This window comes from Roseateles asaccharophilus, assembly GCF_004362405.1.
Lineage (GTDB): Bacteria > Pseudomonadota > Gammaproteobacteria > Burkholderiales > Burkholderiaceae_C > Kinneretia > Kinneretia asaccharophila.
Window position 1 is genome coordinate 54,334 of record NZ_SNXE01000002.1, and the last position, 226,625, is coordinate 280,958.

Annotated in this window: 199 protein-coding genes, 11 tRNA genes and 1 other RNA gene (2 of these 211 only partly in view); 145 read left to right on the top strand and 66 right to left on the bottom strand. The window is 67.0% G+C overall.

Annotated features, from left to right (window positions below; translation table 11 throughout):
• Positions 1-495, bottom strand: partial view of a squalene synthase HpnC gene (gene hpnC / locus DFR39_RS05050; RefSeq protein ID WP_133602473.1) — the 5' portion only. Its footprint begins 357 nt before the window's first position; only the first 495 of its 852 coding nucleotides appear in the window; it begins with the start codon at positions 493-495; the stop codon falls past the left edge of the window.
• Positions 496-631: 136 nt separating this feature from the next.
• On the opposite strand from hpnC, the gene DFR39_RS05055 reads away from it, so the two are divergent.
• The 13 genes from DFR39_RS05055 to DFR39_RS05115 all read left to right on the top strand — a co-directional run bounded on the left by DFR39_RS05055 (position 632) and on the right by DFR39_RS05115 (position 13,249).
• On the top strand, positions 632-1,759 hold the full coding sequence (locus DFR39_RS05055) for an efflux RND transporter periplasmic adaptor subunit (protein WP_246030700.1): 1,128 nt from the start codon (positions 632-634) through the stop codon (positions 1,757-1,759).
• Between the two features lie 15 nt (positions 1,760-1,774).
• Entirely contained in the window at positions 1,775-4,912 is a 3,138-nt protein-coding gene (locus tag DFR39_RS05060; RefSeq protein ID WP_133602474.1) for an efflux RND transporter permease subunit, read from the top strand.
• Positions 4,913-5,076: 164 nt separating this feature from the next.
• Positions 5,077-5,163: transfer RNA gene (locus DFR39_RS05065), tRNA-Leu, on the top strand.
• Between the two features lie 24 nt (positions 5,164-5,187).
• Positions 5,188-6,501: a trigger factor gene (gene tig, locus DFR39_RS05070; protein WP_133602475.1), complete on the top strand. Its 1,314-nt coding sequence runs from the start codon at positions 5,188-5,190 to the stop codon at positions 6,499-6,501.
• 121 nt (positions 6,502-6,622) lie between these two features.
• Positions 6,623-7,231 carry an ATP-dependent Clp endopeptidase proteolytic subunit ClpP gene (clpP, locus tag DFR39_RS05075; RefSeq protein WP_133602476.1) on the top strand — a complete coding sequence of 203 codons (609 nt, stop codon included), beginning with the start codon at positions 6,623-6,625 and terminating at the stop codon, positions 7,229-7,231.
• Between the two features lie 115 nt (positions 7,232-7,346).
• Entirely contained in the window at positions 7,347-8,621 is a 1,275-nt protein-coding gene (gene clpX / locus DFR39_RS05080) for an ATP-dependent Clp protease ATP-binding subunit ClpX (protein WP_133602477.1), read from the top strand.
• Between the two features lie 87 nt (positions 8,622-8,708).
• The gene (lon, locus tag DFR39_RS05085) at positions 8,709-11,135 is read left to right on the top strand and encodes an endopeptidase La (RefSeq protein WP_133602478.1); all 2,427 of its coding nucleotides are present in this window, start codon (positions 8,709-8,711) and stop codon (positions 11,133-11,135) included.
• 166 nt (positions 11,136-11,301) lie between these two features.
• Positions 11,302-11,377: transfer RNA gene (locus DFR39_RS05090), tRNA-Gly, on the top strand.
• Positions 11,378-11,458: 81 nt separating this feature from the next.
• Positions 11,459-11,532 (top strand) — tRNA-Cys (locus DFR39_RS05095).
• Positions 11,533-11,542: 10 nt separating this feature from the next.
• Positions 11,543-11,618: transfer RNA gene (locus DFR39_RS05100), tRNA-Gly, on the top strand.
• A 46-nt stretch (positions 11,619-11,664) separates the two neighbouring features.
• A tRNA-Gly gene (locus tag DFR39_RS05105) sits at positions 11,665-11,740 on the top strand.
• 79 nt (positions 11,741-11,819) lie between these two features.
• Positions 11,820-11,908, top strand: a tRNA-Leu gene (locus DFR39_RS05110).
• Positions 11,909-12,010: 102 nt separating this feature from the next.
• Positions 12,011-13,249 carry an MFS transporter gene (locus DFR39_RS05115; RefSeq protein ID WP_133602963.1) on the top strand — a complete coding sequence of 413 codons (1,239 nt, stop codon included), beginning with the start codon at positions 12,011-12,013 and terminating at the stop codon, positions 13,247-13,249.
• A gap of 21 nt (positions 13,250-13,270) precedes the next feature.
• Here the strand turns inward: DFR39_RS05115 and murI are convergent, their stop codons facing one another.
• Positions 13,271-14,110 carry a glutamate racemase gene (murI, locus tag DFR39_RS05120; protein ID WP_133602479.1) on the bottom strand — a complete coding sequence of 280 codons (840 nt, stop codon included), beginning with the start codon at positions 14,108-14,110 and terminating at the stop codon, positions 13,271-13,273.
• A 172-nt stretch (positions 14,111-14,282) separates the two neighbouring features.
• Here murI and DFR39_RS05125 point away from each other — a divergent pair, with 172 nt between their 5' ends.
• The 4 genes from DFR39_RS05125 to DFR39_RS05140 all read left to right on the top strand — a co-directional run bounded on the left by DFR39_RS05125 (position 14,283) and on the right by DFR39_RS05140 (position 18,955).
• Entirely contained in the window at positions 14,283-15,032 is a 750-nt protein-coding gene (locus DFR39_RS05125; protein ID WP_133602480.1) for an electron transfer flavoprotein subunit beta/FixA family protein, read from the top strand.
• Positions 15,033-15,164: 132 nt separating this feature from the next.
• Positions 15,165-16,097, top strand: coding sequence for an electron transfer flavoprotein subunit alpha/FixB family protein (locus DFR39_RS05130; RefSeq protein WP_133602481.1), 933 nt, complete (start codon positions 15,165-15,167; stop codon positions 16,095-16,097).
• 74 nt (positions 16,098-16,171) lie between these two features.
• Positions 16,172-17,965: an acyl-CoA dehydrogenase gene (locus DFR39_RS05135; protein WP_133602482.1), complete on the top strand. Its 1,794-nt coding sequence runs from the start codon at positions 16,172-16,174 to the stop codon at positions 17,963-17,965.
• Positions 17,966-18,001: 36 nt separating this feature from the next.
• Positions 18,002-18,955 (top strand): NAD(P)H-dependent flavin oxidoreductase, encoded by a 954-nt coding sequence (locus tag DFR39_RS05140; RefSeq protein WP_133602483.1) that lies wholly within the window; start codon positions 18,002-18,004, stop codon positions 18,953-18,955.
• A gap of 93 nt (positions 18,956-19,048) precedes the next feature.
• Here DFR39_RS05140 and DFR39_RS05145 read toward each other — a convergent pair whose 3' ends face one another.
• From DFR39_RS05145 to DFR39_RS05160, 4 genes are all read right to left on the bottom strand, one after another.
• On the bottom strand, positions 19,049-20,629 hold the full coding sequence (locus DFR39_RS05145; protein ID WP_133602484.1) for an ABC transporter substrate-binding protein: 1,581 nt from the start codon (positions 20,627-20,629) through the stop codon (positions 19,049-19,051).
• Positions 20,630-20,766: 137 nt separating this feature from the next.
• Positions 20,767-22,347: an ABC transporter substrate-binding protein gene (locus tag DFR39_RS05150; RefSeq protein WP_133602485.1), complete on the bottom strand. Its 1,581-nt coding sequence runs from the start codon at positions 22,345-22,347 to the stop codon at positions 20,767-20,769.
• 109 nt (positions 22,348-22,456) lie between these two features.
• On the bottom strand, positions 22,457-22,795 hold the full coding sequence (locus DFR39_RS05155; protein WP_133602486.1) for a hypothetical protein: 339 nt from the start codon (positions 22,793-22,795) through the stop codon (positions 22,457-22,459).
• An 83-nt stretch (positions 22,796-22,878) separates the two neighbouring features.
• Positions 22,879-23,721 carry an isopenicillin N synthase family dioxygenase gene (locus DFR39_RS05160; RefSeq protein WP_133602487.1) on the bottom strand — a complete coding sequence of 281 codons (843 nt, stop codon included), beginning with the start codon at positions 23,719-23,721 and terminating at the stop codon, positions 22,879-22,881.
• A gap of 464 nt (positions 23,722-24,185) precedes the next feature.
• Here DFR39_RS05160 and DFR39_RS05165 point away from each other — a divergent pair, with 464 nt between their 5' ends.
• The 5 genes from DFR39_RS05165 (at position 24,186) to DFR39_RS05185 (ending at position 31,836) form a co-directional block, all read left to right on the top strand.
• The gene (locus DFR39_RS05165; protein ID WP_133602488.1) at positions 24,186-27,041 is read left to right on the top strand and encodes a 2-oxoglutarate dehydrogenase E1 component; all 2,856 of its coding nucleotides are present in this window, start codon (positions 24,186-24,188) and stop codon (positions 27,039-27,041) included.
• A gap of 72 nt (positions 27,042-27,113) precedes the next feature.
• A complete protein-coding gene (gene odhB / locus DFR39_RS05170; protein ID WP_133602489.1) occupies positions 27,114-28,373 on the top strand; it encodes a 2-oxoglutarate dehydrogenase complex dihydrolipoyllysine-residue succinyltransferase in 1,260 nt (419 codons plus the stop codon).
• Positions 28,374-28,532: 159 nt separating this feature from the next.
• Positions 28,533-29,954, top strand: coding sequence for a dihydrolipoyl dehydrogenase (gene lpdA / locus DFR39_RS05175; RefSeq protein ID WP_133602490.1), 1,422 nt, complete (start codon positions 28,533-28,535; stop codon positions 29,952-29,954).
• A 68-nt stretch (positions 29,955-30,022) separates the two neighbouring features.
• A complete protein-coding gene (gene zapE, locus DFR39_RS05180; RefSeq protein WP_133602491.1) occupies positions 30,023-31,123 on the top strand; it encodes a cell division protein ZapE in 1,101 nt (366 codons plus the stop codon).
• A 56-nt stretch (positions 31,124-31,179) separates the two neighbouring features.
• Positions 31,180-31,836, top strand: a complete 657-nt coding sequence (locus tag DFR39_RS05185) for a hypothetical protein (RefSeq protein ID WP_133602492.1) — start codon at positions 31,180-31,182, stop codon at positions 31,834-31,836.
• Here the strand turns inward: DFR39_RS05185 and DFR39_RS05190 are convergent, their stop codons facing one another.
• Positions 31,837-32,607 carry a PP2C family protein-serine/threonine phosphatase gene (locus DFR39_RS05190; RefSeq protein ID WP_133602493.1) on the bottom strand — a complete coding sequence of 257 codons (771 nt, stop codon included), beginning with the start codon at positions 32,605-32,607 and terminating at the stop codon, positions 31,837-31,839.
• Positions 32,608-32,685: 78 nt separating this feature from the next.
• On the opposite strand from DFR39_RS05190, the gene DFR39_RS05195 reads away from it, so the two are divergent.
• Together DFR39_RS05195 and yoaA are read left to right on the top strand one after the other, a co-directional pair.
• Positions 32,686-32,889: a YdcH family protein gene (locus DFR39_RS05195; RefSeq protein ID WP_133602494.1), complete on the top strand. Its 204-nt coding sequence runs from the start codon at positions 32,686-32,688 to the stop codon at positions 32,887-32,889.
• The gene (gene yoaA, locus DFR39_RS05200) at positions 32,889-34,928 is read left to right on the top strand and encodes a DNA repair helicase YoaA (RefSeq protein WP_133602495.1); all 2,040 of its coding nucleotides are present in this window, start codon (positions 32,889-32,891) and stop codon (positions 34,926-34,928) included. Before DFR39_RS05195 ends, yoaA begins: the two co-directional genes overlap by 1 nt.
• 79 nt (positions 34,929-35,007) lie before the next feature.
• Here yoaA and DFR39_RS05205 read toward each other — a convergent pair whose 3' ends face one another.
• Positions 35,008-35,820, bottom strand: a complete 813-nt coding sequence (locus DFR39_RS05205) for an outer membrane protein assembly factor BamD (RefSeq protein WP_133602496.1) — start codon at positions 35,818-35,820, stop codon at positions 35,008-35,010.
• Positions 35,821-35,872: 52 nt separating this feature from the next.
• Between DFR39_RS05205 and DFR39_RS05210 the strand changes: the two genes are divergently transcribed.
• The 20 genes from DFR39_RS05210 to DFR39_RS05305 all read left to right on the top strand — a co-directional run bounded on the left by DFR39_RS05210 (position 35,873) and on the right by DFR39_RS05305 (position 56,444).
• On the top strand, positions 35,873-36,886 hold the full coding sequence (locus DFR39_RS05210) for an RluA family pseudouridine synthase (RefSeq protein ID WP_133602497.1): 1,014 nt from the start codon (positions 35,873-35,875) through the stop codon (positions 36,884-36,886).
• 215 nt (positions 36,887-37,101) lie between these two features.
• On the top strand, positions 37,102-37,890 hold the full coding sequence (gene scpB / locus DFR39_RS05215) for an SMC-Scp complex subunit ScpB (protein ID WP_133602498.1): 789 nt from the start codon (positions 37,102-37,104) through the stop codon (positions 37,888-37,890).
• Positions 37,887-39,890 carry a pseudouridine synthase gene (locus tag DFR39_RS05220; RefSeq protein WP_133602499.1) on the top strand — a complete coding sequence of 668 codons (2,004 nt, stop codon included), beginning with the start codon at positions 37,887-37,889 and terminating at the stop codon, positions 39,888-39,890. The genes scpB and DFR39_RS05220 overlap by 4 nt, the downstream gene beginning before the upstream one ends.
• 102 nt (positions 39,891-39,992) lie before the next feature.
• Positions 39,993-40,418, top strand: a complete 426-nt coding sequence (gene ndk, locus DFR39_RS05225) for a nucleoside-diphosphate kinase (RefSeq protein WP_133602500.1) — start codon at positions 39,993-39,995, stop codon at positions 40,416-40,418.
• Between the two features lie 67 nt (positions 40,419-40,485).
• Complete coding sequence (rlmN, locus tag DFR39_RS05230) at positions 40,486-41,610, top strand: dual-specificity RNA methyltransferase RlmN (protein ID WP_133602501.1); 1,125 nt, start codon at positions 40,486-40,488, stop codon at positions 41,608-41,610.
• A 21-nt stretch (positions 41,611-41,631) separates the two neighbouring features.
• Entirely contained in the window at positions 41,632-42,423 is a 792-nt protein-coding gene (pilW, locus tag DFR39_RS05235; RefSeq protein WP_133602502.1) for a type IV pilus biogenesis/stability protein PilW, read from the top strand.
• Positions 42,424-42,433: 10 nt separating this feature from the next.
• Complete coding sequence (locus DFR39_RS05240; protein WP_246030701.1) at positions 42,434-43,360, top strand: helix-turn-helix domain-containing protein; 927 nt, start codon at positions 42,434-42,436, stop codon at positions 43,358-43,360.
• Between the two features lie 23 nt (positions 43,361-43,383).
• Entirely contained in the window at positions 43,384-44,658 is a 1,275-nt protein-coding gene (gene ispG, locus DFR39_RS05245; RefSeq protein ID WP_133602503.1) for a flavodoxin-dependent (E)-4-hydroxy-3-methylbut-2-enyl-diphosphate synthase, read from the top strand.
• Between the two features lie 5 nt (positions 44,659-44,663).
• Positions 44,664-45,980 (top strand): histidine--tRNA ligase, encoded by a 1,317-nt coding sequence (gene hisS / locus DFR39_RS05250; RefSeq protein WP_133602504.1) that lies wholly within the window; start codon positions 44,664-44,666, stop codon positions 45,978-45,980.
• A 42-nt stretch (positions 45,981-46,022) separates the two neighbouring features.
• Entirely contained in the window at positions 46,023-46,694 is a 672-nt protein-coding gene (locus DFR39_RS05255; protein WP_133602505.1) for a YfgM family protein, read from the top strand.
• Positions 46,691-47,833 carry an outer membrane protein assembly factor BamB gene (gene bamB, locus DFR39_RS05260; RefSeq protein WP_133602506.1) on the top strand — a complete coding sequence of 381 codons (1,143 nt, stop codon included), beginning with the start codon at positions 46,691-46,693 and terminating at the stop codon, positions 47,831-47,833. Before DFR39_RS05255 ends, bamB begins: the two co-directional genes overlap by 4 nt.
• 43 nt (positions 47,834-47,876) lie before the next feature.
• Entirely contained in the window at positions 47,877-49,214 is a 1,338-nt protein-coding gene (gene der, locus DFR39_RS05265) for a ribosome biogenesis GTPase Der (RefSeq protein ID WP_133602507.1), read from the top strand.
• Positions 49,215-49,301: 87 nt separating this feature from the next.
• A complete protein-coding gene (gene hfq / locus DFR39_RS05270; RefSeq protein WP_133602508.1) occupies positions 49,302-49,553 on the top strand; it encodes an RNA chaperone Hfq in 252 nt (83 codons plus the stop codon).
• Positions 49,554-49,668: 115 nt separating this feature from the next.
• Complete coding sequence (gene hflX, locus DFR39_RS05275; protein WP_133602965.1) at positions 49,669-50,829, top strand: GTPase HflX; 1,161 nt, start codon at positions 49,669-49,671, stop codon at positions 50,827-50,829.
• A complete protein-coding gene (gene hflK, locus DFR39_RS05280; protein ID WP_409846153.1) occupies positions 50,816-52,069 on the top strand; it encodes an FtsH protease activity modulator HflK in 1,254 nt (417 codons plus the stop codon). Before hflX ends, hflK begins: the two co-directional genes overlap by 14 nt.
• A gap of 24 nt (positions 52,070-52,093) precedes the next feature.
• On the top strand, positions 52,094-52,987 hold the full coding sequence (gene hflC, locus DFR39_RS05285; protein WP_133602510.1) for a protease modulator HflC: 894 nt from the start codon (positions 52,094-52,096) through the stop codon (positions 52,985-52,987).
• 21 nt (positions 52,988-53,008) lie between these two features.
• Positions 53,009-53,197: a DUF2065 domain-containing protein gene (locus tag DFR39_RS05290; protein WP_133602511.1), complete on the top strand. Its 189-nt coding sequence runs from the start codon at positions 53,009-53,011 to the stop codon at positions 53,195-53,197.
• A 120-nt stretch (positions 53,198-53,317) separates the two neighbouring features.
• Positions 53,318-54,481 carry an ATP phosphoribosyltransferase regulatory subunit gene (locus DFR39_RS05295; protein ID WP_133602512.1) on the top strand — a complete coding sequence of 388 codons (1,164 nt, stop codon included), beginning with the start codon at positions 53,318-53,320 and terminating at the stop codon, positions 54,479-54,481.
• Positions 54,482-54,529: 48 nt separating this feature from the next.
• The gene (locus DFR39_RS05300; protein WP_133602513.1) at positions 54,530-55,864 is read left to right on the top strand and encodes an adenylosuccinate synthase; all 1,335 of its coding nucleotides are present in this window, start codon (positions 54,530-54,532) and stop codon (positions 55,862-55,864) included.
• Positions 55,865-55,922: 58 nt separating this feature from the next.
• The gene (locus DFR39_RS05305; RefSeq protein ID WP_133602514.1) at positions 55,923-56,444 is read left to right on the top strand and encodes a phosphoribosyltransferase; all 522 of its coding nucleotides are present in this window, start codon (positions 55,923-55,925) and stop codon (positions 56,442-56,444) included.
• Positions 56,445-56,592: 148 nt separating this feature from the next.
• Here the strand turns inward: DFR39_RS05305 and DFR39_RS05310 are convergent.
• Positions 56,593-56,677, bottom strand: a tRNA-Leu gene (locus tag DFR39_RS05310).
• Between the two features lie 106 nt (positions 56,678-56,783).
• On the opposite strand from DFR39_RS05310, the gene rnr reads away from it, so the two are divergent.
• Positions 56,784-59,069, top strand: coding sequence for a ribonuclease R (gene rnr, locus DFR39_RS05315; protein ID WP_133602515.1), 2,286 nt, complete (start codon positions 56,784-56,786; stop codon positions 59,067-59,069).
• A gap of 28 nt (positions 59,070-59,097) precedes the next feature.
• Here rnr and DFR39_RS05320 read toward each other — a convergent pair whose 3' ends face one another.
• From DFR39_RS05320 to DFR39_RS05330, 3 genes are read right to left on the bottom strand one after another with little or no spacing between them, the layout of a single operon-like run.
• Positions 59,098-60,639, bottom strand: a complete 1,542-nt coding sequence (locus DFR39_RS05320; RefSeq protein WP_133602516.1) for an NAD(P)H-hydrate dehydratase — start codon at positions 60,637-60,639, stop codon at positions 59,098-59,100.
• 9 nt (positions 60,640-60,648) lie between these two features.
• Entirely contained in the window at positions 60,649-61,962 is a 1,314-nt protein-coding gene (locus DFR39_RS05325) for an FAD-dependent oxidoreductase (RefSeq protein ID WP_133602517.1), read from the bottom strand.
• A gap of 3 nt (positions 61,963-61,965) precedes the next feature.
• The gene (locus tag DFR39_RS05330; RefSeq protein WP_133602518.1) at positions 61,966-63,285 is read right to left on the bottom strand and encodes an amidase; all 1,320 of its coding nucleotides are present in this window, start codon (positions 63,283-63,285) and stop codon (positions 61,966-61,968) included.
• A gap of 217 nt (positions 63,286-63,502) precedes the next feature.
• Here DFR39_RS05330 and rpsB point away from each other — a divergent pair, with 217 nt between their 5' ends.
• The 16 genes from rpsB (at position 63,503) to DFR39_RS05410 (ending at position 78,575) form a co-directional block, all read left to right on the top strand.
• Positions 63,503-64,249, top strand: coding sequence for a 30S ribosomal protein S2 (gene rpsB, locus DFR39_RS05335; protein ID WP_133602519.1), 747 nt, complete (start codon positions 63,503-63,505; stop codon positions 64,247-64,249).
• 114 nt (positions 64,250-64,363) lie between these two features.
• Positions 64,364-65,275 carry a translation elongation factor Ts gene (gene tsf, locus DFR39_RS05340; RefSeq protein WP_133602520.1) on the top strand — a complete coding sequence of 304 codons (912 nt, stop codon included), beginning with the start codon at positions 64,364-64,366 and terminating at the stop codon, positions 65,273-65,275.
• 116 nt (positions 65,276-65,391) lie between these two features.
• Positions 65,392-66,102, top strand: coding sequence for a UMP kinase (pyrH, locus tag DFR39_RS05345; RefSeq protein ID WP_133602521.1), 711 nt, complete (start codon positions 65,392-65,394; stop codon positions 66,100-66,102).
• 51 nt (positions 66,103-66,153) lie between these two features.
• Positions 66,154-66,714 carry a ribosome recycling factor gene (gene frr / locus DFR39_RS05350; protein ID WP_133602522.1) on the top strand — a complete coding sequence of 187 codons (561 nt, stop codon included), beginning with the start codon at positions 66,154-66,156 and terminating at the stop codon, positions 66,712-66,714.
• Positions 66,715-66,723: 9 nt separating this feature from the next.
• Entirely contained in the window at positions 66,724-67,458 is a 735-nt protein-coding gene (uppS, locus tag DFR39_RS05355; RefSeq protein WP_281277225.1) for a polyprenyl diphosphate synthase, read from the top strand.
• Positions 67,459-67,465: 7 nt separating this feature from the next.
• Positions 67,466-68,329, top strand: coding sequence for a phosphatidate cytidylyltransferase (locus tag DFR39_RS05360; protein WP_133602523.1), 864 nt, complete (start codon positions 67,466-67,468; stop codon positions 68,327-68,329).
• Positions 68,326-69,537 (top strand): 1-deoxy-D-xylulose-5-phosphate reductoisomerase, encoded by a 1,212-nt coding sequence (gene ispC / locus DFR39_RS05365; RefSeq protein ID WP_246030702.1) that lies wholly within the window; start codon positions 68,326-68,328, stop codon positions 69,535-69,537. Before DFR39_RS05360 ends, ispC begins: the two co-directional genes overlap by 4 nt.
• Positions 69,537-70,913: an RIP metalloprotease RseP gene (rseP, locus tag DFR39_RS05370; RefSeq protein WP_133602525.1), complete on the top strand. Its 1,377-nt coding sequence runs from the start codon at positions 69,537-69,539 to the stop codon at positions 70,911-70,913. The genes ispC and rseP overlap by 1 nt, the downstream gene beginning before the upstream one ends.
• Before the next feature lie 10 nt (positions 70,914-70,923).
• The gene (gene bamA / locus DFR39_RS05375; protein ID WP_133602526.1) at positions 70,924-73,233 is read left to right on the top strand and encodes an outer membrane protein assembly factor BamA; all 2,310 of its coding nucleotides are present in this window, start codon (positions 70,924-70,926) and stop codon (positions 73,231-73,233) included.
• Positions 73,234-73,235: 2 nt separating this feature from the next.
• Complete coding sequence (locus DFR39_RS05380; RefSeq protein WP_133602967.1) at positions 73,236-73,742, top strand: OmpH/Skp family outer membrane protein; 507 nt, start codon at positions 73,236-73,238, stop codon at positions 73,740-73,742.
• 17 nt (positions 73,743-73,759) lie between these two features.
• Positions 73,760-74,788, top strand: a complete 1,029-nt coding sequence (gene lpxD, locus DFR39_RS05385; protein WP_133602527.1) for a UDP-3-O-(3-hydroxymyristoyl)glucosamine N-acyltransferase — start codon at positions 73,760-73,762, stop codon at positions 74,786-74,788.
• Entirely contained in the window at positions 74,785-75,243 is a 459-nt protein-coding gene (fabZ, locus tag DFR39_RS05390; protein ID WP_133602528.1) for a 3-hydroxyacyl-ACP dehydratase FabZ, read from the top strand. The genes lpxD and fabZ overlap by 4 nt, the downstream gene beginning before the upstream one ends.
• A gap of 19 nt (positions 75,244-75,262) precedes the next feature.
• The gene (gene lpxA / locus DFR39_RS05395; protein ID WP_133602529.1) at positions 75,263-76,045 is read left to right on the top strand and encodes an acyl-ACP--UDP-N-acetylglucosamine O-acyltransferase; all 783 of its coding nucleotides are present in this window, start codon (positions 75,263-75,265) and stop codon (positions 76,043-76,045) included.
• A 4-nt stretch (positions 76,046-76,049) separates the two neighbouring features.
• Positions 76,050-77,186, top strand: coding sequence for a lipid-A-disaccharide synthase (gene lpxB / locus DFR39_RS05400; protein WP_133602530.1), 1,137 nt, complete (start codon positions 76,050-76,052; stop codon positions 77,184-77,186).
• Positions 77,158-77,796: a ribonuclease HII gene (rnhB, locus tag DFR39_RS05405; protein ID WP_133602531.1), complete on the top strand. Its 639-nt coding sequence runs from the start codon at positions 77,158-77,160 to the stop codon at positions 77,794-77,796. The genes lpxB and rnhB overlap by 29 nt, the downstream gene beginning before the upstream one ends.
• The gene (locus tag DFR39_RS05410; protein WP_133602532.1) at positions 77,793-78,575 is read left to right on the top strand and encodes a TrmH family RNA methyltransferase; all 783 of its coding nucleotides are present in this window, start codon (positions 77,793-77,795) and stop codon (positions 78,573-78,575) included. Before rnhB ends, DFR39_RS05410 begins: the two co-directional genes overlap by 4 nt.
• Here DFR39_RS05410 and ppsR read toward each other — a convergent pair whose 3' ends face one another.
• A complete protein-coding gene (gene ppsR, locus DFR39_RS05415) occupies positions 78,576-79,400 on the bottom strand; it encodes a posphoenolpyruvate synthetase regulatory kinase/phosphorylase PpsR (RefSeq protein WP_133602533.1) in 825 nt (274 codons plus the stop codon). It abuts the gene before it with no gap.
• A gap of 209 nt (positions 79,401-79,609) precedes the next feature.
• Here ppsR and ppsA point away from each other — a divergent pair, with 209 nt between their 5' ends.
• The gene (gene ppsA / locus DFR39_RS05420; RefSeq protein ID WP_133602534.1) at positions 79,610-82,006 is read left to right on the top strand and encodes a phosphoenolpyruvate synthase; all 2,397 of its coding nucleotides are present in this window, start codon (positions 79,610-79,612) and stop codon (positions 82,004-82,006) included.
• 57 nt (positions 82,007-82,063) lie between these two features.
• Here ppsA and fabR read toward each other — a convergent pair whose 3' ends face one another.
• Positions 82,064-82,741 carry an HTH-type transcriptional repressor FabR gene (gene fabR, locus DFR39_RS05425; RefSeq protein WP_133602535.1) on the bottom strand — a complete coding sequence of 226 codons (678 nt, stop codon included), beginning with the start codon at positions 82,739-82,741 and terminating at the stop codon, positions 82,064-82,066.
• A gap of 132 nt (positions 82,742-82,873) precedes the next feature.
• Between fabR and DFR39_RS05430 the strand changes: the two genes are divergently transcribed.
• The 10 genes from DFR39_RS05430 to DFR39_RS05475 all read left to right on the top strand — a co-directional run bounded on the left by DFR39_RS05430 (position 82,874) and on the right by DFR39_RS05475 (position 93,878).
• Positions 82,874-83,968: a ferredoxin reductase gene (locus tag DFR39_RS05430; protein ID WP_133602536.1), complete on the top strand. Its 1,095-nt coding sequence runs from the start codon at positions 82,874-82,876 to the stop codon at positions 83,966-83,968.
• Between the two features lie 8 nt (positions 83,969-83,976).
• Entirely contained in the window at positions 83,977-85,098 is a 1,122-nt protein-coding gene (locus DFR39_RS05435) for a fatty acid desaturase family protein (protein ID WP_133602537.1), read from the top strand.
• A 144-nt stretch (positions 85,099-85,242) separates the two neighbouring features.
• Positions 85,243-87,339: a sodium:solute symporter family protein gene (locus DFR39_RS05440; RefSeq protein ID WP_133602538.1), complete on the top strand. Its 2,097-nt coding sequence runs from the start codon at positions 85,243-85,245 to the stop codon at positions 87,337-87,339.
• Positions 87,340-87,516: 177 nt separating this feature from the next.
• Positions 87,517-87,873, top strand: coding sequence for a 30S ribosomal protein S6 (gene rpsF, locus DFR39_RS05445; protein WP_133602539.1), 357 nt, complete (start codon positions 87,517-87,519; stop codon positions 87,871-87,873).
• A 33-nt stretch (positions 87,874-87,906) separates the two neighbouring features.
• On the top strand, positions 87,907-88,230 hold the full coding sequence (gene priB / locus DFR39_RS05450) for a primosomal replication protein N (RefSeq protein WP_133602540.1): 324 nt from the start codon (positions 87,907-87,909) through the stop codon (positions 88,228-88,230).
• Positions 88,231-88,246: 16 nt separating this feature from the next.
• Complete coding sequence (gene rpsR, locus DFR39_RS05455; RefSeq protein ID WP_133602541.1) at positions 88,247-88,537, top strand: 30S ribosomal protein S18; 291 nt, start codon at positions 88,247-88,249, stop codon at positions 88,535-88,537.
• Between the two features lie 13 nt (positions 88,538-88,550).
• Positions 88,551-89,003 carry a 50S ribosomal protein L9 gene (gene rplI / locus DFR39_RS05460; RefSeq protein ID WP_133602542.1) on the top strand — a complete coding sequence of 151 codons (453 nt, stop codon included), beginning with the start codon at positions 88,551-88,553 and terminating at the stop codon, positions 89,001-89,003.
• A 171-nt stretch (positions 89,004-89,174) separates the two neighbouring features.
• Positions 89,175-90,605 (top strand): replicative DNA helicase, encoded by a 1,431-nt coding sequence (dnaB, locus tag DFR39_RS05465; protein ID WP_133602543.1) that lies wholly within the window; start codon positions 89,175-89,177, stop codon positions 90,603-90,605.
• A 7-nt stretch (positions 90,606-90,612) separates the two neighbouring features.
• Positions 90,613-92,586, top strand: coding sequence for a 3'-5' exonuclease (locus DFR39_RS05470; RefSeq protein ID WP_133602544.1), 1,974 nt, complete (start codon positions 90,613-90,615; stop codon positions 92,584-92,586).
• Between the two features lie 71 nt (positions 92,587-92,657).
• Positions 92,658-93,878: a PA0069 family radical SAM protein gene (locus tag DFR39_RS05475; RefSeq protein ID WP_133602545.1), complete on the top strand. Its 1,221-nt coding sequence runs from the start codon at positions 92,658-92,660 to the stop codon at positions 93,876-93,878.
• A gap of 16 nt (positions 93,879-93,894) precedes the next feature.
• Here the strand turns inward: DFR39_RS05475 and DFR39_RS05480 are convergent, their stop codons facing one another.
• From DFR39_RS05480 to DFR39_RS05510, 7 genes are all read right to left on the bottom strand, one after another.
• Positions 93,895-95,562 carry a phosphoethanolamine transferase gene (locus DFR39_RS05480; protein WP_133602546.1) on the bottom strand — a complete coding sequence of 556 codons (1,668 nt, stop codon included), beginning with the start codon at positions 95,560-95,562 and terminating at the stop codon, positions 93,895-93,897.
• A 99-nt stretch (positions 95,563-95,661) separates the two neighbouring features.
• Positions 95,662-96,813 carry a molecular chaperone DnaJ gene (gene dnaJ, locus DFR39_RS05485; RefSeq protein ID WP_133602547.1) on the bottom strand — a complete coding sequence of 384 codons (1,152 nt, stop codon included), beginning with the start codon at positions 96,811-96,813 and terminating at the stop codon, positions 95,662-95,664.
• A gap of 84 nt (positions 96,814-96,897) precedes the next feature.
• Positions 96,898-98,856, bottom strand: coding sequence for a molecular chaperone DnaK (dnaK, locus tag DFR39_RS05490; RefSeq protein WP_133602548.1), 1,959 nt, complete (start codon positions 98,854-98,856; stop codon positions 96,898-96,900).
• An 85-nt stretch (positions 98,857-98,941) separates the two neighbouring features.
• Positions 98,942-99,466, bottom strand: coding sequence for a nucleotide exchange factor GrpE (gene grpE / locus DFR39_RS05495; RefSeq protein ID WP_133602549.1), 525 nt, complete (start codon positions 99,464-99,466; stop codon positions 98,942-98,944).
• Positions 99,467-99,584: 118 nt separating this feature from the next.
• Complete coding sequence (locus DFR39_RS05500) at positions 99,585-100,046, bottom strand: RNA-binding S4 domain-containing protein (protein WP_246030703.1); 462 nt, start codon at positions 100,044-100,046, stop codon at positions 99,585-99,587.
• Positions 100,047-100,058: 12 nt separating this feature from the next.
• On the bottom strand, positions 100,059-101,474 hold the full coding sequence (locus DFR39_RS05505; RefSeq protein WP_133602550.1) for a sensor histidine kinase: 1,416 nt from the start codon (positions 101,472-101,474) through the stop codon (positions 100,059-100,061).
• The gene (locus DFR39_RS05510) at positions 101,471-102,157 is read right to left on the bottom strand and encodes a response regulator transcription factor (protein ID WP_133602551.1); all 687 of its coding nucleotides are present in this window, start codon (positions 102,155-102,157) and stop codon (positions 101,471-101,473) included. The genes DFR39_RS05505 and DFR39_RS05510 overlap by 4 nt, the downstream gene beginning before the upstream one ends.
• 104 nt (positions 102,158-102,261) lie before the next feature.
• Between DFR39_RS05510 and DFR39_RS05515 the strand changes: the two genes are divergently transcribed.
• From DFR39_RS05515 to DFR39_RS05530, 4 genes are all read left to right on the top strand, one after another.
• Complete coding sequence (locus tag DFR39_RS05515; protein WP_133602552.1) at positions 102,262-103,221, top strand: Bug family tripartite tricarboxylate transporter substrate binding protein; 960 nt, start codon at positions 102,262-102,264, stop codon at positions 103,219-103,221.
• 127 nt (positions 103,222-103,348) lie between these two features.
• Positions 103,349-103,867, top strand: a complete 519-nt coding sequence (locus DFR39_RS05520; RefSeq protein ID WP_133602553.1) for a tripartite tricarboxylate transporter TctB family protein — start codon at positions 103,349-103,351, stop codon at positions 103,865-103,867.
• Between the two features lie 63 nt (positions 103,868-103,930).
• A complete protein-coding gene (locus DFR39_RS05525) occupies positions 103,931-105,418 on the top strand; it encodes a tripartite tricarboxylate transporter permease (RefSeq protein ID WP_133602554.1) in 1,488 nt (495 codons plus the stop codon).
• Between the two features lie 164 nt (positions 105,419-105,582).
• Positions 105,583-110,412, top strand: coding sequence for an NAD-glutamate dehydrogenase (locus DFR39_RS05530; protein ID WP_133602555.1), 4,830 nt, complete (start codon positions 105,583-105,585; stop codon positions 110,410-110,412).
• Positions 110,413-110,433: 21 nt separating this feature from the next.
• Here DFR39_RS05530 and hemH read toward each other — a convergent pair whose 3' ends face one another.
• From hemH to argA, 9 genes are all read right to left on the bottom strand, one after another.
• Entirely contained in the window at positions 110,434-111,525 is a 1,092-nt protein-coding gene (hemH, locus tag DFR39_RS05535; protein ID WP_133602556.1) for a ferrochelatase, read from the bottom strand.
• A 25-nt stretch (positions 111,526-111,550) separates the two neighbouring features.
• Positions 111,551-112,525 carry an adenylate/guanylate cyclase domain-containing protein gene (locus DFR39_RS05540; protein WP_133602557.1) on the bottom strand — a complete coding sequence of 325 codons (975 nt, stop codon included), beginning with the start codon at positions 112,523-112,525 and terminating at the stop codon, positions 111,551-111,553.
• Between the two features lie 166 nt (positions 112,526-112,691).
• Positions 112,692-114,908: an RNA polymerase sigma factor RpoD gene (rpoD, locus tag DFR39_RS05545; RefSeq protein WP_133602558.1), complete on the bottom strand. Its 2,217-nt coding sequence runs from the start codon at positions 114,906-114,908 to the stop codon at positions 112,692-112,694.
• A gap of 330 nt (positions 114,909-115,238) precedes the next feature.
• Positions 115,239-117,260: a DNA primase gene (dnaG, locus tag DFR39_RS05550; RefSeq protein WP_246030704.1), complete on the bottom strand. Its 2,022-nt coding sequence runs from the start codon at positions 117,258-117,260 to the stop codon at positions 115,239-115,241.
• 10 nt (positions 117,261-117,270) lie between these two features.
• Positions 117,271-119,493: a putative bifunctional diguanylate cyclase/phosphodiesterase gene (locus DFR39_RS05555; protein WP_133602560.1), complete on the bottom strand. Its 2,223-nt coding sequence runs from the start codon at positions 119,491-119,493 to the stop codon at positions 117,271-117,273.
• 216 nt (positions 119,494-119,709) lie between these two features.
• A complete protein-coding gene (locus tag DFR39_RS05560) occupies positions 119,710-120,009 on the bottom strand; it encodes an H-NS histone family protein (RefSeq protein WP_133602561.1) in 300 nt (99 codons plus the stop codon).
• A 198-nt stretch (positions 120,010-120,207) separates the two neighbouring features.
• A complete protein-coding gene (locus DFR39_RS05565) occupies positions 120,208-121,254 on the bottom strand; it encodes a Fe(3+) ABC transporter substrate-binding protein (protein WP_211343810.1) in 1,047 nt (348 codons plus the stop codon).
• A gap of 192 nt (positions 121,255-121,446) precedes the next feature.
• Entirely contained in the window at positions 121,447-121,719 is a 273-nt protein-coding gene (locus tag DFR39_RS05570; protein ID WP_133602562.1) for an oxidative damage protection protein, read from the bottom strand.
• A 78-nt stretch (positions 121,720-121,797) separates the two neighbouring features.
• Positions 121,798-123,138 carry an amino-acid N-acetyltransferase gene (gene argA / locus DFR39_RS05575; RefSeq protein ID WP_133602563.1) on the bottom strand — a complete coding sequence of 447 codons (1,341 nt, stop codon included), beginning with the start codon at positions 123,136-123,138 and terminating at the stop codon, positions 121,798-121,800.
• A 57-nt stretch (positions 123,139-123,195) separates the two neighbouring features.
• Here argA and hrpA point away from each other — a divergent pair, with 57 nt between their 5' ends.
• The 3 genes from hrpA to DFR39_RS05590 all read left to right on the top strand — a co-directional run bounded on the left by hrpA (position 123,196) and on the right by DFR39_RS05590 (position 131,658).
• Entirely contained in the window at positions 123,196-127,179 is a 3,984-nt protein-coding gene (gene hrpA, locus DFR39_RS05580; protein ID WP_162849431.1) for an ATP-dependent RNA helicase HrpA, read from the top strand.
• Positions 127,180-127,288: 109 nt separating this feature from the next.
• On the top strand, positions 127,289-129,238 hold the full coding sequence (locus tag DFR39_RS05585; RefSeq protein WP_133602565.1) for a serine/threonine protein kinase: 1,950 nt from the start codon (positions 127,289-127,291) through the stop codon (positions 129,236-129,238).
• Positions 129,239-129,270: 32 nt separating this feature from the next.
• On the top strand, positions 129,271-131,658 hold the full coding sequence (locus DFR39_RS05590) for a serine/threonine protein kinase (protein ID WP_133602566.1): 2,388 nt from the start codon (positions 129,271-129,273) through the stop codon (positions 131,656-131,658).
• A gap of 57 nt (positions 131,659-131,715) precedes the next feature.
• On the opposite strand, the gene infA is transcribed toward DFR39_RS05590, so the two are convergent.
• The 5 genes from infA to DFR39_RS05615 form a co-directional block, all read right to left on the bottom strand.
• Positions 131,716-131,952, bottom strand: a complete 237-nt coding sequence (gene infA, locus DFR39_RS05595; protein ID WP_133602567.1) for a translation initiation factor IF-1 — start codon at positions 131,950-131,952, stop codon at positions 131,716-131,718.
• Between the two features lie 120 nt (positions 131,953-132,072).
• Positions 132,073-132,279, bottom strand: coding sequence for a cold-shock protein (locus DFR39_RS05600; protein WP_211343824.1), 207 nt, complete (start codon positions 132,277-132,279; stop codon positions 132,073-132,075).
• A gap of 265 nt (positions 132,280-132,544) precedes the next feature.
• Positions 132,545-132,642: signal recognition particle sRNA small type (gene ffs / locus DFR39_RS05605), an RNA gene on the bottom strand.
• A gap of 66 nt (positions 132,643-132,708) precedes the next feature.
• Entirely contained in the window at positions 132,709-133,092 is a 384-nt protein-coding gene (locus DFR39_RS05610) for a SirB2 family protein (RefSeq protein WP_133602569.1), read from the bottom strand.
• A gap of 64 nt (positions 133,093-133,156) precedes the next feature.
• On the bottom strand, positions 133,157-134,281 hold the full coding sequence (locus DFR39_RS05615; protein WP_133602570.1) for an AIR synthase-related protein: 1,125 nt from the start codon (positions 134,279-134,281) through the stop codon (positions 133,157-133,159).
• Between the two features lie 143 nt (positions 134,282-134,424).
• Here DFR39_RS05615 and DFR39_RS05620 point away from each other — a divergent pair, with 143 nt between their 5' ends.
• From DFR39_RS05620 to DFR39_RS05640, 5 genes are all read left to right on the top strand, one after another.
• On the top strand, positions 134,425-135,408 hold the full coding sequence (locus DFR39_RS05620; protein WP_133602571.1) for an isoaspartyl peptidase/L-asparaginase family protein: 984 nt from the start codon (positions 134,425-134,427) through the stop codon (positions 135,406-135,408).
• 72 nt (positions 135,409-135,480) lie between these two features.
• Positions 135,481-137,532, top strand: a complete 2,052-nt coding sequence (gene dnaX, locus DFR39_RS05625; protein ID WP_133602572.1) for a DNA polymerase III subunit gamma/tau — start codon at positions 135,481-135,483, stop codon at positions 137,530-137,532.
• Positions 137,533-137,602: 70 nt separating this feature from the next.
• Positions 137,603-137,929, top strand: a complete 327-nt coding sequence (locus DFR39_RS05630; protein ID WP_133602573.1) for a YbaB/EbfC family nucleoid-associated protein — start codon at positions 137,603-137,605, stop codon at positions 137,927-137,929.
• Between the two features lie 7 nt (positions 137,930-137,936).
• Positions 137,937-138,521, top strand: a complete 585-nt coding sequence (recR, locus tag DFR39_RS05635) for a recombination mediator RecR (RefSeq protein WP_133602574.1) — start codon at positions 137,937-137,939, stop codon at positions 138,519-138,521.
• 27 nt (positions 138,522-138,548) lie between these two features.
• Positions 138,549-138,938: an MAPEG family protein gene (locus tag DFR39_RS05640; RefSeq protein ID WP_133602575.1), complete on the top strand. Its 390-nt coding sequence runs from the start codon at positions 138,549-138,551 to the stop codon at positions 138,936-138,938.
• A 57-nt stretch (positions 138,939-138,995) separates the two neighbouring features.
• On the opposite strand, the gene DFR39_RS05645 is transcribed toward DFR39_RS05640, so the two are convergent.
• Both DFR39_RS05645 and gloB read right to left on the bottom strand, forming a co-directional pair.
• Positions 138,996-140,567 (bottom strand): transglycosylase SLT domain-containing protein, encoded by a 1,572-nt coding sequence (locus DFR39_RS05645; protein WP_133602576.1) that lies wholly within the window; start codon positions 140,565-140,567, stop codon positions 138,996-138,998.
• Positions 140,568-140,617: 50 nt separating this feature from the next.
• Positions 140,618-141,412 (bottom strand): hydroxyacylglutathione hydrolase, encoded by a 795-nt coding sequence (gloB, locus tag DFR39_RS05650; RefSeq protein WP_211343825.1) that lies wholly within the window; start codon positions 141,410-141,412, stop codon positions 140,618-140,620.
• Positions 141,413-141,430: 18 nt separating this feature from the next.
• Here gloB and DFR39_RS05655 point away from each other — a divergent pair, with 18 nt between their 5' ends.
• From DFR39_RS05655 to DFR39_RS05670, 4 genes are all read left to right on the top strand, one after another.
• Positions 141,431-142,219 (top strand): class I SAM-dependent methyltransferase, encoded by a 789-nt coding sequence (locus DFR39_RS05655; protein WP_133602577.1) that lies wholly within the window; start codon positions 141,431-141,433, stop codon positions 142,217-142,219.
• Between the two features lie 21 nt (positions 142,220-142,240).
• Positions 142,241-142,711 (top strand): ribonuclease HI, encoded by a 471-nt coding sequence (gene rnhA / locus DFR39_RS05660; RefSeq protein ID WP_133602578.1) that lies wholly within the window; start codon positions 142,241-142,243, stop codon positions 142,709-142,711.
• Between the two features lie 159 nt (positions 142,712-142,870).
• Positions 142,871-144,034, top strand: coding sequence for an efflux RND transporter periplasmic adaptor subunit (locus tag DFR39_RS05665; protein ID WP_162849432.1), 1,164 nt, complete (start codon positions 142,871-142,873; stop codon positions 144,032-144,034).
• 13 nt (positions 144,035-144,047) lie between these two features.
• Positions 144,048-147,107 (top strand): efflux RND transporter permease subunit, encoded by a 3,060-nt coding sequence (locus DFR39_RS05670; protein WP_133602579.1) that lies wholly within the window; start codon positions 144,048-144,050, stop codon positions 147,105-147,107.
• A gap of 19 nt (positions 147,108-147,126) precedes the next feature.
• On the opposite strand, the gene DFR39_RS05675 is transcribed toward DFR39_RS05670, so the two are convergent.
• Positions 147,127-147,813 carry a Crp/Fnr family transcriptional regulator gene (locus DFR39_RS05675; RefSeq protein ID WP_162849433.1) on the bottom strand — a complete coding sequence of 229 codons (687 nt, stop codon included), beginning with the start codon at positions 147,811-147,813 and terminating at the stop codon, positions 147,127-147,129.
• A gap of 64 nt (positions 147,814-147,877) precedes the next feature.
• Between DFR39_RS05675 and DFR39_RS05680 the strand changes: the two genes are divergently transcribed.
• Positions 147,878-148,444, top strand: coding sequence for a deoxycytidylate deaminase (locus DFR39_RS05680; RefSeq protein WP_133602581.1), 567 nt, complete (start codon positions 147,878-147,880; stop codon positions 148,442-148,444).
• Between the two features lie 93 nt (positions 148,445-148,537).
• Positions 148,538-148,867, top strand: coding sequence for a hypothetical protein (locus DFR39_RS05685; RefSeq protein WP_133602582.1), 330 nt, complete (start codon positions 148,538-148,540; stop codon positions 148,865-148,867).
• A gap of 104 nt (positions 148,868-148,971) precedes the next feature.
• Here the strand turns inward: DFR39_RS05685 and DFR39_RS05690 are convergent, their stop codons facing one another.
• Positions 148,972-149,235: a hypothetical protein gene (locus DFR39_RS05690; RefSeq protein WP_133602583.1), complete on the bottom strand. Its 264-nt coding sequence runs from the start codon at positions 149,233-149,235 to the stop codon at positions 148,972-148,974.
• A 547-nt stretch (positions 149,236-149,782) separates the two neighbouring features.
• On the opposite strand from DFR39_RS05690, the gene DFR39_RS05695 reads away from it, so the two are divergent.
• Entirely contained in the window at positions 149,783-153,196 is a 3,414-nt protein-coding gene (locus DFR39_RS05695; protein ID WP_246030707.1) for a TonB-dependent receptor, read from the top strand.
• Positions 153,197-153,319: 123 nt separating this feature from the next.
• On the opposite strand, the gene DFR39_RS05700 is transcribed toward DFR39_RS05695, so the two are convergent.
• From DFR39_RS05700 to DFR39_RS05710, 3 genes are all read right to left on the bottom strand, one after another.
• Positions 153,320-154,156 carry a LytR/AlgR family response regulator transcription factor gene (locus DFR39_RS05700; RefSeq protein ID WP_133602584.1) on the bottom strand — a complete coding sequence of 279 codons (837 nt, stop codon included), beginning with the start codon at positions 154,154-154,156 and terminating at the stop codon, positions 153,320-153,322.
• Positions 154,153-155,301 carry a sensor histidine kinase gene (locus DFR39_RS05705; RefSeq protein ID WP_133602585.1) on the bottom strand — a complete coding sequence of 383 codons (1,149 nt, stop codon included), beginning with the start codon at positions 155,299-155,301 and terminating at the stop codon, positions 154,153-154,155. Before DFR39_RS05705 ends, DFR39_RS05700 begins: the two co-directional genes overlap by 4 nt.
• A 132-nt stretch (positions 155,302-155,433) precedes the next feature.
• Positions 155,434-156,966: a helicase HerA-like domain-containing protein gene (locus tag DFR39_RS05710; RefSeq protein ID WP_133602586.1), complete on the bottom strand. Its 1,533-nt coding sequence runs from the start codon at positions 156,964-156,966 to the stop codon at positions 155,434-155,436.
• Positions 156,967-157,123: 157 nt separating this feature from the next.
• On the opposite strand from DFR39_RS05710, the gene DFR39_RS05715 reads away from it, so the two are divergent.
• The 10 genes from DFR39_RS05715 (at position 157,124) to rng (ending at position 165,575) form a co-directional block, all read left to right on the top strand.
• The gene (locus tag DFR39_RS05715; RefSeq protein WP_133602587.1) at positions 157,124-157,849 is read left to right on the top strand and encodes a YebC/PmpR family DNA-binding transcriptional regulator; all 726 of its coding nucleotides are present in this window, start codon (positions 157,124-157,126) and stop codon (positions 157,847-157,849) included.
• Entirely contained in the window at positions 157,846-159,129 is a 1,284-nt protein-coding gene (gene purD, locus DFR39_RS05720) for a phosphoribosylamine--glycine ligase (RefSeq protein WP_133602588.1), read from the top strand. Before DFR39_RS05715 ends, purD begins: the two co-directional genes overlap by 4 nt.
• Positions 159,126-159,767: a 1-acyl-sn-glycerol-3-phosphate acyltransferase gene (locus tag DFR39_RS05725; RefSeq protein ID WP_211343811.1), complete on the top strand. Its 642-nt coding sequence runs from the start codon at positions 159,126-159,128 to the stop codon at positions 159,765-159,767. The genes purD and DFR39_RS05725 overlap by 4 nt, the downstream gene beginning before the upstream one ends.
• The gene (gene hemF / locus DFR39_RS05730) at positions 159,764-160,705 is read left to right on the top strand and encodes an oxygen-dependent coproporphyrinogen oxidase (protein WP_133602589.1); all 942 of its coding nucleotides are present in this window, start codon (positions 159,764-159,766) and stop codon (positions 160,703-160,705) included. Before DFR39_RS05725 ends, hemF begins: the two co-directional genes overlap by 4 nt.
• An 8-nt stretch (positions 160,706-160,713) precedes the next feature.
• Positions 160,714-161,337 (top strand): nicotinate-nucleotide adenylyltransferase, encoded by a 624-nt coding sequence (gene nadD, locus DFR39_RS05735; RefSeq protein WP_133602590.1) that lies wholly within the window; start codon positions 160,714-160,716, stop codon positions 161,335-161,337.
• A gap of 20 nt (positions 161,338-161,357) precedes the next feature.
• Positions 161,358-162,086: a ribosome silencing factor gene (rsfS, locus tag DFR39_RS05740; RefSeq protein ID WP_133602591.1), complete on the top strand. Its 729-nt coding sequence runs from the start codon at positions 161,358-161,360 to the stop codon at positions 162,084-162,086.
• Positions 162,086-162,556, top strand: a complete 471-nt coding sequence (gene rlmH / locus DFR39_RS05745) for a 23S rRNA (pseudouridine(1915)-N(3))-methyltransferase RlmH (protein WP_133602592.1) — start codon at positions 162,086-162,088, stop codon at positions 162,554-162,556. The genes rsfS and rlmH overlap by 1 nt, the downstream gene beginning before the upstream one ends.
• 49 nt (positions 162,557-162,605) lie before the next feature.
• The gene (locus tag DFR39_RS05750; RefSeq protein ID WP_211343812.1) at positions 162,606-163,337 is read left to right on the top strand and encodes a substrate-binding periplasmic protein; all 732 of its coding nucleotides are present in this window, start codon (positions 162,606-162,608) and stop codon (positions 163,335-163,337) included.
• A gap of 44 nt (positions 163,338-163,381) precedes the next feature.
• Positions 163,382-163,984 carry a Maf family protein gene (locus tag DFR39_RS05755; RefSeq protein WP_133602594.1) on the top strand — a complete coding sequence of 201 codons (603 nt, stop codon included), beginning with the start codon at positions 163,382-163,384 and terminating at the stop codon, positions 163,982-163,984.
• Between the two features lie 109 nt (positions 163,985-164,093).
• On the top strand, positions 164,094-165,575 hold the full coding sequence (rng, locus tag DFR39_RS05760) for a ribonuclease G (protein WP_133602595.1): 1,482 nt from the start codon (positions 164,094-164,096) through the stop codon (positions 165,573-165,575).
• Here rng and DFR39_RS05765 read toward each other — a convergent pair.
• Entirely contained in the window at positions 165,568-166,188 is a 621-nt protein-coding gene (locus DFR39_RS05765) for a peroxidase-related enzyme (protein ID WP_133602596.1), read from the bottom strand. The genes rng and DFR39_RS05765 overlap by 8 nt on opposite strands.
• A 182-nt stretch (positions 166,189-166,370) precedes the next feature.
• On the opposite strand from DFR39_RS05765, the gene tolB reads away from it, so the two are divergent.
• The 8 genes from tolB to DFR39_RS05805 all read left to right on the top strand — a co-directional run bounded on the left by tolB (position 166,371) and on the right by DFR39_RS05805 (position 171,448).
• Complete coding sequence (tolB, locus tag DFR39_RS05770; protein WP_419789837.1) at positions 166,371-167,633, top strand: Tol-Pal system beta propeller repeat protein TolB; 1,263 nt, start codon at positions 166,371-166,373, stop codon at positions 167,631-167,633.
• 73 nt (positions 167,634-167,706) lie between these two features.
• Positions 167,707-168,237 (top strand): peptidoglycan-associated lipoprotein Pal, encoded by a 531-nt coding sequence (pal, locus tag DFR39_RS05775; RefSeq protein ID WP_246030708.1) that lies wholly within the window; start codon positions 167,707-167,709, stop codon positions 168,235-168,237.
• 7 nt (positions 168,238-168,244) lie between these two features.
• Positions 168,245-169,012: a tol-pal system protein YbgF gene (gene ybgF / locus DFR39_RS05780; RefSeq protein WP_246030709.1), complete on the top strand. Its 768-nt coding sequence runs from the start codon at positions 168,245-168,247 to the stop codon at positions 169,010-169,012.
• Positions 169,013-169,119: 107 nt separating this feature from the next.
• Positions 169,120-170,238: a YeeE/YedE family protein gene (locus DFR39_RS05785; protein WP_133602598.1), complete on the top strand. Its 1,119-nt coding sequence runs from the start codon at positions 169,120-169,122 to the stop codon at positions 170,236-170,238.
• The gene (locus DFR39_RS05790) at positions 170,238-171,056 is read left to right on the top strand and encodes a tRNA threonylcarbamoyladenosine dehydratase (RefSeq protein ID WP_133602599.1); all 819 of its coding nucleotides are present in this window, start codon (positions 170,238-170,240) and stop codon (positions 171,054-171,056) included. Before DFR39_RS05785 ends, DFR39_RS05790 begins: the two co-directional genes overlap by 1 nt.
• A 55-nt stretch (positions 171,057-171,111) precedes the next feature.
• Positions 171,112-171,187, top strand: a tRNA-Lys gene (locus tag DFR39_RS05795).
• Positions 171,188-171,252: 65 nt separating this feature from the next.
• Positions 171,253-171,328 (top strand) — tRNA-Lys (locus DFR39_RS05800).
• A gap of 44 nt (positions 171,329-171,372) precedes the next feature.
• Positions 171,373-171,448, top strand: a tRNA-Lys gene (locus DFR39_RS05805).
• Between the two features lie 114 nt (positions 171,449-171,562).
• Here DFR39_RS05805 and DFR39_RS05810 read toward each other — a convergent pair.
• On the bottom strand, positions 171,563-172,009 hold the full coding sequence (locus tag DFR39_RS05810; protein WP_133602600.1) for a DUF192 domain-containing protein: 447 nt from the start codon (positions 172,007-172,009) through the stop codon (positions 171,563-171,565).
• A gap of 51 nt (positions 172,010-172,060) precedes the next feature.
• On the opposite strand from DFR39_RS05810, the gene DFR39_RS05815 reads away from it, so the two are divergent.
• The 9 genes from DFR39_RS05815 (at position 172,061) to DFR39_RS05855 (ending at position 179,770) form a co-directional block, all read left to right on the top strand.
• Entirely contained in the window at positions 172,061-174,289 is a 2,229-nt protein-coding gene (locus tag DFR39_RS05815) for a heavy metal translocating P-type ATPase (RefSeq protein ID WP_133602601.1), read from the top strand.
• Between the two features lie 15 nt (positions 174,290-174,304).
• Complete coding sequence (gene ccoS / locus DFR39_RS05820; protein WP_133602602.1) at positions 174,305-174,487, top strand: cbb3-type cytochrome oxidase assembly protein CcoS; 183 nt, start codon at positions 174,305-174,307, stop codon at positions 174,485-174,487.
• 35 nt (positions 174,488-174,522) lie between these two features.
• On the top strand, positions 174,523-175,968 hold the full coding sequence (ccoN, locus tag DFR39_RS05825) for a cytochrome-c oxidase, cbb3-type subunit I (RefSeq protein ID WP_133602603.1): 1,446 nt from the start codon (positions 174,523-174,525) through the stop codon (positions 175,966-175,968).
• A 14-nt stretch (positions 175,969-175,982) separates the two neighbouring features.
• The gene (gene ccoO / locus DFR39_RS05830) at positions 175,983-176,606 is read left to right on the top strand and encodes a cytochrome-c oxidase, cbb3-type subunit II (RefSeq protein ID WP_133602604.1); all 624 of its coding nucleotides are present in this window, start codon (positions 175,983-175,985) and stop codon (positions 176,604-176,606) included.
• 14 nt (positions 176,607-176,620) lie between these two features.
• Positions 176,621-176,779 (top strand): cbb3-type cytochrome oxidase subunit 3, encoded by a 159-nt coding sequence (locus tag DFR39_RS05835; protein WP_133602605.1) that lies wholly within the window; start codon positions 176,621-176,623, stop codon positions 176,777-176,779.
• Complete coding sequence (gene ccoP, locus DFR39_RS05840) at positions 176,776-177,696, top strand: cytochrome-c oxidase, cbb3-type subunit III (RefSeq protein ID WP_133602606.1); 921 nt, start codon at positions 176,776-176,778, stop codon at positions 177,694-177,696. The genes DFR39_RS05835 and ccoP overlap by 4 nt, the downstream gene beginning before the upstream one ends.
• Before the next feature lie 72 nt (positions 177,697-177,768).
• Positions 177,769-179,226 (top strand): cytochrome c oxidase accessory protein CcoG, encoded by a 1,458-nt coding sequence (gene ccoG, locus DFR39_RS05845; RefSeq protein WP_133602607.1) that lies wholly within the window; start codon positions 177,769-177,771, stop codon positions 179,224-179,226.
• Positions 179,227-179,266: 40 nt separating this feature from the next.
• Positions 179,267-179,518 carry a hypothetical protein gene (locus tag DFR39_RS05850; protein WP_133602608.1) on the top strand — a complete coding sequence of 84 codons (252 nt, stop codon included), beginning with the start codon at positions 179,267-179,269 and terminating at the stop codon, positions 179,516-179,518.
• 3 nt (positions 179,519-179,521) lie between these two features.
• Complete coding sequence (locus DFR39_RS05855) at positions 179,522-179,770, top strand: hypothetical protein (RefSeq protein WP_133602609.1); 249 nt, start codon at positions 179,522-179,524, stop codon at positions 179,768-179,770.
• Positions 179,771-179,893: 123 nt separating this feature from the next.
• On the opposite strand, the gene fnr is transcribed toward DFR39_RS05855, so the two are convergent.
• Positions 179,894-180,712: a fumarate/nitrate reduction transcriptional regulator Fnr gene (gene fnr / locus DFR39_RS05860; protein ID WP_133602610.1), complete on the bottom strand. Its 819-nt coding sequence runs from the start codon at positions 180,710-180,712 to the stop codon at positions 179,894-179,896.
• A 97-nt stretch (positions 180,713-180,809) separates the two neighbouring features.
• Between fnr and hemN the strand changes: the two genes are divergently transcribed.
• From hemN to icd, 3 genes are all read left to right on the top strand, one after another.
• On the top strand, positions 180,810-182,213 hold the full coding sequence (gene hemN / locus DFR39_RS05865; RefSeq protein WP_133602611.1) for an oxygen-independent coproporphyrinogen III oxidase: 1,404 nt from the start codon (positions 180,810-180,812) through the stop codon (positions 182,211-182,213).
• 22 nt (positions 182,214-182,235) lie between these two features.
• On the top strand, positions 182,236-182,937 hold the full coding sequence (locus DFR39_RS05870; protein WP_133602612.1) for a sulfite exporter TauE/SafE family protein: 702 nt from the start codon (positions 182,236-182,238) through the stop codon (positions 182,935-182,937).
• A gap of 129 nt (positions 182,938-183,066) precedes the next feature.
• Positions 183,067-184,326: an NADP-dependent isocitrate dehydrogenase gene (gene icd, locus DFR39_RS05875; RefSeq protein ID WP_133602613.1), complete on the top strand. Its 1,260-nt coding sequence runs from the start codon at positions 183,067-183,069 to the stop codon at positions 184,324-184,326.
• 107 nt (positions 184,327-184,433) lie between these two features.
• On the opposite strand, the gene DFR39_RS05880 is transcribed toward icd, so the two are convergent.
• The 9 genes from DFR39_RS05880 to DFR39_RS05920 form a co-directional block, all read right to left on the bottom strand.
• The gene (locus tag DFR39_RS05880) at positions 184,434-184,670 is read right to left on the bottom strand and encodes a hypothetical protein (RefSeq protein WP_133602614.1); all 237 of its coding nucleotides are present in this window, start codon (positions 184,668-184,670) and stop codon (positions 184,434-184,436) included.
• Positions 184,671-184,776: 106 nt separating this feature from the next.
• Complete coding sequence (locus DFR39_RS05885; protein WP_133602615.1) at positions 184,777-185,235, bottom strand: nuclear transport factor 2 family protein; 459 nt, start codon at positions 185,233-185,235, stop codon at positions 184,777-184,779.
• A gap of 35 nt (positions 185,236-185,270) precedes the next feature.
• Entirely contained in the window at positions 185,271-186,044 is a 774-nt protein-coding gene (locus DFR39_RS05890) for an SDR family NAD(P)-dependent oxidoreductase (protein WP_133602616.1), read from the bottom strand.
• Positions 186,045-186,058: 14 nt separating this feature from the next.
• Positions 186,059-186,610, bottom strand: a complete 552-nt coding sequence (locus DFR39_RS05895) for a DUF3833 domain-containing protein (RefSeq protein WP_133602617.1) — start codon at positions 186,608-186,610, stop codon at positions 186,059-186,061.
• 26 nt (positions 186,611-186,636) lie between these two features.
• Positions 186,637-187,917 carry an MFS transporter gene (locus DFR39_RS05900; RefSeq protein ID WP_133602618.1) on the bottom strand — a complete coding sequence of 427 codons (1,281 nt, stop codon included), beginning with the start codon at positions 187,915-187,917 and terminating at the stop codon, positions 186,637-186,639.
• The gene (locus DFR39_RS05905; RefSeq protein ID WP_133602619.1) at positions 187,914-188,477 is read right to left on the bottom strand and encodes a chalcone isomerase family protein; all 564 of its coding nucleotides are present in this window, start codon (positions 188,475-188,477) and stop codon (positions 187,914-187,916) included. The genes DFR39_RS05900 and DFR39_RS05905 overlap by 4 nt, the downstream gene beginning before the upstream one ends.
• A 26-nt stretch (positions 188,478-188,503) precedes the next feature.
• Complete coding sequence (locus DFR39_RS05910) at positions 188,504-189,742, bottom strand: SAM-dependent methyltransferase (protein ID WP_133602620.1); 1,239 nt, start codon at positions 189,740-189,742, stop codon at positions 188,504-188,506.
• On the bottom strand, positions 189,739-190,569 hold the full coding sequence (locus tag DFR39_RS05915) for a DUF1365 domain-containing protein (RefSeq protein ID WP_133602621.1): 831 nt from the start codon (positions 190,567-190,569) through the stop codon (positions 189,739-189,741). The genes DFR39_RS05910 and DFR39_RS05915 overlap by 4 nt, the downstream gene beginning before the upstream one ends.
• Positions 190,566-191,870 (bottom strand): NAD(P)/FAD-dependent oxidoreductase, encoded by a 1,305-nt coding sequence (locus DFR39_RS05920; RefSeq protein ID WP_133602622.1) that lies wholly within the window; start codon positions 191,868-191,870, stop codon positions 190,566-190,568. The genes DFR39_RS05915 and DFR39_RS05920 overlap by 4 nt, the downstream gene beginning before the upstream one ends.
• Positions 191,871-191,980: 110 nt before the next feature.
• On the opposite strand from DFR39_RS05920, the gene DFR39_RS05925 reads away from it, so the two are divergent.
• A complete protein-coding gene (locus DFR39_RS05925; protein WP_133602623.1) occupies positions 191,981-192,619 on the top strand; it encodes a TetR/AcrR family transcriptional regulator in 639 nt (212 codons plus the stop codon).
• A 51-nt stretch (positions 192,620-192,670) separates the two neighbouring features.
• Here DFR39_RS05925 and DFR39_RS05930 read toward each other — a convergent pair whose 3' ends face one another.
• A complete protein-coding gene (locus DFR39_RS05930; protein ID WP_133602624.1) occupies positions 192,671-192,907 on the bottom strand; it encodes a cold shock domain-containing protein in 237 nt (78 codons plus the stop codon).
• Positions 192,908-193,075: 168 nt separating this feature from the next.
• On the opposite strand from DFR39_RS05930, the gene clpS reads away from it, so the two are divergent.
• Both clpS and clpA read left to right on the top strand, forming a co-directional pair.
• On the top strand, positions 193,076-193,444 hold the full coding sequence (gene clpS / locus DFR39_RS05935) for an ATP-dependent Clp protease adapter ClpS (RefSeq protein ID WP_133602625.1): 369 nt from the start codon (positions 193,076-193,078) through the stop codon (positions 193,442-193,444).
• Positions 193,441-195,774, top strand: coding sequence for an ATP-dependent Clp protease ATP-binding subunit ClpA (gene clpA, locus DFR39_RS05940; RefSeq protein ID WP_133602626.1), 2,334 nt, complete (start codon positions 193,441-193,443; stop codon positions 195,772-195,774). Before clpS ends, clpA begins: the two co-directional genes overlap by 4 nt.
• Before the next feature lie 64 nt (positions 195,775-195,838).
• Here clpA and DFR39_RS05945 read toward each other — a convergent pair whose 3' ends face one another.
• The 5 genes from DFR39_RS05945 to DFR39_RS05965 all read right to left on the bottom strand — a co-directional run bounded on the left by DFR39_RS05945 (position 195,839) and on the right by DFR39_RS05965 (position 199,047).
• A complete protein-coding gene (locus DFR39_RS05945) occupies positions 195,839-196,627 on the bottom strand; it encodes a M90 family metallopeptidase (RefSeq protein ID WP_133602627.1) in 789 nt (262 codons plus the stop codon).
• Positions 196,627-197,397: a UDP-2,3-diacylglucosamine diphosphatase gene (locus DFR39_RS05950; RefSeq protein WP_133602628.1), complete on the bottom strand. Its 771-nt coding sequence runs from the start codon at positions 197,395-197,397 to the stop codon at positions 196,627-196,629. Before DFR39_RS05950 ends, DFR39_RS05945 begins: the two co-directional genes overlap by 1 nt.
• Complete coding sequence (locus DFR39_RS05955) at positions 197,387-197,890, bottom strand: peptidylprolyl isomerase (RefSeq protein WP_133602629.1); 504 nt, start codon at positions 197,888-197,890, stop codon at positions 197,387-197,389. Before DFR39_RS05955 ends, DFR39_RS05950 begins: the two co-directional genes overlap by 11 nt.
• On the bottom strand, positions 197,887-198,453 hold the full coding sequence (locus DFR39_RS05960; protein ID WP_133602630.1) for a peptidylprolyl isomerase: 567 nt from the start codon (positions 198,451-198,453) through the stop codon (positions 197,887-197,889). Before DFR39_RS05960 ends, DFR39_RS05955 begins: the two co-directional genes overlap by 4 nt.
• A 75-nt stretch (positions 198,454-198,528) precedes the next feature.
• Positions 198,529-199,047 (bottom strand): tetratricopeptide repeat protein, encoded by a 519-nt coding sequence (locus DFR39_RS05965; RefSeq protein WP_162849435.1) that lies wholly within the window; start codon positions 199,045-199,047, stop codon positions 198,529-198,531.
• A gap of 196 nt (positions 199,048-199,243) precedes the next feature.
• Here DFR39_RS05965 and cysS point away from each other — a divergent pair, with 196 nt between their 5' ends.
• The 6 genes from cysS to DFR39_RS05995 all read left to right on the top strand — a co-directional run bounded on the left by cysS (position 199,244) and on the right by DFR39_RS05995 (position 205,231).
• Entirely contained in the window at positions 199,244-200,626 is a 1,383-nt protein-coding gene (gene cysS, locus DFR39_RS05970) for a cysteine--tRNA ligase (RefSeq protein WP_133602632.1), read from the top strand.
• A 1-nt stretch (position 200,627) separates the two neighbouring features.
• Positions 200,628-201,278, top strand: coding sequence for a DNA-3-methyladenine glycosylase family protein (locus tag DFR39_RS05975; protein WP_246030710.1), 651 nt, complete (start codon positions 200,628-200,630; stop codon positions 201,276-201,278).
• Between the two features lie 108 nt (positions 201,279-201,386).
• Positions 201,387-202,358 carry an acetyl-CoA carboxylase carboxyltransferase subunit alpha gene (locus DFR39_RS05980; protein ID WP_133602633.1) on the top strand — a complete coding sequence of 324 codons (972 nt, stop codon included), beginning with the start codon at positions 201,387-201,389 and terminating at the stop codon, positions 202,356-202,358.
• Between the two features lie 7 nt (positions 202,359-202,365).
• Positions 202,366-203,697 (top strand): tRNA lysidine(34) synthetase TilS, encoded by a 1,332-nt coding sequence (gene tilS / locus DFR39_RS05985; RefSeq protein WP_246030711.1) that lies wholly within the window; start codon positions 202,366-202,368, stop codon positions 203,695-203,697.
• A gap of 105 nt (positions 203,698-203,802) precedes the next feature.
• Entirely contained in the window at positions 203,803-205,077 is a 1,275-nt protein-coding gene (locus DFR39_RS05990; protein WP_133602635.1) for an aspartate kinase, read from the top strand.
• Positions 205,078-205,138: 61 nt separating this feature from the next.
• Positions 205,139-205,231, top strand: a tRNA-Ser gene (locus tag DFR39_RS05995).
• Between the two features lie 44 nt (positions 205,232-205,275).
• On the opposite strand, the gene pdxR is transcribed toward DFR39_RS05995, so the two are convergent.
• Entirely contained in the window at positions 205,276-206,778 is a 1,503-nt protein-coding gene (gene pdxR, locus DFR39_RS06000) for a MocR-like pyridoxine biosynthesis transcription factor PdxR (RefSeq protein WP_211343813.1), read from the bottom strand.
• A gap of 103 nt (positions 206,779-206,881) precedes the next feature.
• Here pdxR and DFR39_RS06005 point away from each other — a divergent pair, with 103 nt between their 5' ends.
• Together DFR39_RS06005 and DFR39_RS06010 are read left to right on the top strand one after the other, a co-directional pair.
• Positions 206,882-207,496 carry an FMN-binding negative transcriptional regulator gene (locus DFR39_RS06005; protein WP_133602636.1) on the top strand — a complete coding sequence of 205 codons (615 nt, stop codon included), beginning with the start codon at positions 206,882-206,884 and terminating at the stop codon, positions 207,494-207,496.
• Between the two features lie 2 nt (positions 207,497-207,498).
• Positions 207,499-207,948, top strand: coding sequence for a GNAT family N-acetyltransferase (locus DFR39_RS06010; RefSeq protein WP_133602637.1), 450 nt, complete (start codon positions 207,499-207,501; stop codon positions 207,946-207,948).
• A gap of 69 nt (positions 207,949-208,017) precedes the next feature.
• Here the strand turns inward: DFR39_RS06010 and DFR39_RS06015 are convergent, their stop codons facing one another.
• On the bottom strand, positions 208,018-209,703 hold the full coding sequence (locus DFR39_RS06015) for an electron transfer flavoprotein-ubiquinone oxidoreductase (protein ID WP_133602638.1): 1,686 nt from the start codon (positions 209,701-209,703) through the stop codon (positions 208,018-208,020).
• A 225-nt stretch (positions 209,704-209,928) separates the two neighbouring features.
• On the opposite strand from DFR39_RS06015, the gene DFR39_RS06020 reads away from it, so the two are divergent.
• Genes DFR39_RS06020 through DFR39_RS06030 form a run of 3 tightly spaced genes read left to right on the top strand, consistent with a single transcriptional unit; the run spans position 209,929 to position 211,783 of the window.
• The gene (locus DFR39_RS06020; RefSeq protein ID WP_133602639.1) at positions 209,929-210,711 is read left to right on the top strand and encodes an SDR family oxidoreductase; all 783 of its coding nucleotides are present in this window, start codon (positions 209,929-209,931) and stop codon (positions 210,709-210,711) included.
• 5 nt (positions 210,712-210,716) lie between these two features.
• A complete protein-coding gene (locus DFR39_RS06025; RefSeq protein WP_133602640.1) occupies positions 210,717-211,364 on the top strand; it encodes a YceH family protein in 648 nt (215 codons plus the stop codon).
• On the top strand, positions 211,361-211,783 hold the full coding sequence (locus tag DFR39_RS06030; RefSeq protein WP_133602641.1) for an acyl-CoA thioesterase: 423 nt from the start codon (positions 211,361-211,363) through the stop codon (positions 211,781-211,783). Before DFR39_RS06025 ends, DFR39_RS06030 begins: the two co-directional genes overlap by 4 nt.
• An 84-nt stretch (positions 211,784-211,867) precedes the next feature.
• Here DFR39_RS06030 and DFR39_RS06035 read toward each other — a convergent pair whose 3' ends face one another.
• Complete coding sequence (locus DFR39_RS06035) at positions 211,868-214,651, bottom strand: TonB-dependent receptor (RefSeq protein ID WP_246030712.1); 2,784 nt, start codon at positions 214,649-214,651, stop codon at positions 211,868-211,870.
• A gap of 330 nt (positions 214,652-214,981) precedes the next feature.
• Between DFR39_RS06035 and DFR39_RS06040 the strand changes: the two genes are divergently transcribed.
• The 9 genes from DFR39_RS06040 to DFR39_RS06080 all read left to right on the top strand — a co-directional run bounded on the left by DFR39_RS06040 (position 214,982) and on the right by DFR39_RS06080 (position 222,861).
• Positions 214,982-216,226 (top strand): cyanophycinase, encoded by a 1,245-nt coding sequence (locus tag DFR39_RS06040; RefSeq protein WP_133602642.1) that lies wholly within the window; start codon positions 214,982-214,984, stop codon positions 216,224-216,226.
• A gap of 9 nt (positions 216,227-216,235) precedes the next feature.
• A complete protein-coding gene (locus DFR39_RS06045; protein WP_133602643.1) occupies positions 216,236-217,357 on the top strand; it encodes a M14 family metallopeptidase in 1,122 nt (373 codons plus the stop codon).
• A 10-nt stretch (positions 217,358-217,367) separates the two neighbouring features.
• Positions 217,368-218,756 carry a YfcC family protein gene (locus DFR39_RS06050; protein ID WP_133602644.1) on the top strand — a complete coding sequence of 463 codons (1,389 nt, stop codon included), beginning with the start codon at positions 217,368-217,370 and terminating at the stop codon, positions 218,754-218,756.
• 9 nt (positions 218,757-218,765) lie between these two features.
• Positions 218,766-219,761 carry a GlxA family transcriptional regulator gene (locus DFR39_RS06055; RefSeq protein ID WP_133602645.1) on the top strand — a complete coding sequence of 332 codons (996 nt, stop codon included), beginning with the start codon at positions 218,766-218,768 and terminating at the stop codon, positions 219,759-219,761.
• A complete protein-coding gene (locus tag DFR39_RS06060) occupies positions 219,758-220,807 on the top strand; it encodes an arginine N-succinyltransferase (RefSeq protein ID WP_133602646.1) in 1,050 nt (349 codons plus the stop codon). Before DFR39_RS06055 ends, DFR39_RS06060 begins: the two co-directional genes overlap by 4 nt.
• Positions 220,804-221,550: an arginine N-succinyltransferase gene (locus tag DFR39_RS06065; RefSeq protein WP_133602647.1), complete on the top strand. Its 747-nt coding sequence runs from the start codon at positions 220,804-220,806 to the stop codon at positions 221,548-221,550. Before DFR39_RS06060 ends, DFR39_RS06065 begins: the two co-directional genes overlap by 4 nt.
• A 113-nt stretch (positions 221,551-221,663) precedes the next feature.
• The gene (locus tag DFR39_RS06070; RefSeq protein ID WP_246030713.1) at positions 221,664-221,987 is read left to right on the top strand and encodes an ArsR/SmtB family transcription factor; all 324 of its coding nucleotides are present in this window, start codon (positions 221,664-221,666) and stop codon (positions 221,985-221,987) included.
• A gap of 1 nt (position 221,988) precedes the next feature.
• Positions 221,989-222,417, top strand: a complete 429-nt coding sequence (locus DFR39_RS06075; RefSeq protein ID WP_133602649.1) for a YeeE/YedE family protein — start codon at positions 221,989-221,991, stop codon at positions 222,415-222,417.
• 15 nt (positions 222,418-222,432) lie between these two features.
• The gene (locus DFR39_RS06080) at positions 222,433-222,861 is read left to right on the top strand and encodes a YeeE/YedE family protein (RefSeq protein ID WP_133602650.1); all 429 of its coding nucleotides are present in this window, start codon (positions 222,433-222,435) and stop codon (positions 222,859-222,861) included.
• A 9-nt stretch (positions 222,862-222,870) separates the two neighbouring features.
• On the opposite strand, the gene DFR39_RS06085 is transcribed toward DFR39_RS06080, so the two are convergent.
• A complete protein-coding gene (locus DFR39_RS06085) occupies positions 222,871-223,413 on the bottom strand; it encodes a LuxR C-terminal-related transcriptional regulator (RefSeq protein WP_133602651.1) in 543 nt (180 codons plus the stop codon).
• A 2-nt stretch (positions 223,414-223,415) separates the two neighbouring features.
• Positions 223,416-223,826, bottom strand: a complete 411-nt coding sequence (locus DFR39_RS06090; RefSeq protein ID WP_133602652.1) for a PaaI family thioesterase — start codon at positions 223,824-223,826, stop codon at positions 223,416-223,418.
• A 245-nt stretch (positions 223,827-224,071) separates the two neighbouring features.
• On the opposite strand from DFR39_RS06090, the gene DFR39_RS06095 reads away from it, so the two are divergent.
• Positions 224,072-225,841, top strand: a complete 1,770-nt coding sequence (locus tag DFR39_RS06095) for a TonB C-terminal domain-containing protein (RefSeq protein ID WP_133602653.1) — start codon at positions 224,072-224,074, stop codon at positions 225,839-225,841.
• A gap of 12 nt (positions 225,842-225,853) precedes the next feature.
• On the opposite strand, the gene DFR39_RS06100 is transcribed toward DFR39_RS06095, so the two are convergent.
• Positions 225,854-226,625: the 3' portion of a substrate-binding periplasmic protein gene (locus tag DFR39_RS06100; protein ID WP_162849436.1), read on the bottom strand. It continues 299 nt past the right edge of the window; only the last 772 of its 1,071 coding nucleotides appear in the window; the start codon falls outside the window, past its right edge; its stop codon occupies positions 225,854-225,856.

Here is a 226,625-nt window from a genome sequence, read left to right on the forward strand (position 1 = left end):
GAAGTCCTGCCAGAAATTGATCAGCTGCAGGCTGCTGCAGATGGCATCGGAGCGGCGCAGCGAGTCGGCGTCCTGGATGCCGTAGAGGTGCAGCAGCAGGCGGCCTACCGGATCGGCCGAGCGGCGGCAGTAGTCCAGCAGTTCGGCGCGGTCGGCATAGCGGCTCTTGACCAGATCCTGCTCGAAGGCGTCCAGCAGGGCCTCCAGCAGCGGCAGGGGCAGGCGGTGGCGTGCGATCACCGGCCCCAGGGCGGCGAAGACCGGTCGCAGCCAGCGCGGGGAGGGCGCCTTTGCGGCGGCTACGGCATGAAGGTCGGCGCGATAGGCGCGCAGCGCGGCCAGGCGCTGCTCGGGGCTGTCATCGCCCTCGTCGGCCAGGTCGTCGGCACAGCGGGCGAAGTGGTAGATCGCCACCACAGCGGGGCGTAGCGCTGGCGGACACAGCCAGGACGCTACCGGGAAGTTCTCGTAGTGCTCTATGCTCACGCGGAGCATTGTCCCCGGCTTTGCCGGGCCCAAGGCAGTGAGTTCAGCTGTTTGACAGCAGCATGCTCGGCCCATACATTACTGACCGGTTAGTCAGTTGCAGAGTCCAGGCTCGGCTGGGCTCAGCCCTTTATTGAGGTTGTCCATGCCCCATGTTCTGAGGTCGGCCCGTGCCGGCGCTTGCCAGGCTTTGAGCGTCGCGCTGCTCCTGATGTTGCTTGGCTGCGGCAGGCAGTCCGCCCCCCCCGAGCCCGTGCGGGCGGTGCGCACCCAGGTGGTGACGCAAGAGAGCTCCGGACCGGTGCTCGAATACGCGGCTGAACTGAGGGCTCGTACCGAGTCGCGGCTGGCCTTTCGCGTGGGCGGCAAGCTGCAGGAGCGCCGTGTCAGTCTGGGTGATGTGGTGAAGCCCGGGCAGGTGCTGGCGCGTCTTGATGCGCAGGACCTGATGTTGGCCCAGGAGGCCGCCCGTGCCGCCATGAATGCCGCGCGGGTCAATCGCGATCAGGCCGGGGCCGATTACAAGCGCTTCATCGATCTGCATCAGCAGGGCTTCATCAGTGCCGCCGAACTTGAGCGCCGTGATGCGGTCTTCAAGGCTGCGCAGGCGCAGTTGGACCAGGCCAAAGCTCAGGCCACCGTGCAGAGCAATCAGTCGGACTACGCTCAGCTGCGCGCGGATGCTGCGGGTGTGATCACCGGTGTTCTGGCTGAACCCGGCATGGTGATCGGGGCGGGGGCGCCCGTCTTGCAGCTGGCGCATGATGGCCCGCGGGATGTCGTGTTCTCGGTGCCCGAACAGATGGTCAGTCGGCTGCGCGAGGCGGCCGGCCGGCCCGGCGCGCTGAGTGTGCGCCTGTGGGGTGGTGAGCAGGGGGCGCAAGCCATTCAGCTGCGCGAGGTTTCGGCCGCGGCCGATCCTGCGACGCGCACCTTTCTCGTGAAAGCCGATGCCGGCAAGCTCGACGCCCGCCTGGGGCAGACGGCCACGGTGCGACTGGAACTGCCCAAGCAGCACAACTTCATCAAGCTGCCCCTCAGTGCGGTGCTGGAGCAGCAGGGCAAGACCTCGGTCTGGGTGCTCGATGCCAAGAGCATGACGGTCAGGCTGCAAGCCATACGGCTGCAAGGGGCTGAGGGGAACGAGGTGCTGGTGGCCGAGGGCTTGAGTCCGGGCCAGGAGGTCGTGACGGCCGGTGTGCACGTGCTGACACCGGGGCAGAAGGTCTCGCGCTATGCCGCACCCGCGGCGGCACCGGCGGCTTCGCGCTAACTGGGGACGTCTCGCATGAACGCTTCCCCCAACACACCCTTGGCCTCGCGCTTCAATATCTCGCGCTGGGCGCTGGAGCATCCGGCCCTGACGCGCTACCTGATGGTGGTGCTGATGGTGATGGGCTTTGCCGCCTACTTTCAGCTGGGCCAGGACGAGGATCCGCCGTTTACCTTCCGGGTGATGGTCATTCAGGCTTTTTGGCCCGGGGCGACTTCGCAGCAGGTGGCGGAGCAGGTCACCGACAAAATTGAGCGCGTTCTGCAGGAGGTGCCGCATGCCGACAAGGTGCGCAGCTTCGCCAAGCCGGGCGAGTCCCTGACGGTGTTCATTCTCAAGGAGACGACTCCGCCGAGTGAGGTGGCCGGTACTTGGTACCTGGTTCGCAAGAAGATTGGCGATATGCGCCATCGCCTCCCTCAGGGGGTCATCGGCCCCATCTTCAATGACGAATTCGGTGACGTTTACGGCTCCATCCTGGCCTTGTCCGCCGATGGATTCAGCCCCGAGGAGTTGAGGGAGCATGCGGAGCGGGTGCGCTCGCGCCTGCTCAAGGTCCAGGATGTGGCCAAGGTGGAGCTGTTCGGCGTTCAGGCCGAAAAGCTCTATGTGGAGGTTTCACAGAAGCGGCTGGCCGAACTGGGCTTGGACTTCGGCCAGATCATTGCCCAGCTCTCGGCGCAGAACGCTGTGGAAGGCGCCGGCGTGCTGAATGCGGGTAGCGGCAATATCCAGCTGCGCGTCGCTGGTCAGTTCGACTCCGTGGCGGCCCTCAAGGAATTGCCCATACGTGCGGTCAACCCGGCGACGGGGCAGGCCAGCAGTCTGCGGCTGGCGGATATCGCCGAGGTGCAGCGGGGTTATGCCGATCCGCCCGGCGTGATGGTGCGTCACCAGGGTAAGGATGTGGTGGCTCTGGGCATCTCCATGGCCAAGGGCGGCGACATCATCGCCTTGGGCAAGTCGCTGCAACAGGCGGCCGAGGAGGTGAGGCGCGGTCTGCCCGCCGGCATAGAGCTGGCGCAGATTCAGGATCAACCCCAGGCGGTCACGCGCTCGGTCAACGAGTTCGTGAAGGTGCTGATCGAGGCCGTGGTGATCGTGCTGGCGGTCAGCTTCATCTCGCTGGGCCTGCACACCCGCCCTCTGCGCATTGATATCTGGCCGGGCCTGGTGGTCGCCATCACGATTCCCCTGGTGCTGGCCATCACCTTCGTGACCATGTTCTATTGGGGCGTGGGCCTGCACAAGATCTCCCTGGGCTCACTCATCATCGCCCTCGGTCTGCTGGTGGACGACGCCATCATTGCGGTGGAGATGATGGTGCGCAAGCTGGAGGAGGGCTACGACAAGATGCATGCGGCCACCTTTGCCTATGACGCAACGGCCATGCCCATGCTGACCGGCACCCTGATCACGGCCGTCGGTTTCCTGCCCATCGGCCTGGCCCAGTCGGCCACCGGTGAATACACCTTTGCCATCTTTGCGGTCACGGCGGCGGCCTTGCTGATCTCATGGATCGTGTCGGTGTATTTCGTGCCCTATCTGGGAGCGCTGCTGCTGCGCACGCATCCTGCCAAGGAGGGCGAGGCTCATGAGCTCTTCGATACGCCTTTCTACAACCGCTTCCGTGCCATGGTGCGCTGGTGCGTGGAGCATCGCTGGAAGACCATCACCGCAACCCTGCTGATCTTCGGCCTGGGTCTGTTTGGGATGAGCCGGGTCCAGCAGCAGTTCTTCCCGGACTCCAGTCGGCCCGAGATTCTGGTGGACCTGGCGCTGCCGGAAGGCAGCACCATCGAACAGACGCGCAGCGTGGCCAAGCGCTTCGAAGCACGCATGATGGCCGAGCCCGGTGTGGCCACGGTCAGCAGCTGGATTGGCAGCGGCGTGCCGCGCTTCTATCTGCCCCTGGATCAAGTCTTCCCCGCGTCGAACGTGAGCCAGGCCATCATCCTGCCCAAGGGGATGGCGGAACGCGAGGAGCTGCGCAAGCGCCTGCCGGCCCTGGTGGCGGCCGAATTTCCTGAGGCGCGCGCGCGCGTCAAGCTGCTTCCCAACGGACCGCCGGTGTCCTATCCGGTGCAGTTCCGTGTCATGGGTGACAACGTCAAGGAAGTGCGACGCTGGGCCGATCAGGCCAAGGATGTGTTGCGGGCCAATCCCAATATGCGCGGCGTGAACGACAACTGGAACGAGTCGGTCAAGGCTTTGCGCCTGGAGATTGATCAGGACAAGGCGCGGGCGCTGGGGGTGAGCAGCCAGAGCATTGCCCAATCCACCCGGACCCTGCTGTCGGGCACGCCGGTGGGCCAGTACCGCGAGGGCGACAAGCTGATCGACATCGTGCTGCGCCAGCCGCTGGCGGAGCGTGAGGCCATCACCGATCTCAGCAGCGCCTATGTGCCCACGGCCAGCGGCAAGAGCATTCCGCTCACGCAAATTGCCAAGATCGACTTTGTGTGGGAGCCCGGTGTGCTGCAGCGCGAGGGGCGCAGCTACGCTGTCACCGTGCAGGGGGATGTGGTCGATGGCATGCAGGGCGCGACCGTGAGCGCCCAGATCTGGCCCGCACTGGATGAGCTGCGGCAGAAGATGCCGCCGGGCTACACCATCGAGGTGGCGGGGGCCGTGGAAGAAAGCAGCAAGGGCCAGGGCTCGATTGCAGCCGGCGTGCCCATCATGCTGTTCATCACCTTCACCTTGCTGATGCTGCAAATGCAGAGCTTCTCGCGGGCGATGCTGGTCTTCCTGACCGGGCCTTTGGGTATTGCGGGTGTGGCGGCGGCCCTGCTGCTGCTGGACCGCCCCTTCGGCTTCGTGGCCCTGCTGGGCGTGATCGCCCTGATGGGCATGATCCAGCGCAACTCGGTGATCTTGATCGACCAGATCGAGCAGGACCGTTCCCGCGGTGTGCCGGCCTGGAGTGCCATTGTGGAGGCCGCGGTGCGGCGTTTCCGCCCTATCGTGCTGACGGCGGCGGCGGCGGTGCTGGCCATGATCCCGCTGTCGCGCTCCGTGTTCTGGGGGCCTATGGCCGTGGCCATCATGGGCGGCCTGATCGTGGCCACCGCCTTGACCTTGCTGGCCCTGCCGGCCATGTACGCCGCCTGGTTCCGGGTTGAGCGGCCAGCCGAAGCCTCGCGCTTCTGAAATTCTGAAGGATGGGGGCGGGGCAACCCTCCCCCCGGATCGGGCATTCCGGTTTGCCGCTGGGCGAAATTTCCAGCCTCCGAGCGGCTACAATCTCCGGTTTGCCGAAATGCCACAGGGCTGAGCTGGGGTTGAAAAGTCCCAGGGCAGTTCTGACACCACTCGCGCGGGTGGCGAAATTGGTAGACGCACCAGGTTTAGGTCCTGACGCCTTCACGGGCGTGCCGGTTCGAGTCCGGCCCCGCGCACCATCACTTTGATTGTCTGAGTCAACTATGGCCGTTACCGTCGAAACCCTCGAAAAGCTCGAACGCCGCATCACGCTCACGCTGGCGGCCGCTGACATCAACAGCGAAGTCGAGACCCGTCTGAAGAAGCTGGCCCGCACCGTCAAGGCCGACGGCTTCCGTCCCGGCAAGGTGCCCATGAGCGTCGTGGCCCAGCGCTACGGCTACTCGGTCCAGTACGAAGTCATGAACGACAAGCTGGGCCAGGCCTTCCAGAACGCCGCCAACGAAGCCCAGCTGCGCGTGGCCGGCATGCCCCGCATCGCCCAGAAGGACAATGCCGCCGAAGGCGAAATGGCCTTCGACGCCACCTTCGAGGTCTATCCGGAAGTCAAGATCGGCGATCTGGCCGCGGCCGAGGTCGAGCGCGTCTCCAGCGATGTGACCGAAGAGGCCATCGACAAGACCGTCGAGATCCTGCGCAAGCAGCGTCGCACCTTCGCCCAGCGCGCCGCTGCCGATGCGGCTGTTGATGGCGACCGCGTCAGCATCGACTTCGAAGGCAAGATCGATGGCGAGCCCTTCGCCGGCGGCAAGGCCGACGGTTTCCAGTTCATCCTGGGCGAAGGCCAGATGCTGGAAGCCTTTGAGAAGGCCGTGCGCGGCATGAAGGCCGGCGAGAGCAAGACCTTCCCCCTGGCCTTCCCCGAGGATTACCACGGCAAGGACGTGGCCGGCAAGGAAGCCGACTTCCTGGTGACCCTCAAGAAGATCGAGGCCCAGCACCTGCCCGAAGTCAATGAAGCCTTCGCCAAGAGCCTGGGCATCAAGGACGGCACCGTCGAGGCCCTGCGCGCCGACATCAAGAAGAACCTGGAGCGCGAGGTCAAGTTCCGCGTGCTGGCCCGCAACAAGGCTGCCGTGATGGACGCCCTGGTGGCCGCTGCCGAGCTGGACATCCCCAACGCCCTGGTCGCCGGTGAAACCGAGCGCATGGTCGCCGCTGCCCGCGAAGACCTGAAGAAGCGTGGCATCAAGGACGCCGACAAGGCCCCGATCCCTGAGGAACTGTTCAAGCCCCAGGCCGAGAAGCGCGTGCGCCTGGGTCTGGTCGTCGCCGAGCTGGTGCGTGCCAACAATCTGCAAGCCAAGCCCGAGCAGCTGCAGGCCCATATCGAAGAGCTGTCGCAGAGCTACGAGAAGCCGGCCGAGGTGGTGCGCTGGTACCTGAGCGACCGTGAGCGTCTGGCCGAGGTCGAGGCCGTGGTGATCGAGAACAACGTCACCGAGTTCGTGCTGGGCAAGGCCAAGATCAGCGACAAGGCGCTGCCCTTCGACGAGCTGATGGCCACGGCCGGCTGATCCTGCGGATCCTGCTGCCGGACAGAAGGCGCCGCGCCGCGAGGCCGGCGCCTTTTTCCTTGGCGTCGAGGGGCACCGCCAAGACGACATAATCGAGCTTCACAAGTGCATTGAGGAACTCATGAGCGCGCTGGAAACAAGCAATCTGGGCATGGTGCCCATCGTCATTGAACAGTCGGGCCGCGGCGAGCGCGCCTACGACATCTACAGCCGCCTGCTGCGCGAGCGCATCATCTTCCTCGTCGGCCCGGTCAACGATGCCGTGGCCAATCTGGTGGTCGCGCAGATGCTGTTCCTGGAGAGCGAGAACCCCGACAAGGACATCTCGCTCTACATCAACTCGCCGGGTGGCAGCGTCTCGGCCGGCATGTCGATCTTCGACACCATGAACTTCATCAAGCCGGATGTGTCCACCCTGTGCATGGGCATGGCGGCCAGCATGGGCGCCTTCCTGCTGTCGGCCGGCACCAAGGGCAAGCGTTTTGCCCTGCCCAATAGCAAGATCATGATCCACCAGCCCCTGGGCGGTGCCCAGGGTCAGGCCACGGACATCGAGATCCATGCCCGCGAGATCCTCAAGACCCGCGATCAGCTCAACCGCATCCTGGCCGAGCGCACCGGCCAGAGTCTGGAGAAGATCCAGGCGGACACCGAGCGCGACTACTTTATGTCGGCCGACGAGGCACAGAGCTACGGGCTGGTGGACCAGGTGGTCACCCAGCGCGGCTGAAGCCATTTCTCGCCGTTAAAGAACGCCGAACCCGGGCCTTTTTGCGCCAAGGCCCCGGGCGGCGTTTGAACTATCATCATCCTCAGGCATACGCCCGAACCCTTTAAGCAGATCCATGGCCGAGAAAAAAGGCAACTCCAGCGAAAAAGTCCTGTACTGCTCCTTCTGCGGCAAGAGCCAGCATGAGGTGAAGAAGCTCATTGCCGGCCCGTCCGTGTTCATCTGCGATGAGTGCATCGAGCTGTGCAACGACATCATTCGCGATGAGGTGCCGGCCGACGCGCCGGCCGCGCGCGCCAGCAAGTCCGATCTGCCCGTGCCCAGCGAGATCAAGAGCAGTCTGGACAACTATGTGATCGGCCAGGACGTGGCCAAGCGCACGCTCTCGGTGGCGGTCTACAACCACTACAAGCGTCTGCGCCACATGTCCGCGGGTGGCAACAAGGAGGGCGTTGAGCTCTCCAAGAGCAATATCCTGCTGATCGGCCCCACGGGCTCCGGCAAGACCTTGCTGGCCCAGACCCTGGCCCGCCTGCTGAACGTGCCCTTCGTGATCGCCGACGCGACCACGCTGACCGAGGCAGGCTATGTGGGCGAGGATGTCGAGAACATCATCCAGAAGTTGCTGCAGAACTGCAATTACGACGTGGAGCGTGCCCAGCGCGGCATCGTCTACATCGACGAAATCGACAAGATCAGCCGAAAGGCCGACAACCCCTCCATCACCCGCGATGTGTCGGGCGAGGGCGTGCAGCAGGCCCTGCTGAAGCTGGTGGAAGGCACCATGGCCAGCGTGCCCCCGCAAGGCGGCCGCAAGCATCCCAACCAGGACTTCCTGCAGATCGACACGACCAATATCCTGTTCATCTGCGGCGGCGCCTTCGACGGCCTGGAGAAGGTGATCCAGAACCGCTCCGAGAAGTCCGGCATCGGCTTCGGCGCCACGGTCAAGAGCAAGAGCGAGCGTCGCGTCTCCGAGGTCTTCCGCGAGGTGGAGCCCGAGGATCTGATCAAGTTCGGCCTGATCCCCGAGCTGGTGGGCCGTCTGCCCGTGGTCGCCACCCTGGGTGAGCTGACCGAGGACGCCCTGGTGCAGATCCTGACCGAGCCCAAGAACGCCCTGGTCAAGCAGTATCAGCAGCTCTTCGATATGGACGGCGTGGAGCTGGAAGTGCGCCCCTCTGCCCTGGGCGCCATCGCCCGCAAGGCCCTGGCGCGCAAGACCGGTGCCCGCGGTCTGCGCTCCATCATGGAGCATGCGCTGATCGACACCATGTTCGAACTGCCCGCCCTCGACGGCGTGGCCAAGGTGGTGCTGGACGAGCACAACATCGAAGAAGACGCCAAGCCCCTGCTGGTTTACCGCGAACAGGCCAAGGCCAGCGCCTAAGCTGTATCCATCCGACCGATCCCATCCATTCGGCGTCTTGTAATCGCCCGCTCAGGCTCCATGTGGGCCTGAGAAAGAGAGGTTTTCATGTCCGGTCATCCCGTTCTGCCTGCCGAACCCATCACCCTGCCGCTGCTGCCGCTGCGCGATGTGGTGGTGTTCCCGCATATGGTGATTCCGCTCTTCGTGGGGCGCCCCAAGTCCATCAAGGCGCTGGAGGCGGCCATGGAGGCCGGTCGCCAGATCATGCTGGTGGCCCAGAAGGCCGCCGGCAAGGATGAGCCCAAGGCCGACGATATGTTCGAGGTCGGCTGCGTCTCCAGCATCCTGCAGATGCTCAAGCTGCCCGACGGCACCGTGAAGGTGCTGGTCGAGGGCCTGCAGCGCGCCACCACCCAGACCATCACCGACGGCGAAGAACACTTCACCGCCGAGGTGCTGCCCATCCCGCCGGAGAGCGAGACCCGTTCCGAGGTCGAGGCCCTGCGTCGTGCGGTGACCCAGCAGTTCGACCAGTACGTCAAGCTCAACAAGAAGATCCCGCCCGAGATCCTCACCAGCATCGCCGGCATCGACGATGCGGGTCGCCTGGCCGACACCATTGCCGCCCACCTGCCGCTCAAGCTCGACGCCAAGCAGTCGGTGCTGGACCTCTCCGATGTGGCCAAGCGCCTGGAGAAGCTGCTGGACCTGCTGGAGCATGAGGTCGACATCCTGCAGGTGGAAAAGCGCATCCGCGGTCGCGTCAAGCGCCAGATGGAGAAGAGCCAGCGCGAGTACTACCTGAACGAGCAGGTCAAGGCCATCCAGAAGGAGCTCGGCGACGGCGAAGAAGGCGCCGATATGGAGGAGCTGGACAAGAAGATCCAGGCCGCCCGCATGCCCAAGGAAGCGCGCAAGAAGGCCGACAGCGAGCTCAAGAAGCTCAAGCTGATGTCGCCCATGTCCGCCGAAGCCACGGTGGTGCGCAACTACATCGAGACCCTGGTCAACCTGCCCTGGAGCAAGAAGACCAAGATCAAGCACGACCTGGCCAATGCCGAGGCCGTGCTCAACGAGGACCACTACGGCCTGGACAAGGTCAAGGAACGCATCCTCGAGTACCTCGCGGTGCAGCAGCGCGTGGACAAGGTCAAGGCCCCCATCCTCTGCCTGGTGGGCCCCCCGGGCGTGGGCAAGACCTCGCTGGGTCAGAGCGTGGCGCGCGCCACCGGCCGCAAGTTCGTGCGCATGGCCCTGGGCGGCGTGCGTGACGAGGCCGAGATCCGTGGTCACCGCCGCACCTATATCGGCTCCATGCCGGGCAAGGTGCTGCAGAGCCTGACCAAGGTGGGCACCCGCAATCCGCTGTTCCTGCTCGACGAGATCGACAAGCTGGGCATGGACTTCCGCGGCGATCCGTCCTCGGCCCTGCTGGAGGTGCTGGACCCTGAGCAGAACCACACCTTTGCCGATCATTACATCGAGGTGGACTTCGACCTCAGCGATGTGATGTTCGTGGCCACCTCGAACTCGCTGAACATTCCGCCGGCCCTGCTGGACCGCATGGAAGTGATTCGCCTCTCGGGCTATACCGAGGACGAGAAGGTCAATATCGCCCAGCGCTATCTGTTGCCCAAGCAGCGCAAGAACAACGGCGTGCTGGACGAGGAGATGGAAGTCACCGAGTCCGCCATCCGCGGCATGATCCGCTACTACACGCGGGAAGCCGGCGTTCGCTCGCTGGAGCGCGAGGTCTCCAAGATCTGCCGCAAGGTGGTCAAGGGCCTGCAGCTCAAGACCTACGAGGGCAAGGTCCAGGTCACCGAGGACAACCTCAACGAGTTCCTGGGCGTGCGCAAGTACGACTTCGGCCGCGCCGAGAAGAAGAACCAGGTGGGCCAGGTGGTTGGTCTGGCCTGGACCGAGGTGGGCGGCGATCTGCTGACCATCGAGGCCACGGCCATGCCGGGCAAGGGCAACATCATCCGCACCGGCTCGCTGGGCGATGTGATGAAGGAGTCCGTCGAGGCGGCGCGCACCGTGGTGCGCTCGCGGGCCCGCCTGCTGGGCATCAAGGACGAGCTCTTCGAGAAGCGCGACATCCATATCCACGTGCCCGATGGCGCCACGCCCAAGGATGGCCCCAGCGCCGGCGCGGCCATGACCACCGCCTTCGTCTCCACCTTGACGGGCATCCCGGTGCGCGCCGATGTGGCCATGACCGGCGAGATCACCCTGCGCGGCGAGGTGACGGCCATCGGTGGCCTCAAGGAGAAGCTGCTGGCGGCCCACCGTGGCGGCATCAAGACCGTGCTGATCCCGGAAGAGAACGTCAAGGACCTCCAGGACATTCCCGAGAACGTCAAGAACCAGCTCGAAATCGTGCCGGTGCGCTGGATCGATCGGGTGCTGGAAGTGGCCCTGGAGGCGGCACCCCAGCCCCTGCCGGAAGAGGAGGCCACAGCCGCCGCTGCGGTGGCCGAGGCCAAGCCGGCCGAAGCCGCCAAGACCGGCGATTCGCTCAAGCACTGAGCCCACAGAGCGCGAGACTCTTGCTGAAAATGAGCGAAAGTCTTGCGCGGCTCCAAAAAATTGGTATAGAATCTCGGCTTCAGCGCAAACGGCGCAGTAAACAAAGCGGCGACGCAAGTCAAAGCAGAGTTTTCAGCGAGCAGTGCGTTGATTGCTGAAAAGCAATGCGGGTGTAGCTCAGTTGGTAGAGCGCAACCTTGCCAAGGTTGAGGTCACGAGTTCGAGCCTCGTTACCCGCTCCAGGCATATCAATGGGAAGCCCCGGCTTCCCATTTTCATCAGACCCACCAAAGCTGATGAAGAAAACACAATTTGAGTTCTAAGGCGCGGTAGCAAAGCGGTTATGCCCCGGATTGCAAATCCGGTTAGTCCGGTTCGACTCCGGACCGCGCCTCCAAGAAATCAATGCGGGTGTAGCTCAGTTGGTAGAGCGCAACCTTGCCAAGGTTGAGGTCACGAGTTCGAGCCTCGTTACCCGCTCCATAAACACCGGTTCGCGCCGGGTTGACGCACCAAACGTCGACGAAATGCGGGTGTAGCTCAGTTGGTAGAGCGCAACCTTGCCAAGGTTGAGGTCACGAGTTCGAGCCTCGTTACCCGCTCCAAAATCAAAGGGAAGTCTTAGGACTTCCCTTTTTCTTTGGGCGCCTCCCTGCGCAGAGATAATGCGCACGCTTCAGCGCCGCCCGGGTGGTGAAACTGGTAGACGCAGCGGACTTAAAATCCGCGGCCCTGAAAGGGGCGTAGGGGTTCGATTCCCCTCCCGGGCACCATATCTCGCGCTGGCTTGGTCGTCCTAGAGGGGTCGCGTGAGAACCAGCAGCCAGAACTTGCTCAACGATGGCGTCAAAAGGCGCGAGGTCTTTGGCTGGTCCATGTACGACTTCGCCAACTCGGGCTACACCACGGTGGTGCTCACCGCGGTCTACAACGCCTATTTCGTGGGCGTGGTGGCCGAAGGCCAGCCCCATGCCACCTTGCTGTGGACCGTGCTGATCGCGCTGTCCAGCCTGATCGTGATGCTCAGCATGCCGGCCCTGGGCGCCTATGCCGATGCCCACGCGGCCAAGAAGCGCCTGCTGGCGGTGAGTACCGCGGGCTGTGTGATCTCCACCATCGGCCTGGCCCTGGCCGGCCGCGGTGAGATCTGGCCGGCCGCCATCGCGGTGGTGCTGTCCAACACCTTCTACTCCTACGGCGAATCGCTGATTGCCGCCTTCCTGCCCGAGCTGGCGCGGCGCGAGGCCCTGGGGCGCGTGTCCGGCTGGGGCTGGGCCTTTGGTTACTGCGGTGGCATGCTGGCTCTCGGCTTGTCCCTGGCCTATGTGCTGCATGCCCAGGCCCAGGGCATCCCGGCTACCGAGTTCGTGCCCGTCACCATGCTGATCACGGCCGTCCTCTACGCCCTGGCGGCGCTGCCCACCTTTTTGCTGCTGCGCGAGCGCGCACGGGCCCAGGCGCCGCGGCCGGCCGGCTCGGAGGAAACCGGCGGTCTGCGCCAGCTCTGGCGCAGCTGGCAGCGTGCCCAGGCCTATCCGGACTTTCTGCGCCTGCTGGCCTGCGGCACCAGCTACCAGGCGGGCATTGCGGTGGTGATCGCGCTGGCCGCGGTCTATGCGGAGCAGACCCTGGGCTTCCAGCAGGCTCAGACCATGGCCCTGGTGTTTCTGGTGAATATTGCCTCGGCCCTGGGGGCCTTTGCCTTCGGCTATTTCGAGGACCGGGTGGGCCACCAGCGCGCTCTGGCCTGCACCCTGCTGGGTTGGATGCTGATGGTGCTGCTGGCCTATCTGGCCAGCACGGCCACGCTGTTCTGGGTGGCGGCGGTGATTGCCGGCCTGTGCATGGGCTCCAGCCAGAGTTGCGGCCGGGCCCTGGCGGGCAGTTTTGCGCCGCCGGCCCGCCTGGCGGAGTTCTTCGGCCTGTGGACTTTTGCCACCCGCCTGGCCGCCATCATTGGCCCGCTGACCTATGGACTGGTGACCTGGCTGACTACGGGCAACCACCGCCTGGCCATTCTGAGTACCGGCGTCTTCTTCCTGCTGGGCTGGATCATCCTGCGCGGAATCGATATGCAGCGCGGCGTGGCGGCGGCGGCCCGCGTGGCCGACTGAGCCGACAGGAAGAAGCGCAGCTCAGAGCCCGGGCAGGGACTCCACCTTCAGCTCCGACCAGCCCAGGGCTTCGCGCACCAGGGTCTGCAGCGCGGCGGTCTCGCCGGTGCTGGCCAGCCGCAGGATGCCCTCCTTGCCTTGTGCAGGTGCCGGCAGGCCCAGGCCGGCCCAGAGTCGTGCGGCCTGCTGGGCCACCGCGGTCTCGATATTGAGCAGGCGCACCGCCGGGCCCAGCGCGGCCTGCAGTCGGTCCTGGATCAGGGGGTAGTGGGTGCAGCCCATCAGCACCGTGTCCACCTCCGCCGCGCGCAGCGGGGCGCAGAGCTCGTCCACCAGGGCCCGCAGTTGGGGGCTGTCCAGTTCGCCGCGCTCGATCAGGTCTGCCAGACCCGGGCAGGGCTGGCTGATCACGCGGGCTTCGCCAGCGTGCCGCTGCAGCAGGTCCTGGTAGCGCGCGCTGGCAATGGTGGCGGGCGTGGCCAGTACACCGATACGCCGCGTGGTGCTGGCCGCCACCGCCGGCTTGATGCCGGGCTCGGTGCCCACGATGGGCAGCGCGGGCCAGCGCTGGCGCATCGCCGCGATCGCATGGGCCGTGGCGGTGTTGCAGGCCACCACCAGCAGGTGAGCCCCCTGGACCTGCAGATGCTCGGCCAGGCGCAGGCTGCGCGCGGCGATGTAGTCGGGGCTGCGCTCGCCATAGGGCGCATGCGCCGCATCGGCCAGGTAGTACAGGGGCACGCCGGGCAGTTGGCGCCGCAGCTCGCGCAGCACGGTGAGACCGCCCACGCCGGAGTCGAATACACCGATACAGGCCGGGCCGGCGACGGGGGAGGGGGGGATGAGGTCTGTGCTGTTCATCGCTTCTGAGCGCGGCAGTCTAGCTTTCGCACCGCCGGATGCCCGGGGTCGTGGCTAGAATAGAACGATCGTGCTATTTTTCAGCCCCTGTGCCACCCAGGTGACTCAAGGGCCGTCGTCGGCACCCGTAGAATCTGATTAACGTTAACGTCAATTGCTCCTGGAGACTTCGATGAAGGTTTTGGTCCCTGTCAAACGCGTGGTCGACTACAACGTCAAGGTGCGCGTCAAGAGCGACGGCACCGGCGTGGACATCGCCAATGTGAAGATGTCGATGAACCCCTTTGACGAGATCGCCGTCGAAGAGGCTGTGCGCCTGAAGGAGAAGGGCGTGGTCACCGAGGTGATCGCCGTGTCCTGCGGTGTGACCCAGTGCCAGGAAACCCTGCGCACCGCCATGGCCATCGGCGCCGACCGTGCCATCCTGGTGGAAACCGATGCCGAGCTGCAGCCCCTGGCCGTGGCCAAGATCCTCAAGGCCCTGGTGGACAAGGAACAGCCCCAGCTGGTGATCCTGGGCAAGCAGGCCATCGACGACGATTGCAACCAGACCGGCCAGATGCTGGCCGCCCTGGCCGGCCTGCCGCAAGGCACCTTCGCCTCCAAGGTCGAGATCGTGGACGGCAAGGCGAACGTCACCCGTGAGGTGGACGGTGGCCTGGAAACCGTGGCCCTGAGCCTGCCGGCCGTGGTCACCACCGACCTGCGCCTGAACGAGCCGCGCTACGTGACCCTGCCCAACATCATGAAGGCCAAGAAAAAGCCGCTGGACACCGTCAAGCCGGCCGATCTGGGTGTGGACGTGACGCCGCGCATCAAGACCCTCAAGGTCGAGGAGCCGCCCAAGCGCAGCGCCGGCATCAAGGTGCCCGATGTGGCGACCCTGGTGAGCAAGCTGAAGAACGACGCCAAGGTGATTTGACCCACCCCCTACGCGCTGCGCGCGCCCCCTCAAGGGGGCGAGCCCGGCGGCCCGGCAAAGCCGGATCCGCGGGCTCCACTCGATGAATACGCTGCACGCGGCGACCGGCCGCGGCATCAAGGAGATTGATAAATGACCGCTCTCGTCATTGCTGAACACGACAACGCGTCCATCAAGGGCGCCACGCTGAACACCGTCACCGCCGCCGTCGCGGCCGGTGGCGAGGTGCATGTGCTGGTGGCCGGCCACAACGCCGCCGCCGCCGCCGCGGCCGCCGCCCAGATCGCCGGCGTGAGCAAGGTGCTGCACGCCGACGCCGCCGGCCTGGCCGATGGCCTGGCCGAGAACCTGGCCGCCCAGGTGCTGGCCCTGGCCTCGGGCTACAGCCATCTGTTCTTCCCGGCCACCGCCTCCGGCAAGAACGTCGCGCCGCGCGTGGCCGCCCTGCTGGATGTGGCCCAGGTGAGCGACATCACCAAGGTCATCAGCGCCGACACCTTCGAGCGCCCGATCTACGCCGGCAACGCCATCGCCACCGTGCAGAGCGCCGACGCCGTCAAGGTCGTCACCGTGCGCAGCACCGGCTTCGACGCCGCCGCCGCCACCGGTGGCAGCGCCGCCGTGGAAAGCGTGGCCGCCGCCGCCGACAGCGGCAAGAGCGCCTTCGTGGGCCGCGAGGTCACCAAGAGCGACCGCCCCGAGCTGACCGCCGCCAAGATCATCGTCTCCGGTGGCCGCGCTCTGGGCAGCAGCGACAAGTTCAATGAAGTGCTGACCCCGCTGGCCGACAAGCTGGGCGCCGCCCTGGGTGCTTCGCGCGCCGCGGTGGACGCCGGCTACGCGCCCAACGACTGGCAGGTGGGCCAGACCGGCAAGATCGTCGCGCCCCAGCTCTACATCGCCGCCGGCATCTCCGGTGCCATCCAGCATCTGGCCGGCATGAAGGACTCCAAGGTGATCGTGGCCATCAACAAGGACCCGGAAGCCCCGATCTTCTCGGTGGCCGACTACGGCCTGGAAGCCGATCTGTTCACTGCCGTGCCGGAACTGGTCAACGCCCTCTGAGCACCGCCTGACCGAGCTCAACAGGGCGCCCGACTAGCTGGTCGCGGCGCCCTTTTTGTATCTGGAGACAAGCCATGACATACCGCGCCCCCGTCAAAGACATGCTGTTCAATATGCAGGAGCTCGCCGGCCTGCAGACCCTGGCCGAGCAGATTCCGGCCTTTGCCGACTACGGTCCCGAGACCGCCCAGGCCGTGCTGGAGGAGTGCGCCAAGCTCAACGAGGACGTGATCGCCCCGCTGAATGTGGAAGGCGACCGCAACCCCTCCTACTGGAAGGACGGTCAGGTCTTCGCTACGCCCGGCTTCAAGGAGGCCTTCCGCCAGTTCGCCGAAGGCGGCTGGCAGGGCCTGCAGCACCCGGCCGACTTCGGCGGCCAGGGCCTGCCCAAGACCATCGGCGCGGCCTGCGGCGAGATGATCAACAGCGCCAACCTCAGCTTCGCCCTGTGCCCGCTGCTGACCGATGGCGCCATCGAGGCCCTGCTGACCGCGGGCAGCGAGGAGCAGAAGGCCACCTTCATCCCCAAGCTGATCGACGGCAGCTGGACCGGCACCATGAACCTGACCGAGCCCCAGGCCGGTTCGGACCTGGCCCTGGTGCGCACCCGCGCCGAGCCGCAGGGTGATGGGACCTACAAGATCTTCGGCACCAAGATCTTCATCACCTGGGGTGAGCACGATATGGCCGAGAACATCGTCCACCTCGTGCTGGCCCGCGTGGCCGGCGCGCCGGAAGGCGTCAAGGGCATCAGCCTCTTCATCGTGCCCAAGTTCCTGCTCAACGCCGACGGCACGCCGGGCGCGCGCAACGATGTGCACTGCGTCTCCATCGAGCACAAGATGGGCATCAAGGCCAGCCCCACGGCCGTGCTGCAGTTCGGCGACCATGGCGGCGCCATCGGCACCCTGATCGGCGAGGAGAACCGCGGCCTGGAGTACATGTTCATCATGATGAACGCCGCCCGCTTCGGCGTGGGCGTGCAGGGCATCGCGGTGGCCGACCGGGCCTACCAGAAGGCCACGCAATACGCCCGCGACCGCGTGCAGTCGCGTCCGGTGGACGGCTCCATCAAGGCCAGCGCGCCCATCATCCACCACCCGGATGTGCGCCGCATGCTGATGACCATGCGCGCCCTCACCGAGGGCAGCCGCGCCATGGCCATCACCGCCGCCGCGGCCTATGACGCGGCCCACCACCACCCGGACCCCGAGACCCGCCAGCAGAACCAGGCTTTCTACGAGTTCATGGTGCCCCTGGTGAAGGGCTACAGCACCGAGATGAGCCTGGAGGTCACGGACCTGGGCGTGCAGATCCACGGCGGCATGGGCTTCATCGAGGAAACCGGCGCGGCCCAGTACTACCGCGATGCCAAGATCCTGACCATCTATGAGGGCACGACCGCCATCCAGGCCAATGACCTGGTCGGTCGCAAGACCGTGCGCGATGGCGGCCAGCTGGCGCGCGCCATCGCCGGCCAGATCGAGGCCACCGAGGGCCTGCTGGCCGCGCGCGACAGCGCCGCCGCCAAGTCGGTGCTCAAGCGCCTGCGCGCCGCGCGCGAGGCCTACCTCGAGGTGGTGGACTTCATCGTGCGCGAGGCCAAGAGCAACCCCAACGCTGCCTTTGCCGGCTCGGTGCCCTATCTGATGCTGGCCGGCAATCTGGTGGCCGGCTGGCAGCTGGCGCGCGCCCTGATCGTGGCCGAGGACAAGCTGGCCGCGGGCGAGGACGCGGACTTCATGGCCGCCAAGATCGCCACCGCACGCTTTTACGCCGAGCACATCCTTAGCCGTGCCGGCGCCGCGCGCGAGGCCATCGTGGAGGGCGCCGAGAGCGTCACCGCCCTGGCCCTGGACGCCTTCTGACCCCCGCACATTTCAATACCGAGAACGGAGACCCGCGTGGCCCTGCCTCCCATCCTGCAGAACCTGCCCCTGCCCATCATCGGCTCGCCCCTGTTCATCATCAGCAATCCCAAGCTGGTGATCGAGCAGTGCAAGGCCGGCGTGGTGGGCTCCATGCCCGCGCTCAACGCCCGTCCGGCCGAACAGCTGGACGAGTGGCTGGCCGAGATCACCGAGACCCTGGCGGCCTATAACAAGGCCAATCCCGACAAGCCGGCCGCGCCCTTCGCGATCAACCAGATCGTGCACAAGAGCAATGACCGGCTCGAGCACGACATGGCCCTGTGTGCCAAGTACAAGGTGCCCATCATCATCACCTCGCTGGGCGCGCGCGAGGATGTGAACGCGGCCGTGCACGGCTGGGGCGGCGTGGTGCTGCACGACATCATCAACAACAAGTTCGCCAAGAAGGCCATCGAGAAGGGCGCCGACGGCCTGATCGCCGTGGCCGCGGGTGCGGGCGGCCACGCGGGTGTGAAGAGCCCGTTTGCGCTGATCCAGGAGATCCGCGAATGGTTCGACGGCCCCCTGGCGCTCTCGGGCTCCATCGCCAGCGGCGACGCGGTGCTGGCCGCCCAGGCCATGGGCGCGGACTTTGCCTATATCGGCTCCGCCTTCATCGCCACCGAGGAGGCGCGCGCCGCCGAGGCCTACAAGCAGATGATCGTGGCCAGCGATAGCGACGACATCGTCTACAGCAATCTCTTCACTGGCGTGCACGGCAACTATCTGCGCGGCTCCATCGAGGCCGCCGGCATGGACCCGGACAATCTGCCCGAGGGTGATGTGAAGACCATGAACTTCGGCGGCGGCTCGGCCAAGGCCTGGAAGGACATCTGGGGCAGCGGCCAGGGCATTGGCGCCATCCGCGAGGTGGTGCCGGCCCGGGTGCTGGTGGAACGTCTGGCGCGCGAGTACCAGGCCGCACGCCGCAGGCTGGCCCTGGGCTGAGGCAAAGCGCGCAGCGCATCAAAATGAACAAGCCGCCCCTCGGGGCGGCTTGTTGCTTTGGGCTGCGGCTCGCGGATGCGAGCCGACGCGGCCTTACTTCACATTGGTGAAGCGGGCCTCGGGACGGTCATCGGAGCGATGGACCGTGGACACATTCTTCTTCATGGCCCAGGGACGAACCTGGTGGTGGACGGGGATGAAGAAGTGCTCGTCGCGGATGCGCAGCAGGGCCTCGCGCAGCAGGGCGTTGCGCTTGTTGACGTCGCCCTCCACCTTGATCGCATCGGTCAGCTGGTCCAGCTTGGCATCGCTGATGCGGAAGTAGTTCCAGTTGCCATCAGGTCCCGTGGTCTTGGTGCGAGCCAGGGACTGGATGGTGTAGAGCGCGTCATAGGTGGGCACACCCCAGCCGAACAGGAAGAGCTGGTGCTCGAAGCCCTGGACCTTGGGGCTGAAGGTGGTCATGGGCTCGGTCTGGAGCTTGGCCTTCACGCCGATACGGGCCCACATGGCCACCACGGCCTGGCAGATTTCCTCGTCGTTGACGTAGCGGTTGTTGGGGCAGTTCAGCGGCACCTCGAAGCCGTCCGCGTAGCCCGCTTCGGCCAGCAGCTTCTTGGCCTTTTCGGGATCGGCCTTGGCGGGGGTGTCGATATCGGCCGTGTGGCCGTTGACGCCGGGAGCCACCATGAGGGCGGCCGGTGCCGAGAGGCCGCGCATGATGGCGCGCTTGATGGCTTCGCGATCAATGGCCACCGACAGGGCTTCACGCACGCGCTTGTCCTTGAAGGGGTTCTTGCCCTTGATATTGGAGCCGCGGATCTCATCGCTGCCCTGATCCATGGCGAAGAAGATGGTGCGAACCTCATTGCCTTCCATGATGGCAATCTTGGGGTCGGCCCTGAGCTTGGCCACGTCCTGCGTAGGCAGGTCGGTCAGCAGATCCACCTCACCCGACAGCAGGGCGGCCACGCGGGTCGCGTCCGACTTGATGGGCGAGTAGGTCACGCTGTCCACATTGCTGGCATTGGCGGCATCCCACCAGTCCTTGTTGGCCACCATGCTGATCTTCTGATCGGGCTGCCAGCCAGTGATCTTGTAGGGGCCCGTGCCATTGGTGTTGCGGGTGGCAAAGGTCTCTTCCTTGACCTTCACGTCCGGCAGGTTCACCGACTTGTTCTTTTCCGCCCAGCTCTTGCTGACCATGCGGAAGTCGATGATGTTGCGCAGCAGGATGGGGTTGGGGGCCGACAGGATGAAGTCCACCGTGTGGCTGTCGATCTTCTTGATCTCGCTGATGCCGTTCACATAGGCCTGCATGGTGCCCTGGGGCTGCTTGATGCGGGCGAAGGAGAACAGCACATCGTCGGCCGTGAACGGCGAGCCATCATGGAACTTGACGCCACGGCGCAGCTCGAAGCGCACCTGCGTGGGGCTGATCTGGGTCCACTTGGTGGCCAGGGCCGGCTCAATCTGGTATGTCTTGCCGTAGCGGGTCAGGCCTTCATAGGCGTGGGCCAGGATGGCGCTGGTGGTGCCGTGGTTCTGCGAGTGGGGGTCCAGGGTCAGGACGTCGTTCTGGGCGGCCCAGTGCAGGGGGGCGGCCTGGACGGCGGCTGCGGTCAGCAGACCCAGGACGAGAGACAGCGCGCTGCGCTTGAACTTGTGGTTCATGAGTTACCTCCGTGAAATGCCTAGCCGGACATGGTAGCCCGAGCCCGTGGGAGGTTTTCTCATGGCTTGCCCGGGGCGATAGCCCCGGGCTTCAGAAGGCCATTCGCACAGCGTCGCGCATGGCCTTCCGACGTGCCTTAACGGATATTGGTGAAACGAGCCTCCGGGCGATCATCCGAGCGATGTTCGGTGCTCACGTTGACGCGCATGGCCCAGGGGCGCATCTGGTGGTGCAGGGGCACGAACAGATGCTCGTCCCGGGTGCGGACCAGGGCTTCACGGATCATGGCATTGCGCTTGGCCATATCGGTCTCGGTCTTCATGGCATCGACCAGCTGGTCGATGCGCGCATCGCTGACCTTGGAGAAGTTGAAGTTGCCGTCCGCGCCGGTGGTCTTGGTGCGCACCAGGGACTGCAGGGCATATTGCGCGTCGTAGGTGGCGACGCCCCAGCCCAGCATGTACAACGAGGTGTCGAACTTCTGGAACACCAGGCTGTGCTGGGCCATGGGCTGTGCGACCAGGCGCGCCTTGATGCCAATCCTGGCCCACATGGCCACCACCGCCTGGCAAACCTCTTCGTCGTTGACGTAGCGGTTGTTGGGGCAGTTCATCTGGATTTCAAAGCCATCGGGGTAGCCCGCCTCGGCCATCAGCTTCTTGGCCTTGTCCACATCGACCTTGAGGGGCTGGTCGATGTCGGGCGAATGGCCGTTGACGCCCGGCGCCACCATGATGGCCGCGGGCACGGACAGGCCGCGCATGATGGTGCGCTTGATCGCCTCTCGATCCACCGAGATGTTCAGTGCCTCGCGCACGCGCTTGTCCTTGAAGGGGTTCTTGCCCTTGACGCTGGAGCCCTTGAGCTCGTCGCTCCCCTGGTCCAGCGCCAGGAAGATGGTGCGAACCTCGGGGCCTTCGACCACCTTGAGCTTGGGGTCGTTCTTGAGCTTGGCCACGTCCTGGGTCGGCAGGTCGGTCAGCAGGTCCACATCGCCCGAGAGCAGGGCGGCCACGCGGGTCGGGTCGGACTTGATGGGGAGATAGCTCACCTCGCTGATATTGCTGGCGCGGGCCTTGTCCCACCATTCGGGGTTCTGGACCATGGAGATCTTCTGGTCAGGCTGCCAGCCCGTGATCCTGTAGGGACCCGTGCCCATCACATTGCGCGAGGCGAAGTTGTCTTCCTTGGCCTTGTAGTCCTGCGTGCTGGTGGTCTTGTTCTTTTCCGCCCAGGCCTTGCTCATGATGCGGAAGTCGATGATGTTGCGCAGCAGGATGGGGTTGGGCGCTTCCAGGATCAGGTCGACGGTGTGGTCGTCGATCTTCTTGATCTCCTTGATGCCGGTCACATAGATCTGCATCGTGCCCTGGGGCTGCTTGATGCGCCCGAAGGAGAAGACCACGTCGTCGGCGGTGAAGGGGGTGCCGTCGTGAAACTTCACGCCTTTGCGCAGTTCGAACCGGACCTGGGTCGGGCTGATGTAGGTCCACTTGGTGGCCAGGGCCGGCTCGACCTCGTACTTGTTGTTGTAGCGGGTCAGGCCCTCGTAGGCATGCATCAGGATCGCATTCGTGGTCGCGTGATTCTGCGAATGCGGGTCCATGGTCAGGATGTCGTTCTGGGCGGCCCAGCGCAGCGGCACGGCCTGGGCACCGGTGGCGGCCAGCAGGCCCAGGGACAGCGACAGTGCGGCCAGTTTGAACTTGTGAATCATCTTCAGCTCACTCCATGCAGAGGCAAAGGGGTAGGGAAAATTGATCCTAGTCCCGCCTCTGCCCCATGCCTCTAGTGGCTTGCCCGGGGCTCGCTGGTGCGCCTGTCGCTCAGTCTGGCATTGACACGGCTTCAAGGCTGGCGTCGCAGCCCGATCCGGCCGAGATCCAGCGCCGTGCCAGGCCTTGCAGCAGGGGGGCGAGTGCGCGGCCCGTGGCACCTTGCCAGCCCAGCACCTGCTGCGGCTCGCTGAGCATGCCGCAGACATAGCGCCCCGCACGCCAGCGCAGGGCCGTGCACGCGCCGCGGCGGCGCCGGCTGATCAGCATGCCCAGCGGGCAGGGCTCCGCCAGGCAGCAGATGCCGCAACCATTGCAGGGCGCGCCCCAGTCAGGCTTGGGCGGCGCCTCGGGATGGATTTCGATGCGGATCTGGCGCGGCGAGGGCATGGCCCTACTCTAGGGCGAGACGCCGGCGTGCGGGCGCAAAAAAGCCGGCCCTTGGGCCGGCTTCTGATGCTGGGGAGGGGCGCTTACTTCTTGACGCCCAGCTCGCGCAGCCGCTCTTCCAGATAGCTGTGTGCGGTGTAGCGCTCCGACAGCACCACGTCCTCGCGCGGGTGCAGGAACAGGGGCAGGGACACGCGGCTGCGCTTGGCGCCCTCGCCCGTGGGGTTGACCACGCGGTGCTGGGTCGAGGGGTAGTAGCCGCGCGAAGCTTCCTGCAGCATGTCGCCGATATTGATGATCAGCATGCCGAAGTCGCTGGGCACATCCAGCCACTGACCGTCCTTGGACAGCACCTGCAGGCCCGGCTCGTTGGCGGCCGGCAGGATGGTCAGCAGATTGATGTCGCCGTGCGCTGCCGCGCGCAGCGAGCCCGCGGGCTCCTGGCCGGTGAGCGGGGGGTAGCGCAGCACACGCAGCAGGGTCAGGCGGCTGCCATCAATCATCTGCGACAGCGGCTCGCTGTAGCCGGCGGCAATGTCGGCCGGCGTGTGTTGCTGGACCCAGGACAAGAGCTGCTGCGCCAGGCGATTGGCCTGGGTGTAGTAGTCCATGGCATCCGCCTTGAGCTGCGCCGGGATGCGGCCCCAGGGGTAGACATGGAAATACTCCTTGATGTCCTTCTGGGTGTGACCCTTGGCGGTCTCGGAGATCTCGGTGGAGAAGTAACCGTCCTGGGTCTCGGTGGAGAAGGCGTACTGCTGCTTGTCCGTCCCATTGAAGAAGTCCAGCCAGTCGGCATAGATCTTCTCAACCAAGGCCTGCTGCAGGGGGTGGTTGATCAGCACCCCGAAGCCGGTTTCGTGCAGGGAACGGGTGAACTGCTCGGCCGCATCGGCGGCGCGGTAGTCAACGACTTTGACTTGCATGGGAACTCTCCTGAACGTCCCGACGCCGGGCCATTCAATCGCGGGGCCCTGGCGCGTGCAGGCGGCAGTCTAGGGGAGGGGACGGGAATTCGCAAACGTTTGCAGATCAAGGCGGTGCCTTGGGGTTTCCTGCGGTTTCATGACAGGGTGCGATGTTCGTGCGAAATTCGCACCAAAATGAAGGCGGCAAGACGGGCTTGCTGGGCCGCCATGTGCATGGGGGCGCTGCGGTGTGGGAGGCCTATGTGGCATATGCACGCCGCGCCCTGATACAGCTCAAAGCGCGGCGTCGTTTCGGCCGGCAGTGCTAAAGTCCGGGCCCGAGAGATATTTTTGGTCCTTCCCGTCCCCTTTTCTGGCAACAGTCAAGGCGGGTCGCAATCCGCCAACCGGTCGAGCCGTGTCGCGGAAGGTTTTGTAACCAGCCAACAGCCTTGGAAACCGGGGCAGAAGGTGAGCGAGAGATGATGCAGCAATACAGGGGTAATTCGTACCTGTTCGGGGGCAACGCGCCCTATGTCGAAGAGATGTACGAGGCCTACCTCGACAACCCGGGGTCCGTGCCTGACAACTGGCGCGCCTATTTCGACGCACTCCAGCATGTGCCGGCCACCGACGGCAGCGAGGCCCGCGATGTGGCCCATGCGCCGGTGATCGAGTCCTTCGCGCAGCGCGCCAAGGCCAATGCCTTTGCCAACAAGGCTTCCAGTGCCGATCTTGCCGTGGCCCGCAAGCAGGTCCATGTGCAGTCGCTGATCGCGGCCTACCGCTTCCTGGGCAATCGCTGGGCGGAGCTGGACCCCCTCAAGCGCGCCGAGCGCCCCAAGATTCCCGAACTCGATCCCGCCTTCTACGACCTGACCGAGTCCGATATGGACATCTCGTTCAGCGCCGTGAACAGCTACTTCGGCGGCGAGACCATGACGCTGCGCCAGATCGTTCAGGCGCTGCGCGAGACCTACTGCGGCTCCATCGGCGCCGAGTACATGCACGGTTCCGACCCGGCCGAGAAGCGCTGGTGGCAGGAACGCCTGGAGAAGAGCCGCAGCAAGCCGGCCTTCAGCGCCGAGAAGAAGACGGCCATCCTGGAGCGCCTGACGGCCGCCGAGGGCCTGGAGCGCTATCTGCACACCAAGTACGTCGGCCAGAAGCGTTTCTCGCTGGAAGGTGGCGAAAGCTTCATCGCCGCGATGGACGAGATGATCAAGCGTGCCGGTGAGCGCGGCGTGCAAGAGATCGTCATCGGCATGGCCCACCGCGGCCGTCTGAACGTGCTGGTCAACACCCTGGGCAAGATGCCCAAGGACCTGTTCGCCGAGTTCGAGCACAAGGCCGCCGAGGATCTGCCCGCCGGTGATGTGAAGTACCACCAGGGCTTCAGCTCCGACGTCTCCACGCCTGGCGGCCCGGTGCATCTGTCGCTGGCCTTCAACCCCTCGCACCTGGAAATCGTCAACCCGGTGGTGGAGGGCAGCGTGCGCGCCCGTCAGGACCGCCGCGGTGACACCGCCGGCGCCCAGGTGCTGCCCGTGCTGGTGCACGGTGACGCGGCCTTTGGCGGCCAGGGCGTCGTGCAAGAGACGCTGGCCATGGCCCAGACCCGTGGCTATCGCACGGGCGGCACCATCCACATCGTCATCAACAACCAGATCGGCTTCACCACCAGCGACCCGCGCGACCTGCGCTCGACCTGGTACTGCTCCGACGTCGTCAAGATGGTCGAGGCGCCCGTGCTGCACGTGAACGGGGACGATCCCGAGGCCGTGGTCTACGCCATGCAGCTGTGCATGGACTATCGCGCTGAGTTCAAGAAGGACGTCGTCCTGGACATCGTCTGCTTCCGCAAGCTGGGCCACAACGAGCAGGACACGCCGTCCCTGACCCAGCCCCTGATGTACAAGAAGATCGGCCAGCACCCCGGCACCCGCAAGGTGTACGCCGACAAGCTGGTGGCCCAGGGCGTGCTGCCGGCCGACGGCCCGGACGCCATGGTCAAGGCCTATCGCGCCGCGATGGACGAGGGCCGCCACACCGTGGACCCGGTGCTGACCAACTTCAAGAGCAAGTTCGCCACCGACTGGTCGCCCTTCCTGGGCAAGAAGTGGACGGACAGCTGCGACACCGCCATTCCCGCCACCGAATGGAAGCGTCTGGCCGAGAAGCTGACGACGCTGCCCCAGGATTTCACGGCCCACAACCTGGTGCAGAAGCTTTATGCCGACCGCGCCGCCATGGGCCGTGGTGAGATCAATGTGGACTGGGGCATGGGCGAGTCCATGGCCTTTGCCTCGCTGGTCGCCTCGGGCTATCCGGTGCGCCTGTCCGGCGAAGACAGCGGCCGCGGTACCTTCACCCACCGCCATGCGGTCGTGCATGACCAGAACCGCACCAACTGGGATGAGGGCACCTACATCCCGCTGCAGAACGTCGCTGCGGGGCAGGCTCCGTTCACCGTCATCGACTCCATCCTGTCCGAAGAGGCGGTGTTGGGCTTCGAGTACGGCTACGCGGCTGCCGAACCGAACACGCTGACCATCTGGGAAGCCCAGTTCGGCGACTTCGTCAACGGCGCTCAGGTCGTGATCGACCAGTTCATCGCTTCCGGTGAAGTGAAGTGGGGTCGCGCCAACGGTCTGGTCATGATGCTGCCGCACGGCTATGAGGGACAGGGCCCCGAGCACAGCTCGGCCCGCCTGGAGCGTTTCATGCAGCTGGCCGCGGACAACAATATGCAGATCGTGCAGCCCACCACGGCTTCGCAGATCTTCCATGTGCTGCGCCGCCAGATGCTGCGCATGTTCCGCAAGCCCTTGGTCATCATGACGCCCAAGAGCCTGCTGCGCGCCAAGGAAGCCACCTCGCCCCTGAATGAGTTCATCAAGGGTGAGTTCCAGACCGTGATTCGCGAGCAGGATGAAACCATCGACGCCGCCAAGGTCAAGCGCGTCATCGCCTGCTCGGGCAAGGTGTATTACGACCTGGTCAAGAAGCGCGCCGAGAAGAAGGCCTCCGATGTGGCCATCATTCGCGTCGAGCAGCTCTACCCCTTCCCGCACAAGGCCTTCGCGACGGAGCTGAAGAAGTACCCGAACGCGACCGACATCGTCTGGTGCCAGGATGAGCCGCAAAACCAGGGCGCCTGGTTCTTCGTGCAGCACTATGTGCACGAGAACATGCTCGACGGTCAGAAGCTGGGCTATGCCGGCCGTGCCGCCAGCGCCAGCCCCGCCTGCGGCTATGCCCACCTGCACCAGGAGCAGCAGAAGGCCCTGCTGGAGCAGGCCTTCGCCAAGCTCAAGGGTTTCATCCTGACCAAGTAAGCGAACTCAGCGCCCCGAGCCGCCTGGAGCAGGCCCGGGGCTTGCGCGCAAAGAACAGAAAGAATTCACATCATGGCAATCGTAGAAGTCAAGGTTCCCCAGTTTTCCGAGTCGGTGTCCGAAGGCACCCTGATCACCTGGAAGAAGAAGCCCGGTGAGGCCGTCGCCATCGACGAGACCCTGATCGAGATCGAGACCGACAAGGTGGTGCTCGAAGTGCCGGCTCCGGCCGCTGGCGTGATGGCCCAGATCCTCAAGGGTGACGGCGAGACCGTGGTCAGCGAGGAACTCATCGCCAAGATCGACACCGACGCCTCGGCCCAGGTCAGCCCCCTGCAAGTGACCGCCGTGCCCGCTGCCCCGGCCCCGGCCGCTGTGGCAGCGGCCCCCGCCGCCGGTGGCAACAAGGGTGATGTGGCCATGCCGGCCGCCGCCAAGATCCTGGCCGAGAAGGGCCTGTCCGCCACCGACGTCGCCGGCTCCGGCAAGGACGGCCGCGTGACCAAGGGCGACGCCCTGGCCGCCGCCGCCAAGCCCGCCGTGGCTGCTGCCCCCATTGCCGTGCCGGCTGCCCCGGCCGTGGCCAAGCCCCTGCCGGCCGTGGCCGCGCCCGTCACGCAGAGCCTGGGCGAGCGCCCCGAGCAGCGCGTGCCCATGACCCGTCTGCGCGCCCGCGTGGCCGAGCGTCTGCTGCAGTCCCAGTCCACCAACGCCATCCTGACCACCTTCAACGAGGTGAACATGGCCCCGGTGATGGAGATGCGCAAGAAGTTTCAGGAGAAGTTCGAGAAGGAACACGGCGTCAAGCTGGGCTTCATGAGCTTCTTCGTCAAGGCCGCCGTGGCCGCCCTGAAGAAGTACCCGGTGCTGAACGCCTCGGTGGACGGCAATGACATCGTCTACCACGGCTACTTCGACATCGGCATCGCCGTCGGCTCGCCGCGCGGTCTGGTGGTGCCCATCATCCGCAATGCCGACCAGCTGAGCTTCGCCGACATCGAGAAGACCATCGCCCAGTTCGGCGCCAAGGCCAAGGAAGGCAAGCTCTCTATCGAAGAGCTGACCGGCGGCACCTTCTCCATCTCCAATGGCGGCACCTTCGGCTCCATGCTGTCGACCCCCATCATCAACCCGCCGCAGTCGGCCATCCTGGGCGTTCACGCCACCAAGGACCGCGCCGTGGTCGAGAACGGCCAGGTCGTTGTGCGCCCGATCAACTATCTGGCCATGTCCTATGACCACCGCATCATCGACGGTCGCGAAGCCGTGCTGGGCTTGGTGACCATGAAGGAAGCGCTGGAAGATCCGGCCCGCCTGCTGTTCGACATCTGAGACTAGGGCTACTGCGCGGGCGCATGGCGTCGTTGCGGGGCCCGATCGGGGAACCCTCACGTAGCGCTGCCACGTTTCGGCTCCCCGACACCCGCGCCTAGCCCTGCATCCCGCTCGCTACGCCCCGCATCGTTGGGGCACGCGCAAGAAGGAATATTCATGAGTACCAAGAACTTTGACGTCGTCGTGATCGGCGGCGGCCCCGGCGGCTATATCGCGGCCATCCGCGCGGCCCAGCTGGGCTATAACGTTGCCTGCGTCGACGAGTGGAAGAACGAGAAGGGCGGCCCCGCTCCCGGCGGCACCTGCACCAATGTCGGCTGCATTCCCTCCAAGGCCCTGCTGCAGTCCAGCGAGCACTTCGAGCACGCCGGCCACCACTTTGCCGACCACGGCATCAGCCTGGACAACCTGAAGATCGACATCGCCAAGATGGTCGGCCGCAAGGACCAGGTGGTGAAGCAGAACAACGACGGCATCCTCTACCTGTTCAAGAAGAACAAGGTCACTTTCTTCCACGGCCGTGGCAGCTTTGTCGGCGCCAAGGACGGCGTCTATGAGCTCAAGGCCGGCGACGAGACCGTCACCGCCAAGCACGTGATCCTGGCCACCGGCTCCAATGCCCGCCAACTGCCCGGCGCGGAGTTCGACGAGGAGCTGATCCTCTCCAACGACGGCGCGCTGCGCATCCCGGCCGTGCCCAAGAAGCTGGGCGTGATCGGTTCCGGCGTGATCGGTCTGGAAATGGGCTCGGTCTGGCGTCGCCTGGGCTCGGAAGTCACCATCCTCGAAGCCATGCCCGCCTTCCTGGGCGCGGCCGATGAGGGCGTGGCCAAGGAAGCCGCCAAGATCTTCAAGAAGCAGGGCCTGGACATCCAGCTCAGCGTCAAGATCTCCAAAGTCACCAAGGGCAAGAGCGATGTGACCATCACCTACACCGACGCCAAGGGCGCCGAGCAGACCCTGGTGGTGGACAAGCTGATCGTTTCCATCGGTCGCGTGCCCAACACCATCGGCCTGAACCCCGAGGCCGTGGGCCTGACGCTGGACGAGCGCGGCGCCATCGTGGTGGACGAGGAGTGCAAGACCAATCTGCCCAATGTCTGGGCGGTGGGCGATGTGGTGCGCGGCCCCATGCTGGCCCACAAGGCCGAGGAAGAAGGCGTGGCCGTGGCCGAGCGCATTGCCGGCCAGCACGGTCATGTGAACTTCAACACCATCCCCTGGGTCATCTACACCAGCCCCGAGATCGCCTGGGTCGGCAAGACCGAACAGCAGCTCAAGGCAGAGGGCGTGGCCTACAAAGCCGGCCAGTTCCCCTTCCTGGCCAACGGCCGTGCCCGTGCCCTGGGTGACACCACCGGCTTCGTCAAGTTCCTGGCCGACGCCAAGACCGACGAGATCCTGGGCGTGCACATCATCGGCCCCTTCGCCTCCGAGCTGATCTCGGAAGCCGTGGTGGCCATGGAGTTCAAGGCCTCGGCCGAGGACATCGCGCGCATCTGCCACGCCCACCCCTCGCTGTCGGAAGCCACCAAGGAAGCGGCCCTGGCCGTGGACAAGCGCACGCTGAACTTCTGATCAGCCGTAGCGCACAGCAGCATGTAGAAGGGGCGGCCAAGGTCGCCCCTTTGTCTTGAGAAGCATCTATGGTCTCCGTTACCGAGCTCTATCGACAAACCCTGGCCGAACGCGGCTACACGGCCGACCCGGCGCAGCTGCGGGCCGTGGCGGCCCTGCAGCGCTGCCAGGATGAATGGGCCGACTACAAGGCCCGCCGCTCCAATGCGGTGACCAAGCTCTTGCGCCACCCGCCGCTGCCGCGCGGCGTCTATATGTTTGGCGGGGTGGGGCGGGGCAAGAGCTTTCTGATGGACTGCTTTTTCCAGGCCGTGCCGCTGACGCGCAAGACCCGCCTGCACTTCCACGAGTTCATGCGTGAAGTGCACCGCGAGCTGCAGGAGCTCAAGGGCATCGCCGATCCACTGGAGGAGCTGGGCCGCCGCATCGCCAAGCGTTTTCGCCTGATCTGCTTTGACGAATTCCATGTGGCGGACGTGACCGACGCGATGATCCTGCACCGCCTGCTTGAGTCCATGTTCAAGCACCGCGTGTCCATCGTCACCACCTCCAACTTCCATCCCGACGGGCTCTATCCCAACGGCCTGCATCGTGACCGCATCCTGCCGGCCATCGCGCTGCTCAAGGACAAGATGGAAGTCATGAATGTGGACAACGGCACCGACTACCGGCGCCGCACCCTGTCCCATGTGGCGCTCTACCACTGCCCGCTGGACGAGCGCGCCGACGCGGCGCTGAGCGAGGCCTTTGAATCCCTGGCCGAGGCCCGTGACGAGAGTCCCCTGCTGCATATCGAGCACCGGGAGCTGCGTGCGCGCCGTCGCGCCGGCGGGGTGGTCTGGTTCGACTTCCAGACCCTGTGCGGCGGACCTCGCTCGCAGAACGACTATCTGGAGCTGGCTAGCCAGTTCCACACCCTGATCCTGTCCAATGTGCCCGAGATGCCCGTGCGCCTGGCCAGCGAGGCCCGGCGCTTCACCTGGCTGGTGGATGTGCTCTACGATCGCCGGGTCAAGCTCATCATCTCGGCCGCCGTTGAGCCGGAGCAGCTCTACACCGAAGGCCCGCTGGCGCATGAGTTCCCGCGCACCGTGTCGCGTCTGCGCGAGATGCAGAGCGAGGAATACCTCGCGCTGGAGCGTCGCGACGTGGATACCGCACTGACCTGAGTCCGGCGGCTGCAACAACGCGCTTGTCCTCACTTCACTGCTAGGGAAACCGTTTCATGCCCGCGAAGCCGACGCTGTCCATGCTGAGCCTGCTGCTTGCCGCGCTGCCGTTGTGGGCTCAGGAGGCCGAGGGCCTGGACCGCGCAGGTCTGGCCGCCGAGCGTGCGCGGGTGGAGGCCCGCTATCAAGCGGCTATGCAGGCCTGCCTGTCACGATTCGCGGTCACCGCCTGTCAGCAGGCCGCACGGCGTGATCGCAGCGACGCCCTGGCGCCGCTGACGGCCAGGGAGCAGGCTCTCGACGCGCGGGACCGGATGGAGCGGGCCGAGGCGCAGCGCCGGCGCGCACAGGAGAAGGATGCCGCGGCGGCGGCCGATGAGGTGCGCCAGCGCCAGCGCCAGTTGCTTCAGCCCTCGCCACTTGCCACCGCGGCCTCGGCGGCTGCGCCCGCGGCCGCGGCCTCCCGCCCGTCGGCAAACCGCCCCGACCCTGCGGCCCATGCGCGTCAGGTGCAGCGTGATATCGCACAGGGTGAGCAGCAGGCGCAGCGGCAGCGCGAGCGAGCCCTTCAGCGCCAGCGCGATGCCCAGGCGCACCGGGAGGCCTTGGCCCGCCGTGACAAGGAGCGTGAGGCGCAGGGCAAGGCTGCTGCCGCCCCCCTGCCTCTGCCTACGGCCTCCGACATCGAGGCGTTGCCGACGCCGCGCCGTTGATCAGGCCAGTGCGTCCAGACGCACCACAGCGAGCGAGAGATTGTCGCCACCGCCATGGGCGCGTTGGCGTGCCTTGTCGATCAGGAGTTCCGCGGCCTCGCGCGGTGCCAAGCTGTGAAGCACCGTGCCCAGCTCGCGCGGGCTGAAGTAGTGCCACAGGCCATCGCTGCAGGCGATCAGGCTGTCGCCTACCTCCAGACGCTCGATCTGTGTGACCGTGGGCGTCGGCTCCTGCACCGTGCCCAGGCAGCCGGTCAGCAGATTCGACTGCGGATGCACCGCCGCCTCGGCCTCGGTGATCTGGCCTTCATCCACCAAGCGCTGCACAAAGGAATGATCCATGGTGCGCTTGACCAGGCTGGGGCCGCGGAAGTGGTAGATGCGCGAGTCGCCCGTGTGGACCCAGTAGCACTGCCGGTCCGGCATCACCAGAAAGGCCGCCAGGGTGCTGTGCGGTTCTTCCTCGGTCGTGATGGCGGTGAGCTTGATCATCAGATGGGCTTCGGTCGCCACTTGATGGAGGAAGGTCGCGGGCTCCTCCTCGCCGGGCGTGAAGCGCTCGAAGAGCTGCCGAGCCGTCAGCACCACCTGATCGGCGGCCTTGCGTCCCCCGCTCTTGCCGCCCATGCCATCGGCCACCACGGCCAGCAGGCAGCCAGCCTGGCGCGGGTGACCGATGATCTCGACCTGGTCCTGTTGGTATAGGCGATCGCCGCGGTGGGTACCGGTGGCGGCGTTGACTCGAAAACCGGGCGTGCTGTTGCGGCTCATGCTGGGCTCTTGGTTGCCCGCAAAACTATAATCGGCAAATGCCGGCGCCCGCGTGTTGCGAGCCCGTAAATGAGCTGCATGGACGAACAACTTCACTCCCTGTCGCGTCGCTTGATCGAGTTGCGCATCGAGCATGCCGATCTGGACGTGATGATCGACCGCCTGGTGCTTCAGCAGCCCATCGATGAGCTGGCCTTGCTGCGGCTCAAGAAGCGGCGTCTGGTGCTGCGCGACCTGATCGTGCGCCTGGAGCAGGCCACCGACCCGGCTGAACCCGCCTGATGGCGAGCGAGGGGGATCCGGGCCAGCCCTTGCCCGCTGAGCTGGAGCAATGGGTGCTGGCGGCCTTCGAGGTGGGCGGGCCGCTGTCGCGTGCCGACGCGCACTATGCGCCGCGCGAGCCTCAGCTGAATATGAGTCGGGCCGTGGCGCGTGCCATTGCCGAACGCGAGACCTTGGTGGTGGAGGCCGGCACCGGCGTGGGCAAGACCTTTGCCTATCTGGTGCCCGCCTTGCTCTCGGGGGGGCGGGCCCTGATCAGTACCGCGACCAAGAGCCTGCAAGACCAGCTGTTTCTGCGCGACCTGCCGCGCCTGATCAATGCCTTGCAGATGCCGCTGCGCAGCGCCCTGCTCAAGGGGCGAGGCAGCTATCTGTGCCTGCATCGCATGAAGTACGCGCGCCACAGCGCGGAGCTGCCCGATCGCCGTTCGGTCTTTCTGCTGGCCCGGGTGGAGCAGTGGGCGCAGGCCACGGTGAGCGGCGACCTGTCCGAGATGGATGGGCTGGACGAGCGTTCGCCCCTGATTCCCCTGATCAGTTCCACCCGTGACAACTGCCTGGGTACGGAGTGTCCCGACTATCGGGCCTGTCATGTGGTCAAGGCCAGGCGCGAAGCCCTGGAGGCGGATGTGGTGGTGGTCAATCACCACCTCTTCTTTGCCGATCTGAGCTTGCGAGACAGTGGTGTGGCGGAATTGCTGCCCACGGTTGATCTGGCCGTGTTCGATGAGGCCCATCAGCTGCCCGAGGCCGGCCTGCAGTTTCTGGGCACCATGCTGGGCACGGGCCAGCTGATCGACTTCTCCCGCGACCTGCTGGCCCAGGGCCTGGCCCAGGCGCGCGGCTTGCAGGATTGGCAGGCTGTGGCGGCGGCGGTGGAGCGAGCCGCCCGCGAGCTGCGTCTGGCCTGCGCCGGTGGCATGAAGGAGTTGCGCGGCCTGATCAAGCTGCGCTGGCAGGAGCGGGCGGAGCAGCCGGGATTCTCGGCGGCCTTGGATCAGGTGGCGGGCGCTGTGCGGCTGGCGGAGGCGGCGCTGGCCACGGTCGCGCCCACGGCGCCGGACTTTGTGCGCCTGCATGAGCGTGCGGGCCAGTTGCGCGATCTGGCGGCGCACTTCGCCTCATCGGCCGAGCCCGGAGCGGTGCGTTGGATCGATCTGGGCACGCACCAGGCGCGCTTGGTGGAGTCGCCGCTGGACATCCGCAAGGCCATGCAGGAGCAGCTCAACGGCCCACCCAAGGCCTGGATCTTCACCTCCGCCACCCTGGGCGATGACGAGCGTCTGCGCTGGTTCACCGAGCCGGCGGGCCTGGACGATGCCAAGGTGCTGCGTGTGGGCAGTCCTTTTGACTACGCCAACCATGCGCGGCTTTACGTGCCGCGAGGCTTTCCCAAGCCCAGCGACCCCAGCCATGGCCCCTCGGTCGCCATCATGGCGGCGCGCTGTGCGCGTGCCCTGGGTGGGCGGACCTTTGTGCTGACCACCACCTTGCGTGCCTTGCAGACGATTGGGGAGGCGCTGCGCAGCGAGTTCGAGCTCGACGCCGAGCCCATCCAGGTGCTGATCCAGGGGGCTGCGCCCAAGCGCCTGCTGCTGCAGCAGTTTCTGGAAGAGCCGCGCTCGGTGCTGGTCGGTTCGGCCAGCTTCTGGGAAGGCATTGATGTGCCCGGCGACGCCTTGCAGTGCGTGCTCATCGACAAGCTGCCCTTTCCGCCGCCCAACGACCCCCTGGTCGAGGCCCGCGTGCAAAAGCTGGAGTCCGAGGGGCGCAATGCCTTTGCCGAGTTCTTCATTGCCGAGGCGGCCATCGCGCTCAAGCAGGGCGGCGGCCGCCTGATCCGCAGCGAGGCCGACAGGGGCTTGCTGGTGGTTTGCGATCCCCGCATGGCGGGCATGAACTACGGCCGCCGTCTGCGCGCGGCCCTGCCGCCCATGACCCAGGTTGCCAACGAGGGCGAGGCCCTGGACTGGCTGCGCCGCTTGGCGGCTGAGCGCGAGGGCGGGGACGATTGGGCTGAGGGTGATCCGCCGTTTTGAGCCCTGCTGATCGCTGGACCCAATGAAAAACGCGTGCCTCAGGCACGCGTTTCATCGAGGAGCCAGGCTCAGGGAAGGCTCACCAAAGGCGCCACCACGCGCGCTTCTTGCTCGCATTCCCGGCCAGATGGGCGCTGTCGGGGAAGTTCTTGCGGAGCACGCGCTCGGCGTCATCACGCAGGGGCTTGAGCCCCATCTTCTCGTAGCTCAGCATCATCAGATAGAGCGCCTCTTCCACGGCCGGGGCGCGCTGAAACTCCTGAATCGCCTGCTGGGCCCGGTTGGCCGCGGCCACGTAGGCGCCGCGGTTGTAGTAATAGCGGGCCACATGCACTTCGTAGGCCGCCAGCGTGTTGGTGATGTAGTCGATGCGCAGGCGGGCGTCACCGCTGTACTTCGACTCGGGGTACTGCTCCACCAGCTGCTGGAAGGAGAGCAGGGCGTCGCGGGAGGCCTGCTGGTCACGCTCCGAGATGTCCTGATCGGCCAGGCGGCCGAACAGGCCCAGGTCCTCGTTGAAATTGGACAGGCCCTTCAGATAGAGGGCGTAGTCCATGGCGGCGCTGGTGGGGTTGAGCTTGATGAAGCGGTCCAGGGTGGTGACGGCCGCGGTGCGTTCACCGCTGCGGTACTGGGCCCAGGCCATGTCCAGTGCCGCCTGCTGGCCCATCAGCGTGCCGGCGGCGCGGCCCTCGATGCGCTCCAGGGTCTTGATGGCCCGGTCGTAGCTGCCGGCCTCGATGTCAGCCTTGGCGTCTGCATACAATTTGTCCAGGGCGGCCTGGGAATTCTGGTCCTCGGGTGTCGAGGAGCAGGCCGCCAGTAGGGCCAGAATGCCGGCCGAGAAGCCGGTTACTACAAGGCCGCGCAACCGCGAGCGGTGTTCAGTCATGGTCCAGGCCGGCTGCGGATGCCGACAATCAACAAAGGTGGAGTCTGATTATATGGTTGAGGCCTTGCCTGCCCCTCTGGGCGAGGGCGCGGACGAACCCGAGTTCGAGTCGGCGGAGGAGACGATCGAGGAGCGCAGTGCCGCCGTGCCTGCCGAGGGCCATGGTCAGCGCCTTGATCGCTGGCTTGTCGGCTTGGCGCCGGAGTTCTCGCGCAATCATCTGCAGGGCTTGATTGAGCGCGGCTGCGTCTGGGTCAATGGCCAGCCGGCGCGCAGCGCCTCGCAGCGCTTGCAGGCGGGTCAACTGCTGCGGGTGCAGCTGCAGCCCACGGCCGAGAGCCAGGCCTTTCGTGCCGAGGCGCTGCCCTTGCAGATCGTGTTTGAGGACGCCCACCTGCTGGTGCTCGACAAGGCGGCCGGCATGGTGGTGCACCCCGCGGCCGGCAACTGGTCCGGCACCCTGATGAACGGCCTGCTGGCTCACCACGCCGGCGCGGCGGCCCTGCCGCGCGCCGGCATCGTGCACCGGCTGGACAAGGACACCTCGGGCCTGATGGTGGTGGGCAAGACGCTGGAGGCCGTGACCGCGCTGAGCCGCATGATTGCGGCGCGCGAGGTGCATCGCGAGTATCTGGCCCTGGCCCAGGGGCATGTGGCCGACGAGCTCTTCATCGACGCGCCGCTGCGCCGCGATCCGGTCTCGCGAGTCAAGATGGCGGTGCTGGCCGGCGGCAAGCCGGCGCGCACCGATGTCTACTGCCTGGGCCGGGTTGATGTGCAAGGCCGGCGCTACAGCGCCTTGCACTGCGTCTTGCACAGCGGCCGCACCCACCAGATTCGTGTGCATCTGGCCAGTCGCGGCCATCCGCTCGTGGCTGACGGGCTTTATGGAGGAGCGTCTGCCCTGGGTTTGCAGCGCCAGGCCTTGCACGCCGCGCGCCTGAGCCTGCGCCATCCCATCACGGGGGCGGACTTGCGCTTTGATGCGCGCCCGCCACAGGATTTGTCCGATGCCTGGGTCGCTGCGGGCCTGCCGCCGCCGGTGCTTGAGGAGCGCTGTGGCTGAGGGCGCTACAATCGGCGCAGCTGGCCTGATCAGAGACCGGGGCGAATGGCTTCCTCCCCTCGGATCCGAACCGCCAGCCCCCGGGGCCACGCCGGCCCGCCGCAGTCCGTGAGGGCGCGCGGCGGCCCGCCCAGTATTTGAGCCCCGAGATGCTCCCGAGCCCGAAGCCCGATCAATGACCCGCTGCCCGTATGGCGGCCCGCTGACAGAAGTCCATGAACACCCAGGATGCAAAGCGCGTCCTCGAGACCGCGCTGATCTGCGCCCAGCAGCCGCTCACGCTGCGGGAGCTGCGGACCCTGTTCGCCGATGAGGTCGGTGCGGACACCCTGCGTGCGCTGCTCGACGAGCTCAGCCGCGACTGGGAGCATCGCGGTGTGGAGCTGGTGGCGGTGTCCTCGGGTTGGCGCTTCCAGAGCCGCCCCGAGCTGCGTGAATTCCTGGATCGGCTGCATCCCGAGAAACCGCAGCGTTACTCGCGGGCCGTGATGGAAACCCTGGCCATCATTGCCTACCGTCAGCCGGTGACCCGGGGCGATATCGAGGACATCCGCGGCGTGGTCGTGACCAGCCAGATCGTCAAGCAGCTGGAGGAGCGCGGCTGGATCGAGGTGATCGGTCACCGCGAAGCCCCCGGCCGCCCGGCGCTCTATGCCACCACGCGCCAGTTCCTGGATGATCTGGGCCTGGCGAGTCTTGAACAGCTGCCGGCCCTAGAGGCCGGCGGCGAGACGCCGACCGCTCTGGGCGAGCTGCTGGGCCGCGAGGCCCAGGAGTCGCAAGACCCACCGGCCGACCCCACGGATACCGCCCTGGATCTGGCGGCCGAACCCACTCCCATCGAGGCAGGCGTCGACGCGCCGACCTCTCCCCAAGAACCCCCAACCCCCAACCCGGCGCCCGAGAGTTCTCCTGCGGGCGCATCCGCTGCGGTGTTTCCGACCGGTGAACCCGGTGCCGACCCCGCATCCGACGCTAGCGAGAAGGTGCAAGCCGACGCATGAATTCCAACGACAACGAGATGAACCCGCCGGCCCCCGAGGCTGATGCCGCTGCGGCGGCGCCCAAGCGCCGCCGCAGCCCCCGTGCGGCCGCGCCGGCCGAGGCTGCTGCACCCGAGGCCTCGGCCCCGGCGGCAGCGGATGAGGCCGCCAAGCCGGTGAAGCCGCGCGCGCCGCGCAAGACTGCGGCCAAGAAGGTTGCAGAGGCGAGCGGCGAGGCTCAGGCCGAGTTGGCGCTGGCGCCAGCAGAGTCTGCCGAGCCGGCAACGGCGGACGCCGCCCCCGCGCCCAAGCGACGCAGCCCGCGCAAGAGCGCGGCCGTTGCCGAGGCAGCAGCCGAAGCGGCTGCTGTGGTGGCCGTGGAGGCGCCGGCCGCGCCGGCCTCCGAGGCCGCACAGGCCGCACCGTCGGCGGCAGCCGGCGGCGAGGGTGGCGAGGCTTCGGATGGGGAGGGCGGTGATCGCGAAGGTCGCCGTGGCCGCAACCGCCGTCGCGGCCGTCGCCGTGGTGAGGGCGGGGAGGGCGCCGAGGCTGGCGAAGGCGAGGTGATGGACGCTCGCGAGGGTGGCGAAGGCCAGGAGGCCGGCGCCCCGCGTCGCGCCGAGTCCGCGCCCGAGGAGCTGCTGGCCGCCGTGGGCGAGCGTTTCGCCCAGGTGCTGGCCGGCGAGTTCGACGGCAGCGAAGCCGAAGAGGCCGCCGCCAGCGAGCCCGCCGCCGAGGCCGAGAGCAAGCGCGTGCTGGCCCCCGAGCCCGATGCGCCCAAGCTGCAGAAGGTGCTGGCCCAGGCCGGCGTCGGCTCGCGCCGCGATATCGAGGACATGATTGCCGAGGGCAAGATCGAGGTGAATGGCGAGGTGGCCCATATCGGCCAGCGCATCTCCTTCGGTGACCGCGTGGCCGTCAACGGCAAGCAGATCCGCGTGCGCATCTCGCCGCCGGCGCCCCGCATCCTGGCCTATCACAAGCCCACCGGCGAGGTCGTGACCTTCAACGACCCGGAGGGGCGCCCCACCGTGTTCCGCAGCCTGCCCAGACTGCACCAGGGCAAGTGGCAGTCGGTCGGCCGTCTGGACCTGAACACCGAAGGCCTGCTGCTTTTCACCAACTCGGGTGAGCTGGCCAATCAGCTGATGCACCCGCGCTTCGGCGTGGAGCGCGAGTACGCGGTGCGCGTGCTGGGTTCGCTCAATGAAGACCAGCGCGCCCGCCTGCTGGAAGGTGTGCAGATCGAGGGCCAGTCCGCGGGCTTCAAGAGCATCGTGGACGGTGGTGGCGAAGGCGCCAACCGCTGGTATCGCGTGGTCATCACCGAAGGCCGCAATCGCGAAGTGCGCAAGCTCTTCGAGGCCGTGGGTCTGGTGGTGAGCCGCCTGATCCGTATCCGCTACGGCACCGTGGTGCTGCCGCGCGGTCTCAAGCGCGGCGTCTGGGTGGAGCTGGGCGAGGACGATGTGCGCATCATCCGCCGCCTGGCCGGTGGTCCGCAGCAGGCTCGCGGCGAGCGCCAGCAGCAGGCGCGCGACGAGCAGGCCCAGCAGCGTGGCAAGCGCAACCGTGGCGGCAAGGGGCCGCGTCCCAGCCGTCCGGAGGCGCCGCCCCAGCCGCGTCAGCAGGTCGAACGTGGCCAGGATCGCAGCCATGAGCGCCAGGAGCGCTCGCGCGACAGTGACTACGAGGATGACGATTTCATCCCCCACAACGTCAATCCGCTGGAGCAGACCTTTGACCGCCGCTTTGCTTCCAGTGGCAAGCGCGGCTTCCCGGCCGGCTTTGGCGCGGGTGGCAGTGGTGCCCAGGGCACCGGTGCGCCGGGTCGGGGTGGTCGCGGCGGCAAGGGTGGTGGTGGCAACGGTCCGCGTGAGCCCGATCCCATGCAGACCTCGGTGGGCTATATCGGCGCCGACGCCTTCACCCGCCGCGGCGGTCGTGGCGGCGGCGGTGGTGGTGGCAATCGCGGCGGCGGTGGCAACCGCGGCGGCGGCGGCGGTCGCGGTCGCCGCTAAGCGCGTGCTCGCGCCGGGCCCTTGAGCGGGCCCGGATCGAATTTACACAGTCACACAGTACAATCCCGGGTTTTGCCAAGCCCCAGATTTCAGGAGAAAAACATGGCGATCGAACGCACCCTTTCCATCATCAAGCCCGATGCCGTCGCCAAGAACGTGATCGGCCAGATCTACAGCCGCTTCGAAGGCGCCGGCCTGAAGGTCATCGCAGCCAAGATGGCTCACCTGTCGCGCGGCGAGGCCGAGGCTTTCTACGCCGTGCACAAGGCGCGTCCCTTCTTCAACGACCTGGTGAACTTCATGATCTCCGGCCCGGTGATGATCCAGGTGCTGGAAGGCGAAGGCGCCATCCTGAAGAACCGCGACCTGATGGGCGCCACCGACCCCAAGAAGGCCGAGAAGGGCACCATCCGCGCCGACTTCGCCGACAGCATCGACGCCAACGCCGTGCACGGCTCGGACGCTCCCGAGACCGCCGCCCAGGAAGTGGCGTTCTTCTTCCCCGGCATGAATGTCTACAGCCGTTAATTCGGCACCAAGCCTCTTGCGCTGCTCAGGCCTGGAGGCCTGAGCAACACAGCGAGAAGCAACACCCATGAACGCGGTCAACCTGCTTGGATTCGATCTGGAAGGACTGGCTGCGTTCTGCGAGCAGCTGGGGGAAAAGCGCTTCCGCGCCACCCAGCTGTTCCGCTGGATTCATCAAAAGGGCGCCTCTGACTTCGAGCAGATGAGCGACCTGGCCAAGTCGCTGCGCGAAAAGCTGCGCGGCAAGGCGCATATCACGGCCCTGCCCGTGATCTCCGAACATGTCTCCGCCGACGGCACGATCAAGTGGCTGTTCGACGTGGGCGGCGGCAATGCCGTCGAATCGGTCTTCATCCCCGAAGACGACCGCGGCACCCTGTGCGTGTCCAGCCAGGCCGGCTGCGCGGTGGGCTGCCGTTTCTGCTCCACCGGCCACCAGGGCTTCAGCCGCAATCTGGACACGGCCGAGATCATCGCCCAGCTCTGGTATGCCGAGCACAGCCTGCGCCAGCGCTTCAAGAGCAGTGAGCGCGTGATCACCAATGTGGTGATGATGGGCATGGGCGAGCCCCTGCAAAACTACAGCGCCCTGGTCCCGGCCCTGCGCATGATGCTGGACGACCATGGCTATGGCCTCTCGCGCCGCCGCGTGACGGTCTCGACCTCGGGCGTGGTGCCCATGATCGACCGCCTGCGCGAGGACGTGCCGGTGGCCCTGGCCGTGTCCCTGCACGCGCCCACCGACCCGCTGCGCGACCAGCTGGTGCCGCTGAATAAGAAGTACCCGATTGCCGAGCTGCTGGAGGCCTGCAATCGCTATCTCGAGAAGGCGCCGCGCGACTTCATCACCTTCGAGTACTGCATGCTGGACGGCGTCAACGACACGCCGGAGCAAGCCGAACAGCTGGTCAAGCTGCTGCGCGGCAAGGTATCGTGCAAGCTCAACCTGATTCCCTTCAACCCCTTCCCGGCCTCGGGTCTGAAGCGCAGCTCGAACGCGCGCGTGCAGGCCTTTGCCGAGGTGTTGATCAAGTCCGGTATCGTCACCACGGTGCGCAAGACCCGTGGCGATGACATCGATGCCGCCTGCGGCCAACTGGCCGGCGAAGTGCAGGACCGTACCCGTGTTGAACAGCGCATGGTGCGGGCGCCGGTGGTGGTTCATGGTCTCGGGGGGCGCAATCCGCAGTGATGCACTGATGAATGGGCGCTCATGAAGACAAGACTCCTGCAGATTCCGCTTGCACTGGCCCTGGCGCTGGGCTTGCTAGGCTGCGCTGGCACCAATACCGGCTCGACCGAGCCGCGCACGGCTTCTGATCAAACCGATTTGGATCGTCGCGCCGCCGTTCGCGTCGAGCTGGCCTACGGCTATTTCGCCCGTGGGCAGTTGCCGACCGCCCTGGACGAGCTCAAACAGGCCCTGATGGTGAAGCCTGACATGGTCGAGGCGCTGGGTCTGCGTGGGCTGGTCTACGCGGCCATGGGGGAAATGACGCTGGCGGAGGAGAGCTTCCGTCGCGCGCTGGCGCTGAAGCCGAGCGATCCCGATACGCTTCACAACTACGGCTGGTTCCTCTGCCAGCAAGGGCGCTTCCCGGACGCAGGCCTGCAGTTTGAGCGCGCACTGGCCCAGCCGCAGTACCGTGGCGTGGCGCGAACCTTGTTGGCCCAGGGCGTCTGCGAAGCCACGGCGGGACGGCTGGGGGCGGCCGAGCGCACCCTGGCGCGCGCCTTCGAGCAGGATCCGTCCAATCCGGCCATCGCGATGAATCTGGCCGATGTGCTGTATCGCAATGGTCAGCATGAGCGCGCGCGCTTCTATGTCAAGCGAGTGAATGAGCAGCCCGAGCAGGTGAATGCGCAGAGCCTGTGGCTGGCCCTGCGCATCGAGCGGCGCTTGGGAAACACCATTTCGGTGGGCGAATACGGCCAACAACTGCGCAGGCGCTTTCCGCAAGCGCCCGAGACGCAGGCATTGAACAGCGGTCGATTCGATGAGTGAGGGGGAACGCATGTCCACGATCGTCAGCGAGGCGCCCGGCCAAGTGGCGCCGGATGCGATGCAGCCGTCGCAGACGGCGGGGGGGCGGCTGCGTGCCGCCCGTCAGGCACAGGGTTTGAGCATCGCCACGCTGGCCGCTCGACTCAAGGTACCGCAAGCCAAGCTTGAGGCCATGGAGGCCGACCGCCATCAGGATCTGCCGGACGCCACCTTTACCCGGGCTCTGGCCAAGGCCATGTGCCGTGCCCTGCAGCTGGATGCGGCACCGGTGCTTGAATTGCTGCCGCGTGGCAGCGAACCCGGGCTGGATCGCGTCAGCAAGGGGCTGAACACGCCTTTTCGTGAGCGCATGGCGGGGGACGGCAGTCCTTCCCTCGAATGGCTCAAGCGACCCATGATCTGGGGCCCAGGTCTTTTGCTGGCTGGGGCCCTGGCGGTTTACCTCTTGCCCAATGAGTGGCTGCAGCCCCCGGCGGCCAGCGAGATCGAGTCGCCCAAGTCGATGGTCGAGCCGCAGGCTTTCCCGACTGCATCGCCGACTTCATCCCCGGCCCCCGCGGCCAGCGCTGATGCGTCCTTGCAGTCGCAGGCACCCGTGCCGGCGGCCAATGTGTCGCCCGCTCCCACGACGGCCGCGTCTGCGGCGGCAGCGGTGTCCGCCGCCGTGCCCGCTCCGACGGCCAGTGCGCCCCTGCCGGGGCAGGTGCCGATGCAGATCAAGGCCCGCGAGGACTCCTGGGTCGAGGTCAGCGATGCGCAGGGGCAGGTCTTGTTCTCCCGGCTGCTGCGTGGCGGTGAGCAGGCCGCGTTGAATGTGCAGCCGCCGCTGCGCCTGCGCGTGGGCAATGTGGCGGGCACCGATATCGTGCTGCGTGGCAGTCCGGTTGACCTCTCGGCTCAAGCCCGCGACAACGTCCTGCGCATGGAACTCAAGTAGGCATCATTTCCGAAGTACCCATCATGATCGATACCGAAAGCAGCATTGCCGAGGCCATCGCGGCCGCCCGTCCCGCGCCTCGACGTAGCCGTCAGGCCACCGTTCGCTGGGGCTCGCGCGTCGTCACCATCGGGGGTGATGCGCCTGTTCGCGTGCAGTCCATGACCAACACGGACACGGTGGATGTCATCGAGACGGCCATCCAGGTCAAGGAGTTGGCCGTCGCGGGTTCCGAGATGGTGCGCATCACGGTCAACACGCCCGAGGCCGCCGAGGCGGTGCCGCATCTGCGTGAGCAGCTCGATCGCATGGGCATCGATGTGCCTCTGGTGGGCGACTTCCACTACAACGGCCATCGCCTGCTCACCGAGTACCCGGCCATGGCCCAGGCCCTGTCCAAGTACCGCATCAACCCCGGCAATGTGGGCAAGGGCGACAAGAAGGACCGCCAGTTCGCCATGATGGTTGAAGCGGCGATGCAGTACGACAAGGTCGTGCGCATCGGTGTGAACTGGGGCAGCCTGGATCAGGAGCTGCTCGCGTCCATGATGGACGAGAACGCCAAGCGGGCCCAGCCCTGGGACGCGCAGCAGGTCATGTATCAGGCCCTGGTCCAGTCGGCGCTGAGCTCGGCCGAGTACGCCCGCGAGCTGGGCATGAACCCGGACAACATCATCATCAGCTGCAAGGTCAGCGGCGTGCAGGACCTGATCTCGGTCTACCGCGCCCTGGCCCAGCGCTGCGACTACGCCCTGCACCTGGGTCTGACCGAGGCCGGCATGGGCACCAAGGGCACGGTGGCCTCGGCCACGGCCCTGTCCATCCTGCTGCAGGAAGGCATTGGCGACACCATCCGTGTCTCGCTCACGCCCCAGCCCGGCGAGGCGCGCACCCAGGAGGTGGCCGTTGCGCTGGAGATTCTGCAGTCCCTGGGCCTGCGTGCCTTCAATCCCAGCGTGACCGCCTGTCCCGGCTGCGGCCGCACCACCAGCACCACCTTCCAGGAGCTGGCCAAGCAGATCGACGACTTCCTGCGCGCGCAGATGCCGGTCTGGCGCAGCAAGTATCCCGGCGTGGAGACCATGAAGGTGGCCGTGATGGGTTGCATCGTGAACGGCCCGGGCGAGAGCAAGCATGCCGATATCGGCATCAGCCTGCCCGGCACCGGCGAGGCGCCGGCCGCCCCCGTCTTCATTGACGGCCAGAAGGCCCTGACCCTGCGTGGCGACAACATTGCCGCCGAATTCCACGCCCTGGTCGAGAACTACATCGAGAAGCGCTTCGGCGCCGCCGCCTGAACCCCATGACTGAGCAGAAGAAGGTGCAGCCCCTGCAGGCTGTGAAGGGCATGAACGACATCCTGCCGCCGGACTCGGCGCGCTGGGAGTGGTTGGAGGGCAAGATGCGCAGCGTGTTGCAGCGCTACGGCTACCAGAATGTGCGCACGCCCATCGTCGAGCCCACGGCCCTGTTCGTGCGCGGCATCGGCGAGGTCACCGACATCGTCGAGAAGGAGATGTACGCCTTCGAGGACCGCGCCGACAAGCACGGCCAGGCCGAGCATCTGGCCCTGCGTCCCGAGATGACCGCGGGCGTGGTGCGCGCCATGATCGAGCACAGCTTTCTGCGCGACTCGGGCCGCCGCCTCTATTACTTCGGCCCCATGTTCCGCCGCGAGAAGCCGCAGAAGGGCCGCTACCGCCAGTTCCACCAGATGGGCGTGGAGGCCCTGGGCTTCAACGGCCCGGACGTGGACGCCGAGGTCATCCTGCTGGGCAGCCGTCTGCTGCGCGAGCTGGGCCTGAAGGACGGCGAGCATGTGCGCCTGGAGCTGAACTGCCTGGGCGCGCCCGAGGAGCGCCGCGCCCACCGCGAGGCTCTGATCGCCCATCTGGAGGCGCACAAGGACCTGCTGGACGAGGACAGCCAGCGCCGCATGTACAGCAACCCCCTGCGTGTGCTGGACACCAAGAACCCGGCCCTGCAGGACATGGCCAATGCGGCGCCGAAGCTGCTGGACTTTCTGGGCGAGGCGTCTCTCGCGCACTTCAACGGCGTGCGTGCCATCCTGGATGCGGCCGGCATCGCCTACACCATCAATCCGCGCCTGGTGCGTGGCCTGGACTACTACAACCTCACCGTGTTCGAGTGGGTGACCGACAAGCTCGGCTCGCAGGGCACGGTCTGTGGCGGCGGTCGCTACGACGGTCTGATCGAGCAGCTGGGCGGCAAGCCCACGCCGGCCGTGGGCTTTGGCATGGGCATGGAGCGCATGCTGCTGCTGCTGGAAGAGGTGGGTGTGGCCCCGGCCGCACCGGTGCCTGACGCCTATGCGGTCGTGCCCTCGGCCCAGGGTCTGCCCCAGGTCATGGTGGCGCTCGAAGCCCTGCGCGCCGCCGGCGTGAGCGTGGTGCTGCACCCAGGCCAGTCCAGCATGAAGTCGCAGTTCAAGAAGGCCGACGCCAGCGGCGCCGCCTATGCCCTGGTCTTTGGTGAGGACGAGCTGGCGCGCGGCGAGGTGGCCATCAAGCCGCTGCGCGACGCCAGCGCCTCCCAGATCAGCCGCAGCCTGGCCCTGGTGTCCGAATGGGCGGCCGAGCTGCTGCCGCGCAACGCATAATCGCGCATCTTCTCTTCAGCCCCTCAATCGAACAGTTCCGCAATGGCGTCTCATCTCGATCTCGAAGAACAGGAACAGCTGGACCAGCTGAAGGCCTTCTGGAAAAGCTACGGCAATCTCATCACCACCGTCATCACCCTGGGCCTGCTGGCATTCGCGGGCTGGAATGGCTGGAACTGGTGGCAGCGCGAGCAGGCCGTCAAGGCTGGCGCGATGTTCGAGGAGCTTGATCGCGCCGCCCAGGCCGGTGATGTCGACAAGGTCGGCCGTGCCTTCAGCGACCTGAAGGAACGTCATCCCGGGACCAGCTACGCGGCCCAGGGCGCCCTGCTGACGGCCAAGCTGCAGCAGGACAAGGGGCAGTCGGAGCCGGCACGTGCTGCCTTGAGCTGGGCGGTGGAAAAGGCCAGCGAAGCCGAATACCGGGACATCGCTCGTTTGCGTCTGGCGGCCCTGCAGATGGATGCCAAGCAGTACGACGAGGCCGCCAAGACCCTGGACGGGGTCAAGGGTGCCGACTTTGCGGCCCTGGTCGCTGATCGCCGTGGTGATCTGGCCCTGCTGCAGGGCAAGCCGGATGCAGCCAAGGCTGAATTCCTCAAGGCTTACAAGGGCCTGGACAAGGGCTTGGACTATCGGCGCCTGGTCGAGGCCAAGCTTGCCACCCTGGGCGTTGCGGCCCCTGAGGATGCCGCATCGGGAGTCGCACGATGAAGGCGCGTCTGAACACCCTGTTGCGGCCTGCTGCCGCCGCGCTCGTGCTGGCGGTGCTGAGCGGCTGCTCCCTGTTCAATTCCAGCAGTGGGCCCAAGCCGGCTGCTCTGGAGGCCCAGGTCAGTAGTGCGGGCCTGCGCCAGGTCTGGCAGGCGCGCGTGGACGGCGTGCAATTCCCCTTGTCGGTGGCGGCAACGGCTTCGCGCAGCTTTGTGGTGGCAGGCAGCGATGGCGCCGTGCAGGCCCTGGCGGCCGATACCGGCGCCCTGCTGTGGCGCGGTGAGGTGGGCGCCAAGCTGGCCGCCGGCGTGGGCAGTGATGGCCGTTTCGCGGCGGTGGTGACGCGCAACAACGAACTGGTCGTGCTGGACGCGGGCAAGCCCCTGTGGCGCAAGGCCCTGAACTCCACCGTGAGCACGGCTCCGCTGGTGGCCGGTGAGCGCGTCTTCGTGCTGACCGTGGACCGTCAGGTGCAGGCCTTCGACGCCGCCGATGGTCGCCGTTTGTGGGATCTGCGCCGCCCGGGTGATCCCTTGACGCTGTCGCAGCCCGGCGTGATCGCGGCCTACAAGGACACGCTGGTGGTGGGGCAGGGTGCGCGTCTGGCCGGCGTGGACCCTTTGCGCGGCACCCTGCGCTGGGAAGCCAATGTGGCCACGCCCCGCGGCACCAACGAGGTGGAGCGCCTGGCCGATCTGGTCGGCCCGCTGGCCCGCGTGGGTGACACCCTGTGCGCCCGCGCCTTCCAGTCTGCCGTGGGCTGCGTCAACGCCGAGCGTGGCGCCGCCCAGTGGAGTCGCAATACCGGCGGCACCCGCGGCGTTGCCGCCGATGTGCGGCAGGTCTACGGTGTTGACGCGTCGGACCGGATCACGGCTTGGAAGATCGCCAATGGCGATATCGTCTGGAGTGCCGAGCAGCTGACCAACCGTCGCCTCAGTGCGCCCCTGGCCACGGCCCGTGGCCTGCTGGTCGGCGACCTGGAGGGTTATGTGCATCTGCTCGCTGCCGACAGCGGCAAGACCCTGGCCCGTCTGCCCACCGACGGCTCGCCTGTGGCGGCCGCACCGGTGCAGCTGGACGGCGTGGTGCTGGTGGCCACCCGCAACGGCGGCCTCTTCGCGCTGCGCACCGACTGACCCCTTTTCTGTCCTTCAACGACAAGAACAATAAGATCTCGCCATGAAACCCGTCATCGCCCTGGTCGGCCGCCCCAACGTCGGCAAATCCACGCTTTTCAATCGGATGACCAAGAGCCGCGATGCGATCGTGGCGGATTTTGCTGGCCTGACCCGCGACCGCCACTACGGTGATGGCCGCCTGGGCAACCGCGAGTTCATCGTCATCGATACCGGTGGCTTCGAGCCCGACAGCAGCACCGGCATCGTCAAGGAGATGGCCAAGCAGACCCGCCAGGCCGTGGCCGAGGCGGATGCGGTCGTCTTCGTCGTCGATGTGCGCACCGGGCTTTCGGGCCAGGATCAGGACATCGCGCGCTATCTGCGCCAGGCCAACAAGCGCACCTTCCTGGCGGTCAACAAGGCCGAGGGCATGAGCGACTCGCCCCTGCTGGCCGAGTTCCATGAGCTGGGCATGGGCGAGCCCCACCCCATCTCGGCCGCACATGGCCAGGGTATCCGCAGCCTGCTGGAGGCGGTGCTGGAGCCCTTCGGCCCGGAAAGCGACGAGGAGCCGCCGCCGGAAGAGGAGGGCGTGATCCGCATCGCGGTGGCGGGCCGCCCCAATGTGGGCAAGAGCACCCTGATCAATACCTGGCTGGGTGAGGAGCGCCTGGTGGCCTTCGACATGCCGGGCACCACGCGCGATGCCATCAGCGTGGACTTCGAACGCCATGGCCAGAAGTTCAAGCTCATCGACACCGCTGGCCTGCGCCGCAAGGGCAAGGTCTTCGAGGCGATCGAGAAGTTCTCGGTGGTCAAGACTCTGCAAGCGATTGCCGACGCCCATGTGGTGCTGCTGCTGATCGACGCGACCCAGGGCGTGTCCGACCAGGATGCCCACATTGCCGGCTATGTGCTGGACAGCGGCCGCGCCGTGGTGGTGGCCATCAACAAATGGGACGCGATCGACAGCTATCAGCGCGAGCAGCTGGAACGCTCCATCGAGCACCGTCTGGCCTTCCTGAAGTTCGCGCCCCTGCACCGCATCTCGGCGCTCAAGCGCCAGGGCCTGGGTCCTCTGTGGAATGCCATGGCCGATGCCTATGCATCCGCCTTCAAGAAGATGACCACACCGGTGCTCACTCGACTGATCCAGGAAGCGGTGGACCACCAGCAGCCTAAGAAGCACGGGCTGTCGCGACCCAAGCTGCGCTATGCCCACCAGGGCGGCATGAATCCGCCCATCGTGGTCATCCACGGCACGGCGCTGGACGGCGTCACCGATGTCTACAAGCGCTATCTGGAGGGACGCATCCGCGCCCACTACAAGCTGGTGGGGACACCGTTGCGTATCGAATTGCGCTCCGCCAAGAATCCCTTCGCGGACAAGGACGCCTGAGCGCTGCCGTCATCGGGGCTTTCCCTGTGTTAAGGTGCAAGCCTTCCAACCTTTTACCCAAGCCCTCTCTCTAACACGGAGCATATCGTGAGCAACAAAGGACAACTCCTGCAAGACCCTTTCCTGAACCTGCTGCGCAAGGAGCATGTGCCGGTGTCGATCTACCTGGTCAATGGCATCAAGCTGCAAGGGCATATCGAGTCCTTCGATCAGTACGTCGTCTTGTTGCGCAATACCGTGACCCAGATGGTCTACAAGCACGCCATCTCGACGGTGGTGCCTGGTCGCGCCGTGAACTTCCATCCGGCTGACGGTAATAGCGGCGGCGACAGCGCCTGAACCCGCGTCAGCGTCAGCGCCATGGGGGCTATGGGCCCCCTCTGAACCCTTGAGTTCTACCTCCTCCCACCTCTCTAAGACGTCCGCGACGTCGCCAGACTCGGCGGCGCGCGCCATTCTTGTCGGTGTCGAGATCGGCCGCAGCGGCCATTTCGACCGCACGCTCGATGAATTGGCCTTGTTGGCCGAGTCTGCCGGCGACACGCCGGTGGCCCGCGTGATCGCGCGCCGCCAGGCCCCCGATGCCGCTCTGTTCGTCGGCTCGGGCAAGGCCGACGAGATCAAGCTGCTGGTGCAGGCGCACCAGGCCCACACTGTGCTTTTCGACCAGGCCATCTCCCCGGCTCAGCAGCGCAATCTTGAGCGCGTGCTGGGGGTGCCCGTGGCCGACCGCACCGCGCTCATCCTCGAGATCTTTGCCGCACGCGCCAAGAGCCATGAGGGCAAGCTGCAGGTGGAGCTGGCGCGGCTGCAGTATCTCGCCACGCGCCTAGTGCGGCGCTGGAGCCATCTGGAGCGTCAGAGCGGCGGTATCGGCATGCGTGGCGGCCCCGGCGAAGCCCAGATCGAGCTGGACCGCCGCATGATCGACGAGCGCATCAAGGCTACCAAGGAGCGGCTGAAGAAGGTGCAGCGTCAGCGCGGCACCCAGCGCCGCGCGCGCGAGCGCAACGAGGTCTTCAAGGTCTCCCTGGTGGGCTACACCAATGCCGGCAAGTCCACGCTCTTCAATGCCTTGGTGAAGGCCCGCAGTTACGCGGCCAACCAGCTCTTCGCCACCCTGGATACCACCACCCGTTCCATGTATCTGGAGGCGGCGGGCACCAGCATCTCCCTGTCCGACACCGTGGGTTTCATCCGCGATCTGCCGCACAAGCTGGTGGAGGCCTTTCGCGCCACCTTGCAGGAGGCGGCCGAGGCCGATCTGCTGCTGCATGTGGTGGATGCGGCCAGCCCGGTGCTGGACGAACAGATGATCGAGGTGGAGCGGGTGCTGGAGGAGATCGGCGCCGCCGGCATTCCCCAGATCCTGGTCTACAACAAGCTGGACGCACTGGAAGACAGTCAGCGTCCGCGCGGCTTGGTGGACAGCTTGGAGCGCCCCGGAGCAGGTCCGCGGGTTCCGCGCGTCTTTGTCAGTGCCCTCACGGGGGAGGGCCTGGATCTTTTGCGTGAACAGATTGTCCAGGCGATGCAGGCCCATGGCTTGAACGATCTGGAGTCGGCCCCATTTGCCCACAACTTGAATGACAGGCATGAGCATGAACAACACTGAGTCCGCTGCACGGCCCTGGCGACGTCTGGCCGGCCGCCTGCTAATGAGCAATGGCCGCAACGACGGTCCGCCCGATCTGGACGAGCTCTGGCGCGATTTCAACCGCAAGCTCTCCGGCCTGTTTGGTGGCAAGGATGGTGGCGGTCAGCCTCCGCAGGGTGGCAATGGCCACAACGGCGGGGGGAACAATAATTTTCAGCCCGATATGAAGAGCGCCGGCATCGGCGCCGGCCTGATCGCCGGCGTCGTGGTGCTGGGCTGGCTGGGAAGCGGCTTCTACATCGTGCAGGAAGGCCACCAAGCCGTGGTGACCTCCTTCGGCAAGTACAGCAAGACCGTGGATGCCGGCTTCCAGTGGCGCCTGCCGTATCCCTTCCAGGCCAATGAAATCGTTCCCTTCACTCAGCTGCGCTCGGTGGAAGTGGGGCGCAACTCGGTCGTCGCTGCCACGGGCCTGCGAGACTCTTCCATGCTCACGCTGGATGAGAACATCGTGGACATCCGTTTCACGGTGCAGTACCGGCTCAAGGATGCGCGGGAGTACCTCTTCGAGAACCGCAGTCCCGACGAGGCCGTGATCCAGGCTGCCGAGTCGGCCGTGCGCGAGATCGTGGGCAAGAGCAAGATGGACTCGGTGCTGTATGAGCAGCGCGATGCCATCGCTGCCGATCTGGTGAAGTCGGTGCAGGTGCAGTTGGACCGCCTGAAGGCTGGCATCGTCATTGCCAATGTCAATGTGCAGAACGTGCAGGCACCGGAACAGGTGCAGGCGGCGTTTGACGACGCGTTCAAGGCGGGCGCCGACCGGGAGCGACTCAAGAACGAGGGTCAGGCCTATGCCAACGAGGTGATCCCCAAGGCGCAGGGCACGTCCGCGCGCCTGCGTGAGGAGGCCGAGGGCTACAAGTCCCGCGTAGTGGCGCAGGCCGAGGGTGATGCGCAGCGCTTCAAGAGCGTGCTGGCCGAGTACCAGAAGGCGCCGGGCGTCACGCGCGACCGCCTCTATATCGAGACCATGCAGCAGGTCTACAGCAATGTCAGCAAGGTCATGGTCGAGAGCCGCAGCGGTTCCAATCTGCTTTATCTGCCGCTGGACAAGCTGCTGCAGCAGTCGGGCAGCAGCGTGACCGCCAGTCCGCCGGTGCCTGCGGCCCTGCCTGAGGCGGCCGCCGCACCCGGCAGCAATCTGGATGTGCGTTCGCGCGATGGTTTGCGCGGACGTGATCGCGACGGTCGTTGATGGCGAGCTGAGGAGAACTACAAGATGAATCGCATTGCATCCATCGCTGTCGGCGCTCTGATCGCCTTCATGGCGGCCAGTTCCACGCTCTTTATCGTGGACCAGCGGCAGTTCGCCGTGATCTACGCCCTGGGCGAGATCAAGGAAGTGGTGACCGAGCCCGGCCTGAAATTCAAGCTGCCGCCGCCGTTCCAGAACGTCGTGTTCCTGGATCGCCGCATGCAGACCCTGGACAGCCCGGAGTCCCGTGCCATCTTCACCGCCGAGAAGAAGAGCCTCGTGATCGACTGGCTCGTTAAATGGCGTGTTACCGATCCGCGCCAGTTCATCCGCAACAGCGGTACCGATATGCGCAATGTCGAGAACCGGCTGAGCCCCATCGTGCAAGCGGCCTTCAATGAGGAGGTGACCAAGCGCACCGTGACCTCGGTGCTGGCCACCGAGCGCGACAAGGTGATGAACGATGTGCGCAAGCGCCTTGAGGACGAGGCCAAGCAGTTCGGTATCGAGGTGGTGGACGTGCGTATCAAGCGCGTCGACTTCTCGGCCAACATCACCGACTCGGTCTACCGCCGCATGGAATCCGAGCGCAAGCGCGTGGCGGCCGAGGCTCGCTCCACCGGTTCGGCCGAGAGCGAGAAGATCCGTGCCGATGCCGATCGCCAGCGGGAGGTGATCGTGGCCGAGGCCTATCGTGATGCGCAGAAGATCAAGGGTGAGGGCGACGCCAAGGCTTCGGCCCTGTATGCCGAGGCTTTCGGCCGCGATCCTCAGTTCGCACAGTTCTACCGTTCGCTGGAGGCCTATCGCGCCACGTGGCGGAACAAGTCGGATGTGATGGTCGTCGACCCCAGCAGTGACTTCTTCAAGGCCATGCGCGGCGGCGGACCGGCCGCTCCGGCCAAGAGCGGCAAGTAAGCGGGCGCCCAGCCTCCGGCCATGGGTGACACCCTGCTGGCGGCGCTGGCCCTGATGCTGGTGGTGGAAGGGCTGATGCCCTTTCTCAATCCGCAGGGCTGGCGCCAGGTCTTCAGCCGCCTGCTGGCCATGAGTGATGGCCAGATTCGCTTTATCGGTCTGGCCAGCCTGCTGGCGGGTCTGGCCTTGCTGGCTGCCCTCTGGGGTTGAGCATCCCGCAGCCCGCTCAGAGGGCGGGGCACCGGCTTTAAGCGGCCGATGCGCTCGGGCATTGGCGCGCCGTTGCGCGAGCCCGGTACAATGCCGTTTTTAACTGCGCCCCTCAAGCCCATGTCCTCTGCTTGGCTCCTGCCAGAGCACATTGCTGACGTCCTGCCGTCCCAGGCGCGCCGCATCGAAGAGTTGCGCCGCGACATGCTAGACATGGCGCGCAGCTACGGTTGCGAGCTGGTGATGCCGCCGCTGCTGGAGCATCTGGACTCCCTGCTGTCGGGCACTGGCCGCGAACTCGATCTCAAGACTTTCAAGCTGGTGGATCAGCTCTCAGGCCGCTCTCTGGGCCTGCGCGCCGACACCACGCCACAGGTCGCGCGCATCGATGCACACCTGCTGAACCGTGCCGGCGTGACCCGTCTGTGCTATTGCGGCCCGGTGCTGCATACCCGACCGGATGGCCTGCACGCGACCCGCGAGCCTCTGCAGTTCGGCGTGGAGATCTACGGTCATGCAGGGCTGGAAGCCGATCTGGAGGTGCAGGAGCTGGCGCTGGACGCGCTGCGTCGTGCGGGTCTGAGCGATGTCGCGATCGACCTGGGCGATGCCCGTCTGGTGCAGGGTGTGCTGGGCGAGCTCCGTCCTCCCGCCGAAACGCTGGCCGCGATCGTCAGTGCCTTGGCGGCCAAGGACCCGGTGGCTCTCACCGCGGCCAGCAATGGCCTGCCTGCCGAAGCGATGGCGGGCCTGCATGCCCTGCTGGGGCTTTATGGTGGCACCGAGGTGCTGGCCCAGGCGCGCGAGCGCCTGCCGCGCAATGCGGTGGTGACCGCGGCCCTGGACGATCTGCAGTGGCTGGCCAGCCATCTGCAGCAGGTCCACCCCGAGGTGGCTCTGGGTTTTGATTTGGCCGATCTGCGCGGCTATGCCTATTACAGCGGCGTGCGCTTCGCGATCTATGCCGCCGGCTCCAGTGATGCCGTGCTGCGTGGCGGCCGCTATGACGAGGTGGGGGCGGTGTTCGGCCGTCGTCGCCCCGCCGTGGGCTTCAGTCTGGACCTCAAGGCCTTGGTGCAGCTGAGTCCGGCCACGCCCCTGCGTGCCGCGGTGCGCGCCCCCTGGGGCGAGGATGCGGGACTGCGGGCGGCGATCCGCCGCCTGCGCGAGCAGGGTGAGACCGTGGTGTGCGTGCTGCCCGGGCACGAGCACGAGGGCGATGAGTTCGACTGCGACCGCGAGCTGGTTCGCATCGAGTCCCAATGGGTGCTGCGCGCGCTCTGAGTGCGCCGCGTCGCCAAACATACTTTTAACGAATCGAGCAAATTCATCATGCATAGCGAAATTGCGCGCGGCCGGAATGTGGTGGTTGTCGGCACCCAGTGGGGTGACGAGGGCAAGGGCAAGGTGGTGGACTGGATGACGCCCCACGCGCAGGGCGTGGTGCGTTTCCAGGGCGGTCACAATGCCGGCCACACCCTGGTGATCAAGGGCGTGAAAACCGCGCTGCAGCTGATTCCCTCGGGCATCATGCGCGACGGCGTGGCCTGCTATATCGGCAACGGCGTGGTGCTGGACCCCACCCATCTGCTGGGCGAGATTGAGCGCCTGGAGAAGGCCGGCGTGGAAGTGCGCTCGCGCCTCTTCATCTCCGAGTCCTGCCCGCTGATCCTGCCCTTCCATGTGGCCGTGGACAAGGCGCGTGAGGCCCTGCGCGAGACCAGCGGCAACGGCAAGATCGGCACCACCGGCAAGGGCATCGGCCCGGCCTATGAAGACAAGGTGGCCCGCCGTGCCCTGCGCGTTCAGGATCTGAAGCATCCCGAGCGCTTCGCCAAGAAGCTCAAGGAACTGCTGGAGCTGCACAACTTTGCGCTGTGCGGCTATCTGAAGTGCGGCGCCCTGGAGTTCCAGCCCATCTTCGACCAGGCCATGAAGCTGGCTGAGGCCATCAAGCCCATGATGGCGGACGTGGGCTATATGCTGCACAAGGCCCATCTGGCCGGCCAGAACATCCTGTTCGAGGGTGCTCAGGGCACCCTGCTGGACATCGATCACGGCACCTACCCCTACGTTACATCCAGCAACTGCGTGGCAGGCAATGCTGCCGCCGGCGCTGGTGTTGGCCCGCAGATGCTGCACTACATGCTGGGCATCACCAAGGCCTACACTACCCGCGTGGGCTCCGGTCCCTTCCCGACCGAGCTGGAGTGGGAGAAGGAAGGCACGGTGGGTTACCACCTGTCCACCGTGGGCCAGGAGAAGGGCACCGTGACCGGCCGCGCCCGCCGCTGCGGCTGGCTGGATGCCGCCGCGCTCAAGCGCTCCATCATCATCAACGGCATCACCGGCCTGTGCATGACCAAGCTGGACGTGCTGGACGGCCTGGCTGAGGTGCAGATGTGCGTGGGCTACGAGCTCAATGGCAAGACCATCGACATCCTGCCGCTGGATGCCGACGAGATCAGTGCCTGCAAGCCCATCTACGAAACGTTCCCGGGCTGGACCGAGACCACGGCCGGCATCACCGAGTGGGACAAGCTGCCCCTGAATGCCCGCCGCTATCTGGAACGCGTGCAGGAGGTGGCGGGGACGCCCATCGCCATGGTCTCCACCGGCCCCGACCGCGACCACACCATTCTGCTCAAGCATCCCTTCCAGGCCTGAGGGCCTGAAGGTATAGACGCTCGAGCCCCATCACCTATTCCAACGAGGAGCCCCACCCATGTTGACCGACGACGGCAAGCATCTGTACGTGTCCTGGGACGAGTACCACCTGCTGACCGAGCGCCTGGCGCTCAAGGTCTACAACTCCGGCTGGGAGTTTGACCAGATCCTGTGCCTGGCCCGCGGCGGCATGCGCCCGGGCGATGTGCTCTCGCGTGTGTTCGACAAGCCGCTGGGCATCATGTCCACCAGCTCTTACCGCGCCGAGGCCGGCACCATCCAGGGCCGTCTGGACATCGCCAAGTACATCACCATGCCCAAGGGCGAGCTGGCCGGCCGCGTGCTGCTGGTCGATGACCTGGCCGATTCGGGCGTGACGCTCAAGGCCGTGGTGGAGCGCCTGCGCGGCATGCCTGCCATCAGCGAGCTGCGCTCGGCCGTGATCTGGACCAAGGGCGTGTCGACGTACACGCCGGACTACTACGTCGAGATGCTGGAGACCAGTCCCTGGATCCACCAGCCTTTCGAGGAGTACGACAGCCTGCGGCCCGACGCCCTAGCCAAGAAGTTCGCGGTCTGATCGCGACGCAGGCCGCTAGCGCGATGCCTTTTTGCAAAGCCGGTTCAGCCTCGCGCCGAGCCGGCTTTGTTGTATCTGGCGCAGCAGGTGCCCGCAATGCGTTTGGAGAAATGAAAAAGGCCAGCACAATGTGCTGGCCTTCGGCATTTGGTGCCCAGGAGAGGACTCGAACCTCCACGGAGTTACCCGCTAGTACCTGAAACTAGTGCGTCTACCAATTCCGCCACCTGGGCAAGTGACCAAAGACTTGAAAAGTCGTTGGCGTTTCAGGAAAGCTAGGATTCTATCATCAAAAAATTCAAATCCGCAAGTGAGGCGGCCCAGGGGGCTGCGACGGTCTTGAGTGAAGTCGAGGGCCGGGTGCAAGGGCACCGTGACGGCCACGGTTTCCTCACGCCCGATGACGGGCAGTTGGACATCTACCTCTCCGCGCAGGAGATGCAGGCGGTCATGCACGGGGACCGTCTGCGTGTGCGCGTGCTGCGCTTCGACAAGCGCGGCCGCCCCGAGGGCAAGGTGCTGGAGATTCTCGAGCGCAAGAAGCGGCCCATCATCGGCCGCCTGCTGCTGGAGTCCGGTGTCTGGCTGGTGGCACCCGAGGACAAGCGCATGGGTCAGGACATCCTGATCCCCAAGAACGGCATCGCCAATGCCACGGCCGGCCAGGTGGTGGCTGTGGAGCTGACCGAGCCGCCCTCGCTGTACTCTCAGCCTGTGGGGCGTGTGGTTGAGGTGTTGGGCGAGATCGACGACCCCGGCATGGAGATCGAGATCGCGGTGCGCAAGTACGAGGTGCCGCACCGCTTCAGCGCCGAGACCCTGGCCCAGGCCGCCAAGCTGCCCGACAAGCTGCGCGCCGCCGACCTCAAGCAGCGCATCGATCTGCGCGATGTGGCCCTGGTCACCATCGACGGCGAGGATGCGCGCGACTTCGACGATGCGGTCTACTGCGAGCCCCACAAGCAGGGCCGTGGCAAGAACGCCTTCAGCGGCTGGCGTCTGCTGGTGGCCATTGCCGATGTGAGCCACTACGTGAAGCCCGGCGAGCCTCTCGATGCCGATGCCTATGAGCGGGCCACCTCGGTCTACTTCCCGCGCCGCGTGATCCCCATGCTGCCGGAGAAGCTCTCCAACGGCCTGTGCTCGCTGAACCCGGAGCAGGACCGCCTGGCCATGGTCTGCGACATGCTGATCGACGCCGAGGGCGAGACCCGTGCCTACCAGTTCTACCCGGCCGTGATCTGCTCGCATGCGCGCCTGACCTATACCGAGGTGGCCGCCGTGCTGGGCAATACCCATGGTCCCGAGGCCGCCAAGCGCCGCGAGTTGGTGCCGCATCTGCTGCATCTGCACGAGGTCTACCGTGCCCTACTGGCACAGCGCGCCAAGCGCGGCGCGGTGGACTTTGAAACCACCGAGACCCAGATCATCTGCGACGACAACGGCAAGATCGAGAAGATCGTGCCGCGCACCCGCAACGAGGCCCACCGCCTGATTGAGGAGGCCATGCTGGCCGCCAATGTCTGCGCGGCCGACTTCATTGCCGGGGCCAAGCAGTCCTCGCTGTTCCGCGTGCACGAAGGCCCCACGCCCGAGAAGCGCGCGGCCCTGCAGGCCTATCTGCGCGCCCTGGGCCTGGGGCTGGGCATCAGCGACGATCCCTCTCCTGGCGAGTTCCAGGCCATTGCCGCGGCCACCAAGGACCGGCCGGATGCGCAGCAGATCCACCAGATGCTGCTGCGCTCCATGCAGCAGGCCATCTACACCGGCGCTAACTCCGGCCACTTCGGTCTGGCCTACCCGGCCTACACCCACTTCACCAGCCCCATACGCCGCTATCCGGACCTGCTGGTGCATCGGGTCATCAAGGCCATGCTGGGCGGCAAGCGCTATCTGCTGGATGCCGCCAAGATGGAGGTGCCCGAGCCGCCACGCCGACCCGGCCGCGCCAAGCCCATCAACCCCGCCCAGGCCAGCACCGAGCCCGAGCGCTGGGAGGTGGTGGGTGCGCATTGCAGCGCCAACGAGCGCCGGGCCGACGAGGCCTCGCGCGATGTGGAAGCCTGGCTCAAGTGCCGCTATATGCGCGAGCACCTGGGCGAGGAGTTCAGTGGCGTTGTCAGCGCGGTGACGAGTTTCGGCCTCTTCGTGCAGCTGGATGCGCTCTACGTCGAGGGCCTGGTTCACATCACCGAGCTGGGTGGCGAGTACTTCCGTTTCGACGAGGTGCGCCAGGAATTGCGCGGCGAGCGCACCGGCATCCGTTATGCCACGGGCGCGCGAGTGCATGTGCAGGTCAGCCGGGTGGACCTGGATGGCCGCCGCATCGACTTCCGTCTGGTGCCTGAGAGTGGCGAGGCTCGCCTGTTGTCACGCGCTCTGCGGGACAAGCAGGGCGGGGGTGAATCGCCGCGCAGCCGGCCTGCACCGCCGGCGAGCGCTGTAGAGGCGCTGGCTCAGGTGCAGCGCCAGGATCGTGAGCTCAAGGCCGGGCGTCGCAAGGCTGCCAGTCCCAAGAGCCGGCCGTCGAAGACCGGCCCATCGGCGGGGCAAGGCAAGGCGCTCGGGGCGGCGGGCAAGCGAGGCGGGCCCAAGACCGAGGCGCCGCGCGGCAAGCGGCGCTGAGTCCGGCAGTCTCCTCGGGAGAGGGGGCTCAGTCCGGCACCTGCGGGTGCAGGCGGAGCATGCGTTCAATGAGCTCCGCCGCCCGCAGCGGCCCGCCTTCGGCACCCGAAGCTGCAGCCCCATGCCAGTAGACCGCCGCGCAGGCCAGGGTGTGGAGGGCCTCGTGCTGGGGGTGTTTGTGCGGCAACTGGGGCGGTAGCTGGGCCCAGAGTCCTCCGAGCCAGCCGGCCAGGACATCCCCGGTGCCTGCGCTGGCCAGGCGGCCGTTGCCACTGCTGTTGATGGCGCAGACGCTGCCGGGGCTGGCGATCACGCTCCCCGAGCCCTTGAGCACCACGCAGCAAGCCAAGTCCATAGCCAGCGCCTGGGCGGCGCCCAGACGATCTGCCTGCACTTCCTGGCTGCAGGATCCCAGCAGGCGTGCTGCTTCCAGGGGATGTGGTGTCAGCACAGTCGCCAGTCCCTGGGCGGCGCGGGCGCGCAACAGGCTGCGCAAGTCGGCCTCGGCTGCCAATGCGTTGAGGGCGTCGGCATCCAGAACCAGACGGCTTGCGTGTGCCAGCAGCTGGGGCAGGACCCGGGCCATCAGCAATGCGCCGCCGCAGCCCGCCACCACGGTGTGCTGGGCCCAGCTCGCGGGCTCGGCGAGTTGGGCCTCGTGCCAGTGCATCAGTTCCGGGCGCCCGAGGGGTGAGTCCGTCTTGGCCTCCAGCAGGCCGACGTAGACCCGGCCCGCACCGGCCGCCAGGGCGGCTTGCGAGGCGAGCTGCGCCGCACCGCGCATCCCTGGCGCGCCGCCGATCACGAGCACATCACCCCAGGAACCCTTGTGGCTGGCGTGCCCGCGCGGCCCCAGCAGGGCTTGCCACTCGCGCAAGGCCTGGGCGCCCAGCAGCCAGGCGCTGGGCGCGTGCGGGCTGGGGTGTGCCAGATCATCCCACCAGATGTCGCCTGACAGCGCACGCCCCTGGGCCGTGAACAGGCCGGGCTTCAGGGTCAGGAGGGACAGGCAATGCTGGGCCTTCACCGCGGCACCGGCACAGCTGCCGTGCTGGCCATCAAGGCCGCTGGGCAGGTCGATGGCAAGCACCGGTGCACGCTGCCGGTTGATCAGGGCGATGGCCTCGGCCAGCCAGCCGGTGGGCGCACGCGCGGCGCCCAGTCCGAGCAGGCCGTCGATGACCAGGTCGGCATCCAGGGTCTGTGGCAGGCTGTGCTGCGGGCTCAGGCCGGCCTGCCGGGCTTCTTCCAGCGCCCAGGCGGCATCGGCCGGGCGTGAGTGCCCGGCGTCTGCGGCCTGCGGCGCCATCCAGAGCTGCACCAAGCGCCCCTGCCTGGCGAGATGCTGGGCGGCAAGCAGGGCATCTCCCCCGTTATTGCCCGGGCCGCAGAACAGTGCGATGCGCCTGGCGGCGGGATACAGGGCCAGTGCCAGCTTGGCCACGGCCAAGCCCGCGCGCGCCATCAGGGCGTGTGGCGGCGTGAGCGCCAGGGCCTCGGACTCCCAGGCCCGGCTGGCAGCCAGGCCGTGCAGGGGCAGATGGATCGACGAGGGCAGGATGCGGCGCATGGCCGCAGATTAGCGCAAGCGCGCGACGCTCAGGGCCCCGAGATCGAGCTCGGGTGCGCGTCCGGACAGCTCTTGGGCCAGCAGTCGGGCACAGGCGCTGGCCAGGCTCCAGCCCTGGCCGCCGTGTCCCAGATTCAGCCACAGACCGGGCAAGCCGCTGCGCCCCAAGACCGGCAGGCCGTCGGGCAGGCTGGGGCGTGCGCCCTTCCAGCGCTGCAGCTGGCTGGCCTGGATGGCACCGGGGAAGCAGTCATTGAGCAGGCGGTGCAGGGGGGCGAGCGAGGTGTCTGCAAAGCTGTCGGCCGAACCTCGCAGTTCGTGGCCGCCCGCAACCCGCAGGCGCTGGCCGATGCGGGCAATGCTGAGTCCGCTGCGCAGATCGCTCAGGACGCCGCGCGGGCCGAGGTCGGGATAGGCCTCCAGCTGGCGCAGCGGAGCGGTCAAGGAGTAGCCCCAGACCGCGCGCAGCGGCAAATTCAGCCCCGCTGGCTTGAGCAGGCCGCCGGCGCCCAAGGCGGCGCACAGCACAACGGCATCAAAAGACTCGCGCTGGAGCTCGGGGCTTTGCGGCCGGGTGTTTGGGGCCTCGCTGCTGCCGGCATCGGCGAATCGGGTGCTTGGGCCTGCTGACTCGTCGGGCGGGGTGTGCTCGTGCACCAGGGTCGGGCCTTGCCCCGGTTCGATGTGACGGACCGTGGTGTGAAAGCGCAGCTTGACGCCCAGCCGCTGGGCCTCGACGCGCAGCGCCTGGGCAAACTGGCGGCCGTTGCCGGCCTCGTCTCCGGGCAGGTAGAGCCCGCCTTCCAGCGGCAAGTCGGGGTTGAGGCCGGGCTCCAGTCGCAGGCAGGCTGCCGTATCCAGCAGACGATGGGCGAGGCCGGCTTCGGCCAACTGATCGGTCATGGCCTCGGCCAGTGCCCGCTCCCGCGCACCGCGCAGCAGCAGCAGATGGCCTTCGGCGCGCTCGTAGTCCAGATGCAGTTCTTGCCGCAGCGTGCTCAGGCGCCGCTGGCTGAAGATGGCCAGCTGCCGCAAGGTCTGCTGACGTGCTGCGCGCAGCCGGGGCTGGCTCTGCCGCCAGGCGCGCCAGATCCAGCCCAGCTGGGTCGGCTGTCGCAGTCCCCCCAGCAGCAGGCTGCGCGCAAGCGCCGGTGCAGGCCAGGGGCTCAAGGTGGCCGGCGATATCAGCCCGCCTTGGGCGAAGCTGTTCTCGGCGGCCACACCGCCGCTGCGTTCGAAGACGGTGACCTCGTGGCCCTCCAGGGCCAGCTCGTAGGCGCTGCTGACGCCGACGATGCCGGCACCGACGATGGCGATGCGCATGACTCAGGCCTCCCGCTCGGATTGGAGCAGGGCTTCCGTCTGCAAGGCCAGACTGAGCAGCGCGTCATCGCGCAGGGCAGTGGCCCAGAGCATCAGGCCCGTGGGCAGGCTGCCCGGCGCATGGCAGGGCAGGGTAAGGGCGCAGCCGTCCAGCAGATTGACGACCGAGGTGTTGCGCAGCATCAGCAAATTGGTGGCAAAAAAGAGTTCATCGTCGGCCCGCAGGGGCGCCAGTTCGGGCGCGACGCGGGCGACGGTCGGGCTGAGCAGGGCATCAAAGCCCTGCAGGGCCTGCTCCATGGCGGCGATCCAGTCGCGGCGCGCGCTAAGCAGGTCCAGGTAGTCGGCGGCGGTGAAGCCGGCGCCGCGCTTGATGCGCAACGCGACCCGCGCATCGTAGTCGCTCTCGCGCTCGGCCAAGCGGGCGCGGTGCCAGGCCCAGCTCTCGCAGGCGGCTAGGCCGCCCTGGATTTGCAGGGCGCTGAAGTCGCGCAGCGGCGCGGGATCAATGTGCTCGATCTGCGCTCCCGCGGCCGACAGCTGGGCCAGGCTGCGCTCGAAGTCCTGCGCCACCTGGGTGTCCAAGCCCTCCAGCATGGCGCGGGGCACCCCCAGACGCAGACCTGACCAGGGCCGGGTCTGCAGCCTCACCTGGCGGGCTGCCAGGATTTCGTGCAGCAGCACCGCGTCGCGCACCGAGTGGGTGATGGCGCAGCTGGTGTCCAGGCTGGGAGCCAGCGGAATGCAGCCCGCGGCGGGTGTGAGGCGCGCCGTGTTCTTGAAGCCGACCAGACCCGTGAGTGCGGCGGGAATGCGGATGGAGCCGCCGGTGTCCGTGCCCAGGGCAGCCCAGGCTGCGCCGCTGGCCACGCTGACCGCTGCGCCCGAACTGGAGCCGCCGGGAATGCGGGCCAGGCCGTCCAGGGCCTGGGTCACCGGATTGAGGGGCGTGCCATGGTGGGGATTGAGGCCCAGGCCGGAGAAGGCGAATTCGCTGAGATTGGTGTGGCCGATCAGGGCCGCGCCCGCTGTGCGCAAGCGCGCCACGGCCGGGCTGTCGACCGAGGCCGGCGGCGCATCGGACAGGGCGCGCGAGCCGCCGGTGCTGGGCTGGCCGGCCACGTCGAATAGGTCCTTGATGCTGATGGCCAGGCCGCCCAGGGGGCTGTGCGGTGCCTCGATGGGGCGGGGTTCAAATAGGCGCACGAAGGCATGCTTGCAGGCCTCGCTGCGGGCAGCGGCCTGGCTCATTCGTAGCAGTTCCGCGGCCTGCAGGCGGCCTTCTCGCAGTCCGCTCAGGGCGCTGCTCAGATCGTGGGGCATGAATCGTGTATACTCTTTGGGTTTTGCTGCTGACGGCCCTGTGTCGAGCGCCTTGCGCGAGATGCTGTGCGAGATGCATTGGGCGCCCCGCATGCGGGGAGGGCGGTGAAATTAATCGCAAACCCGGCCACTTCAAGGTGTCGCGGCTGTGTTGATCAAATGAGGTCAGCCAGCGCGATTCGGGCCGGATTTTAGACACAACCTTCGGAGTTATTACATGTCCGTCACGATGCGCGAGATGCTGGAAGCCGGCGTCCACTTTGGTCACCAAACCCGCTTCTGGAATCCCAAGATGGCCCCGTTCATTTACGGCCATCGCAACAAGATCCACATCATCAACCTCGAAAAGACGCTGCCGAAGTTCGAGGAAGCGATGAAGTTCGTGCGTCAGCTGGCTGCCAAGCGCGGCACCATCCTGATGATCGGCACCAAGCGTCAGGCCCGTGAAGTGATCGCCCTGGAAGCTCAGCGCGCCGGCATGCCTTATGTCGACAACCGCTGGCTCGGCGGCATGCTGACCAACTTCAAGACGGTCAAGGGTTCGCTGAAGAACCTGAAGGACATGCAGGCTCAGGTCGAGGCTGGCACCCAGCCCGCCATCAAGAAGGAAGCCCTGATGTTCCAGCGCGACATCGCCAAGCTGGAAAAGAACATCGGCGGCATCCAGGACATGACCGCTCTGCCGGACGCCATGTTCGTGATCGATGTGGGTTACCACAAGATTGCCGTGGCCGAAGCCAAGAAGCTGGGCATTCCCGTGATCGGTATCGTCGATACCAACCACTCGCCCGAAGGCATTGACTACGTGATCCCCGGCAACGACGACTCCGCCAAGGCTGTGGCCCTGTACGCCAAGGCTGTGGCTGACGCCGTGCTGGAAGGCCGTGCCAACGCCACCAACGAGCTGGTGCAGGCCGTGGCCGCCGACGGCGACGAGTTCGTGGAAGTCAACGAAGGCGCCTGAGCCCTCGCTGCAACCGGAACATCCGGAACGAAAGGGGGCTGATTCAGCCCCTTTTTTTCAAACAGTATTCCCGAGGTCGGCCGCTGCCGGCCTTGCTGCAAAACGGAGATTGAAATGGCTGCAATTACCGCAAGCATGGTGGCTGAGCTGCGTGCCCGCACCGACGCCCCGATGATGGAGTGCAAGAAGGCTCTGACCGAGGCCGATGGCGACCTGGCGCGTGCCGAAGAAATCCTGCGTGTCAAGCTGGGCAACAAGGCCGGCAAGGCCGCTTCGCGCATCACCGCCGAAGGCGTGGTGGCCGCGGCTGTGGTCGGCTCGGCCGGTGCCCTGGTCGAAGTCAACTGCGAGACCGACTTTGTCTCCAAGAATGATGCCTTCCTGGCTTTCGTGAATGCCGTGGCTGGCCTGGTGGCCGAAAAGAACCCCGCCGACATCGAGGCCCTGTCGGCCCTGCCGCTGTCGCAGGAGGGCTTTGGCCCGACCGTGGAGGATGTGCGCAAGGGTCTGATCGGCAAGATCGGCGAGAACATGACCATCCGCCGCTTCAAGCGCTACGAAGGTGGCAAGCTGGCTTCCTATCTGCACGGCACCCGCATCGGCGTGATGGTCGAGTTCGACGGTGAAGACGTTGCCGCCAAGGACGTGGCCATGCACGTGGCCGCCATGAAGCCGGCCGCCCTGTCTTCCGCTGAAGTGCCGGCCGAGCTGGTCGCCAAGGAGCGCAAGATCGCCGAAGAGAAGGCTGCCGAGTCCGGCAAGCCCGCCGACATCGTCGCCAAGATGGTGGACGGCTCGGTGCAGAAGTACCTCAAGGAAGTCTCGCTGCTGGACCAGGTCTTCGTGAAGGCCGCCGACGGCAAGCAGACCGTGGCCGCCTACCTGAAGAGCGCCAACACCACGGTGAAGAGCTTCACCCTGTATGTGGTGGGCGAGGGCATCGAGAAGAAGGTTGACGACTTCGCGGCCGAAGTGGCTGCCCAGAAGGCCGCTGCCGAGGCGGCTGCCGCCGCCAAGAGCGCCTAAAGCGTTCAACGCAAACAAAGGGCGCCTCTGGCGCCCTTTACACTTGTGCCTGCGGCTTCGGTTCATAAGGGCTGGAGCGACCGCGGCACGCCAAGCACAGCATTGAAGAGGTACGAATGCCCGCTCACAAACGCATCCTGCTCAAACTCTCTGGCGAAGCCCTGATGGGCGATGACGCCTATGGCATCAATCGCGCGACCATCGTGCGCATGGTGCGCGAAATCCAGGAGGTCACGCAGCTGGGATGTGAGGTGGCGGTCGTGATCGGTGGCGGCAACATCTTCCGCGGCGTGGCCGGCGGCTCGGTGGGCATGGACCGCGCCACCGCCGACTACATGGGCATGCTGGCCACGGTGATGAACTCCCTGGCCCTGGCGGACACCATGCGCCAGGAAGGCATGACGGCCCGCGTGATGTCCGCCATCGCCATCGAGCAGGTGGTGGAGCCCTATGTGCGCCCCAAGGCCCTGCAGTACCTGGAAGAGGGTAAGGTGGTGGTCTTTGCCGCGGGCACCGGCAACCCCTTCTTCACCACCGATACCGCCGCCGCCCTGCGCGGCGCCGAGATCGGTGCCGAGATCATGCTCAAGGCCACCAAGGTGGACGGCGTCTACACCGCCGATCCCAAGAAGGACCCCACGGCCACCCGCTACGCCCGCATTAGCTTCGACGAGGCGATCACCAAGAACCTGCAGGTGCTGGATGCCACGGCCTTTGCGCTGTGCCGCGACCAGAAGCTGCCGATCAAGGTGTTCTCCATCTTCAAGCCGGGCGCGCTCAAGCGCGTGGTGATGGGCGAGGACGAAGGCACTCTGGTGCACGTCTGAGCGCCTTGCTGCGTTAGAAGCCTTTCTCAAGAGACATCAGGTTCAAGAATCATGAGCACTGCCGACATCAAGAAGACGGCCGAGGCCAAGATGGCCAAGTCGGTCGAAGCCTTCAAGAACGAACTCCAGAAGATCCGCACCGGTCGCGCCCACCCCGGCATCCTGGACCAGGTCAGCGTTGACTACTACGGCTCGCTGGTGCCCATCTCGCAGGTGGCCAATGTCAGCCTGCTCGATGCCCGCACCATCTCGGTCCAGCCCTGGGAGAAGGGCATGGGCGCCAAGATCGAGAAGGCCATCCGCGAGTCGGATCTGGGCCTGAACCCCTCTACCCAGGGCGACCTGATCCGCGTGCCGATGCCGCCGCTGTCGGAAGAGCGCCGTCGCGACCTGACCAAGGTCGCCCGCAATGCCGGCGAGGACGCCAAGGTGGCCGTGCGCAATGTGCGCCGCGAGGCCAATGAGCAGGCCAAGAAGCTGCTCAAGGACAAGGCCATCACCGAGGACGACGAGCGCCGCAGCGGCGATGAGGTGCAGAAACTCACCGACCGCATCATTGCCGAGATCGACAAGCTGGTCTCGAGCAAGGAACAAGAGATCCTGGCGATCTGAGTTCAGGTGGTGAGCGAGAACGGCAAGGCGGTTGTGCCCCGCCATGTGGCCATCGTGATGGATGGCAACGGTCGCTGGGCCAAGAAGCGCTTTCTGCCGCGCTTCTTTGGCCACAAGCAGGGGGTGGATGCCCTGGTGCGAGTGGTCCAGGCCTGTATTGACCGTGAGATCGAGTACCTGACGGTCTTCGCCTTCTCCAGCGAAAACTGGAAGCGCCCCAGCGACGAGGTGTCGGGCCTGATGGGCCTGGTGCTGGCGGCGGTCTCGCGCTATCTGGCTCGCATGGGCGATATGGGTGTGCGCATCCGCATCGTGGGCGACCGTGATGCGGTCTCGGACAAGCTGCGCAATGCCTGGAACGAGGCCGAGGCGGCCACGGCCCACAACAGCAAGCTCACGCTCAATGTGGCCTTCAACTACGGCGGCCGCTGGGACATCGTTCAGGCCGCCAAGGCCGCGATCAAGGCCGGTGTGCCGGCCGAGGAACTGAGCGAGGCCCGCCTGGGCGAGTTCATGGCCATGAGCTATGCGCCCGATCCGGATCTCTTCATCCGCACCGGCGGTGAGGTCCGCATCAGTAACTTCATGCTCTGGCAGGTGGCCTACACCGAGTTCGTGTTCTCCGACTGCCTCTGGCCGGAGTTCGGCGAGGCGCAGCTGGACGCCGCCATCGAGGCCTTCCGCGAGCGTGACCGGCGCTTCGGTGGCGTCAAGGAAGCGGCGCCTGCCTTGGCCGGTGCCTGAGCGCGCCATGCTCAAGCAACGCATCCTCACGGCCCTGGTGTTGCTGGCGGTTCTGCTGCCGGCTCTGTTTGCGGCCTCAGCCTGGCCTTTTGCGGTGCTGACCATCGTCATGATCGGCGCAGCCGCCTGGGAATGGGCCCGTCTGAATGCAGTGCCGGGGCGCTCGGCCTGGTTGTTCGGCGGCGCTTTGTCCCTGCTGTGCCTGGGCACCCTGCTCTTGCTCGGGCGCGATGGGCAGCTGTGGCCGGCTTCGCCCCTGGCTTGGTGGCTGGCTGGGGGGCTGTGGGTGCTGGGTGGGGGCTACGCCCTGAGCCAGGGACCGCAGGGCTGGCCGCGTCTGCCGCGCCTGCCCCGCCTTCTGCTGGGAGGCCTCGCCCTGTGGGCGGCCTGGCTGGCCATGGTGCAGGCCCGGGCTCTGGGTCTCAACTTCCTGCTTTCCATCTTCTGCCTGGTCTGGGCGGCGGACGTCTTCGCCTATTTCGGCGGCAAGGCCATGGGGCGGCGCAAGCTGGCACCTGCCATCAGTCCTGGCAAGAGCTGGGAGGGCGTCTGGACCGGCATGGCCGGGGTTCTGATCATGGCCCTGGTCTGGGCCTATGTGGTGGATGCGCGCTTCAGCGTCGACTCTCTGAGCGTCTACAGCCTGCTGCTGCGCAAGCTGGGCTGGTGGGTGGGCGGATTGGGCCTGCTGCTGCTGGTGGCCATGAGTGTGGTGGGCGATCTGTTCGAATCCCTGATCAAGCGGGCCACCGGCGCCAAGGACAGCAGCCAACTGCTGCCCGGCCATGGTGGCGTGCTTGATCGCATTGATGCGCTGTTGCCGGTGTTTCCGCTGGCCCTGGCCCTGAGTTCCCTGGTGGCAAAACAATGAGTCTTGAAGCTATGTCCAGCCGCGATCTGCAAAAGGTCTGCGTGCTGGGGTCCACCGGTTCCATAGGCACCAGCACCCTGGATGTGCTGGCCCGGCATCCCGATCGCTACGAGGTTTTCGCGCTCAGCGCCATGAGCCGCGTCGAGGAACTGGCGGCCCAGTGCCTGCAATACCGTCCGCGCTATGCCGTGCTGCCGGAAGCCTCCCTGGCTGCGCGACTGCGCGAGCTGCTGCGTGCACAGGGCTGCGCCACCGAGGTGTTGGCGGGGGAGCGCGCCTTGAGCGAGATTGCCGCGCACCCCGAGGTGGATGCCGTGATGGCGGCCATCGTCGGTGCTGCGGGCCTGGCGCCCTGCCTGGCGGCTGCGCGCGCCGGCAAGAAGCTGATGCTGGCCAACAAGGAGGCCATCGTCGTGGGGGGCGCGCTCTTCATGCAGGCGGTGGAGCAGGGTGGGGCCACCTTGCTGCCGGTGGATTCCGAGCACTCGGCCATCTTCCAATGCCTGCCCGAGGATCGCGGCACCTGGCACGATCGCATCGACCACATCGTGCTCACCGCCTCCGGTGGTCCCTTCCGCCAGCGCGACCCAGCCAGCCTGGCCGATGTCACGCCCGAGCAGGCGGTGGCACACCCGAACTGGGTGATGGGGCGCAAGATCTCGGTGGACTCCGCCACCATGATGAACAAGGCGCTGGAGGTGATCGAGGCGCGCTGGCTCTTCAATCTGACGCCCGAGCAGATCAAGGTGGTCATCCACCCGCAGAGCATCATCCACTCCATGGTGGTGTGCCGTGACCGTTCGGTGCTGGCCCAGCTGGGCACGCCCGATATGCGGGTGCCCATCGCCTATGCCCTGTCCTTCCCCGAGCGCATCGCCTCGGGGGCCGAGCCCCTGGACTTCCTGGCCAAGCCCAATCTGACTTTCGAAGAGGCCGATGAGCGTCGCTTCCCGGGCCTCTACCTGTCCTGGCAGGCCTTGCGGGCCGGGGAGGGCGCCACCGCGGTGCTCAATGCCGCCAACGAGGAGGCGGTGGCCGCCTTCCTGGCGCGCGGCCTGCGCTTTGATCAGATCTGCCGCGTCAATCGCCAGACGCTGGAGGAGTTGCACCCCGAGGCTGGCGAATGCGCCAGCGTCGAGGGTCTGCTGAACCTTGATGCCCGGGCACGCCGCCATGCCCAGGCCCTGATTGCCGCGCTGTCCGCCTGATGCTCACCACCCTGCTTGCCTTTGTTGTCACTCTCGGTGTGCTGATCGTGGTGCACGAGTGGGGGCATTACCGCGTGGCCAAGGCCTGCGGTGTGAAGGTGCTGCGGTTCTCGGTGGGTTTTGGGCGCGTGCTGCTGCGTCGCCAGCGTGGCGAGACCGAGTTCACCCTCTCGGCCTTGCCGCTGGGGGGCTATGTGCGCATGCTTGATGAGCGCGAGGGGCCGGTGTCCCCGGCCGAGCGTGAGCGCGCCTTCAACAACCGCCCGCTGTGGCAGCGCGCCGCCATCGTGGCCGCCGGCCCGGCGGCCAACTTCGTGCTGGCCATCCTGCTCTTTGCGGCGGTGGGTCTGCTGGGCGTGGAAGAACCCAAGCCCGTACTCGGCTCGCCCCTGGCCGGCAGCCTGGCCGACAAGGCCGGCCTGCGCGCCGGAGACTGGGTGCGCGCCGTCTCGGCCGATGGCGAGGACTGGCAAGAGCTGCAGTCGCTGCCGCAGCTGCGCTGGCAGCTGACTCAGGCGGTGTCCGAAGGGCGCAAGCTGCATCTCTCGGTGAGCGATGCGCAGGGCCATGGCCAGCGCCAGCTGGTGCTGGCCACCGACAGTCTGGAGAAGCGCGAGCTCGACGCCCAGCTGCTGCGTCGTATCGGTCTGGGCGGTGCCTTCATGGCGCCGGTGCTGGGCGAGCTGAGTCCCGGCGGTGCCGGAGCCGAGGCGGGCCTGCAGCGCGGTGACCGGGTGCTGAGCGTGGACGGTCAGCCGGTGGTGGACGCCGCGGCCCTGCGCGAGCGCATCCGTGCCAGCGGTCAGGGCGGTGTGGAGGGCGAGCGTGTCGCACCCATGCTGTGGCGGGTGGAGCGGGCGGGTCAGGTCTTGAGCCTGGAGCTGCGGCCCAAGGTCGTGCGCGATGGCGGCCAGTTGCTGGGCCGCATCGAGGCCCAGATCGGTGCGCCCCCCGAGCTGCTCACCGTGAGTCATGGACCGTTGGAGTCGCTGTGGCTGGGCGCGCGCCGGACCTGGGAGGTCTCGGTCCTGACCCTGAACACCTTTGGCCGCATGCTGACCGGCGAGGCCTCGCTGAAAAACCTCAGCGGCCCGATCACGATTGCCGATTACGCCGGCCAGTCCGCGCGGATGGGGCCCGCCCAGTACCTGAGCTTTCTGGCCCTGGTCAGCGTGAGCCTGGCGGTGCTGAACCTGCTCCCGCTGCCCATGCTCGATGGTGGGCACCTGATGTATTATCTTTTCGAGGGTCTGAGCGGCCGCCCCGTCTCGGAATGGTGGCAACAGCAGTTGCAGCGCGCTGGTGTGCTGATCATGCTGCTGATGATGACCTTGGCCCTTTCCAACGACATGGCCCGCTTGCTGGGCCTGCACTGACCTCACCCGCATGTCCGTATCCCGCCTTACGTCCGCGCGCCTGCGCCCGTCCGTCCTGAGTCTGGCGCTGGCCGCCGCCCTACAGGCCGGCTCTGCCTGGGCCGTCGATCCCTTCGTACTCAAGGACATCCGTGTCGAGGGCCTGCAGCGCACCGACCCCGGTACCGTCTTCGCCTCGCTGCCTTTCCGCATCGGGGAGACCTACAACGAGGAGAAGGGGGCGGCCGCGATCCGCGCCCTGTTCGCCACCGGCCTGTTCAAGGATGTGCGCATCCAGATCGATGGCGACTCGGCCGTCATCGTTATCGAGGAGCGCCCCATCATTGCGGCGGTGAGCTTTGTCGGTCTCAAGGAGTTCGACACCGAGGCACTGACCAAGTCGCTCAAGGATGTGGGTATCGGCGAGGGCAAGCCCTTCGACAAGGCGCTGGCTGACCGTGCCGAGCAGGAGCTCAAGCGCCAGTATCTGACCCGCAGCCTTTACGGCGCCGAGGTCACCACCACCATCACCCCGCTGGAACGCAATCGCGTCAACGTCAGCTTCCAGGTGACCGAGGGTGAGCCGGCCAAGATCGGTGAGATCCGCATTTTGGGTAACAAGGTCTTTTCCGAGAGCACGCTGGCCGGCTTGTTCGAGCAAACCACCAGCGGCTGGCTGACCTGGTACACCAAGACCGATCGCTACTCGCGCGCCAAGCTCAATGCCGACTTGGAGACCCTGCGCTCCTACTACCTGAACCGCGGCTATCTGGAGTTTGCCGTCACCTCCACGCAGGTGACCATCTCGCCGGACAAGCAGAGCATCAGCATCGCCATCACGGTCAACGAGGGGCAGCCCTACACCGTCACCGCCGTCAAGCTCGAGGGGGACTTCCTGGGGCGTGAGGAGGACTTCAAGAGCCTGATCGCCCTCAAGCCCGGCGAAGCGTATCGGGGTGAGGCTGTGGCTGCCACCACGCGTGCCTTCTCCGATCTCTACGGCACCTTCGGCTACGCGTTTGCGCGCGTCGACAGCCGTCCCGAGATCGACAGGGCAACCGGGCAGGTGGTGGTGACTTTCTCGGCCGAGCCTCAGCGCCGCGTCTATGTGCGCCGCGTCATCGTCTCGGGCAACACCCGCACCCGCGACGAAGTGATCCGTCGCGAGTTCCGCCAGTTCGAATCCGCCTGGTACGACGGCGCCAAGATCAAGGCCTCGCGCGATCGCGTGGAGCGCCTGGGCTATTTCAAGGACGTCAATATCGATACCGCCGAGGTGCCTGGTGCGCCCGATCAGGTCGATGTGACCCTGACCGTGACCGAGCGCCCGACCGGCAACATCATGGTCGGTGCCGGCTACTCCAGCCAGCAGCGGCTTTCGCTGTCGGGCTCGATCAAGCAGGACAACGTCTTCGGCTCGGGCAACTACCTGGGCATCGAGCTCAATACCGCCAAGACCGGTCGTGCCCTGGTGCTGTCCACGGTGGATCCGTACTTCACGGTGGACGGTGTCTCGCGCGCCGTGGACCTGTTCTACCGCACGACCAAGCCGCTCAACACCCTGGGTGAGGAGTACGAACTGGTCAGCCACGGTGCGGCGATCCGCTTCGGTGTGCCCTTCTCCGAAGTGGACACGGTGTTCTTCGGCATCGGTTACGAGAAGACGCGCATCTCCACCTCGGTGGGACTGCCCAACAGCTACTTCCTGTTCCGTCAGCAGTTCGGCCCCTCGAGCACGGCCTTCCCGCTGACCATTGGCTGGCAGCGTGATGAGCGGGACAGCATCATCTCGCCCACGCGCGGCAAGTACCAGCGCGTGAACCTTGAGCTGAGCCCGACCGGCGATTCGCGCTATATGCGCGCCAATGTGCAGTACCAGCAGTACTTCCCGCTGTGGAGCAGCAAGTTCACGCTGGGCGTCAATGGTGAGCTGGGTTGGGGCAAGGGCATCTCGGGCCGTCCCTATCCGATCTTCAAGAACTTCTACGCCGGTGGCCTGGGTTCGGTGCGCGTGTTCGAGGGCAACTCGCTGGGCCCCGTGGACGTGACCGGCTCCTACTCGGGCGGCAACCGTCGCATGAATGGCAATGTGGAGCTGTATGTGCCAGTGCCGGGCGCCGGCAATGACAAGACCTTCCGACTCTTCGGCTTCTTCGATGCCGGCAATGTCTGGGGCTCGCATGAGAAAATCGAGGCCGGCGATATCCGCGCCTCGGCCGGTATCGGCCTGTCCTGGCTTTCCCCGATGGGTCCCCTCAAGATGAGCTACGGCACGCCGGTGCGCAAGAAGCCTACGGATAGAATAGAACGTTTCCAATTCCAGATCGGGACTGCATTCTGATGATGAGCAAGCTGTTGAAATCGGCGGCCATGGCCGCCATGCTGTGCGCTTCGGCCACGGGCCTGCAGGCGCAGGACCTGAAGATTGGCTATGTCAACAGTGAGCGCGTGATGCGAGAGGCCAATTTGGCCAAGGTTGCGCAGGCCAAGCTTGAAACCGAATTCAGCAAGCGCGAGAAGGAATTGAAGGATCTGGAAACCAGGCTTCGCGGTGCCGCCGAGAAGCTTGAAAAGGACAGCCCGACCCTCAGCGAGAACGAGCGCGGACGCCGTCAGCGCGATCTGGTCGAGGCCGATCGTGACCTGCAGCGCAAGCGCCGTGAGTTCCAGGAAGATCTGGCTCAGCGCAAGAACGAGGAGCTGGGCATGCTGGTTGATCGCGCCAATCGCGTGATCAAGCAGATCTTCGATGCCGAGAAGTACGACCTGATCCTGCAAGACGCTGTGCACGCCAGCGCCCGTGTCGACATCACCAAGAAGGTGATCGACGCGCTGAACGCGCAGAAGTAAACCGCGTCGGTCCGATCTTGCCCAAGATCACTGTTGCCGAACTGATCGCCGCCTTGGGCGGCGATCTTCTTGGTGCCCCCGATCCGGTGATCGAGCGTATCGGCCCGCTGGACGGCGCCGATGCCACCACCATCGCCTTCCTGGCCAATCCGCGCTACCAGCAGCAGCTGGCGGGCAGCGCGGCGGGCTGCGTGATCCTGGCGCCCGCCCTGCGCGAGCTCGCCGAGGCCCGCGGCGGCAGCTACATCCTCACGCCCGATCCCTACCTCTACTTCGCCCGGCTCACCCAGTGGTGGGCCGCGCAGGTGCGCCCGCTGGGCGCGCCGCGCGTGCACCCCAGCGCGGTGATCGATCCCACGGCCGAGCTGGGGCTTGATGTGGATGTGGGGCCGCAGGCGGTGATCGAGGCCGGTGCCCGCATCGGCGCCGGCGCGCGCATCGGCGCGCACTGCGTGATCGGCGAGCGCGCCGTGGTGGGCGAGGGCAGCCGGCTGGCCCCGCGCGTCACCCTGGGCTTTGACTGCCGCATCGGCGCGCGCTGCCTTCTGCACAGCGGCGTGGTGATAGGCGCCGACGGTTTTGGCTTCGCGCCCACGGCGGGGCGCTGGGAAAAGATCGAGCAGCTCGGCGCGGTGCGCATCGGTGACGATGTGGAGATCGGCGCCAACAGCTGCATAGACCGCGGCGCCCTGGACGATACGGTGCTGGAGGACGGCGTCAAGCTGGACAATCTGGTGCAGATCGGCCACAACGTGAAGGTGGGCGCCCATACCGCGATGGCGGGTTGCGCCGGCGTGGCCGGCAGCGCGGTGATCGGCCGCGGCTGCACCATCGGCGGCGGCGCCATCGTGCTGGGTCACCTGAGCCTGGCCGACGGCGTGCACGTCTCGGCCGCCACGGTGGTGACGCGCAGCATTGCCAAGCCGGGCCAGTACAGCGGCGTGTTTCCGTTCGACGAGAACGCCAGTTGGGAAAAGAACGCGGCGACGCTGCGACAGCTGCACGCCTTGCGAGAGCGCCTCAGAGCGCTGGAGAAGAAAGCATGACGACGACCACCCTGGACATCCACCAGATCCTCAAGAAGATCCCGCACCGCTACCCGATCCTGCTGATCGATCGCGTGCTGGAGCTGGACAAGGGCAAGCGCATCCGCGCGCTGAAGAACGTCAGCATCAACGAGCCGCATTTCCTGGGCCACTTCCCGCACCGCCCGGTGATGCCGGGCGTGCTGATGCTGGAAGCCATGGCACAGGCCGCCACGGTGCTGACCCTGATCAGCCTGGACACCGAGCTGGACGACAGCACCGTGTGCTACTTCGCCGGCATCGACGGCGCGCGCTTCAAGCGCCCGGTGGAGCCGGGCGATCAGCTGGTGCTGGAGGTGACCCTGGACCGTGCCAAGGCCGGCATCTTCAAGTACACCGGCAAGGCTTATGTGGGCGAGGACATCGCCTGCGAGGCCGAGCTGATGTGCACCATGCGTCGCATCGAAGCCGCCTGAGCGGGGAAGGGCCCTGGTCATGATCCATGCCACCGCCATCGTTGATCCCAAGGCCGAGCTGGACAGCTCGGTCACGGTCGGCCCCTACACGGTGATCGGCGCCGGTGTGCGCATCGGCGCCGGCACCAGCGTGGGCCCGCACTGCGTGATCGAGGGGCCAACCACCGTCGGCCGCGACAACAAGATCTTCCAGTTCGCCTCCCTGGGCGCCGCACCGCAGGACAAGAAGTACGCCGGCGAGCCCACCCAGCTGATCGTGGGCGACCGCAACACCATCCGCGAGTTCTGCACCATGAACCGCGGCACTGTGCAGGACGACGGCATCACGGCGCTGGGCGATGACAACTGGATCATGGCCTATGTGCACCTGGCGCATGACTGCAAGGTGGGGAACCGGGTCATCATGGCCAATAACGCGCAGCTGGCCGGCCACGTGCATGTGGGCGACTGGGCCATCCTGGGCGGCTTCACGGCCGTGCACCAGTTCGTGCACATCGGCGCCCACAGCATGACGGGCCTGGGCTCCATCCTGTTCCAGGATCTGCCGCCCTTCATCATGGCCGCCGGCAACACCGCCGAGGCCCGCAGCTTCAACCTCGAAGGCCTCAAGCGCCGTGGCTTCACGCCCGAGCAGCTCAACGCGGTCAAGCAGATGTATCGCCTGCTGTACCGCCGTGGCCTGACCGTGGACCAGGCCCAGATCGAGATGGCCGGCCTGCAGGCCTCGCACCCCGAGGCGCGCGACACCATCCAGCTGATGCTGGACTTCCTCAAGACCGCCACGCGCGGCATCATCCGCTGAGGCCATGAGCGACACCGCGCCCCGCTTCGGCATGGTGGCCGGCGAGGCCTCCGGTGATCTGCTCGGCGGCCTGCTGCTGGCCGGCCTGCGCCAGCGCTGGCCCGGGTTGCAGGCCCAGGGCATTGGCGGGCCGCGCATGGAGCAGGGCGGCTTCGAGTCCTGGTGGCCGCACCACAAGCTCTCGGTCTTCGGCTATGTGGACGCGCTGATGCATCTGCGCGAGATCCTGGCCATCCGCAAGCAGCTGATGGGCCGTCTGCTGGCGGACAAGCCGCGCGCCTTTATCGGCATCGACGCGCCGGACTTCAACTTCGTGGTCGAGGCCCGTCTCAAGGCCGAGGGCGTCAAGGCCATCCACTTCGTCTGCCCCTCCATCTGGGCCTGGCGCGGGGAGCGGGTGCAGAAGATCCGCGACTCGGTGGATCATGTGCTCTGCCTCTTCCCCTTCGAGCCGGCCCTGCTGCACGAGGCCGGCATTGCCGCCACCTATGTGGGCCATCCGCTGGCCGATGCGATTCCGCTGGAGCCGCCGCGTGCGGCCAGCCGTGCGGCCCTGGGCCTGGGTGAGGGCGATACCGTGGTGGCCCTGCTGCCGGGCAGCCGCAAGAGCGAGGTTCGCTATATCGCCGCGCCCCTGCTGCAGGCCGCGGCCCTGATGCAGAAGGCGCGGCCCGCGCTGCGCTTCGTGCTGCCGGTGGCGCCGGGCCTGCGCGCACTGATCGAACCCCTTGTGCCCGCGGGCCTGGAGATCCAGCTGCTGGATGGCCGCTCGCACGAGGCCCTGGCCGCCTGCGACGTGACCCTGGTGGCCAGCGGCACCGCCACCCTGGAGGCCGCGCTCTTCAAGCGCCCCATGGTGATTGCCTACCGCATGCACTGGCTGAACTGGCGCCGCATCAGCGGCCAGCGCTACCAGCCTTGGGTGGGCCTGCCCAATGTGCTGGCGCGCGAGTTCCTGGTGCCCGAGCTGCTGCAGGACGAGTGCACGCCCGAAGCCCTTGCCGCCGAAGGTCTGGCCTGGCTGGACGAGCCTGAGCGCTACGCCCGGGTGCAGGCGCGCTTTGTCGAGCAACACGAACTCCTGCGTCGCAACACGGCCCAGGTGGCCACGGATGCCATTGCGCAAGTCATCGGCCTCTGAGCCGCCGCAGCAGCTGGGTCTGGCCTGGGACGCTCCCGGTCTGATCGCCGGCGTGGACGAGGCCGGCCGCGGCCCCCTGGCCGGTCCGGTGGTGGCGGCCGCGGTGATCCTGGACGAGCTCAATCCGATTGCCGGTCTGGGTGACTCCAAGACGTTGAGCGAGAAGAAGCGCGAGCGCCTGTTCGACGAGATCCGCGCCAAGGCCCTGTGCTGCTGCATCGCCGAGGCCAGCGTGGAGGAGATTGACCAGCTCAACATCCTGCAGGCCACCCTGCTGGCCATGCGCCGCGCGGTGGAGGGCCTGCGCCTCAAGCCTGCCAAGGTGCTGGTGGACGGCAACCGCCTGCCCGTGCTCAAGGTGCCGGCCGAGGCCATCGTCAAGGGCGACGCTCTGGTGCAGGCCATCTCGGCCGCTTCCATCCTGGCCAAGGTCACGCGCGACCGCCAGTGCCTGGCCATGCACGAGACCCATCCCGAGTACGGCTTCGCCACCCACAAGGGCTATCCCACCGCCGATCATCTGGCCGCCCTGCGGGCCCATGGTGTGAGCGCCTGGCACCGGCGCAGCTTCGCCCCGGTGCGCCAGATCCTGGAGACTTCCGCCCCATGAGCACGCCCAAGGTCCTGCACATCACCGCCCGGGACAACCCCAGCCTGCAGCGCCTGCGCAAGCTGAGCCAGGACGCCGCGGCCTACCGCAAGCTGGGCTCCGTCTGGCTGGAGGGAGACCATCTGGCCCGCGCCCTGCTGCAGCGCGGCCAGCAGCCCACGCTGGCCGTGGTCAGCGAGGCCGCCTATGCCGAACCCGCGCTGCGCGAGCTGGCGGATGCCGCGCCGCGCGTGCTGGTCCTGCCCCTGGCCCTGTTCAAGAGCATCAGCGGCCTGGAGTCACCGGCCCAGATCGGCTTCGAGGTGGCGCATGTCGCGGGTCTGAGCCCGCTCAAGGGCGTGGACAGCGTGGTGCTGGACCGCCTACAGGACGCCGGCAATGTGGGCACCATCCTGCGCAGTGCCGCGGCTTTCGGCTTTCGCCAGGTGCTGGCGCTCAAGGGCACGGCGGCGCTGTGGAGTGCCAAGGTGCTGCGTGCCGGCATGGGCGCGCATTTCGGCCTGCGCCTGGTCGAAGGCCTGGCGCCCGAAGACCTGGACGGCCTGGACCTGCCCCTGATCGCCACCAGCTCCCACGCCCAGTCCCAGCTGCACCAGACCCGCCTGCCCAGCCCCTGTGCCTGGGTCATGGGCCACGAAGGGCAGGGCGTGCAGCCGGCCCTGATGCAGCGCTGCGGGCTGACCGTGGGCATTCCGCAGCCGGGCGGCGAGGAATCGTTGAATGTGGGCAGTGCGGCCGCGATCTGCCTCTATGAGAGTGCACGTCAGCGCCTGGCCTGATCAGTAGATCAGGCGGTCCGGCCGGATGTCGCGCAGGATGGTGGTGGCGATTTCCTCGATGGACTTGTGGGTCGAGGAGAGCCAGGAGATGCCCTCGCGCTTCATCATCTTCTCGGCCTCGTTGACCTCGTAGCGGCAGTTCATCATGTCCGCATACTTGCTGCCGGGGCGGCGCTCGTTGCGCACCTGGGCCAGGCGGTCGGGGTCTATGGTCAGGCCGAAGCACTTGGCCTTGTGCGGCAACAGGCTGGCGGGCAGCTTGCCGCGCTCGAAGTCCTCGGGGATCAGGGGGTAGTTGGCGGCCTTGATGCCGTGCTGCATGGCCAGGTAGAGCGAGGTGGGCGTCTTGCCGCAGCGGCTCACGCCCACCAGGATCACATCGGCCGAGACTAGGTTCTTGGCCGACTGGCCGTCGTCATGGGCCAGGGAAAAGTTGATGGCCTCGATGCGGTCGTGATACTCCTGGCTGCGCGCCACATCCGAGAAGCGGCCCACCCGGTGGTTGCTCTTGACGCCGAACTCCTCCTCCAGCGGCTCGATGAAGGTGGCGAACATATCGATCACCCGGCCCTGGCAGTGATCGCGCACGATCTTGAGCACATCGCGGTCCACCAGGGTGGCGAAAACGATGGCACGCTGACCCTCGCGCTCGCCGGTCTCATTGATCTCGCGCACCACGGCATAGGCCTTCTCGGCGCTGTCCACGAAGGGGCGGCGCACGTGCCGTGGCTTCATGGGGAACTGGGCCAGGATGGAGTTGCCGAAGGTTTCTGCCGTGATGCCGGTGCCGTCGGAGACAAAGTACACGGTGCGCTGGGTGTTCATGGTCGGGACGCTCTAGAGTGTCTTGTCATCATAAGTGGGCTTGCCCGTAGAATCGGTGCAAAGCCTCCCCCGACGCGCATCACCATGCAGCCCGACCGCCTCCTACAAGAATCCAGAAATGCTGGTTCTGCGGCTGCTCGCGTCCCCACCGCGCAAGCCTTGCCGATTGCGCCGGGAGCCCCGAGTTTTCAACATCACGGAGCTTTCCCATGTCCTCTCGCTACGAGCCGACCGCCCTGGTCGTTCCCTTTGAGAATCTGAGAATGACGGACGTCGAGGTGGTTGGTGGCAAGAATGCCAGCCTCGGCGAAATGATCTCCCAGCTCGCGGCCTCCGGCGTGCGTGTTCCGGGTGGCTTCGCCACCACGGCCCATGCCTTCCGCGAGTTTCTGAAGTTCGAGGGTCTTGATCAGCGCATTCAGGCACGCCTGTCCACCCTGGACACCGACGACGTCAAGGCCCTGGCCGAAGTTGGCGCCGAGATTCGTGGCTGGGTGGAGGCGCAGCCTTTCCCGGCCGATCTGGAAGCCCAGATCCGCAGCGCCTTTGCCGAGCTGACCGCCGGCAACCCGGATGCCTCCTTTGCCGTGCGCTCCTCCGCCACCGCGGAAGACCTGCCCGACGCCTCGTTCGCCGGCCAGCAGGAGACCTTCCTGAACGTGGTGGGCATCGAGGAAGTGCTGCACAAGATGAAGGAGGTCTTTGCCTCCCTCTACAACGACCGCGCCATCAGCTACCGCGTGCACAAGGGCTTTGCCCATGCCGATGTGGCCCTGTCGGCCGGCGTGCAGCGCATGGTGCGCTCGGATCTGGGTTCCGCCGGTGTGATGTTCACCATCGACACCGAGAGCGGGTTCAAGGACGTGGTCTTCATCACCTCCAGCTACGGCCTGGGCGAGACGGTGGTGCAGGGCGCCGTGAACCCGGATGAGTTCTATGTGCACAAGCCGGCGCTCAAGAGCGGCAAGTTCCCGGTCATCCGCCGCAATCTGGGCTCCAAGCTGATCCGCATGGAGTTCGCCAGCCCCGAGGAAAAGGCGGCCAGCGGCAAGCTGGTCAAGACGGTGGATACGGCGCCGGAAGCGCGCAACCGCTATTCGCTGTCCGATGCCGAGGTGATCGAGCTGTCCCAGTACGCCCTGGTCATCGAGCAGCACTATGGCCGTCCCATGGACGTGGAATGGGGCCGCGACGGCATTGACGGCAAGCTCTACATCCTGCAGGCCCGCCCCGAGACGGTGAAGAGCCAGGCCGAAGGCCAGGTGGAGCATCGCTACAAGCTCAAGGGCCACAGCACCGTGCTGGCCGAGGGCCGCGCCATCGGCCAGAAGATCGGCACCGGCCCGGTGCGCCTGGTCCACAGCGTGGCCGAGATGGAGCGCGTGCAGCCCGGTGATGTGCTGGTCACCGACATGACCGACCCGAACTGGGAGCCGGTGATGAAGCGCGCCAGCGCCATCGTCACCAACCGCGGCGGCCGCACCTGCCACGCGGCCATCATCGCGCGCGAGCTGGGCATCCCGGCCGTGGTGGGCTGCGGTGACGCCACCGAGAAGCTCAAGGACGGCCAGTTGGTCACCGTGGCCTGCTCCGAGGGCGATACGGGCCATATCTACGACGGCCTGCTGGAGACCGAGGTCAGCGAGGTGCACCGCGGCGAGCTGCCGTACTGCCCCATCAAGATCATGATGAATGTGGGCAACCCGCAGCTGGCCTTCAATTTCGCCCAGATGCCCAGCGCCGGCGTGGGCCTGGCCCGCCTCGAGTTCATCATCAACAACAATATCGGTGTCCACCCCAAGGCCATCCTGGACTATCCGAACATCGACGCCGACCTGAAGAAGGCCGTCGAGTCCGTGGCCCGTGGTCACGCCTCGCCGCGTGCCTTCTATGTGGACAAGCTCACCGAAGGCGTGGCCACCATTGCCGCCGCCTTCTATCCGCGGCCGGTGATCGTGCGGCTCTCTGACTTCAAGAGCAACGAGTACAAGAAGCTGATCGGCGGCTCGCGCTACGAGCCCGATGAAGAGAACCCCATGCTGGGCTTCCGCGGCGCCTCGCGCTATATCAGCGGCGAGTTCTCGGATGCTTTTGCCATGGAGTGCGAGGCGCTCAAGCGCGTGCGCAACGATATGGGCCTGAGCAATGTCGAGATCATGGTGCCCTTTGTTCGCACCGTGAAGCAGGCCGAGCGTGTGGTGGCCATGCTGGCCGAGCGCGGCCTCAAGCGCGGCCAGGATGGGCTGCGCGTGATCATGATGTGCGAGGTGCCGTCCAACGCCATCCTGGCCGAGCAGTTCCTGGAGCATTTCGATGGCATGTCCATCGGTTCCAACGATCTGACCCAGCTGACCCTGGGTCTGGATCGCGATTCGGGCCTGGAACTGCTGGCCGGCGACTTCGACGAGCGCGATCCCGCCGTCAAGGCCCTGATCTCGCGCGCCATCACCGCCTGCCGTGCCACCGGCAAGTACATCGGCATCTGCGGCCAGGGCCCCAGCGACCATGCTGACTTTGCCGACTGGCTGGCGCAGGAGGGTATCGTGTCCATCTCCCTGAATCCCGACACGGTGATCGAGACCTGGCAGCGTCTGGCCAAGCGCTGAGTCCCGACTAGAAAAAACAAAGCCCGCTTGTCGCGGGCTTTTTTTCTTGGTGGGATCTCAGTGATCGGGTGACCCATGCACCGCCATGGTCTGGGTGCCGGTGATGATCATGCGCACCATCACGATCAGCTGCTCGGTCAGCTCGGGCAGCTTGTCGTGGGGCAGGTCCATGGCCGTTGCGCCCATGGCAAAGACCAGGCGGGTGATGGCCTTGGCCACGAGTGCCGGCTCATAGAGCCCGGTCTGGTTGATTTCGGCCAGGCGGATCAGGTCCACGCGCAGCTCTTCCTCGAAGAAGAGCAACTGGCGGTCCACCGCGTGCTTGAACGCGTCCGAGCCCACCGTGCCTTCGCGCAGCAGGATGTGCAGCAGGCGGTCGTCCGAGCGCAGCTGTTCGATGAAGGCCTGTACCGCGCTGCGCACCACACTATTGCCGTGGCTGGCGCGCAGCCGAGCTTCGCCGATGATCTCCCGCAGCGACTTGCCCGCCATATCGATCAGGGTGACGGCCAGCTCGTCCATATCGCGGAACTGGCGATAGAAGCTGTTGGGTGCGATACCGGCTTCACGAGCCACCTCACGCAGGCTCAGCGTCGAGACACTGCGGTGCGGCCCCACCAGCTTGAGGGCGGCCTGCACGATGTCTTCGCGGGAAATCACCGCCTTGCGACCCGGTTGGGACGAGGACAGCGTGGGGGCGGTTTGTTCCGCCTCGAGCATGAGAAGGCTTGTCATGGCTTTGTGCGAGAGTGCGCATCATACCGAAGCGGATTTGATATACATCTGTATAGACGGGTGTATGTGTGGCCGTATACTGCGCGCCGACCCGATCCGGATTCCTGCTGATTGGCGTCGAACGGAGTATTTGTGTCCTCTTTTGCACCTGCGCGCGGCGGCTTGCTGCGCCGTCTGCTGGGTCCCGTGGTGGATCCGGCCGTGTTTGACTTCTGGCTGGGTCTGCTCAATCGCAGCTGGACCTGGGATCGCCCGCTGGCGCGGGTGCTGGAGCGGCGGGTCGAGTCCGCCGACGCCGTGACCCTGGTGCTCAAGCCCAATCGTCACTGGCGGGGCTTTCGCGCTGGCCAGCATCTGAATGTCGGTGCCGAGATCGATGGCCGCCGCGTCACCCGCAGCTACAGCCTGAGCGATAGGCCGCGCGCGGATGGCCGCATTGCCATCACCGTCAAGCGGGTGGAGGGCGGCAAGCTGTCCAACCACCTGTGCGATCGGGTCCGTGAGGGCGAGATGCTCTCCATCGATGCGGCCTATGGCGATCTGCACTGGCCCGTTGCGGGTGAAGCTGCGGGCCTCTTTCTGGCCGCTGGCAGCGGCATCACGCCGCTGATGAGCCTGACCCGTGCCTGGGCGGCGGCTGGCGCGCCGGGTGCCCTGACCCTGGTCTACTGGGCCCGCAGCGCCGAGCAGCTCTGCTTTGCGCAGGAACTGCAAGCCCTGGCCCAGGCTCAGCCGCGCTTCCGTCTGCACCTGATGCTGACCCAGGATGCCCAGGCGCCGGCGGCCCGCATCAACGCAGACCAGCTGGTTTCGCTGCTGGGCCCCAGCGAAGGCTGGCAGCACCTGCAGGTGCTGGCCTGTGGTCCGGGTGGCTTTGTGGACACGGCCCGTCAGCTGTTGGCGCCGCGCGTACAGCGCTTCCAGGCCGAGGCCTTTTCGCCCGCGGCGCCCATCGCATTGGATGAAGTGCGCCCCGTCACCGTAGAGCTGCGCCGCAGTGGCCGCAGCCTGACCCTGAGCAGCGGCGAGAGCCTGCTCAGCGCGCTGGAGGCTCAGGGCCTGCGGCCGCCCTCGGGCTGCCGCATGGGCATCTGCCACAGCTGCGTCTGCACCAAGCACGAAGGCCAGGTACAGAACCTTCATACCGGCGAGCGCGAGGCCGAGCCCGGCAGCCAGCTGCGTCTGTGCGTGAGCCGTGCCTGCGGCGATCTCAGTCTGGATCTTTGAGAACAAGCATGAACAAGTCCCTGACCCGTCAACTCTCCAACGAGGAGCTGGAGAAGTTCGGCGCCGAGATCGAGGCCCTGCGTGCCCGAACCGTGGCCGATCTGGGCGAGCGCGATGCGCGCTACATCCGCAATATCTACAAGCTGGTGCGCTGGAGCGAGCTGCTCGGCCGCGCCCTCTTGATGATTGGCGCCTTCCTGCCCACGCCCTGGCTGATCGGCTTCTGGATCCTGGGCACGTTGAGCCTGGCCCTGTCCAAGATCGTGGACAACATGGAGCTGGGGCACAACGTCATCCACGGCCAGTACGACTGGATGGGTGACCCGCACTTCAAGGGCAAGCAGTTCGAGTGGGACATCGTGGCCACCAGCGAGAACTGGCGCAAGACCCATAACTTCCGCCACCACACCTACACGAATATCCACGGCCTGGATGACGATATCGGCTATGGCGTGCTGCGCCTCTTTCCCGAGCAGCGCTGGACGCCTGCGGCCCTGTTGCAGCCGCTCTATGCCCTGATCTTCGCCCTGATGTTCCAGTGGGGCGTGGCCATCCAGGACCTGCGTCTGGGCCAGCTCTTCGGCAAGCGCCGCAAGGCCGCCCGTGCCGAACTGCGCCGTGCCGGTGTGCCGGTGCTGAAGAAGGTGAGCCGCCAGCTGATCAAGGACTATCTGCTCTTCCCCTTGCTGGCCGGTCCGGGCTTCTTGGTGGTGTTCACCGGCAATCTGGTGGCCAACGGCCTTCGCAATCTCTGGACCTACACCATCATCTTCTGCGGCCACTTCACCACCGAGGTGGAAACCTTCCCCAAGGGCGTGCTGAAGAACGAGACCCGGGCCCACTGGTACTGGCGCCAGATCCGCGGCTCCTCCAATATCTCGGGCGGCTTTGTGCTCAATACCTTGTCGGGCAATCTGAGCCATCAGATCGAGCACCATCTCTTCCCCGATGTGCCGGCCAACCGCTATGTGGAGATGGCCCCCGTGGTGAGGGACATCTGCAAGCGCTACGGCGTGAACTACAACACGGGCTCCCTGCCGGTGCAGTTCGCTCAGGTGGTCTGGCGCATCCTGCGCCATGCGCTGCCCAGCCGCCCGCGCGCCAGCCAGTTGGCCGGTGCCCGCGGCTGAGACTTCGCTGAGGCCGCGCTGATACCGCGCTGAGTCGGGCAGGGCGTGCAGCGCCCAGCGCCGTGGAGTCTCCGGGTTCCCGCTAGGGTCTTGGCGCCAGCTCTCCCCGCATGATGGCGGTCTGCCCACAAAAGCCAGCCGCGCGTGTCATCCCCTCCGGTCCGTGCGGGGTCTAGCGCGACCCCGGCACTCAAGCGTCGCCTCAACCGCATTTACCTCGGGTACAGCCTCGGGTTTGCGGGCTTTGCGCTGCTGCTTGCCGTGGCCGAGCGCCTGGGCCTGTCCAAGAGTTGGATAGGCTTTTGCTTCCTCTTTGCCACGGTGGTGGTCTACGCCGGCATCGGTGTGCTGAGCCGCACGACCGACCCCGACGAGTACTACGTGGCGGGCCGGCGCGTGCCGGCCCTCTACAACGGCATGGCCACCAGCGCCGACTGGATGAGCGCGGCCAGCTTCATCGGCATGGCCGGCACGCTCTACCTCTCCGGCTATGGCGGTCTGGCCTTTGTGCTGGGTTGGACGGGGGGCTTCTGCTTGGTGGCGCTGTGCCTGGCGCCCTACCTCAGGCGCTTCGGCAAGTACACGGTGCCCGACTTTCTCGGCGATCGCTACGCCAGCAATGCCGTGCGCCTGATCGCCGCCATGGCCGCCATTGCCGTGTCCTTCATCTATGTGGTGGCCCAGATCTATGGCGTCGGGCTGATCACGGCGCGTCTCTCGGGGCTGACCTTCGAGATCGGGGTCTTCGTGGGCCTGGGTGGGGTGCTGGTCTGCTCCTTTCTGGGGGGCATGCGGGCGGTGACCTGGACCCAGGTGGGGCAGTACATCATTCTGATCGTGGCCTATCTGGTGCCGGTGGTCTGGCTATCGGTCAAGCAGACGGGCTCGCCCCTGCCTCAGGCGGTCTACGGCTACCAGTTGCAGCAGATCAGTGAGCGCGAGCAGCAGCTGCGAGAGGATCCGGCCGAGCTGCAGGTGATTGCTGTGCTGGAGCAGCGCATTCAGCGCTTGCGGCAGCAGCTGCAGGATGTGCCCGCGGCACTGGCCAGCGAGCGCCAGCAGAGCCTGGCCCGGGTCGCCCGGCTCAAGGCCGAGGATGCACCGCTGGCGGAGATCCAGGCCGCGGAGAAGCGGTTGAGCGCGCTGCCACGCACCCCGGCCGAGGCGCGTGAACTGTGGCAGCGTCAGTTGCTCGCCTATGAGGCGCGCGCCAAGCCGCTCGGGGGGATGGCCCCGCACGCCCAGGCCTTCGCGGGTGATCCCCAGGGCGACGCGGCCGCACAGCAAGCCTTTGAAGAGTCCCGCCGCAACTTCCTGGCCTTGGTCTTCTGCCTTGTGGTGGGCACGGCCGGTCTGCCGCATATCCTGAATCGCAGCTTCACCACGCCAACGGTACGCGAGGCGCGGGAGTCGGTGGGTTGGTCCCTGCTCTTCATTGGCTTGCTCTACATCACCGCGCCGGCCCTGGCTGTCATGGTCAAGTTCGAGGTCTTCGATGGGCTGGTGGGCACGCCGTTTGACCAGTTGCCGACCTGGATCGCCCAGTGGGCCAAGGTCGACCCGGCCCTGCTCTCCGTGAGCGACCTCAACCGCGACGGCATTCTGCAGCTCGGTGAGATGCAGATCGGAGGCGATATCGTCATGCTGGTCACGCCCGAGCTGGCGGGGCTGCCCTATGTGGTGTCCGCCATGGTGGCCGCGGGTGGCTTGGCGGCGGCCTTGTCCACCGCCGACGGGCTGCTGCTGACCATCTCCAGCGCCCTGGCGCATGATGTCTATCACCGTGTGATCAATCCTCGGGCCAGTGCACCCAAGCGTGTCATGGCCTCCAAGGCCATCCTGCTGCTGACGGCTTTGGCCGCGGCCGCGGTGGCGGCGCAGAAGCCAGCCGACATCCTGTTGCTGGTGGCGGCCGCCTTCTCCCTGGCGGGGTCTGCCTTTGTGCCGGTGCTGCTGCTGGGTGTGTTCTGGCGGCGGGCCAATGCCTGGGGGGCCATTGCCGGCATGTTGCTGGGCCTGGGGGTGACGGCCTACTACATGGTCGGGGCCCATCCCGGCCTTCGAGCAAGCCTGGGGCTGCAAGGTCCGGCGCAACTCTGGTGGGGGATTCAGCCCATCTCGGCCGGCGTGTTTGGCGTGCCGGCCGGGTTGCTGGCCGCCGTCCTGGTCAGCCTGCTGACGCCCAGGCAGCCCGCCAGCGAAGCTCAGGCGCTGGATCTGCGGCGACCGCCGCGGCTCTAGGCGGCAAACCGGGCTTGCTTGCCCCAAGCCAGGGGTGTGCGCTACAATCGCGGGCTTTCCCTTGCCGTACCCATGTCTTTGACGCCTTGGGGCGGCTTCCTCGGGGCCTGGGCCTGCGGACGATGCTGTCAAGCGTCGCCCGGTGGGTCGAGGAACCGGAATCCACAAGGAGTGTCTATGCGTCACTACGAGATCGTTCTGCTGATCCATCCGGATCAAAGCGAACAAGTTCCGGCCATGCTGGAGCGTTACAAGGGCCTGATCACCGCCGGCGGTGGTGCTGTGCACCGCGTCGAGGACTGGGGTCGCCGTCAACTGGCCTACCTGATCCAGAAGCTGGCCAAGGCCCACTACCTGTGCCTGAACATCGAGTGCAGCAAGGAAGTGCTGGCTGAGCTCGAAACCGGCTTCCGCTTCAACGACGCCGTCCTGCGCCACCTGACCGTGGTCAAGGACAAGGCCGAAACCACGCCTTCCGTGATGATGAAGGCTGTGGAGCGCGAAGAGGCCCGCAAGGCGCCTCAGGAAGCCTGATAAAGAGCTGGTGTTGTTGTCATTGCCCAAGCGGTGAATCAGCTTGTATTGCAAGCACAGCTGCTTGAGCTGGGACTGATCAGATACACGCCGGCCGGCCAGGCGGCCCTGGACTTCAGCTTGAAGCATGAGTCCCAGGTCACCGAAGCCGGACGTCCTCGCCGGGTCTCCCTGGAGATCAAGAGCGTGGCCATAGGCAGTGAACTCTGCAAGCGCGTTCAGGCGCTGGGGGTCGGTGGACATGCCCTGTTCGAGGGCTTCATCGCCGCCATGCGCAACGGTCGTGGAACCATCTTCCATGTCACCGAACTGACGCCCGGTTCCGCAGCAACATCGTCCGTCGCTAATCCGGATTGAATTAAAGAGGTCTACTATGCCCCCCGCACGTGGTAAGGGTCGCTTCTCCAAAGACAAGAAGCCCAAGCGCAACCAACAATCGCTGCTGTTCCGCCGCAAGCGTTTCTGCCGTTTCACCGTCGCTGGTGTTGAATCCATCGACTACAAGGACGTGGACACCCTGCGCGACTTCGTCGGCGAAAACGGCAAGATCACGCCCGCTCGTCTGACCGGCACCCGCGCCTTCTACCAGCGCCAGCTGACCGTGGCCATCAAGCGTGCTCGCTTCCTGGCCATGCTGCCCTACAGCGATCAGCACAAGGTCTGAGGAGTAAGCCAACATGCAAATCATCCTCCTCGAAAAAGTTGCCAACCTGGGCAACCTGGGTGACGTCGTCAAGGTCAAGGACGGCTACGCACGCAACTTCCTGATCCCGACCAAGCAGGCGCGTCGCGCCACCGAAGCCGCGATCAAGGAATTCGAAGCCAAGCGCGCCGAACTGGAAAAGATCGCCGCCGAGAAGCTGGCCGCCGCACAGGCTCTGGGTGAAGGCCTGGCCGGCAAGACCGTGCGCATCAGCCAGAAGGCTGGCGTGGACGGCCGCCTGTTCGGTTCGGTGACCAACGCCGACATCGCCGAAGCCATCAGCAAGCTGGGCTTCGCCGTGGCCAAGTCGCAGATCCGTCTGCCCCTGGGCCCGCTGAAGGCCGTGGGCGAGTTCTCCGTGAACGTCGCTCCGCACACCGATGTGGTGGTTGAAGTGACGGTGCAAGTCGTCGGCGACGCCGAGTAAGCACATCCCCTATGGCGTTGTGGCCACCGTGCTGCAACGATCAGAGAAGCCGATGACTGATCCAGTCGTCGGCTTTTTGTCTTCTGGGGCGACAGTTATCCCGCTGTAACCCCAGGTCGTGAACATCTTCTCCACAGTCTTGTTCACAGGGCTGTGGATATCGTGCCCGCCATGTCCGCGATCTTTTCTGCCCCCGGTTCCTCTCCCAACCCCGGCTCGGACGACGAAGTCGCCCGTCTGCGTGTACCGCCACATTCGGTCGAAGCCGAGCAAAGCGTGCTGGGCGGCCTGCTGATCGACAACAGCGCCTGGGACCGGGCGGGCGATTTGCTGCAGGAGTCAGACTTCTACCGCTTCGAGCACAAGCAGATCTTTGCCGCCATCGGCAAGCTGATCAACGGTGGCAAGCCGGCCGATGTGGTGACGGTCTTCGAGGAGCTGAGCTCGCTGGGCAAGGCGGCCGATTGCGGCGGCCTGGCCTATCTGAATGCCCTGGCCCAGAGCGTGCCCAGCGCGGCCAATCTGCGCCGCTACGCGGAAATCGTGCGCGAGCGCGCCGTGCTGCGCAAGCTGGTCACCGCCAGTGACGAGATCGCCAGCGCGGCGATGAACCCGCAGGGTCGGCCGGTGAAGGACATCGTTGATGAGGCCGAGGGCAAGATCTTCCGCATCAATGAGGAAGGCAGCAAGGGCGGGCAGGGCTTTCACAGCATGGACAAGCTGGTGGTTGATCTGATCGACCGGGTCAACGAACTGGCGGAGAACGGTGCCGAGGACGTCACCGGCGTGCGCACCGGCTTCTACGATCTGGACAAGCAGACCGCGGGTCTGCAGCCGGGCGACCTGATCATCCTGGCTGCCCGTCCCTCCATGGGCAAGACCGCCTTCGTGGTCAATATCGGCGAGAACGTGGCCATCAACGAGGGGCTGCCGGTCGTCATCTACTCGATGGAAATGGGCGCCTCCCAGCTGGCATTGCGTATGGTCGGTTCGGTCGGCCGCATTGACCAGAGCCGGCTGCGCCTGGGGCGTCTGGAAAACGATGAATGGGGCCGGCTGACCGAGGCCGTCGACAAGCTGGGCAAGGCGCCGATCTACATCGACGAGAGCCCGGGCCTGAGTCCCTCGGAGGTGCGCTCGCGTGCACGCCGCCAGGCTCGCATCAGCGGCCAGCTCGGTCTGATCATCATCGACTACCTGCAGCTGATGAGCGGCAACGGCGGCAGCAGCGAGGAGAACCGCGCGACCGTCGTGGGCGAGATCTCGCGGGGTCTGAAGGCCCTGGCCAAGGAGCTCAAGTGCCCCGTGATCGCGCTCTCCCAGCTCAACCGCTCGGTGGAGACGCGCCCTGACAAGCGCCCCATGATGTCCGACCTGCGTGAATCCGGCGCCATTGAGCAGGATGCGGACATCATCATGTTCATCTACCGCGACGAGTACTACACCAAGGACCAGTGCCAGGAGCCGGGCGTGGCCGAGATCATCATCGCCAAGCAGCGTAACGGCCCGGTGGGTACGGTGAAGCTGGCCTTCCAGCGTATGCACACCAAGTTCGAGAACCTCGCCCCCGGCTACACCGGCCCGGCCGGCGCCGATTACTGAGTCGGCGGTGTCCGAGCCGATCTTCACGCCGGCCGGCATCACGCCCAGCGCCGAGCAACTGGCCATCCAGACCGCGCGGGCGCGCCATCTGCTGATCGAGGCCAATGCCGGCGCGGCCAAGACCACCACCCTGGCCCTGCGCATGGCCCAGGCCCTGCAGCGTGGCGCCGCGCCGCGCATGCTGCTGGCGCTCACCTACACCGAGCCCGCGGTGCAGGCCCTGCAGGCCCAGCTGCGCCTGATCGGCGTGCCGGAGCCGCTGCTGCGCGAGCTGCGCATCCAGACCTTCGAGCAATTCGCCGGCGACTGCCTGGCCGAGCTCGAAGGCCCCGGCATGCTGCAGCTGCGCCAGGAGGAGGAACTGCGGCCCTATGTGCTGGAGGCCATCGCCCAGGCCCAGCTGCGGCCCCAGGAGCGCCACCGCGAGGAGCTGGCCGTGGGCGGCGCCTCCGAGGCCCTGATCGAGGGCCTGCTCAAGTCCTTCGCCGTGCTCAAGGGGCGGCTGCTGCTGGAGCGCGAGCCCCTGGAGCAGGCGCTCAGCCCGGCCCTGGCCGAGGAACTGGGCAGCGACTACTTCACCCTGCGCGTCTTTAGCGCCTACGAGATGCTGCGCCGGGGCGAGGAGACGGAGCGCCCCCTGTTCCGCTTCACGGGTGACGCGGTCTACGACCTGGCCCGCCTGCTGCTGGATCAGGATCTGGCGGAGGAGGGCGGTGTGCTCGCGCAAGGCCTGGCCCTGATCGTGGTGGACGAGATGCACGACACCCACCGCGCCATGTTCACCGTGCTCCAGGGCCTGCTGGCGCGCAACCGCCGTGCCGCCTTTGTGGGCGTGGGCGACCGCGACCAGGTCATCCACGGCCAGGCCGGCGCCGAGGCTGGCTTCATGGGCGCGATCTTCGAGCAGGAGATCGGCCCGGCCCTGCGCCTGCCGCTGAGCGCCAGCCACCGCTTCGGCGTGGACCTGGCCCAGGCCGCCGGCCGCCTGGCGCGCAAGCCCTATGCGGCTGTGCCCGGCCGCAAGACCGAGATCCGCTGCCTGCCGGCCGAGAATGCGCGTGTGCAGGCCCGGCTGCTGGCCGTGGCGGCGCGCGAGCATCTGCAGCAGCAGGCGCATCAGGAGCTGCGCATCCTGCTGCGCCGGCCGGCCCAGTCCCTGCTGATCGAGCGCGAGCTGCTCAAGCTGGGCGTGCCCTACCAGCTGCAGGGGCTGCCGCCTTTTCTGCGCCGCCGCGAGATCCTGCTGATGCGCGGCCTGCACGCCTCTGCGCGCGGCGTCTACGCCGGCTTCGAGCGGGACGCCGGCCTGCGCCGCGACACCCTGGCGGCCCTGCTGCTCTTTGCTGGCGCCCAGGTGCAGAGCGATGCGCTGCGGGGTCTGGACGCGCACCGCGCCCAGCGTCAGGCCCTGGAGGCCGCCGCGGCCCATCCCGGCGGCATGCAGGAGTTCATCGAGGGTCAGGTCTTGCGCAATGCCTCGGGCCTGGCGCGGCCGCGCCTGGAGGCCTGTCTGGCCCTGCTGCGCGGCGGGGATCTGCGGGCCTGGGCCCAGGGCCTGATGGCCGGCCTGGAGCCCGAGCGCCTGGCCGGTGCCGTGCTCGTGCGCCGCGAAGACATCCGCCAGGTGCGCGATCACCTGGAACAGCTGCTGCAGCTGGCCCTGGGCGAGGAGCAGGACCTGGACGGCTTCTTTGCCCTGTTGCACAGCCTGGAGCGGGCCCAGACACCGCGGGCCGTGGGGGGGGGCGGCGCTGCGACCCGCGTGAGCCTGTCCACCATCGAAGCGGCCAAGGGCCTGGAGTTCGACCATGTGCTGCTGCCCCATCTCTCGCGCGGCGAGTTCGTGGGTGAGGGCTCGGCGGACGAAAACCGCAATCTGCTCTATGTGGCCCTGACCCGCGCGCGCCAGCGCCTGAGCCTGGCCTTCAACCCCCAGGCGCCTTCGCGCTACCTGATCGATGCGGGCTTGATCCAAGGCTAGGGTGGGTGATGGCCCAAGGGGCGACGAGCGTCCCCTTGGAATGGTTGGAAAATACTGTATAAACAAACAGTATGCTCAAGCCGCCTGTTCGCATCCATCCGCTGATCGTCCGCCCCTCGCCGTCTGCCGAGGCACATGAGGCACATGAGGCGGACGGCTGTGCGCCGGAGCCTCTGGGCCGCCTGCCGCATCCCGAGGCGCTCAAGGGCCGGGGCAGCGCCTGGCAGCTGGCACATCGCTTCGAGCATCGCGAACGTGAGCATTTCGACGATGGCTGGGGCTCGCTGGATCAGGCCGCCCAGCAAGAGACCCTGCCGCCCGAGACCCAGATCATCGAGGAAGAGGCGCGCAGCATCCTTTCCAGCAACCAGTCGCCCGACATCAGCTTTGACCGCTCCATCAATCCCTACCGGGGCTGCGAGCACGGCTGCATCTACTGCTTTGCCCGCCCCACCCACAGCTATCTGAACCTCTCGCCGGGCCTGGACTTCGAGACCCGCATCATCGCCAAGATGAACGCCGCCGACCGCCTGCGCGCCGAGCTGGCACGGCCCGGCTACCAGCCCCGTTCCCTGGTGATCGGCACGGCCACCGATGCCTACCAGCCGGTGGAGCGCCGCTTGGGCCTGACGCGCGCCGTGATCGAGGTGCTGGCCGAGTGCCGGCATCCCTTCTCGGTGGTCACCAAGTCGGCCGGCATCGAGCGCGATCTGGACCTGATCGCGCCCATGGCGGCGCAAGGCCTGGTTTCGGTCTATCTCTCCATCACCACGCTGGACCCGCAGCTGGCCCGTCTTCTGGAGCCGCGGGCCGCGGCGCCGCACCGACGCCTGCGTGCCCTGCGCAGTCTGGCCGAGGCGGGCGTGCCCGTGGGCGTGAGCGTCTCGCCCCTGATTCCCTTTCTGAACGAGCCGGAGCTGGAACGGGTGCTGGAGGCCGCGGCCGAGGCGGGCGCGCGCAGCGCCTTCAGCATCCCCCTGCGCCTGCCCTGGGAGGTGAACCCGCTGTTCCAGGACTGGCTGCAGCAGCACTACCCCGAGCGGGCGGCGCGGGTGATGGCGCGGCTGCGCGAGATGCGCGGCGGCCGCGACAACGACGCCCGCTTCGGCAGCCGCATGAGGGGCGAGGGCCTGTGGGCCGAGCTGATGCAACAGCGCTTGCGCAAGGCTTGCGCCCGCCTGGGTCTGTCGCAGCAGCGGCGTGTGCAGCAGCTGGGCCTGTTCCGGCCGCCGGCGCGACCGTTGGCGGCAGCCAAGCCGGCGCCGCCCGCGGCCCAGGGCGAGCTGTTCTAGACCTGGGCCGCTCAGCTCAAGCGCGGCAGGGCTGGAGCAGGTCCCAGTCGGGGCGGTAGAGCTTGCTGCTTACGCGGCTGTAGCCCATCACGGTGTGTGAGAGCACATCGTGCGAGACCGGCAGGTCCAACCGGGCCTTCAGGCAATCTGCTCTCAGGCCCTGGGCGCGCTGGGTGCTGTCGGGCATCCAGAGAATCAGCGGGACATGGGTCTGCTCGCGTGGTGCCACGGCATAGGGCATGCCATGCAGATAGAGATTGTTCTCGCCCAGTGACTCGCCGTGGTCCGAGACATAGAGCAGGGCGGGTTGGTATTGCTTCTCCTGGGTGCGCAGCCAGCCGATGGCACCGGCCAGCACGCGGTCGGTGTAGGCGATGGAGTTGTCGTAGCTGTTGCGCAGCGCCTCCCGCTCGCATTGCTGCAGGGCGCTGTTTTCGCACTCGGGCAGGAAGGGCTTGGCGTTCTTGGGCGAGCGCTTGTAGTAGGCCGGGCCGTGGCTGCCCATCTGGTGCAGCACCAGGACCACGCCGCGTGCGCGCCGTGCGGGGTCCAGGGCGGCCAGGCGCTCGTCCAGACCGGCCAGCAGGGCCTCGTCCAGGCATTCGCCGTCGCTGCCGCACAGCCCGGCGGGCAGCCTGGGGTTATCACCGGCCTGAGCATGGGGGATGCGCTCGCACAGGCCCTTGCAGCCGGACTGGTTGTCCAGCCAGAGCACGGCCAGGCCGGCTCGCTGCAGCATGTCCAGCAGGTTTTCCTGAGGCTGCTTGCCGCTTTCCAGATGGGCCTCGCGCCCCAGCGGGGAGAACATGCAGGGCAGGGAGGCTGCGGTGCTGCTGCCGCAGGCGCTGACCTGCCTGAAACTCAGCACCGCCTCCTGGGCCAGGCGCGGCGTGGTTTCGCGCTCATAGCCATTGACCGAGAAATTGGCCGCCCTGGCGGTTTCGCCCACCACCAGCAAGAGCAGGCGCGGCCTGTCCGATCCCGGCGCCGGAGCCTGCGCATCCTCACCCAGGGGACGCAAGACCGCCAGGGACGCCGCCGCGCTGCTGCCATGCAGGCCCTGGACCATGGCGTACACCGCATTCAGCGGATTGATCATGTAGCGCAAGCTCTTGTGGTTGCGCATGGTGGAGGCGAAGTCGGCAAAGCTGCCCAGCGTGGCGCCCAGCGCCAGCACCAGACCCAGCCCGAAGCTCAGGAGGTTCCAGCCGCCCCGGCGCCACCAGCGCTCGGCCTGATGGAGGGGCTGGCGCAGCAGATAGAGCAGGGGCAGCAGGCCCAGCCCGAGCAGGCTGAACAGCAGGCCCGGCGTCAGCAGGTCACGCACCTCACGGGCATCGGTCTGCAGCACATTGCGCAGCATCTCGGCGTCCATCACGATGCCGTAGCTGCCGCTGAAGTAGGCCAGGGCTGCTGCCGTGGGCATGAGCAGCAGCAAAGCGGGCTTGAGCAGGCGCCGCCAGGCCAGCAGGCTGAGCAAAGCTCCCAAGGAACTGACCACGATGACCATGAAGGCCAGCAGGAACAGCCGCCCTCGCGCCGTGGCCAGTTCGGGCAGGGCGTAGAGCCGCTGCCACAGGGGCCAGTTGCACAGCAGACCCATCCATAGGGCCGCCCACCAGGCAAGCAGCAGGGGCGAGCGCGTGATGGGCTGGGTGATGCGAGAGGGGGGCTGGGCAGGCATGAGGGATCAGAAGCAACAAAGGCCAGGGATTCTTGATCCCCGGCCTTTGTGTTTTCTTAAGCCATGGCGAGGCGCGGCTCGCCTGCTTGCCCCGCCGCCTTACTTGAACAGGTCCTTGACCCGGTCGGTCCAGCTCTTGGCATTGGGCGAGTGCTTGTCGCCACCGTCCCGGAAGCTCTTGTCCAGCTCCTTAAGCAGCTTGCGCTGGTGCTCGGTGAGCTTGACCGGCGTCTCCACGCTGATGTGGCAGTACAGGTCACCGGGGTAGCTGGAACGCACGCCCTTGATGCCCTTGCCACGCAGGCGGAAGGTCTTGCCGTGCTGGGTGCCCTCGGGCAGCTCGATCTCGGCCTTGCCGCCCAGGGTGGGCACCTCGATCGTGCCGCCCAGGGCGGCCGTGGTCATGCCCACCGGCATGGTGCAGTGCAGATCGTCGCCATCGCGCTCGAAGATCTCGTGCTGCTTGAGGCGGATCTCGATGTAGAGGTCGCCCGGCGGGCCGCCATTGACACCCGGCTCACCATTGCCGGCCGAGCGGATGCGCATGCCCTCGTTGATGCCGGCGGGGATCTTGACCTCCAGGGTCTTGGTCTTCTTCACCTTGCCCTGGCCGTTGCAGGCGGTGCAGGGGTCGGGAATGATCTTGCCGCTGCCATGGCAGTGCGGGCAGGTCTGCTGCACGGAGAAGAAGCCCTGGCGCATATGCACCGTGCCCGAGCCGCCGCAGGAGCCGCAGGTCTTGGCGCTGGTGCCCGGCTTGGCGCCGCTGCCCTTGCAGGTGTCGCAGCCCTCCCAGCTGGGAATGCGGATCTGGGTTTCCTTGCCGCGCGCGGCCTCTTCCAGCGTGATCTCCATCGCGTAGCTGAGGTCGCTGCCGCGGTAGACCTGCTGGCCGCCGCCGCGCCGGCCGCCGCCGCCCTGGCCACCGAAGATGTCGCCAAAGATGTCGCCAAAGGCCTCGGCGAAGCCGCCAAAGCCCTCGGGACCGCCGCGGAAGCCGCCGCCACCACCCATATTCGGGTCCACGCCGGCATGGCCGTACTGATCGTAGGCCGCGCGCTTTTGCGCGTCGGTGAGCATCTCGTAGGCCTCTTTGGCCTCCTTGAACTTCTCTTCAGCCGCCTGCGCCCCCTCGCCCTGGTTGCGGTCGGGGTGGTACTTCATGGCCAGCTTGCGGTAGGCCTTCTTGATCTCGTCCTCGGAGGCCGTCTTGGCGACGCCGAGAACCTCGTAGTAGTCACGCTTTGCCATGGATATTCCTGGACAGAAGAAGCAATGAAGCCGCGCGGCCTGGTGGGGGCTCGGCGCGGCTCGGGGCGGTGAGCCCGGGAAGGATTACTTGCTGTCCTTCACTTCCTTGAATTCGGCGTCCACCACATTGTCGTCGGCCGGCTTGGCGCTGCCGGCGGCAGCCTGGGGCTGCTCGGCGGCACCCGCACCGGCGGCGGCACCGGCCGCAGCCTGGGCAGCCTGGCTCTCGGCGTACATCTTCTCGCCGAGCTTCTGGCTGGCGGTCATCAGGGCTTCGGTCTTGGCCTCGATCGTGGCCTTGTCCTCACCCTTGATGGCCTCTTCCAGGTCCTTGATCGCGGCTTCGATCTTGTCCTTCTCGCCAGCGTCCAGCTTGTCGCCGTGCTCGCTCAGGGACTTGCGCACCGAGTGCACCATGCCATCGGCCTGGTTCTTGGCCTGCACCAGCTCGACCTTCTTCTTGTCCTCGGCGGCGTTGGCTTCGGCGTCCTTCACCATCTTCTCGATCTCGGCCTCGGACAGGCCCGAGTTCGCCTTGATGGTGATCTTGTTTTCCTTGCCCGTGCCCTTGTCCTTGGCGCTGACATGCAGGATGCCGTTGGCGTCGATGTCGAAGGTCACCTCGATCTGGGGCAGGCCGCGCGGTGCCGGCGGGATGCCTTCCAGATTGAACTCGCCCAGGCTCTTGTTGGCCTGCGCCATCTCGCGCTCACCCTGGTAGACCTTGATGGTCACGGCCGGCTGGTTGTCGTCGGCGGTGGAGAAGGTCTGGCTGAACTTGGTCGGGATGGTCGTGTTCTTCTTGATCATCTTCGTCATCACGCCGCCCAGGGTCTCGATGCCCAGGGACAGCGGGGTGACGTCCAGCAGCAGCACGTCCTTGCGCTCGCCGCCCAGGACCTGGCCCTGGATAGCGGCGCCGACGGCCACGGCCTCGTCGGGGTTCACGTCCTTGCGCGGATCCTTGCCGAAGAACTCCTTGACCTTGTCCTGCACCTTGGGCATGCGGGTCATGCCGCCGACCAGGATCACGTCATCGATCTCGCTGACCTTGACACCGGCGTCCTTGATGGCGGTGCGGCAGGGCTCGATGGTGCGCTCGATCAGCTCCTCCACCAGCGACTCCAGCTTGGCTCGGGTCAGCTTGATGTTCAGGTGCTTGGGCCCCGAGGCGTCGGCCGTGATGTAGGGCAGGTTGACGTCGGTCTGCGAGCTGTTGGACAGCTCGATCTTGGCCTTCTCGGCGGCTTCCTTCAGACGCTGCAGGGCCAGCACGTCCTTGGTCAGATCAACGCCTTGTTCCTTCTTGAACTCGGCAATGATGTAGTCAATGATGCGCTGGTCGAAGTCTTCGCCGCCCAGGAAGGTGTCGCCGTTGGTGGACAGCACCTCGAACTGCATCTCGCCATCGACATCGGCGATCTCGATGATGGAGATGTCGAAGGTGCCGCCGCCCAGGTCATACACGGCGATCTTGCGGTCGCCCTTGCCATGCTTGTCCAGGCCGAAGGCCAGGGCCGCGGCGGTGGGCTCGTTGATGATGCGCTTGACGTCCAGACCGGCGATGCGGCCGGCGTCCTTGGTGGCCTGACGCTGGGCGTCGTTGAAGTAGGCCGGCACCGTGATCACGGCTTCGGTCACTTCCTCGCCGAGGTAGTCCTCGGCGGTCTTCTTCATCTTGCGCAGCACCTCGGCGCTGACCTGCGGGGGCGCCAGCTTCTTGCCGCGCACCTCGATCCAGGCGTCACCGTTGTCGGCGGCGGCGATGGTGTAGGGCATCAGGTCGATGTCCTTCTGCACTTCCTTCTCGGAGAACTTGCGGCCGATCAGGCGCTTGGAGGCGTAGACCGTGTTCTTGGGGTTGGTGACGGCCTGGCGCTTGGCCGAGGCGCCCACCAGGATCTCGCCGTCTTCCTGATACGCAATGATGGACGGCGTGGTGCGTGCACCTTCCGCGTTCTCGATGACGCGGGTGGTGTTGCCTTCCATCACGGCCACGCACGAGTTCGTGGTGCCCAGGTCAATACCGATGATCTTTCCCATGTGTGACTCCTGAAATTCCGAAGCTTGTTGCTTGTTTTCGATGTGTGGATAAGTCGCCGCGTTTCAAGGGGCGGCGAGCTGTGAATTACTTGGGCGCGGCGACCGTCACCAGGGCGGGGCGCAGCACGCGCTCGGCGATCAGATAGCCTTTTTGCAGCACCGCGACCACGGTGTTGGCTTCTTGGTCGGCGGGCACCATGGAGATGGCCTGGTGCTGGTGCGGGTCGAACTTGGTGCCGGCGGCCGGATTGATCTGGACCACCTTGTTGCGCTCCAGGGCGGCGGCCAGCTGGCGGTGGGTGGCGTGCACGCCTTCCAGCACGGTCTCTACCTTGGCGTCCGGCGTGGCGATGGCGGCTTCCATGCTGTCCATCACCGGCAGCATGGCCTCGGCAAAGCCCTCCACGGCGAACTTGCGGGCCTTGGCCACGTCCTCGTCGGCGCGACGGCGGATGTTCTCGGACTCCGCCTTGGCGCGCAGATAGGCATCGGACATCTCGGCCAGACGCGACTCCAGTTCGGCGATCTTGGCCTCGGGAGCCAGGGTTTCGGCCGGCGACGCCTCGGCCGCGGCGGCTTCTTGCGGGGTGGGGGTGTGGTCTGTTGTCATGATGCTTAGAAAGGCAATCGCGCCCAGATGGGCGCGATATCCTGGAATTCAAGAGGGGGATTTTCGCCGCTTTCTGCGGAAAAACCCCAAGCCCTTGACGGGCAGGGCTGGGCACGGCTCAGGCTTCATCCGCGCTGACGGTCCAGCGCTGCCACTCGGCCAGCCGCCTGCGGTCCTGCTTGGTCGGGCGGCCCTGGCGGTTCTCGGCAATGCCCAGGGCCGGCTCGGGCGCCAGGCGGCGGGCCTCGGCCGCACGCTCGCGCGCGGCCAGGCTCTCGGCCGTCTCCTGGTAGAGGGTCTGGGCGACGGGCGCCGGGCCGCGCACCTGGGACAGGCCCAGCACCAGCACCTCGCGCTCCACCACGCCCTGACGCAGGCGCAGCCGGTCGCCGGCGCGCACATCGCGTGAGGGCTTGGCCGCCTGCTCGTTCACCAGCACCCGGCCGCGGCCAATTTCCTCCACCGCCAGGGCCCGGGTCTTGTAGAAGCGCGCGGCCCAGAGCCATTTGTCCAGGCGCATGCCGCCGGTGCTCTTGTCCTGGGCCGTCGCCGTCTTGGGGGGCTGCTGCTTGCTGCTCATCGGGGGCGAATTCTAGGCCGCGTGGCGCGCCAGGGGCAGGCGCACCCGCGCGTCCAGCCCCGGGCCCTCGCCATGGTTGTCCAGCTCGATGCTGCCCCCCAGGGACGCCACGATGCCGTGGCAGATGGCCAGGCCCAGGCCCGAGCCACCGCCCGGCTGGCCCGCGGCAAAGGGCAGGAAGAGGCGATCGCGCTGTTCGGGCGTGAGCCCGGGGCCGGAGTCGCGCACGGTGAGCACAGCCATCTGGGTGTCGGCCCGCAGCCAGATGCGCAGGCGCTGGTCGGTGTGCTGGATGGCGTTGTGGATGAGGTTGCGGGTCAGCTCGCGCAGAGCCCATTCGTGGCTGCGTATGGGCGCACTCTGGGTCTCGATGTCGAAGTCCAGTTGGGCCTCGGCGATCAGGGGGGCCAGATCCAGGGCCACGGCGCGGGTGATCTCGGCCCAGTCCTGCACGGGCAGGACCTGCGCCGCACTGACATCGGCCTGCTGGCGCAGCTGTTCCACCTTGGCCAGGGCCAGCATCTGGTTGGCCACCTGGGTGGCGCGGGACACCGTCACCTCAATTTCGGCCAGGGCCTGCATAGGGTCCACATCGCCCTGGCGGGCGCCCTGCACCTGGACCTTGAGAACCGCCAGCGGCGTCTTGAGCTGGTGCGAGGCATCGCGCACAAAGCGCTTCTGATGCTCGAGCAGCTCGGACAACCGGCCCACCATCTGATTGGTCGCCTCGACCAGGGGCTGCCATTCCCTGGGGGCGTCCGGCGCCACCACGGGCGACAGATCGCCCTCGGCGCGCTCGCGCAGCTGGGCCGAGAGCCGCCGCACCGGCCCGGTGGCGCGCTGCACCACCACCACCACCACGATCACGATCACGATCACCAGGCCGACCTGGCGCCACAGCGTTTCGACCAGGATCTGGCGTGCCAGGGTGTGGCGCAGCTCCAGGGTCTCGGCCACCTGGATGGTGGCCATGCCCTGGCCGGCCTCGTCGGCCACGGGTTGCAGCAGTACGGCCATGCGCACGGGCTCGCCCTTGTACACCTCGTCGTAGAAGGTCACCAGGGCCGCATAGGGATTCTTGACCGGCAGCTGGCCCTGCCAGCCGGGCAGGTCGGCGAAACCCGACACCATCTCGCCCTCGAAGCCGCTGACCTTGTAGAAGATGCGGCTGCGGTTGTCGGCCTCGAAGGGCTCCAGGGCCGAGTACAGCACCGTGGAGTACAGGACCGCACGACCGCCTTCATTGCGAACATCGAGCTGCTCGCCGATGGACTTGGCCGAGGCCAGCAGGGTGCGGTCGTAGGCGGTGTCTGCAGCTTTGAGGGCCTGCTGGTAAAGACTCCAGGTGTTGAAGGCGATCAGCAAGGTCACGGGCAGCAGGATGCCCAGGGTCAGCTGCCAGCGCAGCGAGCCGGAGCGCCGCTTCACCCCTGGGCCTTCAGCAGATAGCCCAGGCCGCGCAGCGTCACCAGCTGGGCTCCGGTGTGGGCGATGCGCTTGCGCAGGCGGTAGGCCACCACCTCGATGGCCTCCAACTGCACGTCCAGCTCGCCGGCAAAGACGAGCTCGAACAGGCGCTCCTTGGCGATGGCATGGCCGGGGCGGGCCAGCAGGGCGCGCAGCAGGGCGGCTTCGCGCGGCGTCAACTCCAGCACCTCGTCTTCGTGGTAGACCGCGCCGCTGTCGGGGTCGTGGCGCATGCCGCAGAAGCTCGGTGCGGGCGTTGCGGGCGCCGCGGAAGGGGGCTTGGTTCCGGCGCGCCGGCCCAGGGCCTGGATGCGCGCAAACAGCTCGTCCAAATCGAAGGGCTTCGGCAGATAGTCGTCGGCACCCACATTCAGGCCCAGGATGCGGTCGCCCACGGTACCCCGTGCCGTCAGGATCAGCACCGGCGTGCGCAGGCCGGCGGCGCGGCCGCGCGCCAGCACATCCAGGCCATCCATGCCGGGCAGGGAGAGGTCCAGCAGCACCACGTCCGCCTGACTCTTGGGCCACAGGTCCAGGGCGGCCGGCCCGTCGGCCACGGCCTGCACCCGCAGGCCGCGACGCTCCAGGCTGCGCGTGAGGCTCAGCCGCATTGCGGGGTCGTCTTCCACCAGAAGCAGATTCATGGGGCGGGAGCCTAGCATTTTCCCTAGGCCCGCCGGACAGCCGACTGACAGCCTGCTGCGCGAGGATGCCGGCTGTTCCCATTACTACAACGGAGACATCTGCCATGCGTCGTGACGAATTCCTGAAATCCCTGGCCGCCTTGGCCGCGGTTGGTGCTCTGCCCCTGAGCGCCCAGGCTGCGGCCAATCTGAAGATGATGATTCCGGCCAACCCCGGCGGTGGCTGGGACACCACGGGCCGTGCCCTGGGCAAGGCCCTGCAGGACGCCGGTCTGGCCGCCTCCGTCACCTACGAAAACAAGGGCGGTGCGGCCGGCGCCATCGGCCTGGCCCAATTCGTCAACGCCAGCAAGGGCGACCCGAATGCCCTGATGGTGATGGGCGCCGTGATGCTGGGCGGCATCATCACCGGCAAGCCGCCGGTGGACCTGAAGACCGCCACCCCGATTGCGCGCCTGACCAGCGAATACAACGTCTTCGTGCTGCCGGCCAGTTCGCCGCTCAAGACCATGAAGGACGTGATCGAGCAGATGAAGAAGGACCCGGCCAGCGTCAAGTGGGGCGGCGGCTCGCGCGGCTCCACCGAGCACATTGCCGCGGCCATGCTGGCGCGCGAAGCGGGCCTGGATGCGTCCAAGATCAACTACGTGCCCTTCCGCGGGGGTGGCGAGGCGACCGCGGCCATTCTGGGCGGCAATGTGACCGTGGGCGGCAGCGGCTACAGCGAGTTCCAGCAGTACATCGAGAGCGGCAAGATGCGTCCCATCGCCGTGACCTCGCCCACGCGTCTGAAGGGCCTGAACATCCCCACGCTCAAGGAGCTGGGCTACAACGTGGAGATCGGCAACTGGCGCGGTGTCTACGCCGCCCCCGGCATTGCCCCGGAGGCCCAGAAGGCCCTGGTGGACATGATCACCGCCGTGTTCCGCAACAAGAGCTGGGTGGATGCGCTGGAGAAGAACGGCTGGACCCCGGCCCTGCTGACGGGCAAGGCCTTCCACGACTTCGTGGATCAGGAATTTGCCATGCTGCGTGCCGTGATGGTCAAGGCCGGCATGATCTGAGCGTCATCGGGTGGGGGCTCGCTCCGCCGCCCGACTTGTGCCTGAGACCCCGAGGCCCGCCCGCGTGGCGGGCCTCTGAGTTTGGGCAGCTTCCTCACACAGATACACATCGAATCCGGAGACGCCCATGAGCGAGTCCTCCCGTCCTGCCCCGCAGCTCTACCAAGGCCTGGTGGGCGCGGGCACCCTGCTGATCGGCTTTGTGATGGCACTGGGTGCCATGGCCATTCCTGCGGAAGTGGGCTATGCGGGCGTGGGTCCCAATGCCTTGCCCTGGCTGGTGGCGGCGGCCCTGATGGCCTGCGGCATCTGGCTGGTGCGCGAGGCCCTGTCCGGCGGTTTCCGGAACATGGAAACGCCGTCTGGCGCCGAGGGCGCCGACTGGCGCTCTGCCGCCTGGGTGGTGGCCGGTGTGGTGGCCAATGCGGCCCTGATCACGCAGATTGGCTTCGTGCTGTCCTGCACGCTGTGCTACGTGCTGGCGGTGCGCGGGCTGCGCCTGTCCGAGGGGCGTGCGGGTGGCGGTGCGCGTCAGCTGGCGCTGGACGCGGCCACCGGCACCTTGATCGCGGCGCCGGTCTTCTGGCTGTTCAGCAAGCTGCTGGCCATCAATCTGCCCGCTCTGGTACCGGGGGGCTGGATCTGATTCCGGCCCGATTCGACCCAGCCTTGCCCCCAGCCCGCCGCGATCGCGGCACGGAGCCCTCTCATGACTGAACTCTGGACACAGCTGCTCGGCGGATTCGCCACCGCCGGCACGCCCATCAACCTGCTTTGGGCCTTTGTCGGCTGCGCGCTGGGCACGGCCATCGGCGTGCTGCCGGGCCTGGGCCCGGCCGTGACGGTGGCCATGTTGCTGCCCATCACCTCCCAGGTGGAGCCCACGGCCTCCATGATCTTTTTCGCCGGCATCTACTACGGCGCGATGTATGGGGGCTCCACCACCTCCATCCTGCTCAACACCCCCGGTGAGACCGGCACCATGGTGACGGCGCTGGAGGGCTTCAAGATGGCCAAGAGCGGCCGTGCCGGCGCAGCCCTGGCCACGGCCGCCATCGGCTCCTTTGTCGCGGGCTCCATCGCCACCGTGCTGGTGACCCTGTTTGCGCCCGTGCTGGCCGACTTTGCCGTGACCCTGGGCCCGCCGGAGTATTTCTGCCTGATGCTGCTGGCCTTCACCACGGTCAGCGCCGTGCTGGGGCAGAGCACGCTGCGCGGCATGACCTCGCTCTTCGTGGGCCTGGCCATGGGCCTAGTGGGCATGGACCAGATCACGGCCACGGTGCGCTATACCGCCGGCATCCCGGAGTTCATGGATGGCATCGAGGTGGTGCTGGTGGCCGTGGGTCTGTTCGCGGTGGGCGAGGTGCTTTACAACGCGCTGTACGAGGGGCGCAGCCGGCAGGATCTCAACAAGATGTCGCGGGTGCACATGAACCGCGTCGAGTGGCGCCGCTCGGTGCCAGCCTGGCTGCGTGGCACGGTCATCGGTTTTCCCTTCGGCACCATTCCCGCCGGCGGCTCGGAGATCCCGACCTTTCTGAGCTATGCCACGGAGCGCAAGCTCTCCAAGCACAAGGAGGAGTTCGGCACCACCGGCGCCATCGAGGGCGTGGCCGGCCCCGAGGCCGCCAACAACTCCGCGGTCACCGCGACCCTTGTGCCCCTGCTGACCCTGGGCATTCCCACCTCGGTCACGGCCGCCATCCTGCTCTCGGCCCTGCAGAACTACGGCATCCAGGCCGGTCCCCAGCTGTTCCAGACCTCGTCGACCCTGGTCTGGGCCCTGATTGCCTCGCTCTATATCGGCAATGTGATGCTGCTGGTGCTGAACCTGCCTCTGGTGGGCCTGTGGGTCAAGCTGCTCAAGATCCCCAAGGCGCCGCTGTATGCGGGCATCCTGATCTTCGCCACCGTCGGCGTGTACGGCATGCGTCAAAGCGCCTTCGATCTCTACCTGATGCTGGCCATCGGTCTGCTGGGGGTGGTGATGCGGCGCTTCGACTTCCCCACCGCGCCCGTGGTGGTGGGCATGATCCTGGGCCCCCTGGCCGAGGCCCATATGCGCAATGCGGTGGCCATCGGCGGCGGTCAGTGGAGCGTGTTCTGGGAGCGTCCCATCTCCCTGGGCTTGCTCGTGGTGGTGGCCCTGATTCTGGTGCTGCCCCGCGTGCTGAAGTGGCGCCGCCGGGCCTGAGCACCGGAGCAGACCGCCCTCTCCCACAAGGCCGCCCTCGGGCGGCCTTGTTGCTTTGGCGGCGGGCGGCCCGCTTGGGGGTCGGGTCTTGATGCAGATTTGCACCACGAAGGCGCGCGCCTGAGGCATGCTAGGGGCTGGTTCACCGAGCCCAGGAGCGCGCGATGCCCATCACGAGTGCCAGCCCCGCAGTGTCCGAATCCTTGGAACCCATTCTGGCCTTGCTGCGATCCCGCTTGCCCAGCGAGCAGCACGAGACCATGAGTGCGTTTGTGGCGCGCTACTTTGCCCAGGTCGATCCCGACGATCTGGCGGCGCGCCAAGCCAGCGATCTCTATGGCGCGGCTCTGGCGCACTGGCAGTTTGCGCGCCGGCGCGAGCCCGGTCAGATCAAGCTGCGGGTCTTCAATCCCAGCCTGGCCGAACATGGCTGGCAGACCACGCATACCGTGATCGAGATCGTCAACGACGATATGCCGTTTCTGGTCGACTCGGTCTCCATGGAGGTCAACCGTCACGGCCTGACCCTGCACCTGCTGGTTCATCCCTTGGTGGGTGTGCGGCGCGGCCCCGATGGCACGCTGGACTCGCTGGACGAGGCCGATGGCCGGCGCGAGTCTTTCATCCATGTGGAGGTCGATCGCGTGCCCGAGCCCGCTCAGCAGGAAGCCCTGGCGGCCGATCTGCTGCGGGTGCTGGGCGATGTGCGTTCGGCGGTGGGCGACTGGCAGGCCATGCAGCAGCGCATGCTGGCGCTCACCCAGCAGCTGCCGGCCGTGAAAGCCCCCGTGCCGCCGGCCGAACTGGAAGAGGCGTCAGCCTTTCTGCGCTGGCTCAGCGACAACCACTTCACCTTCCTGGGCTACCGCGCCCACCGCATCGTGCAGGAATCTGGCGAGGACCGCCTGGAGGTGGAGGCGGGCTCGGGCCTGGGGATTCTGCGCGACCCGCAGGCCTTGGATGCGGTGGCCAGTTTTGCCGCCATGACGCCGCAGCTGCGCGCCCAGGCGCGCCGTCCCCAACCGCTGGAGGTGACCAAGTCCACGGCCCGCAGCACGGTCCACCGGCCCGGCTATCTGGACTATGTGGCGATCAAGCAGTACGACGCCGACGGGCAGGTTTGCGGTGAGCACCGGTTTCTGGGCCTGTTCACCTCCACGGCTTACAACACCAGCCCGTCCGAGATCCCCTTGCTGCGCCATCGGGTGGCCGAGGTGGTACGCCGCGCGGGGCTGGCCTCCGGCAGCCACGCGGGCAAGGCCCTGATCAATATCCTCGACACCTATCCGCGCGACGAGCTGTTCCAGATCGAGGCTCCCGAACTGCTGCAAATCGCCATGGGCATCCTGCAGCTGGGCGAGCGGCAGCGCTTTCGCCTCTTCCTGCGGCAGGACCCCTTCGAGCGCTTTGTCTCCTGCCTGATCTACGCGCCGCGGGAGAACTACACGACCGAGCTGCGGCAGCGCTGGCAGGCCATCCTGATGCAGGTGCTGCAGGGCAGCGCGAGCGAGTTCAACGTCAGCCTCTCCGATTCGGTGCTGGCCCGCATCCACATCACGGTGCGCACCACGCCGGGCGGCATCCCGCCTTTCGATGTGCGAGAACTGGAGGCCCGGCTGATCGCCGCCGCCAGACGCTGGGTGGATGCGCTCAAGACGGCGCTGATCGACGCCGTGGGCGAGGCCCGCGGCATCGCCTTGCTGCGGCGCTTCAGCGAGGCCTTCCCGGCCGGTTACCGCGAGGAGTTCGAGGCCCGTGCCGCTGTACCCGATATCGAAGCCATGGCGGCCCTGGATCAGCAGCGGCCCTATGCGCTCTCGCTCTATCGCCCGCTGGAGGCGGCGCCGGGGCAGCTGCGCTTCAAGCTGATACGACGCGGCGAGCCGCTGGCGCTGTCGGACAGCCTGCCGATGCTGGAGTGCCTGGGCGTGCGTCTGCTGGACGAGCACCCCTATCGCATCACGCCGGCGGGTGAGCCGCCGCTGTGGATCCACGATTTCGGCTTGGTGCTGGCGGCGTCGCCCGACGAGGTGGATGTGGAAGCGCTCAAGCCCGTCTTCGAGGAGGCCGTGGCCGCCTTGCTGGATGGCGCGGTGGAGGTGGACAACTTCAATCGCCTGACCGTGGCGGCCCTGCTGCCGGCACGCGATATCGTGCTGCTGCGGGCTTATGCGCGCTATCTGCGCCAGATCGGCTTTGCCCTGTCCCAGCCTTTTGTGGAGGCGACCCTGGTCCAGCACGCCGGCATTGCCCGCCAGCTGGTGGCCCTGTTCAAGCTGCGTTTTGCACCCGGGGGGGGCGCCGCCGAGGATGCCCAGGCCCAGCAGCTCATCGAAGGCATCGAGCGTGCGCTGGATGAGGTGTCCAATCTCTCCGAAGATCGCGTGTTGCGGCAATACCTGGCCCTGATCCAGGCCACGCTGCGAACCAATTTCTTCCGCCGCGGCCCCGACGGCGCGCCGCGCGAATTCCTGTCCTTCAAGTTCGCCTGCGCCCGGGTGCCGGGTCTGCCGGCTCCCCGGCCCTGGGCCGAGATCTTTGTCTACGCCCCGCGGTTTGAGGGCGTGCATCTGCGCGGCGGCCCGGTGGCCCGCGGCGGCCTGCGCTGGAGCGACCGGCCCGAGGACTTCCGCACCGAGGTGCTGGGCCTGGTCAAGGCGCAGATGGTCAAGAACACGGTCATCGTGCCGGTGGGCAGCAAGGGCGGCTTTGTGCTCAAGCGGGCACCGTCGCCCGCGGACCGTGAGGCCTATCTGGCCGAGGGCGTGGCCTGCTACCAGAATTATCTGCGCGGCCTGCTGGATCTGACCGACAACCGCCAGGGCGATGTGATCGTGCCGCCGCCCCAGCTGCGCCGCCACGATGGCGACGACCCCTATCTGGTGGTGGCGGCCGACAAGGGCACGGCCAGCTTCAGCGACTATGCGAATGCCATCAGCGCCGAGTACGGCTTCTGGCTGGGTGACGCCTTTGCCAGCGGGGGCTCGCGCGGCTACGACCACAAGCTCATGGGCATCACCGCGCGCGGCGCCTGGGAGTCGGTCAAGCGGCACTTCCGCGAGATGGGCCATGACACGCAGACGCAGGACTTCAGCGTGGTCGGCATCGGCGATATGTCCGGTGATGTGTTTGGCAACGGCATGCTGCTGTCGCGCCATATCCGCCTGGTGGCGGCCTTTGATCACCGCCATATCTTCATCGACCCCAGTCCCGATGCCGAGCGCAGCTACCAGGAGCGCGAGCGCTTGTTCAAGCTGCCGCGCAGCAGCTGGGCCGATTACGACGGCAGCCTGATCTCCAGCGGCGGCGGCGTCTGGCCGCGCAGCGCCAAGTCCATCCCCATCTCGGCCGAGCTGCGCCTGCTGGCGGGTCTGGCGCCCGAGGTGGAGGCCCTGCCGCCCACCGAGCTGATCCACGCCCTGCTCAAGGCGCCGGTCGACCTGATCTACAACGGCGGCATCGGCACCTATATCAAGGCCAGCAGCGAGAGCCATGCCCAGGTTGGGGACCGGGCCAACGATGGCCTGCGGGTGGACGGCCGCGATCTGCGCTGCAAGGTCTTCGCCGAGGGGGGCAATCTGGGCAGCACCCAGCGCGGCCGCATCGAATACGCCATGCAAGGTGGGCGCATCAATACCGATGCCATCGACAACTCCGCCGGCGTGGACACCTCGGACCATGAGGTCAATATCAAGATCTTGCTGGGCCTGCCCCTGGGCGAGGGTGAGCTGACCGAGAAACAGCGCAACGCCTTGCTGCCGCTGATGACGGACGAGGTGGCGGCCCTGGTGCTGCGCGACAACGTCTTCCAGACCCAGATCCTTTCCCTGTGCCGGCGCATCGCGCCGCAGCTGCTGGATGCGCAGACCCGCTTCATGCAGTTTCTGGAGAAGGCCGCACGCTTGGACAGGCCCTTGGAGTATCTGCCGTCCGACCAGGAGCTGGCCGAGCGCCGCGCGGCCGGGCAGGGGCTGTGCAGCCCCGAACTGGCGGTGCTGCTGGCCTACAGCAAGATGTGGCTGTACGACGAGTTGCTGGCCTCGCCCCTGCCGGATGACCCTTGGGTGGCGACTGCCCTGACACGCTACTTCCCGCAAACGCTGGCAGAGCGCTTCAGCAGCTATATGCCCAGGCATCCGCTGCGCCGCGAGATCATCGCCACCCATGTGATCAACAGCATGCTCAACCGGGTGGGCCCCAGCTTCGTCTACCGGGTGTGCGAGTCCATTGGCGCGCGGCCTCACGAGGTGGTGCGGGCCTATCTGCTGGCACGTGAGGTCTTCGGGCTCGTCCAACTCTGGGTGGATATTGAAGCCCTGGAGGGCCAAATCGAGGATGAGGTGCAGGGCGCCATGCTGATCGAACTCAGTCATCATCTGGAGCGGGGCACCACCTGGTTCCTGCGCTCGGCCCGCCTGTCCGACGAGATGGGGCACACCATCGAACGCTTCCGTGCCTGTGTCGGTGACCTGGCCGGGCAGCTGCCCCAGCTGCTGGAGCAGCAGGAAGGCGCCGCCCTGGCCCAGGCCGCCGCGCGCTACGTCGAGCAAGGCGTGCCGCAGGCGCTGGCGGCGCGGGTGGTCAGCCTCAGTGCGCTGACGGCCACGCTGGACATCGCCGAGGTGGCCGACAGCGCGGGGCAGCCCGTGGCCCAGGTGGCGGCGCTCTACTTCGATCTGGGCGCGCGATTGGGCCTGCCCTTGGTGCGGGAGCATGTGCAGGCCTTGCCCGCCGCGCAGCATTGGCAGATGTTGGCCAAGGGGGCCATGCTCGACGAGCTCTCGGCCGTCCAGCGGGCCGTGACCGGACGTGTGCTCGGCAGCACTGCCGGCGCTGCGGCGGCCGGCGTGGAGGCCAGGCTGTCGGCCTGGCAGCAGTCTCAGGCGCGCGTGCTGGAGCGCTGCGCGCAGCTGCAGGCCGAGCTGCGCACGGCCCGCAGCATCGATCTGGCCATGCTCTCGGTGTTGCTGCGGGAAATGCGTGCCCTGGCCTGAGGCCAGGGCCGAATCGCTGGCTTAGCGCGTGGCGCCCGCCGCCAGGGCGGCTTGGCGCTGGGCGCTGGCCTGCGCGGCATCGGGCAGCTCGCGCGTGGGCCAGCCCTGCAGATGGCGTTCGGCCAGATCGGCCAGCATGCGCATGCCGGCCGGGCTGTCGTTCAGGCAGGGGATGTAGCCGAACTCTTTGCCGCCTTCGTGCAGAAAGGCCTCGCGCGCCTCCTGGGCGATTTCCTCAAGCGTCTCCAGGCAATCGGCCGCAAAACCGGGGCAGATCAGGTCCACCTTCCTCAGGCCCGCCTTGGCGCGCGCGCGCAGGGTGGGTTCGGTATAGGGCTCCAGCCACTTGGCCTTGCCGAAGCGGCTCTGGAAGGTGACCAGCCACTGCTCGCGGCGCAGGCCCAGGGCCTCGGCCAGCAGGCGCCCGGTCTTCAGGCACTCGCAGTGATAGGGGTCACCGAGGTGCAGGGTGCGCTCTGGCATGCCGTGGAAGCTCATCACCAGCAGCTCAGGCTGGCCGTTGCGGGCCCAATGAGCGCGCACACTGTCGGCCAGAGCGGCGATATAGCCCGGGTCGTCGTGGTAACGGTTGATGAAGCGCAGCTCGGGCAGGTGCCGGGTCTTGAGGGCCCAGCGCGCCACCTCGTCCACCACGCTGGCCGTGGTGGCGCCGGAGTACTGCGGGTAGGCCGGCAGCACCAGCACACGGGTCACGCCCTCGGCGCGCAGGGCCTTGAGCTGCTCGGCAATGGCGGGCCGGCCGTAGCGCATGGCGTGGCGCACGATCAGATGGTGGCCGCGCTCGCCCAGATAGCCTTGCAGCAGCTTGGCCTGTTTGTCGGTCCAGACTTGCAAGGGTGATCCCTCGGGCAGCCAGACGCTGGCGTACTTGGCGGCCGACTTGGCGGGGCGCACGCGCAGGATGATGCCGTGCAGGATCAGCTGCCAGACCAGCTTGGGAATCTCCACCACGCGCGGGTCGCTCAGGAACTGGGCGAGATAGCGCCGCAGGGCGGGCGCCGTGGGGGCTTCGGGGGTACCTAAATTGCACAGCAGCACGGCGCTGCGGGCAGGGCTGCCGTGGGAGTAGGGCGCTTCGGCTTGGTAGGACATGGGCAGGAGAGAGGGAAGGGGCCGTTCAGCCGCGTCGGGTCAGACCACTGTCCACGCCGACCAGCGGTTCGGTATCTGCAAAGTGCAGGACTTCGAAGCGCACGGCGGGCGCCAGCGCATCGGTCGGCGGGCCGCCCAGGCCGATGACGCCGCTGCCGTGCAGGGTGCAGCTGCCGCGGCGCAGGCTCAGGATCTCGCCCGCGGCGCCGAAGCGAACGAAGGTCCCGTTGTAGCTGAGGTCGGTCAGGGAGAAGGTGCCGCCATGCCAGTCAATGCGCGCATGGGAGCGGGAGACACGGCCGTCGGTGATGCAGTAGGTGGCCTGCACGCTGCGTCCCAGCACGATGGGCATATGACCGACGTCGAAGACCCGGTCCAGATCCATCCAGATCAGCCGTATGCCATCGGGCTCGCTGGTCGCGTGGCGCACCTCCCCGAACTGCGTGGCGGCCACATCACCCTGGCTGGGCTTGTCCAGCACATGAACATGAACGGGCTCGGCCCGACCGCGCACCGCAATCAGGTCCAGGCTGCGAAAGCGCGCCTTGAGATTGCTGGGCAGACCAGCCAGGACCTCGGCGGTAATCAGGGTTTCGTTGTCGCCGGCATGGTCCAGCAGGCGGGCGGCCACATTGACGGCGTCGCCAAAGCAGTCGCCACCCATCTCGACCACCTCGCCGCGCGCCAGGGCGACCTGCATGCGCAGCGCACGCAGACCCGGCGAGGCGCCATGCTGCTTGCCGCGGGCTGCCACGCGCTCCAGCAGTTCGTGCATGCGGGTCGCGGACTTGATGCCGTCCCGTGGGCCCTCGAAGACGGCCATCAGGCCATCGCCCAAGGTCTTGACCAGCTTGCCTCCACATTCATCGACGGCCTTGCTGATCAAGCCTACCGTGTGGGTGACCACCGAGGTGGCTTCGGCGTTGCCCAGGGTTTCGAACAGTCCCGTGCTGCCGCGCAGATCGGCAAAGAGCACGGTGCGTTCGCGGATGTCTGTCATGAGCGCTTGCGGAGGCTGGAAATCGTGATGGAAGTCTCAGTGTAGCCCGGCCTTGTGTCAGCTGACGGCATGCCGGCGCAACGGCCCCACGGAACAGGCATGAAAAAGGCCGGCGCATGGCCGGCCTGTGTCGTTTGAGCGCCTGTGCTGCGCTTGCGGGTGCGGTTTAGAGGTTGTCCAAATACGTGCGCAGCTTGTCCGAGCGGCTCGGGTGCTTGAGCTTGCGGATGGCCTTGGCCTCGATCTGGCGGATGCGCTCGCGGGTGACGTCGAACTGCTTGCCGACTTCCTCCAGCGTGTGGTCCGTGCTCATCTCGATGCCGAAGCGCATGCGCAGCACCTTGGCCTCGCGCGGGGTCAGCGAGTCGAGGATGTCCTTCACCACATCGCGCAGGCCGGCCTGCATGGCGGCCTCGATCGGCGCGGTGTTGTTGGTGTCCTCGATGAAGTCGCCCAGGTGGCTGTCGTCGTCGTCACCGATCGGCGTTTCCATGGAGATCGGCTCCTTGGCGATCTTCATGATCTTGCGGATCTTGTCCTCGGGGATCTCCATCTTCTCGGCCAGGGTCGGCGCATCCGGCTCATAGCCGAACTCCTGCAGATGCTGGCGCGAGATGCGGTTCATCTTGTTGATCGTCTCGATCATATGAACCGGGATGCGGATGGTGCGGGCCTGATCCGCGATCGAGCGCGTGATGGCCTGACGGATCCACCAGGTGGCGTAGGTCGAGAACTTGTAGCCGCGGCGGTACTCGAACTTGTCCACCGCCTTCATCAGGCCGATATTGCCTTCCTGGATCAGGTCCAGGAACTGCAGGCCGCGGTTGGTGTATTTCTTCGCGATCGAGATCACCAGACGCAGATTGGCCTCGATCATCTCCTTCTTGGCGTCGCGCGAGGCCTTCTCGCCTTCGTTCATGCGCTTGTTGATCTCCTTGAGGTCATCAAGCGGCACGACGGCGCGGGCCTGGATGTCGATCAGCTTTTGCTGCAGCTCCTGCACGGCCGGCAGATTGCGGCCCAGCACGGCGCTGTAGTTCTTGCCGGCAGCCACTTCCTTCTCGGCCCACTGCAGGTTCAGCGCATTGGGCGGGAAGGTCTTGATGAAGTGCTCCTGCTGCATGCCGCACTTGTCCACCACGATCTTGCGCAGCTCGCGCTCATAGCGGCGCACATCGTCCACCTGCGAGCGCAGGATGTCGCACAGCTTCTCGATGGTCTTGACGGTGAAGCGGATCGTCATCAGCTCGGCGCTGATGGCGTGCTGCGCCTTGTCGTAGGCGGCCGAGCGATAGCCTTCCTTCTCAAAGGCCTTGCGCATCTTGTCGAAGTTGGTGGCCAGGGAGTCGAACTTGGCCAGGGCGGCGTTCTTCAGCTCTTCCAGCTTCTTGGTCAGGGCCTTGGAGCCGCCATTGCCGTCGTCGTCGTCCTCTTCGTCGAACTCGTCGAAGTCTTCTTCGGCCACATAGTCGTCGGCCTCGTCCTCGGCCACGAAGCCGTCCACGACCTCGGAGATCTGCGACTCGCCGGCGCGGATCTTCTCGGCCATCTCCAGGATGTGGGCGATGGTGGTGGGCGAGGCCGAGATGGCCAGCATCATGGCCTGCAGGCCACCTTCGATGCGCTTGGCAATCTCGATTTCGCCTTCACGGGTCAGCAGTTCCACCGTGCCCATCTCGCGCATATACATGCGCACCGGGTCCGTGGTGCGGCCGAACTCGGAGTCCACCGTGGACAGCGCGGCTTCGGCGGCTTCTTCGGCTTCCTCTTCGGTGGCGGTGCTGGTGGTGTTGCCCGAGATCAGCAGGGTGGCCGCGTCAGGCGCCTGCTCGTAGACCGCGATCCCCATGTCATTGAGCATGGAGATGATGGCCTCGAGGATTTCATCGCTGACCAGCTTTTCGGGCAGGTGGTCGTTGATTTCCTGATGCGTCAGGAAACCACGGGTCTTGCCCATCTTGATCAGGGTCTTGAGCTCCTGACGGCGCTTGGCGACTTCCTCTTCGGTCAGGGCGGTCTCGTCCAGGCCGAATTCACGCATCAGCGCGCGCTCCTTGGCGCGGCTGACCTTCATGCGCAGGGGCTTGGCCTTGGGCTTGTCTTCGCCCACTTCCTCGGTGCTGGTTTCGACCTCGGCCTCAACCTCGCCCTCCAGATCGGCTTCGAGGTCGGAAAAGTCTTCCTCTTCCTCTTCCACCTTGGCCTTGGCGGTCTTCTTGCTGGTGGTCTCGGCCTTGGGCTTGCGGCCGCGCTTGGGCTTGTCCTCGGTGCCGGCAGCGGCGGCGGCCTTGGGCGCCTTGGTGGCCTTGGCTGCCTTGGCGGCGGGCTTCTTGGTCTCTTCAGCCTCGGCGGGGGCAGCCTTCGCGGTCTTCTTGGCAGTCATGCAGGTCCTTGCGGTGGAGATTCGATCTGAGCTTGGCAATGCGGCAGCCACCCGGGGCCCCGTACATCGCATTCAAGCGAAGCGTGGCCCAGGTGGCTCGGTCCCGTCCGGCACCGCTTTCGCGGTGGATCGGACGTGGCGCGTGCCAAGCTGGCGTGAACGTTTGAGATTGCAGCTCTCGCGGAAAATTTGGCCTCAATACCCGCTATATGGGTGCCCAGTGTCGCTGGGTGGCCGGGACCGGAAGAACACTGCCGTCACTCTTGACGCGCGCGAAAACCCTTAATTATCGACATTTTGCAGGAAAAGGTCAAAAGTGTCGTGGCGGCGCTAGCTGCCCGTGGCTTCCAGCTCGCGGATGCGGGCCAGGATCTCCCTGAAGCGCTCCAAGTCCGGGCCTTGAGGGTTGCTGGCCGCCAGGGCCTGGGACTGGCTCTTGAGCTGGGCGATGCGCAGACCCCGCACCACATGTTGCAGTTCTTCCAGCAGGGCCTCCTCGGGGCCGTGCGCGCTGCTGACGAGGGGGCGGGCGCTGTCCAGCAGGCCTTCTTCGGCCAGGGCGGCTTCCAGCACCGACCAGGGGCTGGGGCCGTGGTTGACGAGGTGGCGCTCCAGCCACGCGATGAGCTCGCCATGGGGCGGCGGCAGCTCATGCAGCAGTTGATGGTCCTGGTCGGAGAGCCGCTCCCACCAGGCGCTGTTGAGCAGCAGCATGCGCAGGGCATGGTCGGCCGGGCTCAGGGGCTGGCGGCGCGGCAGGCCCAGGGTTTCGTCCTCGGGCTCGCCGCGGCGCTTCCAGCCGCCCTTGCCGCCCGCGCCACCCTTCCATTCCCCTTTGGGTTTCCACTCGCCCTTGGGCTTCCAGGGCTTGCGCGCGGCGGGCTCGGTGGCGGGCGCGCCCTCGCCGACGGCCGCGGCGTAGTCCTCCTCGTAGGCGGGGATGTCGCCGTGCGGGATGTCGTAGTCCGGCGGGCCATCGAAGCCGCCATCACCGGCGGGGGCGGCGGCGCGGCGGGCGCCACCCGCGCGGGCGGCGGGGGCGGCGGCGCTGCCGGTCTGCCACAAATCCATCAGCTCCTGGTCCGGCAACTGGGCGCGGCGCGCCAGCTCGCCCAGCAACTGGCGCTTGAGCAGGCCCGCGGGCAGGGCGTTCCACAGCGGCTTGGCATTGGCCAGAAAACGGGCACGGCCCTCGGCACTGCTCAGATCACAGCCCTCCGACGAGACCTCCACCAACTGCCGCGAGAGCGGCACGGCCTGCTCCACGCAGCGCTCGAAGGCCTCGGCGCCCAGCTCGCGCACATAGGAGTCGGGATCGTGCTCTGCCGGCAGGAAGAGGAACTTGATGCTGCGCGTGTCGCTGGCGTGGGGCAGGGCGGCTTCCAGGGCCCGGCCGGCGGCGCGGCGGCCGGCGGCGTCGCCGTCGAAGCTGAAGACCACCGACTCGGTGAAGCGAAAGAGCTTTTGCACATGCTCGGCCGTGCAGGCCGTGCCCAGGGTGGCCACGGCATTGCCGAAGCCATGCTGGGCCAGGGCCACCACGTCCATATAGCCCTCGACCACCAGGGCGTAGCCGCGCTGGCGCAGGCCGGTACGGCCCTCGTAGAGGCCGTAGAGCTCGCGGCCCTTGTGGAAGACCGGGGTCTCGGGCGAGTTCAGGTATTTGGGCTCGCCCTTGTCCAGCACCCGGCCGCCGAAGCCGATCACCTCGCCCTGCACATTGCGGATGGGGAACATCACCCGGTCGCGGAAGCGGTCGTAGCGTTTTTGCTCGGCGCCGTCCTCGCCCTGGGTGATGACCAGGCCCGATTCGGCCAGCAGGGGATCGTCATAGCTGGGGAAGGCGCTGGCCAGGCCGCGCCAACCCTCGGGCGCATAACCCAGGGCGAAGCGCGCGGCGATCTGGCCGGTCAGACCGCGGCGTTTGAGGTAGTCGATGGCCCGCGGGCTCTTCTTGAGCTGCTGGCGGTAATGCTCGCTGGCACGGGCCAGGGTCTCGGTGAGCGTGGCCTCGCGCGCCTTCTGGGCCTTGGCGCGTTCGCGCTCGGCGGGGGAACGCTCGTCCTGCGGCACCTGCATGCCCACCTGCTGGGCCAGATCCTCCACGGCCTCGATGAAGCCGGCGCCGGTGTGCTCCATCAGGAAGCCGATGGCATTGCCATGCACGCCACAGCCGAAGCAGTGGTAGGTCTGGCGCGTGGGGCTGACGATGAAGCTGGGCGTCTTCTCGCCGTGGAAGGGGCACAGGCCCTTGTGGTTGATGCCGGCTTTCTTGAGCTCGACATGGCGACCGACCACGTCGACGATGTCGACGCGGGCCAGCAGGTCTTGGATAAAGCCAGGAGGGATCACCGGCCGCAGTCTAGTGGATGGCGAGGCCCGTCTCGGCTTCCTGCCGCCCAGCCAGCACGGGATGGGCCTGGAAGCGGGCGACCCAGTCGGCCAGCTCGGCCGCAGGCATGGCGGGTGCGATGCCATTGCCCTGGCCCAACTCACAGCCCAGCGCCATCAGGGCGCGGGCGTGGGCGGCGCTTTCCACGCCTTCGGCCACCACGCTGCAATCAAAGGTCCTGGCCAGGCTGATCACGCCCTTGACCAAGGCGTGGTCCTGTTCGTCGATCAGCATGTTCTGGATAAAGGATCGGTCGATCTTGAGTGCGTCCACCGGCAGTCGCTTGAGGTAGGTCAGGGTGGAGTAGCCGGTGCCGAAATCGTCCAGCGCGAAACTCACGCCCAGGGCGCGGCAACGGCGTATCAGCACCTGGGTGGCCTCGATATCGGCCAGTGCGGCCGATTCCAGCACTTCCAGCATCAGATGCCGGGCCAGGGGTACGCCAGGATGGCGGGCGAGCAACTCTTGCAGGCGCTGGGTGAAGTCGTCCGCCTGCAGATGCCGGGCGGCCACATTGACGCTGACCCGCAGTGCCAGGCCTTGACTCAGCCACAAGCTGGATTGCTTGAGTGCCTGCTCGATCACCCAGTCACCCACCCTCACGCCCAGGCCGGTGCGCTCCAGCACCGGCAGGAAGTGGGCCGGGCCGAGCAGACCCTTTTCCGGGTGCTGCCAGCGCAGCAAGGCCTCAACGCCCAACACAAGCCCCCTTCGCATGTCTACCTTGGGCTGGTAGTACAGGCAGAGCTCGCCGGCGTCCAGGGCTTCCTGCATACGGCCCAGTGCCAGGGCCTGGGCGTCGCTGCGAGCATGTTTCTCGGTGTCGAAAAGCTGGTAGGCATTGCGGCCCGAGCGCTTGACGCGGTAGAGCGCGTGGGCGGCGTGGCGCAGCAGGGTCTCGGCGTCCGACTGGTCGCGCGGATGCAGGGTGGCGCCCAGGCTGGCCGTGATGTCCATAGGCTCCGGCAACTCGGCGAGCGGGAAGGGGGCGCGCAAGACGTTCAGCAGGCGCTGCAGGGCCAACTCGGCCTCCGCGGCGTCTTTGCAGCGCAGCAGCAGGCCGAACTCGTCGCCACCCAGATGGGCCAGCTCATCGGCCCATTCTCGGCCGCTGCGCAGCGCACCGTCCAGACGCCGCCCGACCTGCAGCAGCAGGCGGTCTCCCAGTAGGCGCCCGTACTGCTCATTGATCTGTCGGAATCGATCCAGGTCCAGCCAGACCACGCACAGCGCAAAGCCTTCCCGGCGGCTGGCGTCCAGTGCCAGCGCAAGGCGGCGCCGGAACTCGGCCAGATTGGGCAGGCCGGTCAGGGCATCGCGGCTCTGCTGCGCGTCCAGCAAGCGCTGCTGCTGAACCTGCAGCGTCTGGTCTTGCAGGGTCAGCACCTGGTAGCGCGGCGGCCCCTCGGGCTCGGGGATGCCCGCCAGGCTGAGTGCCAGGCTGATCTGCTCGCCGTCCTCGCGCTGCAGGCTGATATGCCCTTGCCAGCTCTGGCCCTGAGCCAAGCCCTCGCGGATCTGGAGCGGGTCGTGCCCCGCGCGGCGCAGAACCCCCGGTTGCAGCGGCTGTGCCATGGCGCCCAGCAAGGCTTCGCGATCCGCTCGCATCAGGCTGCAGTAGGCGGGGTTGGCATCGAGCACGTTCTGCTCCATATCGAGCACGGCCAGACCTTGCCCCACATGTTCGAACAGGGTGATGCTCATGCGCTCCCGTTCTTGGGCCACCCGCCGCCAGCTGATGTCCTTGAGCAGGGCCAGCAGATGGCGGGGGCGACCGGCGGAGCCCCGTCGCCACAGACGCAGCTTCAGCGAGAACCAGCGCCATTCCTGGGTGCCCGGGGCTTGCAGCCGCAGGGATTCATGCCAGTCCTCGACACCTGCCCGACCGGGCTGCCCGCTCAGGAGGTGGTCCAGGGCCGGCCGCAAGCGCGCGCGGTCCAGCGGATGGGCCAGCCGCTCAAGCCAGTCCTGGGGCGACTCGAAGGGCTCTGGCGCTCCGCACAGACTTCGCCACAGCGGCGTGGCCTGAACCTGGCCCCACCGCAGGTCCCAGCGTGCGGCGCCCAGCTCGGCCAGCTCCAGCTCGTCCGGCCAGCGGACGCCGCGGCCCAGCAGACGGCGCAGCCCCCAGCGCAGGCGCGTCAGCCTGTGTGGGGGGGCGTAGTGGGCGCGTGCTGAGGAGAAGAAGGACATGGGGCGGGTTCAAGAGCGCGCATTATTGGCGGCGGCCGCCGCCAGCGCGCGCTGTGACCGGCCCGGGTCCCGCAGATGAGCGGCTCCCAAACCCGCGCAGACATTTGTCGGGGGGCAAATCAGGCAAGGTGTTTGAGCATAAAAAAACCGCCGCGGGCCGGGCCCGGGCGGTTTTTGCGAACTCACAGGCCACCGGGATTGGGTGGCTTGGCGGGCTCAGACGTGGAAATCTTCCAGTTTGGCGCCGTTGGCAATGGCGGCCTTCAGCCACTTGGGCTGCAGGCCGCGACCGCTCCAGGTTTCACCGGTGGCCTGGTTGCGATACTTGGCTGCCACCTTGGAGGTCTTGCCGGCCTTGGCGGGCCGGCTGCTCAGATCGGCGGCAGTCAGGCCATATTCCGACATCAGGCTCTTGACCTTGGCAATGGCGTCCGCGTGTTCGCGTTCCTTGGTTTGAGCGATTTGCTCGTCCAGAGCTGCCCGTTGGGCCAAAAGGTCTTTGAGAGTTGCTGCCATCTTTGCAATTCCTCACTGGTTCAGGTTCATGCCTGGTCGCTGGCAAGCAATTATGACAGCGACCTCGAAAACTCCCTGGCGAGGATTATGCGCATGGCCGGGGCGATGACGCAATATATCAAACGATGTGCTGCTCACGCTCCCTTGCCATATTGATGCGAGTCCGCCACAAAAGCGGGCTCGCAGCACGGGGAGGGATTACTTGAATCCGACCCGATCGAGCAACTGCTGCACCTTGGGCAGATTGGCGCCCACGGCGGAAACCGGGATGGTTTCGCTCTTGAAGCTGCCCATGGATTCCAGGGCTGGATTGGGGGCCCGCACACCCGCCACCACCGGCCATTCGTTATTGCCGTTGGCAAAATAGATTTGCGCCTCGGGCGAGCTCAGGTACTCCAGAAACTTGATCGCGTTGTCGCGGTTCTTCGCGTGCTTGGCCACAGCGCCGCCAGCGATATTCATATGCGTGCCCCAGCTCTGCTGGTTGGGGAACACCACGCCCAGGCGCTCGATCACGGCCCGGTCTTCCGGCTTTTCCGAGCGCATCATGCGCGCCAGGTAGTAGCTGTTGGTGACGGCGATCTGGCATTCGCCGCTGGCCGCGGCCCTGATCTGGTCGGTGTCGCCACCCTTGGGGGCGCGTGCCATATTGGCCACGACACCCTTGAGCCAGGCTTCGGTGCGTTCAGCGCCCAGATGCTCGTACATGGCGCCAAACAGCGAGAGGTTGTAGGGATGGGAGCCGCTGCGCAGGCAGACCTTGCCCTTGTTCTTGGGGTCGGCCAGCTCTTCGTAGGTGTCCACGTCCTCCTTCTTCACGCTCAGCTTGTTGTAGACCACGACGCGCGCGCGGGTCGAGAAGCCGAACCACTCGGAGCCCTTGCCCTCATCGCTGGCGCGCAGATGGGCGGGGATGCGCTGTTCCAGCAGGGCGGATTTCACCGGTGCGAACAGCCCGTCGCGCTCTGCCTGCCAGAGGCGGGCGGCATCCACCAGCAGCACCACGTCGGCCGGGCTGGAGGCACCCTCGCTCTTGAGGCGGGCGATCAGGCCGGCATCATCGGTGTCCACGCGATTGATGCGGATGCCGGTGGCCTTGGTGAAATTGCTGTAGAGCGCTTCATCGGTCTGGTAGTGGCGGGCCGAGTACAGGTTGAGCACCTGTTCCTGGGCCTGGACGCCGTGGCCCAGGCCGGCCAGCAGGCCCAGTGCGCACAGGGATTTGACGAGACGGGAAATTCGCATAGGGTCTCCAAAGCCATCAATCAATGAGGTGGCTTAAGTGTAGAGCAAACAAGAACGATTCCTGTTCGCGGCTGTGATTCGACCCTGGCAATTGGCTGTGTTTTTGACGGGCAGCAAAAAGGGCGGGGACCTGAGGCCTGATTGGCCGGTCCCCGCCCCGTGGGCGAGCGGTGTGCGCTGTTGTCTGGGTGTTCAGGCGCTGGGCGGCACGTAGCCCGCCGGTTGCTCCGCACCGTCGCCAAAGAAAAACTGCTCCATCTGGCGAGCCAGATATTGCCGGGCGCGCAGGTCGGCCAGATTCAGACGGTTTTCATTGACCAGCATGGTCTGGTGCTTGAGCCACAGGGCCCAGGCTTCCTTGCTGACATTGTCGAAAATGCGTTTGCCCAGATCGCCGGGGTAGACGGGAAAGTCCAGGCCTTCGCCTTCCTTCTTGAGATAAGCGCATTGCACGGTGCGTGCCATATCAACCTCTGTATGTTGGGGGGTGGGGAGTGTGGCGAGCGCCGCAATCGGCCTTGTGTCGTTCGCCGCGATGTTCAATCAGCTCAGTTTCTTCACCAGCACCTGGGAGCGCCGGTCCCAGTTGTATTTGCGCTTGCGCTCCTCCGGCAGCCATTCCGGCTCGACCGGGCGGAAGCCGCGTTTGATGAACCAGTGCATGGTGCGGGTGGTGAGCACGAAGATGGTGCTCAGCCCCATGGATTTGGCGCGTTGCTCGATGCGCTTGAGGATACGGTCGCCGTCGCCCTGGCCTTGCACCTCGGCCGAGACGGTGAGGGCGGCCATTTCGGCGGTGCGGGCCTCGGTATAGGGATAGAGCGCGGCGCAGCCGAAAATCACGCCGTCGTGCTCGATCACGGTATAGGCCTCGATATCGCGTTCGATTTCGTTGCGGTCGCGCTTGACCAGGGTGCCGTCGCGCTCGAAGGGCTCGATCAGGGCCACGATGCCGCCCACATCGTCGGGCGTGGCCTCGCGCAGGCTCTCCAGCTTCTCGTCCACCACCATGGTGCCGATGCCGTCGTGGGTGTAGACCTCTTGCAGCAGGGCGCCGTCCACCGCCAGGGGCAGGATGTGGGAGCGCTCCACGCCGGCCAGGCAGGCCTTGACGCAGTGCTGCAGGTAAAAGGCCACATCGGTGGGCTGGGTGGGCTTGGGCAGGCCGGCCAGCAGGCGCTGGGCGTCGGCCAGGGCCAGCTCGGTGTCGATGGGGCTCTCCGGGTCCTCGGGCTTCTCGCGCACGCCAGGCACCTCGGTCATGAAGAGCAGCTTGTCCGCCTGCAGCGCGATGGCCGCGCTGGTGGCCACCTCTTCCATGGTCAGATTGAAGGCCTCGCCGGTGGGCGAGAAGCCGAAGGGCGAGAGCAGCACGATGGCGCCGGAGTCGATGGCGCGCTGGATGGCGCCCGCGTCCACCTTGCGTACCAGGCCGCTGTGCTGGTAGTCCACCCCGTCCACGATGCCCACCGGGCGCGCGGTCAGGAAATTGCCCGAGACCACGCGCACCGTGGCGTTCGCCATGGGGGTGTTGGGCAGACCCTGGGAGAAGGCGGCCTCGATCTCGAAGCGCAGCTGGCCGGCGGCCTCCTGGGCGCAGTCCAGGGCCACGGCATCGGTGATGCGCACGCCCTGGTGAAAGCGCGGCTGCTGGCCCTTGGCCATCAGCTGCTCGTTCACCTGGGGACGGAAGCCGTGGACCAGCACGATCTTGATGCCCATGGCGTGCAGGATGGCCAGATCCTGCACAAAGGCATTGAGCTTGCCCGCGGCCACCAGCTCACCCGGCATGCCCACCACAAAGGTCTCGCCGCGGTAGGCATGGATGTAAGGCGCCACCGAGCGAAACCAGGGCACAAAGGTGTGGGGAAAGACAAGACTCATCGCGGTGCTGGAGCGGGGCGGGGCAGGGATTGAAGGTCAGGGCGGGATTGTGCCGCAGTGCTCGCGGATAATCCCGCCCCAGTGAATTCCAAGCCTGCCTCTCCTCCCGCGGCTGCGGCCGGGTCATCGGCCCGCGCCCCTCGCCCCCCCCGATCCGACGCTGCCACCGGCCCCCGCGCGCCGCGGCCACCGCGGACCGAGCGCGCGCCGGTGCCCGCCAATCCGGTGCCGCCCATCAGCTTTCCCGAGGGCCTGCCCGTTTCGGGCCGGCGCGAGGAGATTGAGCGCGCACTGGCCGAGCACCAGGTCGTCATCGTCTGTGGCGAAACCGGCTCGGGCAAGACCACCCAGCTGCCCAAGATCGCGCTGGCCATGGGGCGTGGCCGCGCGAATTATCCCAATGGGGGTGGCGGTCTGATCGGTCACACCCAGCCGCGGCGCATCGCGGCCTCCAGCGTGGCCAAGCGCATTGCCGAGGAGCTGAACACCCCGCTGGGCGAGGTGGTGGGCTACAAGGTGCGCTTCCAGGACCGGCTGCAGCCCGGGGCCAGCGTCAAGCTGATGACGGACGGCATCCTGCTGGCCGAGACCCAGACCGATCCGCTGCTCAAGGCCTATGACACCCTGATCATCGACGAGGCCCACGAGCGCTCGCTGAACATCGACTTCCTGCTGGGCTATCTGCGCGAGCTGCTGCCGCGCCGGCCGGATCTCAAGGTGGTCGTGACCTCGGCGACCATCGACGCCGACCGCTTCGCCCAGCATTTCGCCTCCGCCAAGGGACCAGCGCCGGTGCTGATGGTCTCGGGCCGCACCTTCCCGGTGGAGCAGCGCTACCGCCCCTTCGAGGAGTCGCGCGAGTACGACCTCAACGACGCCATCTGCGATGCGGTGGACGAGCTCTGGCGCGAGGGCTCGGGCGATGTGCTGGTGTTCCTGCCCGGCGAGCGCGAGATCCGCGAGGCGGCCGAGGCGCTGCGCAAGCACCATCCGCCCGGCGTCGAGGTGCTGCCGCTGTTTGCGCGGCTCTCGGAAGCCGAGCAGAACCGCATCTTCCAGCCGCATGGGGCGCCGCGCATCGTGCTGGCCACCAATGTGGCCGAAACCTCGCTGACCGTGCCCGGCATCCGCTACGTGATCGACCCGGGCCTGGCGCGGGTCAAGCGCTACAGCTACCGCAACAAGGTGGAGCAGCTGCAGGTTGAGCCCATCAGCCAGGCGGCGGCCAACCAGCGCGCCGGTCGCTGCGGCCGGGTGTCCAATGGCATCTGCATCCGGCTCTACGACGAGAAGGATTTCCACGAGCGCCCGCGCTTCACCGACCCGGAGATCCTGCGTTCATCGCTCGCCGGCGTGATCCTGCGCATGAAGGCCCTGCACCTGGGTCAGGTCGAGGCCTTCCCCTTCATCGAGCCGCCGCCGCGCAAGGCGATTGCCGACGGCTACCAGCTGCTGCAGGAGCTCGGCGCGGTGGACGAGATGAACGAGCTGACGCCCCTGGGCAAGGAGCTTTCCAGGCTGCCCCTGGACCCGCGCGTCGGCCGCATGATCCTGGAGGCGCGCACGCGTGACGCGCTCTCCGAGGTGCTGATCATCGCCAGCGCGCTCTCCGGCCAGGACGTGCGCGACCGGCCCATGGAGCAGCAACAGGCCGCCGACGAGAAGCACAAAAAGTTCGACGACGAGAAGTCGGAGTTCATGGGCTATCTCAAGCTGTGGAAATGGCTGGGCGAATCGCGTGGCGGGGAAGGGGAGCACAAACTCTCCAGCCGCAAGCACGAGCAGCTGCTGCGCGAGAACTTCATCAGCCCGCGCCGCGTGCGCGAGTGGCGCGACATCTACTCCCAGCTGCACACCGTGGTGGCCGAACATGGCTGGCGCCTCAACGGCGCGCCGGCCACCTATGAGCAGGTGCATCTGTCCATGCTGTCGGGCCTTCTGGGCAATATCGGCTTCAAGAGCGAGGACGAGGACTGGTACCTGGGTGCGCGCGGCATCAAGTTCTACCGCCACCCGGGCGCCCATCTGAGCAAGAAGCCGGGCCGCTGGATCGTGGCGGCGGAGCTGGTGGACACGACCCGCCTCTTCGGCCGCGGCATCGCCAATATCGAGCCGCAATGGCTGCCGGGCATCGCCGGGCATCTGCTCAAGATCCAGCGGGCCGAGCCGCACTGGGAGAAGAAGGCGGCCGAGGTGATCGCGCTGGAGCGCGCCACGCTCTACGGCATCGTGGTCTACAGCAACCGCCGTGTGAACTTCGGCAAGGTGGATCCGGTGGCGGCGCGCGAGATCTTCATCCGCGAGGCCCTGGTCAATGGCGAGTGGGACACGCGCCTGCCCTTCCTGGCCCACAACCGCAAGCAGATTGCCAAGGTCGAGGAGCTGGAGCACAAGTCGCGCCGCCAGGACGTGCTGGTGGACGATGAGCTGATCTACGCCTTCTACGACAGCCAGCTGCCGGCCGAGGTCTGCTCCGGCCACACGCTGGAGAAGTGGTACCGCGAGGCCAGCCGGGGCAACCCCAAGCTGCTGCACATCAGCCGCGAGGAACTGATGCGGCACGAGGCTGCTGGCGTCACCAGCAATGCCTTCCCCAAGACCATCCGCCTGGGCGGCGTGGACTGCAGGGCCGACTATCTGCACGAGCCCGGCGACGCGCGCGACGGCCTGACGGTCACCGTGCCCATCTATGCGCTGAACCAGGTCAGCGAGGAGCGCTGCGAATGGCTGGTGCCCGGCATGCTGGCGGCCAAGGTGCTGGCCCTGGTCAAGAGCCTGCACCAGAAGCCACGCGCGCGCCTGGTGCCGCTGCCGGACTATGTGGCCGAGTTCTGCGAGCTGACGCCCTTTGCCCAGGGCGGCCTGGTCGAGGCGCTGCTGAAGTCGGTCAAGGAGTGCACCCAGCTGGCCATCCAGAAGAATGACTTCAAGCTGGAGCAGCTGCCCGCCCATCTGTTCATGAACTACCGGGTGGTGGACGAGCATGGCCGCCAGCTGGGGCTCTCCCGCAACCTGGCGGCCCTGAAGGCCGAGCTGGGTGGCCAGGCGCGCTCGGCCTTCCAGGCCCTGGCGGCGCTGAAGCTGCCGGCGGCCGCCAGCCCGGCACCAGCAAGCCCGGCGGCGGCCCTGCCGGCCGGCCGTGGCGGCAAGGCCGCGCCGGCGCCGACACCGGCTCCCGCGGCCCATGACAGCGCCAGCCGCTACACCGCCTGGACCTTTGGCACCCTGCCGGAGCTGATGGAGGTGAGCAAGGGCGCCAAGACCCTGATCGGCTTCCCCGCCCTGATCGACCGCGGCACGCATGTGGAGATCGAGGTCTTCGACGAGCCCGAGGTGGCCGCGGCCAAGCACCGCCTGGGCCTGCGCCGCCTGGTGGCGCTGCAGCTCAAGGAGCCGCTGAAGTACCTGGAGAAAAACATCCCGGACCTGCAGGCCATGTCGGTGGCCTATATGAGCCTGGGCACGGCCGAGGAGCTGCGCGAGCAGATCATCGGCGTGGCGGTGGACCGGGCCTTCCTGGCCGAACCGCTACCCACCCATGAGTTCGAGTTCAAGACCCGGCTGGAGGAGGGGCGCGCGCGCCTGAACCTGATCGCCCAGGAGGTGGCCCGCCTGACGTATCAGATCCTGCTGGACTTCCAGACCGCCAGCCGCAAGCTCAAGGACAGCCGGGCGCCCAAGGAGGTGGCCGAGGACATCACGGCCCAGCTGCAGCGCCTTTGCCCCAAGCAGTTTGTCACCCAGACGCCCTGGAGCCAGGCCCAGCACCTGCCGCGCTACCTCAAGGCCATCACCGCGCGGCTGGACAAGTGGCGCATCGATGCCGCGCGCGATGCCAAGCTGCTGGCCGAGCTGCGCCCGCTGGAGCAGCGCTATCTGCGCCGACTGGCCGAGCTCAAGGGCACGCGCGACGCGCGCCTGGAAGACTTCCGCTGGCAGCTGGAGGAGCTGCGGGTCAGCCTCTTCGCCCAGGAGCTGCGCACGCCGCAGCCGGTCAGTGTCAAGCGCCTGGAGAAGGTCTGGGCCCAGTTCAACCATTGAGTGTTCCCCGGTTTGCGCTGGTATTCGGAGTTTGTTCCCGGTATCGACAGGCGCACAATCCGGTTGAAATTGCCAACGTGCCCCAGGTCCAACTCTTCTAGTGCGTCCCGTGTCGAACGCCGATTCCAATGCCGGTTCCAGCGCGCCCGCGCCCTTGCGCCGCTTCGGGCGCTTCGAGTTGCGCGCCCTCCTGAGCAAGAGCAGCCGCAGCATGCTGTGGCTGGTGCTGGATCCGCGCAGCAGTCAGGAGCTGATGCTGTGCATGCCGCGCCAGGCGCCCAACAGTCCGGCGGCGCTGGCGCATTGGCTCAAGATGGCCGATACGGCCGCGCGCGTCCAGCACCCCAATCTCGCCCATGTGGTCGAAGTGGGGCAGGTGGAGCACTGGCCCTTTCTGGCCTATGACCGGGCCCTGGGCGAGACCCTGGATGAACGTCTGTCCCGGCAAGGGCTGCCCCAGCCTGTGGAGGCTGCGCAGTGGTTGTGCCAAGCGCTGGAGGGCCTGGCCTTTGCCCATGAGGCCGGCCACGCGCATCGCGATGTGCAGTCGGGCAGCTGGGTCGTGGACGCCGCCGGCCATGTGCGTCTTCTGGGGCTGGAAGTCGCCCAGGATGTGTTTCCCGCCAATACCGACTTCAACACCCTGACGCGCCGAGCCCTGCGCGAGGCGGCCGAGGAGGATGTGCTGCGGACGGGTCTGGTCTTGCATCGGGTGCTCACGGGCCGTGCCGTGCTGGATGAGGCCGATCTCAATCTGGTGCTCCAGCGCATGCAACCGCAGGGCTCCGAGTTGGTGCGGCTGTCCTTCGAGACACCGCAGCCCATTGCGGAACCCTTGCGCGCCATCGCCAATCGCGCGGTAGACCGCCAGGCCCGCCAGCGCTACCACAGCGCGCGCAGCTTCTTACGGGCGCTCGAGGGCTGGCGTGGCAGCGTCAGCGAGCAAGGCGGCATGGTGGCCCAGCTGATGGACCGGCTGCAGCGCGTGGGCCATCTGCCCATCGCCTCGCTGCGCCTGCAGCGCATCGCCCAGTCCTCGGCCATGGAGTCCACGCACGCCAGCGAGCTCTCCACCCTGGTGCTGCAGGACATGGCCCTGAGCCTGGAGATGCTGCGCCGGGTGAACAACGCGCTCAAGTCGCACGGCCAGTCCGTCAGCGGCGGCGCCATTCTGAATATGCAGCGGGCCATCGCCATGCTGGGCCTCAACGGCGTGCAGCAGGCGGCCCGCGGGCTCAAGCCCTGGCCGGGCCCGCTCAACGAGGCCCATGCGGCGCGCCTGCAAAGCCTGATGCGGCGTGTGCAGCGCGCCGGCCAGGTGGCTCAGGTGCTGCGCCCGGCCGGCTACGACGCCGAGGTGGTCTACCTGATCACGGTGATGCAGAACCTGGGGCGTTTGCTGCTGCAGTACCACTTTCCCGAGGATGCCCTGCAGATCCGGCAGCTGATGCAGGCCCCCGAGCCCACGGCCGAGCAGCCCAATCCCAGCGGCATGAGCGAGCAGTCCGCGGCCTTTGCTGTGCTGGGCTGCGATCTGGAGACGCTCGGCACGGCCGTGGCCCGCTACTGGAGTCTGGGCGATGAGCTGCTGCACATGATGCGGCGCTACCCGCCGGACGCACCGGTGCGTGCCGGCGCGCATCCGGGCGATGTCGAGCTGTTGCGACTGACCTGCAGCCTGGCCAATGAGCTGATCGAGGCGCTGGATCTTCCGGAACACAAGCGCCAGATCGGCGTGGAGCTGGCCACGCGCCGCTACGCGCGGATTCTGGGGCTGGGCCTGCGCGATGTGCTGCTGGCCTTGAACCCGGAGACGTCGGCCGAGGACTCGGTCCAGGCTCAGCCCGCCGAAACCACCGCTGCCACCGTGACGCCTGCTGTCACGTCGGGGGCTCCGCAGCCCTCGGCCTTGCGCAACCGCTTGCGTGGACGTACCGACGGCAGCGAGCCGCCCTTGCCCCCACCGGCCTCGGCGGCGCTTGCCGCGGCGCCCGTGTCCCCGGGAGAGGGGAGCGGCTCGACCAGCCCCATGCCGCCGGTGGCTTCACCGGGTTTGTGAGCGCCTGAAACCGCTCGCATACGGCCGACGCCATGTCCTCTACCCCGCCCGTCGCGCCCACGCTACCGCCAGCGCTGGGCCGCTTTCGCTTGCTGCGAGAGTTGGGCAAGGGCGCGCAGGCGACGGTCTGGCTGGCGCATGACCCGCATCTGGACCGCGAGGTGGCGCTCAAGGTCCTGAACCTGGGGGGGCGCAAGGACGAGCTTGAGGACGGTCTGCACGAGGCGCGTGCCGTCAGCCGGCTGCAGCATCCCAATATCGTCCAGGTCTTCGAGGCCGATGTGCAGGTGGGTCAGGCCTATCTGGTGTTTGAGTACGTGCCGGGGCCGACCTTGGCGCAGCGCTTGCGCTCCGGGTCGCGCTTGGGTGTGCGTGAGTCGGTGGAGCTGATGCTGGGCGTCCTGGACGGCCTGGCGGCCGCCCATGCCGCGGGCGTGGTGCATCGAGATCTCAAGCCCTCCAATATCCTGTTGGATGCACGCGCTCGCCCGCGGGTGATGGATTTCGGGATCGCGGCCCGCGCAGACCGGCCCGGCAGCGGCGCCCAGGGGATTGTGGGCACGCCGGGCTACATCTCGCCCGAGGCTGCCCGTGGTGAGGCGCCCAGCGCTTCCATGGACATCTTCGCGGCCGCCGTGGTGCTGGCAGAGATGCTGGCGGGACAGCGCTTGGTGCAGGAGACCGAGCCCTGGCGAGCGGTCCGTCTGGCGATCGAGCAGGACCTGCACTTGCCCTCCGGACTCGAGGCCGCCGTGGACGACAAGCTGCGTGCCATCGTCCAACGCGGGCTGGCGCGTGACCCGGCGCAGCGCTGGAGCAGCGCGCGGGACATGCACGACGCCTTGCAGGATTGGCTGCACCCGGCCGCCGCCACCACCGTGGAGTCGGGGGCCGCTGCCACCCTGGAGTTCCTGCTTCGGCGCATGCGGCACAAGAGCGACTTTCCCGCCATGTCCGATGCGGTGCAGCGCATACAACGCCTCACCCATTCCGAGAACGAGAACCTCCACAGCCTGGCCAACGAGATCCTCAAGGATGTGGCGCTGACGCACAAGCTGCTGCGTCTGGTCAATAGCGCGCAGTTCAGCCACGCGGGGGGCGGCAGCATTTCCACGGTGTCGCGTGCGGCGGCCCTGATTGGCTTCTCCGGCATACGTAATCTGGCGCTGTCCCTCATCCTGCTGGAGCGCATGGAAAACAAGACCCATGCCCAGCAGCTGCGTGAGGAGTTTCTGCGGGCCTTGATGGCGGGCGCCCTGGCGCGCGAGCTGTGCGTCCTGCCGCAGGAGAAGGAGGAAGTGTTTCTGATGGCCTTGCTGCAGGGCTTGGGTCGGCTCTTGTGCGAGTTCTACTTCCCGGAAGAAGCACAGCAGATTCGCCAGCTGCAGGGTGGCACTCCGCCCATCACGGAAGTCCAAGCCGCCATGCAGGTCCTGGGGCTGAGCTACGAGCAGCTGGGGCAGGGCGTGGCGCGGCAATGGGGCTTGCCGGACAAGCTGCTGCGCGGCATGGATCGGCCTTCAGGGGAGCCGCCCATGCGTCTGCTGGAGAGCCCGATCGAGCGTCAGCGCTGGCTGGTCCGCGCCGCCAACGATGTGTCGGACCTGATCCTGAGGACGGAACCCGAGCAGGCGCACGCCAGGCTCAAGGCCCTGGCGCAGCGATACTCGCGGGCCTTGGGCAGCCCGGCCGAGTCCTTTGAGCTGGCGGCCGACGAGGCGCGTCAGCGTCTGGCTCAGCTGGCCCAGGCCATGAACATCCGACCGGCCCAGCGCTCGGCGGCGCAGCGTTTGCTGGCGCCGATCAGGCCGACCTTGGACGACAGTCTCTCGCCGCATGAGCTGCATGCCACCATGACCCTGGTGCAGGGTTCCGCCGCAGAGCGCGCGTCCGAGGCGGCCTCCGACATCCTGGCGGCCGGCATTCAGGACATCACGAATGCCATGGTGGAGAACTTCCGTCTCAACGAAGTGCTGCGCATGATTCTGGAGACCATCTATCGCAGCCTCGGCTTCAGGCGGGTGGTCTTTTGTCTGCGTGACCCGCGCAATGACACCCTGACCGGTCGCTTCGGTCTGGGTGAAGGCGTGGAGACGGTGGCGCCGCTGTTTCGCGTGCCCCTGCGCCCGGGTCCGGATCAGGCCAACGATCTCTTTGCGGCGGTGTGCCAGAAGGGGGTGGACACGCTGATCACGGATGCCTCGGTGCCCAAGATTGCCCAGCGTCTGCCGGCTTGGTTCCTGGGCGCGCCCAAGGCGGCCAGCTTTCTGATCCTGCCCATGAGCATGAAGGGTGCGCCCTTCGCCATGATCTATGCGGACAAGGCCGAGACGGGCGGCATCGCGCTGGGCGACAAGGAGTTGTCGCTGCTGCGCACCTTGCGCAACCAGGCGGTGATGGCATTCAAGCAGGCTGCCTGAGCGGCAGCTGGCGCTTGGAGGTGGCGGCGGGCGCTGTCGGCCCGGGCTGGCGTGGGCTCAGAAAGGGCCGCGACGCTCGAGGTGACGGAAGGTGATGCGACCCTTGGAGAGGTCGTAGGCCGAAAGTTCCAGGGTCACGGCATCGCCCGCCAGGATGCGGATGTGGTGCTTGCGCATCTTGCCGCCGGTGTAGGCGATGACCTCATGGCCATTCTCGAGCTTGACGCGAAAGCGGGAATCGGGAAGCACCTCGTTGACGGTGCCGCGCATTTCGATGAGCTCTTCCTTGGCCATGTATGTCCTTGTTGTGCGCTGTCGGCGCAGGCCGAGCAGGGCGGTTTGTCTAGGTTAGCGGAGAGAAACACCGCGGGGTGCGATGCATGCTCCCCGCGATGAGGTCAGTCCCTGAGGGACTTAGACGGCGCGGATGTTCGCGGCTTGCAGGCCCTTGGGGCCCTGCTTGACCTCGAACTCCACCTGGGCGCCTTCGGCCAGGGTGCGGAAGCCGCCGTTGTTGCGGATTTCGCTGTGGTGAGCGAACAGGTCCTTGGAGCCGTCGCTCGGGGTGATGAAGCCGAAGCCCTTGCCGTCGTCAAACCACTTCACGATGCCGGTTTGCAGGTTCATGGTGTTTCCTTGATGAGATGAAAATGAAACGAGAACACTCCGGGCGCCACCATGGCGAGCCGGAGACAGAAACACTCAAGAGCAATCAGCAGGGGTGAAGCTGTAGCGAGCCGCTCGCTTTGAGAGTCTGCATGATGCGGACCGGCGGGGCTGCAGATAAGACCGTTGGAGAAGGGCCTTGCGCGAATCTATGCGCCGAAGTTTAGCATGCCGCCACGGCGATCGCCGAGCGTGCGTAGGGGCTTGCTCAGGTATTGGGGTTGACGAGCCTTACCCCCGGCACTGGTCACAACGGTTAGGGCTGCTTGGTTCCCCACCTGACCCGGTTGGCCGCGCTTCCATGCGAGGAGGCCCGTCAAGCGCCATTGTATGCGATGCCCGACGGCCCTCGGGCGAACTGCGCGCCTGTCGCTTCCCGAACTCTCAGCCCAGCAGACCCAGCCAGGGGTCTCGGATGAAGGACAGGGACACGATATAGCCCAGCAGCAGCAGGGTGAGGAAGTACAAGGGCAGGCTGAAGTCTTCATCCTGCATGGCGAAGTGCGCGCAGGCGCCATAGCCCGTGACGGCCAGCAGCTTGGCCATGAGCCAGCCATCGCGCAAGGGATTGAAGCTGAGCAGGCCCCAGAGACTGAGCCCGCTGACCACCAGCAGCATGTTCACGCCAAAGGCGATGACACCGCCACGGCTGTCCACTGCCCAGCGACCGCCCAGGTGGTAGATCAGTCCGCGGCCGGCGAACAGCAGGATGCTGCACCAGCCCAGTATGCGGTGCATCTCCAGCATCTGCGTGTAGAACCAGTCCACGTGGCGCCTATCCTTGAGGGTTCTGGCGCGGCCTTGGTGGCCGCGCTCGCAGTCGGTCGCCGTATCAGCGCAGTTGCAGATCGTCGTCGCTGAAGCGGATGTTCAGCGGTTCGATCAGCAGCTGCTTGGGGCCCTCTTCAAGGCTGCCCGCGACCCAGGCCTCGATGCCGCAGGCCTTGGCCACTTCCACCGTGCGTTCGGCATCTGCAGCCGGCACGAAGAGCGCAAAGCCCGCGCCCATGTTCAGCGTCGAATAGGCCTCGCGGTCGTCCTGCTTGGCCTGTTCCTGGATGAACTTGAGCACCGGGGTGACCGGGGGCACGGTGTGGATGCGGTAGGTGAACTGGCCCGGGTGGCGCAGCAGCTTGCGCCAGCCGTGACCGGTGATGTTGGCGCAGTAGTGCGGCTGGATACCGGCCTTGAACAGGGCCTCGGTCACCGGCGAGTAGAGCACGGTGGGTGCCAGCAGGGCCTCGCCATAGCTCAGGCCAGGCGCGATCTCGGTCAGGTAACCCTGGGGCAGGCGCTCGACCAGCTTGCGGGCCAGGGACAGGCCGTTGGCATGGATGCCGCTGGAGGCCAGCAGCACGATGGCATCGCCCGCACCCAGCTTGTCACCCACCGACAGGCGGGTCTTGGGATTGATCAGGCCGGTGCAGGAGGCGGCCAGGTCGATGCGGCCTTCTTCCACGATGCCGGCCAGGGCCGGCGTCTCGCCGCCGCCCCAGGCCACCTGGCAGGTGTCGCAGGCCTTTTTCCAGCCCTCGACCAGGGCCTGGGCGCGCAGCTTGTCGCCAAACCAGTCGGAACCACCCGCAGCCCAGTAGGCCTGCACGACCAGGGGTGTGGCGCCGACCGTGATCAGGTCATTGATCGCCATGGCGATGGTGTCCTGGGCGATGCCGGCATAGAAGCTCTTGCCGGTGAGCTTGCTCATCTCATCGGCCACCAGGGTCTTGGTGCCCAGGCACTCCACGATGGAGGCCAGATAGAAGGGGCCCACATCCACCACATAGGCCGACTCGCCGCGCGAGGCCGGAACTTCGGCAAAGCCGTGGCCGCCCAGATGGGCGCCGGTGGCGGCAGCGGCGCGCTGCGCGGCAATCTTCAGCGGGTCGATCAGGTCGTAGTTGACACCGGCTTGCTCGTAGCTGAGGGTGTCGGGCGAGGAGGGGGCGTGGGTGCTCATGGGGCGATTATCGGCCATGCGCGAGGGGCGAGTTGCGCCCGTATGCGCCGCCGCCGCCGCTGCAGCGGCGCCAGAATGCGATGTTCCCGGCCCGGCCAGCGTGGCGCCCGGGAGGACCATTCCGTGGAGATCAAGCAATGACGATGAGCAGTGCCCTTGCCCGACCCGTGCTCGCCATTCACGGCGGGGCCGGTACCCTGCGGCGCGGCAGCATGAGCGCCGGGGCCGAACAGGGCTACCGGCAAGCCTTGCATGAGATTCTGGAGCAGGGGCAGGCGCAGCTTGCTGCAGGCGCCCCCGCGCTGGATGTGGTGGTCGAGGCCGTGCGGCAGCTGGAGGAATGCGAGCTCTTCAACGCGGGCAAGGGGGCGGTGTTCACCGCTGCGGCCCAACATGAGCTCGATGCCTGCGTGATGGATGGCCGCAGCCTGAACGCCGGCGCGGTGGCCGGCCTGCGCCGCACCCGCAACCCCGTGCTGCTGGCCCGCGCGGTGATGGAGCGCAGCCCGCACCTGCTGTTCATTGGCGAGGCGGCCGACGAGCTGGCTCGGCGCTACGGGCTGGAGTGGGTAGAGCCGGACTGGTTCTCGGTGCCCCAGCGGCTGGAGCAGCTGCGGCGGGTGCAGGCCAGCCAGGCCGGACAGGTGCTGGACCATGACGGGCAGGCCCTGAGCCTGGGCGAGGGGCCGCTGGACGAGCGGCACAAGTTTGGCACCGTGGGCGCGGTGGCCCTGGACGCTCAGGGGCATTTGGCCGCGGCCACGTCCACGGGCGGCATGACCAACAAGCAGCCGGGCCGGGTGGGCGACTCTCCCATCGTCGGGGCGGGCTGCTACGCCAATGACGCGACGGTGGCTATCTCATCCACCGGCACCGGCGAGGCCTTCATCCGCGCCTGCGCGGCCCACGATGTGTCGGCCCTGATGGCCTATGCGGGCCTGGACCTGCGCTCGGCCTGCGAGCGTGTGGTCATGGACAAGCTGCCGCAGCTGGGCGGCGAGGGCGGGATGGTCGCGGTGTCGGCCCGGGGTGAGGTCTGTCTGCCCTTCAACACCGAGGGCATGTACCGCGGCTATGTCCGTGCCGGCGAGAAACCCTGGGTGGGCATCTACCGCGACGCCCCATGAGGCGGCAGGCGCGCCGCCCCGCGCGGGACGCCTGCCCGGCTTGCGCCCGACTTCTCACTAGAATCGCGGCCCATGAGCTACCAGGTCCTCGCGCGCAAGTACCGCCCCCACAGTTTTGAAGAGCTGCGGGGCCAAGAGCATGTGGTGCAGGCCCTGGCCAATGCGCTGACGCAGCAGCGCCTGCACCATGCCTATCTCTTCACCGGCACCCGGGGGGTGGGCAAGACCACGGTCTCGCGCATCCTGGCCAAGAGCCTGAACTGCACCGGGGCGGACGGCCAGGGCACGATCACGGCCCAGCCCTGCGGCGTCTGCGAGGCCTGCCGCGACATCGATGCCGGCCGCTTCGTGGACTATGTGGAGCTGGACGCGGCGTCCAACCGCGGCGTGGAGGAGATCTCCCAGCTGCTGGACCAGGCCATCTACAAGCCGGTGGTGGGGCGCTTCAAGGTCTACATGATCGACGAAGTGCATATGCTCTCCAACACCGCCTTCAACGCCATGTTGAAGACGCTGGAGGAGCCGCCCGAGTACCTGAAGTTCGTGCTGGCCACCACCGATCCGCAGAAGGTGCCGGTCACCGTGCTCTCGCGCTGCCTGCAGTTCAATCTGCGCCCCATGGCGCCGCAGACGGTGTTGGAGCACCTGACCGCCGTGCTGGCCACCGAGAGCGTGCCGGCCGAGCCCGGCGCGCTGCGCCTGCTGGCGCGTGCCGCCCGCGGCTCCATGCGCGACGCGCTCTCGCTCACCGATCAGGCCATCGCCTTTGGCGCGGGCCAGCTTTCCGAGCCGGGCGTGCGCCAGATGCTGGGCACGGTGGACCGTGGCCATGTGACGGCCATCGTCGATGCCCTGGCCGCGGCCGATGGCCCGGCCCTGGTGGCCCAGGCCGATGCCCTGCGCGGCCTCGGCCTCTCGCCCGCCGGCACCCTGGAAGACCTGGCCCATCTGCTGCAGCAGATGGCCGTGGCCCAGGCGGCGCCCAAGGCTCTGGATGAGCAGGATCCCGACACGGCTGAGGCCAAGCGCCTGGCGGCCCTGCTGCCGGCCGACGAGATCCAGCTGATGTACAGCATGGCCCTGCATGGCCGGCAGGAGCTGGCTCTGGCGCCGGATGACTATGCAGGCCTGACCATGGTGCTGCTGCGCATGCTGGCCTTTCGCCCCGGTGCGAGCGGTGGCTCCGGTGGTGGTGGCGGGCTGAGCGCGCCGCGACGCGCCGAGGCGCCGGTCAGCGCGGCGCCGGCCCCTGTGACTGTGGCGCCCACGCCGGCCAGTGCCCCCTTGTTGCGTCCGGCGGCACCCACGCTGAGCGTGAAGCCGCCCGAGGTGGTGGCGCCCGTGGTGGCGGCTCCCGCACCGGCCCCCGCGCCAGCGCCTGCCCACGTACCCGCACCCGCACCCGCACCCGCACCCGCACCCGCACCCGCACCCGCACCCGCACCTGCACCTGCTGTGGTGGCGCGTCCGCCGGTGGACCCCGAGTCGCCCAGTGCCCGCCTGCGTCCCCGCCCAGTGGCGGCCGCACCGGCTCCGGCCGAGGACGCCAGCGCCGGGGGCAATGAGCCGCCGCCCTGGCTGGATGCGGCCCCGCCCATGGACGAGGACGGCGGTGGCGCCGGCCCCTCGGACACAGACCTGGGCGAGCTGGAAGAACTGGACCTGCCCGGCGCCGCTGCGGCCGGTGGCGGATCGTATGCATCGACTGCGGGTGCCGATGTGCCCCTGGTGGCCACACCCCTGGGCGAGCGCTGGGCCGCTCTGGTCAAGCGCTTGTCCCTGGTGGCCATGGCGCGCGAGCTGGCCCTGCAGGCCGAGTGCATCGCCTTGGACGAGTCGGCCGAGCTCAGCAGCTTCACCCTGCGTGTGGAGCGCGACTCGCTGCGCCAGCCGGGCCTGCAGGACAAGCTGCAAGCGGCCCTGTCCACCTTGCTGGAGCGTCAGGTGCGCGTGGAGATGGTGCCCGGCCTGGCCCAGGACTCGCCGGCCCTGCGCGATGCGGCCGAGACCCAGGCACGCCAGCGCCAGACCGAACAAATCGTGTTTGACGACCCCCTGGTCCAGCAGCTGCTGAGCCAGTTCAAGACGGCGCGTATCGTGCCGGGATCGATCAAGCCGCACTGATTTTTTTTCCGTACCCCGGGCCCAGCGGATTCCCCGCGGCCCATCCCCCGTTTCCCAAGGAGATCGCACCATGATGAAGGGTCAACTCGCCGGCCTGATGAAGCAGGCCCAGGCCATGCAGGACAACCTCAAGAAGGCCCAGGACGAGCTGGGCAATATCGAGGTCGAGGGCCAGTCCGGCGCCGGTCTGGTCAAGGTCGTGATGACCTGCAAGCACGATGTGAAGCGCGTCACCATCGACCCCAGCCTGCTGGCCGATGACAAGGACATGCTGGAAGACCTGGTGGCAGCCGCCTTCAACGACGGCGTGCGCCGTGCCGAGGCCGTGAGCCAGGAGAAGATGAGCAAGCTGACCGCCGGCATGCCCCTGCCGCCCGGCATGAAGTTCCCCTTCTGACCCGCTCATCTTGACGGCGCTTGAACAACTGATCGAGGCGCTCAAGCGCCTGCCTGGCGTGGGCCAGAAGTCGGCGCAGCGCATGGCCTATCACCTGCTGCAGCACGACCGCGATGGCGCGCGCGCCATCGCCCAGGCCCTGGCTGCGGCGGCCAGCCAGGTGCGCTTGTGCGAGCGCTGTCACACCTTCAGCGAGGCGCCGGTCTGCGAGATTTGCAGCGACACGCGGCGCGACGCCAGCCTGCTGTGCGTGGTGGAGACGCCTGCGGACCAGGCGGCCCTGGAGCGCAGCGGCTCCTTCCAGGGCTATTACTTCGTGCTGCAGGGGCGGCTGAGCCCGCTGGACGGACAATCCACCCAGGCCATAGGCGCGCAGCAGCTGCTGGCACGCGCGGCCGAGCCGGCGGTGCAGGAGGTGATCCTGGCCACCAGCTTCACGGCCGAGGGCGAGGCCACGGCCCATGTGCTGGGCGAAGCCTTGCGCGCGCGCGGCATCAAGGCCACGCGCCTGGCCCGCGGCGTGCCGGTGGGCAGCGAGCTGGAGTATGTGGACCTGGGCACCATTGCCCATGCCCTGGTGGACCGTCGCTGAGAAGCACAAACAAGGAGCCGACACGCCATGAGCGTTGCCAACTACTGCATTCTGGTGGCCTGCGTGCTGCCCATCGTCTGTGCCGGTCTGGCCAAGTCCAAGGGCTTTGGCAAGCGCCGCCGCGAAGGCGGCTATGACAACAACAACCCGCGTGAGTGGATGGCGCGACTGAGCGGCTGGCAGGCGCGCGCCAATGCGGCCCAGGCCAATAGCTTCGAGGCCCTGCCGCTGTTCATCGCCGGTGTGCTGGCGGCCCAGCAACTGGGGGCCGAGCAGGCGCGGGTGGACATGCTGGCCCTGTCCTTCATCACCTTCCGCCTGATCTACATCGGCCTGTACCTGGCGGACCAGGCGCCCTTGCGCTCACTCGCCTGGGCGGCCGGCTTCTTCAGCGCCGGCGCGCTCTTCTTCGTCTGAGCTGCGCCAGCTGCTGGCGCCTTTCTTTTGCGGCGGGTCGCCGCTGCCGCTGCAGCTTCAGCGCTTGCTGGGCTTCTGAACTCCGGCCACGCTGCGTGCGGTCTTGACGCTGGCGCGGGCGCCGTTCGGCGTGCTGCGCGCAATCTTGGCGCCGGCCCCGCGGCTGACGCGGCCCTTCTCGACGCGCGGCTTGGCGGCCAGATAGACCACCAGGGTCTGGCCGGTCTTGAAGCTGGCCTGAGGTGAGACCTTGTTCCACTGCGCCACCTGGCTGGTGCTCAGCTTGTAGCGCCTGGCCACGGACGCGACCGTCTCGCCCTTGCCCGCTTTGAGGCTGACCCGGCGCAGCGGCGGGGCATCGGGCGCCAGGCTGATGCTGGCGTTGTCGGCCAGATGCTCGGAGACATCCTGGTCGCGCTTGCCGCTGCGCGGCACCAGCAGGGTGGAGCCGGCCTTGACCAGCATGCGCGGCGGGATGCGGTTGAGCTCGCGCAGAGCCTCCTCGCTCATGCCCACCTCGCGGGCGGCCTCGCCGGGCTTCATGGTGCGCGGCAGCACCCAGGCGGTCCAACTGGCCAGGGGGCCGCGATGCGCCGCCAGATTGCGGGCAAAGGCCTCGGCGTTGTCATAGGGCAGCAGCACCTTGCTGCCGGCCGCCGCCAGCAGCACCGGCTTGTTGGCCTGGGGGTTGAACTGCTTGAAGCGGTCCAGGGGCATGTCGGCCAGGCGCGCGGCGACCTCGACGTCGATGTCGCGGTCGATGGCCACGCTCAGGAAGTAGGGGTGGTTGGCCACCGGCGGCAGCGTCAGCGCAAAGGCCTGGGGCCGCAGCACGATGTTCTTGACCGCCTGCAGCTTGGGCACATAAAAGCGCGTCTCGTCCGGCATGCGCAGGCTCTCATAGTCCGTCGGCCGGCCGGCCTTCTGGTTGCGCGCGATGGCCCGCTGCACATTGCCTTGCCCCCAGTTGTAGGCGGCCAAGGCCAGATGCCAGTCGCCGAACATGGCATGCAGACGCCCCAGATAGTCCAGGGCGGCGCGGGTGGAGGCCAGCACATCACGCCGGTCGTCGCGGAAGATGTTCTGCTTGAGGTCGAAGTCGCGGCCCGTGGCGGGCATGAACTGCCACATGCCGGTGGCCTTGGCGCTGGAGACCGCATGCGGGTTGAAGGCGCTTTCGATGAAGGGCAGCAGGGCCAGCTCCATGGGCATGCCGCGTTTTTCGACCTCGACCACGATGTGGTAGAGGTAGCGGCTGCCGCGCTCGGTCATGCGGGCCACATAGTCGGGGCGATCGCGGTACCAGGCCTCGGCCCGGCTCACGCCCTCGTTGTCCAGGTCGGGCATGGCGAAGCCACGGCGTATGCGTTCCCACAGGTCGTCGCGGGCGGCGCTGTCATCCAGATTGACCTGGCTGCCGGGCTGCACATCGTCTTCCACCTGGGGCATCGCGGCACGCGCGCTGGCCACGGGGGGCGGGTCCAGCGGCGCGATGCTGGGCTTGATGCCCAGACTCTGGGGGGGCTGCTGGGCGTTCGCGCTGGCGGGCGGTGGCGGGGGCAGGCTGGCGCAGGCGCTGAGCAGCAGGGCCAGGCCGCTCAGGGCCAGCGTGTGCGGGCGCAGGGGCATGCGTGAGGAGGATGGCAGAAGAGAGGAATGGGCTGGGGGGCGCTGCTTGTTCATCGGAACTCGTTCTTCCATTGCCGCAGGAGGGCGAATACCGCGGCGGGCTCTGCTTGCTGCGCGGTCAGGGATTCGGGACTACGCGCCAGAACGGCGGCGCGCACGGCTGCCTGGTCGCAGCGCAGAAAGGGGTTGATGTCCAGTTCCTGCCCGATGCTGGAGGGCAGGGTCGGCAGTTCTTGCTCACGTCTGGCTTCGCACCAGGCTTGGTAGGCGGCCAGGGCTTGGTTGCCGGGCTCAATGGTCCGCGCAAAGCGCAGATTCGACAAGGTGTATTCGTGGGCGCAGCATACCCGGGTATTCCCTGGCAGGGCGGCCAGACGCTGTAGTGAGGTCCACATCTGAACAGCCGTGCCCTCGAAGAGGCGGCCGCAGCCGCCCGAGAACAAGGTGTCCCCGCAGAACAGTAGCGGAGCCTGGTCCGGCGGGCTGGCATAGAACGCCAGATGACCCGCGGTGTGGCCCGGAACCTCGATGACTTGCAGGGTCTGCCCAAGCAGGGTCAGTGTCTCACCCTCGTGCAGCGCCCGGTAGCGATCCGGCGGCGCCGGAATGGATTCGCGAGCCGGGCCCCAGACCTGGCCTTGCAGCAGCTCCATCAGCGGCGCCAATCCCCCCACATGATCGCCATGATGATGGGTCACTAGAATGCCTGCCAAGCCGAGCTTGAGGCGCTTGAGGGCGGCCAGCACCGGGACGGACTCGCCAGGGTCCACCACCAGGGCCTCGCTGCCGTCGTGCAGCATCCAGATGTAGTTGTCGGTGAAGGCGGGCAGCGCGAGCAGTTCCAGGCCCATGCAGCGGATTCCATGACGCATGAAGCATCAATTGTAGAGTTGGCCGCCTGGTTGCAGACACCGGCCGGACGCTATCTGCTGGCCTGGGAACAGGCGCAGCTGGACGCGGCGGTGGCGGATGTCTTCGGCTTCCACGCGCTGCAGCTGGGGCTGCCCGAGTTGCAGGGCCTGCGCGCCAATCGCATGCCGCAGCGCTGGTTGGCGTTGGACGAGGGCAGGGCGCTGGGCGCGCCGCAGCTTCGGCATGAGGGTGCCGCCCTGGTGTGCGAGTTCGAGGCCTTGCCCTTCGACGGTGCCAGTCTTGACCTGGTGCTGCTACCGCACACCCTGGAATTTGCCGCCGACCCGCACCAATGCCTGCGGGAGGTGGAGCGTGTGCTGCGGCCGGAAGGGCGGCTGGTAATCCTGGGCATCAATCCCGCCAGCAGCTGGGGCCTGAGGCAGAATCTGGGCCGGCTGGTGGCGCGCCTGCCGGGTGTCGGGCCCGATCTCTATCTGCCGCGCGCCGGCGATTTTCTGGGCTATTGGCGGCTGCGGGACTGGTTGCGCCTGCTGAATCTCGAGGTCGAGACGGCCCGCTTCGGCGCCTATGCGCCCCCCTTGCGCAGCGACAAATGGCTGCAGCGCTGGCACTGGCTGGAAGGCCTGGGGCAGCGCTGGTGGCCGGTGCTGGGGGCCAGCTATTTTCTGGTGGCCGTCAAGCGCGTGCATGGCATGCGGCTGGTCGGTCTGTCTCGGCAGCGCGCACGCATTCGGCAGGCCCGCGCCGCGGTGGCCTTGCACCAACATCACAAGCAGTAAGCAAATACAGAGTCAAGACGCATGAACAGCGAAACCCGGCCCGCAGCGGCCAGCTTCCCCAAGCCCCAGGTGATCATCTACACGGATGGCGCCTGCAAGGGCAATCCCGGCCCCGGCGGCTGGGGTGCCTGGCTGCGCAGCGGGGACCATGAGAAGGATCTGTTCGGCGGCGAGCGCAACACCACCAACAACCGCATGGAGCTGACCGCGGTGATCGAGGCCCTGGCCTCGCTCAAGCGCAGCTGCCGCGTCACCGTCTTCACCGACAGCGAGTACGTGCGCAAGGGGATGACCGAGTGGATTGCCAACTGGCAGCGGCGCGGCTGGAAGACGGCCGATGGCAAGCCGGTGAAGAACGCGGAGCTCTGGCAGCGCTTGGACGCGCTGCGCAAGCTGCACGAGGTGGACTGGCGCTGGGTCAAGGGCCATGCCGGCGACCCCGGCAACGAGCGGGCTGACGCCCTGGCCAACAAGGGCGCCGCCTCGCTTTGAGTCCCGGGCTGGCGCGCGAGGCACGGGGGGCTCCATTCGTGCGCTCTGCGCCCTTGTTCGCCATTCATCCCCAGCCTTCCCGGTTTGGGGCCAAAAGCCCCGCGATAGCGCTGCAGGCGAGGGGGTTCGCCGCTACAGTGCGCGCTCGGAGAAAAAACGATGGGCATCAAAAAACTACATAGCGTGGTTGCCGTGCTGGCGATCGCCGGGCTGAGCGTCTTCGCATGGTGGTGGCAAAAGCAACCGGTGTCGACGCCGGCGGCCTCGGCCAAGGCCGGCGGCGCGCCAAGCGGCGGGCCAGGCGCCGGAGGACCTGTCAGCGTGGAGGCCGGGCGTGTGCAGACCATGAGCATGGCGGACGAGGCCCAGGCCGTGGGGACGCTGCGTGCACGGCAGTCCGTGACGCTCAAGCCCGAGATCAGCGGGCGGGTCGTCAAGCTGGGCTTCGGTGACGGGCAAGGCGTGCGCCGCGGCCAGCTGCTGGTGCAGCTGGATGATGCCCTGCAGGCGGCCCAGCTGCAGCAGGCCGAGGCTCAGGCGGCCATTGCCCGCACCCAGCTGGCGCGCAATCGTGAGCTGCTGGCGCAGAGCTTTGTCTCGCCCAGCGTGGTGGATCAGGCCGAGGCCACGCTCAAGGTGGCCGAGGCCCAGGTGGCCCTGGCCAAGGCCCAGCTGGAGCGCCTGCAGGTGCGTGCGCCCTTTGATGGCGTGGCCGGCATACGTCAGGTGAATCTGGGTGACTATGTCAAGGACGGCAGCGAGCTGGTGAGCCTGGAGGATGCCTCGTCCATGTGGGTGGATTTCCGTCTGCCCGAGCGCTTCGTGCCGCGCCTGCGCCTCGGGCAGGCCGTCGCCGTGACCCTGGATGCCCTGCCTGGCCGCGAGTTCGAGGCGCAGATCGAGGCCCTGGATGCCCAACTCGACACGAATGGGCGGTCCATGCTGGTGCGTGCCCGCCTCAAGGGCGACACCGCCGCGCTGCGCACGGGGCTGTTTGCGCGGGTCAAGGTGGTGTTCGCCTTGCGCGAGCAGGCCCTGGTGGTGCCCGAGGAGGCGCTGGTGCCCCAAGGCGGCAAGCAGTTCGTGATCAAGCTGGTGCCGGCCGGCGAAGGCAAGCCGGGGCTGATGTCCGAGCGCATCGAGGCCCGCCTGGGCGTTCGTGTGCCGGGCAAGGTGGAGTTGCTGGAGGGGGTCAAGGCCGGTGATCTGGTGGTCACGGCGGGGCAGGCGCGTCTGATGCGCGGTGGGCCTCAAGCGGTCAAGCTGGTGGACCTGGACAAGCCGGCCGCACCGAAGGCGGCAGCCTCGGCGGCCAGCCGCTGAGCAGGGGCGCGCCATGCGTATCTCCGAGACCTCCATCCGTCGCCCGGTCTTCGCGACCGTGATGTCCCTGCTCTTGGTGTTGGTGGGCCTGGTGTCCTTCGGCAAGCTCTCGCTGCGCGAGTATCCGCGCATTGATGAGCCGGTGGTGACGGTGAGCACCCGTCTGGTGGGCGCCTCTTCCGAGGTGATCGAGACCCAGGTCACCAAGCCGCTGGAGGATTCCATTGCCGGTATCGATGGCGTGGACATTCTGACCTCGATCTCCCGCTCCGAGCAGAGCCAGATCACGGTGCGCTTCAAGCTGGAGAAGAACCCCGACGATGCGGCCGCCGATGTGCGCGACCGTGTCTCGCGCGTGCGCGGCCGCCTGCCCGCTGCGGTGGATGAGCCGGTGGTGGCCAAGGTGGAGGCGGACGCCACCCCCACCATCTGGCTGGCCTTCACCAGCGATACCCTGGATCCCTTGCAGATCACCGATCTGGTCAATCGCGTGGTCAAGCCGCGCCTGCAGACCGTGCCCGGCGTGGCCGATGTGCAGATTGGCGGCGACCGCAAGTACTCCATGCGCGTGTGGCTGGATGCGGATCGGCTGGCGGCCTACAAGCTGACGGTGCAGGATGTGGAAGACGCGCTGCGCCGCCAGAACCTGGAGGTGCCGGCCGGTCGCATCGAGAGCCAGCAGCGCGAGTTCAACGTGACCGCGCGTACCGATCTCAACACCGTGCCGCAATTCGGCGAGGTGGCGCTCAAGCAGGTCAATGGCTTCACGGTGCGGCTCAAGGATGTGGCCCGCATCGAGGAGGCCGCGGCCAGCGAGCGTTCGCGCGTGCGTCTCAATGGCGTGCCCTCGGTGAGTCTGGGGGTGATCCGGCAGGCCACGGCCAATCCGCTGGAGGTCTCGGCCGGGGTTCGCGCGATGCTGCCGCGTCTGCAGCAGGATCTGCCGGATGCGATCCGGGTGATGCCGGCGAATGACAACTCCATCTTCATCGATCGCTCGATCAAGTCGGTCTACACGACCATTGCCGAGGCGGTGGTGCTGGTGGCTCTGGTGGTCTTCGTCTTCCTGCGCACCCTGCGGGCCTCCGTCATTCCGCTGGTCACCATTCCGGTCAGCCTGATCGGTGCCTTTGCCCTGATGGCGGCGGCGGGTTTCACCGTCAACACCCTGACCCTGCTGGCCTTGGTGCTGGCCATCGGTCTGGTGGTGGACGACGCCATTGTGGTGCTGGAGAACATCTTCCGCCATATCGAGGAGGGGCTGGAGCCCTTCCAGGCCGCGCTCAAGGGTGCCAAGGAAATCGGCTTCGCCGTGGTGGCGATGACGCTCACGCTGGCCGCGGTGTTTGCGCCCCTGGCCTTCACGCCGGGCCGCACCGGTCGGCTCTTCACGGAGTTCGCCCTGACCCTTGCGGGCGCCGTGATCGTCTCGGGCTTTGTGGCCCTGACGCTTACGCCCATGATGTGCAGCAAGCTGCTGCGCCACAACCCCAAGCCCACACGCTTTGACCAGGGCATGGAGCGGGTGCTGGTCTGGATCAGTGATCGCTATGCCTCCGTCTTGCGCTTCGTGCTGCGGCAGCGCTGGCTGGTGGTGCTGGTGATGCTGGCCTCGGGTGGCTACAGTTGGTGGCTGTTCAGCCATGCCAAGAGCGAGCTGGCGCCGCTGGAGGATCGTGGTGTGATCTTCATGCCCGTGAGCGCACCCGATGGCGCGACGCTGGAATTCACCGCCCGCTATCTCGATGCGATCGAACGCATCACCTCGGGCTATCCTGAGTTTGACCGCCGCTTCCTGTTTGCGGGCGGCTCCACCGTGTCGCAGGCCACGGCCATCATGCGCACCGTGGACTGGGCCGATCGCAGCATCAGCACCCAGGAGCTGGCTCGCAAGCTGCAGCCGCAGCTGGCGGGCTTGCCTGGCGTCAGCGTCTTCCCGGTCACACCACCCAGCCTGGGTCAGGGTTTTCGCGAGCGGCCGATCAACTACGTGATCGTCACCAGCGACAGCTATGCCAATCTGGCCCGGGTGACTCAGGAGTTCATGGCCGCCCTGGCCAAGAACCCGGGCTTTGTGCAGCCCGATAACGATCTGCGCCTGAACAAGCCCGAGGTCTTTCTGGAGGTGGATCGCGAGCGCGCCGCCGATCTGGGTGTGAGCGTCGATCAGGTGGCCCGCACCGTGGAGACCATGCTGGGCGGCCGCAACGTCACCCGCTACAAGCGTGATGCGGAGCAGTACGACGTGATCGTGCAGACCGACGTTGCCGGCCGTACCACGCCGGAGCACATAGAGAAGTTGTTCGTGCGCGGCCGCAACGACACGATGATTCCGCTGTCCAGCCTGGTCAAGGTGCGTGAGGCCGTGAGCCCCCGCGAGCTCAATCACTTCAATCAGCGTCGCTCCGTGTCGATCACGGCCAATCTCGCGCCCGGCTATGCCCTGGGTGAGGCACTGGCCTTTATGGACAAGACCGCCAGCGAGGTCCTGCCCATGGGCTACGCGACCGAACTCAACGGCGTGTCGCGCGAGTACAAGAGCAGCAGCGGCGCCCTGGGGGTTGTGTTCGTGCTGGCCCTGCTCTTCATCTTCCTGGTGCTGGCCGCGCAGTTCGAGAGCTTTGTGGATCCGCTGGTCATCATGCTGGCCGTGCCCCTGTCCATGGTGGGGGCGCTCGCGGCCCTGCAATGGAGTGGCGGCACGCTGAATGTGTACTCGCAGATCGGCCTGATCACCCTGGTGGGCCTGATCACCAAGCACGGCATTCTGATCGTGGAGTTCAGCAACCAGCTGCGCCAGCAGGGCAAGGAGATGATGGAGGCGGTGGTGGAAGCCTCGGCCCTGCGTCTGCGGCCCATCCTGATGACCACCGGCGCCATGGTGCTGGGCGCCGTGCCCCTGGCCCTGGCCACGGGTGCGGGCGCGGAAAGCCGTCAGCAGATCGGCTGGGTGATCGTGGGCGGCATGAGCTTTGGCACCCTGCTGACCATCTTCGTGGTGCCGACCATGTACACCCTGTTCGCGCGCAAGCGCGTGCCGGGCGAGATCACGACACCGTCTCTGGTGGGCTGATCGGGCGCCTGGCGCGCCCTCAGCCCGGGCTTGCGTAGTCGCGCAGGCCCTGCAGGCTCAGCACCTCGATACCGCGTCGGCCCACCTGGAGCAGGCCGGCGTCCTCCAGCACCTGCAGTGCCGCGTTGGCGCGCTGACGCGAGACGCCGGCCAGCTGGGCCACCTCGGCCTGGCGCAGGTCCAGGAAGAGCCCCGGTTCGGGGTAGAGCTCCGGGTTGTAGAGGCCGGCCAGGCTGCGGGCCACACGCGCCGTGGAGTCCAGCAGGCGGTCATTGCAGAGCTGGGCGATGAAGAAGCCCATGCGCGCGCTCATCAGCTGCTGCAGATAGTGGTTGAAGGGCAGGCTGTTCGCGCGCAGCCACTCGAAGGTCTCGCGCGGGATCAGGGCCAGGCGGGTGTCGCGCAGGGCCACGGCGTCATACTGCCAGCGCCCGCGCTTGATCAAGGTGCCCTCGCCGAACCAGCCGCCTGGCGCTGTGCCGATCAAGGCCGTCTCGCGTCCGTCGGCGCTCCAGATGCTCATCTTGCCGAAGCCGCTGATCAGGCCGATCCAGTGCTCGGCCAGCTCGCCGTTGCGCACCATGGGCTGGCCGGCCGCCACCGGGCGCTCGCGTGCTTGTTGGATCACATGCTGGAGTTGGGCGGCGCCGAGCTGGCGGCCCCAGACGGACTTCTCAAGCATCTCCTGCAGGGTCATGAAAGGCATTTCCTTTTCGAGGCGGCATGGGGCTGGGCTAGACTGCGCCGCAGAGCTTATCCCGGCCAGCGCCATGCAAGACCACGACGCCGCTTTGCAGCACAACCATTCGCTGATTCCCTGGCATTCCATGTTCATGGGCGTGGCCCTGCTGGCGGCGTCGCGCTCCAAGGATCATCGCAAGCGCAACGGGGCCTGCATTGCCAGCGTGGACAACAAGATCGTGGGCGTGGGCTACAACGGCCTGCCGCGGGGCTGCAACGATCAGGATCCGGCCTATTGGGCAGACAATGACGCCGACCCCTTCCAGTCGCGCCACAGCTATATCGTGCACGCGGAGGTCAATGCCATCCTCAACTGCGTGGTCCTGCCTCTGACCGGCAGCACCATCTACACCACACAGTTCCCTTGTCCCCGCTGCGCCCAGTCCATCATTCAGGTGGGCATTGCCCAGGTGGTCTATCTGGAGAAGAAGTCGCACCAGGTGGCGCTCAACAGCGCCTCGGACAAGATGCTGGCCGATGCCGGGGTGCGCGTGCTCTCGCTGGAGCAGCTGGAGTCACCCTCGGCGCAATGGTGCGGCAAGCTGGATGAATTCATACGCGCCACCGGCCCCGTGATGCATCGGGGCGGAACTTGAGCGCAAGCAGGGGGTGAAAGCCGGGCTTTTTCCGGCTTAAGTTCGGGGCGCGGGCGGCATCATGAGCGCATTCGGATTGCGCAGAGAGCCACCATGATCGTTCCCAAGCACCTTGTTCCCGTCCAAGCCCGCCAGGGTTTGGCCTGGTCTGAGTATGCCGAGTTGGGCGGTGTGGAGCTGCCGGAACTGGGCCTGCCCATGCTGGCGCCGGTCAATGCGGCCGAGCTGGAGCAGCTGCAAGCGCTGATGCATCGCCAGCGTCTGGGCCTGCAGACCACGCGCATGCTGTATGACCGGCTGTATGCCTTCGAGCGCTTGGCCGCGGCCTATGCCAGCAGCGATGAAGCGCTGCGGGAATTGGCTCTGGAGCTGTTCCAGCGCTATCAAAGCACGGGCGAGTGGATCGGCCTGGCGGTGCACTGAACGGCAGCTCATCGGCAGGTGCTGGCTCACGCCGCCCGGGATCCTGAACCCAAGGCCCTCGTTCGGAGGGCCTTGCTGCTTTCTGAGGCGGGCGCGCCAAGTGCCTATAGCGCGGTCAGCCAGTCGCAGCGCAGCTTGCCGCAGCGGTGCAGGTGCAGGCGCATTTGGGTGTAGGCCGTGGGCAGCATATAGCCCAGCAGGCACAAGGGCAGGGCAACCCAGAGGTCGCTCAGCAGCAGACCGGGCACGCCGGCCCAGCCCAAGACCCAGAGTATGAGCACCAGGTCCCAGACCTGGAGCTCAACCGGGTGGCGACCGCCATGCAACTGCATCCATCGGCGCACCTGGCAGGCTTGCTTCAAGGTCATGGCGGGCTCCTTGATGTTGGCGAGAGTCAGTTTGGCGTCAGGATTCTAGATCTGATTCCTAGGGAAAACACCGAATCGCTTGCCGAACGAGGCATCCGCCTGGCTGCTCGTCGCCCCACGATAATTCGGCAGCCCAGATTCGCGGCTGAGCCCAATGCTTGTTGTTTTTTGGCGCTGCCTGCGGACGAAGCAAGGCCTGTCACGAGGACTACATAGTCCGTCGCGAAACTGAAACAGTCGGCCAAGAGTGTGTCGGGCCTGATGGGCCTGATGGGCGCGGATTGGCGGGATCAGGTTTTACCCGCTCTGGCACGTAGCTTGCGTCTGCGGTTTGGCCTGAAGCGCTGCCCACGTCGGTCCGGGTGTCTGAGTTCTTGGATTCCCGGCTGCAGGCTCTGGGAGCCACAAACGTTTGCGTTTTACAAGCGGTACTTCCTCGGTGTGTGGAAACCGCGAACTCAAACGTTTGCGGCCTGAGGCGGCAGTACAGTTTTTTAACGTCAGGGCATGGCAGGCGCGAGTCTGCGTTCATCTCGAGGAGTGAAAAGTGAATAGCAACCGTTGGAGTTTCACAAGGACCGCGCTCAGCGCGGCTGCGGCCATCGTCGTCGCGGCCCCGGTCATGGCACAGAACACCACGGCCGCCATCGGCGGTCGTGTGATCGGCGCAGATGGCAAAGCTATTGCGGGCGCAAACGTTAGCGTCCAGCACCGCGAGTCGGGCTCGGTCAACAATCTGGTGAGCGACGCCGAAGGTCGCTATTCGCTGCGCGGCCTGCGCGTGGGCGGTCCCTATGTGATCACCGTGAGCAAGGGCTCTGACAAGGAAGTCCGCGACGGCATCTATCTGGCACTGGCCGAGACCCTGAATCTGGATGTGACCTTGGGCGGCAACAAGCTGGACACCGTGGTGCTGTCCGGCTCCCGCGCTCAGGTCGGCGCCTACAACGCCGGGGCCACCGGCGCCGGCACCAGCCTGAGCCGTCAGGAGCTGGATGCCTATGCCTCAATCTCGCGCAGCCTGCAGGACTATGCCCGTATCGATCCGCGTCTGGCACAGACCGACAAGGAGCGTGGCGAGATCTCGGCCCTGGGTCAGAACTCGCGCTTCAACTCCATCACCGTGGACGGTGTCAACATCAGTGACACCTTCGGTCTGGAGTCCAACAACCTGCCGACCGCCAAGCAGCCGATCTCGATCGACGCCATCCAGTCGGTCCAGGTGAACCTGTCCAACTATGACGTAACCCAGAAGGGCTACACCGGCGCCAATATCAACGCCGTGACCAAGTCGGGCACCAATGAGCTCAAGGGCAGCGTCTACTACGTCTACCGTGATGACGGCCTGTCCGGGCAGCGCTACAACCGCAGCAACGACAGCTACTTCTATCCGCTGGCGTTCACCGAAGAGACCAAGGGTGCCACCCTGGGCGGCCCCATCATCAAGGACAAGCTCTTCTTCTTTGCCAGCATTGAAGAACTCAAGAGCGACCGTGCCCAGCCGGAATTCGGCCCCGTCGGCTCCTCGCTGACCAATGTGGCCATTTCCGCAGACACCATCACCAAGCTGCAGCAGCTGGCCAAGACGCGCTATGGCATGGATGTGGGCTCGCTGAACGAGAAGACCAAGCTGAACGTCCGTGACGCCCTGCTCAAGCTGGACTGGAACATCAGCGAGCAGCATCGCGCGAACATGCGTTTCTCTCGCACCGAGCAGTCCGAGACCAATAACGGCAGCTTTACCGGCTACAGCGCCACCTCGCTGCAACTGACTTCCGCCTGGTTTACCCAGCAGAAGACCGTGGACACCGTGGTGGCCCAACTCTTCTCGGACTGGACCCAGAACTTCTCCACCGAGCTCAAGGTCTCCAGCCGCGACTACAACAGCGTGCCGGAGAACTACAGCAACCTGCCGTCCATGGCGCTGCGCTTCAGCGGTGCCGCGCCGGCTGGCACCCCGGCCGGTGTGTCCGCGAGCAGCAACCGCTTCCTGAACTTCGGCACCGAGCGCAGCCGCCACTTCAATGTCCTGGACACCAAGACGCTGGACGCCTACCTGGGCGCCAACCTGGTGCTGGGTGATCACGAGATCAAGTTCGGTGGTGATCTGCAGCGCAACAAGGTGTTCAACGCCTTCTTCCAGGACACCAAGGGCAACTACACCTTCGCCTGCGGCAGCAATCTGACGTTTGCGCAGTGCGAGGCTCAGGTGCTGGACAACTTCAGCCGCGGCAACGCGCTGACCTACTCCTACCAAGTGCCGGTCGCTGGCGCCACGCTGGATCAAGGGGCCGCCCGCTTCACGCACACCAGCACCGGCCTGTTCCTGCAGGACACCTGGGCCGTCAATGACAAGCTGACCCTGGGCTTCGGTCTGCGCTATGACCGCCTGTCCACCGATGACAAGCCCACCTTCAACCCCACGGCGGCGGCGGCCACGGTGGCCGGTAGCGTCACGGGCTCCAACACGGTCAACCGCGCCACAGGCGGCTTCGGTCTGGATAACAGCCAGACCGCCGATGGCACCGACCTTCTGCAGCCGCGCCTGAGCTTCAACTACGCCCTGGATGCGGCCAACAAGCGCAAGTCCCAGGTGCGTGGCGGTCTGGGTCTGTTCCAGGGCGCGGCCGCCAATGTCTGGCTGGCCAACCCCTACTCGAACACCGGCATGGCCACCCGCATCATCACCTGCGGCACGTCCTGCCCGACCAACAACACCCTGTTCAACCCGGACCCCAACAATCAGCCCACCACGGTGGCCGGCGTGCCGCCGGCGGCCAATGTGGACTACATCGCCAAGGGCCTGGGCCAGCCGTCCGTCTGGAAGTTCAACCTGGCTTATGACGCCGAGCTGCCCTGGTTCGGTCTGGTGGCGGGTGCTGAATGGGTGCACACCAAGACCCACTCCGGCCTGTACTACCAGCACCTGAACCTGGGTGACCCGACCCTTACCAGCAAGGTCGATGGCCGCCAGATGTTCTGGATGCCGCAGTCCTACACCGCCAACTGCTTCAGCAGCAACGGTAACTTCTCGACCAACGGCGCCTGTGCTCCGGGCACCGGTCGCAGCTCTCAGCGCGCGCTGAGCAATGCCAACTTCAACAACGTGCTGCTGGCCACCGAGACGAAGAAGGGCGGCGGCGATGCCGTGACCCTGTCGCTGTCCAAGGCCATGCCCCAGTACGGTCTGAACTGGCAGGTGGCCTACACCCGCATGAGCGCGACCGAGGTGAGCCCGCTGACCTCGTCGGTGGCCAACTCCAACTTCAACTCGCGCGCCATCTACAACCCCAATGAGGATGTGGCGGCGAACTCGGCCTATCTGGTGCGTGATCGTGTGAGCGCAGCCGTCAACTGGTCGCGTGCCTTCGTGGGCAAGTACAAGACCACCGTGGGTCTGTTCTACGAAGGTCGCAAGGGCAAGCCTTACAGCTGGACCTATGCCAACGACATGAATGGTGACAACGTCACCAATGACCTGATGTACATCCCGAGCGCGCCCGGCGCCGCGGGCGTGGTCTTCCGTCCGGCACAGAACAGCGGTTTGGCCGACAACGCCGCCGCCGAGAAGCGTTTCTGGGAAATCGTCAACGGCAGCTCGGCCCTGTCCGCCGCCAAGGGTTCCGTGGTGTCGCGCAATTCCAGCTTTGCCGCCTTCGTCAACAGCTTTGACCTGCGTCTGAGCCAGGAAGTTCCCGGCTTCACTAGCCGTCACAAGGGCGTGATCAGCCTGGACATCCTGAACGTCGGCAATCTGCTGAACAAGCGTTGGGGCCGTATCGACGAGCTGCGCTTCGAGTCGCAAGGCGGTCAGCGCCGCAGCTTCGTCAACTACGGTGGCATGGACGCCAATGGCAACTACGTCTACTACGTGGATGGCAAGGTGACCGACTACACCACCCGTCAGGCCAAGGGTGAGTCCCAGTGGGCCGCCCAGATCACGGCTCGCTACGAGTTCTGATCTCAGGCCGGACGGCGCCCGCCTCTTGAGGGGCGGGCCTCAACTGCCAATTCAACGCCTGTCGCGCATGCGGCAGGCGTTTTTTCTTGGCCGCCGCGCGATACCTGTTGTCTCAGCGCTGGCTCAGAGCGCCTTGAAGAGATGGGCGTAGAGCCGGCTCACGCCCAGGCGTTCCGGACGCTCATGCAGCACCAGACTCAGGCGCGAAGCCTCGTCGCGCTCGGCGCGGGCGATCGCATCGCTGCGCACCACCAGGCTGCGGTGCACCTGCCAGAAGCGCTGTGCATCAAGCTGGGGCAGCAGTTCGCGCAGGGAGATGCGCACCAGATACTCGCGCTGCGCCGTCAGCACCCGCACATACTTGTCCGCTGCCTCGAAATAGATCACCTCGTCCACCGGCAGCATCACGATGCTGTTGCCCACGGCCACCTGCAGCAGGCGCAGCGGGGCGGTGCTGGAGGCCGTGCCGGCCGGGCTGCCGGGGTTGAGGCTCTGAAGCAGCTGGGTGCTGTTCAGGAGCTCGCGCAGTTGCTGGACGGCATCGTGGGCCGGCTGCTGGGGCTGCGCGCGCGCGCTCAGCGCGGACTGCAGCCGGGCACAGCACTGGCTCAGGCGTTCTCGCTGCACCGGCTTGAGCACATAGTCGGCCGCGGCATGCTCGAAGGCTTGCAGCGCATACTGGTCGTAGGCGGTCACGAAGACCAGCAGTGGCAAGGGCTGGCCCTGTGGCCAGTCTTCCGTCAGGGCGGCCGCGGCCTCTAGCCCGCTCATGCCGGGCATGCGGATATCCAGAAAGCAGATGTCGGGCTGCTTGGCCAGAGCGGCCTCCACGGCAGCCTGGCCGTGGGGCGCCATGGCGACGATGTCCAGGTCCGGCCACAAGGCGGCCAGCTCGCTGCGCAGATGCTCGGCGAGCAGGGATTCGTCTTCGGCAATCAGGGCGGTGGGGCGCGGGTTCATGGCGTCGGAGGGGTTTGTGTCTCGCTGAGGGGAATGTGCACGGTAGCCAGGCAGCCGCTGCCATCGGGGCCGGGGGCCAGGACTAGACGAGCGCTGCTGCCGTAGCGGGTCTGGAGGCGATCACGCACCTGCGTCAGGCCGAAGCGCGTGCCTTCGGCGCCGGCCCCGCTCGCGGCGGCCGCCAGTCCGATACCGGTGTCGATGACCTGCAGCAGCAGCTGCTCGCCCTCGATGCTGGCCCTCAGCGTCAGGCGTCCGCCCTCGATCTTGGGCTCGAGTCCGTGCTTGATGGCGTTCTCCACCAGGGGTTGCAGCAGCAGCGGCGGGACTTGCAGGGCCTGCAGCGCAGGCGCCAGATCCAGCTCGGTCTGCAGCCGCTGACCCATGCGGACCTGCATCAGCTGCAAATAGTCGGAGATGCGTGCGAACTCGTCCTGCAGGCTGTGGCTGCCCTGGCGCGAGGCGTTCAGGGTGGCGCGCAGGAAGGAGATCAGCTGGTCCAGCATGGTCTGGGCTCGGGCCGGATCGATGCCGATGAGCACCCGCAGATTGGCCAGGGTATTGAACAGCATGTGCGGCTCAAGCTGCGCCTCCAGCAGCCGGAGTTGGGTCTGGGCCGCCACACGAGCGGCCTGCTCGGCCTCGGCCTGTGCCGCATGCATGCGGCCGCGGATGTAGAAGTAGCCGGTGGTCAGGCTGGCCACGACCAGGGTCAGCAAGGCCGTGCCGGCTGCTGCCCCCCAACTGGCTTCCCACCAATAGACCGAGCGTCGGCCCGTCAGCAGATCTCCCAGGGGCAGACCCAGGCTGAAGCCCAGGATGGAGCCCAGCAGCACGCAAACCGCCATCCAGGGCGTGCCCGGCCAGCCGCCGGCGTAGCGCGGATCGTCGGGCCGACGGCGCTGCAGCAGCTTGGCGACGAGGGCGCGGCCCCCATCGATGAAGATCCAGCATTGCATGCCGATGGCGAAGGAGTAGCTCAGCTCCAGTCCCAGATTCCGCCATTGCCGGGGCGCCGCGAGGAGGATGCCGACCGCCAGGCAGAGGAGGGCGGCGTGCAGGGCATTGCGCAGCAGCTCACGCCACAGAGGCTGGGGCTGGGACCCGCCGCTCTTGCAGTGCGGCGGCTTGGCGGCTTGTGTCATGGGGCGTAGCGGGTTGACGAGGGGTAGGACCACAATGTGTCCGAGCGGTCGCGGGCGCGCCAGCGGCACGCGACGGGAGGCGTCCGCAGGGCGCGAAGTGCAATGCCTGGTCGCCAAGCGGCGACCCAGCGTTCAGCGCCGACGCTTGCTGCTGCCCGCACCACCGCCCAGCAGGCTGCCCAGCACGCCGCGAATGATCTCGCGGCCCACGGTCGTGCCCATGGAGCGCAGGGCCGACTTGGCCGCTGCCTCGGCCAGACCCTCGCGGCGGCCGCCGCGCGGGCCGGTGGAGCCGAAGAGCACATCCTTGAGCCCGTCCAGCATGCCGCCGCCGGCTTCGGTCTGGCCGGCAGGGCCGCCGCTGCTGGCGCTTGCGGTAGCAGGCGCGCCGGCCGCGCGGCCGCGCAGCTGCTCGTAGGCCGACTCGCGGTCCACCGCCTGGTCGTAGACCCCGGCCACCAGGGAGTTCTTCAGCAAGGCGGCGCGCTGCTCGGGCGTGATGGGGCCGATCTGGCTGCCCGGCGGCAGCACAAAGACCCGTTCGGTCACGCTGGGGCGGCCTTTCTCGTCCAGCAGGCTCACCAGGGCCTCGCCCACCGCCAGCTCGGTGATGGCGCTGGCGATGTCCAGCCCGGGCTTGGCGCGCATGGTCTCGGCCGCGGCCTTGACGGCCTTCTGGTCGCGCGGGGTGAAGGCGCGCAGCGCATGCTGCACCCGGTTGCCCAGCTGGCCCAGTACCGCGTCCGGAATGTCCAGCGGGTTCTGGGTCACGAAGTACACGCCCACGCCCTTGGAGCGCACCAGGCGCACGACCAGCTCGATGCGCTCCACCAGGGCGGCCGGGGCGTCCTTGAAGAGCAGGTGGGCCTCGTCGAAGAAGAAGACCAGCTTTGGGGCGTCCAGGTCGCCCACCTCGGGCAGGGTCTCGAAGAGCTCGGACAGCATCCACAGCAGGAAGGTGGCGTACAGGCGCGGCGCCGCCAGCAGCTTGTCGGCCGCCAGGATGTTCACCACGCCCAGGCCGCCCTCGGTCTGCATGAAGTCGGCGATATTGAGCATGGGCTCGCCGAAGAACTTGTCGCCGCCTTGCTCTTCCACCTGCAGCAGGCCGCGCTGAATGGCGCCGATGCTGGCGGCGCTGACATTGCCGTACTCGGTGGTGTATTGGCTCGCGTTGTCGCCCACATGCTGGAGCATGGCGCGCAGGTCCTTGAGGTCCAGCAGCAGCATGCCGCTGTCGTCGGCAATCTTGAACACCAGCTGCAGCACGCCGGCCTGGGTCTCGTTGAGCGCCAGCATGCGTGCCAGCAGCAGGGGGCCCATGTCCGAGACCGTGGCGCGCACCGGGTGGCCCTGCTCGCCGAACACGTCCCACAAGGTGGTGGGGCAGGCCAGGGGCTGGGGCGGCGCTATGCCGCGCTCCTTCAGCACCGCCAGCAGCTTGGCGCTGGAGGCGCCGGCCTGGCTGATGCCGGTCAGGTCGCCTTTCACATCGGCCATGAAGACCGGCACGCCGATTTTGCTTAGGCTCTCCGCCAGGGTCTGCAGGCTGATGGTCTTGCCGGTTCCGGTGGCCCCGGTGATCAGGCCGTGGCGGTTGGCCAGGGCGGGCAAGAGGTGGCACTCGGTCTGAGCGTGACGGGCCAGCAGGATGGGGTCGGACATGGGGTTTCCAGGGCTGACGGTTAAAGCGCCTTGCGCTTCAGAGGAGACTCGGATCGCGGAGGGATCTGATGTCGGAACTAAAATCGCAGTCTATCCAACAAATTTGAGCCGCCCGGACACCGGATGCATGGGCTGTGCTCGCCAGGAGAACGAGTCAATGGCTGGTCATTCCAAATGGGCCAATATTCAGCACCGCAAGGGGCGTCAGGATGAGAAGCGCGGCAAGATCTGGACGCGTCTGACGCGCGAAATCATCGTCGCAGCCCGTCAGGGCGGGGGCGATATCGCGATGAACCCGCGTCTGCGCCTGGCCATCGAGAAGGCCAAGGCCGCCAATATGCCGGCCGACAATATCAAGCGCAATGTGGACAAGGCCACGGGCAATCTCGACGGCGTGAGCTACGAGGAAATCCGCTACGAAGGCTATGGCATTGGCGGCGCGGCCATCATGATCGACACCATGACCGACAACCGTGTGCGCACGGTGGCCGAGGTGCGCCACGCCTTCAGCAAGTACGGCGGCAATATGGGCACCGACGGCTCGGTGGCCTTTCAGTTCAAGCATTGCGGCCAGCTGGTCTTCGCGCCGGGCACCTCCGAGGACAAGGTCATGGAAGTGGCCCTGGAAGCCGGTGCCGAGGACGTGGTCACCGACGACGAGGGCGCCATCGAGGTGCTGACCGCGCCGGGCGACTTCGAAGCCGTTAAGAACGCGCTGGAGGCCGCCGGCCTCAAGCCCGAGGTGGCCGAGGTCACCATGCGCGCCGAGAACACGGTGAGCCTCTCGGGTGAGGACGCTGTCCGCATGCAGAAGCTGCTGGACGTGCTGGAGGACCTGGACGACACCCAGGAGATTTATCACAACGCGGAAATCCAGGAATGAAAGTTCTTGTTCTTGGCAATGGTGGCCGCGAGCACGCGCTGGCCTGGAAGCTCTCTCAGGCCGAGCGTGTCAGCCAGGTCTTTGTGGCGCCGGGCAATGGCGGCACGGCCCGCAACCCGCATCTGAAGAATATTGCCCTGAGCGATGTGAAGGCCCTGGCCGACTTCGCCGAGGCCGAGAAGATCGCCCTCACCGTGGTGGGCCCCGAGGCCTTTCTGGCGGCCGGGGTGGTGGACGAGTTTCGGGCCCGCGGCCTGCGCATCTTCGGCCCCACCAAGGCGGCGGCCCAGCTGGAGTCCAGCAAGGCCTTCGCCAAGGACTTCATGAAGCGCCACGCCATTCCCACGGCGGCCTACGAGACCTTCTCGGATGCGGCCCAGGCCCATGCCTATGTGCAAGCGCAGGGCGCGCCCATCGTGATCAAGGCCGACGGCCTGGCCGCGGGCAAGGGCGTGGTCGTGGCCATGACGCTGGCCGAGGCCCATGAGGCCATCGACTGGATCCTGGAAGACAACAAGCTGGGTGTGGTGCACAACCAGGGCGGCGCCCGGGTGGTGATCGAGGAGTTCATGAGCGGCGAGGAAGCGAGCTTCATCGTCGTGTGTGACGGCAAGAACGTGGTGTCCCTGGCCACCAGCCAGGACCACAAGCGCCTGCAGGATGGTGACACCGGCCCCAATACCGGCGGCATGGGGGCCTACTCGCCGGCTCCGGTGGTCACACCCAATGTGCACGCCAAGGCCATGCACGAGATCATCATGCCCACCATCCAGGGCATGGCCAAGGACGGCATTCCCTTCACCGGCTTCCTCTATGCCGGCCTGATGATCGACGAGAAGGGTCAGCCGCGCACGGTGGAGTTCAACACCCGCATGGGCGACCCCGAGACCCAGCCCATCATGATGCGCCTGAAGAGCGATCTCTTCGAGCTGCTGATGCATGCCACCGACGGCACGCTGGATCAGGTGGAGCTGCAATGGGACCGCCGCGTGGCCCTGGGCGTGGTGATGGCGGCCGAGGGCTATCCGCTGCAGCCGCGCAAGGGCGACGCCATCAGCGGTCTGCCCGCCGACGCGGCCGATGTGATGATCTTCCATGCCGGCACCACCGAGCAGGACGGCAAGCTGCTCACCTCGGGCGGCCGCGTGCTCTGCGTGACGGCCCTGGGCGAGTCGGTGCGCACCGCGCAGCAGCTGGCCTATGACACCCTGACGCCGATCCATTTCGAAGGCAAGCAGTTCCGCCGCGATATCGGCCACCGGGCGGTGAGCCGGCGTTGAGCGCGTCCCGGCCTAGCGCGCCCCAGCTGCTGGAGGCAGCGTCGCTCTCCTTGCATCCGCGCGGCAGCCTGCTGGCTCGGGCGCTGTTCCGCCTGGCGGGCTGGCGCCTGGACTGCCAGGGTCTGCCCGGCCGCCAGGGCGTGATGCTGGTCTATCCGCACACCTCCAACTGGGACTTCCCGGTGGGCCTGTTTGCCAAATGGACGCTGGGCCTGCCTCTGCGTTTCTGGGCCAAGGACAGCCTGTTTCGCGTGCCGCTCTTCGGCGCCTGGCTGCGCTGGCTGGGCGGGGTGGCGGTGCGGCGCGACAGCGCCCATGGTCTGGTGAGCGAGACCGCGGCGCAGCTGCGTGCCGCGCAGCAGCGCGACGAGATCTTCTGGCTGGTGGCGGCGCCCGAGGGCACGCGCTCGCTCAAGGGCGGCTGGCGCTCCGGCGCCTACCAGCTGGCCCTGCAGGCCGGGGTCCCGGTGGGCCTGGCCTCCTTTGACTTTCCGAGCAAGACCGTCACCCTGAGGCAGTTTGTTCAACTCAGTGGCGACAAGGCCGCCGACTTCGCCCTGATGGCCGAGCTCTACGCCGGCAAGCAGGGCAAGCGGCCCGAGCTGGCCAGCCCCGTGCGACTCCTGGAGAAGCCATGACGATTCATACCCTGGCGGTGCGCGAGTATCTGCTGGGTCTGCAACAGCGCATCGTGTCGGCGCTGGAGCAGGCCGATGGCCAGCCCTTCATCAGCGATGGCTGGGAGCGCGAGCCCGGTGGCCGCCTGGAAGGCGATGGCCTGACCCGCCTGATCGAGAACGGCGCGCTCTTCGAGCGCGGTGGCTGCAATTTCTCGCATGTGCGCGGCCGGGTGCTGCCGCCCTCGGCCACCCAGCACCGGCCCGAGCTGGCCGGCGCGCCCTTCGAGGCCATGGGCGTGTCGCTGGTGCTGCACCCGCACAACCCCTTTGTGCCCACGGTGCACATGAATGTGCGCATGTTCGCGGCCCTGCCGGCCGATGCCGCGCCCGTGGTCTGGTTCGGCGGCGGCATGGATCTCACGCCCTACTACGGCTACGAGCGCGATGCCCAGCATTTCCACCGGACCTGCAAGGCGGCGCTGGACCCGCATGGCGAGGCGCTGTATCCGCGCTTCAAGACCTGGTGCGACGAGTACTTCTTCCTGAAGCACCGCAACGAGCCGCGCGGCATCGGCGGCGTGTTCTTCGATGACCACGCCGAGGGCGGCTTTGACGCCTCCTTTGCCATGCTGCGCTCCGTGGGCGACGCCTTCGTGCCGGCCTATCTGCCTATCGTGGAGCGCCGCCAGGGCTATGCCTATGGCGAGCGCGAGCGCGATTTCCAGGCCTACCGGCGCGGTCGCTATGTGGAGTTCAACCTGGTCTTCGACCGCGGCACGCTCTTCGGCCTGCAGTCGGGCGGGCGCACGGAATCCATCTTGATGTCCATGCCGCCCCTGGTGAAATGGCGCTACGACTGGCAGCCCGAGGTCGGCACGCCCGAGGCACGTCTGTACACCGACTTTCTGCGCCCGCGTGACTGGGCGCATGAGGCGCCCAGCGCGCTGTGGCTTTGAGCCAGGTCTTGAGCTCGGCGCCAAGCGGCGCGCGGATCGGCCTCTTCGGCGGCAGCTTCGATCCGGTGCATCTGGCCCATCTCTCGCTGGCGCGCAGCGCGCTGGCCCAGCTGGGCCTGGACCAGCTGCTGTGGCTGCCCGCCGGGCGGCCCTGGCAGAAGCTGCAGGCCGGCGGCGGCCGGGGCCTGGCCTCGCCCGCGCACCGGCGCGCCATGGTCGAGCTGATGATTGCCGGCGAGCCGCGCTTTGCGGTAGACGATAGCGAGCTGGAGCGCGACGGCGCCAGCTACACCATAGACACCGTGCGGGCCCGTCTGGCGGCTCACCCGGGCGAGCAGCTCTTCCTGCTGATCGGCCAGGACCAGTACGCCCGCCTGCACACCTGGCGCGAGTGGCCGGCCCTGCTGGACCGGGTCACGCTGGCCGTGGCGGCGCGGGCCGGCACCCCGGTGCAGGCGCCGCCCGAGCTTGCCGGCATGCTGCACCGGGTTCAGATCATCGAGATGCCGGCATCGGCGATCTCTTCCACCGAGGTGCGCGACCGGGCGTCGCGTGGCGAGGACATCCGCCCCATGGTGGGCGATGCGGTAGCGGGGTATATTGCCCAACACCGCCTTTACGGGGCCCTTTGAGGCCCAGCGAGAACACAAGAATGGACATTCGTAAACTGCAGCGCGCCATCGTCGATGGCCTGGAAGACGTGAAGGCCCAGAACATCCAGGTCTTCAACACCGAGCACCTCTCGCCGCTGTTCGAGCGCGTGATCATCGCCTCGGGCACCAGCAACCGTCAGACCAAGGCGCTGGCCTCCAGCGTGCGCGAGACGGTTAAGGGGCGCGGCATGCAGGTGATGCGCACCGAGGGCGAGGACAACGGCGAATGGATCATCGTGGACTGCGGCGCCGCCGTGGTGCATGTGATGCAGCCGGCCATCCGCGAGTACTACCACCTGGAAGAGATCTGGGGCGGCAAGCCCGTCAAGCTCAAGCTGGGTGACGGCGAGGTCAAGCTGGTCAAGGCCTCCGAGCCCATGGGCGATGAGCCCAAGGCCGCCAAGAAGGCCAAGGCCCCGGCGGCCAAGAAGGCGGCTGCACCCGCCAAGAAGGCCGCCGCCAAGAGCGCCGCCCCGGCCGCCAAGAAGGCGCCGGCCAAGAAGGGCACCGTGAGCAAGACCACGGGTGTGAAGAAGGCCGCTCCGGCCAAGACGGCCGCGCCGGTCAAGACTCTCAAGGTGGGCGCTGCCAAGCCGGCCGCCAAGAAGACCGTAGCCAAGAAGGCGGCACCCGCGGCCAAGCCGGTGGCCCGCAAGAGCGTGGCGGCCAAGCCTACAGCCAAGCCGGCCGCCAAGAAGGCCGCGCCGGCCCGCGCCAAGAAGGCCTGATGCGCCTGCTGCTGATCGCGGTCGGTCAGCGCATGCCTGGCTGGGCGGATACCGCTTACGAAGACTTTGCCAAGCGCTTTCCGCCCGAGCTGCGCCTGGAGCTCAAGGCCGTCAAGGCCGAGCCTCGCACCACCGGCAAGACCGTGGAGCAGATGATGGCGGCCGAGGCCCAGCGCCTGGAAGCCGCCTGCCCCAAGGGCGCGCGCCGCGTGATCCTGGACGAGCGCGGCGAACGTGTCACCACGGTTCAGCTGGCCAAGACCCTGACGCGCTGGAAGGACGATGGTCGCGACGTGGCCATCTTCATCGGCGGCCCCGATGGCCTGGATCCCGCGCTCAAGGCCACGGCCGACGAGATGCTGCGCCTTTCCGATCTGACCCTGCCGCACGCCTTTGTGCGCGTGCTGCTGGCCGAAGGCCTCTACCGTGCCTGGTCGGTGCAGGCCGGCCATCCCTACCACCGGGAGTGACATCGTGAGACATCTCCTGGCGTGGTGTTCATGGGCAAGGACGGCCGGCATGCTGGTGCTGCTGTCCCTGTTCGGGCTGGCACATGCCCAAACCCGGCTCAGTGTCGCGGGCGACGTGGCTTTCCCACCCTATTCCTATCTGGTGGAGGGGCAGCCCGCCGGCATCGATGTGGACATCTTGTTGGAGCTCTCGCGGCGCACGGGCATCGAGTTCGATATCCAGCTGATGCCGTTCAAGCGCGTCATCGAGACCCTCCGCGATGGGCGTGTCGATGCCGCCATGGCCGTGCTGCGCAGCGCCGAGCGCGAGGGCTTCGCCATTTTCACGGGGGTTCTGCACAACAGCACTTATGCGCTGTTCGTGGCCCAGGGCAGCAGCCTGAGCTTCGAGGGGCTGGAGAGCCTGCGCGGGCGGCAGATCGGCAAGGTGCGGGGCTTTCTCATGGGGGAGGCCTTTGATGCCGAGGTGGCTGCGGGCCAGATCAAGCTCAGCGAGACAGCCACCGCGGAGCAGAGCCTTCGCATGCTGCTGGCGGGCCGGGTGGATGCGATCTCGGGACAGGTCGTGGTGACCCGCTACATCGCACGTGAGCTGGGGCTGGCCGATCGCATCAGCGCCTTGCCCCGCCCCTTGCTGCCGGACCGCCCCAGCTTTCTGGTGCTGTCACGACAGGCGCCGGTGCCCGACAAGGAGGCGCTGGCGCAGCGCCTGAAGCAGGCTCTGGACGCCATGCACAAGGACGGATCGGTGCAGCGCATCGAAGCCCGCTACGCACGTTGAGCCGCACGCGATAGGGGCTTGCATGCCCCTGTTAGCATGAAGATATGAGCTTGATTTACCTCGCCTCGCAGAGTCCCCGCCGTCGTCAGTTGCTGGATCAGCTCGGTGTGGCGCATGAGCTGCTGCTGCCCGGCGCGGATGAGGATGCCGAGGCCCTGGAGACGGTGCAGGCGGGCGAACTGCCCGATCCCTATGTGCGCCGCGCCACGCTCAACAAGCTGGCGGCGGCCGTGGCGCGACGCGCTGCGCGGGGCCTGGTGCCACGCCCCATACTCTGCTCCGACACCACGGTGGCCCTGGGGACTTCCATTCTGGGCAAGCCTGCCGACGCCGAGGAGGCCCTGCTCATGCTGCGACGTCTGTCGGGCCATACGCACCGGGTGCTCACGGCCGTAGCCCTGGCCTGGGGGGAAGGGCAGCAGGCACTGGCCCTGAGCGTGTCCCATGTGCGATTTGCCGCCATGCCTGAGGCCGCGCTGCGTCGCTATGTGGACAGCGGCGAGCCCATGGGCAAGGCCGGCGCTTATGCCATCCAGAGCCAGATCGCGGGCTGGATCGAGCACATCGAAGGTTCGTATTCGGGCATCATGGGTCTGCCTCTTTTTGAGACGGCCGGCTTGCTGCGCCAGGCGGGTCTTGATCTCTGAAGCCCCGGGGCGCGAGCCCTCCCGCCAGGCCTGCGCCTGACGAGAGTGCTTGGTCGGTTGGGCCCAGGCTCCACCCGGAGCCGCCCGTACCGGCGAGGAGACACAAGCTATGGAAGACATACTGATCAACTGGTCTCCGCAGGAGACCCGCGTGGCCGTGGTTGAGAACGGCGCGGTGCAGGAGCTGCACATCGAACGCACCCTGGAGCGCGGCCTGGTGGGCAATATCTACTCGGGCAAAGTGGCGCGGGTGCTGCCGGGCATGCAGTCGGCCTTCATCGACATCGGCCTGGAGCGCGCCGCCTTTCTGCATGTGGCGGATCTGCATGTGAATGGCGCCACCCCGCGTGCTCATCATGCCGAGAGTGGCACGCCCGTGCCCATCGAACGCCTGGTCTTCGAGGGCCAGACCTTGACCGTGCAGGTGATCAAGGACCCCATCGGCAGCAAGGGCGCACGCCTGTCCACCCAGATCAGCATTGCCGGACGCATGCTGGTCTTCCTGCCTCAGGACGACCATATCGGTATCTCCCAGAAGATCGGCTCGCCCGAAACCCGCGAGCAGCTGCGCGCGCGCATGCAGGCCCTGGTGGGCAAGCCGGAAGAGGGCGGCGGGGGCGGGTTCATCCTGCGGACCAATGCCGAGGATGCCAGCGACGAGGAGCTCGGCAATGATGTCGCCTATCTGCGCAAGACCTGGGGCCAGATTCGGGAACGCGCGCACCGTTCGCCCCCCGGCACGCTGCTGCATCAGGATCTGAGTCTGGTGGAGCGCGTGCTGCGCGATCTGACCACCGAGCGCACCGGATCCATTCGCATCGATTCACGCATGCAGTACGAGGTGCTGCATGCCTTTGGCGAGATGTACATGCCCGCGGCCACGGCCAAGCTGGAGCACTACCGGGGTGAGCGCCCCATCTTCGATCTGAACAATATCGATGCCGAGCTTGATCGTGCCCTGGCGCGCCGCGTCGAGCTCAAGTCCGGCGGCTACCTGATCGTGGACCAGACCGAGGCCATGACGACCATCGATGTGAACACCGGTGGCTTTGTGGGTGCGCGCAATTTCGACGACACCATCTTCAAGACCAATCTGGAGGCCGCGGGCGCCATCGCGCGGCAGCTGCGCCTGCGCAATCTGGGCGGCATCATCATCGTCGACTTCATCGATATGACGCGCGAGGAGCACCGCAGCGCCGTGCTCAGCGAGTTCCGCAAGCAGCTCAGCAAGGACCGCACCAAGGTCACGGTGGGCGGCTTCACCCAGCTGGGCCTGGTGGAGATGACGCGCAAGCGCACCCGGGAGTCCCTGGCGCGCATGCTCTGCGAGCCCTGCCCGACCTGCGATGGCCGCGGCCAGATCAAGACCGCACGCACCGTCTGCTACGACATCATGCGCGAGATCTTGCGAGAGGCGCGACAGTTCTCGCCCAAGGAGTTCCGCGTGGTGGCGGCCGCCAATGTGGTGGAGATGCTGCTGGACGAGGAAAGCCAACATCTGGCGGGCTTGTCGGACTTCATTGGCAAGCCCATTTCCTTGACCGCCGAGCCGACCAACCAGACCGAGCACTACGACATCGTGCTCATGTAGTCGGCTTCGGTGCGCGAGCCTGGCGACCCATCAGATAGAACTCGGGATTGGGCCGCAGCGAAATGGCGTTGGCCAGGCGGTTGGACAGGCCGAAGAGGGCGGTGATGGAGGCGATGTCCCACGCGGCCTCCGCGTCGAAGCCGTGCGCGGCGAGGGTCGCGTAGTCAGCCTCGTCCACCTCGTCGGCGCGCAGGCAGACCTTGAGCGCGAAGTCCAGCATGGCCTTCTGGCGCGGCGTGATATCGGCCTTGCGATGGTTCACCGCGATCTGGTCGGCCAGCAGGGGCGCTTTCTCGTAGACCCGCAGGATGGCGCCGTGCGCCACCACGCAGTAGAGGCAACGATTGACCCCGCTGGTGGCCACGATGATCATTTCCTTCTCGCCCTTGCTCAGGCCCTGCGGCCCGCCATCGCGCAGCAGCAGGGCGTCGTGATAGGCCAGGAAGGCGCGGAACTCGGCCGGGCGGCGCGCCAGGGCCAGGAAGACATTGGGCACGAAGCCGGCCTTGTCCTGCACGTCCAAGATGCGTTGGCGCACATCCTCGGGCAGGTCCTCCAGCTTGTGCGGCGTCGGGTAGCGGCACAGCGCGTTGCTGTCGAGGTTCTCGCTCATGGTCCCTCCTGTGACGGTTTGCGGCCATGATAGGGGGGTCGGAACTAGGGGCTCTTGGCCGCTCAGGCAAAATACGGCCCCACGCAATGTCCGTGGGGGCATTGACGCAAGCAATGCCCATGTTTAGCGAGCGCATGACCGATCACAAGACTTTCCCTGCCGCCGCGCAAGCCCTTCCCTCGATGAATCGGCGTCACCTGATGGGCGCTGCAGCCGCCCTGTGCACCGCACCGGCGCTGGCGCAATTCCGTGTTGAGATTTCGGGCGTGGGGGGCACCCAGCTGCCCATCGCCATCGGCGAGTTCCGCAGCGAGGCCAGCGCTGGCCAGCCCGTGGCCGCCATCATCCGTGCCGACCTGGAGCGTAGCGGCCAGTTTCGCGTGATCGATGCCGCCGCCGGCCTGAATGAGACGAGTCAGCCCGTCTGGACCGATTGGCGCGCTCGCCAGGCCGATGCGTTGGCGGCCGGCTCGGCGACCCGCCTGGCCGACGGTCGCGTGGATCTGCGCTACAAGCTCTGGGACGTGGTCAAGGGCCAGGACCTGGGCGGCGAGGCCCATGCCGTGGCGCCCGATGATGTGCGTCTGGCCGCGCACCGCATTGCCGACACCATCTACCAGAAGCTCACCGGCGAGCGCGGCGTCTTTGCCACCCGCATGGCTTATGTGACCAAGGCGGGCGGGCGCTACAGCCTGCGCGTCACCGATGCCGATGGCGAGGGTGGCCAGATCGCCTTGGGCAGCCCCGATCCCATCATCTCGCCGGCTTGGTCGCCCGATGGCAAGGAGCTGGCCTATGTGTCCTTCGAGACGCGCAAGGCCGTGGTCTGGCTGCAGAGCCTCGCGACCGGACAGCGGCGTGCGCTGGCCGACTTCCGCGGCAGCAACAGCGCCCCGTCCTTCTCTCCCGACGGGCAGAGCCTGGTCATGACGCTGTCACGCGAGGGGGGCTCGCAGCTCTTCCTGATCCGCCGCGACGGCTCTGGCCTGCGTCGATTGACCCAGAGCTCGGCCATTGATACCGAGGCCGTGTTCTCGCCCGACGGGCAGCAGATTTTCTTCGTCAGCGATCGCGGCGGCGGTCCGCAGGTCTATCGCATGCCGGCCGCCGGCGGCGCGGCCGAGCGCGTGTCCTTCAGCGGCAGCTACAACATCAGCCCGGCGATCAGCCCGGACGGCAAGACCCTGGCCTTCGTGACCCGCCAGGGCGGCGCGTTCAAGGTCTGCGTGCAGGATCTGGGCAGTGGCGCGGTACAGCAGATCAGCGACACCAGCGAGGACGAGAGCCCCAGCTTTGCACCCAATGGCCGCCTGCTGGTCTATGCCACCCGCGTGGGCGGCCGCGATGTGTTGATGACCAGCACCCTGGATGGCCGGATCAAGGCCAAGCTGGTGTCCACCACGGCCGATGTGCGTGAGCCCACCTGGGGACCTTTCGGTCGCTGAGCGCTCGCCCCCCGTTTCAAGTCTGTTTCGTGTCGCCCCGCACTTTCGGGGCATTTCCTGAGGAGTGATTGAGATGAAGATGCACAAGCTGGCGCTTTCCGTCCTGGCCGCTGCCGCCCTGGTGGGTTGCAGCTCCACCAAGCTGGACGAGCCGGCACCGGTCGAGACCCGTCCGACTGCCCCTGCAAGCAACGCCAATGCCGGCAGCGGCGCACCCGTGGCCGAGTCGCGTGTCCAGACGGTGGATCTGGCAGCCCAGGCCGCCCAGGCCGTGTCCGACAAGCGCGTCGTGTACTTCGACTTCGACAGCTATGTGGTCAAGTCCGACTTCCAGAACGTGATCGATGCACATGCCAAGCGCATGAGCGTGGACAACAAGGTCGCCCTGCGCCTGGAAGGCCACACCGACGAGCGCGGTGGCAGCGAGTACAACCTGGCCCTGGGCCAGAAGCGTGCCGAGGCCGTGGCCAAGTCCCTGAGCCTGCTGGGTGTGCCCGCCGCGCGCGTGGAGCCGGTGAGCTTCGGCAAGGAGCGTCCGGCTGCGCAAGGCAGCGACGAGGCCGCCTGGGCCAAGAACCGTCGCGTCGAGCTGAAGGACAAGTGAGATGAGCATGGGCTTGAGATCCGCTCTGAGCAGCCTGGTGCTTTTGGGGGCGACCCTGTCCAGCCAGCCGGCTCAGGCATTGTTCTCGGATGACGAGGCACGCAAGGCCATCCTGGACTTGCGCGCGCGCCAGACGCAAAGCGAGGAGGCGCGCCGCAAGGAGCTGGAGCAGTTGCAGGAGCAGCTGACTCCGCTGCGCCGCAGCGTGCTGGATCTCAACGCCCAGATCGAGGCGCTGCGCGGTGAGGTGGCGCGTCTGCGCGGCCAGAACGAGCAGTTGGCGCGTGATCTCTCCGAGACCCAGCGCCGTCAGGCTGACCAGTCTCAGGCGCTGGAAACACGCCTGCGTCCGCTGGAACCACAGAAGGTGGTGGTGGACGGCCGCGAGTTCCACGCCGCTCCAGAGGAGAAGGCGCAGTACGACGCGGCCATGGCCGCCGTGCGGCGCGGCGAGTTCTCCGAGGCTGCCACGGCACTCACAGCCTTCCAGAAGCGCTACCCGACCAGCGGCTATGCCGACTCGGTGCGCTTCTGGCTGGGCAACGCCCTGTATGGCAAGCGCGACTACAAGGATGCGATCGCCACCTTCAAGGCCTTTGTGTCTGGCAACCCCGCGCATCCGCGCGCGGCCGAGGCCCTGCTGGCCCAGGCCAATTGCCAGATCGAGCTCAAGGAAGTGAAGGGCGCCCGCCGCACCCTGGAAGACCTGATCAAGGCCTATCCGGGCACCGAGGCGGCTCAGGCCGCCAAGGAACGGCTGAGCACGCTGCGCTGAGTTCCCAGTCTCAAAAGATCCAGGCCCCGGTGCCGCGTTCGCGCGGCCCGGGGCTTTTTGCTGCACGCGCGCTGGGCCGCGGGGGGGGCCGCCTAGAATCCTGCCCCATGCAAGAGATCGATATCAACAGCCTGACCCAGCAGGTGCTGTGGTCCGGCTTCGCCCTGGCCTTTGTCTTTGGAGCCCTGGCCCAGCGCACGCATTTCTGCACCATGGGTGCGATTGCCGACATCGTGAACATGGGTGACTGGGCACGCATGCGCATGTGGGTGCTGGCCATTGCCGTCGCCATCCTGGGCTTCAACACCATGGTCTATCTGGGCTGGGTGGAGGCGGGCAAAAGCATCTATGCCGCGCCGCGCCTGCTGTGGCTGTCCTATATCGTGGGCGGTCTGATGTTCGGCTTCGGCATGGTGCTGGCCTCGGGCTGTGGCAACAAGACCCTGGTGCGCATCGGTGCGGGCAATCTCAAGTCCCTGGTGGTTTTTGTGGTGATGGGCGTGGCCGCCTTCGCCACCCTGCGCGGCATCACGGCCGTGGCCCGGGTCAACACGGTGGATACCGTGGCCCTCGCGCTGCCAAGCGGCCAGGATCTGCCCTCCCTGCTGGCCGGGGCCCTGGGCCAGAGCCCGCGTCAGGCGGCCTTGGTGCTGGGCCTGCTGCTGGGCGGTGCTTTGCTGGCCTGGGTGCTGGCGCGAGCCGAGGGCCGCCGCGGCGAGGTGCTGGTCGGCGGCCTGGGCAGCGGCCTGGTGATCGTGGGCATCTGGTGGGTGTCGGGTGTGCTGGGCCATGTGGCCGAGCATCCCGAGACCCTGGAAGAAACCTTTCTGGGTGGCAGCGCGCCGCAGCGCATGGAGGCCCTGAGCTTTGTGGCCCCCTTTGCCGGCACCCTGGACTGGCTGATGTTCTTCAGCGACAAGAGCAAGGTGCTGACCCTGGGCGTGGTGGCAGTGCTGGGGGTGATCGCGGGCTCGGCCGTCTGTGCCCTGGCCACGCGCAGCTTCCGCTGGGAGGCCTTCCGCGGCGTGGAAGACACGGCCAACCATCTGGTGGGCGCGGTGCTGATGGGCGTGGGCGGCGTGGTGGCCATGGGCTGCACCGTGGGCCAGGGCCTCTCGGGCGTATCCACCCTGAGCCTGGGCAGTTTCATCGCTCTGGCCGCCATCGTGGCCGGCGCGGTGCTGGCCCTGCGCTACCAAGTGTGGCGCCTGGAGCGCATGGTCTGATGAGCGCGACCCTTGAGCTGAACGAAGGCGATCTGGAGCGGCGCTTCGGCGGCCTGCGCCGGCTTTATGGCGATGCCGATTACGCGCGTCTGCGCGGCGCGCGCTTCGCGGTGGTGGGCCTGGGGGGCGTGGGCTCCTGGGCCGTGGAGGCCCTGGCCCGCTCGGGCGTGGCCTCACTCACCCTGATCGATCTGGACCATGTGGCCGAGTCCAATATCAACCGCCAGGTGCAGGCCCTGGGCGCCACGGTGGGCATGGCCAAGGCCGAAGCCCTGCGCCAGCGCATTGCGGACATCCACCCGGGCTGCGTGGTGCGCAGCATCGAGGACTTCGTGGACGAGCAGAACTGGCCGGCCTTGCTGGGCCCGGGCGAGCCTGCCCTTGACGGCCTGATCGATGCCTGCGACCAGGTGCGCGCCAAGGCGGCTCTGGCCGCCTGGGCGCGCGAGCGCGGTCTGCCCTTTGTGACGGTGGGCGCGGCCGGCGGCAAGCGCGCACCGCATCTGCTGGAGGTGGAGGACCTGGGCCGGGTCACGCATGACCCGCTGCTGGCCTCGCTGCGCCAGCGCCTGCGCAAGTTCCACGCCGCACCGCGCGGCACGGGCGAGAAGATGGGCGTGTCCTGCGTGTTCTCGCGCGAGCCGGTGTTGCGTCCGAGCGAGGCCGGCTGCGATCTTGGCGAGGCGGGGGAGAGCGCTGGCGTGGACGGCAGCCTCAATTGCCACGGCTATGGTTCCAGCGTCACCGTGACGGCCAGCTTCGGCATGGCCGCCGCCGCAGAACTTTTGAAAAAATTTCTTCACAAGTCCTTGCGCTGACGGTTTTTTCACTCCTATAATGTGAGGCTCTGCTGAAGGGCAAGAAAACAAACAAGGGTTGTTAGCTCAGTCGGTAGAGCAGCGGACTTTTAATCCGTTGGTCGCAGGTTCGAATCCTGCACAACCCACCAGTTTTGCTGGTACTGTTTTCGATGCTTCGCTGTCGGTTTAGGCCGGCAGATGTTGTCAGGTTCGGGGGCTCTTAGCTCAGTTGGTAGAGCAGCGGACTCTTAATCCGTTGGTCGTAGGTTCGAATCCTACAGGGCCCACCAAATTCCCCTCATCGGGAAGACAACGCAAGGCAGCACAGATTTCAGGGCTCTTAGCTCAGTTGGTAGAGCAGCGGACTCTTAATCCGTTGGTCGTAGGTTCGAATCCTACAGGGCCCACCAAGTTTTCTTGGATATCGAAAAGGACCTGGCGAAAGCCCGGTCCTTTTTGCATTTTGGCGCTCCAACCGCGACACCTTCCCGCGGTGAAGGCTGTTTCCGGCAACCTGCCTGAGCCTATTTCCAGGGGCCGCCGCGCAGCTTGCTGCCGGCCTTGATGGCGCGCTTGGCAAACCAGCCCTGATTCATCTCCAAGGCATAGCGCACCGGCTTGGTTGAGCAATGGGATGCCTCGGACATGGGCTGCATGTCCGCAATGTTCACGATGCTGCCGTCATCGGCCACAAAGGCAATCGACAGCGGGAGCAGGGTGTTCTTCATCCAGAAACACTGCACGCCCGCCTGCTCGAACACAAAGAGCATGCCGGCGTTGGTGGGCATGCTGGACCTGTGCATCAGACCGATGGCACGCTGCTCCTGGGTTTCGGCCACTTCGGCCTGGATCAGGTGCATGCCGGCGCTGAGCTGGATGGCGGGGAGTTGCTGTGCTGCGCTTTGGGCCCAAGTGCTTGCGCCGAACAGGGAGGCCAGAAGGGCCAAGGTCAGTGTCTTGATATAGATCATGTCTCGAAAGGGGGATGATCTCTAGATTATGGGCCGAGCGACAGGCCCATGATGATCAGTGCTTCCCTTTCACCCGACGACTTGCCCGCCCTGGATGAGCCCGAGGCCCAGAGTGGCTTCACCGAATGGCGCGGCGAGGGCGAGGCCCTGTCCCGGCTGCGGCTTTCGGGGCTGCACTGCGCGGCCTGTGCCGGCATCATCGAGCGTGCCCTTGAAGGGCAGCCCGGGGTGCTTTCGGCCCGGGTCAATGCGGCGGCAGAGCGCCTGCAACTGCGCTGGGACCCTCGGCGCGCTCGGCTGAGCGAGTTGCTGGCGCGTGTGCGCGGTGCCGGCTATGGGGCCGAGCCCGATCTGGCCGCCAGTGCGCGGGAGCTGCGCGAGCGCGAGCAGCGTCGAGCGGTCTGGCGCCTCTTCGTGGCCGCTTTCATGATGATGCAGGTCATGATGCTGGCCTGGCCCTCCTATGTGGCGGGTCCGGGTGAACTCAGCGATGACCTGCGCCGCCTGCTGAACTGGGGCTCCTGGGTGCTGTCCCTGCCGGTGCTGCTGTTCTCGGCCGGCCCCTTCTTCACCAATGCCTGGTCCCAGCTGAGACAGGGGCGCCTGGGCATGGATGTGCCGGTGGCCCTGGGCATTGCCGTGGCCTTCATCGCCAGTAGTGGCGCGACCTTCGATCCGGCGGGGCCTTTCGGCCATGAGGTCTATTTCGACTCGCTGACCATGTTCGTCAGCTTTCTGCTGGCCGGACGCTGGCTGGAGTTGCGGGCCCGCCACCGTGTGGCCCAGGAACTGGAGAGCGCCGTCTCTCGCCTGCCCGATCTGGTGGAGCGTGTTCTCGACTCCGGTGATGGGCGCAGTGAGCGGGTGCTGCCCAGCCGTTTGCGTCCCGGAGACTTGATCCGTGTTCCGCTGGGCGCGGCCTTCGCGGCCGATGGCCGCGTGGCGCAGGGCAGCACGGCGGCCGATGAGGCCTTGCTCTCCGGGGAATCGGCGCCGGTGCCCAAGCAGCTGGGTGATGCGGTCGTTGCAGGCAGCCTGAACCTGGGGGCGCCCGTGACGGTCCGCGTGGAGCGTGTGGGCGCGGACACTCGCTACGAGGCCATCGTGCGCCTGATGCGCGAGGCCCTGGATCGCCGGCCCGCTGCGGCCTTGCTCGCCGAGCGTGTGGCCGGCCCCTTTTTATGGGGTGTCTTGCTGCTGGCGGCCGGCTCGGCGCTGGTGTGGTGGCACATCGATCCGGCGCGTGCGGTCTGGGTGGCGGTCGCCGTGCTGATCGTGACTTGCCCCTGCGCGCTGTCGCTGGCCACGCCCTCGGCCTGGCTGGCCGCCGCCGGTCATCTGGCGCGGCGCGGTGTGCTGCTGGCCAGGTTGGAGCTGCTTGAGAACGTGGCCCGGGTGGATACCGTGGTGCTGGACAAGACCGGCACACTCAGCGAGGAGGGCATGAGCCTGCAGCAGACGGGTGGCGAGTCGGCCTGGCTGGCGCGTGCCGCATCGCTTGCTGCGCATTCCCAGCATGTGTTTGCGCGTGCGCTGGTGCTGGCCGTGCCGGCCGATGAGCGCGTCGCCGCTGATCCGGGCTGGCAGGGCGTTGAGGAACTGCCGGGGCGAGGCCTGGAGGCCCGAGATGATGCGGGGCGCCTGTGGCGTCTGGGCTCTCAGGGCTGGCTGGGTGGTGTGGCGCCCGAGGAGCCGGCCCAGCTGGTCTTCGGTCCGGTCGATGGCCCGCAACGCCTGACCCTGGTGTTTGGCGAGCGTCTGCGCGCCGATGCTGCCGAGGCCGTGGCGCGACTGCATGCGCTGGGTCTGGCTACGCTGCTGCTCTCGGGTGATGCGCCACAGCGGGTTCATGCCCTGGCCGCGCGCGCCGGCGTGCAGCGGGCCATTGGTGGGGCCAGTCCCGAGGACAAGCTGGCCGAGGTGGCGCGCCTGCAAGCCGCCGGTCACAGGGTGCTGATGCTGGGCGACGGTGTGAATGACGCTCCGGTGCTGGCGCGTGCCGATGCCAGCCTGGCCATGGGGCAGGGGGCACTGCTGGCGCGCAGCCAGGCCGATGGTGTGCTGCTGTCCGGGCGCCTGGGCGATCTGGCGCATCTGCGCGAGCTGGCTGTGCGTACCCGGCGCGTGATCCGCCAGAACCTGGGTTGGGCAGCGGCCTACAACGCCGCATGCATCCCCCTGGCCCTGGTCGGCCTCATGCCTCCCTGGGCGGCGGGGCTGGGCATGGCCCTGAGTTCATTGTTCGTGGTGCTGAACGCACTGCGTCTGCAGAAGGCTTGAGAGAAGACCTGGCACATGGAAATCCTGTACCTGTTGGTGCCTTTGTCGGTTGTCCTGATCCTGGCCATTGTGGGCCTGTTCGGCTGGGCGTTGCACAGCGGTCAGTTGGAGGATCTGGAACGCGAAGGCGAACGCATATTCGAAGAGGAATCACCCCCGGTTGACGGCGATCAAGCCCTGCCGGTGGGGCGCCCCTGAGAATTTTCCCCGAGCATCACCAAAGGAGCGTCAAGATGACGAGTGGGGCAAGCGGGCGTCTAGGGCCCGTATACGAGGATGGAGTGGTCCGCGCATTTGCGCTGGCCTCCGTTTTGTGGGGAGTTGTGGGCATGTTGGTCGGGGTGGTCATTGCCGCCCAGCTGACATGGCCGGAACTGAATCTGGGCATTTCCTGGCTGAGCTACGGGCGTCTGCGCCCGCTGCACACCAACGCCGTGATCTTCGCGTTTGGCGGCTGTGCCCTGTTCGCGACGTCGTATCACGTGGTTCAGCGCACCGGCCAGACCCGGCTGTTCGCGCCTGGCCTGGCCTGGCTCACCTTCTGGGGTTGGCAACTGGTCATCCTGGCTGCGGCCATCACCTTGCCCCTGGGCATCACCAGCGGCAAGGAATATGCCGAGTTGGAATGGCCCATCGACATCCTGATCACCCTGGTGTGGGTGAGCTATGCCGTGGTGTTCTTCGGCACGGTGGGCATTCGCAAGGTGCGTCACATCTATGTGGCCAACTGGTTCTTCGGCGCCTTCATCATCGCCGTGGCCCTGCTGCATCTGGTCAACAGCGCCGCGATTCCCGTGAGCCTGTTCAAGAGCTACTCGGCCTATGCCGGCGTGCAGGACGCCATGGTGCAGTGGTGGTACGGCCATAACGCGGTGGGCTTCTTCCTGACCGCGGGCTTCCTGGGCATGATGTACTACTACATCCCCAAGCAGGCCGGCCGTCCGGTGTACAGCTATCGCCTGTCCATCGTGCACTTCTGGGCCCTGATCTTCACGTATATGTGGGCGGGCCCGCACCACCTGCACTACACCGCGCTGCCCGACTGGGCGCAGAGCGTGGGCATGGTCTTCTCCCTGGTGCTGCTGGCGCCCAGCTGGGGCGGCATGATCAACGGCATCATGACCCTGAGCGGTGCCTGGCACAAGCTGCGTGACGATCCCATCCTGAAGTTCCTGATCGTCTCGCTGAGCTTCTACGGCATGTCGACCTTCGAGGGTCCGATGATGTCGATCAAGACGGTCAACGCCCTGAGCCACTACACGGACTGGACCGTGGGCCATGTGCACTCCGGTGCCCTGGGCTGGGTGGGCCTGATCTCGATGGGCGCGCTGTACCACCTGATCCCGCGCATGTATGGCCGCACTGAGATGTATTCCAAGCGCGCCATCGAGCTGCACTTCTGGATTGCGACCCTGGGCATCGTGCTCTACATCGCCGCGATGTGGATCGCCGGTGTGATGCAGGGCCTGATGTGGCGCGCCACGAATCCGGATGGCACCCTGGTCTACACCTTTGTCGAGAGCGTCAAGGCGACCTATCCGTTCTACGTGATCCGTCTGTGCGGTGGTCTGCTCTACCTGGGTGGCATGTGTGTGATGGCCTGGAACGTGGTGATGACGGCCCGCGTGGGTCGCTATGAGCCGGTGCCCGTGCCTGCGGTCGCTGCCGCTCACGCCTGAGGAGGACAAGAGAAATGGCATCGACAAACAAGCCCGTGGGCGGCCACGAGAAGATCGAAACCAGCAACTTCCTGATGATCGTGCTGGTGCTGCTGACCGTGCTGGTCGGCGGTGTGGTCGAAATCGTGCCGCTGTTCTTCCAGCGCTCCACCACCCAGCCGGCACCGGGGCTCAAGCCCTACACGCCGCTGCAGCTGGCCGGACGCGACGTCTACATCCGCGAGGGCTGCTACAACTGCCACTCGCAGATGATCCGCCCCTTCCGCGCCGAGACCCTGCGCTATGGCCACTACTCGACGGCCGGTGAGTTCGTCTACGACCACCCCTTCCAGTGGGGCTCCAAGCGCACCGGCCCCGACCTGCACCGCGTGGGCGGCAAGTACAGCGACGAATGGCACCGCATCCACCTGATCAATCCGCGCGATCTGGTGCCCGAGTCCAATATGCCCGCCTATCCCTGGCTGGCCACGGCCGCCCTGAAGCCCGAGGACCTGGCACCCAAGATGCAGGCCCTGCGCAAGGTGGGTGTGCCTTACAGCGACGCTGAGGTGGCTGGTGCCGCTGAAGCGGTCAAGGGCAAGACCGAGATGGATGCGGTGATCGCCTATCTGCAGGTCATGGGCACGGCGCTCAAGTAAGCGAGGAGCTTGCAATGGACATCAATGATCTGAGGAGTGCCGTCACGTTGCTGCTGCTGCTGATGTTCCTGGGCATCGTGGCCTGGGTCTACAGCAGCCGGCGCGACAAGCGCGCCTACGACGAACTGGCGGCCTTGCCTCTGCGTGAGGAGCAAGGCGGGAGCGAACAATGAGCAGTGATTTCATTTCCAACGGCTGGTCCGTGTTCGTGGCGGCCGCCACGATCCTGGGCCTGGTCTTCTGCGTGGTGCTGCTGGTCATCGCCTCGCGTCGCAAGGTGATGGCCAATGACAACACCACCGGCCACACCTGGGACGAGGATCTGCGTGAGCTGAACAACCCCCTGCCGCGCTGGTGGATGGGTCTGTTCGTGATCACCGTGGTCTTCGCGGGCGCCTACCTGGCCCTGTATCCGGGTCTGGGCAGCGCCGAGGGCACGCTCAAGTGGAGCAGCACCGGCCAGTACCAGGCCGAACAGGAAAAGGCCCGCGCCGCGTTGAACGAGGTCTATGCCAAGTTCGCCGGCATGCCGGCGGAGCAACTGGCTGGCAATACCCAGGCCATGGGCATTGGCGAGCGCCTGTTTGCCAACAACTGCGCCACCTGCCACGGCTCGGACGCCAAGGGCAGCAAGGGCTTCCCCAATCTGACCGACGCTGACTGGCTCTATGGCGGTGCGCACGAGACCATTGTCGAGACCATTGCCAAGGGCCGCATCGGTCAGATGCCACCCATGGGCGCTGCCGTCGGTAGTGCCGATGATGTGCGCAACCTGGCCCACTATGTGCTGAGCCTCTCGGGAAGCCCGCACAACTCCGTCTCCGCTCAGCTGGGCAAGGCGAAGTTCGGGGCCTGCGCCGCCTGCCACGGTGCCGACGGCAAGGGCAACCAGGCGCTGGGTGCGCCCAATCTGACCGACAAGATCTGGCTGCACGGCTGGGGTGAGGAGGCCGTGGTCTCCATCATCAACAACGGCAAGACCAACCAGATGCCGGCCCATGCCGAGCGCCTGAGCCCGGAGCAGGTCCGTGTTCTGGGTGCCTATGTCTGGAGCCTGTCCAACGGTGCCGGCAAGTCGGTGACCCGGTAATCGCAGGGCCGCATGGCCCTGTTTTCCCATGGACTGCCCGCACGACAAGGCGGGCAGTCCCGCTAGGTACCTATGAGCAGTAGCAGCAGCAAGTCCGCCAAGGTGGTTCCCATCGTCCCTGCGGAGGGGGCGGGGGAGATGGTGTCCTTGTACGAAGCCCAGAAGAAGATTTACCCGCGCTCCGTGCGAGGCTGGTTTGCGGCCTGGCGCTGGGTGCTGGTCTGGGCCACGCAGCTGCTGTTCTACGGTCTGCCCTGGCTGGAGTGGAATGCCCGCCAAGCCGTGCTCTTCGACCTGGGGGCGCGGCGCTTCTACATCTTCGGCATGGTCCTGTACCCGCAGGACTTCATCTACCTGACAGCGCTGCTGATGCTCTCGGCTTATGCGCTGTTCTTCTTCACCGCGGTGGCGGGGCGCTTGTGGTGCGGCTATGCCTGCCCGCAGACGGTCTACACCGAGATCTTCATGTGGGTGGAGCAGAAGTTCGAGGGCGACCGCATGGCGCGCATGAAGCTCGACGCCGGCCCCTGGAACTTCAACAAGCTCTGGCGCAAGAGCGGCAAGCAACTCAGCTGGATCGCCATCGGTCTGTGGACCGGCATCACCTTCGTCGGCTACTTCACGCCCATCAAGGTCTTGATCCGCGATCTCGCATCCCTGGGCCTGGGGCCCTGGGAGTGGTTCTGGGTGCTGTTCTACGGTTTTGCCACCTATGGCAACGCCGGCTATATGCGCGAGCAGGTCTGCAAATACATGTGTCCCTACGCGCGTTTCCAGAGCGCGATGTTTGACCGCGACACCCTGATCATCAGCTACGACGCGGAGCGCGGTGAGCCGCGCGGCTCGCGCTCCAAGAAGGCCGATCCCAAGACCCTGGGCCTGGGCTCCTGCATCGACTGCACCCTGTGCGTGCAGGTCTGCCCCACGGGCATCGATATCCGCAAGGGCCTGCAGTACGAGTGCATAGGCTGCGCCGCCTGCATCGACGTCTGCGACGAGGTGATGGACAAGATGAGCTATCCCCGTGGCCTGATCCGCTATGACACCGAGAACGGCCTGGAGCAGCACCTCAGCGGCGTGCAGCGCTGGCGGCGTGTGCTGAGACCGCGCGTGCTGATCTACGGCGGCATCCTGCTGCTGCTGTCGGCCGCCATGCTGGTGAGCCTGGCCATGCGCAGCCCCTTCAAGGTCGATGTGGTGCGCGACCGCGCCTCGCTGGCCCGCCAGATCGAGGACGGTGTCATCGAGAACGTCTACCGGCTCCAGCTGATGAACGCCACGGAAATGCCCCAGCGCTACGAGGTGACGGCCGACGGGCTGCCGGGCATGAGCCTGAGCCGTCCGGTGGATGTGACCCTGGGCCCCGCCGAAGCGCGCTGGGTGTCCGTGGCCCTGCGTCTGCCGCCCGAGAATGCGGCGCGCAGCGGTGCTGGGGCGCATCCCATACATTTCCAGATCCGACGCCTCGCCAGCAGCGAGGAGGGCGAACGCTCGCTGAGCGAAAAGTCGACCTTTGTGGTGCCGCGCTGAGGCGCCACAACTCCCAGATATCTCAACAAGGAGAACCCGCATGAACAAGCCCGCCGATCCCGTGAAGCCCGAGGAGCCCAAAGGTCCCTGGTGGCGTGTGGGCATGATGTGGCTGGTCGTCGGTGGTCCCCTGATCGTGGTGCTGGCCTGCGCGGCGACCCTCACGCTGGCGCTCAAGTTCCCCGACCCGGTGCTCGACGTGCGCAAAGATGCCTCGGCCGATGTGCGCCAGAGCCCCTCCGACGTGCCGGCCCTCAAGGCTCGCAATCACGCGGCGACCGGCGGGCAGTAAATCATGGACGCCGCGAGTTCCCAGCCGGTGACGCGGCGCTCGCGCCGTCTGATGGCCGCGCTCTGGCCCTCTTTTCTGATGGCAGCGGTGCTGGAGGGGCTGGTGTTCAGCCTGCTGGACCCGGAGCTGCTGGACGCCCGGCTCAGCCATATGGGTCTGTCCCCGCTGGCGCTGTACAGCCTGGCCTTTCTGTGCTTCTGGGCGGTGACCAGTCTGGCTTCCGGGCTCAGCCTCCTGCTGGCCGAGGATTGAGCTGCGGCCCAGGCGCCCGGCCCGCGCTGAAAGCAAAACCCCGCGTCCGTATCCGGTCGGCTTCCGGATGCGGGGCGGGGGTTGTCTTGGCTCCAGAGGCCTCGGTGCCGAGGCCGTCGAGCATCAGCAGCTGCTGCTGTTGACCAGGGCTTGAAGTCCGGCCTGGTCCACGATGCGGATCTGGCGTTGCTTCACTTCCAGCAGCCCCTCTTCCTGGAACTTGGAGAAGGTGCGGCTGACGGTTTCGAGCTTGAGGCCCAGGTAGCTGCCGATCTCCTCGCGCGTCATGCGCAGCACCAGGCTGGAGGCCGAGAAGCCGCGTGCCTGCAGGCGCTGGGTCAGATTCAGCAGAAAGGCCGCCAGGCGCTCCTCGGCGCGCATGCTGCCCAGCAGCAGCATCACGCCATGGTCGCGCACGATCTCGCGGCTCATGATCTTGTGGAACTGGTGCTGCAGGTCGGTGAATTCGCGCGACAGCTCTTCGAGCTGGCTGTAGGGAATCACGCAGACCTGGGAGTCTTCCAAGGCCACGGCATCGCAGCTGTGGCGGTCGTTGCTGATGCCATCCAAGCCCAGCAACTCACCCGCCATCTGAAAGCCCGTGACCTGGTCGCGACCATCCTCGGCCGAGACACAGGTCTTGAAGAAGCCTGTGCGCACCGCGTACAGCGACTGGAAGGCATCGCCAGTGCGGAACAGGGTGTCACCGCGGGAGACGGTGCGGCGGGTGGCCACCAGGCTGTCGAGCTGTTCAAGATCGTTTCTGGACAAGCCCACCGGCAGGCACAGCTCGCGCAGATTGCAGCTGGAACAGGCCACCTTGAAGGGTTCGGCCTTGACGGCGCCCCCCGCATCGCGGGCGAGCGGCAGGGCCCGGCCCGGACACTCGCCATGGGTGGCGGTCTGGCCGGAACAGGACGGTGCTTGCGTGGTGGTGGACATGATGCTCCTCAAGATGTCGCGCATTGTTGACCTGTCGGCGTGCATGAAGCTTGATGTGAATCAAGGGCTCGCTTGCAGGGATTGGCACAGTTTGTCCATGTCTGCCTGCCTTACTCCGCCCGCCATCAGCGAGGACCTGCTGCGTCGTTACGACATCGCCGGACCGCGCTACACCTCGTACCCCACGGCCGACCGCTTTGTCGAGGCATTCACCGTTCAGCAGTATGAGCAGGCCTTGGCCCAGCGTGCCAGTGGCGCCCTGGTCGGCGGCAGCGCACCATTGTCGCTTTATGTGCACATCCCCTTCTGTGAATCGGTGTGTTACTACTGCGCCTGCAACAAGGTCATCACCCGCCACCATGAGCGGGCGGGTGAATATCTGCAGGCGCTGCGCACCGAGATGGATCTCACCCTCGGGCACTTGGGACGCATGCCCAGCGTGTCTCAGCTGCATCTGGGCGGGGGCTCGCCCACCTTCCTGAGTGACGAGGAACTGGGCCAGCTGATGCAGGACATCCAGCAGCGCTTCCGTGTGGCGCCCGGGGCCGAGATCTCCATCGAGGTGGATCCCCGCACCGTGAGCGCCGAGCGCCTGCGCCATCTGCGCGGCCTGGGGTTCAACCGCCTGTCCTTTGGCGTTCAGGACTTCGATCCGGCGGTTCAGAAGGCCGTGCACCGCCTGCAGAGCTTTGAGGATGTGCAGGCCCTGATGCAGGGGGCCCGCGAGCTGGGCTTTGAGTCCATCAATGTGGATCTGATCTACGGCCTGCCTTTGCAGACGGCGGCCTCGTTCCAGCGCACCATTGCCCAGGTCTGTGAGTTGCGCCCCGATCGGATCGCGCTCTATGGCTACGCCCATCTGCCCCAGCGCTTCAAGCCTCAGCGTCGCATCGACATCGCCCAGCTGCCCGCGGCCGGGGACAAGCTGGCCATGCTCTCGGCCGCGATCGGTGGCTTCCTGGCCCAGGGCTACACCTATATCGGCATGGACCATTTCGCCCTGCCCAATGACGCGCTGTCCGTGGCCAAGCGCCAGGGCCGTCTGCATCGCAATTTCCAGGGCTACAGCACCCAGGCGGACTGCGACATGATCGGCCTGGGCGTGTCCTCCATCGGCCGGGTCGGCGTGACCTACAGCCAGAATGCCAAGACGCTGTACGAGTACTACGATTTGCTGCGCCAGGGGCAGCTGCCGGTGAACCGCGGCCTGGCGCTCAACCGCGATGATCTGGTGCGGCGCGCCATGATCATGGCCCTGATGTGCCAGGGCCGCGTGGCCTTCGAGTCCATCGAGCTGGCGCATCTGATCAAGGTGCCGGACTACTTCCGCGCCGAGCTGGAACAGCTGCGCCCTCTGGAGGAGGCCGGCATGGTGCAGCTTAGCGCCGATGCCATCGAGGTCACCGCCCTGGGCTGGTACTTCGTGCGCGCGGTGGCCATGGTGTTCGACCGCTACCTGCAGGCCGATCGCACCCGGGCCCAGTTCTCCAAGATCATCTAAGGCCTAGGCCGCTCACCAGCGCATGGATGCCGCCCTGGTCTCTTCGGCCCTGCTGATGGGGCTTGCCGGCGCGCCGCACTGCACCGCCATGTGTGGCGCGGCCTGCGCCGGCCTGAGCCGGGGCGGGGCGGGGCCGGCCTGGAGCTTCCATCTGGCCCGGGTTCTGAGTTATGCTGTGGGCGGCGCCCTGGCGGCGGCCAGCGTGGGCTGGGCCGCCCAGCTGGGCCAGGCCAGTGCTTTGCTGCGGCCGCTGTGGGTCATGTTGCACATGGCGGCCCTGGGCCTGGGCCTGTACCTGCTGTGGCGCGGGCGTCAGCCAGCCTGGATCGAGAACCTGGGCTCACGCGGCGAGCGCGTGGCGCGGGTTTCCGTGGCCGGCCTCGGCCCGGGCCAGGCGGTCATGGCGCCGGCCTCGCCCGCATCTGCCCGCGCGCGGGCCGGTCTGGCGGGCCTGGCCTGGCTGGCCTGGCCCTGCGGCCTGTTGCAATCGGCCCTGGTGGTGGCGGCCCTGGCCTCCGGCCCGCTGCAGGGCGCCGCCGTGATGACGGCCTTTGCCGCCGCCTCGGGCCTGGGCCTGGTGCTGGGGCCGGTGCTGCTGACCCGGCTCTTTGGCCAGGGGGGCAGTGCCTGGGCGGTTCGCCTCGCGGGGCTGAGCCTGGCTGCCGCATCGATCTGGGCCCTGGGTCACGGGGTTTGGGCCCAGGTGGCCGACTGGTGCCGCTGAGTCTCGCGGTGCATGCCGCGTGCCGATGAACAGGGCGCGCGTCCCCAAGACTTATATAAGACTCGGGCCCTGGCATAGAATCGCCGCGACCTTGTTCCACAGCACGCCCCGCGCGTCAGAAGCCTACCCATGTACCAACATATCCAGGTGCCCGAAGGCGGGCAGAAGATCACCGTCAACGCCGACTTCTCGCTGAACGTGCCTGACCAGCCCATCATCCCTTTCATCGAAGGCGATGGCACCGGCCTGGACATCACGCCGGTGATGATCAAGGTGGTGGATGCGGCCGTGGCCAAGGCCTATGGCGGCGCCAAGAAGATCCACTGGATGGAGATCTACGCGGGCGAGAAGTCCACCAAGGTCTACGGTCCGGACGTCTGGCTGCCCGAGGAAACCCTGCAGGTGCTGCGGGACTATGTGGTCTCGATCAAGGGCCCGCTGACCACGCCGGTGGGCGGCGGCATCCGCTCGCTCAATGTGGCCCTGCGCCAGGAGCTGGACCTCTATGTCTGCCTGCGCCCGGTGCGCTACTTCAAGGGCGTGCCCTCGCCGCTGAAGCAGCCCGAGAAGACCGATATGGTGATCTTCCGCGAGAACTCGGAAGACATCTATGCCGGCATCGAGTTCGAGGCCGAGAGCGACAAGGCCAAGAAGCTGATCGCCTTCCTGCAGACCGAATTCGGCGTCAAGAAGATCCGCTTCCCCGAGACCTCGGGCCTGGGTGTGAAGCCGGTCTCGCGCGAGGGCACCGAGCGCCTGGTGCGAAAGGCCATCCAGTACGCCATCGACAATGACAAGCCCAGCGTGACCCTGGTCCACAAGGGCAACATCATGAAGTACACCGAGGGCGCCTTCCGCGACTGGGGCTATGCCCTGGCCCAGAAGGAGTTCGGTGCCGAGCTGATCGACGGTGGCCCCTGGGTCAAGCTCAAGAACCCGCGCACGGGCCGTGACATCGTGGTCAAGGACAGCATCGCCGATGCCTTCCTGCAGCAGATCCTGATGCGTCCGGCCGAGTACTCGGTGATCGCCACCCTGAACCTCAACGGCGACTACATCTCCGACGCGCTGGCGGCCCAGGTGGGCGGCATCGGCATCGCCCCCGGCGCCAATCTGAGCGACTCGGTGGCCATGTTCGAGGCCACGCACGGCACCGCGCCCAAGTACGCCGGCAAGGACTATGTGAACCCCGGCAGCGAGATTCTTTCGGCCGAGATGATGCTGCGTCATATGGGCTGGACGGCCGCCGCCGACCTCATCATCAGCGCCATGGAAAAGGCCATCCTGTCCAAGAAGGTGACCTACGACTTCGCCCGTCTGCTGGACGGCGCCACCCAGGTCTCCTGCTCGGGCTTCGGTCAGGTCATGATCTCCTGCATGGAAGACTGAGTCCGATGCCGGGCCCGGCAAGGCGGCCCGGCCGCAGCGGCCTCATCCCAAAAGAAAACCCGCGTGGCCGCCCGGCCCGCGGGTTTTGTCTTTGGAGGGGCGAGGGCTCAGGCTCGCTTGCCGCGGAACCATTCGCTGCCGCGTATCAGGGCAGCCTGCTGGGCTTCGCGCTGGCGCCGCTCGCTCTCGCGGGCCAAGCTATCCCATTCCTCCCAGCAGGAGTCGCTGACCTCCAGACCCTCGATGCCGCAGCTGCCTTGGCGCAGGGCCTGGCTGGCCGCACGCAGCCGTTCACTGAGGCTGCTGGTCAAGGTGCTGGGGCGGGTCGGGGCGGCGTTGCTCATGGCGGTACTCCTGGCTCAGCCCCACTGTAGGCAGGCCTTGGCGGCCGCGCCACCCGCGAACGCAGGGCAATCACCCCCCGCGCTTGCGGGGGATGCCCATGTCGGTTCAGCGCGCGGCCAGGTGTTCGCGCAGGCGACGCAGCAGTCCGCCCAGCAGCGGGACGCCCTCGTAGAGCTGGCGTGCCGGGTCCCAGTGGTCCTGATGCAGCAGCACGCGCCCCTGCTCGTCGAAGCGCAGATGGCTGGTGCCCTGGATGCAGCGCGGCGTGCGCTGCTTGTCGCGCGACTGGAAGTGGAAGTTCCACAGCAAGAAGGCGCCGCCGCCCGCTCCGATGGCGGCGTCCAGCACCTCGAAGCGGGGGGCGTCCACGGTCTCGAACATATGCTCGAAGACCCGGCGGATCGCCGCGGGCCCGCTCACATCGTTGAAGGGGTCCACAAAGCGAGCCTGGGGCGCGAACAAGGCCTCCAACGCGCCCAGGGTGGCGGGTGCCAGGGTCTCGTAGATGGCGATCAGGCGCGTCAGTCGCGGGTCGCTGCAGGCAAGGCGGGGCAGTCTGTCCATGCGGGAGCTCTTTCTTGGTGTTGAGGCGCTGGGGCTCAGAGCCCCGTGGTGCGGCGCACCGCACCCACATAGAGGCGGTGCGGCAGCAACTGCAGCAGCTTGAGCCAGTTGGTGAAGCGGCGCGGGAAGTGGATGTCGAAGCGCCCCTGGCGCCAGCCGCGCAGAATGTGCTCGGCCGCCTCCTCGGGCGAGATCAGGGCCGGCATGTGGAAGCGGTTCTGAGCCGTCAGCGGGGTCTCCACAAAGCCCGGGTTGATCACCGACACACCGATGCCGCGCGGCTGCAGTTCTAGGAAAAGGATCTCGGCCAGATGCTGCATGGCGGCCTTGCTGGGCCCATAGGCTAGGGCCTGAGGCAGTCCGCGATAGCCGGCCACGCTGGCCACCAGGCTGAGATGGCCCGAACCCTGCCGGATCAGCTGCGGCAGCAGCGGCTCCAGCACGCGCAGCGCGCCGATGTAATTGATCTCCAGATGGCGCAGCATGGGCTCCAGCCGGTAGTGGTCCACATCCAGAGCCTCGTAATGACCGGCGCAGTACATCACCAGGTCCACACGGCCGGCACGGGCCATCAGCCGGGTCCATGCGCTTTGCAGGCTCTGGGCATCGCCGACATCCAGGGGCAGAGCCTCGGCGCCGGGATGCTCGCGGCAGAACTGATCGAGGGCCGCGGCCGAGCGGGCCGAGACCATGAGATGCGCGCCCTGCTCATGAAGCTTGGCGGCCGTGGCGCGGCCTATGCCCGAGGAGGCACCGACGATCCAGACCACGCGGCCGCGCCAGTCCTGCAGCCTTGGATTCGCAGACATGATGGGCTCCCGTCTCAGGCCTTGCGCAGCGAAATCAGCACCTCGCCCACCTGCACGCCGAACTTGCTCATGCTGGCGCGGTTGAGCACCGTGCTCTCGTCGATCAGGTACATCCAGTCATCGAAGTCGATGTCGTAGACGCTGCCTCGCACCGGCACCTGCAAGGTGTAGCGCCAGTTGAAGGCAGGCCCCACCGATTCGCCCAGGGCCTCGCCCACCACATCGTCGGCGCGGCCGCTGTAGCGATGCTCGCCCAGGCGCTGCAGGCGCCAGACGCGGCGCTGTCGCTCGCCGTCATCGAAGAGGAAGTTCTCGTCCAGGATGCCGCGCTCGCCCTGCCAGCTGCAGTCCAGCGTGGCATAGAGGCGGCGCGCGATCTTGCCGCCGCGCTCGCTGACGATGCCATGGGCCAGCACCCGGCCGTCGAAGAAGCGGCGCAGGTCGAAGACCGGGGTCTGGCCGCGGTGGTCGGCGAGGCTGGGGCCGCTGGAGCAGCCGCCGAGCAGGGCGCCGGCGGTGGCGCCGCCGCCGAGCAGCAGAAGTTGGCGTCGGGTGGTGGGTGACATGAGAGTTCTCGTGGGGCAGCAGGGGGTCAGGGTTCGGCGCCGGGGCTGCGTGCCCAGCGCCAGAGCAGGGCGGCGGCCAAGAGCTTGAGCGCGCAGGGCAGGGCCACATAGGCCAGTCCCAGGGCCTGCAGCGCCTCGGGCGCGCGAGCGCCGGGTGTGTAGCCCGCCAGGGCCAGCAGGGGCAGGGCCGCGCCCGCGGCCAGGCCGAGATTGAGTTTGCTGGCGGCCGTCCACCAGCCGGCGTAGGCGCCCGATAGCGCGCCATGACCGGCCCGCTGGACCAGGCCGGTCAGCAGGGCGCCCGGCAGGGCAAGATCGGCCCCCAGGGCCACGCCGCTGGCCAGGCAGACTGCCAGAAAGCCGCCGCGCGCGCCTGCCGGCAGGGCCAGGGCGCCCGCGAAGGCCAGCACCGCCAGGCCCATGCCCAGCAGCCAGGCATGGCTCAGGCCCAGGCGGCCGACCAGACGCAGCCACAGCGGTACCGAGAGGGCGGCGGCCAAAAAATAGGCAAACAGATAGAGCGGCAAGCCGGCCGCGTCCTGCAGCCGGTCCTGCACAAAGAACACCAGCAGCGTTGCCGGCACGGCGCTGGCGATGCCATTGGCCATGAAGACGGCCAGCAAGCCGCGAAACGGCTTGTTGCCCAGCGGTGCGCGCCAGGCACCGGCCCGGGCGTCGTCCGATCCGGCGATTCGGGCCGGCCGTGGGGCCGCGCGCAGCAGCATGGCCAGGCCCAGCGCCAGCGTGAGCAGCAAGACGCCGGTGCTCCAGGGCAGCCCCACCAGGGTCGGCAGCACGCTGGCCAGCAAGACGCCCACGAGGCCGAAGCCCTCGCGCCAGGCCACCACCCGAGCCCGCTGCGGCGCGTCACCGCCCAGGCGGGTGCCCCAGGCCTGGTGCAGCACGCTCAGGGCGCTGAAGGCTAGGTAGGTGAACACCAGACTCAGCACCAGCCAGGCCAGCAGGGGCGCGGGCGAGCTCGCGTAGTCGGTCCAGGGCGGGAAGAAGAGGGCGGCAAAGCCCAGGCCCAGCACCAGGCCGGCCAGCAAGGCCAGGCCGCGCACGGCGCCGAGGGAGCGGCCGAAGAGCCGGTCCACGCCCTGGCCGATCAAGGGGTCGAGCAGGGCGTCGGCCGAACGGGTGAGCAGCAGCACCAGGCCCAGCAGGGCCAGGGGCACGCCGTGGTTCTGGGCGTAGTGCTGGGGCAGGCTGACATAGAGCGGCAGGGCCAGGAAGGCCAGGGGCAGGCCCAGGGCCCCATAGGCCAGACCGGCACGCGGGGGCAGGGCCGCGGCCGCGGCGTTCACGTGCGCAACTCCGGGCCCAGCAGCTGGCGGCGCAGGGCCGGAGCGCTGGTGGAGGGGGCCAGCCAGATGCCGAAGAAGCGGCGCGCGAACTCGGCGTCCTGCGTCTCGGCGGTGGGCCGGCCGTTGTGCAGAAAGCGCACGCGGCCCGAGGGCTCGGACAGGCCGGTGAGGCGCTCCCCCGCGCTCACATCCGGAAAGGCGCGACGCATCAGGGCCAGCCATTCGCTCGCGCGGCCTTCGTCCAGCGGGCCTGCACGGCGCATCTCTTCGACGGATCGCTCCGCGATCGACTCGCCTTTGAGCGTGCGCGCATAGCGCAGTTCCAGGGCCAGGGGCTGGCGCAGATAGTCCGGATCCAGGGGCCCAGGCGGCGCCCAGAGCCGCGCCTCGTACACCGAGAGGCCGAAGAAGCGAAACTCGCCCGCCCCCACCAGACGCACGTCGGGCAGCGCCTCGCGTACTTCGGGCGGCGGCGCAGGCCGCATCTGGGCCTGAGCGTGGACGGCCAGGGGCAGAGCCGGCATGCCGGCGGCCAGCAGCAGGAGGGCGCGGCGCTTCATGGTCTATTGCCTCGTCTGCGGCGGCCTCAGGCCGCTTCCTGAGGTCGGCGCAGCGTGAACTGCACCACATCGGTATCACCCTGGGCGAAGCCAGCCTCGCAATAGGCCAGATAGAAGCGCCAGGTGCGCATGAAGCGGCGATCGAAGCCCTGTTCGCGCAGCACGGCCTCGCGCTCGTTGAATCGCACGTGCCAGCGCCTGAGGGTCTCGGCATAGTCGCGGCCGAAGGCCAGCTGGCGCTCCAGGACCAGGCCGTGACGCTGGGCCAGTTCCTCGAAGGCCGAGATGCTGGGCAGCAGCCCGCCGGGGAAGATGTACTGCTGAATGAAGTCGGTCGAGCGCACATAGCGCTCGAACAGCGCATCGCGGATCGTGATGGTCTGGATGCAGGCGCGCCCGCCGGGCTTGAGGCAATGCCACAGGGTGCGGAAGTAGCTGTCCCAGTACTCGCGGCCCACGGCTTCGAACATCTCGATGGAGACGATGGCGTCGTACTGACCGGCAGGCTGGGATTCGCTCAGCTCGCGGTAGTCCTGCAGGCGCAGATCGATCTGGGTTTCAAGACCCGCTTGGGCCACTCGCTGGCGGCCCCAGGCCAGCTGCTCGTGCGAGAGGGTGATGCCGGTGACCTGGGCACCCCGATCCTGTGCCGCCGCCATGGCCAAGCTGCCCCAGCCGCAGCCCAGCTCCAGCACGCGGCTGCCGGCCTGCACGCCCGCCTCGTCAAGCGCGCGGCGGATCTTGGCCTGCTGGGCCTGCTGCAAGTCAGCTTCGGGCCGGCCTTCGAACCAGGCGCTGGAGTAGCTCATGCTGGGGTCCAGCCACTCGGCGTAGAAGGCATTGCCCAGGTCGTAATGGGCGTGGATGTTGCGGGCGCTGCCGCTGCGCGTGTTGCGGTTCAGGGCGTGACGCAGCAGGTAGACCAGGCGCCCCCACCAGGCGCCGTAGACCACGCGCTCCAGGGCCTCGCGCTCGGCCAGCAGCAGCTTGAGCAGGGCGGCCAGATCTGGGCTGTCCCACAGGCCCTGGATATAGGCCTCGGCAAATCCGATGTCGCCGCTCTTCAGCGCCAGGGAAAAGACCCGCCAGTCGTGCAGATGCAGGCTGGCGTGCAAAGGTCCTTGCCCCAGGCTGAGCTGCTGGCCGTCGGGCAGCTTCAGGTCGAGCTGCCCGTGGCTCATGCCGGCGAGCAGGCTCAGCACGCGCCGGGCGGTGCCTGGCAGCGCCGAGGGGAGGGAGAGGGTGCTGGCAGTGGTGGTGTTCATCGGCTCAGGAAGTTTTCTGGGGCCGCGGGGCGGCGATGGAAGGGCACGCGCTTGAGCCACAAGCGCAGCGCGTGCCAGTGAATGCGCAGCACAACGCCCAGGGTGAGCAGGGGCATGCCGAAGAAGGCCCGCAGCACGCTGCCGGCCTTCAAGGTTTGCAGGGCGCCGCCCAGGCTGGTTTGCAGCAGCGCGCCCTGGGCATCGTCATGGTCGACACGGACCAGGGCGTGGCGCGGTGATCCCGTGTCGTCGTGCGCGAGATGGAAGCGGAAACGGTAGCGACCTTCCAGGGCGCAGAAGGGCGAGACATGCAGCAGCTTGGCCGCGCTCAGCTCAGCACCCAGGCGCAGGTCCGGGCCGCTGAGCAGGTAGCAGTGGCGGTCACCAAAGGTGTTGTTCACCTCGGCCAGCAGGGCCGCGGGCGAGCCGTCGGCCCGCATCGCCCACCAGAAGCTGACCGGCTTGAAGGTGTGGCCCAGAATGCGCGGATAGGTCTGCAGCCAGATCTCGCCATCGGCGTCGTGGATGTTCTCGCGGGCGAGCAGCTGCTCGAACCAGGCCAGCGCGTCGGGCCCGCCCTCGCCATGATCAAGGTCGTGAAAGCTGAGCAGGCCCCAGCGATTGCGCCGCAGCCAGGGCTCGGGTGCGCGCCGCAGGCTGCGAAGCGGCAGCATGAGGAAGTAGCTGTCATGCCGAAACTCGTGGCTCGCGGGGCGCAGCCGCTTGTGCCAGACCTGGCCGAAACCCAGCAGGGCGCGCTCGGACCGCCCAGCGGATGCGGGCGCTGAGGCGGCTGCTGCCGTCGCGGGCGGCGCGCTCGGATTCATGCCGCCAGTTCCTTGGCCCTGAGGCTTTGCAGCAGGGACTGGGCCGCATCCTGACCCGAGGCCAGGCCGTCCTCATGGAAGCCATAGCCGGCCCAGGCGCCGCAGAACCAGGTGTGGCGCTTGCCCTGGATGTGGGCCAGCTGCCCCTGGGCCTGGATCGCCGCCAGATCGAAGATGGGATGGGCGTACTCGAACTCGCGCAGCACCTTGGCACCATCGGGCTCGCGCAGGGGGTTGAGCGAGACGATGACGGGCTGGCTCCAGGGCAGCACCTGCAGGCGGTTGAGCAGATAGTGCAGGCAGACCGAGCCATCCTCGCGCGGGCCCTTGCCGCCGCTGCCGGGCGGCAGCGAGGACTCGTAGTTCCAGGCTGCCCAGGCCAGACGTCGGCGCGGCAGCAGCTCGGCATCGGTATGCAGCACGGCGCGGTTGGGCTGGTAGCGGATGGCGCCTAGCAGACGACGTTCCTCGGCCGTGGCATCGTCGCCCAGCAGACGCAGGGCCTGGTCGCTGTGGCAGGCCATCACCACCCGTGAGAAATGCTCCACGCCGCGACCGGTGAGTACGGTGGCGCCTGCGCCGTCGCGTCGCACGCCATGCACGGCCTGACCCAGCCGAACATCGCCCAGTCCGGCCACGATGCGCCGCACATACTCGCGCGAGCCGCCGCGCAGACTGCGCCACTGGGGGCGATCGTTGATGCTCAGCAGACCATGGTTGTGGCAGAAGCGGATCAGCGTGGCGATGGGGAACTGCAGCATCTGGCCCGTGGGGCAGGACCAGATGCAGGCGACCATGGGCAGCAGATAGCCCTCGCGAAAGCGCGTGCCGAACCCGTTACGGTCCAGAAAGTGCTCCACGGACTCGGACAAGGCGGCCTCTTCACCGCGCTGGGCCAGCTCGGTGCACAGCCGGTTGAAGCGAAGAATCTCGCTGAGCATGCGCCAGAAGCCGGGGCGCAGCAGATTGCTGCGCTGGGCGAAGACGCTGTTGAGATCGCTGCCGCACCACTCCAGACCGGGGGCCTGGACCGAGAAGGACATGTCGGCATCGGAGGGCTCCACGCCCAGCTCCTTGAAGAGTTGGATCAGGCGCGGGTAGGTGCGGTCATTGAAGACCAGAAAGCCCGTGTCCACGCCGTGGGTGATGCCCTCGAGTTCGATGTCGACGGTATGGGCGTGGCCGCCTGGGCGCCCCTCGGCCTCGAACAGGCTGACCGAGCCGGGGCCCAGGGCCTGACTCAGGCTGCGGGCGGCGGCCAGGCCGGTGATGCCCGAGCCGATGACGGCAATGCGTTCCACGTGCTGACTCCTAATGAACTGCTTTGTTTGTGCAAATACTAGTCAGTTCACAATTGATCAGTCAAGTACAAAGTTTGAACTTTGACGTCTGGATTGCTAGAATCTGGTGCATGACTCGCCTCTCCTTTAAAGAACAGGTCCATCGTGTCCGCGAGGACGCCATCGTCGGCGCCGTGAATCGTCTGCTGGCCGCCAAGGGCTATGAGCTGATGACGGTGGATGAAGTGGCGGCCGAGGCCGGTCTGTCCAAGGCCAGTCTATACAAGCACTTCACGTCCAAGGAGGAGTTGGCGGCGGCGGCCATGGTTCGTGCGCTAGATAGAGCCCTGCATCAGGTGCAGGAGCAGGCGCGCCGCGTGCCCGAGCCGGGCCCCTTGGCCCAGTTGCAGGACCTGGTGCGCTGGACCTTGCGCACCCAGCTGGAGGGGGAAATGCCCAGCCTGCCGGCGCAGAACTCGCGGCTGGTGGCAGCGCTCAAGGAGCACAAGGACTATATGAACCGGCTGCTGGAACTCAGCGACCGGATGGGGGAGTGGATCCTGGCGGCTCAGGCCAGCGCGGAGATCGATCCCGAACTGCCGCCTGAGTTGGCGCTGTACACGCTCTTTGCTCGAGCCTGCGATCCCGTGGTGGGGCTACTCAAGGCCGGAGGCCAGCACAGCGACGAGCAGATCGTGGAGTGGGTGACGGCCACAACGTTCCGCGGCCTGGCGGGGGCGCCAGCACCTGCAAAGCGAAAGACCCGCTGAGGGCGGGTCTTGAAGGGGCGCGCGCCTGCTGGCGCGACTTGCCAGACAGGCTCAGGCGGCGCTGCGCTCCAGCACGATGCTGTCTTCGATCGGGGTGATGTTCTGCGCCAGCTGGCCCTTGGGGCCCTGGACCAGATCAAAACTCACGCGGCCGCCTTGGCGAAGCGTGCGAAAACCCTCCATCTGGATGGCCGAGAAATGTGCGAACACGTCTTCCCCGCCCATTTCTGGTTCAATAAAGCCGAAGCCCTTGGCATCGTTGAACCATTTCACTGTACCCACAGCCATAGCCGTCTCCGTCCCGGTGTTTTTTACTCCGGCGTGGATTCTCAAATCCGGCTGTCGGCACTGTCAATTCAGGGGCTCCCCGGAGAGTAGTAGTACGGGGGTGCGGCGACTCGGGCCTTCTGGCGCTCTTGCAGTCCCGCCCCGGCACCCCATCTATAGAATCGAAACATGCCTGATTTCCCCGAACAGCCGCCGTCCAAGCCCCCAGAGACTCCGCCCGCCCAGCCGGCGCGCGAGGGTGGGGACGGCACGACCGTTCTGGAGCGGGTGCCGCAGAAGACGGAACCCCCTCGCCTGTACCAGGTGCTGATGCTTAACGACGATTTCACCCCGATGGAATTCGTCGTGATGGTGCTCCAAGAATATTTTCGACATGACCTGGATACAGCTACCCAAATCATGCTGAAAATCCATCACGAGGGTCGAGGCGTCTGCGGTGTCTTCACCAAGGATGTAGCGGCCACCAAGGTCGAACTGGTGTTGGCGGCCGCGCGGCGAGCCGGGCACCCCCTGCAGTGCATTATGGAGGCCGCATGATCGCGCAAGAGCTTGAAGTCAGCCTGCACATGGCGTTTGTCGAGGCGCGCCAGCAGCGCCACGAATTCATCACCGTGGAGCACCTGCTGATGGCGCTGCTGGACAACCCCTCGGCGGCCGAGGTGTTGAGGGCCTGCTCCGCCAATATCGACGATCTGCGCAAGAGCCTGGCGCAGTTCATCAAGGAAAACACGCCCACGGTGGGCGGCACCGAAGAGGTGGATACCCAGCCCACTCTGGGTTTCCAGCGCGTGATCCAGCGCGCCATCATGCATGTGCAGTCCACCGGCTCGGGCAAGAAGGAAGTGACCGGCGCGAACGTGCTGGTCGCCATCTTCGGCGAGAAGGACTCGCACGCCGTCTACTACCTGCATCAGCAGGGTGTGACGCGCCTGGACGTGGTGAACTACATCGCCCACGGCATCAAGAAGAGCGAGCCGCCCGAACCCCAGGGCTCCGGCAAGGGCCAGGAAGGCAATGGTGGCAACGAGGCCGAGCGTGAAGAGGGCGAGGGCCAGGGCGGCGGCAAGGGTTCGCCCCTGGAGCAGTTCACCCAGAACCTCAACCAGCAGGCCAAGGACGGCAAGATCGATCCCCTGATCGGTCGCGAGGGCGAGGTGGAGCGCGTGGTGCAGGTGCTGTGCCGCCGCCGCAAGAACAACCCGCTGCTGGTGGGTGAGGCCGGTGTGGGCAAGACCGCCATCGCCGAGGGCCTGGCTTGGCGCATCACCGAGGGTCAGGTGCCCGATGTGCTGGCCGACAGCGTGGTGTATTCCCTGGACATGGGCGCGCTGCTGGCGGGCACCAAGTACCGTGGCGACTTCGAGCAGCGCCTCAAGGCCGTGCTCAAGCAGCTCAAGGAGCAGCCGCACGCGATTCTCTTCATCGACGAGATCCACACCCTGATCGGCGCCGGTGCGGCCTCGGGCGGCACGCTGGATGCGAGCAATCTGCTCAAGCCCGCGCTGAGTTCGGGCGCGATGAAGTGCATCGGTGCCACCACCTTCAGCGAGTACCGCGGCATCTTCGAGAAGGATGCAGCCCTGTCCCGTCGCTTCCAGAAGGTGGATGTGGTGGAACCCTCCGTCGAGCAGACGGTGGAGATCCTCAAGGGCCTGAAGTCTCGCTTCGAGGAGCACCACAGCGTCAAGTACGCCCTGGGCGCCCTGCAGGCCGCAGCCGAGCTCTCGGCCAAGTACATCAATGACCGCCATCTGCCGGACAAGGCCATCGACGTGATCGACGAGGCTGGTGCCGCACAGCGCATCCTGCCCAAGAGCAAGCAGAAGAAGACCATCACGCGCAACGAGGTCGAGGACATCGTGGCCAAGATCGCGCGCATCCCGCCGGCCAGCGTCTCCAGCGACGACCGCGGCAAGCTCAAGAGCCTGGACCGCGATCTCAAGAGCGTGGTCTTTGGTCAGGATCCGGCCATTGATGCCCTGGCCGCTGCCATCAAGATGGCGCGCTCGGGCCTGGGCAAGCCGGACAAGCCCATCGGCAGCTTCCTCTTCAGCGGCCCCACCGGTGTGGGCAAGACCGAGGTGGCCAAGCAACTGGCCTATATCCTGGGCATCGAGCTGATCCGCTTCGACATGTCGGAGTACATGGAGCGCCATGCGGTGAGCCGCCTGATTGGCGCGCCCCCGGGCTATGTGGGCTTTGACCAGGGCGGTCTGCTGACCGAGGCCGTGACCAAGAAGCCGCATTCGGTGCTGCTGCTCGACGAGATCGAGAAGGCCCATCCGGATGTCTTCAATGTGCTGCTGCAGGTCATGGACCATGGCGCGCTGACCGACAACAACGGGCGCAAGGCCGACTTCCGCAACGTGATCATCATCATGACCACGAACGCGGGTGCCGAGACCATGAACAAGAGCACCATCGGCTTCACCAACAAGCGCGAGCAGGGTGACGAGATGGGCGACATCAAGCGCCTGTTCACGCCCGAGTTCCGCAACCGCCTGGACGCCATCGTGTCCTTCCGCGCGCTGGACGAGGAGATCATCCTGCGTGTGGTCGACAAGTTCCTGCTGCAACTGGAAAGCCAGCTGGCGGAGAAGAAGGTGGAGGTTTCCTTCACCGACGCGCTGCGCAAGCACTTGGCCAAGAAGGGCTTCGACCCGCTGATGGGCGCACGCCCCATGCAGCGCCTGATCCAGGACACCATCCGCCGCGCCCTGGCGGACGAACTGCTCTTCGGCCGCCTGGTCGACGGTGGCCGCCTGACGGTGGACGTGGACGAGGCCGGCGAGGTGCAGCTGGACATCCAGCCCGCCCCGGGCAAGAAGGACAACAAGCCCAAGGCGGAGCCGGCGACGGCAGGCTGACCGACGTCGCGGGCGCGAGCCGACAAAAAGAAGAGGCCCCGCGGGGCCTCTTTGTGTTATTGCTTCAGTCCTGAGCCGGGTCCTGCCGGAAGAACTCGGCCAGCAGCGCGTAGAGCGGGGGCTGTTCCAGGCGTAGCTCGGCCGGTGCCACGAAGAAGGCCTCCACCGCCACTGCGAAGAACTCCTCCAGGGCCTCGGCGCCGTAGGGATCGATCAGGGTGGCATAGCCCGCATCCACCTGGTCGCAGAACCAGGCCCACTCATCCTCCAGCAACGCCAGCCAGCGCTCGCGGGCGGCGAGATTGGGCAGCAGGGGCACGCCGTCGGCCGCACCATCGGCCATGTCCAGCACATGGGCGAACTCGTGGATCACCACGTTGTAGATGCTGTCCAGTCCCTGCGTGGGATCCACACCCGCCTGCATGGGGCCCCAGGCCAGCATCAGGGGACCGCCTTCCATGGCCTCACCGGCGAGCTGCTCCTCGTAGTGATGCACTACGCCATCTTCGTCCATGAACTCGCGCTGGGCCAGCACCTCGTCGGCATGCATCACGATGCCCACAAAGCCGGCGTAGGCGGCCAGGCCCAGGCGCAGTACCGGCAGGCAGGCCTGGGCGGCCACGGCCAGGGCCACCTCGTCCGTGACCTCGAAACCGCCCACGCCATGGAACTCCTTCTCGGCCAGGAAGAGCGAGCACAGGCGGCGCAGCTCGGCCAGATCGGCGGCGCTGCGCCGGGCAATGAAGGGGTAGCGGGCCAGCGTCAGCTGCCACAGCGGCTCGGGAATGGCGCGCTCGCGCAAGGCCTTGGCCTCGCGCTGGCGTTGCCAGGCTTGCAGCAGGCGGCCCAGCATCAGTCGGGCTGCCCAGCAGCGGCCAGGACCAGGCGCCTCAGGCCCTGGGCGTCCAGCCGAATCACGTCGGCGCGAGGCTGCCCATGGTCCAGCTCCCAGTCGGACAGCACCCAGCGCTGCAGCCCGTCACCGAGCTCATGCACCGCCGGCCGGTGGGTGTGGCCATGCAGCAAGACCTGGCACCGGTGGTGCTGCAGGGCATCGCGAGCGGCGTCGGGGGCCACATCGGCCCAGTCCTCTTGCGCCATCTCGCGCTGGGCGGCCTGGCTGGCGTCACGCAGGCCGCGCGCGATGGCGCGGCGCTCCGCCAGGGGCTTGGCCAGAAAGTCCTGCTGCCAGGCGGCACTGCGCACCTGGGCGCGAAAGCGCTGGTAGCCGGTGTCGGCCAGGCACAGGGCGTCGCCATGGCTGAGCAGCAGGCGGTGGCCAAAGGCTTCAAGCACGCAGGGGTCGGGCAGCAGGGTCAGGCCGGCGTCCCGCGCCATGGCGGGACCCAGCAGGAAGTCGCGGTTGCCGGCCATGAAGAACAGCGGTTTCCCGACCGACTTCAGCAAGGTCAGGCACTCAGCCTCGAAGGCATCGAAGCGGGCATCGTCGCCGATCCAGACTTCGAAGATATCGCCCAGCAGGAAGAAGGCATCTGCCGGGCTCTGGCGCAAGTGCTGGCGCAGCGCGTCCAGCGTCGCCGGCAGCTCCGGCGCCAGATGGAGGTCGGAGAGGAAGTCAATGGCGCGCCAGGACGGCGGCGCCTTCAGTTCCTCAGACTTCAACCGCCTTCTCGATCACGACGTCGTCCAGCGGCACGTCGTCATGGAAGCCCTTGCGGCCGGTCTTGACCTTCTCGATCGCGTCCACCACCTCGGTGCCGGCCACGACCTTGCCGAACACGGCATAACCCCAGCCCGAGGGGCTTTCGCTCTTGAAGTTCAGGAAGCCGTTGTCCACGGTGTTGATGAAGAACTGGGCCGAGGCGGAGTGGGGCGCATTGGTGCGCGCCATGGCCAGGGTGTACTTGTCGTTCTTCAGGCCGTTGTTGGCCTCGTTCTGGATGGGGGCGTCGGTGGGCTTCTGGTTCATGCCCGCTTCGAAGCCGCCGCCCTGGACCATGAAGCCCTTGATCACGCGATGGAACACGGTGCCGTTGTAGTGGCCCTTGCGCACATAGGCGAGGAAGTTCTCCACAGTCACGGGGGCCTTCGCCGCGTCGAGTTCGACACGGATCAGGCCGTGGTTGGTATGCAGTTCAACAGTCTTGGTCGTCATTTCTTGGGCTCCACGATGGCCTTGTTGATGGTCACGGGTTCCAGCGGGATGTTCTGATGCATCCCGGCGTTGCCCGTGGGCTTGTTACGGATCTTGTCGACCACCTCCATGCCCTCGACCACACGGCCGAAGACGGCGTAGCCGCGGCCATCGCGCGCATTGGCGGCGTCCAGGAAGGGGTTGTCGACCACATTGATGAAGAACTGGGCGGTGGCCGAGTTGGGGTCGCCGGTGCGCGCCATGGCGATGCTGCCGCGCACATTGTTCAGGCCGTTGCCCGCCTCCAGCGGAATGGGCGCGCGGGTGGGCTTTTGCTCCATCTTGGGCGTGAAGCCGCCGCCCTGGATCATGAAGTTCTCGATCACGCGGTGGAAGATGGTGCCGTTGTAGTGGCCGGCCTTCACGTACTTGATGAAGTTGTCCACGCTCTTGGGAGCCTTCTCGGCATCCAGCTCGATGCGGATGTCGCCCTCGCTGGTGCTGAGCTTCACGGTCTGGGCCAGGGCGGGAGCCGCGGCCAGGGACAGGACGAGGGCGAGGGCGAGACTGGTCAGGTTTCTCATGGGCACTTGAACGGATACAGGGCGGGATGAGCGGCCAGACGGCGCCTTGGGCGCCGCTGGCTGCGGGATTGTCGCTCAGCGGCGTGAGTTGGGCTGGCCCCGGGCAATCAGTTCCTGGGTGCTGCGCAGCTTGAGCTGCAGCGCCGCGGTGTCACCGCTGGACTGCTTCAGGGCCAGTCCATAGGCCCGGGCCGCCAAGCGCAGCAGCACATCCCCCAGGTTTTCCTGGGCCTGGGCATGTTCCGGCTGCAGGCGCACCGCCTGCTCCAGCGCGCGCTGGGCGGCCTCGAGCTCACCCCGGGCGGCATGGATCACCGCCAGATTGTTGAAGGGGTCAGCGAGGTCTGGGAAGTCCTGGGTCAGGCTGCGAAGGCCGGCCTCGGCGGCTTGTGTCTGTCCCAGCTCCATCTGCATGACCGCCAAGCTGAAACGCAGGCGGGCATCGTTGAGGTTTTGGCGCAGGGCTTGTTCCAGGCGCTTAACCGCATCGCTGCGCTTGCCCTGCAACCACAGGGCTTGTGCCTGGTCCAGATCGCTGGCGCTGGCCGGGGCGGTGAGCGCGGCTGCGAGCAGCAGGGGGAGGAGTCGGGGCATTGACATAGGGCGGTTGGGGCGGGCGCGGTGGCGCAGGGGGAGCCGGTATACTGGCGGGCTGATTCTACGGGGCCGCAGCCCGGCCTACCTGCCTGCCCGTATCCACTGCCCGACCGGGCCCGCATGCTGTGCCCTCGGGCCCGTCTGCGGGTTCAGCCGCCTGACCCGGCGGGGCAGAAGCTGGCATCATCACCTCATGTCCTCCACCCTGCGCATCTACAACACGCTGACCCGAGCGGTCGAGCCTTTTGCCCCCATCGAGCCTGGCCATGTCCGCATGTATGTCTGCGGCATGACGATCTACGACCTGTGCCATGTGGGGCATGCGCGGATGATGATGGCCTTCGACGTGGTGCAGCGCTGGCTCAAGGCCTCGGGCTACCGCGTCACCTATGTCCGCAATATCACGGACATCGACGACAAGATCATCAAGCGTGCCGTGGAGCGCGGTATCAGTATCCGTGAGCTCACCGACGAGATGATCGCCGCCATGCACCGCGACATCGGCGCCCTGGGCGTGGAGCGCCCCACGCACGAGCCGCGCGCCACCGAGTACGTGCCCCAGATGCTGCAGATGATCGGCACGCTGGAAGGCAAGGGCCTGGCCTACCGCGCCAGCAATGGCGATGTGAACTACGCGGTGCGCAAGTTCCCCGGCTACGGCAAGCTCTCCGGCAAGTCGCTGGACGATCTGCGCGCCGGCGAGCGCGTGGCCGTGGACGACGGTAAGCTCGATCCCCTGGACTTCGTGCTCTGGAAGGCAGCCAAGCCTAGCGAGCCCGAGGACGCCAAGTACGCCAGCGAATTCGGCCCCGGCCGGCCGGGCTGGCATATCGAGTGCTCGGCCATGAGTTGCGCCCTGCTGGGCGAGCGCTTCGACATCCATGGCGGCGGCATGGATCTGCAGTTCCCGCACCATGAGAACGAGATCGCGCAGAGCGAAGGCGCGCTGGGCCAGCCCTTTGTCAACTTCTGGGTGCACAACGGCTTCCTGAACGTCGACAACGAGAAGATGTCCAAGAGCCTGGGCAATTTCTTCACCATCCAGGATGTGCTGAAGAAGTTTGACGGCGAGACCCTTCGCTACTTTATGCTGCGCACGCATTACCGCAGCCCCTTCAATTTCAGCGACGCCCATCTGGAGGACGCCCGTGGCGCCCTGCGCCGTCTCTACACCGCGCTGGACGCGGTGGGCGAAGTGGAGGTGGGTGACATCGACTGGGCCCATCCCCAGGCCGCGGCATTCAAGGCCGCGATGGACGACGACTTCAATGTGCCGGCCGCTCTGGCCTCGCTCTTTGAGCTGGCCAGCGAGATCAACCGCAGCCGCTCCCTGGTCGAGGCCCGCCTGCTCAAGAGCCTGGGCGCCTGCCTGGGTGTCCTGCAGCTGGCGCCGCGTCAGTACCTGCAGGGGGGCAGCGGGGCGGATGAGGACAGCATCCAGGTCCGTATCGAGGCGCGCGCCGCGGCCAAGGCTGCGCGCGACTTTGCCGAGGCCGACCGCATCCGCCAGGAACTGCTGGCCGAGGGCATCGTGCTGAAGGATACGGCGCAGGGCACGACCTGGGTGAAGGCCTGAGGTGGGACGCGCTGCAGCGGGGGTGACCCCGGACTACTGGGACGAGGCTTGCCGCCATCTGGCCAAGCGCGACCGCGTCATGAAGAAGCTGATCCCCCAGTTCGGCGAGGCTCGGCTGCAGGCACGTGGCGATGCCTTCACCACCCTGGCGCGCTCCATCGTGGGTCAGCAGATTTCGGTCAAGTCTGCCCAATCGATCTGGGCGAAGTTCGTGGCCCTGCTGCCTGGCCCGTCCACCCGGGTTCAGCCCGCGGCCCTGCTGGCCTGTGCGCCCGAGGCCTTGCGTGCCGTGGGGCTGCCGCTGCGCAAGGTGGACTACCTGCGTGACTTGGCACAGCACTTCGAAGATGGGCAGGTTCATGTGCGCCAATGGACGCAGATGGACGACGAAGCCATCATTGACGAGCTGGTTGCCATCCGCGGCATCGGTCGCTGGACGGCCGAGATGTTCCTGATCTTCCATCTGATGCGACCCAATGTGCTGCCGCTGGATGATGTGGGCCTGATCAAGGGCATCAGCGATCAGTATTTCTCCGGCGAGCCGGTTTCGCGGGCCGAGGCCCGGGAGCTGGGCGAGGCCTGGGCCCCCTATCGCTCGGTAGCCACGTGGTACATTTGGCGCAGCCTCGATCCGCTGCCCGTGGAGTATTAGCCTATCCCTACCGGCTGCGCCGGCCTCCTACAAGGGGGCGGGCTTGCAGGACCGGCGGAGCCGGACCCCCCGGGCCCCGCGCGGTAAGACCCTCTGTCAGGACGACTGATGAGCAAGAAACATTTCCTCGAATTCGAGCAGCCCATTGCCGAGCTCGAAACCAAGATCGAAGAGCTGCGCTATGTGCAGAGCGAGTCGGCCGTGGACATCTCGGAAGAGATCGACCGCCTCTCCAAGAAGAGCCAGCAGCTCACCAAGGACATCTACGCCAATGTGGCGCCCTGGCAGGTCTATCAGATCGCCCGCCACCCGCAGCGCCCGCAGACCCTGGACTACTGCGCCGAGGTCTTCACCGAGTTCCAGGAACTGCACGGTGACCGCCATTACGCCGATGACGCCGCCATCGTCGGCGGTCTGGCCCGTTTCAACGGCCAGGCTTGCATGGTGATCGGCCATCAGCGCGGTGCCGATGCCAAGGAGCGCACCCTGCGCAACTTCGGCATGCCGCGCCCCGAGGGCTATCGCAAGGCCCTGCGCCTGCTGAAGCTGGCCGAGAAGTTCGGACTGCCGGTCTTTACCTTCATCGACACCATGGGTGCCTATCCCGGCATCGGTGCCGAGGAGCGCGGCCAGTCCGAGGCCATCGGCCGCAATATCTTCGAGATGGCTCAGCTGGAAGTGCCCATCATCGCCACCGTCATCGGCGAGGGCGGCTCCGGCGGTGCCCTGGCCATCGGCGTGGCCGACCAGGTGCTGATGCTGCAGTTCTCGGCCTACTCGGTGATCTCGCCGGAAGGCTGCGCCTCCATCCTGTGGAAGACCAGCGAGCGCGCCGCCGAGGCCGCCGAGGCACTGGGCATCACCGCCCACCGCCTCAAGGCCATGGGCCTGGTGGACAAGATCGTCAACGAGCCGGTGGGCGGCGCCCACCGTGACCAGAAGGCCATGGCCTCCTATCTGAAGCGTGCGCTCAATGATGCGCTGCGTCAGGTCAGCGATCTCAAGCCCAAGGAACTGCTGGAGCGCCGCTACGAGCGCCTGCAGGCCTATGGCCGTTTCTCGGACACCAAGAGCCGCTGACACGCCGGTGTTGCCCGACGCGTCGGCGCCTCATGCCGGCGTCTTTGCCGTCGCCTACAGCGGCGGCCGCGATTCCACCGCCCTGCTGCACCTGAGCGCACGTCAGGCCCAAGCCCTGGGCCTGCGTGTGCTGGCCCTGCATGTGCACCATGGCCTGAGCGCCAATGCCGATGCCTGGCTGGCGCATTGCGAGTCGCAGTGCCAGACCTGGGCCGCCCAGGGCCTGCCGCTGAGCTTTCATTTCCGTCGTCTTGACGGGGCGCCTGCCGCCGGCCAGAGCATCGAGGCCTGGGCCCGCGAGGGGCGCTATCGCGCGCTGAGCGAGATGGCCGTGCAGGGCGGAGCCCTTCTGCTTCTGCTGGCCCAGCATCGCCGCGACCAGGCCGAAACCTGGCTGCTGCAGGCCCTGCGCGGCGCGGGCGCGGCGGGCCTGGCGGCCATGCCGGCCCATCAGACACGCGAGCAAGGCCTGGTCTGGGCTCGACCCTGGCTGGACCAACCGCGCGAGGCCGTCGAAGCCTATCTGGCCGAGCAGGGCCTGAGCTTCATCGACGATGACAGCAATACCGATGCGCGCTACGCTCGCAACCGCCTGCGTCTGCAGGTCTGGCCCCAGCTGAGTGCCGCGTTTCCCGGAGCCGAGGCGGCGTTGAGCCAGTCCGCCCAGTGGGCCCAGCAGGCGCTGGAACTGCAGCGCGAGCTGGCGGCGCAAGACCTGCCCCCGTTGTGCTCGGACCAGGGCCTGGATGTGGCGGTGCTGCTCGGGCTTTCACCCGCGCGAGCCAGCAATGCCCTGCGGGCCTGGTTGCAGCAGACCCTGGGTCAGGCCGCACCTGCCAGCCTGGTGCAACGCCTGCTGAGCGAGCTGCCTGGGCGTCGCGTCGGCACCTGGCCTTGCGGAGCGGGCGAGCTGCGGCTTTACCGGGGCAGGCTGAGCCTTGGGGCTGCAGCCGCGCACGATCTCCCGGCCGAGTACGGCCCGCTGGACCTCAGCCGGCCCGGCTTTCATGCCCTACCGCAGGCTGGTGGTGGATGGTGGGTGGAACCGGCCGGGGAGGGCGGGGCCGCCTTGCCCGCCTCGCTGCTGCAGTCCGTGCATGCACGGCCGCGGCAGGGCGGCGAGCAGTTCCAGTCGCAGCCGCGCGGCCTGCCCCGCAGCCTCAAGAAATGCTTTCAGGCGGCGGCCGTGCCGGCCTGGCAGCGCGGCGGACCGCTGCTCTTCGCGGGCGATCGCCTGCTCTGGGTGCCGGGGCTGGGGGCGGATGCGCGCGCCTGGGCCGAAGCCGGCACGCCGGGGCTGAAACTGCGCTGGCAGGCCGATTCTGTGCCCGCTCTGTAACGTCCATGTCAGTTTTGCTGCAGCGCGGCAGCTAGAATCTTGGGCTGCGAAAAGCGGCGCAAACTGCCCGATTCCGGGCCCCGACTCCCGCGTTGAAGATTCCCCATGGCCTTGATAGTTCACAAGTACGGCGGCACCTCGATGGGATCGACCGACCGTATCCGCAACGTCGCCAAGCGTGTCGCCAAATGGGCGCGTGCCGGGCATCAGATGGTGGTCGTGCCCTCGGCCATGAGCGGCGAGACCAACCGCCTGCTGGGCCTGGCCAAAGAGCTGTCGCCGGCCGGCGCGAGCACGCCCGAGCTGATGCGCGAACTCGACATGATCGCCGCCACCGGCGAGCAGGTCTCGGTGGGCCTGCTGGCCATCGCGCTGCAGGCCGAGGGTCTGGAGGCCGTCAGCTACACCGGCTGGCAGGTGCCGGTGCAGACTGACTCTTCCCACACCAAGGCCCGGATTGAAAGCATCGACGATGCCCGCGTGCGCGCCGATCTGGCCGCCGGCAAGGTCGTCGTGATCGCCGGCTTTCAGGGTGTCGATGAGGAGCAGAACATCACCACGCTGGGCCGTGGCGGCTCCGACACCTCGGCCGTGGCCATCGCCGCGGCGATGAAGGCCGACGAGTGCCTGATCTACACCGATGTGGATGGCGTCTACACCACGGACCCGCGCATCGTGCCCGAGGCACGCCGCCTGCACACCATCAGCTTCGAAGAGATGCTGGAGATGGCCTCGCTGGGCTCCAAGATCCTGCAGATCCGCTCGGTGGAGTTCGCGGGCAAGTACCGCGTGCCACTGCGCGTGCTGTCCAGCTTCACGCCCTGGGACATCGATATCAACGAGGAAGCCAAGTCCGGCACCCTGATCAGTTTTGAAGAGGACGAAAAAATGGAACAAGCCGTCGTGTCGGGCATCGCCTTCAACCGTGACGAAGCCAAGGTGACCCTGCTGGGCGTGCCGGACAAGCCGGGCATCGCGTTCCAGATTCTGGGCCCGGTGGCCGATGCCAATATCGATGTGGACGTGATCATCCAGAACGTCTCGCAGGACGGCAAGACCGACTTCAGCTTCACCGTGCATCGCAATGACTATGCTCGCGCCATTGAGCTGCTGGAGAAGACCGTGGGCCCGGCCGTGCAGGCCGCCAAGGTGCTGGGCGACCAGCGCATCTGCAAGGTGTCCATCGTGGGCATCGGCATGCGCTCCCACGTGGGCGTGGCCTCCAAGATGTTCCGCGCGCTGAGCGAAGAGGGCATCAATATCCAGATGATCTCCACCAGCGAGATCAAGACCTCGGTCGTGATCGACGAGAAGTACATGGAGCTGGCCGTGCGCGCCCTGCACAAGGCTTTCGATCTGGACCAGGATCAGGCCGCCTGAAAAAACTCAGCGAATTTTGCTTGGGGCCTCAAAATCTTGATATAGAATGCGAGGCTCTGCTGGAGACGTGACCGAGTGGCCGAAGGTGCTCCCCTGCTAAGGGAGTATGTGGGCAAAACCTGCATCGAGGGTTCGAATCCCTCCGTCTCCGCCAGCAAAACATGAGAACGCCGCGCAATGAAAATTGCGCGGCGTTTTTCATTTACGGGCCTGCGGGGCTGGCCTGCGATTCCAGACGCCTGCCAGAGTGGCTACGGCTGTCTCGATGGCGCTCGGCGTCACCGCCGCGAAGCCCAGCAAGAGGCCCGATCGTGAGCAGGCCCCCGGCACCTGGCCGACCTGACGCAGTCGACCCACTTCGATGCCGGCGGCTTCGGCTCGCTGGGCCAGGTCTTGCTCGTGGGCTGGCTCTTCAAGGGGCAGCAGGGCGTGCAGACCGGCCTGGGGCGTGCTCAGGGCCAGTTCTCCCGCGCTGCCGAAATGCCGCTGCCAGGCCTGCAGCAGGGCCTCGCGGCGCTGGGCCGCGGCGCGCCGCACCCGGCGCACATGGCGCAGGAACTCACCCTGCTCGATGAAGTCGGCCAGCACCGCCTGGTCTGCCACCGAGGCATGCCGGTCCAGGGCCCAGCGCAGGCGCGCAAAGGCCTGGGCCAGGGCCGGCGGCAGCACCAGATAGCCCAGGCGCAGACCCGGGAAGAGCAGCTTGGAGAAGGTTCCGGCGTAGAGCGTGCGGCCCTCGGTGTCCAGCGCCGCCAGCGGGGCCAGGGGCACGCCGCTGTAGCGGTACTCGCCGTCGTAGTCGTCCTCCAGCAGCCAGGCCTGCTGGCGCCGCGCCCAGGCCAGCAGCTCCAGGCGGCGGCGGGCCTCCATCACCGCCCCGGTGGGGAACTGGTGCGAGGGCGTGAGGTGCAGCAGGCGGCAGGGCCCCAGGGCCTCCAGCGCCGCCACCTGCAGGCCCTGCTCATCCACCGGCACGCGCAGCACCGGCGTGCCCGCCAGGGCCAGGGCTGCGGCGGCGGCGCGATAGCCGGGCATCTCCATGGCTGCACGCTCGCCCGGCCCCAGCAGGGCCAGGGCGCTCATGGCAATCGCCTGCTGCGAGCCGCTGGTCACCACCACCTGTTCGGCCATGCAGGGCAGGCCGCGCGCGTGGCGCAGATAAGCGGCAATGGCCTCGCGCAGACGTGGCAGGCCAGCGGCATCGCTATAGCCCAGGGGCTGCTGGCGGGACCGGCGCCAGAAGCGCGCCTGCAGTCGCGCCCAGACCGCGTGCGGGAACACGTCCAGGGCCGGCACGCCGTGGCGGAAGGCGCGTGGCGGGCCTGGCAGCACCCGGGCCGGCCTGAAGTCCTGGTCCAGGCGCTGCCACAGCGGCGAGGCGGGCAGGGCGCATGTGTCAGCGGGGCCTATGCGTGAGGGGGCTGCACTCGGGCTCGGGGGCAGCGGCGCCACATAGCTGCCGTCGCCCACCCGGGCCTGCAGAAATCCCTCGGCCAGCAGCTGCTCATAGGCGCGCAGCACCGTGTTGCGCGAGACGCCCAGCTGCCGCGCCAGCTCGCGCGTGGTGGGCAGTCTCAGGGCCGCCGGCAACTCGCCGGCCAGGATGCGGGCCTTGAGCTGGGCGTGGATCTGCACGGCCAGACCGGGGCCTTCGGCCTGCAGTCGCATGCCGGTCGGATCCAGCGCGAGCATGGGTTCCATGGAATTGGCTCTCTAAAGATTTCCAGAATTGGAACTTTCATCGTACCAAGTACAGCCCTAGAGTTCGAAGCGAACACCACAGCCGAGGACAGCTGCCGTCATCATGTACCTGCCGAATCACTTCAAGCTCGAGGATCTGGCCCACGCGCGCCGCCTGATCGAAGAGCAGCCCCTGGGCCTGCTGCTGGGCCGCGACCCGCAGGGCGCCAGCTTCGCCAGCCATCTGCCCCTGTGCTGGGGCGACGAGGGCGAGCACTGGTGGCTGGACGGCCATCTGGCGCGGGCCAATCCGCAGTCGGCCTGGCTGGCCGATCAGCCCGAGCAGCTGCTGGTCTTCAGCGGCCCCGATGCCTATGTCTCGCCGCGCCACTACGAGCATGAGCGCAATGTGCCCACCTGGAACTACCTGGCCCTGCACCTGCGCGTGCGCGCCGAGCTGATCGACGAGCCCGCGGCCAAGGATGCGCTTCTCAAGCGTCTGATCGCCCGCCACGAGCCGGGCTATGCCGCGCAGTGGCGAGGTCTGCCCGAGGACTTTCAGCACAAGCTGCTGGCGGCCATCGTGGGCCTGCGCCTGCATGTGCTGGGCTGGGAATTCAAGGCCAAGCTCAGCCAGAACCGCAGCGCGCCGGAACGCCAGCGCCTGCGCGAGCAGTTGGAGGCCGGCACGCCGCGCGAACGCGATCTGGCGGGCTGGATGCGGAACCTGGGGCTGTGAACATGAAATCGACGAACCCCATCCTGATCCGTCCCCTGCAGCCCGAGGACCGTGCGGCCTGGGAGCGCTTGGCGCGTGGCTACAAGGCCTTTTACCGCACCGAGCATGAGCCGCAGGTCTATGAGGCCAGCTGGCAGCGTCTGCTGGCGGGCCAGGAGGTGACAGGTCTTGCCGCCTGCCTGGAGGGCGAGGTGCTGGGCATCGCCCACTACCTCTTCCACACCAGCATCTGGACCGGCGAGGCCTGCTATCTGCAGGATCTCTTCGTGGACGAGGCCCAGCGCGGCCGCGGCCTGGCGCGCGCTCTGATCCAGGCGGTGGCCCTGGCCGCCCGTGAGCGCGGCTGCTCGCGCTACTACTGGACCACCCATGTGGAAAACCAGCGCGCCCGGGCCCTCTACGACCAGGTGGCCGAGCACCGCGGCATGATCCGCTACGACCTGAGCCTCTAGCGCGGGAGGGGCCGGATGTGAAAAAGCCCGCCGAGTTGGCGGGCTTGCAGCGGGGAAGGGCGGGCTGGATTACATGCCGGCGTAGTTGGGACCACCGCCGCCCTCGGGCGTGACCCAGACGATGTTCTGCGTCGGGTCCTTGATGTCGCAGGTCTTGCAGTGCACGCAGTTCTGGGCATTGATCTGCAGGCGGTCGCTGCCATCGTCGTTCTTGACGAACTCATACACGCCGGCCGGACAATAGCGGCCCTCGGGGCCGGCAAAGCGCGCCAGATTGGTGGCCACGGGCACGCTGGCGTTCTTCAGCGTCAGATGGGCCGGCTGGTTTTCCTCGTGGTTGGTGTTGGAGATGAACACCGAGGAAAGGCGGTCGAAGGTCAGCTTGCCATCGGGCTTGGGATAGTCGATGGGCTGGCACTCGGCGGCCGGCTTGAGGCAGACATGGTCCGGGTGCGTGGCGTGCAGGGTCCAGGGCGGGCTTTGCACGCCCAGCTTGGGCAGCAGCCATTGCTCGATGCCCGTCATCAGCTGGCCCACCAGCTTGCCCTTCTTGAACCAGAGCTTGAAGTTGCGGGTCTGCTGCAGCTCTTCGTTCAGCCAGCTGGCTTCAAAGGCGGCCGGGTAGGCGGCCAGCTCGTCCTGGGCACGGCCTTCGACCAGGGCCGGCACGATGGCTTCGGCGCAGAGCATGCCGCTCTTGATGGCGGCATGGCTGCCCTTGATGCGCGCAGCGTTCAGGTAGCCGGCATCGCAGCCGATCAGCGCACCGCCCGGGAACACCGTCTTGGGCAGGGCCTGGGGCGTGCCGTTGTTGATGGCGCGCGCACCGTAGCCGATGCGCTTGCCGCCTTCGATATGGGCGCGGATGGACGGATGCGTCTTCCAGCGCTGCATTTCCTCGAAGGGGCTCATATAGGGGTTCTGGTAGTCCAGACCGATCACAAAGCCCAGCGTGACCTTGTTGCCCTCCAAGTGGTAGAGGAAGCCGCCGCCGAAGGTGTCGTCCGTCATGGGCCAGCCGGCGGTGTGCACCACCAGGCCGGGCTTGGCCTTCTCGGCCGGGATCTCCCACAGTTCCTTGATGCCGATGGCATAGCTCTGCGGGTCCTTGCCGGCGCTCAGGTTGTACTTGGCGATCAGCTGCTTGCCCAGATGGCCGCGCGCGCCCTCGGCGAACACGGTGTATTTGCCCAGCAGCTCCATGCCCAGCTGGAAGCCCTCGTGCGGCTGGCCGTCCTTGCCTATGCCCATATTGCCCGTGGCCACGCCCTTGACGCGGCCCTCTTCGTCATAGAGCACCTCGGCCGCGGCAAAGCCCGGGAAGATTTCCACGCCCAGGTTCTCGGCCTGCTGGGCCAGCCACTTCACCACATTGGACAGCGAGATGACGTAGCAGCCCTCGTTGTGCAGATTGCGCGGCACCAGGGCGTCCGGGGTGCGGGTGGCGCCGGTCTCGGAGAGAAAGAGGATGTCGTCGCCGGTGACGGCCTGGTGCAGGGGCGCGCCCAGCTCCTTCCAGTTGGGGAAGAGCTCGCTCAGGGCGCGCGGGTCCATCACCGCGCCGGAGAGGATGTGGGCGCCGGGCTCGGAGCCCTTTTCCAGCACCACCACCGAGATCTCCTGGCCCTTCTCGGCGGCCAGCTGCTTGATGCGGATGGCGGTGGCCAGGCCGGCGGGACCGCCGCCCACGACCACCACGTCGTATTCCATGCTTTCGCGCGGGCCGTACTGGGCCACCAGGTCTTCGGAGCTCATGTGTTTCCTTGTGTCTCAACGATTGTGTGGGCGCCCAGCTGGGCCGCGATTTGGCGCCGCATTCTACCGATGCGTGCAGAAAAATAGCACGATCGTTCGATTTTGATTTGGGTGCTGGCCTCTAGCGGGGAAGGCGGGGCTTGGCCGAGCCGACCCAGCGAAGCGCCGTGGTGGCCCATGCTATCGTTTCCGTCCAGCAGTCTGAGTGATGGAAAGAGACAGATCATGAGCTATAGCATCGACCTCTCGGGCCGCGTGGCCCTGGTGACCGGAGCTTCCAGCGGACTGGGTGCGCAGTTCGCGCGCACCCTGGCCCAGGCCGGCGCTTGTGTGGTGCTGGCGGGTCGCCGCACTGAACGGCTCAAGACCCTGCGCGCCGAGATCGAGGCCCAGGGGGGCGACGCCCATGTGGTGCATCTGGACGTCACCGATCTGGACAGCATCAAGTCCGCCGTCGCTCATGCCGAGACCGAGGTCGGCACCCTGGACATCCTGATCAACAACTCCGGCGTCAGCACCACGCAGAAGCTCACCGAGGTCAGCGGCGATGACTACGACTTCGTGATGGACACCAATGTGCGTGGCGCCTTCTTTGTCGCGCAGGAGGTGGGCAAGCGCATGCTGGCGCGCGCGCGCGGTGCGGCGCCGGGCACCTTCATCGGCGGGCGCATCGTCAACATTGCCTCGATGGCCGGCCTGCGTGTGCTCAGCCAGATCGGGGTCTACTCGATGAGCAAGGCCGCGGTGATCCACATGACCCGCGCGATGGCGCTGGAATGGGGCAAATACGGCATCAACGTCAACGCCATTTGCCCCGGCTATATCGACACCGAGATCAACCACCATCACTGGAGCACCGAAGGTGGCAAGAAGCTGGTCGAGCTGCTGCCGCGCAAGCGTGTCGGTCATCCGCGCGACCTGGACACCGCCTTGCTGATGCTCTGTGCCAATGAAAGCCACTTCATCAACGGTGCGGTGATCCAGGCCGACGACGGCTTCGGAGTCTGAGCACCATGTCGCTTCGTGTATTGACGGCGCTGGAAGCGCGCGTGCTGGCCGTGCTGGTCGAGAAGCAGTTCACCGTGCCCGACAGCTACCCGCTCTCGGTCAACGCCCTGACCCTGGGCTGCAACCAGAAGACCGCGCGCGATCCGGTGATGAATGCCAGTGAGAGCAAGGTGCTGCGCGCGCTGGACGAGTTGCGCGGCATGAGCCTGGTGAACCGCGTCAGCGGCAGCCGGGTGGACCGCTATGAGCACAACTTCCGCCGCGGCATCAATGTGCCGGGGCAGGCCGAGGCCCTGCTGGCCACCCTGATGCTGCGCGGCCCGCAGACGGCGGCCGAGCTGCGCGCCAACAGCGAACGCCTGCACCGCTTTGCCGACATTTCCTCGGTCGAGGCCTTTCTGACCGAGCTGGCCGAGCGCGAGCCGCCCCTGGCCCTGAAGCTGGCCCGTGCGCCCGGTGCGCGCGAGAGCCGTTGGGCGCATCTGTTGTGTGGCGAGCCGGCCGAGGGGCTGTCGGCCGCAGCGGCGGGCGAAGCACCCGCGCGCGACGATGAGATCCTGCAGCTGCGCGCCGAGCAGGCCCGGCTGGCGGCCGAGCTGGAAACGGTCAAGGCGCAGCTGGCGCAGATCCGCAGCGAGCTGGGGCTGGCATGAGGATAGAGATTCCTGCGGACAAGAAGCTGGTCCACGAGACCCTCATCCCGATCCGCTGGGGCGATATGGACGCGATGGGCCATGTCAACAACACGGTCTACTTCCGCTACATGGAGATCGCGCGCGTGGACTGGCTGGACAGCCTCAAGGCGGCGCCCAACCCCCAGGGGGAGGGCCCGGTGATCGTCAACGCCTTCTGCAATTTCTACAAGCAGCTTGAGTACCCCGGCGAGGTGCTGACCCGCCACTACGTCTCCAATGCGGGCCGCAGCAGCTTCGACACCTGGATCACCATGGCCCGCGCCGATGATCCGCAGACCCTCTACGCCGCGGGGGGCGCCACCACGGTGTGGATGGACTTCCCGTCCCAGCGCTCAGCGCCCCTGCCGGACTGGCTGCGCCGCATCGTGGAGGGCTGAACGCGGTCGGTGCCCCGCGACGACCGCCCGTGAAAACGAGAAAGGCCGGGCCCAGAGGCCCGGCCTTGCCTTCAGGCGCCGCGCTTAGCGGAACGAGTAGCTGATGCTGGCGTAGAAGGTACGGCCACGCGGGTCGGTGTAGGTGGGGTCGTAGGTGGCCAGGAAGTACTGGTCCTGGTTGGAGAACGGCGGCTGGGTATCCAGCAGGTTCTGGATGCCCACGCGCACGCGCATGGACTTGTCCACCTTCCACGAGCCGCTCAAGTCAAACAGCGAGTAGGCCTTGACGGTGCGGGGCTCGGCCTGCTTGTTCGTCACCGGGTTGAAGATGGTGCTCTGGTCAGCGTAGCTGGAGTAGAAGGTGTTGCCCAGCGTCAGACCGAAGGGGCCCATATCCCAGTCGATGCTGGCGCGATGACGCCAGCGCTGGATGACCTGGTCATTCAGGAAGCGACCGACATTGCTGACGAAGGGCTCACCCGCACCGAACTGACGCTTGTACTCCAGCACATAGGTGCCGCTGAGATTCAGGCCGAAGCGTCCAAACTCCGTGCTGTCACTACGCCAGTTGGCTTCCAGGTCCAGACCCGAGGTCTTGAGCTCGCCTTGGTTCTCCTTGCGCAGGTCGATGTTGGTGATGACCTCGCCAAACTCGTCACGCGTCACCAGCTTGCCGTACTTGGCCTGGTTGTTGATGATGGTCTGGATGCCGATATCGCTGATCACATCGGTCTTGCGGATGTTCCAGTAGTCGATGCTGAATGTGGTCGACCTGGTGGGCTCGAACACGATGCCGAAGGAGGCCTGCTTGGAACGCTCCGGCTTCAGGTTCGGGTTGCTGTAGCGAGTCACGGGCGGCTGGCCCGAGCAGTCCGCCGGCGACAGGCCGGCCTTCACGCAGACCGGATCGGTCGGCGAGGCCGAGGCGGAACCGTAGCTGATCGGACGGTACAGCTCGCTGATGGTCGGGGCGCGGAAGCCCGTACCGGCGGAGCCGCGCAGCATCACTTGCTTGCTGGGCTGGTAACGCACGCCCAGCTTGGGATTGGTCGTGCTGCCCACACCGCCGTAGTCGTCGTAGCGCAGCGCGACCTGGACTTCCAGCTCCTTGGTGAACGGTGCATTCAGTTCGCCGTAGACGCTGCCGATCTTGCGGCTGTTGCTGGTGGCCACCACACGGTCGCGCACGGGGTCACCGCCAAAATTGCCGGTGGCGTCGCCCGAGGTGCCGCGGTCGCCAGCGATCAGATTGCTGTTCAGCAGCGCCGAGGGCGTGAAGGAGGTCTCTTCCTGACGCAGCTCCGCGCCGACGGCCACGCCCAGCGCGCCGCCCGCCAGTTCGGTCAGCGTGCTGCTGGCCTTGAAGTCCACCGTGGTCGTGATGCCCTTGGCCTTGCGGGCGTCGTCACGGACGCGGATGCTGTCCCAGAGCGCCTTGCCAGCGGCCGGCGAGGCACCGAAGGGATTGATCGAGCCGTTCATGACGCCTGCGACCATCTTGTCGAACAGGAAGTAGCCATCAACGTAGGCGTCGTTGGTCTTGTTCACGGCACGATTCAGCGCCGTTGTGTAATCCCAGTCGCCCAGCACACCGCTGACGCCCACGACGACGCGCTCTGCGTCGCTGGTGACCGTGTTGCTGCGATTGCCGGCCTCATCGGCGCGCAGGCGCAGGGTCATGAGCTGGGTATCGGGCAGCGGCAGCTTGTTGCTCAGATAGCCGTTGATGACCTTGACCGGCACATCCAGCAACTGCACCGGCACCGGGCTGTTGATGTATTTGGTGGTGGCGCGGGACTTGAGCAGCTCGGCGAACAGCTCGGTGTCGGCATTGAGCTTGAGGACCCCGCGGCTCAGTAAGGACAGCTTCTCGCTCTCGGGATAGATCTCGGTGTCCTGCAGATAGTCGAAGCTGCAGGCCTGGCTCAGGTTCAGCGGCGCGAACACGGTGCCGGGCGGGTTGCAGGCGGGCACGGCGGGATTGAAGGTGCGCTCCGTCACATCCTGGCCGTTGACCTTGTAGCCGGCGGCCTTCAGGGCGGCCAACTGGGCGCGGCGCGAGCTGCTGCTGCCCTGCAGCCGGATATTGGCCGGGAAGGTGCGCGAGGACAGGTACAGGGGCAGGTTGTCGGCCAGCGGACGCTGCTTGATGAAGTCACGCTCCTGCGAATTCAGCGCACCGAGCTTCTGAACATCGAGCACGCCGAACAGATTGAAGCCGTCATCACGCACATTGCCGACGCCGCCTCCCACCGAGGCGGTGGTCTTCTCGGCGCCGCCCTCTTGGGTGCGTGCAGCGTAGACATTGATGTCCGCACCGCGATAGTCCTTGCGTGTGATGAAGTTGATCACGCCGCCGATGGCGTCGGTGCCATAGATGGCGGAGGCGCCGTCCTTGAGGATTTCGACGCGCTCGATCGCACCCGCGGGGATGTTGTTCAGGTCCACGCCGGAGCTGTCGCCGGGCGAGGCGAAGTTGGCCATGCGGCGGCCGTTCAGCAGGATCAGGGTCGAGGAGACACCGATGCCGCGCAGGTTGGCGCCGTTGAAGCCACGCTGACCGCCCTGGTTGTCGGTGATGCTGGCGCCATCGGTCAGACCGGCCGTGTTGCCGCTGATGTTCTTCAGCAGCTCGGCCGCCGTGGTGACACCGGACTTGGCAATCTCTTCGCGCTTGAGCGTCTGTACCGGCAGGGCGGTCTCGCCCTCCAAGCGCTTGATGCTGGAGCCGGTCACCTCAATGCGTTCCAGCTTGTTGTCCTGCGCCAGCGCGGCGCCGCCCGCGAGCAGTGCGGCGGCCTGGGCCAGGGCTTGCAGTTTCAGGAACCGGGCGGGCGAGGCGCGGCGCGGCATGCGGGGCAGTGACATGGTGAGTGGGCCTTGTTGACGGGGTTGCGGATGCGGCTGTGCAGCGGGGCTCTGCGTCAGGGCAGGGCGGGTAGGGGCTGGCGACAGGCCTGGCACGCACTCTAGAAAGCGGGCGGGCTCGGCCGTGAGGGGGTTTTGGCGGGGCGGTCGCTTTGGCGCAAGTGCGGGTCGCTTGCATGCAAGCCTTGTGACGGTCGCGCTTCGGGGCTTGCATGCAAGCGACATGCATTTGCCGGCATTGCGCGCTGCGGCACACTCCGGGGCCAAACCCGCTGGTGGGTAGGCAGGGGCGTCGGCAAGATCGCGCCACTTTTCAACCCGCCTGATCCCATGCCTGCCCTCGCACGACTCCGATTTGTTGCCGCTTGCGCCGCCTTGCTGGCCGGTGCTGCCGGCGCCCAGACCGCCATTCCCATCGGCGGCGCCCTCAAGTACGACAACCATGCGGTGTGGAAGCGCATCGTCGACGAGGCCGGCGGTCCCGGTGCCCGATTCGTGGTGTTCAGCACCGCCGCCGCCAATCCCGAGCGCAGCGCGCGCCAGATCGTGGAGGCGCTCAATCGCCAGGGCGCACAGGCGCAGTGGGTGCCCGTGGCGCCGCGTTTGAAAGACCGCGATCTGAAGACCGAGCTGGAGAACCCCGCCAATCTGGAGCTGGTGCGCCATGCCCGCGGCGTCTATTTCTCCGGCGGCGCCCAGGAGCTGATCGTGGACACCTTGCAGCCCGCTGGCCAGCCCACGGCGCTGTTGCAGGCGATCTGGGAGGTCTATCGCGGCGGCGGCGTGGTGGCCGGCAGCAGCGCCGGCGCCGCCATCATGAGCACCGTGATGTTCCGGGACGCCCAGGACACCCTGCGCGTGCTCAAGGGCCAGCTGCGCGAGGGCCGGGAGATCGACCGCGGCCTGGGCTTTGTGGGGCCCGAGCTTTTCATCGACCAGCACTTTCTCAAGCGTGGCCGCTTTGGTCGCATGCTGCCCCTGATGCAGGCCAAGGGCTACCGCCTGGGCCTGGGCGTGGACGAGGACAGCGCCGCCATCATCAAGAACGGTCAGATTGAGGTGATTGGCGCCAAGGGTGCCTTGCTGGTGGATCTGTCCCAGGCCCGTCACGAGCCGCAGCTCGGCGCCTTCAATGTGCGCGGAGCCCAGCTGAGCTATCTGGACCGCGGCGATCGCCATGATCTGAAGACCGGCGTGACCACCCCCTCGCCGCAGAAGGCCGCCGACCTGGCCATCGATCCCAAGGCCCCGAACTTCAAACCCTACTTCAAGAGCGTGCCCTTCTATGCGGACATGCTGGGCGACACCACGGTGGTGAACGCCATGGGCACCCTGCTGGACAGCCCGGCCGGCGAGACCCTGGGTCTGGCCTTCGCCGGCACCCCGGCGGCCGATGACAGTCAGCCGGACCTGGGCTTCGAGTTCCGGCTCTACAAGACGCCCGCCACGCGTGGCTGGTTCACCGGCGCTTTCGGGGGCGAGGACTACACCGTGGTCCGCATGGGCCTGGACGTGATGCCGGTCCAGATACAGCGTCCCCTCTACCGTCTGATGCCTGTTCAGACCTCGCGCTGAAAGCCCCCCATGAGAAGCGAGATTCACGCGCTGCCGGCGGCGAGCGCCGGCACGACACGCCTGTTGCGCAGCCTGCATTTCGGCACGGGCCAGAGCGGGCGCAAGGCCTATATCCATGCGGCCCTGCACGCCGACGAGGTGCCGGCCATGCTGGTGGCCCAGCATTTGCGTCAGCGCCTGCTGGCGCTGGAGGCCCAGGGCTTGATCACGGGCGAGGTCGTGCTCCTGCCCCTGGCCAATCCCGTGGGCCTGTCCCAGGATCTGCAAGGGGCGCATTTCGGCCGCTTCGATGCGGCCACGGGCCTGAACTTCAACCGCGCCTATCGCCACCTGACCCAGGCCCTGATTCCCCGCCTGGAGCCGCTGCTGGGCCAGGACGGCGAGATCAACAAGCAGCTGGTGCGTCGCGAGGCCCTGGCCTTGCTCGCGGATTGGCAGCCCCAGACCGAGACCGAGGCGCTCAAGCAGCTGCTGCAGCGTCTGGCCATGGACGCCGATGTGGTGCTGGACCTGCACTGCGATCACCAGGCGGTGATGCATCTCTATGCCGGCACGCCGCTGGAGGCCCCGGCGCGTGAGCTGGGCGCCTTGCTGGGGGCTCAGGCCCTGCTGCTGGCCCGGGCTTCGGGCGACGACCCCTTTGACGAGACCATCTCTCGCATCTGGTGGGAGCTGGCCGAGCATTTCGCGGGCCGCTTCCCCATTCCCCAGGCCTGCTTTGCCGCCACGGTGGAGCTGCGTGGCGAGACCGAGACCGACCACGGCCTGGCGGCCGGTGATGCGCTGGCCTTGCTGGCCTTTTTGCAGCGCCAGGGCCTGATCGAAGGTCCGCCCCTGCTGCCCCTGCCCGCCGAGCGCTGCGAGCCCACGCCGCTGGAGGGGGTGGAGCCGCTGACGGCCCCGCATGCCGGTCTGCTGGTCTTTGCCAAGGCACCGGGCGACTGGGTCGAGGCCGGAGATCTGGTGGCCGAGCTCATCGATCCGCTCAATGACACCGTCACCCCCTTGCGCGCCAGCGTCTCAGGTCGGCTGTTCGCCCGCGTCTCGCGACGCTGGGCCGGGCGTGGCATGCGCGTGGCCAAGGTGGCCGGCGCCCAGGCCTATCGCAGCGGCAAGCTGCTCTCCATGTGAGATCCTTTCGATGAAACTGCGTCTACCCAATACCTTCGTCCTGCTCTTCGCCCTGCTGGCCGTGATCGCCCTGGCCACCTGGGTGGTGCCCGGCGGCCAGTACGACACCCTCATGCTCAATGGCAAGAAGGTGGTCAACCCCGACTCCTTCCGCTGGGTGGAGAGCCGCCCCCAGGGCCTGGTGGCCCTGATGATGTCGCCCATCAAGGGCTTTGTGGAGGCGGGGCTCATCATCGGCTTCGTGCTCATCGTGGGTGGCACCTTTGCCGTGCTGCAGCAGAGCGAGGCCATCGATGCGCTGATCAAGTCGGTGGCGCGCGCCCACAGCCGCTCGGCCTTTGTGCGCGTGGCCCTGATTCCCATCTTCGTCACGCTCTTCTCCATTGGCGGCGCCACCTTCGGCATGGCCGAGGAGGCCATTCCCTTCGTGCTGATCTTCATTCCCCTGGCCCTGGCCCTGCGCTATGACAGCGTGGTGGGCGCGGCCATCCCCTTCGTGGGCTCGCAGATCGGCTTTGCCACCGCCTTCCTCAATCCCTTCAATGTGGGCGTGGCCCAAGGCATCGCGCAGGTGCCCATGTTCTCGGGCCTGGGCTATCGTTTTCTGTGCTGGGCGGTGTTCACGACCCTGACCATCGCCTTTCTGATGTGGTACGCCGCCCGCATCAAGCGCGACCCGCGCCTGAGCCCGACCTTCGAGCTCGACGAGGAGAAGCGCCGCAATCTGGACTTGGCCGCCTTTGAGCAGTTCAGCGGCATGACCCGCACCCACAAGGCGGTGCTGGCCCTGTTCGTGGGCACCCTGGGCGCCATGATCGTGGGCGTGGTGAAGTTCGGCTGGTACATCGAGGAGATTGCCGCGCTCTTCCTGTCCATGGCCATCCTGGTGGGCGTGGTGGCGCGGCTCGGCCAGGAGCGCTGGGTGGCCGCCTTTGTGGGCGGCGCCAAGGACCTGGTGGGCACGGCCCTGGTGATTGCCCTGGCCAAGGCCACCGTGATCCTGATGCGCGATGGCCACATCATCGACACCCTGCTGCATGCTCTGGTGCCCTATGTGGAGTCCGCCAGCCCGGTGTTCGCCGCGCAGAAGATGTTCGTCATCCAGTCGGTGATCAACTTCTTCATCCACAGCGGCACCGGTCAGGCCGCGCTGACCATGCCCATCATGGCGCCCTTGGCCGATCTGGTGGGTGTCACGCGCCAGACCGCCATCCTGGCCTTCCAGTTCGGCGAGCTGAGCACGCCCATCATCCCCACCTCGGGCATCACCGTGGGCGTGCTGGCCCTGGCCGGCATTCCCTTCGGCCGCTGGGTGCGCTGGATGCTGCCGCTGCAGGTGGTGTATTTCCTCGTGGCCCTGGCCCTGCTCGTGCCGCCCGCGCTCACGCAGTGGCAGTAAAGTGCTCGCGTGAACCCCGCCGCCCCGCTGCCTACCCGTCGCTGCGCGCTGCTCTTGCTGCCCGGCGGCACGGCGCTGGCCGCGGCGGGCCTGCTCGAAGCGCTGGGGCGGCTCAATGAGCTGCAGGACGAGGTTCGCTACGAGCCCGTCTGTCTGAGCCTGGGGGAGGGCGCCGGTGCCCTGCGCAGCCGCCCGATGCGCTCGGAGGAGCGCGACTGGTTTGCCTTCTTCGTGATCGGCGGCGACGACAGCCTCGCCGCCTCGCCCGGCCTGCAGCTGCTGCTGCGCGACCTGGTCGCCGCCGGCGTGGCGCACCTGGGGGCCGTGGGCAGTGGCAGCCTCTGCCTGGCCCGGGCCGGCCTGCCGGCGGGGCGCCGCATGACGGCCGACTGGTCCCTGATCGATGCGCTGCGCAGCGACCATCCCGAGGTGGTCTGGTGCAACCAGGTCTGGGAGATGGACCTGGCCCGCGCGCCCGCCCTGCTGAGCTGTGCCGGCGGCGCCTCCAGCCTGGACCTGGCCTGCGCCTGGGCGGCCAGTCTTCATGGCGAGCGTGCGGGTCAGCAGCTGGCCGTGCTGCTCGGGCTGGAGCAGGTGCGCGGCCGCGAGGTGCGGCCCCGGGTGCCGGAGCAGGGCGGGCGCACCAGCGCCAAGCTGGCCGAGGCCTTGGCCCTGATGGAAGCCAATCTGGCCGAGCCCCTGCCCACCGAGGAGGTGGCGCGCCTGGTGGGCGTGTCGCGCCGCCAGCTGGAGCGCTTGTTCAAGCAGCACCTGGATTCTCTGCCTTCGCGTCACTATCTGGAGCTGCGGCTGCAGCGGGCGCGCCGCCTGCTGCAGCACAGCGGGCAATCCATACTCCAGATCGGTCTGTCCTGCGGCTTCTCCTCGGGGCCGCATTTTTCCAATGCCTACAAGGCCGCCTTTGGCCGTACCCCGCGGGAGGAGCGCAGCGCCGGCGCGCGCGCCGCCCTGCCGTGGCGCGCCAGCGGAGAATCCAGCGCATGAGCCCTGCCCACGACCTGCTGCTGCGCCCGGTGGCGCCCGAGGATCTGCCCGCCCTGGAGCGCATCGCCGCGGCCACGGCCGATGGCATCAGCTCCCTGCCCGAGGACCGCGAGCGCCTGCGCGAGCGCATCGAGCGTTCCTGCCAGGCCTTTGCCAGCGAGGACGCGGCCAGCGGCGAGGAGACCTATCTCTTCGTGCTGGAGGAGCGTGGCCGGGTGATAGGCAGCAGCGGCATCGCCGCCAGCGCCGGCTTTCACGATCGCTTCTACAGCTACCGCAATGAGTTCGTGGTCCATGCCTCGGCGGCCCTGGGGGTGAGCCAGCGTCTGCACACCCTGCATCTGTGCCACGACCTCACCGGTGTGACCCTGCTCACCAGCTTCTATATCGAGCCCGCCTACGAGGCCGGTCTGGCGCCGCAGCTGCTCTCGCGCGCGCGCCTGCTCTTCATCGCCCTCTTTGCCGAACGCTTCAACAGCCGCATTGCGGCCGAGCACCCGGGCCTGGTGGATGCGCAAGGCCACAGCCCCTTCTGGGATGCGGTGGGGCGGCGTTTTTTCAATATGGACTATGCCCAGGCCGAGAAGGTGGTGGGCGGGCGCAGCAAGGCCTTCATCGCCGATCTGATGCCGCATTCCCCGGTCTATGTGCCCCTGCTGCCCGAGGCGGCGCAGTTCGCCATCGGCCAGCTCCACCCCGTGGGCGAGCTGCCCTTCGGCATCCTGCAGGACGAGGGCTTTGATGCCGACACCTATATCGACATCTTCGACGGCGGCCCCACGGTGGAAGGGCGCTTGGAGCTGCTGCGCAGCGTGCGTCAGGCGCGACGCCTTGCCTTGCGGCCGGGCGCGCTGGGCCTGGGCCAAGAGCATTGGCATCTGGTCTGTACCGAGCGGCGCCGTGACTTCCGCGCCAGCCTGGCCCGGCTGCCGGCCGGCGTCCAGGAGCTCTCGCCCGAGCACCGGGTCTTCGAGCGCCTGGGCCCGCCGCCCGGCGCGAGCGTGATGGTCTCGCCGCTGGATGCGGTTCAGGAGGAGCTGCGATGAGCGACGTCCGGTACTCGCTGCGCGCCTGGACCTCGGCGGACGAGGCCGTGTGCGCCCAATGGCGCAACCAGGCCGGTCAGCCTCCCGCGGCGCCCGCGCCCGAAGAGCAGGCCCTGGTGCTGTGCGATGCCGACGGTCGCCCCCAGGCCTGCGCCCGGCTGCGCCCACACCTGGGCCTGGACATCCCCCGCTACAGCTTCCACATCGGGCGGGCGGTGCATGCGGCGGCCGAGCTGGGCCTCTACCACTGTCAGGACACGCTCTTGCTGGGCAATGACCACACGGGGGAGGCCGAGCTGGTGGACCTGGCTTGTGCGCCCGACTGCCCGCAGCCCCAGCAGGCCTTGAGCGCCTTGCTGGAGGCCCTGCTCAAGCCCTGGCTGGCCGACCCCGCCAACCGCGGGCGTCAGCTGGTGGTGGAGCTGGCCGGCTGGCGGCGGGCCGATGGCCGCTCGCCCTTCTGGGACGGGCTGGGACGCCTTTTCTACCCCGCAGACCCGACCCCGCAGCGCGCGCGCTGGGGCGAGGCCTGGCCCGCGCATCTTGCCGCCCTGATGCCGCGTCAGACCCTGTATCTCTCCTTTCTGGCCGAACCGGCGCGACAGGCCCTGGGCCGCGCGCACGAGGGCGCCGCTCCGGCCCTGCAAGCCCTGGCGACCCAGGGCTTTGCCTACAGCCGTCATGTGCGCATCGATGACGGCGGCCCCATCTGGGTCTTGCAGGCCAGCACGCGGCTGGGCTGAATCCCCGCTTGGCGGGTGGTCAACACTTCACAAGAAAACAATTTATAATTTCATAAATTGTTGTACCCGAGGCGAGCTTGAGCTTTGGCCGCGGGATGTTCGTGAGGTGTGATGTGAGTTCTGCCCTGGCGCTGGATGTCGAGCGGCTGCGTGAGGCGGCCGCGCAGGCCGTGTCCGCGCTCAAGTTGCTGGCCAACGAGGACCGCTTGTTGCTGCTGTGCCAGCTCTCGCAGGGTGAGGCCTGCGTGTCCGATCTGGAAGGCCGCCTGGGCATACGTCAGCCCACGCTCTCGCAGCAGCTGGGCGTGCTGCGCAACGAGGGCGTGGTCGAGACCCGGCGCGAGGGCAAGAACATCTACTACCGCGTGGCCAGCCCCGAGCTGCTGCAGCTGCTGGCCACGCTTTACCGGCTCTACTGTCCGCAAGGAGATGACTGAGATGAATATTGCCTGGTCTGCCTTTACCCCCTGGTCGGCCCTGGCCGGCGGCGCGCTGATCGGCCTGGCCGCTGCGCTCTTCGTGCTGCTCAATGGCCGCATCGCCGGCATCAGCGGCATCCTGGGCGGCCTGCTGCGCCCGGTGCGCGGCGATCTGGCCTGGCGCATTGCCTTTCTGGCCGGCCTGATCGGCGCGCCCCTGGTCTACGGCCTGTTCGCCCCCTTGCCGCAGCCCCAGATCGAGGCCGATACCGGCCTGCTGATTGCCGCGGGCCTGATCGTGGGCCTGGGCACGCGCTATGGCGCGGGCTGCACCAGCGGCCACGGGGTCTGCGGCCTCTCGCGCCTCTCGCCGCGCTCCCTGGTGGCCACGCTGGCCTTCATGGCGGCGGGCTTTGTCACCGTCTACCTGTTGCGTCACGTCTTCTGAAGCGGAGGGCCCATCATGTCTGTGAAGAATCTTCTGGCCGCCCTGCTGGCGGGTCTGGTGTTTGGTCTGGGCCTGCTGGTCTCGGGCATGGCCGATCCGGCCAAGGTGCTGGGTTTTCTGGATCTGGCCGGGGCCTGGGACCCCTCCCTGGCCCTGGTGATGGCGGGCGCCATCGGCGTGGGCCTGCTGGCCTTCCGCGCGGCCGGTGGACGTGCGCGCTCCCTGCTGGACGAGGAGATGCGCCTGCCCACCGCGCGCCAGATCGATCGCCGCCTGGTGCTGGGCAGCGTGGCTTTTGGCGTGGGCTGGGGCCTGGCGGGCTTTTGTCCCGGACCTGGCCTGGTGGCCCTGGGCCTGGGGCAGGGCAAGGCCCTGATCTTTGTGCTGGCCATGGTGGCCGGCATGCTGGTCTTCGAGTTGCTGGAGCGCGGCCGCCGGGCCTGATGACGGATCTCAGGCCAGCAGCTTGTTGATCAGCTCGGGCGTGCTCGCGGCCTCGTACTTCTTCATCAGCCGGGCACGGTAGACGTCCACCGTGCGCGGGCTGATGTTGAGCCGCCGCCCGATCAGCTTGCTGGTCAGACCCTCGATCAGCAGGGCGGCGATCTCGCGTTCGCGGGCGGTCAGCTCGGCCGTCAGGCGCCGGCGCTGCGACAGGTCTTCAAAGCTCCAGATGCCCTCGGCATGGGGATCCAGCGGGTCCAGGGCGCGTCCGGTGACATGGCACCAGAACAGCTCCTGGCTGCCCACTCTGCGCATCACGCGGTCATCGGCGTAATAGCCCTGGGCATCCAGCATGGCCACGATGCGCTGACCCGTGTGCTCGAACTCGGCCGGGCTGGGGTAGAGCATGGCAAAGCTCTGGCCGATGAGCTGCTCGCGCTGGGCGCCGAACATCTTCAGCAGCTGCTCGTTGCAGTCCACGATCAGGCGCTGGCGCGAGAGCACCAGGCCGATGGGCGCACGCTCGAAGGCGGTGCGGTAATCCAGCCCCATGCTCAGAGCAGGGCGTAGGTGGTGCTGGCCTGCACGGCCAGCCGCCCGTCGGGGTTGAGCAGATCGATGCTGCCGAAGGCCAGGCTCTTGCCGCTGCGCAGCACCCGGGCTTGCACGATGCAATGATCGGCGGACACTGGGCGCAGAAAGCTGGTGTTGAGCTGCACCGTGGTCATGGGCCGGAACTCACCCAGCTCGGCCATCATGGCCAGCACCATGGCCGTGTCGGCGGCGGCCATGGCGGCCTGGCCGCACATCACGCCGCCCACATGGACGTACTCGGGCTTGACCGGCAGGCGCAGCCGCACCTGCCCGCCGGGACCGCAGTCCAGCACTTCGAAACCCATGGCCGTGATCCAGGGCGCGAAGATGCGCGGGATGGCGGCTTGTAGATCGGTGGCACTGAGAGGCATGGCTGGGGGCTCTGGGGCTGTGCGGGGTGGCGCAATGGTAGCGGCAGGCGGGCGCTCCCCGGCTCGTGGGGGTGAACCCGGGCGGCGGCGGCTTCGGCTCGAAGGACAATGCCGGCCATGGAGTGGAGGCCGTGTCGGGCGCCTAGGCGTTCTGTGAAGCGTTCTGAGAAGCGTACTTTTCCCCGCTGCGTCGCAGCCGGGGCGCGCGCTGCTGCCTGGTCTAGGTCGGGCGCCAGGCTTGAGGCATGAGCAGCACGATCAGCTGGCCGCAATGGGCCCTGCATCAGGCCTTGCCGGCCGAGCAACTCCAGCGCCGCCGCGGCCGCTGGGCGCTGGGCCTGTCCCTCGTGGCCCATGGCCTGCTCTTGAGCCTCAGTCTTGCCGGGCAGGGGGGGCAGGGCTGGCCGGGCCTGGAGTTCTTCTGGCAGACACGCCGGGCCGAGGTGGGCGCTCATGCGGCGCCGCCCATGGCCGCCGCCGCGTCCGGCACGCCGGCACCTGAGAGCGCCGCTCATGCACCGGCACCGATATCCATGCCGATACCGATACCGATACCGATACCGACGTCGGACTTCACCCCGCTGCCGGCGGAGGGCTTGCCCGCGGTCTTGAGCATATGGCTGGAGACGCCGGGCGCCGAGGCGGTGTCGGCGCAGACGCCAGTCCCGCCGCCTGAGGCCTCGCGCCTGCCCGACTCGCCGCGACCAGCGGTGCCGAGCGCGCGCCCGGCGGCCGAGCCGCCGCCCCCGGTGCCGGCGCAGCGGCAGCCCGATTCGGCGCCGCGGCCCGAGCCGCAAGTGAACGCCTCGCCCGAGCTGCCGAGCACCGCCGCGGATGAGGCCGCGCCGGCCGCCACGGCCCGATTGCTGACCTTGAACGGCGCCGAGCGCGCGGCGTCCTGGCATGCGCCGGCTCCGGCCGTGGCGGCGCTGGCGGGCTTGAGCGCGCCGCCCACGCTGTCGGCTGTACCGGCCCTGCCCGCGGCCTCATCGGCCCAGGGCCTGGCGCAAGCCCTGGAGCGTGAGGCCCAGCTCGCCCAGCAGGCTCGCGAGGCCGCCCTGCGAGCCCAGGCCGCGCGCGACGCAGCGGCGGCCCAGGCCGCAGCGCTGGCCGCCGCCGCCGAGGCCGAGGCAGCCCGCCAGGCCCAGGCTGCAGCCGCCGCTGCTTCTGCCGCCGCAGCAGCAGCAGCGGATCGAGAGCAGGCGGAGCAGGCAGAGCGCTTGGCCCGTCAGCTGGCCCTGCAGCAAGCCCAGGAGCGGGCCCAGGAGCAGGAGCGGGCTCGCCAGGCCGCTCAGGCCGCTCAGGCCCGTGCCGAGGCTCAGCGGCAGGCGCAGGCCCTGCAGGAGCAGCTCCGATGGGAGCAGCAGCAGCGCCTTCAGCAGGCGGCGGCGGCCGCGGCCCGCGACGAGGCCGCGCGGCAGGCCCAAGCCCAAGCCCAAGCCCAAGCCCAAGCCCAGGCACAGGCACAGGCACAGGCACAGGCACAGGCACAGGCACAGGCACAGGCACAGGCACAGCGCGAGGCCGAGCGCCGGGAGGCCGAGGAAAGGCGTGAGGCGCGTCTGCGCGAGATCGGGCGGCAGCTGGATGCCGAGGCGGCGCAGCGCGAGGCCGCCGCACGCGCCGCCGCATCAAGCCGCAGCCTGCCGCCGGCCCATGGCGCGCAGCGGCGCGTCAAGCTCTTTGGCCGCAGCGACCCCAACCAGGAATTGCTCTTGTACGCCGAGGCCCTGGCGCGCAAGGTTCAGCTCAACACGCCCGTGGATCAGATCCGGGAGCTGTCGCGCCAGTTCCAGGGCACGGTGGTGCTGACCGTGGCCGTGCGCCGCGACGGCTCGGTGGAGTCGGTGGCTTTCGAGCGCTCCAGCGGCGTGGCGGCCGTGGACGAGGCATTGCGGCGCATCATCCTTGCCCAGGCCAACTATCCCGTCTTCCCACCGCTGCTGGCGCGGGACTATGACGTGATCGAGATCCGCCGCAGCGTGCAGCTGGACACGGCCATCCGGCTGCAATGAGCCGGTCCCGCTTCAGGGCATGTAGACCACGCGCAGGCTGGCGTCCACCAGGCTCAGGGGCAGATAGCCGATGGCATTGGCATTGCGCTGCAGATGGCTCTTGGTCGATTCGGCGTCGCGCAGTTCCAGCGGTGGGCTGCGGCGCCCGCCAAACTGCTGGGCGGCCCAGCTGCTGCGGTATTGACCGGCGCTGAGCTGCAGCACGCCCTGCAGGAATTGCAGGCGTTCCGGGCCGGCACTCATGAGCGGGGCGGTCACCGTACTGGCCTCCAGCTGCTGGCGCTGGCCGGTATAGAGCTCGCTGAGCTGCTGGCGGTTGATGCGTCGCACACTGCTCTGTGTGGACACGACCACGGCCAGGGCCGGCTTGGTGTGCCTGGTCAGCAGCTGCTCGATGCGACCACGCTGCTGCAACTGCTCCAGGGCCTCCAGCACCAGACGGGGCTCGATGCGCGAGCGCGGGGACACGGCACAGCGATAGGCCTGGCTGCCCACCGGCAGGCGCCACTGGTCCAGGCTGCTCATGGATTCGCTGCCCGCATGCCAGCTCAGGACCTGGCGGCTCAGCAGACCGTAGGGGTGGCGGTTGAGCGCCAGCTTGCGCAGCAGTCGGTCCTCGCTGAGGGCATCGTCGCGCTTCAGACGCCCGTCGCCGAACAGGGCTTCCAGCGGGGGATAGGGGTGGCCCTGCAAGGTGCCCAGCACCGTGCCGCTGGCCAGCTGGCCCAGAGCGTCCACCGGTGCGGCGCTGACATGGCCGACCAGCATCAGGTTCAGATCGAAC

Coding starts and splice junctions, on each gene's coding strand:
- DFR39_RS05240 (WP_246030701.1), top strand. CDS start 42,434: ATGTCCACGATCGTCAGCGAGGCGCCCGGCCAAGTGGCGCCGGATGCG.
- tsf (WP_133602520.1), top strand. CDS start 64,364: ATGGCTGCAATTACCGCAAGCATGGTGGCTGAGCTGCGTGCCCGCACC.
- clpX (WP_133602477.1), top strand. CDS start 7,347: ATGGCCGAGAAAAAAGGCAACTCCAGCGAAAAAGTCCTGTACTGCTCC.
- DFR39_RS06005 (WP_133602636.1), top strand. CDS start 206,882: ATGTACCTGCCGAATCACTTCAAGCTCGAGGATCTGGCCCACGCGCGC.
- ppsR (WP_133602533.1), bottom strand. CDS start 79,400: ATGAACACCCAGCGCACCGTGTACTTTGTCTCCGACGGCACCGGCATC.
- fabR (WP_133602535.1), bottom strand. CDS start 82,741: ATGACAAGCCTTCTCATGCTCGAGGCGGAACAAACCGCCCCCACGCTG.
- DFR39_RS05685 (WP_133602582.1), top strand. CDS start 148,538: ATGATCGTTCCCAAGCACCTTGTTCCCGTCCAAGCCCGCCAGGGTTTG.
- ccoN (WP_133602603.1), top strand. CDS start 174,523: ATGACGAGTGGGGCAAGCGGGCGTCTAGGGCCCGTATACGAGGATGGA.
- ccoO (WP_133602604.1), top strand. CDS start 175,983: ATGGCATCGACAAACAAGCCCGTGGGCGGCCACGAGAAGATCGAAACC.
- rpoD (WP_133602558.1), bottom strand. CDS start 114,908: ATGACTGCCAAGAAGACCGCGAAGGCTGCCCCCGCCGAGGCTGAAGAG.
- lpxA (WP_133602529.1), top strand. CDS start 75,263: ATGATCCATGCCACCGCCATCGTTGATCCCAAGGCCGAGCTGGACAGC.
- odhB (WP_133602489.1), top strand. CDS start 27,114: ATGGCAATCGTAGAAGTCAAGGTTCCCCAGTTTTCCGAGTCGGTGTCC.
- DFR39_RS05690 (WP_133602583.1), bottom strand. CDS start 149,235: ATGACCTTGAAGCAAGCCTGCCAGGTGCGCCGATGGATGCAGTTGCAT.
- DFR39_RS06075 (WP_133602649.1), top strand. CDS start 221,989: ATGAATATTGCCTGGTCTGCCTTTACCCCCTGGTCGGCCCTGGCCGGC.
- bamB (WP_133602506.1), top strand. CDS start 46,691: ATGAAGGCGCGTCTGAACACCCTGTTGCGGCCTGCTGCCGCCGCGCTC.
- clpS (WP_133602625.1), top strand. CDS start 193,076: ATGCCTGATTTCCCCGAACAGCCGCCGTCCAAGCCCCCAGAGACTCCG.
- DFR39_RS05560 (WP_133602561.1), bottom strand. CDS start 120,009: ATGGCAGCAACTCTCAAAGACCTTTTGGCCCAACGGGCAGCTCTGGAC.
- DFR39_RS05150 (WP_133602485.1), bottom strand. CDS start 22,347: ATGATTCACAAGTTCAAACTGGCCGCACTGTCGCTGTCCCTGGGCCTG.
- DFR39_RS05060 (WP_133602474.1), top strand. CDS start 1,775: ATGAACGCTTCCCCCAACACACCCTTGGCCTCGCGCTTCAATATCTCG.
- DFR39_RS05905 (WP_133602619.1), bottom strand. CDS start 188,477: ATGAAGCGCCGCGCCCTCCTGCTGCTGGCCGCCGGCATGCCGGCTCTG.
- ccoG (WP_133602607.1), top strand. CDS start 177,769: ATGAGCAGTAGCAGCAGCAAGTCCGCCAAGGTGGTTCCCATCGTCCCT.
- hisS (WP_133602504.1), top strand. CDS start 44,664: ATGACTGAGCAGAAGAAGGTGCAGCCCCTGCAGGCTGTGAAGGGCATG.
- ispG (WP_133602503.1), top strand. CDS start 43,384: ATGATCGATACCGAAAGCAGCATTGCCGAGGCCATCGCGGCCGCCCGT.
- DFR39_RS05555 (WP_133602560.1), bottom strand. CDS start 119,493: ATGTCCTTCTTCTCCTCAGCACGCGCCCACTACGCCCCCCCACACAGG.
- DFR39_RS05480 (WP_133602546.1), bottom strand. CDS start 95,562: ATGCCTGCCCAGCCCCCCTCTCGCATCACCCAGCCCATCACGCGCTCG.
- tolB (WP_419789837.1), top strand. CDS start 166,371: ATGAATCGGCGTCACCTGATGGGCGCTGCAGCCGCCCTGTGCACCGCA.
- yoaA (WP_133602495.1), top strand. CDS start 32,889: ATGGCGAGCGAGGGGGATCCGGGCCAGCCCTTGCCCGCTGAGCTGGAG.
- DFR39_RS05290 (WP_133602511.1), top strand. CDS start 53,009: ATGGGTGACACCCTGCTGGCGGCGCTGGCCCTGATGCTGGTGGTGGAA.
- lon (WP_133602478.1), top strand. CDS start 8,709: ATGTCCGGTCATCCCGTTCTGCCTGCCGAACCCATCACCCTGCCGCTG.
- DFR39_RS06030 (WP_133602641.1), top strand. CDS start 211,361: ATGAGGATAGAGATTCCTGCGGACAAGAAGCTGGTCCACGAGACCCTC.
- DFR39_RS05750 (WP_211343812.1), top strand. CDS start 162,606: ATGCTGGTGCTGCTGTCCCTGTTCGGGCTGGCACATGCCCAAACCCGG.
- rpsR (WP_133602541.1), top strand. CDS start 88,247: ATGCCCCCCGCACGTGGTAAGGGTCGCTTCTCCAAAGACAAGAAGCCC.
- DFR39_RS05680 (WP_133602581.1), top strand. CDS start 147,878: ATGCAAGACCACGACGCCGCTTTGCAGCACAACCATTCGCTGATTCCC.
- DFR39_RS05190 (WP_133602493.1), bottom strand. CDS start 32,607: ATGAGCCGCAACAGCACGCCCGGTTTTCGAGTCAACGCCGCCACCGGT.
- DFR39_RS05410 (WP_133602532.1), top strand. CDS start 77,793: ATGAGCACGCCCAAGGTCCTGCACATCACCGCCCGGGACAACCCCAGC.
- DFR39_RS05705 (WP_133602585.1), bottom strand. CDS start 155,301: ATGACACAAGCCGCCAAGCCGCCGCACTGCAAGAGCGGCGGGTCCCAG.
- DFR39_RS05520 (WP_133602553.1), top strand. CDS start 103,349: ATGAGCGAGTCCTCCCGTCCTGCCCCGCAGCTCTACCAAGGCCTGGTG.
- DFR39_RS05320 (WP_133602516.1), bottom strand. CDS start 60,639: ATGCGCCGCATCCTGCCCTCGTCGATCCATCTGCCCCTGCACGGCCTG.
- fnr (WP_133602610.1), bottom strand. CDS start 180,712: ATGTCCACCACCACGCAAGCACCGTCCTGTTCCGGCCAGACCGCCACC.
- hflC (WP_133602510.1), top strand. CDS start 52,094: ATGAATCGCATTGCATCCATCGCTGTCGGCGCTCTGATCGCCTTCATG.
- DFR39_RS05165 (WP_133602488.1), top strand. CDS start 24,186: ATGATGCAGCAATACAGGGGTAATTCGTACCTGTTCGGGGGCAACGCG.
- DFR39_RS05930 (WP_133602624.1), bottom strand. CDS start 192,907: ATGGCTGTGGGTACAGTGAAATGGTTCAACGATGCCAAGGGCTTCGGC.
- DFR39_RS05645 (WP_133602576.1), bottom strand. CDS start 140,567: ATGCCCCTGCGCCCGCACACGCTGGCCCTGAGCGGCCTGGCCCTGCTG.
- DFR39_RS05435 (WP_133602537.1), top strand. CDS start 83,977: ATGAACAAGTCCCTGACCCGTCAACTCTCCAACGAGGAGCTGGAGAAG.
- DFR39_RS05790 (WP_133602599.1), top strand. CDS start 170,238: ATGAGCGCGACCCTTGAGCTGAACGAAGGCGATCTGGAGCGGCGCTTC.
- DFR39_RS05530 (WP_133602555.1), top strand. CDS start 105,583: ATGCCCATCACGAGTGCCAGCCCCGCAGTGTCCGAATCCTTGGAACCC.
- rnhA (WP_133602578.1), top strand. CDS start 142,241: ATGAACAGCGAAACCCGGCCCGCAGCGGCCAGCTTCCCCAAGCCCCAG.
- DFR39_RS05155 (WP_133602486.1), bottom strand. CDS start 22,795: ATGCCCTCGCCGCGCCAGATCCGCATCGAAATCCATCCCGAGGCGCCG.
- ybgF (WP_246030709.1), top strand. CDS start 168,245: ATGGGCTTGAGATCCGCTCTGAGCAGCCTGGTGCTTTTGGGGGCGACC.
- DFR39_RS05330 (WP_133602518.1), bottom strand. CDS start 63,285: ATGCCCCACGATCTGAGCAGCGCCCTGAGCGGACTGCGAGAAGGCCGC.
- DFR39_RS05115 (WP_133602963.1), top strand. CDS start 12,011: ATGTACGACTTCGCCAACTCGGGCTACACCACGGTGGTGCTCACCGCG.
- cysS (WP_133602632.1), top strand. CDS start 199,244: ATGTCCTCCACCCTGCGCATCTACAACACGCTGACCCGAGCGGTCGAG.
- rpsF (WP_133602539.1), top strand. CDS start 87,517: ATGCGTCACTACGAGATCGTTCTGCTGATCCATCCGGATCAAAGCGAA.
- DFR39_RS05895 (WP_133602617.1), bottom strand. CDS start 186,610: ATGTCACCCACCACCCGACGCCAACTTCTGCTGCTCGGCGGCGGCGCC.
- DFR39_RS05945 (WP_133602627.1), bottom strand. CDS start 196,627: ATGCTGGGCCGCCTGCTGCAAGCCTGGCAACGCCAGCGCGAGGCCAAG.
- bamA (WP_133602526.1), top strand. CDS start 70,924: ATGTCCGTATCCCGCCTTACGTCCGCGCGCCTGCGCCCGTCCGTCCTG.
- DFR39_RS05160 (WP_133602487.1), bottom strand. CDS start 23,721: ATGCAAGTCAAAGTCGTTGACTACCGCGCCGCCGATGCGGCCGAGCAG.
- DFR39_RS05565 (WP_211343810.1), bottom strand. CDS start 121,254: ATGCGAATTTCCCGTCTCGTCAAATCCCTGTGCGCACTGGGCCTGCTG.
- DFR39_RS05515 (WP_133602552.1), top strand. CDS start 102,262: ATGCGTCGTGACGAATTCCTGAAATCCCTGGCCGCCTTGGCCGCGGTT.
- icd (WP_133602613.1), top strand. CDS start 183,067: ATGTACCAACATATCCAGGTGCCCGAAGGCGGGCAGAAGATCACCGTC.
- DFR39_RS05815 (WP_133602601.1), top strand. CDS start 172,061: ATGATCAGTGCTTCCCTTTCACCCGACGACTTGCCCGCCCTGGATGAG.
- DFR39_RS05620 (WP_133602571.1), top strand. CDS start 134,425: ATGAGCAGTGCCCTTGCCCGACCCGTGCTCGCCATTCACGGCGGGGCC.
- DFR39_RS05850 (WP_133602608.1), top strand. CDS start 179,267: ATGAACAAGCCCGCCGATCCCGTGAAGCCCGAGGAGCCCAAAGGTCCC.
- DFR39_RS05195 (WP_133602494.1), top strand. CDS start 32,686: ATGGACGAACAACTTCACTCCCTGTCGCGTCGCTTGATCGAGTTGCGC.
- DFR39_RS05765 (WP_133602596.1), bottom strand. CDS start 166,188: ATGAGCGAGAACCTCGACAGCAACGCGCTGTGCCGCTACCCGACGCCG.
- DFR39_RS05475 (WP_133602545.1), top strand. CDS start 92,658: ATGCTCAAGCCGCCTGTTCGCATCCATCCGCTGATCGTCCGCCCCTCG.
- DFR39_RS05925 (WP_133602623.1), top strand. CDS start 191,981: ATGACTCGCCTCTCCTTTAAAGAACAGGTCCATCGTGTCCGCGAGGAC.
- DFR39_RS05960 (WP_133602630.1), bottom strand. CDS start 198,453: ATGAGAAACCTGACCAGTCTCGCCCTCGCCCTCGTCCTGTCCCTGGCC.
- DFR39_RS05295 (WP_133602512.1), top strand. CDS start 53,318: ATGTCCTCTGCTTGGCTCCTGCCAGAGCACATTGCTGACGTCCTGCCG.
- DFR39_RS06010 (WP_133602637.1), top strand. CDS start 207,499: ATGAAATCGACGAACCCCATCCTGATCCGTCCCCTGCAGCCCGAGGAC.
- DFR39_RS05965 (WP_162849435.1), bottom strand. CDS start 199,047: ATGCCCCGACTCCTCCCCCTGCTGCTCGCAGCCGCGCTCACCGCCCCG.
- DFR39_RS05210 (WP_133602497.1), top strand. CDS start 35,873: ATGGTTGAGGCCTTGCCTGCCCCTCTGGGCGAGGGCGCGGACGAACCC.
- rng (WP_133602595.1), top strand. CDS start 164,094: ATGGAAGACATACTGATCAACTGGTCTCCGCAGGAGACCCGCGTGGCC.
- DFR39_RS05670 (WP_133602579.1), top strand. CDS start 144,048: ATGCGTATCTCCGAGACCTCCATCCGTCGCCCGGTCTTCGCGACCGTG.
- DFR39_RS05990 (WP_133602635.1), top strand. CDS start 203,803: ATGGCCTTGATAGTTCACAAGTACGGCGGCACCTCGATGGGATCGACC.
- DFR39_RS05885 (WP_133602615.1), bottom strand. CDS start 185,235: ATGGACAGACTGCCCCGCCTTGCCTGCAGCGACCCGCGACTGACGCGC.
- DFR39_RS05300 (WP_133602513.1), top strand. CDS start 54,530: ATGCATAGCGAAATTGCGCGCGGCCGGAATGTGGTGGTTGTCGGCACC.
- DFR39_RS06035 (WP_246030712.1), bottom strand. CDS start 214,651: ATGTCACTGCCCCGCATGCCGCGCCGCGCCTCGCCCGCCCGGTTCCTG.
- rpsB (WP_133602519.1), top strand. CDS start 63,503: ATGTCCGTCACGATGCGCGAGATGCTGGAAGCCGGCGTCCACTTTGGT.
- ccoS (WP_133602602.1), top strand. CDS start 174,305: ATGGAAATCCTGTACCTGTTGGTGCCTTTGTCGGTTGTCCTGATCCTG.
- DFR39_RS05305 (WP_133602514.1), top strand. CDS start 55,923: ATGTTGACCGACGACGGCAAGCATCTGTACGTGTCCTGGGACGAGTAC.
- zapE (WP_133602491.1), top strand. CDS start 30,023: ATGGTCTCCGTTACCGAGCTCTATCGACAAACCCTGGCCGAACGCGGC.
- DFR39_RS05130 (WP_133602481.1), top strand. CDS start 15,165: ATGACCGCTCTCGTCATTGCTGAACACGACAACGCGTCCATCAAGGGC.
- DFR39_RS05880 (WP_133602614.1), bottom strand. CDS start 184,670: ATGAGCAACGCCGCCCCGACCCGCCCCAGCACCTTGACCAGCAGCCTC.
- DFR39_RS05715 (WP_133602587.1), top strand. CDS start 157,124: ATGGCTGGTCATTCCAAATGGGCCAATATTCAGCACCGCAAGGGGCGT.
- DFR39_RS06045 (WP_133602643.1), top strand. CDS start 216,236: ATGAGAAGCGAGATTCACGCGCTGCCGGCGGCGAGCGCCGGCACGACA.
- DFR39_RS05380 (WP_133602967.1), top strand. CDS start 73,236: ATGAGCAAGCTGTTGAAATCGGCGGCCATGGCCGCCATGCTGTGCGCT.
- ndk (WP_133602500.1), top strand. CDS start 39,993: ATGGCGATCGAACGCACCCTTTCCATCATCAAGCCCGATGCCGTCGCC.
- lpxB (WP_133602530.1), top strand. CDS start 76,050: ATGAGCGACACCGCGCCCCGCTTCGGCATGGTGGCCGGCGAGGCCTCC.
- DFR39_RS06065 (WP_133602647.1), top strand. CDS start 220,804: ATGAGCGACGTCCGGTACTCGCTGCGCGCCTGGACCTCGGCGGACGAG.
- DFR39_RS05785 (WP_133602598.1), top strand. CDS start 169,120: ATGCAAGAGATCGATATCAACAGCCTGACCCAGCAGGTGCTGTGGTCC.
- frr (WP_133602522.1), top strand. CDS start 66,154: ATGAGCACTGCCGACATCAAGAAGACGGCCGAGGCCAAGATGGCCAAG.
- DFR39_RS05665 (WP_162849432.1), top strand. CDS start 142,871: ATGGGCATCAAAAAACTACATAGCGTGGTTGCCGTGCTGGCGATCGCC.
- hemF (WP_133602589.1), top strand. CDS start 159,764: ATGACGATTCATACCCTGGCGGTGCGCGAGTATCTGCTGGGTCTGCAA.
- pyrH (WP_133602521.1), top strand. CDS start 65,392: ATGCCCGCTCACAAACGCATCCTGCTCAAACTCTCTGGCGAAGCCCTG.
- dnaB (WP_133602543.1), top strand. CDS start 89,175: ATGTCCGCGATCTTTTCTGCCCCCGGTTCCTCTCCCAACCCCGGCTCG.
- rplI (WP_133602542.1), top strand. CDS start 88,551: ATGCAAATCATCCTCCTCGAAAAAGTTGCCAACCTGGGCAACCTGGGT.
- fabZ (WP_133602528.1), top strand. CDS start 74,785: ATGACGACGACCACCCTGGACATCCACCAGATCCTCAAGAAGATCCCG.
- grpE (WP_133602549.1), bottom strand. CDS start 99,466: ATGACAACAGACCACACCCCCACCCCGCAAGAAGCCGCCGCGGCCGAG.
- argA (WP_133602563.1), bottom strand. CDS start 123,138: ATGAGTCTTGTCTTTCCCCACACCTTTGTGCCCTGGTTTCGCTCGGTG.
- DFR39_RS05915 (WP_133602621.1), bottom strand. CDS start 190,569: ATGAATCCGAGCGCGCCGCCCGCGACGGCAGCAGCCGCCTCAGCGCCC.
- dnaJ (WP_133602547.1), bottom strand. CDS start 96,813: ATGGCAAAGCGTGACTACTACGAGGTTCTCGGCGTCGCCAAGACGGCC.
- DFR39_RS05125 (WP_133602480.1), top strand. CDS start 14,283: ATGAAGGTTTTGGTCCCTGTCAAACGCGTGGTCGACTACAACGTCAAG.
- DFR39_RS05630 (WP_133602573.1), top strand. CDS start 137,603: ATGATGAAGGGTCAACTCGCCGGCCTGATGAAGCAGGCCCAGGCCATG.
- DFR39_RS06050 (WP_133602644.1), top strand. CDS start 217,368: ATGAAACTGCGTCTACCCAATACCTTCGTCCTGCTCTTCGCCCTGCTG.
- DFR39_RS05220 (WP_133602499.1), top strand. CDS start 37,887: ATGAATTCCAACGACAACGAGATGAACCCGCCGGCCCCCGAGGCTGAT.
- DFR39_RS05810 (WP_133602600.1), bottom strand. CDS start 172,009: ATGATCTATATCAAGACACTGACCTTGGCCCTTCTGGCCTCCCTGTTC.
- der (WP_133602507.1), top strand. CDS start 47,877: ATGAAACCCGTCATCGCCCTGGTCGGCCGCCCCAACGTCGGCAAATCC.
- DFR39_RS05135 (WP_133602482.1), top strand. CDS start 16,172: ATGACATACCGCGCCCCCGTCAAAGACATGCTGTTCAATATGCAGGAG.
- purD (WP_133602588.1), top strand. CDS start 157,846: ATGAAAGTTCTTGTTCTTGGCAATGGTGGCCGCGAGCACGCGCTGGCC.
- DFR39_RS05540 (WP_133602557.1), bottom strand. CDS start 112,525: ATGACAGACATCCGCGAACGCACCGTGCTCTTTGCCGATCTGCGCGGC.
- pilW (WP_133602502.1), top strand. CDS start 41,632: ATGAAGACAAGACTCCTGCAGATTCCGCTTGCACTGGCCCTGGCGCTG.
- DFR39_RS05870 (WP_133602612.1), top strand. CDS start 182,236: ATGGATGCCGCCCTGGTCTCTTCGGCCCTGCTGATGGGGCTTGCCGGC.
- DFR39_RS05570 (WP_133602562.1), bottom strand. CDS start 121,719: ATGGCACGCACCGTGCAATGCGCTTATCTCAAGAAGGAAGGCGAAGGC.
- hemN (WP_133602611.1), top strand. CDS start 180,810: ATGTCTGCCTGCCTTACTCCGCCCGCCATCAGCGAGGACCTGCTGCGT.
- pdxR (WP_211343813.1), bottom strand. CDS start 206,778: ATGGAACCCATGCTCGCGCTGGATCCGACCGGCATGCGACTGCAGGCC.
- DFR39_RS06085 (WP_133602651.1), bottom strand. CDS start 223,413: ATGGGGCTGGATTACCGCACCGCCTTCGAGCGTGCGCCCATCGGCCTG.
- DFR39_RS06015 (WP_133602638.1), bottom strand. CDS start 209,703: ATGAGCTCCGAAGACCTGGTGGCCCAGTACGGCCCGCGCGAAAGCATG.
- DFR39_RS05910 (WP_133602620.1), bottom strand. CDS start 189,742: ATGAACACCACCACTGCCAGCACCCTCTCCCTCCCCTCGGCGCTGCCA.
- DFR39_RS05325 (WP_133602517.1), bottom strand. CDS start 61,962: ATGCGCATCGCCATCGTCGGTGCCGGCATCGTCGGCGTCAGCAGCGCC.
- DFR39_RS05360 (WP_133602523.1), top strand. CDS start 67,466: ATGCTCAAGCAACGCATCCTCACGGCCCTGGTGTTGCTGGCGGTTCTG.
- scpB (WP_133602498.1), top strand. CDS start 37,102: ATGAACACCCAGGATGCAAAGCGCGTCCTCGAGACCGCGCTGATCTGC.
- rsfS (WP_133602591.1), top strand. CDS start 161,358: ATGGACATTCGTAAACTGCAGCGCGCCATCGTCGATGGCCTGGAAGAC.
- DFR39_RS06095 (WP_133602653.1), top strand. CDS start 224,072: ATGAGCAGCACGATCAGCTGGCCGCAATGGGCCCTGCATCAGGCCTTG.
- infA (WP_133602567.1), bottom strand. CDS start 131,952: ATGGCCAAGGAAGAGCTCATCGAAATGCGCGGCACCGTCAACGAGGTG.
- DFR39_RS05145 (WP_133602484.1), bottom strand. CDS start 20,629: ATGAACCACAAGTTCAAGCGCAGCGCGCTGTCTCTCGTCCTGGGTCTG.
- DFR39_RS05055 (WP_246030700.1), top strand. CDS start 632: ATGCCCCATGTTCTGAGGTCGGCCCGTGCCGGCGCTTGCCAGGCTTTG.
- ccoP (WP_133602606.1), top strand. CDS start 176,776: ATGAGCAGTGATTTCATTTCCAACGGCTGGTCCGTGTTCGTGGCGGCC.
- rlmH (WP_133602592.1), top strand. CDS start 162,086: ATGCGCCTGCTGCTGATCGCGGTCGGTCAGCGCATGCCTGGCTGGGCG.
- hemH (WP_133602556.1), bottom strand. CDS start 111,525: ATGTCCTACCAAGCCGAAGCGCCCTACTCCCACGGCAGCCCTGCCCGC.
- pal (WP_246030708.1), top strand. CDS start 167,707: ATGAAGATGCACAAGCTGGCGCTTTCCGTCCTGGCCGCTGCCGCCCTG.
- rnhB (WP_133602531.1), top strand. CDS start 77,158: ATGCCATTGCGCAAGTCATCGGCCTCTGAGCCGCCGCAGCAGCTGGGT.
- DFR39_RS05640 (WP_133602575.1), top strand. CDS start 138,549: ATGAGCGTTGCCAACTACTGCATTCTGGTGGCCTGCGTGCTGCCCATC.
- ispC (WP_246030702.1), top strand. CDS start 68,326: ATGAGTCTTGAAGCTATGTCCAGCCGCGATCTGCAAAAGGTCTGCGTG.
- DFR39_RS05590 (WP_133602566.1), top strand. CDS start 129,271: ATGTCCTCTACCCCGCCCGTCGCGCCCACGCTACCGCCAGCGCTGGGC.
- DFR39_RS05510 (WP_133602551.1), bottom strand. CDS start 102,157: ATGAATCTGCTTCTGGTGGAAGACGACCCCGCAATGCGGCTGAGCCTC.
- DFR39_RS05655 (WP_133602577.1), top strand. CDS start 141,431: ATGACGCATGAAGCATCAATTGTAGAGTTGGCCGCCTGGTTGCAGACA.
- DFR39_RS05890 (WP_133602616.1), bottom strand. CDS start 186,044: ATGTCTGCGAATCCAAGGCTGCAGGACTGGCGCGGCCGCGTGGTCTGG.
- tig (WP_133602475.1), top strand. CDS start 5,188: ATGGCCGTTACCGTCGAAACCCTCGAAAAGCTCGAACGCCGCATCACG.
- DFR39_RS05835 (WP_133602605.1), top strand. CDS start 176,621: ATGGACATCAATGATCTGAGGAGTGCCGTCACGTTGCTGCTGCTGCTG.
- DFR39_RS05755 (WP_133602594.1), top strand. CDS start 163,382: ATGAGCTTGATTTACCTCGCCTCGCAGAGTCCCCGCCGTCGTCAGTTG.
- DFR39_RS06080 (WP_133602650.1), top strand. CDS start 222,433: ATGTCTGTGAAGAATCTTCTGGCCGCCCTGCTGGCGGGTCTGGTGTTT.
- DFR39_RS06060 (WP_133602646.1), top strand. CDS start 219,758: ATGAGCCCTGCCCACGACCTGCTGCTGCGCCCGGTGGCGCCCGAGGAT.
- DFR39_RS05955 (WP_133602629.1), bottom strand. CDS start 197,890: ATGACGACCAAGACTGTTGAACTGCATACCAACCACGGCCTGATCCGT.
- murI (WP_133602479.1), bottom strand. CDS start 14,110: ATGAACAGCACAGACCTCATCCCCCCCTCCCCCGTCGCCGGCCCGGCC.
- clpA (WP_133602626.1), top strand. CDS start 193,441: ATGATCGCGCAAGAGCTTGAAGTCAGCCTGCACATGGCGTTTGTCGAG.
- DFR39_RS05700 (WP_133602584.1), bottom strand. CDS start 154,156: ATGAACCCGCGCCCCACCGCCCTGATTGCCGAAGACGAATCCCTGCTC.
- DFR39_RS05855 (WP_133602609.1), top strand. CDS start 179,522: ATGGACGCCGCGAGTTCCCAGCCGGTGACGCGGCGCTCGCGCCGTCTG.
- hflK (WP_409846153.1), top strand. CDS start 50,816: ATGAACAACACTGAGTCCGCTGCACGGCCCTGGCGACGTCTGGCCGGC.
- DFR39_RS05500 (WP_246030703.1), bottom strand. CDS start 100,046: ATGAGCAGCAAGCAGCAGCCCCCCAAGACGGCGACGGCCCAGGACAAG.
- lpdA (WP_133602490.1), top strand. CDS start 28,533: ATGAGTACCAAGAACTTTGACGTCGTCGTGATCGGCGGCGGCCCCGGC.
- DFR39_RS05255 (WP_133602505.1), top strand. CDS start 46,023: ATGGCGTCTCATCTCGATCTCGAAGAACAGGAACAGCTGGACCAGCTG.
- DFR39_RS06020 (WP_133602639.1), top strand. CDS start 209,929: ATGAGCTATAGCATCGACCTCTCGGGCCGCGTGGCCCTGGTGACCGGA.
- DFR39_RS05185 (WP_133602492.1), top strand. CDS start 31,180: ATGCCCGCGAAGCCGACGCTGTCCATGCTGAGCCTGCTGCTTGCCGCG.
- DFR39_RS06040 (WP_133602642.1), top strand. CDS start 214,982: ATGCCTGCCCTCGCACGACTCCGATTTGTTGCCGCTTGCGCCGCCTTG.
- clpP (WP_133602476.1), top strand. CDS start 6,623: ATGAGCGCGCTGGAAACAAGCAATCTGGGCATGGTGCCCATCGTCATT.
- rlmN (WP_133602501.1), top strand. CDS start 40,486: ATGAACGCGGTCAACCTGCTTGGATTCGATCTGGAAGGACTGGCTGCG.
- dnaX (WP_133602572.1), top strand. CDS start 135,481: ATGAGCTACCAGGTCCTCGCGCGCAAGTACCGCCCCCACAGTTTTGAA.
- DFR39_RS05205 (WP_133602496.1), bottom strand. CDS start 35,820: ATGACTGAACACCGCTCGCGGTTGCGCGGCCTTGTAGTAACCGGCTTC.
- dnaK (WP_133602548.1), bottom strand. CDS start 98,856: ATGGGAAAGATCATCGGTATTGACCTGGGCACCACGAACTCGTGCGTG.
- DFR39_RS06090 (WP_133602652.1), bottom strand. CDS start 223,826: ATGCCTCTCAGTGCCACCGATCTACAAGCCGCCATCCCGCGCATCTTC.
- DFR39_RS05980 (WP_133602633.1), top strand. CDS start 201,387: ATGAGCAAGAAACATTTCCTCGAATTCGAGCAGCCCATTGCCGAGCTC.
- DFR39_RS05675 (WP_162849433.1), bottom strand. CDS start 147,813: ATGCCTTTCATGACCCTGCAGGAGATGCTTGAGAAGTCCGTCTGGGGC.
- rseP (WP_133602525.1), top strand. CDS start 69,537: ATGCTCACCACCCTGCTTGCCTTTGTTGTCACTCTCGGTGTGCTGATC.
- ppsA (WP_133602534.1), top strand. CDS start 79,610: ATGTCCTCTCGCTACGAGCCGACCGCCCTGGTCGTTCCCTTTGAGAAT.
- DFR39_RS06025 (WP_133602640.1), top strand. CDS start 210,717: ATGTCGCTTCGTGTATTGACGGCGCTGGAAGCGCGCGTGCTGGCCGTG.
- DFR39_RS05615 (WP_133602570.1), bottom strand. CDS start 134,281: ATGAGCACCCACGCCCCCTCCTCGCCCGACACCCTCAGCTACGAGCAA.
- DFR39_RS05710 (WP_133602586.1), bottom strand. CDS start 156,966: ATGTCCGACCCCATCCTGCTGGCCCGTCACGCTCAGACCGAGTGCCAC.
- DFR39_RS05525 (WP_133602554.1), top strand. CDS start 103,931: ATGACTGAACTCTGGACACAGCTGCTCGGCGGATTCGCCACCGCCGGC.